Annotated in this window: 180 protein-coding genes, 3 tRNA genes, 1 other RNA gene and 1 pseudogene (1 of these 185 running past the window's edge); 92 read left to right on the plus strand and 93 right to left on the minus strand. The window is 59.2% G+C overall.

Annotation, left to right across the window (positions count from 1 at the left end):
- Window positions 1–164: the 3' portion of an antibiotic biosynthesis monooxygenase family protein gene (locus tag LHAB_RS13655; protein ID WP_090047268.1), read on the plus strand. 139 nt of this gene lie to the left of the window's left edge; the window shows 164 of its 303 coding nt (coding positions 140–303); the start codon falls outside the window, past its left edge; it ends in the stop codon at window positions 162–164.
- A 28-nt stretch (window positions 165–192) separates the two neighbouring features.
- On the opposite strand, the gene LHAB_RS13660 is transcribed toward LHAB_RS13655, so the two are convergent.
- Window positions 193–630, minus strand: a complete 438-nt coding sequence (locus LHAB_RS13660; protein WP_090047270.1) for a MarR family winged helix-turn-helix transcriptional regulator — start codon at window positions 628–630, stop codon at window positions 193–195.
- 150 nt (window positions 631–780) lie between these two features.
- On the opposite strand from LHAB_RS13660, the gene LHAB_RS13665 reads away from it, so the two are divergent.
- From LHAB_RS13665 to LHAB_RS13685, 5 genes are all read left to right on the plus strand, one after another.
- Window positions 781–1,476, plus strand: coding sequence for a fumarylacetoacetate hydrolase family protein (locus LHAB_RS13665; RefSeq protein WP_090047272.1), 696 nt, complete (start codon window positions 781–783; stop codon window positions 1,474–1,476).
- Window positions 1,477–1,733: 257 nt separating this feature from the next.
- Window positions 1,734–2,768, plus strand: a complete 1,035-nt coding sequence (locus tag LHAB_RS13670; protein WP_090047274.1) for a TRAP transporter substrate-binding protein — start codon at window positions 1,734–1,736, stop codon at window positions 2,766–2,768.
- Window positions 2,769–2,843: 75 nt separating this feature from the next.
- Complete coding sequence (locus tag LHAB_RS13675) at window positions 2,844–3,365, plus strand: TRAP transporter small permease (protein ID WP_228763436.1); 522 nt, start codon at window positions 2,844–2,846, stop codon at window positions 3,363–3,365.
- Window positions 3,362–4,678, plus strand: a complete 1,317-nt coding sequence (locus LHAB_RS13680; protein ID WP_090047276.1) for a TRAP transporter large permease — start codon at window positions 3,362–3,364, stop codon at window positions 4,676–4,678. Before LHAB_RS13675 ends, LHAB_RS13680 begins: the two co-directional genes overlap by 4 nt.
- Before the next feature lie 2 nt (window positions 4,679–4,680).
- On the plus strand, window positions 4,681–5,229 hold the full coding sequence (locus LHAB_RS13685) for an NUDIX hydrolase (RefSeq protein WP_090047278.1): 549 nt from the start codon (window positions 4,681–4,683) through the stop codon (window positions 5,227–5,229).
- 12 nt (window positions 5,230–5,241) lie between these two features.
- Here LHAB_RS13685 and LHAB_RS13690 read toward each other — a convergent pair whose 3' ends face one another.
- The gene (locus tag LHAB_RS13690; protein ID WP_090047280.1) at window positions 5,242–6,900 is read right to left on the minus strand and encodes an acyl-CoA synthetase; all 1,659 of its coding nucleotides are present in this window, start codon (window positions 6,898–6,900) and stop codon (window positions 5,242–5,244) included.
- Window positions 6,901–7,036: 136 nt separating this feature from the next.
- Between LHAB_RS13690 and dnaG the strand changes: the two genes are divergently transcribed.
- Window positions 7,037–9,100, plus strand: coding sequence for a DNA primase (gene dnaG, locus LHAB_RS13695; RefSeq protein WP_090047282.1), 2,064 nt, complete (start codon window positions 7,037–7,039; stop codon window positions 9,098–9,100).
- Between the two features lie 48 nt (window positions 9,101–9,148).
- On the opposite strand, the gene cysE is transcribed toward dnaG, so the two are convergent.
- Together cysE and LHAB_RS13705 are read right to left on the minus strand one after the other, a co-directional pair.
- Window positions 9,149–9,916 carry a serine O-acetyltransferase gene (gene cysE, locus LHAB_RS13700; RefSeq protein WP_090047283.1) on the minus strand — a complete coding sequence of 256 codons (768 nt, stop codon included), beginning with the start codon at window positions 9,914–9,916 and terminating at the stop codon, window positions 9,149–9,151.
- Window positions 9,917–9,927: 11 nt separating this feature from the next.
- On the minus strand, window positions 9,928–10,659 hold the full coding sequence (locus tag LHAB_RS13705) for an RNA methyltransferase (protein WP_090047985.1): 732 nt from the start codon (window positions 10,657–10,659) through the stop codon (window positions 9,928–9,930).
- Window positions 10,660–10,807: 148 nt separating this feature from the next.
- Between LHAB_RS13705 and LHAB_RS13710 the strand changes: the two genes are divergently transcribed.
- The 4 genes from LHAB_RS13710 to LHAB_RS13725 are packed head-to-tail and all read left to right on the plus strand — an operon-like array spanning window position 10,808 to window position 16,034.
- Window positions 10,808–11,752: an inositol monophosphatase family protein gene (locus LHAB_RS13710; protein ID WP_090047285.1), complete on the plus strand. Its 945-nt coding sequence runs from the start codon at window positions 10,808–10,810 to the stop codon at window positions 11,750–11,752.
- A gap of 3 nt (window positions 11,753–11,755) precedes the next feature.
- The gene (gene mutS / locus LHAB_RS13715) at window positions 11,756–14,392 is read left to right on the plus strand and encodes a DNA mismatch repair protein MutS (RefSeq protein ID WP_090047287.1); all 2,637 of its coding nucleotides are present in this window, start codon (window positions 11,756–11,758) and stop codon (window positions 14,390–14,392) included.
- 11 nt (window positions 14,393–14,403) lie between these two features.
- Entirely contained in the window at window positions 14,404–15,231 is an 828-nt protein-coding gene (locus LHAB_RS13720; protein WP_090047289.1) for a proteasome-type protease, read from the plus strand.
- Entirely contained in the window at window positions 15,231–16,034 is an 804-nt protein-coding gene (locus LHAB_RS13725) for an alpha/beta fold hydrolase (protein WP_090047291.1), read from the plus strand. Before LHAB_RS13720 ends, LHAB_RS13725 begins: the two co-directional genes overlap by 1 nt.
- On the opposite strand, the gene LHAB_RS13730 is transcribed toward LHAB_RS13725, so the two are convergent.
- Window positions 16,035–16,859, minus strand: coding sequence for an undecaprenyl-diphosphate phosphatase (locus LHAB_RS13730; RefSeq protein ID WP_090047293.1), 825 nt, complete (start codon window positions 16,857–16,859; stop codon window positions 16,035–16,037).
- Window positions 16,860–16,934: 75 nt separating this feature from the next.
- Between LHAB_RS13730 and LHAB_RS13735 the strand changes: the two genes are divergently transcribed.
- A complete protein-coding gene (locus LHAB_RS13735) occupies window positions 16,935–17,450 on the plus strand; it encodes a retropepsin-like aspartic protease family protein (RefSeq protein WP_194943185.1) in 516 nt (171 codons plus the stop codon).
- A gap of 35 nt (window positions 17,451–17,485) precedes the next feature.
- On the opposite strand, the gene LHAB_RS13740 is transcribed toward LHAB_RS13735, so the two are convergent.
- Entirely contained in the window at window positions 17,486–17,866 is a 381-nt protein-coding gene (locus tag LHAB_RS13740; protein WP_090047296.1) for a hypothetical protein, read from the minus strand.
- A gap of 162 nt (window positions 17,867–18,028) precedes the next feature.
- On the opposite strand from LHAB_RS13740, the gene LHAB_RS13745 reads away from it, so the two are divergent.
- Together LHAB_RS13745 and LHAB_RS13750 are read left to right on the plus strand one after the other, a co-directional pair.
- Window positions 18,029–19,864 carry a glutamine--tRNA ligase/YqeY domain fusion protein gene (locus LHAB_RS13745; RefSeq protein WP_090047298.1) on the plus strand — a complete coding sequence of 612 codons (1,836 nt, stop codon included), beginning with the start codon at window positions 18,029–18,031 and terminating at the stop codon, window positions 19,862–19,864.
- A 283-nt stretch (window positions 19,865–20,147) separates the two neighbouring features.
- Window positions 20,148–20,774 (plus strand): pyridoxamine 5'-phosphate oxidase family protein, encoded by a 627-nt coding sequence (locus LHAB_RS13750; RefSeq protein ID WP_090047987.1) that lies wholly within the window; start codon window positions 20,148–20,150, stop codon window positions 20,772–20,774.
- 139 nt (window positions 20,775–20,913) lie between these two features.
- On the opposite strand, the gene LHAB_RS13755 is transcribed toward LHAB_RS13750, so the two are convergent.
- On the minus strand, window positions 20,914–21,639 hold the full coding sequence (locus LHAB_RS13755; RefSeq protein WP_090047300.1) for an SOS response-associated peptidase: 726 nt from the start codon (window positions 21,637–21,639) through the stop codon (window positions 20,914–20,916).
- 73 nt (window positions 21,640–21,712) lie between these two features.
- Here LHAB_RS13755 and LHAB_RS13760 point away from each other — a divergent pair, with 73 nt between their 5' ends.
- From LHAB_RS13760 to LHAB_RS13770, 4 genes are all read left to right on the plus strand, one after another.
- Window positions 21,713–22,243 (plus strand): pseudouridine synthase, encoded by a 531-nt coding sequence (locus tag LHAB_RS13760; protein ID WP_090047302.1) that lies wholly within the window; start codon window positions 21,713–21,715, stop codon window positions 22,241–22,243.
- A gap of 87 nt (window positions 22,244–22,330) precedes the next feature.
- On the plus strand, window positions 22,331–22,969 hold the full coding sequence (locus tag LHAB_RS13765) for a nitroreductase family protein (RefSeq protein WP_090047304.1): 639 nt from the start codon (window positions 22,331–22,333) through the stop codon (window positions 22,967–22,969).
- A 117-nt stretch (window positions 22,970–23,086) separates the two neighbouring features.
- On the plus strand, window positions 23,087–23,233 hold the full coding sequence (locus tag LHAB_RS14720; RefSeq protein WP_194943186.1) for a hypothetical protein: 147 nt from the start codon (window positions 23,087–23,089) through the stop codon (window positions 23,231–23,233).
- Window positions 23,234–23,273: 40 nt separating this feature from the next.
- The gene (locus LHAB_RS13770; RefSeq protein ID WP_090047305.1) at window positions 23,274–23,972 is read left to right on the plus strand and encodes an RluA family pseudouridine synthase; all 699 of its coding nucleotides are present in this window, start codon (window positions 23,274–23,276) and stop codon (window positions 23,970–23,972) included.
- Between the two features lie 4 nt (window positions 23,973–23,976).
- Here LHAB_RS13770 and LHAB_RS13775 read toward each other — a convergent pair whose 3' ends face one another.
- Window positions 23,977–24,873, minus strand: a complete 897-nt coding sequence (locus tag LHAB_RS13775) for a DMT family transporter (RefSeq protein ID WP_194943187.1) — start codon at window positions 24,871–24,873, stop codon at window positions 23,977–23,979.
- Between the two features lie 122 nt (window positions 24,874–24,995).
- Here LHAB_RS13775 and LHAB_RS13780 point away from each other — a divergent pair, with 122 nt between their 5' ends.
- On the plus strand, window positions 24,996–25,286 hold the full coding sequence (locus tag LHAB_RS13780; protein WP_090047309.1) for a 2Fe-2S iron-sulfur cluster-binding protein: 291 nt from the start codon (window positions 24,996–24,998) through the stop codon (window positions 25,284–25,286).
- Window positions 25,287–25,384: 98 nt separating this feature from the next.
- On the opposite strand, the gene ntrC is transcribed toward LHAB_RS13780, so the two are convergent.
- The 9 genes from ntrC to LHAB_RS13825 all read right to left on the minus strand — a co-directional run bounded on the left by ntrC (window position 25,385) and on the right by LHAB_RS13825 (window position 34,832).
- Window positions 25,385–26,920 carry a nitrogen regulation protein NR(I) gene (gene ntrC, locus LHAB_RS13785; protein ID WP_090047988.1) on the minus strand — a complete coding sequence of 512 codons (1,536 nt, stop codon included), beginning with the start codon at window positions 26,918–26,920 and terminating at the stop codon, window positions 25,385–25,387.
- A 35-nt stretch (window positions 26,921–26,955) separates the two neighbouring features.
- The gene (glnL, locus tag LHAB_RS13790) at window positions 26,956–28,020 is read right to left on the minus strand and encodes a nitrogen regulation protein NR(II) (protein ID WP_090047311.1); all 1,065 of its coding nucleotides are present in this window, start codon (window positions 28,018–28,020) and stop codon (window positions 26,956–26,958) included.
- A complete protein-coding gene (locus LHAB_RS13795; protein WP_194943188.1) occupies window positions 28,017–28,601 on the minus strand; it encodes a hypothetical protein in 585 nt (194 codons plus the stop codon). Before LHAB_RS13795 ends, glnL begins: the two co-directional genes overlap by 4 nt.
- 6 nt (window positions 28,602–28,607) lie before the next feature.
- On the minus strand, window positions 28,608–30,023 hold the full coding sequence (glnA, locus tag LHAB_RS13800) for a type I glutamate--ammonia ligase (protein ID WP_090047314.1): 1,416 nt from the start codon (window positions 30,021–30,023) through the stop codon (window positions 28,608–28,610).
- 234 nt (window positions 30,024–30,257) lie between these two features.
- A complete protein-coding gene (locus tag LHAB_RS13805) occupies window positions 30,258–31,073 on the minus strand; it encodes a competence/damage-inducible protein A (RefSeq protein ID WP_090047316.1) in 816 nt (271 codons plus the stop codon).
- A gap of 26 nt (window positions 31,074–31,099) precedes the next feature.
- Window positions 31,100–32,023 carry an EI24 domain-containing protein gene (locus tag LHAB_RS13810; RefSeq protein WP_090047318.1) on the minus strand — a complete coding sequence of 308 codons (924 nt, stop codon included), beginning with the start codon at window positions 32,021–32,023 and terminating at the stop codon, window positions 31,100–31,102.
- 72 nt (window positions 32,024–32,095) lie between these two features.
- A complete protein-coding gene (locus LHAB_RS13815; protein WP_090047321.1) occupies window positions 32,096–33,058 on the minus strand; it encodes a sterol desaturase family protein in 963 nt (320 codons plus the stop codon).
- Between the two features lie 3 nt (window positions 33,059–33,061).
- Window positions 33,062–33,895: a polysaccharide deacetylase family protein gene (locus LHAB_RS13820; protein ID WP_090047323.1), complete on the minus strand. Its 834-nt coding sequence runs from the start codon at window positions 33,893–33,895 to the stop codon at window positions 33,062–33,064.
- Window positions 33,879–34,832, minus strand: coding sequence for a YVTN family beta-propeller repeat protein (locus LHAB_RS13825; protein WP_090047990.1), 954 nt, complete (start codon window positions 34,830–34,832; stop codon window positions 33,879–33,881). The genes LHAB_RS13820 and LHAB_RS13825 overlap by 17 nt, the downstream gene beginning before the upstream one ends.
- Window positions 34,833–34,919: 87 nt before the next feature.
- On the opposite strand from LHAB_RS13825, the gene LHAB_RS13830 reads away from it, so the two are divergent.
- Window positions 34,920–35,735, plus strand: a complete 816-nt coding sequence (locus LHAB_RS13830) for an alpha/beta fold hydrolase (RefSeq protein WP_090047325.1) — start codon at window positions 34,920–34,922, stop codon at window positions 35,733–35,735.
- An 81-nt stretch (window positions 35,736–35,816) separates the two neighbouring features.
- Here the strand turns inward: LHAB_RS13830 and LHAB_RS13835 are convergent, their stop codons facing one another.
- Entirely contained in the window at window positions 35,817–36,536 is a 720-nt protein-coding gene (locus LHAB_RS13835) for a pseudouridine synthase (protein ID WP_090047991.1), read from the minus strand.
- Window positions 36,537–36,628: 92 nt separating this feature from the next.
- Between LHAB_RS13835 and LHAB_RS13840 the strand changes: the two genes are divergently transcribed.
- On the plus strand, window positions 36,629–36,904 hold the full coding sequence (locus LHAB_RS13840; RefSeq protein ID WP_090047993.1) for a hypothetical protein: 276 nt from the start codon (window positions 36,629–36,631) through the stop codon (window positions 36,902–36,904).
- Window positions 36,905–37,022: 118 nt separating this feature from the next.
- Here LHAB_RS13840 and ettA read toward each other — a convergent pair whose 3' ends face one another.
- From ettA to LHAB_RS13855, 3 genes are all read right to left on the minus strand, one after another.
- Window positions 37,023–38,684: an energy-dependent translational throttle protein EttA gene (gene ettA, locus LHAB_RS13845; RefSeq protein ID WP_090047327.1), complete on the minus strand. Its 1,662-nt coding sequence runs from the start codon at window positions 38,682–38,684 to the stop codon at window positions 37,023–37,025.
- Window positions 38,685–38,900: 216 nt separating this feature from the next.
- Entirely contained in the window at window positions 38,901–39,944 is a 1,044-nt protein-coding gene (locus LHAB_RS13850; RefSeq protein WP_090047329.1) for a 3'-5' exonuclease, read from the minus strand.
- A 77-nt stretch (window positions 39,945–40,021) separates the two neighbouring features.
- Entirely contained in the window at window positions 40,022–41,020 is a 999-nt protein-coding gene (locus LHAB_RS13855) for a Bug family tripartite tricarboxylate transporter substrate binding protein (RefSeq protein ID WP_228763437.1), read from the minus strand.
- A 314-nt stretch (window positions 41,021–41,334) separates the two neighbouring features.
- Between LHAB_RS13855 and LHAB_RS13860 the strand changes: the two genes are divergently transcribed.
- The gene (locus LHAB_RS13860; RefSeq protein WP_090047333.1) at window positions 41,335–43,191 is read left to right on the plus strand and encodes a DEAD/DEAH box helicase; all 1,857 of its coding nucleotides are present in this window, start codon (window positions 41,335–41,337) and stop codon (window positions 43,189–43,191) included.
- Window positions 43,192–43,255: 64 nt separating this feature from the next.
- On the opposite strand, the gene LHAB_RS13865 is transcribed toward LHAB_RS13860, so the two are convergent.
- Window positions 43,256–43,639, minus strand: coding sequence for a cupin domain-containing protein (locus tag LHAB_RS13865; RefSeq protein WP_090047335.1), 384 nt, complete (start codon window positions 43,637–43,639; stop codon window positions 43,256–43,258).
- 217 nt (window positions 43,640–43,856) lie between these two features.
- On the opposite strand from LHAB_RS13865, the gene LHAB_RS13870 reads away from it, so the two are divergent.
- The 7 genes from LHAB_RS13870 to gndA are packed head-to-tail and all read left to right on the plus strand — an operon-like array spanning window position 43,857 to window position 49,800.
- On the plus strand, window positions 43,857–44,822 hold the full coding sequence (locus LHAB_RS13870) for a 2-hydroxyacid dehydrogenase (protein WP_090047336.1): 966 nt from the start codon (window positions 43,857–43,859) through the stop codon (window positions 44,820–44,822).
- Window positions 44,823–44,835: 13 nt separating this feature from the next.
- Window positions 44,836–45,378: a gluconokinase gene (locus LHAB_RS13875; protein ID WP_090047338.1), complete on the plus strand. Its 543-nt coding sequence runs from the start codon at window positions 44,836–44,838 to the stop codon at window positions 45,376–45,378.
- An 18-nt stretch (window positions 45,379–45,396) separates the two neighbouring features.
- Entirely contained in the window at window positions 45,397–45,735 is a 339-nt protein-coding gene (locus LHAB_RS13880; RefSeq protein WP_090047340.1) for a hypothetical protein, read from the plus strand.
- A 23-nt stretch (window positions 45,736–45,758) separates the two neighbouring features.
- Complete coding sequence (locus LHAB_RS13885) at window positions 45,759–46,526, plus strand: SDR family oxidoreductase (protein ID WP_090047342.1); 768 nt, start codon at window positions 45,759–45,761, stop codon at window positions 46,524–46,526.
- A gap of 24 nt (window positions 46,527–46,550) precedes the next feature.
- Entirely contained in the window at window positions 46,551–47,591 is a 1,041-nt protein-coding gene (locus LHAB_RS13890) for an L-idonate 5-dehydrogenase (RefSeq protein ID WP_090047343.1), read from the plus strand.
- Between the two features lie 40 nt (window positions 47,592–47,631).
- The gene (locus LHAB_RS13895) at window positions 47,632–48,381 is read left to right on the plus strand and encodes an SDR family oxidoreductase (RefSeq protein ID WP_090047347.1); all 750 of its coding nucleotides are present in this window, start codon (window positions 47,632–47,634) and stop codon (window positions 48,379–48,381) included.
- Between the two features lie 9 nt (window positions 48,382–48,390).
- A complete protein-coding gene (gene gndA / locus LHAB_RS13900) occupies window positions 48,391–49,800 on the plus strand; it encodes an NADP-dependent phosphogluconate dehydrogenase (protein ID WP_090047349.1) in 1,410 nt (469 codons plus the stop codon).
- 9 nt (window positions 49,801–49,809) lie between these two features.
- Here the strand turns inward: gndA and LHAB_RS13905 are convergent, their stop codons facing one another.
- The 5 genes from LHAB_RS13905 to LHAB_RS13925 all read right to left on the minus strand — a co-directional run bounded on the left by LHAB_RS13905 (window position 49,810) and on the right by LHAB_RS13925 (window position 54,789).
- Entirely contained in the window at window positions 49,810–51,003 is a 1,194-nt protein-coding gene (locus LHAB_RS13905; RefSeq protein ID WP_090047994.1) for a mandelate racemase/muconate lactonizing enzyme family protein, read from the minus strand.
- A gap of 86 nt (window positions 51,004–51,089) precedes the next feature.
- Entirely contained in the window at window positions 51,090–52,097 is a 1,008-nt protein-coding gene (locus tag LHAB_RS13910) for a TRAP transporter substrate-binding protein (RefSeq protein WP_090047351.1), read from the minus strand.
- 39 nt (window positions 52,098–52,136) lie between these two features.
- Window positions 52,137–53,435, minus strand: coding sequence for a TRAP transporter large permease subunit (locus LHAB_RS13915; RefSeq protein ID WP_090047353.1), 1,299 nt, complete (start codon window positions 53,433–53,435; stop codon window positions 52,137–52,139).
- On the minus strand, window positions 53,432–53,983 hold the full coding sequence (locus LHAB_RS13920; RefSeq protein WP_090047355.1) for a TRAP transporter small permease: 552 nt from the start codon (window positions 53,981–53,983) through the stop codon (window positions 53,432–53,434). Before LHAB_RS13920 ends, LHAB_RS13915 begins: the two co-directional genes overlap by 4 nt.
- A 14-nt stretch (window positions 53,984–53,997) precedes the next feature.
- A complete protein-coding gene (locus LHAB_RS13925; RefSeq protein WP_090047357.1) occupies window positions 53,998–54,789 on the minus strand; it encodes a FadR/GntR family transcriptional regulator in 792 nt (263 codons plus the stop codon).
- Window positions 54,790–54,981: 192 nt separating this feature from the next.
- On the opposite strand from LHAB_RS13925, the gene LHAB_RS13930 reads away from it, so the two are divergent.
- Window positions 54,982–56,730, plus strand: a complete 1,749-nt coding sequence (locus tag LHAB_RS13930) for an IlvD/Edd family dehydratase (RefSeq protein ID WP_090047358.1) — start codon at window positions 54,982–54,984, stop codon at window positions 56,728–56,730.
- Between the two features lie 17 nt (window positions 56,731–56,747).
- Complete coding sequence (gene denD, locus LHAB_RS13935) at window positions 56,748–57,752, plus strand: D-erythronate dehydrogenase (protein ID WP_090047359.1); 1,005 nt, start codon at window positions 56,748–56,750, stop codon at window positions 57,750–57,752.
- Window positions 57,753–57,819: 67 nt separating this feature from the next.
- On the opposite strand, the gene LHAB_RS13940 is transcribed toward denD, so the two are convergent.
- Complete coding sequence (locus LHAB_RS13940) at window positions 57,820–59,100, minus strand: amino acid deaminase (protein WP_090047361.1); 1,281 nt, start codon at window positions 59,098–59,100, stop codon at window positions 57,820–57,822.
- Between the two features lie 81 nt (window positions 59,101–59,181).
- Between LHAB_RS13940 and LHAB_RS13945 the strand changes: the two genes are divergently transcribed.
- The 4 genes from LHAB_RS13945 (at window position 59,182) to LHAB_RS14785 (ending at window position 62,657) form a co-directional block, all read left to right on the plus strand.
- Window positions 59,182–60,144, plus strand: a complete 963-nt coding sequence (locus LHAB_RS13945) for a sugar kinase (protein WP_090047363.1) — start codon at window positions 59,182–59,184, stop codon at window positions 60,142–60,144.
- A complete protein-coding gene (locus LHAB_RS13950; RefSeq protein WP_090047365.1) occupies window positions 60,141–61,040 on the plus strand; it encodes a 2-dehydro-3-deoxygalactonokinase in 900 nt (299 codons plus the stop codon). Before LHAB_RS13945 ends, LHAB_RS13950 begins: the two co-directional genes overlap by 4 nt.
- 10 nt (window positions 61,041–61,050) lie before the next feature.
- Window positions 61,051–61,689, plus strand: coding sequence for a 2-dehydro-3-deoxy-6-phosphogalactonate aldolase (locus LHAB_RS13955; protein WP_090047367.1), 639 nt, complete (start codon window positions 61,051–61,053; stop codon window positions 61,687–61,689).
- Between the two features lie 443 nt (window positions 61,690–62,132).
- Complete coding sequence (locus LHAB_RS14785) at window positions 62,133–62,657, plus strand: helix-turn-helix domain-containing protein (RefSeq protein WP_255349696.1); 525 nt, start codon at window positions 62,133–62,135, stop codon at window positions 62,655–62,657.
- 34 nt (window positions 62,658–62,691) lie between these two features.
- Here the strand turns inward: LHAB_RS14785 and LHAB_RS13965 are convergent, their stop codons facing one another.
- The 23 genes and pseudogenes from LHAB_RS13965 to LHAB_RS14070 all read right to left on the minus strand — a co-directional run bounded on the left by LHAB_RS13965 (window position 62,692) and on the right by LHAB_RS14070 (window position 83,765).
- Window positions 62,692–63,873, minus strand: a complete 1,182-nt coding sequence (locus tag LHAB_RS13965; RefSeq protein WP_194943189.1) for an amidase — start codon at window positions 63,871–63,873, stop codon at window positions 62,692–62,694.
- A 38-nt stretch (window positions 63,874–63,911) separates the two neighbouring features.
- Complete coding sequence (locus tag LHAB_RS13970; RefSeq protein ID WP_194943190.1) at window positions 63,912–64,982, minus strand: amidohydrolase family protein; 1,071 nt, start codon at window positions 64,980–64,982, stop codon at window positions 63,912–63,914.
- Between the two features lie 204 nt (window positions 64,983–65,186).
- On the minus strand, window positions 65,187–66,737 hold the full coding sequence (locus LHAB_RS13975) for a xanthine dehydrogenase family protein molybdopterin-binding subunit (protein ID WP_228763438.1): 1,551 nt from the start codon (window positions 66,735–66,737) through the stop codon (window positions 65,187–65,189).
- Between the two features lie 198 nt (window positions 66,738–66,935).
- Window positions 66,936–67,289: pseudogene (locus LHAB_RS14850) on the minus strand (molybdopterin cofactor-binding domain-containing protein); the annotation flags it as partial.
- Between the two features lie 10 nt (window positions 67,290–67,299).
- Window positions 67,300–67,782, minus strand: a complete 483-nt coding sequence (locus LHAB_RS13980) for a (2Fe-2S)-binding protein (RefSeq protein WP_090047377.1) — start codon at window positions 67,780–67,782, stop codon at window positions 67,300–67,302.
- A gap of 82 nt (window positions 67,783–67,864) precedes the next feature.
- Entirely contained in the window at window positions 67,865–68,845 is a 981-nt protein-coding gene (locus tag LHAB_RS13985; protein ID WP_090047379.1) for an NAD(P)-dependent oxidoreductase, read from the minus strand.
- A complete protein-coding gene (locus LHAB_RS13990) occupies window positions 68,787–70,205 on the minus strand; it encodes an amidase (protein ID WP_090047380.1) in 1,419 nt (472 codons plus the stop codon). Before LHAB_RS13990 ends, LHAB_RS13985 begins: the two co-directional genes overlap by 59 nt.
- A gap of 18 nt (window positions 70,206–70,223) precedes the next feature.
- Window positions 70,224–70,928 carry an ABC transporter ATP-binding protein gene (locus LHAB_RS13995; RefSeq protein ID WP_090047383.1) on the minus strand — a complete coding sequence of 235 codons (705 nt, stop codon included), beginning with the start codon at window positions 70,926–70,928 and terminating at the stop codon, window positions 70,224–70,226.
- Window positions 70,921–71,646 (minus strand): ABC transporter ATP-binding protein, encoded by a 726-nt coding sequence (locus LHAB_RS14000; protein WP_194943192.1) that lies wholly within the window; start codon window positions 71,644–71,646, stop codon window positions 70,921–70,923. The genes LHAB_RS13995 and LHAB_RS14000 overlap by 8 nt, the downstream gene beginning before the upstream one ends.
- Before the next feature lie 113 nt (window positions 71,647–71,759).
- The gene (locus tag LHAB_RS14005; protein ID WP_090047387.1) at window positions 71,760–73,016 is read right to left on the minus strand and encodes an ABC transporter substrate-binding protein; all 1,257 of its coding nucleotides are present in this window, start codon (window positions 73,014–73,016) and stop codon (window positions 71,760–71,762) included.
- A 50-nt stretch (window positions 73,017–73,066) separates the two neighbouring features.
- A complete protein-coding gene (locus LHAB_RS14010; protein ID WP_090047389.1) occupies window positions 73,067–73,999 on the minus strand; it encodes a branched-chain amino acid ABC transporter permease in 933 nt (310 codons plus the stop codon).
- Entirely contained in the window at window positions 74,000–74,851 is an 852-nt protein-coding gene (locus tag LHAB_RS14015) for a branched-chain amino acid ABC transporter permease (RefSeq protein WP_090047391.1), read from the minus strand. It abuts the gene before it with no gap.
- 102 nt (window positions 74,852–74,953) lie between these two features.
- The gene (locus tag LHAB_RS14020; RefSeq protein WP_090047393.1) at window positions 74,954–75,838 is read right to left on the minus strand and encodes a polysaccharide deacetylase family protein; all 885 of its coding nucleotides are present in this window, start codon (window positions 75,836–75,838) and stop codon (window positions 74,954–74,956) included.
- Window position 75,839: 1 nt separating this feature from the next.
- A complete protein-coding gene (locus LHAB_RS14025; protein WP_369814122.1) occupies window positions 75,840–76,451 on the minus strand; it encodes a fumarylacetoacetate hydrolase family protein in 612 nt (203 codons plus the stop codon).
- An 86-nt stretch (window positions 76,452–76,537) separates the two neighbouring features.
- A complete protein-coding gene (locus LHAB_RS14030; RefSeq protein ID WP_090047397.1) occupies window positions 76,538–77,422 on the minus strand; it encodes a polysaccharide deacetylase family protein in 885 nt (294 codons plus the stop codon).
- Window positions 77,423–77,434: 12 nt separating this feature from the next.
- Window positions 77,435–77,905, minus strand: coding sequence for an OsmC family protein (locus LHAB_RS14035; protein WP_090047399.1), 471 nt, complete (start codon window positions 77,903–77,905; stop codon window positions 77,435–77,437).
- Window positions 77,899–78,591, minus strand: coding sequence for an HpcH/HpaI aldolase family protein (locus LHAB_RS14040; protein ID WP_090047401.1), 693 nt, complete (start codon window positions 78,589–78,591; stop codon window positions 77,899–77,901). Before LHAB_RS14040 ends, LHAB_RS14035 begins: the two co-directional genes overlap by 7 nt.
- Entirely contained in the window at window positions 78,588–79,229 is a 642-nt protein-coding gene (locus tag LHAB_RS14045) for a cysteine hydrolase family protein (RefSeq protein WP_090047402.1), read from the minus strand. The genes LHAB_RS14040 and LHAB_RS14045 overlap by 4 nt, the downstream gene beginning before the upstream one ends.
- A gap of 7 nt (window positions 79,230–79,236) precedes the next feature.
- Window positions 79,237–80,463, minus strand: coding sequence for an alpha/beta hydrolase family protein (locus LHAB_RS14050; RefSeq protein ID WP_090047404.1), 1,227 nt, complete (start codon window positions 80,461–80,463; stop codon window positions 79,237–79,239).
- A 372-nt stretch (window positions 80,464–80,835) separates the two neighbouring features.
- Window positions 80,836–81,714 carry a pirin family protein gene (locus LHAB_RS14055; protein ID WP_228763440.1) on the minus strand — a complete coding sequence of 293 codons (879 nt, stop codon included), beginning with the start codon at window positions 81,712–81,714 and terminating at the stop codon, window positions 80,836–80,838.
- Window positions 81,715–81,744: 30 nt separating this feature from the next.
- On the minus strand, window positions 81,745–82,497 hold the full coding sequence (locus tag LHAB_RS14060; protein WP_090047408.1) for a tRNA-uridine aminocarboxypropyltransferase: 753 nt from the start codon (window positions 82,495–82,497) through the stop codon (window positions 81,745–81,747).
- Between the two features lie 15 nt (window positions 82,498–82,512).
- Window positions 82,513–83,391 (minus strand): PA4780 family RIO1-like protein kinase, encoded by an 879-nt coding sequence (locus LHAB_RS14065; protein WP_090047409.1) that lies wholly within the window; start codon window positions 83,389–83,391, stop codon window positions 82,513–82,515.
- Window positions 83,388–83,765 carry a VOC family protein gene (locus LHAB_RS14070; RefSeq protein WP_090047411.1) on the minus strand — a complete coding sequence of 126 codons (378 nt, stop codon included), beginning with the start codon at window positions 83,763–83,765 and terminating at the stop codon, window positions 83,388–83,390. Before LHAB_RS14070 ends, LHAB_RS14065 begins: the two co-directional genes overlap by 4 nt.
- 230 nt (window positions 83,766–83,995) lie before the next feature.
- On the opposite strand from LHAB_RS14070, the gene LHAB_RS14075 reads away from it, so the two are divergent.
- The 4 genes from LHAB_RS14075 to LHAB_RS14090 are packed head-to-tail and all read left to right on the plus strand — an operon-like array spanning window position 83,996 to window position 86,465.
- Complete coding sequence (locus LHAB_RS14075) at window positions 83,996–84,790, plus strand: SDR family NAD(P)-dependent oxidoreductase (RefSeq protein ID WP_090047412.1); 795 nt, start codon at window positions 83,996–83,998, stop codon at window positions 84,788–84,790.
- A 15-nt stretch (window positions 84,791–84,805) separates the two neighbouring features.
- The gene (locus LHAB_RS14080) at window positions 84,806–85,366 is read left to right on the plus strand and encodes a PaaI family thioesterase (RefSeq protein WP_090047413.1); all 561 of its coding nucleotides are present in this window, start codon (window positions 84,806–84,808) and stop codon (window positions 85,364–85,366) included.
- Window positions 85,363–85,761, plus strand: a complete 399-nt coding sequence (gloA, locus tag LHAB_RS14085) for a lactoylglutathione lyase (protein ID WP_090047415.1) — start codon at window positions 85,363–85,365, stop codon at window positions 85,759–85,761. Before LHAB_RS14080 ends, gloA begins: the two co-directional genes overlap by 4 nt.
- Before the next feature lie 26 nt (window positions 85,762–85,787).
- Window positions 85,788–86,465: an SDR family oxidoreductase gene (locus tag LHAB_RS14090; RefSeq protein ID WP_090047417.1), complete on the plus strand. Its 678-nt coding sequence runs from the start codon at window positions 85,788–85,790 to the stop codon at window positions 86,463–86,465.
- Here LHAB_RS14090 and eda read toward each other — a convergent pair whose 3' ends face one another.
- From eda to LHAB_RS14105, 3 genes are all read right to left on the minus strand, one after another.
- On the minus strand, window positions 86,466–87,113 hold the full coding sequence (gene eda / locus LHAB_RS14095) for a bifunctional 4-hydroxy-2-oxoglutarate aldolase/2-dehydro-3-deoxy-phosphogluconate aldolase (RefSeq protein ID WP_090047419.1): 648 nt from the start codon (window positions 87,111–87,113) through the stop codon (window positions 86,466–86,468).
- Entirely contained in the window at window positions 87,104–88,945 is a 1,842-nt protein-coding gene (gene edd / locus LHAB_RS14100; protein ID WP_090047421.1) for a phosphogluconate dehydratase, read from the minus strand. Before edd ends, eda begins: the two co-directional genes overlap by 10 nt.
- Window positions 88,946–89,113: 168 nt before the next feature.
- The gene (locus tag LHAB_RS14105) at window positions 89,114–89,335 is read right to left on the minus strand and encodes a hypothetical protein (protein ID WP_090047422.1); all 222 of its coding nucleotides are present in this window, start codon (window positions 89,333–89,335) and stop codon (window positions 89,114–89,116) included.
- Between the two features lie 51 nt (window positions 89,336–89,386).
- Between LHAB_RS14105 and LHAB_RS14110 the strand changes: the two genes are divergently transcribed.
- Together LHAB_RS14110 and pdxH are read left to right on the plus strand one after the other, a co-directional pair.
- On the plus strand, window positions 89,387–90,001 hold the full coding sequence (locus tag LHAB_RS14110) for a gamma-glutamylcyclotransferase (protein WP_090047424.1): 615 nt from the start codon (window positions 89,387–89,389) through the stop codon (window positions 89,999–90,001).
- A gap of 73 nt (window positions 90,002–90,074) precedes the next feature.
- Window positions 90,075–90,707 carry a pyridoxamine 5'-phosphate oxidase gene (gene pdxH, locus LHAB_RS14115; protein WP_090047426.1) on the plus strand — a complete coding sequence of 211 codons (633 nt, stop codon included), beginning with the start codon at window positions 90,075–90,077 and terminating at the stop codon, window positions 90,705–90,707.
- A 27-nt stretch (window positions 90,708–90,734) separates the two neighbouring features.
- Here pdxH and LHAB_RS14120 read toward each other — a convergent pair whose 3' ends face one another.
- A complete protein-coding gene (locus LHAB_RS14120) occupies window positions 90,735–91,769 on the minus strand; it encodes a LacI family DNA-binding transcriptional regulator (protein WP_090047428.1) in 1,035 nt (344 codons plus the stop codon).
- Window positions 91,770–92,029: 260 nt separating this feature from the next.
- Here LHAB_RS14120 and LHAB_RS14125 point away from each other — a divergent pair, with 260 nt between their 5' ends.
- From LHAB_RS14125 to LHAB_RS14195, 15 genes are all read left to right on the plus strand, one after another.
- Entirely contained in the window at window positions 92,030–92,761 is a 732-nt protein-coding gene (locus tag LHAB_RS14125) for an ABC transporter permease (protein WP_228763441.1), read from the plus strand.
- Window positions 92,758–93,537: an ABC transporter permease gene (locus LHAB_RS14130; RefSeq protein WP_090047433.1), complete on the plus strand. Its 780-nt coding sequence runs from the start codon at window positions 92,758–92,760 to the stop codon at window positions 93,535–93,537. The genes LHAB_RS14125 and LHAB_RS14130 overlap by 4 nt, the downstream gene beginning before the upstream one ends.
- Window positions 93,538–93,563: 26 nt before the next feature.
- Window positions 93,564–94,361 carry an ABC transporter ATP-binding protein gene (locus LHAB_RS14135; protein WP_090047435.1) on the plus strand — a complete coding sequence of 266 codons (798 nt, stop codon included), beginning with the start codon at window positions 93,564–93,566 and terminating at the stop codon, window positions 94,359–94,361.
- Between the two features lie 29 nt (window positions 94,362–94,390).
- Window positions 94,391–95,446: an ABC transporter substrate-binding protein gene (locus LHAB_RS14140; protein ID WP_090047437.1), complete on the plus strand. Its 1,056-nt coding sequence runs from the start codon at window positions 94,391–94,393 to the stop codon at window positions 95,444–95,446.
- 136 nt (window positions 95,447–95,582) lie between these two features.
- Complete coding sequence (gene hisD, locus LHAB_RS14145; protein ID WP_090047439.1) at window positions 95,583–96,896, plus strand: sulfopropanediol 3-dehydrogenase; 1,314 nt, start codon at window positions 95,583–95,585, stop codon at window positions 96,894–96,896.
- A 52-nt stretch (window positions 96,897–96,948) separates the two neighbouring features.
- Complete coding sequence (locus LHAB_RS14150) at window positions 96,949–97,716, plus strand: SDR family NAD(P)-dependent oxidoreductase (protein ID WP_090047441.1); 768 nt, start codon at window positions 96,949–96,951, stop codon at window positions 97,714–97,716.
- A gap of 69 nt (window positions 97,717–97,785) precedes the next feature.
- Window positions 97,786–98,991 carry a 3-phosphoserine/phosphohydroxythreonine transaminase gene (gene serC / locus LHAB_RS14155; RefSeq protein ID WP_194943193.1) on the plus strand — a complete coding sequence of 402 codons (1,206 nt, stop codon included), beginning with the start codon at window positions 97,786–97,788 and terminating at the stop codon, window positions 98,989–98,991.
- 68 nt (window positions 98,992–99,059) lie between these two features.
- Window positions 99,060–100,061, plus strand: a complete 1,002-nt coding sequence (locus tag LHAB_RS14160; protein ID WP_090047445.1) for an alcohol dehydrogenase catalytic domain-containing protein — start codon at window positions 99,060–99,062, stop codon at window positions 100,059–100,061.
- Window positions 100,062–100,344: 283 nt separating this feature from the next.
- Window positions 100,345–100,626, plus strand: coding sequence for a UxaA family hydrolase (locus LHAB_RS14165; RefSeq protein WP_090047447.1), 282 nt, complete (start codon window positions 100,345–100,347; stop codon window positions 100,624–100,626).
- Window positions 100,627–100,668: 42 nt separating this feature from the next.
- A complete protein-coding gene (locus LHAB_RS14170) occupies window positions 100,669–101,844 on the plus strand; it encodes a UxaA family hydrolase (RefSeq protein ID WP_090047449.1) in 1,176 nt (391 codons plus the stop codon).
- 140 nt (window positions 101,845–101,984) lie between these two features.
- On the plus strand, window positions 101,985–102,914 hold the full coding sequence (locus tag LHAB_RS14175) for a hydroxyacid dehydrogenase (protein ID WP_090047451.1): 930 nt from the start codon (window positions 101,985–101,987) through the stop codon (window positions 102,912–102,914).
- Window positions 102,915–102,919: 5 nt separating this feature from the next.
- The gene (locus LHAB_RS14180; RefSeq protein ID WP_090047453.1) at window positions 102,920–103,915 is read left to right on the plus strand and encodes an Ldh family oxidoreductase; all 996 of its coding nucleotides are present in this window, start codon (window positions 102,920–102,922) and stop codon (window positions 103,913–103,915) included.
- 29 nt (window positions 103,916–103,944) lie between these two features.
- A complete protein-coding gene (locus LHAB_RS14185) occupies window positions 103,945–104,958 on the plus strand; it encodes a YeiH family protein (RefSeq protein ID WP_194943194.1) in 1,014 nt (337 codons plus the stop codon).
- A 120-nt stretch (window positions 104,959–105,078) separates the two neighbouring features.
- Complete coding sequence (locus LHAB_RS14190; RefSeq protein ID WP_090047457.1) at window positions 105,079–105,789, plus strand: GntR family transcriptional regulator; 711 nt, start codon at window positions 105,079–105,081, stop codon at window positions 105,787–105,789.
- Window positions 105,786–106,598 carry an inositol monophosphatase family protein gene (locus LHAB_RS14195; protein WP_090047459.1) on the plus strand — a complete coding sequence of 271 codons (813 nt, stop codon included), beginning with the start codon at window positions 105,786–105,788 and terminating at the stop codon, window positions 106,596–106,598. Before LHAB_RS14190 ends, LHAB_RS14195 begins: the two co-directional genes overlap by 4 nt.
- A gap of 61 nt (window positions 106,599–106,659) precedes the next feature.
- On the opposite strand, the gene LHAB_RS14200 is transcribed toward LHAB_RS14195, so the two are convergent.
- Complete coding sequence (locus tag LHAB_RS14200; protein WP_090047460.1) at window positions 106,660–107,400, minus strand: GntR family transcriptional regulator; 741 nt, start codon at window positions 107,398–107,400, stop codon at window positions 106,660–106,662.
- 99 nt (window positions 107,401–107,499) lie between these two features.
- On the opposite strand from LHAB_RS14200, the gene betC reads away from it, so the two are divergent.
- Both betC and LHAB_RS14210 read left to right on the plus strand, forming a co-directional pair.
- The gene (gene betC, locus LHAB_RS14205; RefSeq protein ID WP_090047462.1) at window positions 107,500–109,071 is read left to right on the plus strand and encodes a choline-sulfatase; all 1,572 of its coding nucleotides are present in this window, start codon (window positions 107,500–107,502) and stop codon (window positions 109,069–109,071) included.
- A gap of 45 nt (window positions 109,072–109,116) precedes the next feature.
- Window positions 109,117–110,091 (plus strand): Bug family tripartite tricarboxylate transporter substrate binding protein, encoded by a 975-nt coding sequence (locus LHAB_RS14210; protein ID WP_090047464.1) that lies wholly within the window; start codon window positions 109,117–109,119, stop codon window positions 110,089–110,091.
- A gap of 122 nt (window positions 110,092–110,213) precedes the next feature.
- Here the strand turns inward: LHAB_RS14210 and LHAB_RS14215 are convergent, their stop codons facing one another.
- The 6 genes from LHAB_RS14215 to LHAB_RS14240 form a co-directional block, all read right to left on the minus strand.
- Window positions 110,214–111,170, minus strand: a complete 957-nt coding sequence (locus LHAB_RS14215) for an AEC family transporter (protein ID WP_090047466.1) — start codon at window positions 111,168–111,170, stop codon at window positions 110,214–110,216.
- Between the two features lie 79 nt (window positions 111,171–111,249).
- On the minus strand, window positions 111,250–113,280 hold the full coding sequence (locus LHAB_RS14220; RefSeq protein WP_090047467.1) for a TonB-dependent receptor: 2,031 nt from the start codon (window positions 113,278–113,280) through the stop codon (window positions 111,250–111,252).
- Between the two features lie 78 nt (window positions 113,281–113,358).
- Window positions 113,359–113,781, minus strand: a complete 423-nt coding sequence (locus tag LHAB_RS14225) for a DUF2946 family protein (RefSeq protein ID WP_090047469.1) — start codon at window positions 113,779–113,781, stop codon at window positions 113,359–113,361.
- 25 nt (window positions 113,782–113,806) lie between these two features.
- Window positions 113,807–114,046 (minus strand): hypothetical protein, encoded by a 240-nt coding sequence (locus LHAB_RS14230; protein WP_090047470.1) that lies wholly within the window; start codon window positions 114,044–114,046, stop codon window positions 113,807–113,809.
- Between the two features lie 76 nt (window positions 114,047–114,122).
- Window positions 114,123–114,656, minus strand: a complete 534-nt coding sequence (gene msrA, locus LHAB_RS14235) for a peptide-methionine (S)-S-oxide reductase MsrA (protein ID WP_090047472.1) — start codon at window positions 114,654–114,656, stop codon at window positions 114,123–114,125.
- Between the two features lie 28 nt (window positions 114,657–114,684).
- Window positions 114,685–115,575 (minus strand): LysR family transcriptional regulator, encoded by an 891-nt coding sequence (locus LHAB_RS14240; protein WP_090047474.1) that lies wholly within the window; start codon window positions 115,573–115,575, stop codon window positions 114,685–114,687.
- A gap of 100 nt (window positions 115,576–115,675) precedes the next feature.
- Between LHAB_RS14240 and LHAB_RS14245 the strand changes: the two genes are divergently transcribed.
- The 7 genes from LHAB_RS14245 (at window position 115,676) to LHAB_RS14275 (ending at window position 124,363) form a co-directional block, all read left to right on the plus strand.
- Entirely contained in the window at window positions 115,676–116,863 is a 1,188-nt protein-coding gene (locus tag LHAB_RS14245; protein WP_090047476.1) for an acyl-CoA dehydrogenase, read from the plus strand.
- A 132-nt stretch (window positions 116,864–116,995) separates the two neighbouring features.
- The gene (locus LHAB_RS14250; protein ID WP_090047477.1) at window positions 116,996–117,640 is read left to right on the plus strand and encodes a TetR/AcrR family transcriptional regulator; all 645 of its coding nucleotides are present in this window, start codon (window positions 116,996–116,998) and stop codon (window positions 117,638–117,640) included.
- Between the two features lie 28 nt (window positions 117,641–117,668).
- Window positions 117,669–118,805 (plus strand): efflux RND transporter periplasmic adaptor subunit, encoded by a 1,137-nt coding sequence (locus tag LHAB_RS14255; RefSeq protein WP_090047479.1) that lies wholly within the window; start codon window positions 117,669–117,671, stop codon window positions 118,803–118,805.
- A 13-nt stretch (window positions 118,806–118,818) separates the two neighbouring features.
- On the plus strand, window positions 118,819–121,971 hold the full coding sequence (locus tag LHAB_RS14260; protein ID WP_090047481.1) for an efflux RND transporter permease subunit: 3,153 nt from the start codon (window positions 118,819–118,821) through the stop codon (window positions 121,969–121,971).
- Window positions 121,972–122,011: 40 nt separating this feature from the next.
- Window positions 122,012–122,671, plus strand: coding sequence for a protein-L-isoaspartate O-methyltransferase family protein (locus tag LHAB_RS14265; RefSeq protein WP_090047483.1), 660 nt, complete (start codon window positions 122,012–122,014; stop codon window positions 122,669–122,671).
- 10 nt (window positions 122,672–122,681) lie between these two features.
- The gene (locus LHAB_RS14270) at window positions 122,682–123,011 is read left to right on the plus strand and encodes a rhodanese-like domain-containing protein (protein ID WP_090047485.1); all 330 of its coding nucleotides are present in this window, start codon (window positions 122,682–122,684) and stop codon (window positions 123,009–123,011) included.
- A gap of 35 nt (window positions 123,012–123,046) precedes the next feature.
- On the plus strand, window positions 123,047–124,363 hold the full coding sequence (locus tag LHAB_RS14275) for a TolC family outer membrane protein (RefSeq protein ID WP_090047487.1): 1,317 nt from the start codon (window positions 123,047–123,049) through the stop codon (window positions 124,361–124,363).
- A 98-nt stretch (window positions 124,364–124,461) separates the two neighbouring features.
- Here the strand turns inward: LHAB_RS14275 and LHAB_RS14280 are convergent, their stop codons facing one another.
- Window positions 124,462–125,442: a glycosyltransferase gene (locus tag LHAB_RS14280; protein ID WP_090047489.1), complete on the minus strand. Its 981-nt coding sequence runs from the start codon at window positions 125,440–125,442 to the stop codon at window positions 124,462–124,464.
- The gene (locus tag LHAB_RS14725) at window positions 125,439–125,882 is read right to left on the minus strand and encodes a hypothetical protein (protein ID WP_194943195.1); all 444 of its coding nucleotides are present in this window, start codon (window positions 125,880–125,882) and stop codon (window positions 125,439–125,441) included. Before LHAB_RS14725 ends, LHAB_RS14280 begins: the two co-directional genes overlap by 4 nt.
- A gap of 288 nt (window positions 125,883–126,170) precedes the next feature.
- Here LHAB_RS14725 and LHAB_RS14795 point away from each other — a divergent pair, with 288 nt between their 5' ends.
- Window positions 126,171–126,533 (plus strand): TIGR02450 family Trp-rich protein, encoded by a 363-nt coding sequence (locus tag LHAB_RS14795; RefSeq protein WP_228763443.1) that lies wholly within the window; start codon window positions 126,171–126,173, stop codon window positions 126,531–126,533.
- 59 nt (window positions 126,534–126,592) lie between these two features.
- Here LHAB_RS14795 and LHAB_RS14290 read toward each other — a convergent pair whose 3' ends face one another.
- The 5 genes from LHAB_RS14290 to LHAB_RS14310 are packed head-to-tail and all read right to left on the minus strand — an operon-like array spanning window position 126,593 to window position 132,101.
- A complete protein-coding gene (locus LHAB_RS14290; RefSeq protein ID WP_369814123.1) occupies window positions 126,593–127,396 on the minus strand; it encodes a glycosyltransferase family 2 protein in 804 nt (267 codons plus the stop codon).
- Complete coding sequence (locus tag LHAB_RS14295; protein WP_090047491.1) at window positions 127,381–128,241, minus strand: glycosyltransferase family 2 protein; 861 nt, start codon at window positions 128,239–128,241, stop codon at window positions 127,381–127,383. The genes LHAB_RS14290 and LHAB_RS14295 overlap by 16 nt, the downstream gene beginning before the upstream one ends.
- Window positions 128,238–129,581, minus strand: a complete 1,344-nt coding sequence (locus LHAB_RS14300) for a 3-deoxy-D-manno-octulosonic acid transferase (protein WP_228763445.1) — start codon at window positions 129,579–129,581, stop codon at window positions 128,238–128,240. The genes LHAB_RS14295 and LHAB_RS14300 overlap by 4 nt, the downstream gene beginning before the upstream one ends.
- Before the next feature lie 8 nt (window positions 129,582–129,589).
- Window positions 129,590–130,672, minus strand: a complete 1,083-nt coding sequence (locus tag LHAB_RS14305) for a glycosyltransferase family 4 protein (RefSeq protein WP_090047495.1) — start codon at window positions 130,670–130,672, stop codon at window positions 129,590–129,592.
- A gap of 25 nt (window positions 130,673–130,697) precedes the next feature.
- Window positions 130,698–132,101, minus strand: coding sequence for a phosphomannomutase/phosphoglucomutase (locus tag LHAB_RS14310; protein WP_090047497.1), 1,404 nt, complete (start codon window positions 132,099–132,101; stop codon window positions 130,698–130,700).
- 109 nt (window positions 132,102–132,210) lie between these two features.
- Between LHAB_RS14310 and LHAB_RS14315 the strand changes: the two genes are divergently transcribed.
- Both LHAB_RS14315 and LHAB_RS14320 read left to right on the plus strand, forming a co-directional pair.
- Window positions 132,211–132,711 (plus strand): methylated-DNA--[protein]-cysteine S-methyltransferase, encoded by a 501-nt coding sequence (locus LHAB_RS14315; protein ID WP_090047499.1) that lies wholly within the window; start codon window positions 132,211–132,213, stop codon window positions 132,709–132,711.
- A 10-nt stretch (window positions 132,712–132,721) separates the two neighbouring features.
- Window positions 132,722–133,618: a DMT family transporter gene (locus LHAB_RS14320; protein ID WP_090047501.1), complete on the plus strand. Its 897-nt coding sequence runs from the start codon at window positions 132,722–132,724 to the stop codon at window positions 133,616–133,618.
- On the opposite strand, the gene LHAB_RS14325 is transcribed toward LHAB_RS14320, so the two are convergent.
- The gene (locus tag LHAB_RS14325) at window positions 133,599–134,648 is read right to left on the minus strand and encodes an RNA methyltransferase (RefSeq protein WP_090047503.1); all 1,050 of its coding nucleotides are present in this window, start codon (window positions 134,646–134,648) and stop codon (window positions 133,599–133,601) included. The two genes, LHAB_RS14320 and LHAB_RS14325, sit on opposite strands and share 20 nt — an antisense overlap.
- Before the next feature lie 5 nt (window positions 134,649–134,653).
- On the minus strand, window positions 134,654–134,875 hold the full coding sequence (locus LHAB_RS14330; protein WP_019430677.1) for a SlyX family protein: 222 nt from the start codon (window positions 134,873–134,875) through the stop codon (window positions 134,654–134,656).
- Between the two features lie 177 nt (window positions 134,876–135,052).
- Here LHAB_RS14330 and metK point away from each other — a divergent pair, with 177 nt between their 5' ends.
- The gene (metK, locus tag LHAB_RS14335) at window positions 135,053–136,234 is read left to right on the plus strand and encodes a methionine adenosyltransferase (protein ID WP_090047504.1); all 1,182 of its coding nucleotides are present in this window, start codon (window positions 135,053–135,055) and stop codon (window positions 136,232–136,234) included.
- Between the two features lie 173 nt (window positions 136,235–136,407).
- On the opposite strand, the gene LHAB_RS14855 is transcribed toward metK, so the two are convergent.
- The 11 genes from LHAB_RS14855 to folC form a co-directional block, all read right to left on the minus strand.
- A complete protein-coding gene (locus tag LHAB_RS14855) occupies window positions 136,408–136,842 on the minus strand; it encodes a host attachment protein (RefSeq protein ID WP_090047506.1) in 435 nt (144 codons plus the stop codon).
- Window positions 136,843–137,113: 271 nt separating this feature from the next.
- Window positions 137,114–137,647, minus strand: a complete 534-nt coding sequence (locus tag LHAB_RS14345; protein ID WP_369814134.1) for an Hsp20/alpha crystallin family protein — start codon at window positions 137,645–137,647, stop codon at window positions 137,114–137,116.
- A 163-nt stretch (window positions 137,648–137,810) separates the two neighbouring features.
- A tRNA-Asp gene (locus LHAB_RS14350) sits at window positions 137,811–137,887 on the minus strand.
- A gap of 57 nt (window positions 137,888–137,944) precedes the next feature.
- Window positions 137,945–138,020 (minus strand) — tRNA-Glu (locus tag LHAB_RS14355).
- 38 nt (window positions 138,021–138,058) lie between these two features.
- A tRNA-Ala gene (locus LHAB_RS14360) sits at window positions 138,059–138,134 on the minus strand.
- Between the two features lie 75 nt (window positions 138,135–138,209).
- Window positions 138,210–139,604: a glutamate--tRNA ligase gene (gltX, locus tag LHAB_RS14365; protein ID WP_090047510.1), complete on the minus strand. Its 1,395-nt coding sequence runs from the start codon at window positions 139,602–139,604 to the stop codon at window positions 138,210–138,212.
- A 1-nt stretch (window position 139,605) separates the two neighbouring features.
- Window positions 139,606–140,817, minus strand: coding sequence for an O-succinylhomoserine sulfhydrylase (locus LHAB_RS14370; RefSeq protein ID WP_090047512.1), 1,212 nt, complete (start codon window positions 140,815–140,817; stop codon window positions 139,606–139,608).
- Between the two features lie 9 nt (window positions 140,818–140,826).
- Entirely contained in the window at window positions 140,827–142,341 is a 1,515-nt protein-coding gene (gene purF / locus LHAB_RS14375) for an amidophosphoribosyltransferase (RefSeq protein ID WP_090047514.1), read from the minus strand.
- A 35-nt stretch (window positions 142,342–142,376) separates the two neighbouring features.
- Complete coding sequence (locus tag LHAB_RS14380; protein WP_090047515.1) at window positions 142,377–142,871, minus strand: CvpA family protein; 495 nt, start codon at window positions 142,869–142,871, stop codon at window positions 142,377–142,379.
- A 1-nt stretch (window position 142,872) separates the two neighbouring features.
- Window positions 142,873–143,655, minus strand: a complete 783-nt coding sequence (locus tag LHAB_RS14385; RefSeq protein ID WP_090047517.1) for an SPOR domain-containing protein — start codon at window positions 143,653–143,655, stop codon at window positions 142,873–142,875.
- Window positions 143,656–143,665: 10 nt separating this feature from the next.
- Entirely contained in the window at window positions 143,666–144,955 is a 1,290-nt protein-coding gene (gene folC / locus LHAB_RS14390; protein WP_090047519.1) for a bifunctional tetrahydrofolate synthase/dihydrofolate synthase, read from the minus strand.
- A gap of 50 nt (window positions 144,956–145,005) precedes the next feature.
- Between folC and LHAB_RS14395 the strand changes: the two genes are divergently transcribed.
- From LHAB_RS14395 to argG, 4 genes are all read left to right on the plus strand, one after another.
- Window positions 145,006–145,350, plus strand: a complete 345-nt coding sequence (locus LHAB_RS14395) for an arsenate reductase (RefSeq protein ID WP_090047521.1) — start codon at window positions 145,006–145,008, stop codon at window positions 145,348–145,350.
- A gap of 114 nt (window positions 145,351–145,464) precedes the next feature.
- The gene (locus LHAB_RS14400) at window positions 145,465–146,079 is read left to right on the plus strand and encodes a glycine zipper 2TM domain-containing protein (protein ID WP_090047523.1); all 615 of its coding nucleotides are present in this window, start codon (window positions 145,465–145,467) and stop codon (window positions 146,077–146,079) included.
- A 133-nt stretch (window positions 146,080–146,212) separates the two neighbouring features.
- A complete protein-coding gene (locus LHAB_RS14405; protein ID WP_090047526.1) occupies window positions 146,213–146,530 on the plus strand; it encodes a pyrimidine/purine nucleoside phosphorylase in 318 nt (105 codons plus the stop codon).
- A gap of 9 nt (window positions 146,531–146,539) precedes the next feature.
- Complete coding sequence (gene argG / locus LHAB_RS14410) at window positions 146,540–147,880, plus strand: argininosuccinate synthase (protein ID WP_090047530.1); 1,341 nt, start codon at window positions 146,540–146,542, stop codon at window positions 147,878–147,880.
- A 314-nt stretch (window positions 147,881–148,194) separates the two neighbouring features.
- Here argG and murB read toward each other — a convergent pair whose 3' ends face one another.
- The gene (gene murB, locus LHAB_RS14415) at window positions 148,195–149,247 is read right to left on the minus strand and encodes a UDP-N-acetylmuramate dehydrogenase (RefSeq protein WP_090047532.1); all 1,053 of its coding nucleotides are present in this window, start codon (window positions 149,245–149,247) and stop codon (window positions 148,195–148,197) included.
- 40 nt (window positions 149,248–149,287) lie between these two features.
- Between murB and LHAB_RS14420 the strand changes: the two genes are divergently transcribed.
- A complete protein-coding gene (locus tag LHAB_RS14420; RefSeq protein WP_090047533.1) occupies window positions 149,288–149,773 on the plus strand; it encodes a YajQ family cyclic di-GMP-binding protein in 486 nt (161 codons plus the stop codon).
- 12 nt (window positions 149,774–149,785) lie between these two features.
- On the opposite strand, the gene LHAB_RS14425 is transcribed toward LHAB_RS14420, so the two are convergent.
- Genes LHAB_RS14425 through LHAB_RS14440 form a run of 4 tightly spaced genes read right to left on the minus strand, consistent with a single transcriptional unit; the run spans window position 149,786 to window position 154,331 of the window.
- Window positions 149,786–150,538 carry a 2OG-Fe dioxygenase family protein gene (locus tag LHAB_RS14425; protein WP_090047534.1) on the minus strand — a complete coding sequence of 251 codons (753 nt, stop codon included), beginning with the start codon at window positions 150,536–150,538 and terminating at the stop codon, window positions 149,786–149,788.
- Window positions 150,539–150,551: 13 nt separating this feature from the next.
- Window positions 150,552–151,571: a methionine synthase gene (locus tag LHAB_RS14430; RefSeq protein WP_090047536.1), complete on the minus strand. Its 1,020-nt coding sequence runs from the start codon at window positions 151,569–151,571 to the stop codon at window positions 150,552–150,554.
- Between the two features lie 25 nt (window positions 151,572–151,596).
- A complete protein-coding gene (locus tag LHAB_RS14435; protein ID WP_194943197.1) occupies window positions 151,597–152,616 on the minus strand; it encodes an LLM class flavin-dependent oxidoreductase in 1,020 nt (339 codons plus the stop codon).
- Entirely contained in the window at window positions 152,613–154,331 is a 1,719-nt protein-coding gene (locus LHAB_RS14440) for a long-chain fatty acid--CoA ligase (RefSeq protein WP_090047538.1), read from the minus strand. The genes LHAB_RS14435 and LHAB_RS14440 overlap by 4 nt, the downstream gene beginning before the upstream one ends.
- A 233-nt stretch (window positions 154,332–154,564) precedes the next feature.
- Between LHAB_RS14440 and LHAB_RS14445 the strand changes: the two genes are divergently transcribed.
- Window positions 154,565–155,215, plus strand: coding sequence for a response regulator (locus LHAB_RS14445; protein WP_090047540.1), 651 nt, complete (start codon window positions 154,565–154,567; stop codon window positions 155,213–155,215).
- A gap of 93 nt (window positions 155,216–155,308) precedes the next feature.
- Here LHAB_RS14445 and ssrA read toward each other — a convergent pair.
- From ssrA to ompA, 4 genes are all read right to left on the minus strand, one after another.
- Window positions 155,309–155,697, minus strand: a transfer-messenger RNA (tmRNA) gene (gene ssrA, locus LHAB_RS14450).
- Between the two features lie 12 nt (window positions 155,698–155,709).
- On the minus strand, window positions 155,710–156,375 hold the full coding sequence (locus tag LHAB_RS14455) for an HAD-IA family hydrolase (RefSeq protein WP_090047542.1): 666 nt from the start codon (window positions 156,373–156,375) through the stop codon (window positions 155,710–155,712).
- Between the two features lie 2 nt (window positions 156,376–156,377).
- A complete protein-coding gene (gene ubiG, locus LHAB_RS14460) occupies window positions 156,378–157,088 on the minus strand; it encodes a bifunctional 2-polyprenyl-6-hydroxyphenol methylase/3-demethylubiquinol 3-O-methyltransferase UbiG (protein ID WP_090047544.1) in 711 nt (236 codons plus the stop codon).
- A gap of 92 nt (window positions 157,089–157,180) precedes the next feature.
- The gene (gene ompA / locus LHAB_RS14465) at window positions 157,181–157,846 is read right to left on the minus strand and encodes an outer membrane protein OmpA (protein WP_090047545.1); all 666 of its coding nucleotides are present in this window, start codon (window positions 157,844–157,846) and stop codon (window positions 157,181–157,183) included.
- Window positions 157,847–158,082: 236 nt separating this feature from the next.
- Here ompA and gyrA point away from each other — a divergent pair, with 236 nt between their 5' ends.
- The 10 genes from gyrA to LHAB_RS14515 all read left to right on the plus strand — a co-directional run bounded on the left by gyrA (window position 158,083) and on the right by LHAB_RS14515 (window position 170,179).
- A complete protein-coding gene (gene gyrA / locus LHAB_RS14470) occupies window positions 158,083–160,758 on the plus strand; it encodes a DNA gyrase subunit A (protein WP_090047547.1) in 2,676 nt (891 codons plus the stop codon).
- Window positions 160,759–160,761: 3 nt separating this feature from the next.
- Entirely contained in the window at window positions 160,762–161,853 is a 1,092-nt protein-coding gene (gene serC, locus LHAB_RS14475; protein ID WP_090047549.1) for a 3-phosphoserine/phosphohydroxythreonine transaminase, read from the plus strand.
- A 27-nt stretch (window positions 161,854–161,880) separates the two neighbouring features.
- Window positions 161,881–162,981 (plus strand): prephenate dehydratase, encoded by a 1,101-nt coding sequence (gene pheA, locus LHAB_RS14480; RefSeq protein ID WP_090047551.1) that lies wholly within the window; start codon window positions 161,881–161,883, stop codon window positions 162,979–162,981.
- Window positions 162,982–162,999: 18 nt separating this feature from the next.
- Complete coding sequence (locus LHAB_RS14485) at window positions 163,000–163,896, plus strand: prephenate dehydrogenase (protein ID WP_090047553.1); 897 nt, start codon at window positions 163,000–163,002, stop codon at window positions 163,894–163,896.
- Between the two features lie 3 nt (window positions 163,897–163,899).
- Window positions 163,900–165,891 carry a bifunctional 3-phosphoshikimate 1-carboxyvinyltransferase/cytidylate kinase gene (locus tag LHAB_RS14490; protein ID WP_090047555.1) on the plus strand — a complete coding sequence of 664 codons (1,992 nt, stop codon included), beginning with the start codon at window positions 163,900–163,902 and terminating at the stop codon, window positions 165,889–165,891.
- A 217-nt stretch (window positions 165,892–166,108) separates the two neighbouring features.
- Entirely contained in the window at window positions 166,109–167,788 is a 1,680-nt protein-coding gene (gene rpsA / locus LHAB_RS14495) for a 30S ribosomal protein S1 (RefSeq protein ID WP_090047556.1), read from the plus strand.
- Between the two features lie 114 nt (window positions 167,789–167,902).
- Entirely contained in the window at window positions 167,903–168,217 is a 315-nt protein-coding gene (locus LHAB_RS14500; RefSeq protein WP_090047558.1) for an integration host factor subunit beta, read from the plus strand.
- A 105-nt stretch (window positions 168,218–168,322) separates the two neighbouring features.
- Window positions 168,323–168,610, plus strand: a complete 288-nt coding sequence (locus tag LHAB_RS14505; protein WP_090047560.1) for a lipopolysaccharide assembly protein LapA domain-containing protein — start codon at window positions 168,323–168,325, stop codon at window positions 168,608–168,610.
- Window positions 168,600–169,757, plus strand: a complete 1,158-nt coding sequence (gene lapB / locus LHAB_RS14510; protein WP_090047562.1) for a lipopolysaccharide assembly protein LapB — start codon at window positions 168,600–168,602, stop codon at window positions 169,755–169,757. The genes LHAB_RS14505 and lapB overlap by 11 nt, the downstream gene beginning before the upstream one ends.
- 122 nt (window positions 169,758–169,879) lie before the next feature.
- The gene (locus LHAB_RS14515; protein ID WP_090047563.1) at window positions 169,880–170,179 is read left to right on the plus strand and encodes a ComEA family DNA-binding protein; all 300 of its coding nucleotides are present in this window, start codon (window positions 169,880–169,882) and stop codon (window positions 170,177–170,179) included.
- A gap of 3 nt (window positions 170,180–170,182) precedes the next feature.
- On the opposite strand, the gene LHAB_RS14520 is transcribed toward LHAB_RS14515, so the two are convergent.
- Both LHAB_RS14520 and LHAB_RS14525 read right to left on the minus strand, forming a co-directional pair.
- Window positions 170,183–173,863 (minus strand): hydantoinase B/oxoprolinase family protein, encoded by a 3,681-nt coding sequence (locus LHAB_RS14520; protein WP_090047565.1) that lies wholly within the window; start codon window positions 173,861–173,863, stop codon window positions 170,183–170,185.
- Between the two features lie 34 nt (window positions 173,864–173,897).
- Window positions 173,898–174,440, minus strand: a complete 543-nt coding sequence (locus LHAB_RS14525; RefSeq protein ID WP_194943198.1) for a winged helix DNA-binding protein — start codon at window positions 174,438–174,440, stop codon at window positions 173,898–173,900.
- A gap of 205 nt (window positions 174,441–174,645) precedes the next feature.
- Here LHAB_RS14525 and LHAB_RS14530 point away from each other — a divergent pair, with 205 nt between their 5' ends.
- The 7 genes from LHAB_RS14530 to LHAB_RS14560 form a co-directional block, all read left to right on the plus strand.
- Window positions 174,646–175,620, plus strand: a complete 975-nt coding sequence (locus tag LHAB_RS14530) for a TRAP transporter substrate-binding protein (protein ID WP_090047567.1) — start codon at window positions 174,646–174,648, stop codon at window positions 175,618–175,620.
- Between the two features lie 4 nt (window positions 175,621–175,624).
- Complete coding sequence (locus LHAB_RS14535) at window positions 175,625–176,134, plus strand: TRAP transporter small permease (protein WP_090047569.1); 510 nt, start codon at window positions 175,625–175,627, stop codon at window positions 176,132–176,134.
- Between the two features lie 6 nt (window positions 176,135–176,140).
- On the plus strand, window positions 176,141–177,442 hold the full coding sequence (locus tag LHAB_RS14540; RefSeq protein ID WP_090047571.1) for a TRAP transporter large permease: 1,302 nt from the start codon (window positions 176,141–176,143) through the stop codon (window positions 177,440–177,442).
- Window positions 177,443–177,521: 79 nt separating this feature from the next.
- Complete coding sequence (locus LHAB_RS14545) at window positions 177,522–178,532, plus strand: recombination-associated protein RdgC (protein WP_255349693.1); 1,011 nt, start codon at window positions 177,522–177,524, stop codon at window positions 178,530–178,532.
- A gap of 45 nt (window positions 178,533–178,577) precedes the next feature.
- Window positions 178,578–178,967, plus strand: coding sequence for a fluoride efflux transporter CrcB (gene crcB, locus LHAB_RS14550; protein WP_090047573.1), 390 nt, complete (start codon window positions 178,578–178,580; stop codon window positions 178,965–178,967).
- A 70-nt stretch (window positions 178,968–179,037) separates the two neighbouring features.
- Entirely contained in the window at window positions 179,038–179,544 is a 507-nt protein-coding gene (locus LHAB_RS14555; protein ID WP_090047574.1) for a P-loop nucleotide/nucleoside kinase family protein, read from the plus strand.
- 80 nt (window positions 179,545–179,624) lie between these two features.
- A partial coding sequence (locus LHAB_RS14560; protein ID WP_194943199.1) for a helix-turn-helix domain-containing protein occupies window positions 179,625–180,093 on the plus strand: 469 nt, incomplete at its 3' end.

The raw sequence follows: 180,093 nt of genomic DNA on the forward strand, positions 1-180,093 counted from the left end.
GCCCAGAGCGCTATGTGCTGCAAATTTTCTGGGACACTTTGGAAGACCACACGGTGGGCTTCCGTCAATCCCCCTTGTTCACCGAATGGCGAGCCATCGTGGGACCATTTTTTGCGGTGCCCCCGCACGTGGAGCACTTCGAATTGACCGTCAAATCGGCCTGAAGTTGAACGGCCAGGCCCGTTTGCGCACTCAAGACGACTCGTGCCCGACCACCAAGCGGCTGAGCAGGTGCATGAACTGCGCCTGCTCGGACGGTGCCAGGGGCGACAAAATCGTCGATTGAACCGCAGCCACCGCCGACTGCATGCCAGCCAGTGCCTCAAGCCCCTCGGGGGTCAACACCAACAACTTGCGCCGGCGATCGACCTCATCGGCGCGCCGCTCGACCCAACCCTTGCTCTCCAAACGACCAATCACCGAGCCCGACGTGGCCGGATCGAAAGCCACATGCTTGGCCAAGGTGATTTGATCCACGCCCGGTGTGTCGAGCAAGGCATTCAAGATCGCGAACTGAACCGGGGTGACACCGGCCGCGCTCAGGTGTTCATTGAAGACCGCCACGGAAATTTGGTGTGCCCGCCTGATCAAGTGCCCCGGAGCAGCGGCCAAATCAAAGCTGTGGGTCATTTGCAGGTCTCTCCATCAAAAGCAGGGTTATCACCAGTCTCGGTCCTGGCTGAGGCTCCTATAGTAAGCGCGCTTCACCACTTTTCGGCATGTGCAGTGCGCCCGCATTGCACAACAGGCACCGCCAGTTCTCACCTTTGAAAGTCACGCATGAGTTTTCTGTTCCCCCCAACGCCAACCGTTTCTGTGCCAGTCCTCGGCCACGCCAGCCGCTTTCCGGTGCACCGCATTTACTGCGTGGGCCGCAACTACGAAGAGCACGCCAAGGAAATGGGCTTCACCGGGCGTGAACCCCCCTTCTTCTTCCTCAAACCCGCAGACAGCCTGGTGGTGGTCGAAGCCGGCCAGACCGGCACCATGCCTTATCCGAGCCTGACGCAAAACCTGCACCACGAGATCGAGCTGGTGGTGGCCATTGGCCAAGGCGGACGCAACATCCCAGCCGCCGATGCGGCCAAGCACATCTTCGGCTACGCCGTGGGTCTGGACATGACACGGCGAGACCTGCAAAACGAGATGAAAAAACAAGGCCGCCCCTGGTGCATCGGCAAGGCCTTCGACCACTCGGCCCCCATCGGCCCGATCACCCCCATCGCGCAAGCTGGTGACGTGAACCAGGCCGAGATCAGTCTGCAAGTCAATGGCGCAGACCGCCAGCGCAGCAACGTGGCCAAACTCATCTGGAGCGTGGCCGAAACCATCGAACACCTGTCCGCCGCCTGGGAGCTTCAGCCTGGCGACCTGATTTACACAGGCACCCCCGAGGGCGTGGCCGCCGTGGTCAAAGGGGACACATTGGTTGGCGAAGTAGCAAGGCTGGGCAGCCTTGAAATCAAGATTTCCTGACCCAATGGGCGGCCAGAACGAGGTTTTGGCGGGTCCTAAAGGCACTTTTGTGCAATGAACAAGCCCGCACATCGGGCACGAAACCAAGGGTTAACCCCTGAAAAATGCGATTGAACTTGCAACATAATTCATATACATTGGATCAATGGGGTTTTTGAAGATGCCCGGGCCAATCGCTGCTTCACCACAAACACACATTAACCGACCGCATGGTTGGTTTATCATCCCGTTTTTAAACCCATGATGGAGACAAGTCGATGAAGAAATTCCTGCAACAAACGGCCTTGGCCGCAGGCCTGATGGCCATTGGTTTTGGCGTTCACGCCCAGACCATCACCCTGAAGGTGCACCACTTTTTGGGCCCACAGTCCATCCAGCACACCACCATGCTGGGCGACTGGTGCAAGAACATTGCGCGCGACTCCAAAGACCGCCTCAAGTGCGAGATCTACCCCGCCATGCAACTGGGCGGCACCCCACCGCAGCTGTATGACCAAGCCAAAGACGGCGTGGCCGACGTGGTCTGGACCGTGGCCGGTTACTCCGCTGGCCGTTTTGCCAAGACGCAAGTGTTTGAGCTGCCCTTCACCATGACCAACGCTGCAGCCACCAGCCGTGCAGCTTGGGACTTCGTGCAAAAGCACGCCATGGACGAACACAAAGACGTGAAACTGCTGGCTGTGCACGTGCACGGCCCAGGTGTGATCTTCACACGTGACAAGCCCATCACCAAGATGGAAGATTTCAAGGGCATGAAGATGCGCGCCCCCACCGCCAACGTCACCAAGATGTTGGCCAAAATGGGGGCTACGCCTGTGGGCATGCCTGTTCCAGCGGTCTCTGAGGCTTTGTCCAAAGGTGTGATCGATGGCGCGGTAATCCCCTATGAAGTGGCTCCTGGCCTGAAGGTGCACGAGCTGACCAAGTTCAGCGCCGAGACCGACAAGAGCTACCCGGCCCTGTACACCACCGTGTTTGTGGTGCCCATGAACAAAGCCAAGTACGAGTCATTGCCTGCTGACCTGAAAGCCGTCATCGACAAGAACTCTGGCCGCGAGTTCTCGGCTTTCATGGGAGCCACCCAAGCCGGCAACGACGTGCCTGGGCGCAAGGTGTTTGCCGACACCAAAACACAGACCATCTCTGTGATCCCGCCTGCTGAGCTGGCCCGCTGGAAAGCAGCCACCGACGAGCAAGACAACGAATGGGTGGACGCCATGAACAAGCGCGGCCAAAACGGCGCAGCCTTGCTCAAGGACGCTCAGGACCTGATCAAGCAATACACCAAGTAAAGCACCGACTTTTCTGGTGGCACCATGGGGTGAGCTGCGGCCCACCCCATTTTTTTATTTTCAAGGAGTTGTCCTGTGGCTGAAGCCGTCCATGTCGTTTCAACACGCCAATACCAGGGCCTCGGCTGGGTGCTTGACCGTTTGTGCAAATTGCTGGCCATTTTGTCTGGCCTAACCTTGTTGGCCATGGCCTTCATGTCCTTGCGCAGCATCGTGGGCCGTGCGTTTTTTGACTCACCTTTGCTGGGTGACTACGAGCTGGTGCAGTTTTTGTGCGCAGGCGCAGTGGCCATGTCACTGCCGTATACCCACTGGATTTCGGGCCATGTGATCGTGGACTTTTTCACGGCCAAAGCGCCCGCCCGGGTCAATGCCTTGCTCGACATGCTGGCACACCTCTTGTTGGCTGGGTTTTCTGCTTTGCTCACTTGGCGCATCTGGGTGGGCTTGCGGGATTTGCAGGGCAACTTTGATGCGTCGATGCTGCTGGAGATTCCCACTTGGTGGGCCTATGTCCCGCTGGTGCCCGCGTTTGCTTTGTTGTCTGTCACGGCCCTTTACCGCGCCCTCGAGAAAATGAAAGAAATCACACCATGACCGGCATCGAATGGGGTTCTTTGATGTTTGCCGTCCTGTTGCTGCTGTTGGCACTCAGGATCCACATTGGCGTGGCCATGCTGCTCACGGGCAGCGTGGGTTATATCTTCATGTCGGGCTGGGACCCGTTGATGAACTATTACAAGAACGTCGCCTTTGCACGCTACTCGACCTATGACTTGTCGGTCGTGCCGCTGTTCCTGCTCATGGGGCAGTTCGCCACCAATGGCGGCTTGTCCAAGGCCTTGTTCAAGGCGGGCAACGCCATGATTGGCCACTGGCGCGGCGGCATGGCCATGGCCGCCGTCACGTCGTGCGCCGGTTTTGGGGCCATTTGTGGCTCATCGCTGGCCACAGCGGCCACCATGGGCCAAGTGGCCCTGCCCGAACTCAAAGCGCACAACTATTCTGAGCGGCTGTCTGCAGCCGTGATCGCAGCCGGCGGCACTTTGGGCATCCTGATCCCACCTTCGGTGCCCCTGGTTATTTACGCCATCATCACCGAGCAAAACATCGCCAAATTGTTCATGGCTGCTTTTGTGCCCGGCATCATCGCCGCCATCGGTTACATGGTGGTCATCGGCATCATCGCCCGCGTCAGCCCGCAAGATGCGCCCCGGGGTGATCGCTTCACTTGGCCTCAGCGCTTGCAGGCTCTGTCGGAAACATGGCCCGTGTTGCTGATTTTCACAGTGGTCATTGGTGGCATTTATGGCGGCTTTTTCACCCCCACCGAGGCTGCTTCGGTGGGTACAGTGGCCACTGGATTTGTAGCCTGGAAATCGGGCGGTTTGCGCGGTGAAGGCCTGCTGCAATGCTTGTATGGTGCGGCCGTGGGCACTGGCATGATCTTTTTGATCTTGCTGGGCGCAGACGTGCTGAACGTGTTTTTGGCACTCACGCAGGTCAACACAGAACTGGCCAAATGGGTTGTAGGCATGGGCCTTTCTCCTTTGGCCGTACTGTTCACCATCATCGCCATTTATTTGGTATTGGGCTGCGTGATGGACAGCTTGTCCATGCTGCTGCTGACCATCCCGATTTTCTTTCCCATCATCATGGGCATTGATTTGTGGGGCATGGACCCTGAGTCCAAAGCCATCTGGTTTGGCATATTGGCATTGATGGTGGTGGAGATTGGCCTGATCACGCCACCCGTGGGCATGAACGTGTTTATCATCAGCAGCATGACGAAAGATGTGCCCATGAAGGACATCTTTCGATACGTCATGCCTTTCCTGGCCTCTGACCTTTTGCGCATCTTGCTGATCGTCTTTGTGCCCTCCGTCGTCCTATTTGTCCTGAAACTCTGACCATGTACACACGAGAAGCCATTCGACATTGCCGCCAGTGCGGTGCTTCGGTGGCTTACCGTTTGCCCGACGACGGCGACACCAAGCTGCGGGCCATTTGCACCGTTTGCCACACGGTGCATTACGAAAACCCTCTGAACGTGGTGGGCACCGTGCCCCACTGGGGCGACCAGGTGCTGCTGTGCAAACGCAACATCGAGCCGCGCAAAGGCAAATGGACCTTGCCTGCCGGCTTCATGGAACTGGGCGAATCCACCTCGCAAGGCGCAGCGCGCGAGACCACCGAAGAAGCGGGCGCGCAATTCATCATGGAAGAGCTGCTGACGGTGATGAGCGTGCCGCGGGTCGGCCAGGTGCACCTGTACTACCGCGCCCGCCTGACCAGCGATGTGTTCGACCCCGGCCATGAAACCATGGAAGCGCGCTTGTTCACCGAAGAAGAAATTCCCTGGGACGAACTGGCCTTTCGCACCGTCAAGGAAACGCTGGAGCACTACTTTGCCGACCGCCGTGCGGGCCAGTTTGGCACGCACGCGTTCGACATTGCTTGAGCGCTGCAGAGATCAGATGTCAATCGCTGAAGCCGAGCCCGCCTGCTTGCGCAACTCGAACTTCTGAATCTTTCCCGTGCTGGTTTTGGGCAGCTCGCCAAACACCACCGCACGCGGCACCTTGAAGCCCGCCAAGTGCTGCTTGCAGTGCGCCACGATCTGCTCGGCGGTGACCTGTGCGTCGGCTTTGAGCTCCACAAAGGCGCACGGCGTCTCGCCCCAGCGCGCATCGGGTTTGGCCACCACGGCCGCCGCCAACACGGCGGGGTGGCGGTACAGCACGTCTTCCACCTCGATCGATGAGATGTTTTCGCCGCCCGAGATGATGATGTCCTTGCTGCGGTCCTTGATCTTGAAGTAGCCGTCCGGGTACTGCACGGCCAAGTCGCCACTGTGGAACCAGCCGCCGGCAAAGGCCTCTTGCGTGGCCTTGGGGTTTTTGAGGTAACCCTTCATGGTGATGTTGCCCTTGAACATGATCTCGCCCATGGTTTCGCCATCTTGCGGCACAGGCTGCATCGTCTCTGGATCGAGCACACGCACATCGCGTTGCAGGTGGTAGCGCACACCTTGGCGGGCATTCAAGCGGGCCCGGTCGCCAATGTCCAGCGCATCCCACTCGGGGTGTTTGGGGCACACAGTGGCCGGGCCGTACACCTCGGTCAGGCCGTACACATGGGTCAGGTCAAAGCCCATTTGTTCCATGCCTTCGATCATCGAAGCCGGGGGCGCAGCGCCCGCCACCATCGCCTTGATGCCTGCGGGCACGCCCACTTTCATGGCCGCCGGCGCATTGACCAGCAGGCCGTGCACGATGGGCGCACCGCAGTAATGTGTGACGCCATGGTCGCGCATGGCGTCGAACATGGCCTGCGCATCGACCTTGCGCAGGCACACGTTCACGCCCGCGCGCGCCGCCACCGTCCAGGGAAAGCACCAGCCGTTGCAATGGAACATGGGCAGCGTCCACAAATAGGCCGCGTGTTTGGGCATGTCCCATTCCAGAATGTTGGAGATCGCATTGGTGGCCGCGCCCCGGTGGTGGTAGACCACCCCCTTGGGGTTGCCGGTGGTGCCGCTGGTGTAGTTCAGGGCAATCGCGTCCCACTCGTTGGCGGGCAGGCTCCAGGCAAAGTCGGCATCACCGCGGGCCACAAAGGCTTCATAAGTGACCGAGCCCAGTTTTTCGGTCGGGCCTGTGTAGAGCACGTCTTCCACATCGATCACGAGCATGGGCCGTGTCGACTGGCGCATCGCCAAGGCTTTTTTCATGACACCCGAAAATTCTGGGTCCACGATCACCGCCTTGGCTTCGCCGTGGTCGAGCATGAAGGCCACCGTCTCCGGGTCCAGACGGGTGTTGAGCGCGTTGAGCACCGCACCGGCCATGGGAATGCCAAAGTGCGCCTCCACCATGGGCGGGGTGTTGGGCAGCATCACGGCCACCGTGTCGTTTTTGCCGATGCCCGCCTGCGCCAGCGCACTGGCCAGCTGACGGCTGCGGCGGTAGGTAGTGGCCCAGTCCTGACGCAAAGCACCGTGCACGATGGCCAGGCGCTGCGGGTAGACCTCGGCCGTGCGCTCAATGAAGCTCAGCGGCGAAATCGGAGCATGGTTGGCGGGGGTTTGGGGCAGGTCCTGGTCAAAGATGCTCACTTTGGTTTCATTCATGGGGAGTTTCCGTTTCGGCTGGGGGTCCAATCTGGGAGAGTTTGCCAGAGCCTCGGGTGAAATCCATGCTGGTTTGCCCCGAAACAAGCCGAATGCCCGACCGGATTCGCCCCGCCATATCGGTGAAAATACCCAGATGGCCATCCCCCAGTCTTTCATCCAGGAGTTGCTGTCCCGCGTCGACGTGGTCGACATCGTGGGCAAGTACGTGCAACTCAAGAAAGGCGGCGCCAACTTCATGGGCCTGTGCCCCTTCCATGGCGAAAAATCCCCCAGCTTCAGCGTCAGCCCCACCAAGCAGTTTTTCCACTGCTTTGGCTGCGGTAAAAACGGCAATGCCATCGGCTTCCTCATGGAACATGCCGGCATGACCTTCATTGAAGCGGTCAAGGACTTGGCCCAACAAACCGGCATGGTGGTGCCCGAAGAGCAGCAATCGCCCGAAGACCGCGCCCGCGCCGCCGCCGCCAAAGCCAAACAAGACAGCCTGAGCGATGTGCTCGAAAAAGCGGGCGAGGCCTACCGCGACCAGCTCAAAATCACACCGCGCGCCGTGGACTACCTCAAAGGCCGGGGCCTGTCCGGACAAATCGCCAAACGCTTTGGCTTGGGCTACGCCCCCGAGGGCTGGCGCAGTCTGGCCAGCATCTTCCCCAAATACGACGACCCGCTGCTGGCCGAGTCGGGTCTGGTGATCGTCAACGAAGAAGACGACAAGCGCTACGACCGTTTTCGCGACCGCATCATGTTCCCGATCCGCAACATCAAGGGCGAATGCATTGGCTTTGGCGGCCGGGTGATCGGCCACGGCACCCCCAAATACCTCAACTCGCCCGAAACCCCGGTGTTCCACAAAGGCCGCGAGCTGTATGGCCTGTACGAAGCCCGCGAAGCCCTGCACAGCGCAGGCTACGTGCTGGTGACCGAAGGCTACATGGACGTGGTTGCCTTGGCGCAACTCGGCTTTGCCAACGCGGTGGCCACACTGGGCACGGCCTGCACACCCGAGCATGTGCAAAAGCTGTTCCGCTTCACCGACTCGGTGGTGTTCAGCTTTGATGGGGACAGCGCAGGTCGCCGGGCTGCCCGCAAGGCGCTCGACGGTGCCCTGCCCTATGCCACCGATGTGCGCAGCATCAAATTTTTGTTCTTGCCGGCCGAGCACGACCCCGACAGCTATGTGCGCGAATTTGGCCAAGAGGCGTTTGCAGAACAAATCAAGCAGGCCATGCCCCTGTCGCGCTTTTTGATCGAAGCGGCCAGTGCCGACTGTGATCTGCAAACCGCCGAGGGCCGCGCCCGCCTGTCCAGCCAGGCCCGCCCACTGTGGCAATTGCTGCCCGAGGGCGCGCTCAAGCAGCAACTGCTGTCTGAGCTGGCGCAACTCATTCAGCTGGAGACCGCAGGCCTTGAAAAACTCTGGGGCCAGCAAGCGGCCAGTGACCAGCGCTTTGCACCCGCTGCGCGCCCTGCTGCAGCGCCCGCATCCCAGTCGGCGAACGCGGCCTTCAGTCAAGCTGCCGGCGCAGGGCATGACGAATACCCCAGCTTCGAGCCCAACTATGGCGAACCACAGGCTTGGTCTGGAGCCAACACTTTCGTGCCGTCCAACGGCAACAGCCACTGGAAAAACAAAAACCCCAACTGGACGCCGGGCAGCAAGTTCGGCAGCGGCAAATACAAACGTGAGCCGCCGCCGGTCTACACCGGCCCGCGCACTGTGCCCGCCAGCCGGGCCGACCACGCCGCCCGCCTGCTGCTGGGCAATATGGCGCTGTGGGAAACATTGGCGGGCGAAGACCACGCCATGCTCTGCGCCCTGCCTGCGCCGCACGGCCCGCTGTTTGCGTGGCTCGAATCTGAGTTCCATGAACAAGGGGCGCTGGGGTGGTCCACCTTGCGCGAGCACATGCAAGGCCAGCCCTTTGCAGAAGAAGCCACCCGCTGGATGGCGCAAGACAAACTGAACGCTGTCGCCGGCAGCGAAGACGCTACCCCGCCCGACCCGCAAGAGGCTCGGCAGGAACTTCGCCGCTTGCTCACCCTGTTGATGATCGACCGCCTCAAGCAGCTCGAAACCGAAGCCCTGACTCACGCCAGCACTGGGCAAGACCCCGAAGCCCAGCAGCGCTGGCGCAGCCTGCACGAAAGACGCAAAGCGCTGATGGCTTCGGCCGCAGCGCTGCAAGCTGCGTCCTGAAGATTTGGCCGACGGGGCGGCCTCCCGCAAGAGCGGTTCAGGCGGGCATCACTTGTCGAGCAACTGGTTGAGCTTGTCGGCCTCAAAGGTCTCGCTGGTGGCCGCATCACCCGGCATTTGCACCTGTTGCTGCGCACACAGTTGCTCCAGCGCTTGCCAAATCATGGCGATCTGGTGTTCTTGACCCGCCGCGTTGTCGATCAAGCCGCGCAAGGCCTGGCTGACCGGGTCATCGTCTTGCGTGATGCCATAGGCCGTGAACTTGCGGTCCGTGCCCGACACGTCGGCGCTCTCACCCGCTTTGGACGGGATGATGCGCGCCGGAATGCCCACGGCCGTGGCGCCGGCAGGCACTGGCTTGATCACCACGGCATTGCTGCCAATCTTGGCCCCGTCGCCCACCTCAAAGCCACCCAGCACCTTGGCCCCGGCGCTCACCACCACGTCTTTGCCCAGTGTGGGATGGCGCTTGGCACCTTTGTACAGCGATGTGCCACCCAACGTCACGCCCTGGTAAATCGTGCAACCATCGCCGATTTCGGCGGTTTCGCCCACCACCACCCCCATGGCGTGGTCAAAAAACACCCGCTCACCGATCTTGGCCCCGGGGTGGATTTCGATGCCGGTCAAGCCGCGAGAGACATGCGAGATGAAACGCCCCAGCCACTTGAGGCCGTGGTTCCAGCACCAGTGCGCCCGGCGGTGCAGCACCAAAGCATGCAGACCGGGGTAACAGGTCAGCACTTCCCAGGCGGTGCGAGCCGCAGGGTCCCGGTCAAGAATGCACTGGATATCGGAGCGGAGGCGAGAAAACATAGGCATTGAGTCTATCGCTTGGCGCTGGCGTTTTGGATCATGGCCTTGGCCACCCCGCGCAGGATGTGGATTTCTTCGGGGCTCAGATCGGCGCGGTTGAACAACTGGTTCAGGCGTGGCATGAGTTTTTTGGGGGCGGCCGGGTCCAGAAAGCCGATGTCGGTCAGCGCCTGCTCCCAATGGGTGAGCATGCCCGCCACCTGTTGTGCGTCGGCCTTGTCGGCGGGTGGCACGGCATCCTGCACCGGAAAGCCGCCCAGAGCCACACGCCAATCGTAGGCGATGACCTGAATCGCCGAGCCCAGATTGAGCGAGCCGAACTGCGGATTCGTCGGGATCGACAGCGCGACATGGCAGCGGTAAACGTCTTCGTTTCTCATGCCAAATCGCTCGGAGCCGAACAGGAATGCCACGCATTGCTCGGGCGCACCGGGCCGTGTCAACTCGGCAAAGTGCTCGCGCGGAGATCGGGTGGGTGGGCCAAAGTCGCGCGGCGTCATGGCGGTGGCGCACAAATGGGTCACGCCATCCAAAGCTTCTTCGAGCGTGCCCACCACGCGAGCCTTGGCCAGCACATCGTTGGCCCCACTGGCGCGCTGGATGGTTTCCTCTTTGCGCAGCACATTGGGCCAGCGTGGCTTGACCAGCACCAGATCATCAAAACCCATGACCTTCAGGGCCCGGGCGGCAGCGCCCACGTTGCCGGCATGGCTGGTTTCTATCAGGATGAATCGCGTTTGCATGCCCCGATTGTCCACGCTGAGGCCAGGCATGCCGAGACCGCATGCGTGCTTGGTGACACGCAAATGACGGGCAACCCCGCTTTTCATGAGAAAATGCATGCCTTGTTGCCGCGATCGTGCGTGCGTACATCCGCTCTTCACACAATTCATGTCGTCCAATCTCCACCCCATGCTCAACGTGGCCGTCAAGGCTGCACGCGCCGCTGGCGCCATCATCAACCGTGCTGCGCTCGACGTGGAAGCCGTTCGCATCTCGCAAAAGCAGGTCAACGACTTCGTCACCGAAGTCGACCATGCGAGTGAAAAAGTCATCATCGACACCCTGCTGACCGCCTACCCTGACCACGGCATCTTGGCCGAAGAGTCGGGCAGCACACACGGCAACCCGCTCGCTGACCACATCTGGATCATCGACCCCCTGGACGGCACGACCAACTTCATCCACGGCTTTCCCGTCTACTGCGTGAGCATTGCGCTGCAAGTGCGCGGCAAGATCGAGCAAGCCGTCATTTACGACCCTACCCGCAACGACCTGTTCACCGCCACCAAAGGCCGTGGCGCGTTCATGAACGACCGCCGCCTGCGCGTGAGCAAGCGCATTCGCCTGCAGGAATGCATCATCTCCACCGGTTTCCCTTTCCGTAAAGGCGATAACTTCAACCAGTACCTGCGCATGATGGGCGACGTGATGCAACGCACCGCTGGTTTGCGCCGCCCCGGCTCTGCCGCACTGGACCTGGCCTATGTGGCCGCAGGCTTCACCGACGGTTTCTTTGAAACCGGTTTATCGCCTTGGGACGTGGCTGCAGGCTCGCTTTTGGTGACCGAAGCCGGGGGCCTGATCGGCAACTTCACGGGCGAGTCTGACTTTTTGGAACAAAAAGAATGCCTGGCCGGTGCGCCCCGCATTTACGGCCAGCTGGTCACGATTTTGGGCAAGTACAGCAAATTCGCCAGTGCAGGCGACAAAGCCGCGGTGCGCACCGCCGTCGACACCCTGAGCCGCGAACGCGCCTCGGACACCGATGCATTGGACACCGAGCTCGTGCCCGACGCCGCTGACGGCGTTGAACCCAAAGACGCCCCGTTTTAAGCCATGTCTGCGCTCGACTTGAGTGCCCACACCCCCATGATGGCCCAGTACCTGGGCATCAAGGCGGAATTCCCAGACACGCTGGTGTTCTACCGCATGGGCGACTTTTACGAGTTGTTCTTTGCAGACGCCGAAAAAGCCGCCGGCCTGCTCGACATCACCCTCACACGGCGCGGCCAGTCTGCCGGTCAGCCCGTGCTCATGGCAGGCGTGCCGTTTCACTCGGTTGAAACCTATCTGGCCCGACTCATCAAGCTGGGCGAATCGGTCGCCATTTGCGAGCAAGTGGGCGATGTGGCGACCTCCAAAGGCCCGGTCGATCGCAAAGTCGTGCGCGTGGTCACCCCCGGCACCCTCACAGACACCGAGCTGCTGTCTGACAAAAGCGAAGCCATTTTGCTGGCGGTGCACCAGGCCCCCAAGAACCGCTGTGGCCTGGCCTGGCTGAGCGTCACGCAAGGCGTGGTGCATTTGGCCGAATGCGCTCAAGACGAGTTGGCCGACTGGGTGGACCGCATCAGCCCCAGCGAGCTTTTGGCCAGCGCCGGCATGACGCCCGCTTTTGAGCAAAAACTGCGCGGCCTCAAAACCGCAGGCCGTGGCAGCTGGTCTTTTGCCTTGCGGCCCGACTTTCAGTTTGACGCAGGCCTAGGCCAGCGCAAGCTGCTCGAGCAACTGCAAGCCGCATCGCTGGCCGCCTGGAGCGCCGATGCGCTGAGCGATGCGCACGCCGCCGCTGCCGCGTTGCTGACCTACGCCGAACACACCCAGGGCCGCACGCTGCCCCATGTGCAGCGCGTGCAGGTGCAGCGCTCGGACGCGCTGATGGACTTGCCAGCCAGCACCCGCCGCAACCTGGAGCTGACCCAAACCCTGCGCGGCGAAAGCGCTTCGGATTCGCCCACCCTGTTGGCCCTGCTCGACACCTGCATGACCGGCATGGGCAGCCGCCTGCTCAAAAGCTGGCTGCTTAACCCGCCACGAGAGCGCCAAGCCGCGGTGGACCGCCTGCAAGCCCAGGCCATTTTGCGTGGCGACAGCGGGGCAGGCCCCTGGCGCAGCCTGCGCGAACAGCTCAAAGGCGCCAGCGATGTGGAACGCATCACCGCCCGCACCGCGCTGCGCCAAGTGCGGCCCCGCGAGCTGGTGGCGCTGCGCCACGCGCTGGTGCGCGCAGCTTCACTGTCGGCGCAGTTGCAAGCACTCAAGCCAGAGCCCGGCACCCTGCTGGCGAGCATGGCCCGCTGGCTCACGCCACCTACCCACTGCGCCGAGCTGCTGCAAATGGCCCTGCTCGAAGAGCCCGCCACACTGGTGCGCGATGGCGGCGTGATCGCAGACGGCCTGGACGCCGAACTCGACGAGCTGCGCGCCATCCAGACGAACTGCGATGCCTTCTTGCTTGACTTGGAAAGCCGCGAAAAAGAGCGCACCGGCATCGCCAACTTGCGCGTGCAGTTCAACAAAGTGCACGGCTTTTACATCGAGGTCACCCAAGGCCAACTCGACAAAGTGCCCGATGACTACCGCCGCCGCCAGACCCTGAAAAACGCCGAGCGCTTCATCACGCCCGAGCTCAAGACCTTCGAGGACAAGGCCCTGTCGGCGCAAGAGCGGGCGCTGGCCCGAGAAAAATGGTTGTACGAAGGCCTGCTCGACCAACTCCAGCCCTTTGTGCCGGCGCTGTCCGCTTTGGCACAAGCCATGGCCTCACTCGATGTGCTGTGCACCCTGACCGAGCGCTCGCTCACCCTGCATTGGTGCGCACCCGAGTTCACCAAAGAGCCTTGCATCGAAATTCGCCAAGGCCGCCACCCCGTGGTCGAAGCCCGTCTGGCCGAGATGTCGGGGGCCAGCTTCATCGCCAACGACACGGTGCTCGGCCCCCGCCAACGCATGCAGATCATCACAGGCCCGAACATGGGCGGTAAATCGACCTACATGCGTCAGGTGGCGCTGATCGTGCTTTTGGCCAGCATCGGCAGCCACGTGCCCGCCAGCCGCTGCCGTCTGGGGCCGATTGACGCCATCCACACCCGGATCGGTGCGGCCGATGACCTGGCCAACGCCCAATCGACCTTCATGCTGGAGATGACCGAAGCCGCGCAAATTTTGCACAGCGCCACGCCCCACAGCCTGGTGCTGATGGACGAAATCGGCCGCGGCACCTCCACCTTTGACGGCCTGGCCTTGGCCAGCGGCATCGCCACGCACCTGCACAACAAAACGCAGGCCTTCTCGCTGTTTGCCACGCATTACTTTGAGTTGACCGAGTTCCCGGCCACTCACACGGCGGCCGTCAACATGCATGTGAGCGCCGCCGAATCGGGCGCGTCGATTGTGTTCCTGCACGAGCTCCAAGCCGGGCCCGCCAGCAAAAGTTATGGCGTGCAGGTGGCGCGCTTGGCGGGCATGCCCGCTGCCGTACTCACCCATGCCCGCCACACGCTCGACGCCCTTGAAGCGGGTGCCAGCGAAAGCCGCCAGCAAGTGGACCTGTTTGCCGCCCCACCAGAGTCCGAAGTGGCCGGCCCCTCGCCGGTGGAAGCCGCGCTCGCCCAAATCAACCCCGACGCTTTGAGCCCCCGCGAAGCGCTCGACGCCCTGTATGCCTTGCAGCGCCTGCTGCCCAAAAATTAAAGAGCCCCCACATGACCTACTGCGTTGCCGTCAAAACCCGCGCCGGGCTGGTGTTCCTGTCCGACTCCCGCACCAATGCCGGACTGGACCAAATCAGCACCTTCCGCAAAATGATCGTCTATGAAAAAGCAGGCGACCGCTTCATGTGCCTGCTGTCGGCGGGCAACTTGAGCATCTCTCAATCGGTGCGCGAGGTGCTGCAAATTGAAAAACTGGTCGAACCGGGTCAGGATGAACCGCTGACCATCTGGAACGCCAAAAGCATGTTCGATGCCACCCGCGTGCTGGGCGCAGCGGTGCGCCGCGTGTACGAGCGCGATGCGGCAGCGCTGCGCGCCTCGGGAGTGGAGTTCAACGTGTCCATGGTCTTCGGCGGCCAAATCGGCGGCGAGGGCATGCGCCTGTTCCAGGTCTATTCACCCGGCAATTTCATCGAAGCGACCGACGAGACGCCCTATTTCCAGATCGGTGAGTCCAAATACGGCAAACCGGTGCTCGACCGCGTCATCACCCCCGACACCCCACTGGACGAAGCCGCCAAATGCGCGCTGGTGTCGATGGACTCCACCCTCAAATCCAACCTGTCGGTGGGCCTGCCGCTGGACATGGTGGTCTACCAAGCGGGCAGCCTGCACACCGACCGCATCATGTGCATCGACGAGCACAACCCTTATTTCAAGATGCTGCGCAGCAGCTGGGGCGACAAACTGCGCCAGATGTTCGACAGCATCGAAGACCCCATGTGGAACGGTGGCGCGACCGACATCCCGCTCATGGTGGCACCCACCCGCAACGCTTTGCTCAAGAAAATCACCACCCCCGAAGAAAAACTCATCTGATGGCCGCCCGCATCATTTTTTCGCACGGCAACAGCTTCCCGGCCAGCACCTACAAGGTCATGCTCAACAGCCTGCGCGAGCGGGGCTTTGCGGTCGAGGCGGTGGAGAAATTCGGACATGACCCGAAATACCCGGTCACCAACAACTGGCCGCATTTGGTGCAACAACTCGCCGACTTTGCCCAAGAAAAACAAGGCGATGGCGAACCTGCTTTTCTGGTGGGTCACTCCCTGGGGGGTCTTTTGAGCTTGATGTGCGCCGCACGCCATCCAGAGCTGGCACGCGGCGTCTTGCTGATCGACTCGCCCGTGATCGGAGGTTGGCGGGCCACCACTTTGGGTTTGGCCAAACGCACGCCATTGATCGGCTCGCTGTCGCCAGGGCGGGTCAGCCAAAAACGGCGCAACCAATGGCCCGATGCGCAAGCGGCGCTGGAAAGTTTTCAGCAAAAGAAATCATTTGCCCGCTGGGATCCCCAGGTCCTGCGCGACTACATCGAACACGGCACGCACGATGCCGATGGCCAACGCGTGCTGAGCTTTGACCGTGATATGGAAACCGCCATCTACAACGGCCTGCCTCACAAACTGGACAACCTGCTCAAACGCCACCCGCTCAAGTGCCCTGCCGCTTTCATGGGGGGCACGCACTCGGATGAAATGCGCCAGGCGGGCCTTGACTTGACCCACAAAGTGGTCAAGGGCCGCATCATGATGATCGACGGCTCCCACTTGTTCCCCATGGAAAAGCCGCTGGCCACGGCGGCGGCCATTGAGGCCAGCTTGCGCAACATGGGTGCGTGATCAAGCCGCCCAGGTCACCAGCCCGCTGTAACTGGTGCCCAGCACCACCAGACCGAACACAATCCGATACCAGGCAAACACCTCGAAGCTGTGGGTCGAGATGAATTTGAGCAACCAGCGCACGCACACCCAAGCACTCAAAAACGAAAACAGCAAGCCCACCGCAAACATGGGCGCATCGGCCATGCTGAGCAAAGCGCGGTCTTTGTACAGGCTGTAAGCACCGGCCCCAATCAGCGTGGGAATGGCCAGGTAAAAAGAAAAGTCGGTGGCCGCCTTGCGCGACATGCCCAGCAACATGCCACCAATGATGGTCGCGCCGCTGCGGCTGGTGCCCGGAATCATCGCCAGACATTGCACCAAGCCCACTTTGAGCGCGTCTTGCCAGCGCATGTCTTCGACCTCACCAATCCGCACTGAGACTGCCTGTCTGCGCTCGGCCCACAAGATGATGAAGCCGCCAATGATGAAGGTGGTGGCCACCACTTCGGGCGTGAACAGGTTCGCCTTGATGGCCTTGCCAAACAACAAACCCAGAACAACTGCGGGTACAAAGGCGATGAACACATTCAAAGCAAAACGCTGGGCATCGGCGCTGCGCGGCAAGGCACGCACGGTGGCGCTGATTTTTTGCCAGTACACAATGATCACCGCCAAAATCGCACCCGTCTGGATGGCGATGTCAAACACCTTGGCCTTGTCGTCGTCAAAACCCAGCAAAGCCCCGGCCAAAATCAAATGCCCGGTGGACGAAATCGGCAAGAACTCGGTCAGCCCCTCGACCACGCCCATCACGGCGGCTTTCAGCAACAACATCAAATCCACAAGAGTTCCCCCAAAAAACTGAGTGGATTATCGTCTTTGAATGCCGCTGCCTGGCGCAGCGCTATATTGCCTGTCATGCCCACGCCTTCCATCCACACAACCGCCCGCTTTGGCGCCTTGGCCATCGCCGCCGTGTGGCTGGCCGTGGCGGGGGTCTTGTATTTGGTGTTTGACCGTGTCGAGCAAAACCGCCAGGCCAGCCTCAAGCCCTATGCGCTCAGCTCGGGCGATCTGGTCATTCCGCGCCAACGCGACGGGCATTTTCATGTGGAGGGCGAAGTCAACCGCCAGCCTGTGCGCTTTTTGGTGGACACCGGGGCCAGCCATGTGAGCGTGAGCGGGGCGCTGGCCACCCAGGCCGGGCTGCCGACGGGCCAAAGCATCACCTTGCACACCGCCAACGGCCAACGCCCCGGCCAGTTGGTGCGCAGCGTGCCTGTGAGGGCGGGTCATTTGGTCCTCAACGATGCCAGCGTGAGTGTGGGCTTGAACGGGCTTCAGCCCGAACAGGCCCTGCTGGGCCAGAATTTTCTGAAACACTTCGATGTGGAAATCCGCCGCGACGAGATGGTCCTGCGTCAGCGCCCTTGAAAACTGGCCGCCTCAGGGCTGCCAGCAAGGCGTGATCAGCGCCGCCCATCGTGCCGCGGGTCCCAACCACCCCGCCCGTACTCGCGGTCATCGTGCCGGTTGTGCCTGCGTTCCTGGCCCCTTTGACGACTGTCGTGCCCATGCCCCCAGCCATAAACCGGCGCATACACACGGGGCACATACACCACCCGAGGTGGCGGTGGCGGGGCGTAGATCACACGGGGCGGCGGGGCATAAATCACCGATCCGGGCAGTCCCACCTGGGCATACACCGGAAAATGGCCCATGCGCGAATGCACCGACACCGACGGCTCGACCACCACAGGATGGGCGCAACCCACCTGGGCCAGACCCAAGCCCAGCAGGCCGAGCAGCGCGATGGCTCTAGAAAAAGACGGTTTGAACGAATAAGGCATCACAAAGGTCCTTTGATGGCGTTGGCTTTTCTTGAAAGCGGACTCCCTGTGCCTTTAGCGCGGCAGCCCACGGTTCGGTGCACCGCCCGCGCTTTACAGTGGTTTCCATTCGTAACGGCCACAGCAAAGACTGGCCCGCGCCAGCCCCTAAAATCAAGCGCTATGACTTCCCCCACCCCAGACAACAGCGCCGACCACAAAGTCAGCAACTTCCTGCGCCAAATCATCGAAAAAGACCTCGAACTTGGCACCTACGCCAGCCGCCGCTGGGCAGGAAGCCCGGGCGACGCCGCGCACCACGCTGCGGGCGAGCCCGACCCGGCCAAGATCCGCACCCGCTTTCCGCCCGAGCCCAACGGCTATTTGCATGTGGGGCACGCCAAAAGCATCTGCATCAACTTCGGGCTGGCCCAGGAATACGGCGGCGTGTGCCACCTGCGCTTTGACGACACCAACCCCGAAAAAGAAGACACCGAATACGTCAACAGCATCATCGACGCCGTGAAATGGCTCGGCTTTGACTGGGCCCAAATGGACCAGCCCTTGGGCCAAGCCGCAGGAAGCGCCGCGCCCTACCAAGCCAGCGACTATTTCGACTTCATGTACCGCGCAGCCGAGGCCTTGATCGAAGCTGGCCACGCCTATGTGGACGAACAAAGCGCCGAAGACATGCGTGCCAACCGAGGCGACTTTGGCAAACCCGGCGTGGACAGCCCGCACCGCAGCCGCACCGTGGCAGAAAACCTGGCGCGATTCAGAGAAATGCGTGATGGCCAATTGGCCGACGGCGTGGCCGTTCTGCGCGCCAAGATCGACATGGCTTCGCCCAACATCAATCTGCGCGACCCGGCCATCTACCGCATCCGCCGCGCCACCCACCACCACACGGGCGACACCTGGTGCATCTACCCGATGTACACCTTTGCCCACCCGATCGAAGACGCGCTGGAGCAAATCACCCACAGCATCTGCACGCTGGAGTTTGAAGACCAGCGCCCGTTTTACGACTGGCTGATGGAGCGCTTGTGCGAATGTGGCCTGCTGGCCGCGCCCAGCCCCAAACAATACGAATTTGCCCGCCTGAACCTGACCTATGTGATCACCAGCAAACGCAAGCTGGCGCAACTGGTGAATGAAGGCAAAGTCAGCGGCTGGGACGACCCGCGCATGCCAACCATCGTGGGCCTGCGCCGGCGGGGCTACACCCCGACAAGCCTGCGCCTGTTTGCCGACCGCATTGGCGTGACCAAGAGCGACAGCTGGATCGACTACAGCACGCTCGAAGGGTGCCTGCGCGAAGACCTGGAAAACAAAGCCCACCGCGGCATGGCCGTGCTCGACCCCGTCAAGCTGGTGCTGAGCAACTGGGCCGAGGCCTTTGGCAGCGACGGCTACACCGAAGCCTGCACCCAACCTGCCCTGCCCCACAGCGCTATCGCCGAGGGCCAAACACCTCCCGCCGACCGCACATTCCTGATCGGCAAAGAAGTGTGGATCGAGCGCGAAGACTTTGAAGAAGTGCCGCCCAAGGGCTACAAACGCTTGTTCCCCGGCAACGTGGTGCGCCTGAAAGGCGGCTACGTGATCGAATGCACCGGCTGCATACGCGACGCGGCTGGCAACGTGACCGAAGTTCACGCCAAAGTCATCCCCGGCACCAAGAGCGGCACGCCAGGCGCCGACAGCGTCAAAGCCAAAGCCGCCATCACCTGGGTAGGCGTGGCCGACGGCGTGCAGGCCGAAGTGCGCCTGTACGACCGCCTGTTTGCCGAAGCGCACCCGGATGCGGGCGGCAAAGATTTCTTGCAAAGCCTCAACCCCGACAGCCTGAAGGTCGTCACGGCCTATGTGGAGCCGTCACTCGCCCAAGCGCAGCCGGACCAGAAGTTCCAGTTTGAGCGCTTTGGGTACTTTGTGGCGGACCGCATGGATCATGTGGCTGGAGCCAAGCCGGTGTTCAACCGGGTGACGGGTTTGAAAGACAGCTGGGGGAAATGATCCCGCAGCCCGGTATCGAGGGCCGCCTGCACTTGGCACGCGGCCAAGCCATCACCGTGCGCTTGGGGCCTTAGCCCCACTGCACCGCCATCTTGGGCCGCAAGTTCACGCCTGTGAATCTGGCTTTTTGCGCTTCGGAGCAGACGGTCTAACTTTGCCGCATCGATATGGGCAGCGACCATGCATCGCAATAAGCCAGAATACGCATGGCTATTCCTTGCCAATATAAAAAATGGGCATTCACCAACCCAATTTGGTTATTTCGCCTCACCGCAGCCCGCTCATGACCGCCAATCACATCAACACCCTCCCTGCCCTGCGCCAGCTCTACGGCCCCGCCCGTGAGCGTTCGCTCAAAAAAGAAATCCCGTCGCTCGACGCGCATGCGCTGCGGTTCATTGGTTTGTCGCCCTTTGTGGTGTTGGCCAGCAGCGATGCGGATGGGCACATGGACGCCTCGCCTCGCGGGGGCGATGCGGGTTTCGTCAAAGTGCTGGACGCGCAAACCCTGCTGATCCCCGATGCGCCGGGCAACAACCGGCTGGACACACTCGAGAACATCATCGCCACGGGCCGCTTGGGCACTTTGTTCATGGTGCCGGGCTTTGACGAGACCTTGCGCGTGAATGGCCGCGCTGTGCTGTCCACCGACCCGGCCGATCTGGCGCTGTGTGCCGATGCGCGGCGCACACCCGCGCTGGTGATCCGCCTGACGGTGCAGTCGGTCTACCTGCACTGCGCCAAGGCTTTCATGCGCTCCAATCTGTGGAATGCAGCGCACCACAGCGACCGATCGCAGATGCCCAGCATGGCCGAGATGCTGCGCGACCAGATTAGCGCGTTCAAGGGCGAAGAGATCGAGGCCGAAACCCAGGCGGAAATGTTGGCGCGCTACCAGCAGTCGCTGTGAGTGAGGCACCAACACGGTGCGCCGAGTTGTCCCACACAGGTGTGCATGAAGCTGTGGACAAGTCCGTGGACATCGACACCAAGCCTGATGCCATGCGGCCTGGCACAGGGTGCCTGTTGAACAGGCAGCGGCAGCCGCCTTATTTTTTCTGCACCGGATTGGCCAGCAGCAACTGGGCCGGGTAGGCGCGCATGAACTCGCGGGCTTTGTCGAGCGGGGCACTCAGCCAGGCGGCCCAGGCCCCTTCGTTGAGGATGGCGGGCATGCGTTTTTCGTTGCCGTTTTGGCCGTAGCGGTTCATCAGCGCGTGGCTGTTGGCGTTGACCGTGAGCAGGGTGAAGCTGGTGATGGCCTCGTCGCCTTGGCCCCAGCGCTCCCACAAACCGGCCACCCCCATGGGTTTGCCGTCCACGCGGGCGATGCGCGTGGGCACGGCTTTGCCGCTGCGCCAGTCGTCTTCCAAGAAGGCCTGCATGGGGATGATGCAGCGCTGCGCCTTCAGCCAGGTGTCCCGCGTGGGGGCGGCGGTGCTCATGGTTTCGTAACGGGTGACGGCCAGCTTGGTCGAGCGCAGTTTGGCGTCCGACGCCGACTTGACCCAGGTGGGCACCAGCCCAAACTGGCCTTGGGCCAACTCCAGTACCAGCGGGCTGGTCGGGGCTGAAGTGGGGGCGGCTGCTTGAGGCTCTGTGGCGCTTGCACTGGCCGGCGCCAGCACGGGTTCTGCGGCCACAAACGCCTTGCGGATGAAAAAACCCAGCTGGCGCGGCCAAACTTCTTTGCCCAGCAGGGCTTCGGGCGGGGCGATGCCAAAGGCCTCGGCGTACAGGTCTGGGCTTTTCAGGCATTCGTATTGGGTGCTCATGCGGTCGATGCTAACCCACGCCCCCAGGCGATGGACCTGATACGCTCACGGCCTTGCCCAAAACCACTTGCCCATGCTGATCCGTTTCAACAAACCTTATGGTGTGCTCAGTCAGTTCACCCCCGAGGGGCGCTGGCAGGGCCTGAAGGACCACATCGTCCTGCCTGGCGTTCATGTGGCCGGACGGCTGGATGCCGACAGCGAAGGCTTGCTGCTGCTGACCGACGATGGGCGGGAGCAAGCCCGCATTGCCGATCCACGCTTCAAGATGGAAAAAACCTATCTGGTGCAGGTGGAGGGCCTGGTGAGCGAGTCGGCCCTGACCGCCTTGGCCCGGGGCGTCGTTCTCAACGATGGCCCCACCCTGCCCGCCCGGGCCCGGGCGGTGGCGCCGCCGGCCGCGCTGTGGCCACGCAAGCTACCGATCCGTGAGCGCCAGAGCATCCCCACCTCGTGGCTGGAGCTGACGATCCGGGAGGGGCGCAACCGGCAAGTGCGGCGCATGACGGCCGCCGTGGGCTTGCCCACGCTGCGCCTCATCCGCACCACCATCGGCCCATACAACCTGGACGATTTGCCCACGGGCACTTGGCAGCAAGTCTGAGCCCTGGGCGTTGGCTTGCGCCAGCGCAAGGCAGGTCACCGCCGTCTTCCTGCACAATCACCCCTCTTTCAACCCAAGGTACCCCGCATGTCTGACTTGCTGAACAAACTCGAATGGCGCTACGCCTGCAAAAAAATGGACCCCACCAAGGTCGTGCCACAAGACAAAGTCGACCGCATCGTCGAAGCCGCGCGCTTGGCCCCCACGTCCAGCGGTTTGCAGCCCTTTGAAATCATCGTGGTGACCAACCCCGCTGTGCGCGAACAAATCAAGCCCAAAGCCTGGGGCCAAGCCCAGATCACCGACGGCTCGCACCTGCTGGTGTTTGCCGCTTGGGACAACTACACGGCCGAGCGCATCAACATGATGTTTGACCTGACCAATGCGCAGCGTGGCGGCACCAATGAAGGCTGGGAAAACTACCGCCAAATGTTGCTCAAGAACTACCCGGCCCGCACGCCCGAGGTGAACTACGAGCACGCCGCCCGTCAGGCCTACATCGGTTTGGGCGCGGCCTTGATCGCCGCCGCCTTCGAAGAAGTGGACGCCACGCCCATGGAGGGTTTTGACCCCCAAGCCGTAGACGAAATTTTGGGCCTGAGCGCCCGCGGCCTGCGCAGCGTGGTGATCGTGCCCTTGGGTTACCGCGCCAGCGAAGGCGATTGGCTGGCCAATCTCAAAAAGGTGCGACGCCCCACGGCGCAGTTCGTGACCGAAGTCAAGTGATGGCCTTGCCCGCTCAAGGCGGGCAGGCTTCGCTCCGCCACAAAGCCGCAGAATCTGCGGCTTTGTGCTTTAACATCAAGGGCTTCCCAAGCCGGGATGTCTCTCCAAGGAACCAACATGGCCAAAGGCGAACAACGCAGCAACAAAATGGCCAAGAAGCCAAAGAAGGACACCTCGCCTCCCAAGACGTTCACGTCCGACCGCCCCATGGCACCGTCCACCTTTGTGGCCCCACGCGGCAAAGTCAAAGACAAAGACAAGTGAGTGGGACGGCCAAGCGCCCTGCTCGCTTGGCCCGCCTTGCATGACCCCGATCCACGAAGACGAGCACCTGCTGGTGCTGGAAAAACCCAGCGGCTTGTTGTCGGTGCCCGGTCGTGGCCCGGACAAGCAAGACTGCCTGTCCAAGCGGGTGCAAGACCGCTACCCCGAAGCCCTGATCGTGCACCGCTTGGACCAGGACACCTCGGGCCTGCTGCTCATGGCCCGGGGCATTGAAGCCCAGCGCCGCCTGAGCAAGCTGTTTGAAACCCGCCAGGTGAAAAAACGCTACGTGGCGGTGGTGGCTGGACAGCCTGCTCAATCACAAGCGGCCGTTTTGGCCGATGATGACGGCTGGCGCACCATCGATGGCCCGATCCTGCTCGACTGGGATCGTCGACCTCTGCACATCATCCACCCTGACGGCAAAGCCAGTCGCAGCCGCTGGCGGCCGCTGCAAAGCAGCCACAGTGACAGTTTCAGCGCCAGCCTGATCGAGCTCGAACCCGTCACAGGCCGCACCCACCAATTGCGGGTGCACCTGCAAAGCATTGGCCACCCCATGCTGGGTGACTCGCTGTATGCACCGCCGGACATCAAGGCGCTGAGCCCCCGCTTGCTGCTGCACGCACAAGAGCTGGCCTTTGTACACCCCTTCACCGAGCAAGCCCTGGCATTCAAGGCCCCGGTGACCTGGTCGGCCACTTCGCCTTACATCGCGATGGGTCACACCCAACCCTGAGGGTTCAGGTCTGGCCTGCGCCCTTGATGCGGCCCGACACCACCCCGCACAGCACCACCAGACCCATGCCCATGAAGGCCAACGCATCCGGGATGTGGTCAAACAGCCACCAGCCCATCAAGGTGGAAAAACCCACCCCGGTGTAGAGGAACGGTGAAACCACCGAGGCTGGGGCTTTGGAAAAAGCCACGATCAGCAGGTACTGGCCCAGCGTCGCCGCCAAACCCACCAAGAGGAGCAGGGACCATTCGTGCAGGCTTTGCGGCGTGACCCAGGCGTTGATCACCAGCAATGTGCTCACCGCCCAGCCCACCCAGCCTGTGTACAGCTGCATCACGGCCGGGTCTTCGGTGCGCGTCATGTGGCTCGTCACCGCTTGGAACACAGCGTAGGTCAACACCACCGTGAGCGCCATCCAGCCGACCGAGCTGTCAACTTGTCCCCCCGGGCGGATGACCAACATGGCCCCGATCAACCCGCCCACCACCATGAGCCAGCGCAGCGGGGAGACTTGCTCCCTCATGACAAAGCGGGCCAGCGCGGTGAGGACCAAGGGCGTGAGCATGACGGTGGCCGTGAACTCGGCCACGGGCATGCGCTGCAGGCAATAAAAAGCCAGCAGACTGCAAGACACCATGAGCAGGCCACGCAGCAACTGCCAGCGCAAGCTGTGCGTGCGCCACATGGCCCGCCCCCGCACCGGGGCCAGCACCAGCGCAGTGCCCACGGCCTGCACCGCGTAACGAAACCACAGCACCATCAAAGGCGTGACGCTGAGCATGACCCATTTGCTGGTGGCATCGCTGAAACTCAAGCTGGCCATGGCCAACACGGCAAAGAGGATGCCGGGCTGCAGCCAAGCGTGGCTGGATGGATGAGGCTGTTGGGGTGGGTGATTCACGGGTGAACAACTTTTCGATGAGTGGCCATCTTGGCACACGCTGGCGCCCCAAGCTGTCACGCAAGGCAAACCCGTGCACCCGCCTCGCTCCCTCTGGGCCAGAGCCACTACACTCGCCCACCATGTCCCAAGAAATCCCATTTTTTAATGCCCGCATTGCGCCCGACGGCGGCAGCTTTGACGCCTGGAAAACGCAGAGCTTGCTCGACTCGCTGGAGCAAGGCGGCTTGCAGTGGCCCAGCTCCTGCCGCTCCGGCACTTGCCGCACCTGCATCGGCCAGCTGGTCTCAGGCCAAGTGCACTATGAGATGGAATGGCCCGGCCTCACGGCCGAAGAAAAAGCCGAGGGCTGCGTGCTGCCCTGCGTGGCCAGGCCCCTGAGCGACGTGGTGCTGCAAGACCCCTTTTCCTGAACGCTGGGCCAGTGCTGAGGCATTCGCCCAGGCAGGCATGGCTCCCGGATCAAGTCAGGGATGACAAGCCATGTGAATCGCCCCGGACCGATCCGCGTTCAAGCGTCGTCCAGGCCCAGTTCTTGGATTTTTCGGGTGATGGTGTTGCGGCCAATGCCCAGTTTTTGCGCGGCCTCAATTCGGCGGCCGCGCGTGGTGGTCAGGGCAGCCTCAATCAGTTGGCGTTCAAAGCGTCGGGTCAGCACGTCCCACACATCGGTTCGGCCTGCGTGGAGCAAGGCCAGGGCCTCTTGTTCCAGGTCAAGCTCCCAGCCCATGGTGGCCGTGTGGGTGGGTGTGTCTGAGCCTGCTGCCACCGAACCCAAAGTTTGCTGCAGCCCTGCCCCACCGTGCTCACTGGGATGAGCTGGGGTATCGGGCGCTGCAAGGCTGGCCACGAAGGCCGTTGGATCGGCCGGTACGCCGCCCAGAGTGGCCTGCACTTCGGGTGGCAAGTCCTTGACTTCAATCACCTGGGCAGGGGCCATCACGGTCAGCCAATGGCAAATGTTTTCGAGCTGCCGAACATTGCCCGGAAACTGGAACTGGCCCAGACGGTCGAGCGCCGCATCTGAAATGCGCTTGGGCTCCACACCCAGTTGCTGGGCACTGCGCTGCAAAAAGTGGCGGGCCAAAGCGGGCACGTCTTCGCGCCGCTCACGCAGTGCGGGCAAACGCAGGCGGATCACATTCAGGCGGTGGTACAGGTCTTCGCGGAACACGCCCTCTTTGACGCGCTGCTCCAGGTCTTGGTGGGTGGCGGCGATCACGCGCACATTGGCTTTGACGGCACTGTGGCCGCCCACCCGGTAGAAGTTGCCGTCTGACAACACCCGCAGCAAGCGGGTTTGCAAATCAAACGGCATGTCACCGATTTCGTCCAGGAACAGCGTGCCACCATCGGCCTGCTCAAAGCGGCCCCGGCGCGAGGCTTGCGCGCCCGTGAAGGCACCGCGCTCGTGGCCGAACAATTCACTCTCGAGCAGGTCTTTGGGAATGGCCGCCGTGTTGATGGCCACAAAAGGCTGGTTGGCACGCGGCGAGTGTTTGTGCAGCGCATGCGCCACCAGCTCTTTGCCGGAACCCGACTCGCCCGTGATGAGCACCGTGACATGGCTTTGTGCCAAGCGGCCGATGCCGCGAAACACGTCTTGCATGGCGGGCGCTTGGCCCAGCATTTCGGGTGCATCGGCCATTTTTTCTTCGGCCACGTCCTCGCGCTGGCTCTCGCCCACAGCGCGGCGGATGAGTTCCACCGCTTTGGGTAAATCAAAGGGTTTGGGCAAATATTCAAATGCGCCGCTGGAGAAGGCCGATACGGCGCTGTCCAGATCGGAAAAGGCGGTCATGATGATGACCGGCAAGCCGGGCATGCGCTGTTTGATGGCGGCGAGCAAATCCAGACCCGAGCCGCCGGGCATGCGGATGTCGCTCACCAGCACCTGGGGGCCGTCGCTTTCGCCTTCCGCCTCCAGCGCCTTCAGCACCTCCCGTGGGTTGGTGAAGCTGCGGGTGGGCAGTCCTTCGCGCAGCAGTGCTTTTTCGAGCACAAAGCGGATGGATTGGTCATCGTCTACGATCCAGATCGGCTTCATCAACGTGGCGCTTTCTGTGGGCACTCTTGTGTGCATTAAGGCAACGGAATCAATATCTTGAAGTCCGTACGACCGGGCTCGCTGTCACATTCGATCATGCCGTGGTGTTGCTGCACAAAGGTTTGCGCCAATGTCAGCCCCAGGCCAGAGCCGCCTTCGCGCCCCGAAATCAACGGGAAGAAAATGCGGTCCTTGATCGAGTCTGGAACACCAGGCCCGTTGTCCATCACATGCAATTCCAATGCCAGGCGATAACGCTGTTTGCCAAACGTGACTTGCCTCAAGATTCGGCTCTTGAGGGTGATCTGCGCGTCGCCTTGGGCTATGCGCTCTTGCAAGGCCTGCGCCGCGTTGTGTGAGATGTTGAGCACCGCCTGGATGAGCTGCTCGCGGTCGCCACGGAACTCGGGGATCGAAATGTCGTAGTCGCGCACCACCTTGAGACCCTTGGGAAACTCGGCCAGGATCAGGGCCCTGACGCGCTCGCACACTTCGTGAATGTTGACATCACCCACCACATGCGGCCTGCGGTGTGGGGCCAGCAGCCGATCCACCAAGGTCTGCAGCCGATCGGCTTCATGGATGATGACCTGCGTGTATTCGGTCAACTCTTTGTTGTCCAGTTCCATCTCCAGCAACTGGGCCGAGCCACGGATGCCGCCCAAGGGGTTCTTGATCTCGTGCGCCAGGTTACGGATCAGCTCCTTGTTGGCTTGGGCCTGCTCCGACAAGCGCTCTTCACGCTCTTGGCGGGTTTGCTGCTCGACGGGCAGCAACTCCACAATCACCTCATCGGGCTGGTCCGAGGGTGCCACGATCACATGCACGGGCAAGCTGTCCTCATGGTGCAGTCGGCGCAACTGGGCTTCGTAACGCAGCGCGGCAAACTCGTTCGATTGGGCCCCGGCCAGGGCCATGATCAAGGGCTGTGGGTCCACAAAATAGTCGGGCAAATGCGTGTCGTACAGGGTCCGCCGGGACAGGCCCAAAGCATCTTCCAGCGCCGCATTGACGAAACGCACCCGACCTTGACCTTGCATGACGGCCACGGGCGTGGCCAACAAGTCAAAAGCCTGGAATCTTGAAACGGGTGTGCTCATGGCTTGGCGGCTTTCATGGGTGCAGGGCGTCTCGCCAACTCGCGCTGCAGGCTGTCGATGTCACGCTCAGTCCGGTCAATGGCGGCTTTGAGCGAGGCCACACGTTCTTGGTATTGGAGGGGCGCGGTCTGTTCGCTGGCCGACCTGAGCGGCGCGCCCTGGTTGAAGCTCAGCAGCAAGGCTTGGTGTTGCTTTTGAACCCGCTCAAGCTCCTGGGCCAGAATGGTGCGCGCCTGAACATCTCTTTCGCCCTGGCGGTCGATGACCGTGCGTGAGGGCTCCGCTTTGGTGCTCGTCTCATCGGGCATCGGGTCAGCAGGTATCACCGCCACTGGCGCAGGCTGGGTGCGCAAGCCGGTGATGACCGTGACGGCCTGCTCAGACAGACGCTCGCAGCGGGTCAGGTCTTTGGGCGCATTGGTGTATTCCTGCCCACAGCGGTAAATGACCTCCTGGGCCCAACCGCTCACACACCAAAGTCCAGCGCACAGCAGCAACACATGCCGAGAAAGAGACACAAAAAAAGGACGGCCGAGGCCGTCCTTGATGGTGATTGCACGGGGATGTGCAATGCGCCGCATGGCTGATTACAGCGAGTAGTACATGTCGTATTCGACCGGCGACACTTCGACGCGACTGCGGTTGACTTCCAGCATCTTCAAGTCGATGTAGGCATCGATCCACGAGTCGGTGAACACGCCGCCCTTGGTCAAGAAGGCGCGGTCTGCGTTCAGCGCATCCAAAGCTTGGTCCAAGCTGGAGCAAACGGTGGGCACCAACTTGTCTTCTTCTGGCGGCAGGTGGTACAGGTCCTTGGTCGCGGCTTCGCCGGGGTGGATCTTGTTTTCGATACCGTCCAAGCCTGCCATCAACAAGGCCGCGAAGCCGAGGTAAGGGTTGCACAATGGATCAGGGAAGCGGGCTTCCACGCGGCGGCCCTTGTCGGAGGCGACGTTGGGGATGCGGATCGAAGCGGAGCGGTTCTTGGCCGAGTAAGCCAATTTCACTGGGGCTTCGTAGTGAGGAACCAAACGCTTGTAGCTGTTGGTGCCGGGGTTGGTGATCGCATTCAGGGCACGGGCGTGCTTGATGATGCCGCCAATGTAGTACAGGGCGAATTCAGACAAACCAGCGTAGCCGTTGCCAGCGAACAGGTTCTTGCCGTCTTTCCAAATGGACTGGTGCACGTGCATGCCGGAACCGTTGTCACCAGCGTAAGGCTTGGGCATGAAGGTGGCGGTCTTGCCGTAAGCGTTGGCCACGTTGTGGATCACGTACTTTTGCAGCAGTGTCCAGTCGGCGCGCTCGACCAATGTGGAGAACTTGGTGCCGATTTCGCATTGACCCGCGCCAGCCACTTCGTGGTGGTGCACTTCGACCGGGATGCCCACGGATTCGAGGATCAACGACATTTCGCTGCGCATGTCGTGTGTGCTGTCAACGGGAGGCACTGGGAAGTAGCCACCCTTGACGCGGTTGCGGTGGCCGCTGTTGCCATTGTCCATCTTGGTGCCGCTGTTCCAAGGCGCTTCGGCTTCGTCGATGGCGTAGAAGGTGTTGTTCGGCTCGGTGCTCCAGCGCACGTCATCGAACAAGAAGAATTCTGGCTCGGGACCGAAGTAGGCGGTGTCGCCCAGGCCCGATTGCTTGAGGTAAGTTTCGGCGCGCTTGGCGATCGAACGTGGGTCACGTTCGTAGGCCTTGCCGTCGGTGGGCTCGATCACGTCGCAGATCATGACCAAGGTGACTTCTTCGAAGAAGGGGTCGATGATGGCGCTGTTGGGATCGGGGATCAACAACATGTCCGACGCTTCGATGCCCTTCCAGCCAGCGATGGAAGAACCGTCAAACGCTTGACCGTCTTCGAACTTGCTCTCATCAAACTGCGACACGGGCGCAGTGATGTGCTGCCATTTGCCACGGGTATCGGTGAAACGGAAGTCAACGAACTTGACTTCGTTCTCTTTCACCATCTTCATCACGTCTGCGACGGTCTTGGCCATCAAATTCTCCTGAATGGAAAGGGGTTAAAAAGCTTGCTCACAGGTCTTGCAGTTTTTGTGCCAACTTGAGGCCCAAAACTGCATTTGAACAACCCCAGATTGTGCCTTGCGGGTGACCGGTTGGGCATTCAAGCCGGATAAAAAAGAGTGACCGACAGGCTTTGCGGACCTGCAACGACAGCCTTTAAATGCACTTTTATGGTGCAATTTTGCACCATTTTAGTGAATATCTAATCAACGCACCAATTCGGGGCCGTATTCCAATGAAAAAGCGGTCAGGCCCTGGCGCAGGTCCAAGTAGGCCCGTTCGGCATCGGCCGGCTCGCCTTTGACGCCCAGCTCAATGTGTCGGCCCCACTGCGGATGGTCAACGCTGGGCAAGCTGAACACCTTGACGCCAGGGTGGGCGGCTTCGATGGATTCCATCAAGGGGGTCAGGGTGGCCTCCATCGCCCCCAAGACGATCACCGACTTTTCGATGTAGGCGTTGCGCCGGAAATGGGCGCTGTAGTGGGTGTCCAGCACCGATTCGATCATCGGCCAAGCCATGACAGGAAAGCCGGGCACAAAGTGCACCGCGCCGCCGCCCGGGCCTGTGCAGCTGAACCCGGGAATCTTGTTGTAGGGGTTGCGGATGATGGCCGACCCTTCGGGAAACACCCCCATGTTCAGGCGGTGGATGTTGTCTGGTCGCTGCGGCTCATAAGCCACGCCTTGCTCCTTGGCGGTGTCCTGCATGCGCTCTTGAATCAGGTGCTTGGCCTCGGGGTGCAGGGCCAGCGGCAAGCCCAACGCCTGGCCAGCGCATTGGCGCGTGTGGTCGTCCGGCGTCGCCCCAATGCCGCCACAGCTGAACACCACGTCGGCCGAGGCAAAGGCCCGCTGCAAAGTGGCGGTGATGCGCTCGGGCGAGTCGCCCACGTACTCGGCCCAGCCCAAGCTCAGACCGCGCGCATTCATCAACTCGATGACTTTGGGCATGTGCTTGTCCTGGCGCTTGCCGGACATGATTTCGTCGCCAATGATGATCAGGCCAAAGGTAGGGGTCATGGTGGTCGTGAAAAAAGAACAGGGGTTCAGAGGCTGGGGCTTGGCTGGACATCGGTCACGCTGTCGGCTTTGTCATCCGGGTCTGGGCCCAGTCGGGCCGTGGCATGGGGCGACGCTGGCACCGCGGGCAGCACGTCATCAACGGCTGCGCGTTGCGGTTCATGGCGCAGCGCCTGCAAAGCCGTCAGCGCGAAGTGGGCAAACCACAGCGAAGAAAACGCAAACACCAAGGTGTAAATCCAGATGGCCACAGGCACCAAAATCACAAACGCCGCAGCAAACACGGCCCCTGAAGCCCACACCAGGCTGGGTGCAGCGCCCATGAGGCCCGTGACCACGCCCATGCTCAAAAAGCTCATGCGGTGACGGGCCATGAGGCTGTGGCGCTCTTCGGCGCTGGCGAACTCGGCCAACACGTCAAAGGCCATGACGCGGTAGGTGAGCCACCCCCAGATCAGTGCCGGCAGCACCATGGCCAAGGGCGGCACCAACCACATGGGCAAGGTCAGCAGCAAGGCGCCCAGCGCCAGCAACAAGGACAACAAAGTCCACCACAGGCTCCGCGCCAAGCTGCCACCGTGTTTGCGCTGCAAGCCCGCAAAGCGGCGCTCAGCCACCAACCGGGTCAGGGAAGGGGTCATCAGGAAGGACACCGCCAACAACGACGCCACCACCACCAAGGGTGTGACCGAAAAAATCACGAGCAATGGGGCCACCACCGTCTTCAGGTCAGGCAAGCCGATGCCCTCCAGCCAACGCCACACGATCGCCAACCAGCTGGAGGCGTCCAGCCAGCCCCGCACCCAAGTGACGGCGACGTCCCAATACAGATAGCCCAGCAACCAGGACAGGGCCACGATCAGCACCAGCGGCAAAAACGACAAGCCGATCACCCGGGGGTAGAGGCAATACATCGCCGCGCGCCAAAAGGAATCGATCAAGAGTTTCATGGGTGAAAGCTTAACAGTTGAATGCGGCCCAAGCGCCAGACCCATGCCCGGTCTGCAGACTCGAGAGCAGGCTCAGCTGCGGCCCAGCAGTCGACGCAAACCCTGACGCTGTTGGGCCCAAAAGCCTGCGCCATAGTCGCGCCCCTGCTCCACTTGGTCACGCACGCCCGTAGGGTCAAAGCGCAGCTGAAAATCGGCGGTGCCAAACAACATGTCCCACCAGGGCAACAACACCCCGAAGTTGCAGCCACCGAGCACGGTACGGCCCTGCGATTGGGACTCGTGGCCAATGCCTATGCTGTGGTGCCTGCGGTGAAAACGCGGGCTGACCCACAGGCGCTCTCCCCAACGGCCAAACCAGATGCGCACATTGGCATGCTGGAAGTTTTCGCTCAACTGGCTCAACGCCACCAGCGCCACAAATTGCCCTGGCCCAACACCAATCAGCACGGCCACAGCCGACAACAACAGGCTGGTGAGCATGTCGTCCAGCAGGTGGTTGCGGTTGTCGCTCCACAGGGTCATCTGCCGCTGCGCATGGTGCAATGAATGCAAGGACCACCAGGTGTGGGACTGGTGCTGCGCCCGGTGAATCCAGTAGTGGACGAAGTCAAAGACCACCAGATAAAGCACGAAACTGACCAAAGCCAGATCGGTCACCCCAGGCCACAAACCGTCCAGGTGCAGCGTGGGCATGCCCCAGGCCCGCAGCACGCCCAGGCCTTGCTCAAAGGCATGGTCGAGTGTGAAAAACATGCCCAGCTTGAACAAGCCCAATCGGTGGATCAGGGTGTAGAGCACATCGACCCGAACCGCCTGACGATCGCGCATCGGCTCCGCAGGCCAGCGCCGCTGCATGGGGCCGATCACGACCAGCATCACCAACAGCTGCAACAGGCCCACCACCAGCCAGCCCACGCCTTCGTAGGCTTTTTCCAGCAGATGGCCCTGCCCCGCTGCAAAAGCGATGGGCTGCACCACAGCTTCAAAAAGCGTCAGCTGACAACGGTCAAACAGGTCGATCAACCAGTCCATGGCTTATTGTCGTGAATCGGGCAAACCCGGCAGTGCCAAGGGGCGTTGTCTCACCCAGTCCCGGTAAGCCGGGTGCTCACGCAACGTGGCGAAACACAGGCCGCGCGCCTTCAGGCCCACGATCAGCGGCTCGAGCACGGTTGGGGCCCAAGGGTCTTGGCGCGACCAGATGCCCAGATGCGCCATCAGGATGTCGCCAGCGCGGATGTTTTTCAGCGCCTTTGCGAGCAATTGGGCGTTGGGGTGGGAGGTGCTGGACAGCTCATCCCCCAAAAAACCCGCATCGGACCAGCCCACATGCGCAAAGCCGCATTGCCGAGCCGCTTCGATCAGGCGGGCAGAGGTTTTACCGCCAGGCGCCCTGAACAGGGGCAGGGGTGCTTGTCCGGTCAAGGCCAGCAAACGCTGCGCCGCCTGGCGCAAATTGTCGCAATACTGTGCAGCGGTCCAAGTGAGGTTTTGGCCTGCCTGTTCACCAGCGCTGGGACGAATTCGGAATTTCAAGGGGTTGCCCTCTGGGAGGTCGGCACGCCAATACGCGTGGTCCCAGGTGTGCGAGGCAAAGGCGTGCCCCTCTGCGGCCCGCGCCCGCCACCAAGGGGCCCAATGCTGGCCCAAAGTGCCATCGCCTTCACGGGTTTTTTCATGCGCTGCGAAAAAGGTGACCGGGATCTGTTGACGCTGCAGGACTTCGGCGATCCAAGGGGCCACCCCCATGTGGCCCGTGTCAAAGGTCAAATAAACCGGTTTCTCGCAGGTGGCAGCGACAGCAGAGAAGCTGCCCACCCAGAAAGCGCAGACGAAAAGCCGGCGGCAGCCATCAAAAGCGCGGCGCATGGTCCAATGTCCAGACCCCATGGGGTGATTTGCCAACCCGGACCTGCCGCACCACTTTGCGCGTGGCGATGTCGATCACCGACAGTTTTCTGGCCCAGCGCGAGGCCACCAAAATGGTTTTGCCGTCGGCCGTGATGTCCATGCAGTCCGGACCCGAGGGAGCAGGAAAGTCTGCCACCACCACCATCTGGGTGAAATCGATCTGGCTGATCGTATTGCTCACGCGGTTGCTGACCATCACATGGCGTTTGTCGCCCAATGCCCGAAACGCGTGCGCGCCCTTACCCGTGGGGATTTTTTTGACCCATTTGGCTTGTCCGCTGCCGATGTCATACACCTCGACCCCGTCCGACCCGGTCAGGCCCACCAGCAAAAATTTGTCATCCGGCGTGCCGAACACATCCGCAGGCATAGGCCCAACCGCAGTGCGAGATTTGAGGGTTTGCTTACCCAAGTCAATCGCCACGATCTCGTTGCTGTCTTGCATCGAGACCCAGGCGATCTTGCTCTGGCTGTCGATCCACAGATGGCTGGGGGTCTTGCCGGTCGAGATGCGCTTGGCCAAAGTGGCGTTTTGTCCGTCCCACCGGTAAATGTCCACATGGTCAAGGCGATTGGCGGCGATCACCAACCATTTCATGTCGGGAGAAAACCGGAGGTGGTACGGGTCCAGAATGCCCGTCACGGTGCGCTGAACCTCGGCAGTGCGCGGGTCGATGAAGGTCAGTGAGTCACCCATGGCATTCGCTACGATGACCGACTTTTCGTCCGGGGTGAGGTACAGGTGGTGGGGTTCTTTGCCCGTAGGAATGCGCTTTTTTTCTGTCCAGGTGACGGGATCGATCACACTGACATTGCCATCCAGAGAATTGAGGACAAAAACCGGAGATTGCGCCTGAGCAGGGACGCCGCCCAACAAAAGCACCCCAACTGCCATGACAAAAAATCGAGACACCGAACGCAAATCAATCACAAAACGCTTTCAAAATCACGTTCAAGTGTAAACGCCGATTCAGGACCCCGGATGCCCACGCCTATCCCCACGCCCCTTTTGCTGAAAAACCTCACCTTGGAAGTTGCACACTGGCAGCCAGACGAGAAAACCACCCCCACTCACACCCTCGTTTTTCTGCATGAGGGTTTGGGCAGCATCGCCATGTGGCGCGACTGGCCGGCACGCTTGTGCCAACGCCTAGGCTGCGCGGGCTTGGTCTATTCGCGCCAGGGCTATGGCCAGTCCGACCCGGTGGTCGATGTGCGCGGCCCTTCGGGCGAAACGGCGGGCGTGCGCCACGGCCGCCTGCAGCCCGATTACATGCACCGCGAAGCCCTGGAAGTTTTGCCTGCCTTGCTGGAGGCGCTGAACATCCAACGCCCGGTTTTGCTGGGCCATTCCGACGGCGGCACCATTGCCCTGATCCACGCCAGCCGGTTTGAGGTGGCCGGCTGTGTGGTCATGGCGCCGCATGTGATGGTCGAAGACATCTCGGTTCAGGCCATCTTGGCGGCCAAGCAAGCCTATGAAAACGGACCCCTGCGCCAGCGTCTTTCACCGTACCACGCCCATGTGGACTGCGCGTTTTGGCAGTGGAACGATGTCTGGCTCAACCCGGCGTTTCAAGACTTCGATATCCGAGCCGAACTGGACGGCATCCGCGCGCCCTTGCTGGCCATCCAAGGCGAAAGCGACCCTTACGGCACCATGGCACAGATCGACGACATTGCGAGGGCAGTGCCACAAGCGCAGCGCCTGAAGCTCACCGATTGCGGGCACTCACCTCACCGCGACCAGCCACTGGCCGTGATGCAAGCGATCGAGGACTTCATGCAACCCCTTTGATTCGAACGCTTGACCCAGCGCTCGGTCCACAAGACTTTGCGCGCAAGGGCTCGATCCTTCAAGGCACAGGGGAGCGGGGTTTCAGGGCTTGAGCAGGACCAGGTCTTCGTCGGTCAACCAACGCCATTGGCCGGGAGCCAGATCGTTCAGCACCAAACCACCTATTTGCGAGCGGTGCAGACCCTCGACCCGGTTGCCCACCGCCGCCAGCATGCGCTTGACCTGGTGGTATTTGCCCTCTGTCAGCGTCAGCTTCAGGTGCAGCTCACCCACCGCTTCGCAGGCTGCCGCCTTCACGGGCTTGGGGTCGTCGTCCAGCACCACGCCATGGAGCAACTTGTCCACCATCTCGGGCGTGATCGGGTGCTTGGTGGTCACCTCGTAGACCTTGGGCACATGGTGCTTGGGCGAGCTCATCTTGTGGATGAACTGGCCATCATCGGTGAGCAGCAGCAAGCCGGTCGTGTCCTGATCGAGCCGGCCCACCGCCTGCACGCCTTGGACCGCCGCTTTTTGTGGACGTTGGCGCAAAGGCGCGGGCAGCAAGGTGTAAATGCTGGGCCAGGTGGAAGGTTTTTGCGAACACTCGGTGCCCGTGGGCTTGTGGAGCAGCACATAGGCTTTGTCCTTAAAGGGCCAATCGGTGCCTTGCACCGTGAAATGCAGGCCCTCCAAATCAAAAAATTCGCCCGCATCGGTCACCGTTTGGCCATCGACCTGCACATGGCCCTGCTGGACCAGCCCTGCGCACACGCGGCGGGTGCCAAAACCCTGGCAAAACAGAATGTCTTCCAGGCGCATGGGTTTGAGAGATTTGGCTTTCATGGGGCATGATTGTGACCTCGAAAACACCCACCCGATGGGGAATTGACCTGGCAGGAGACACATGGCCCATGAGCACCGCCCTTGACACCCTCGACCGCATGACCGCAGCGCTGACGGCATGCACCCAAGGCCAGTTGGCACAAAGCGACATGATCCGCCAATGGCGCAGCAGTGCAGCCGGTTTGCCCTTGCCCGACAAGTTTGGCGAAGTGCTGGGCAACCTGCTGGACCGCATCGAGGCCAGCGCCCTGTTCAGCGAAGAAAGCTGCTCGTTCAGCCAAAAAGACCTGTTGGCCAGTTTGCAACTGTGGGCCGACAAGGCGCGGGCCAAACTGACTGCTTGACGGGTCGGTCGGCACGCATTCGGTCGCAGGGGCAGCCCGCCACAAAACACCCGCCTCGTGAGGAGTCACCAACGACAACGGGCCCCGCAGGGCCCGTTGTCTTGTGCAAAGCAGCGGATTACTTCAAAGCCTTGAAGCGCACGCGCTTGGGCTTGGCACCCTCTTCGCCCAGACGGCGTTTCTTGTCGGCTTCGTATTCCTGGTAGTTGCCGTCAAAGAACACCCACTGGCTATCGCCTTCGGCGGCCAGGATGTGGGTGGCGATCCGGTCCAAGAACCAGCGGTCGTGGCTGATGACCATGACCGAGCCTGCAAACTCCAGCAAGGCGTCTTCCAGGGCCCGCAGGGTTTCCACGTCCAGGTCGTTGGAGGGCTCGTCCAGCAGCAACACGTTGCCGCCTTCGATCAGGGTCTTGGCCAGGTGCAAACGGCCGCGCTCACCGCCCGACAACATGCCAACCTTCTTTTGTTGGTCGCCACCGTTGAAGTTAAAACGCCCGCAATACGCACGGCTGGCCATCTGGAACTTGCCCACGTTGATGATGTCCAAACCGCCCGAGACGTCTTCCCACACGGTTTTGTTGTTGTCCAGGTCGTCGCGGTTTTGGTCCACAAAGGCCATTTTCACGGTCTGACCGATGGTGACTTCACCGCTGTCGGGTTGCTCTTTGCCAGCGATCAGCTTGAACAGGGTCGATTTACCCGCGCCGTTGGGGCCGATGATGCCGACGATGGCGCCCGCTGGCACTTTGAAGCTCAGGTTGTCGATCAACAAACGGTCGCCAAAGGATTTGCTGACGTTCTTGAACTCGAACACTTCATTGCCCAGGCGTTCGGCCACAGGGATGAAAATCTCCTGCGTCTCGTTGCGCTTTTGGTATTCGTGGTCGCTCAACTCTTCAAAGCGGGCCAAACGCGCCTTGCTCTTGGCCTGACGGCCCTTGGGGTTGGCACGCGCCCACTCCAGTTCTTTCTTCATGGCCTTGGAGCGGGCGTCTTCGGTGCGCTGCTCGGTGGCCAAACGGGCCTCTTTTTGCTCCAGCCAGCTGGAGTAGTTGCCTTTGTAAGGGATGCCGGAGCCCCGGTCGAGTTCCAAAATCCACTCGGCCGCGTTGTCCAAGAAATAGCGGTCGTGGGTGATGGCCACCACGGTGCCCGAAAAACGCTGCAAGAACAGCTCCAGCCAATCCACCGACTCGGCGTCCAAGTGGTTGGTCGGCTCGTCGAGCAGCAGCATATCGGGGCGCGAGAGCAGCAAGCGGCACAAGGCCACACGGCGTTTTTCTCCGCCCGACAGCTTGCCGATCACGGCGTCCCATGGGGGCAGACGCAGCGCATCGGCGGCGATTTCGAGCTGGTGCTCAGAGGCATCGCCTGCGGTGGAGATGATGGCTTCGAGTTGGGCCTGCTCGGCGGCCAGGGCGTCAAAGTCGGCGTCTTCTTCGGCATAGGCGGCGTACACCTCTTCCAGGCGTGCCTGCGCGGCCTTGACTTCGCCCATGCCGCTTTCCACAGCTTCACGCACAGTCTGCTCGGCGTCCATGATGGGCTCTTGCGGCAGATAACCAATTTTCAGGCCCGCCATGGGGATGGCTTCGCCTTCGATTTCCTTGTCGATGCCGGCCATGATCTTGAGCAAAGTGGACTTGCCCGAGCCGTTGGTGCCCAGCACGCCGATCTTGGCGCCGGGAAAGAAAGACAGCGAAATATCTTTGAGAATATGACGTTTGGGCGGCACGATCTTGCCAACCCGGTTCATCGAAAATACGTATTGAGCCATTTATACCCGCCTGAAAAAATACCAATAACTGCGCATTATCCCAGCTTGGCATGACGCAGCATCAAACAGATGCGCCTATCCCTGTGAAAGGCTCTTCCTTAGGGCTGCTGCCCCTGCTGAAGGCTGCCCTTATGGGTCACTGTGCCGGTGAGGGCGACGCCCTCGTCGCGATAGACCATTCCCAGACCACCAGCATTCGCCCAGAGTGCGGGGCTCCTACAACTGCCGCTCCGTCTGCAAGCCCGAACGGCTGGAATACTGAGTCAAGCTGTCCAGGGCCTCGAGCATCACCCGAGCGCTTCGGCGGCCGTACACCTCGTCACGCAGCCAAGTGCATTCGGCATCGAGCAATTCACCTGTGGCCAAACTGCACCACCACACACGGCCGTCACCGTCCCAGCGGTAACCCCGTGACTTGAGCTTGTCCTTGGCCTCAAACGGGGCGCCCGTGGCACGCAACTTGTAGCGCGTCTGATTGGCCCCGGCCAAAAGGCGCGCCAAGCCCGTTTGTCCGTCGATCAGTGGAGAGGACAGCACCTGCAACAAGGCATGGCAATCGACCTGCGCCCGGTGGGCGTCGTAAAACCAACCGCGCTCGGACGCCAAAAACTCCAGCTTGGCCGAGCCGCTGCCCTCTTTCTTCCAGTCGATGCCCTGAAAAGAACAGCCCCAGGCCTTGCCCGCAAACACAGGCCAACGCGCCTCGACAAACGGCCGGTCAAACCCGGCGTTGTGCGCCACGACCAAATCGGCCTCTTGCACCAAGGCGTTAACTGCCGCGTCGTCGATGCGTTGGCCCCGCACCATGCTGTCGTCAATGCCCGTGATCTCGGTGATCTGGGGCGGAATTGGTTTGCCCGGGTCTTCGAACGACTCGTAAATGGACACCGGCCCTGCGGGCGAGCCGGTAGCAACGTCCACCAACACCGACAACATGGCCAGCTCGATCACTTTTTCGCTCTTGCTGTCCAAACCGGTGGTTTCGGTGTCCAGCACGATCACGCGTCGGGTCGCTTGCCCGTTCACCGGCCCATAGTCGGTGCGCGGCACCAAGCGGCGCAAGACGCGAAAGTCGGGGTGCTGAGCCAGTGCCTGGGCCATGGCTTCGTGTTCGGCGATCTGCGCCGATGGCCGAGCCACAGGTGGCAACACCACGGAAGCCACCGTAGGTTCAGGCTTCGGTGTCTTCGCAGGCTTGGCGGGTTTTTCGGCAGATTCGGCTTCAAAGCCCAAAAAACTCATCTGGTCAATTTTGTTCATAAGCCGAGATTAAACCGCGTCTGAGGGCTGCTCCCAGCTGAAATCAGCCCAGGAGCAGTGGGTCTGTCACAAGACGATCAGTCCAGCTTGATCCCCAAATCCACCGCCAACTTGATCCACACGGGCACTTCCCCCTCCCAGTCCTTGCGTGTGTCGGCCAGGTTTTTGGGTTTGTTGGGGATGGCGAAGGTCTCGCGCAGCTTGGCGGCCTTGTCGGTGTTGGACCAGGCCACGGCTTCGTCGGCCAGCAGTTTCAGCACAGCTTCGGGTGTGCCCGCTGGGGCCACCAGCGGCAAGCCGCCTTCCAGGGTCACGAGCTTGGCGGTGTCGCCCTGCTCCATGAGGGTGGGCACATTGGGCAATTTGGGCGAGCGGTAGCTGCCCGTCACGCCAATGGCACGCACACCCCGGCTGGCCACGGCATTGAAGGCCAGGTAGCTGCCGACGGCAATTTGCGATTGGCCCGAAGCCACGTCGAGCCACATGGGGGCTTCGCCACGGTAATGCACCGACTGGATTTGGGTGCCGTGGATGCGGTTGGTCTGGTCGGCCACCATGTGCGGATAGGAGCCCGGGGCGTAAGTGCCCATGGAGGTCGGGTTCTTTTTGGCCCAAGCCACAAATTCGGCCATGTTGTTGGCCGGGATCTTGTCGTTGATGCCCACCACCAGCGGGCCCGAGGGAAACACGGTGACCGGGGTCAGGTCTTTGTCGAGGTTGTAGGGCAACTTGGAATACAAGATGCGGTTTTGCCAAAAGGTGCCCGAGGTGCTCATGACCAGGGTGTAGCCATCGGCGGGCGATTTGGCTGCCGCGTCGATGCCGATGATGGCACCAGCGCCCGGTTTGTTGTCGATGACCACCGGCACACCCAGCTTGGTAGAAAGGTGTTCGCCATAGCTGCGGGCCAAGGCGTCGGTCAAACCGCCGGGCGGGAAAGCCACGATGATCCGGATGGGTTTGGCAGGCCATTTGGTTTGCGCCCAAGCATGGGCCCACGGGCCACTGGTGGCCACTGCGGTGGCGGTCACAGCCGCAGTTTGAAGAAAGGAGCGGCGGTCAGCAAATGGTTTCATGGTCATGCTTTTTTGCAGTTTTAAGGTGTTGTGCAGTCTAGGCTTTCCACGCCGCAGAGGGCATTGGGGTTTGAACCCATGACCTGAGCTGTGAGGGACATCCACGGGAGTTTTCTGCTTTGTGCGACAATCCACTTCGCTGAGGCCTCCAGTTGCCCCAGCATCAGCACTTCTGCTGGGGCCTGACCCAGGCAACGCTCAAAACAAGCGCCTGCGGTTTCCATGCCCACCCTAAGACCTATCGGCCAACACTGGTAACTGCCAACAGCAGTTGAATGAGCCGATACCCGCGCCGGACATGGCGCTCTGTAAAAATGAACTTTGAAGAATTGAACCTGGCCCCGGCCCTCATGCAAGCTGTGCGCGAGCTCGGCTATGACACCCCCACCCCCATCCAGGCCCAAGCCATTCCCGCCGTCTTGGCTGGACAAGACTTGTTGGCCGGTGCACAAACTGGCACCGGCAAAACCGCCGCCTTCACCTTGCCCATGCTGCACAAGCTGAGCCTGAGTGAGCCGGGCAAAAACCGCTTTGGCGGCAAAGCCATCCGCGCCTTGGTGCTCACCCCGACCCGCGAGCTGGCTGCCCAGGTCGAAGAATCGGTGCGAGACTACGGCAAATACCTGCAGCTCGACTCCACCGTGATCTTTGGTGGCGTGGGCATGAACCCGCAGATCAGCAAGGTCAAAAAAGGCGTGGACATTTTGGTGGCCACACCCGGTCGTTTGCTCGACCTGCAAGGCCAGGGTTTCCTGGACCTGTCGACGGTTGAAATTCTGGTGCTCGACGAAGCCGACCGCATGTTGGACATGGGCTTCATCCACGACGTGAAAAAAGTCCTGGCCTTGGTGCCCAAGGACAAGCAGAGTTTGCTGTTCTCGGCCACCTTCAGCGACGAGATCCGCGAGTTGGCGGGCAATTTGCTCAAGAACCCGCAAAGCATTCAGGTCACGCCCAGCAACACCACAGTGCAACGCATCACCCAAGTGATCCACCCCGTGGGTCGCAGCAAGAAAAAAGACGTGCTGCTGCACATCATCCAAAAGCATGACTGGAGTCAGGTGCTGGTGTTCACCCGCACCAAGTTCGGCGCCAACAATGTGGCCGACTTCCTGACCAAAAATGGCGTGAAAGCCATGGCCCTGCACGGCAACAAAAGCCAAACCGCCCGCACACAAGCCTTGGCGGGCTTCAAGAGCGGCGACATCCGCGCTTTGGTGGCCACCGACATTGCTGCGCGCGGCATCGACATCGAAGACTTGCCGCACGTGGTGAACTTTGAAATCCCGAACGTGTCGGAAGACTACGTGCACCGCATTGGCCGTACAGGCCGTGCGGGCGCCAGCGGCGAGGCGGTGAGCTTGGTCTGTCTGGACGAAGAAGGCTTCATGATGGACATCGAGCGCTTCACCAAGCAGGAGATTCCAGTCCAGTTGCTCGAGGGCTTTGGTCCCGAGCCAGGCGAAGTGGCCGAGCCCATCGCCATGGGTCGCCAGACCCTGTGGGGCGGTGCAGGCAAGCCGCCAAGCCGCGATGTGATGGCCGCAGCCGCCAAAGCAGCACGCCAGGACATGATGCAGCGCATCCGTGACAACAAAGTCGCAGTTGGCGGTGGTGGTGGTGGCCAAGGCCCCCGCCAAGCACGCGGCGAAGGTCAGGGCCCAGCCCGGCCATCGCGCAACGGCCCTCCTCCATCACGCCGCAATGGTCCGCAAGGCGCCCCGCGCTTTGAAGGCCAAGGCGATGGCCGCCGTGAAGGTGGTCGCAGCCAGGAGCAACGTGGCGATCCGCGTTTTGACAACCGTGGTGATGGCCAAGGCCGTCCCGCACCACGCGGTCCACGTCCTGAAGGCCGTGGTCCAGGTCGCGGCCCACAGGGCGGCAATGGTGGTGGCGGATACGCAGGCGGCCAAGACCGTCGCCGAGACGATGGCGATGAGTTGCCACGCCACATTGACCCCTTGAAGACCACGCAGTTTGCACGCCTGGACTTGCCCAACCGCAAGCCAGTGCGCACCAGTGGCCAGCCTGACCCGACCCGCACCAGCATCGACAGCCTGGCCAGCAGTGGCCGCCGCCATGGCGGCGGCGGTGGTGGTGGAGGCTACGGCGGCGGCAACCGTGGTGGCAATGGCGGCGGTGGCGGCGGTGGCCGTGGTTTCGGTCGCTGATCCCCACGCGCCCCAAAATACAAAGAGCCCGCAAATGCGGGCTCTTTTTTTGTCTGCGAGAAACTCAGTCCCGGACGAACAAGGTCACCAGCGGGTCGGGGCCGACCTGACGACTCCAGTGGCCATGCACCGTGGCATCGAATGTGGCCCCCTCGGGCAAAGTGTCGGCCGAATAGAAAAACTCGCCAGGCCCAAAAATGCGCGAGCTGCCGTCCTGCAAAAAGATCTCCATCTGCCCACCCAGCACAAACAGCCACTGCGGGTTGCCGGTGCAGTGGAATGTGCTGCGAAAACCCACCGGGCTTTGGCGCAACTGACAACCGGTCGCGGCCATCAGGGCTGAAAGTTGGCTTTGGGGCGTGCCTTCGGTCAAGGGCACCCATTCGTCGCGAAAACGGGCGCGTCCATCGGTGTCGGTGAACAAAATGACTTTTTTCAACGGGTTCATGGCGTCGGGTCCGAATCAGGGAGGAAGCAAGTGAGGCCTCGATTGTCACCGAGTCAACACGAAACAAGGGTTAATCTGAGGAAGAATATGCCCTCAATGGTGTGATGATCACAACCACTGCTTTATTTTTTTGATGACAGACGCGTGCCTTGGGTCGTGGCAATCTTTCTTGACACCCCCGGGCGAGACCCCAGTACTCCATTGATCAGACAACAAGATGACCTCCAAACCCGATGTCCTGGCCGTTGCCAAATTACACCCCTTTTATTTGCAAGCCCTGCAAACGATTTACACCGTACACGACCGCACCCACACCGAAGACCCCAACGCTTTTGCGACTCTGGCGCCGCGCATCGTGGGCGTGGCAGGCACGGGTGAGGCCAGCGTCCCCCGCAGCCTGCTGTCGCAATTGCCCAACGCCAAAGTGGTGTCGGTGTTTGGTGTGGGCTACGACGGCGTGGATGTGGCAGCTGCCATCGAGCACGGCATCCCCGTGACGCATACCCCTGATGTGCTGACCGATGATGTGGCCGATCTGGCCATGGGTTTGGTGCTGTCGGTGGGTCGCACCATCCCGCAGGCTGACCAATTTGTGCGTGCGGGTCAATGGCCCAAGGGCCCCATGACCCTGGCCCGGAAGGTGTCGGGCGCCCGGCTGGGCATCGTGGGCCTGGGCCGTATCGGCAAAGCCATCGCTCAACGCGCCAGCGGTTTTGGCATGACCATCGCTTACACCGCCCGCAGTGAAAAAGCAGATTCAGGTTTTCAGTTCTTCCCCACTGCGCAGGCTCTGGCAGCACACGTGGATTTTCTGGTGGTCATCACACCTGGCGGCGCGGGCACCAAACACTTGATCAATGCCGAAGTGCTCAAGGCACTGGGTTCTCGCGGTTTCCTGATCAACGTGGCGCGCGGCAGCGTCGTCGATGAGCAAGCGCTGATCGAAGCCTTGCAAAACGGCACCATCGCAGGCGCGGGACTTGATGTATTCGCCAACGAACCCCATGTGCCCGAAACCCTTTGGGCCATGCACAACGTGGTGCTGACCCCCCACATGGCCAGCGCCACCACCGAAACCCGCCAAGCCATGGCCGATCTGGCTTTTACCAACATGCAAGCGGGTATTTCAGGCCAAGCCCTGCGCACCCCCGTGCCCGAGTGCATGGCCATGTCGCAAAAATAAACCACGACGCGACATGAACAAGCCATTGCGTCTGATCGTCATGGGCGTGTCCGGCTGTGGCAAATCGACCATGGCCACGGCACTGGGCGAGCGCCTGGGCCTCGAGATGGTCGATGGCGATGATTTGCACCAGCCTGAGAGCATCGCCAAGATGCGCTCGGGCATTGCACTGGACGACGCCGATCGCTGGCCCTGGCTTGACCGCATTGGGACTTACTTGTCCCAGCACCCTGCCCAAGGCCGAGTGGTGGCGTGCTCTGCGCTCAAACGTGCATACCGCGACCGCATCCGAGAACAGGCGGGCCATGTGTGCTTTGTATTTTTGAACGGCAGCTTCGAGTTGATCGATGCACGCATGCGCCAGCGTGTGGGCCATTACATGCAAGCAGGCCTGTTGACCAGCCAGTTCCAAACCCTGGAAATTCCCCAGGCCGATGAGACCGATGTCATCACCCTGTCCATCGCCCAACCCGTGGACGACCTGGTGCGCCAGGTGCTGTCAGCCTTGCAGGCACACCGGGATACAACCCCGCCCCGGCTTCACGCCGCCCATTGATATTCAGAAAGAGCCGTCATGTTTATTCGTTGTGCATTTTTTCAAGGCAAGGTCAAACCCGGCATGGAGGACGCTTTCAACCGCTACATCCGCGAGAACCTTGTGCCCTTGTGGACCCGCTTTCCGGGTGCACAGGAAGTGCGCGTGCTGCGCCAGGTCGAGAGCGATGTGTCCGACCCGCATTTCGGCATGGTCCTGTCGGTGCGCTACCCCAGCCGGGAATCCATCGAGATAGCTTTGGCCTCTGAAGTGCGCATGAAAAGCAAAGAAGTGTCCAAGGACATGATCGCCATGTTCGATGGCACCGTGTTTCACACCGTGTTCAGTGCGGACGAATACGCGCTGCCCACCGATTGATCACCCTTCAGGTTGACGATGCCATGAACGTTCTCGACACTTTCCAACTCAAGGGCCGCAGCGCCTTGATCACCGGCTCGTCAGCAGGCATCGGCCTGGCTTTGGCCGAGGCCCTGGCCCAAGCAGGGGCCCATGTCATTTTGAATGGCCGCACGGCCAGCAAGGTAGAGGCTGCAGCTCTTGCCCTGCAAGCCCAAGGCCTGTCCATCGGCACGGCGGTGTTTGACGTGACCGACGCCGACAGCGTGCGTGCGGCGGTGGAACAGATCGAGTCTGAAAGGCCGATTGACATCCTGGTCAATAACGCGGGCATGCAAATTCGCGGTCCCCTGCACGAGTACCAGGATGCCGACTGGCACACCCTCATGAAGACCAACCTGGACAGCGTGTACTACGTAGGTCAGGCCGTGGCCAAAAAGATGATTCCGCGTGGTCGCGGCAACATCATCAACATCTGCTCGGTCCAAAGCGAGTTGGGCCGCCCCGGCATCGCGCCCTACACCGCCACCAAAGGCGCAGTGAAAATGTTGACCAAGGGCATGGCCATTGACTGGGGCCAGTTTGGCATCAACGTCAACGGCATTGGCCCGGGCTACTTCAAAACCGAACTGAACCAGAAGCTGGTCGATGACCCGAGCTTCAGCAGCTGGCTGATCGGCCGCACCCCCAGCCGCCGCTGGGGCGATGTGCAAGACCTGGGCGGCGCGGCCGTCTTTTTGGCCTCGGACGCTTCACGCTTTGTGAACGGCCATATTTTGTATGTGGACGGCGGCGTGACCGCCACCCTTTGAACACCGCTTGCAAGGAATAAACCCATGAAATCCGTTGTCTGCCATTCGGCCAAAGACCTGCGCATCGAAGACACCGAGCTGCCCACGTTGGGCGACAACCAATTGCGTGTGAATGTGGCCTATGGCGGCATTTGCGGCTCAGACCTGCATTACTACCAACACGGCGGCTTTGGCACCGTGCGCATCAAGCAGCCCATTGCGCTGGGACACGAAATCTCGGGTGTGGTCGATGGCGTGGGCGCGGGTGTGAGCGGCGTGCCTCAAGGCCAACGCATCGCCATCTCGCCTTCGCGCCCTTGCGGCCAGTGCCGGTTTTGCCAGGCGGGGCAGCACAACCATTGCCTGAACATGCGCTTTTACGGCAGCGCCATGCCTTTCCCCCACATCCAAGGCGGTTTCAGTGAACAACTGATCATCGAGGGGTATCAAGCCCACCCGATTGCAGACCACCTGAGCCTGTCAGAAGCCGCTTTGGCCGAGCCTTTGTCGGTGGGCTTGCACGCTATCCAGCGCGCAGGCAGTGTGCTCGGCAAACAGGTGCTGGTCACCGGTTGCGGCCCGATTGGCTCGCTGCTCATTGGCGCTTTGCGCCGAGCCGGTGCGGCGCGTATTGTGGCCGCCGACATCGCCGACTTGCCGCTCAAGTGCGCCAAGGAAATGGGCGCAGACGAAACCATCAACCTCAAGACCCAACCCCAAGCGCTCGACGCCTACAAGGTCGACAAAGGCCAGTTTGATGTGGTGTTCGAAGCTTCGGGCAGCGAAGCCGCTTTGCGCGTGGGCCTGGACACCATCGTGCCGCGTGGCGTGCTCATCACCGTGGGCATGGGCGGCGACATCAGCCTGCCCATGACGCAGATCGTGGCCAAAGAAGTGGACCTGCGCGGCACCTTCCGCTTCCACGCCGAGTTCGCCACCGCCGTGCGCTTTTTGAACGAAGGCTTGGTCAACGGCAAACCCGTCATCACCCGTGTCTTGCCCCTGGACCGAGCCATCGAAGCCTTTGACCTGGCCGCCGACAAGAGCCAGTCGCTCAAGGTACAGATTTCTTTCCAAAACGCCTGAAAATCAAGGGTTTTCGAGCCCTCTCTAGAAAGTTCACCCCATGTCCAAAATCGCCCTCGTCACCGGTGCCAGCTCTGGCATTGGCAAAGCTTGCGCCCTGGCTCTGCTCCAAGAAGGCTGGCAAGTTGTGTTGGTCGGCCGCCGCGCCGATGCCTTGGCAGCTGCCGTGGCCGAAGCCGGTCCCAACGCGGCCAACGGCCACGCCATCCCGACAGACTTGTCGAAAGAACCCGAAGTCCAAGCCCTGTTCGAGCAGATTCGCTCGCGCTTGGGTCGACTCGACTTGGTGTTCAACAACGCGGGCATTTCTCTGCCCTACACCTTGCCCGGCGACTTATCAGGCGACGAATGGCGCCGTGCGGTGGACATCAACCTCAACGGGGCGTTCTACACCTTGTCGCATGCCTTCAAGCTGATGCAAGAGCAAAGCCCACAGGGCGGTCGCATCATCAATAATGGCTCGATTTCAGCCCATGTACCGCGCCCCGGCTCGATTGCCTACACCGCCACCAAGCACGCCATCTCGGGCCTGACCCGCGCCGCGTCTTTGGACGGCCGCCCTTACAGCATCGCCGTGGGCCAAATCGACATCGGCAACGTGGCCTCCGACATGACACTCCGGATGGCGCAAGGCGTGCACCAAGCCGACCTGAGCATCAAGGCCGAGCCTCGCATGGACATGAGCGCTGTGGTCGAGACTTTCCTGACCATGGCCCGCCTGCCCTTGTCGGCCAATATTTTGTTCACCACCGTGATGGCGACCAACATGCCTTTTGTGGGCCGGGGATAAATCCGAGCTATGCAGAAGATGGACATCGGCCTGGTGGGCCTGGGCGTGATGGGCGAAAACTTGGCGCTCAATCTGGAACGCAACGGTTTTTATGTCGGTGGTTTTGATCTGGACGCGTCCAAACGCGAGCGTTTTGACCAACGCACACAAGGGCTGAACGCACAGTCTTGCGCCTCACTCGAAGCATTGGTCGACCGCTTGCAAACACCCCGTTGCGTGTGGCTCATGGTGCCCGCCGGGGCGGCGGTCGATGCGGTGCTCACCCGGTTGCGCCCCTTGCTGAATGCGGGCGATGTGGTGATGGACGGGGGTAACACCCTCTACACCGACACCCAGCGCCGCATGCAATCTCTTGAAGGCACAGGCATTCACTATGTGGGCGCTGGCGTCAGTGGCGGTGAAGAAGGCGCTTTGCATGGCCCAGCCCTGATGCCTGGTGGTGCCTCAGCCGCCTGGCCGCGCCTGCAGCCCATGCTGCAAGCGATTGCCGCCAAAACCGATGACGGTGAGCCCTGCTGTGAATGGATGGGCCCGGGCGGCTCGGGCCACTTCGTGAAGATGGTGCACAACGGCATTGAGTATGCTGACATGCAAAGCATCTGCGAAGCCTATTGGTTGATGCACAACTTGCTGGGCATGAGCCCGGCCCAGATGAGTGCGGTGTTCCACGAATGGAACCAAGGGGAATTGGCCAGCTACCTGATGGGCATCACGGGCGACATCCTGGCGCACACCGACCCTGAAACGGGCAGTGCTTTGGTGGACCTGATTTTGGACACGGCCGAACAAAAAGGGACGGGCAAATGGGCGAGCCAGATTGCCCTCGATCTGGGGGTCACTGCCCCCACCATTGCCAATGCCGTATTTGCACGCACCGTGAGTGGTCTGCACGCCGAACGGGCCCTGGCCTCCAAGGTGTTGTCTGGGCCTGCGCCTCGTGCAGCTGTCCAGCAAGATGCCGTTTTGGGTCAAATCAAAAATGCGCTGTTGGCAGCCAAAATTTGCGCCTATGCCCAAGGTTTCAGTCTCCTGAAAGCGGCCGACCGGGAACACCAATGGCAATTGCCCATGGGCACGGTGGCCGCTGTCTGGCGTGCGGGTTGCATCATCCGGGCGAATCTGTTGCAGGACATTCGTGCCAGCTTTGAGCGCGCTCCCAATCTGGACAACCTCTTAATGGATGATCACTTTGCCGGGGTGATGCGCCGCAGCCATCAAGACCTGCGTGAAGTGGTGGCCATGGGGGCACTGCACGGCGTGGCCGTCCCCTCGTTCATGAGTTCGCTGAGTTACTACGACGCCTACCGCTCAGCCCGTTTGCCCGCCAACTTGCTGCAGGCCCAGCGAGACTATTTTGGGGCACACACCTACCAGCGGATTGACCGTCCCGGCAAGTTTCACACGCGCTGGAGCGATTGACAGGCCCACTCAGTGGCTGATGCGAACCACCGCATCGGCCCGTTTGTGCAAATCGGGGAGCAGCTCCAAACCCAAGCCAGGCTTATCGTTCAGGCTGATCATGCCGTTTTTCACTTGCGGCAATTCGGTCACCAACTCTTTGTACCAACCACTGTAGAAGGCGCGCACGCTTTCCTGGATCAGGGCGTTGGGGGCGTGCAAAGACAAATGGGTGGAAGCGGCCCACACCACGGGTCCCGTGCAGTCGTGCGGCGCCACAGGCAACTGCCAGGCATCGGCCATGGCGGCGATTTTGCGGGCCTCGGTCAGTCCCCCGCACCAGCTCAAGTCGAGCATGGCCACTCCGGCCACACCGGTTTGCAAGTAATCCTTGAAGCCCCATTTGTAGCTGAGCGTTTCGCTCGCGCAAATCAGCGCTTTGCAGTCCACCGCGTACTGCTTGAGCAGGTCCAGGCTGTCCATGCGGATCGCGTCTTCGTGCCAGAAGGTGTCGAACTCCTGCAAAGCGCGTGAGATCTTTTGCGCCATGGGCAAACGCCAAAGGCTGTGAAATTCCACCATGATGTCCATCTTGTCGCCCACCGCATGGCGGATCTTGCGGAAGGGCTCAAGAGCCGTGTTCAGGTCTTGCGGGCTGATGTACTGGCCATGCGACTTTTCGGCCGCCACATCAAAGGGCCAAATTTTCATGCCGGTAATGCCCTCGCTCAAAAGCGACTCGGCCACCTCGTCGGCACGGTGCAAAAAGCCTTGCAGATCTTCGTAGGGCCCGGCGTTGTTGCCCAAGCCCCAGTTGCTGCTGGTCTGGTTGACGTTGCTGCGGATGTATTGGTAGCCCGCACAGGTGTTGTAGACACGGATCTCGTCGCGGCTCTTGCCGCCCAAAGCCGTGTACACGGGCATGCCCGCAGCCTTACCAAAGATGTCCCACAGCGCAATGTCCACCGCCGAGTTGCCGCGTGTTTCCACGCCAGACCCACGCCAGCCCAAGTAACCGGTGATGTCGCGCTGGCGTGACTCGATGGCCAGAGGGTCTTGGCCCACCAGTTTGGGTGCAACCCACTCGTGCAAATACGCCTCGACCGCTTGCGCCCCCATGAAGGTTTCGCCCAGACCGACCAAGCCCTCGTCGGTGTGCAGACGCACCCAGATGATGTTGGGAAATTCACCCAGTCGGATGGTTTCGAGTTGCGTGATTTTCATGACGGCACCCATTGGAGTCGTTAAAAAAGCCCCACAGCGGCTGGCTGTGGAGCTTGTTGGTCAGCAAAAAAGCTGAGCGCGGGGGGTCAACCGCCGCGTGACTTCTTCAACTCGTCTTGCACCACCTTGATGGCGTCGGCACCAATCGAATCCTTGTGCTTGTCGTACACCGAAGCGACTTTGGCACGGATGCGGTTTTGCTCGGCTGCGCTCACCTCGTTGACCTGCATGCCCTTGGTCTTCAAGCTGGCCAAGGATTTTTCGTTCAAAGCGCGATTGGCCGCACGTTGAACTTTCTGACCTTCCATGGCGGCTTCACGCAACACGGCCTGCTCTTGGGGGTTGAGCTGATCCCACAGCTTTTTGCTGTAGAGCACCAGGAAAGGTGTGTACGCGTGACGCGTCACGCTGAGGAACTTTTGCACTTCATTGAACTTGGAGGTTTCAATCGTCACAAAAGGGTTTTCCTGGCCATCGATGGTCTTGGTTTCCAGGGCAGTGAACACCTCACCAAAGGCCATGGGCACAGCGTTGGTACCCAGGGTCTTGAAGGTGTCTAGGAAGATGTTGTTCTGCATCACGCGAACTTTCACACCATCGAAGTCTTCCAGCTTGGTCACCGGGCGCTTGCTGTTGGTGAGGTTTCGGAAACCGTTTTCCCAATAAGCCAGGTTCACCAGGCCAGCGGCTTCGAGCTTGGCATTGAAATACTTGCCTGCTGCACCATCGAGCACGGCATCGGCCTCTTTCTCGTTGGCAAACAAGAAGGGCAAGTCAAACACACCCAACTCTTTGATGATGCCCACCAGTGGCGAGCTGGAGGTGCACACCATCTCTTGGGTGCCTGCACGCAAGGCTTGGGTGGCTGGCAAGTCGCCGCCCGCTGCACCGCCCCAGAAGGCGGTGATCTTCATCTTGCCGCCGGTTTTTGCGGCCAGCACTTCTTGCATCTTCTTGACGCCCACACCGACGGGGTGGTCTTCGTTCACGCCATTGGTGAACTTGATGTTGCGATCGGCAAATTGCGCCATGGCGCTGGAGGCCACCAAGAAGGTGCCCGCGATCAATGTCACCAAATTTCTACGTTTCAACATGACAGTCTCCTTTATAAAAAAACACACAGGGTTAAGAAATCATCTCAGCATCCATTTCATCGGCTCGATGACGATGGAAGGGAAAGCAATCAACAAGGCCAGCACGCCCAACTGCGCCCACAAGAAAGGCAAGACCCCTTTGAAAGCGGTGTCCATGTTGATCTTGGCCACGCCGCACACCACGTTGAGCACGGTACCTACGGGGGGCGTAATCAAACCGATCGCGTTGTTCATGATGAACAGAACGCCAAAGTAAACCGGGTCGATGCCCGCCTTGATGACCAAGGGCATGAGCACCGGCGTCAAAATCAACACCGTGGGCGTGAAATCGAGCGCGGTGCCCACCACCACCACCAAAAGCATGAGCACGACCATGAGCAAGGTCTTGTTGCCCATCAGCGGCTCCATCATGCGGGCCACCTCGGCCGGTATGTTGGCCACGGTGATGAGCCAGGCGCTGACCATGGCCGCAGCCACCAAAAACATGATCACCGAGGTGGTCTTGCCGGCTGCCAGGATCAGGCTGTAGAGCTTGGACCATTGCAATTCGCGGTACACAAACGCACCCACTACAAAGCTGTAGACCGCAGCCACCACCGCCGCCTCGGTCGGGGTGAACACGCCAAACTTCATGCCGCCAATGATGAAAACAGGCAAGCCCAGCGCCAAGATGCCCTCACGCGTGGCTTTGAGCTTGTCGGCCAAATTCATGCGGGGGGCCGGCTGTACGTTCTCGCGCTTGGCCAGCCACCACCAGGTCAAGCCAATGGCCAGTCCCATCAAAATGCCCGGCACGATGCCCGCCAAAAACAATTTGGTGATGGACACATTGGCCGCCACCCCGAAGATGATGAAGCCAATGGAGGGCGGAATCACCGGCGCGATGATGCCGCCTGAGGCGATCAATCCGGCCGAGCGGCCCACGTTGTAACCGGCCCGCTTCATCATGGGAATCAGCAAGGCCGCGAGCGCCGCCGTGTCGGCCACCGCCGAGCCCGACAGCGAGGCCATGATGACGGCCGCCATGACAGCCACATAGCCCAGACCGCCCCTGAAATGGCCGACCCAGGCCATGGCCAGGTTCACGATGCGTCGGCTCAAGCCCCCCGCGTTCATGAACTCCCCCGCCAACAAAAAGAACGGCACCGCGAGCAAGGGAAAGTTGTCCGCGCCATCCACAAAGCGCTGGGCCAGAATCTGGCTGTCGAAGGCGTTGATCATGCCGTTGCTGGCCATGTAAGCCATCAGGCTCAGGCCGCAGACCAGCAAGGCATAGGCAATCGGCATGCCCAAGGCCATAGCCCCGAGCAAACTCAATACAAAGACGGCGATGGTCATGAACGCCCCCGAACTTCAGGCGTCAAGTCGGCAAGCACCGCCTGGTCTTCCGACTCGACCACCATCACCAGATCCGACTCGGCCAAACGGCCTGTCAACAAAAGAGTCAATTTGTGCAGGTTCATGATGCCCATGACCGCGGCCGTGACGTAGCCGATGCCATAGATCCAGATCATGGAAATACCCACCACCACCGAAATGTTGGTCACCTGCAGATCGTGCATCTTCCAGGTCCCCCAGAAAAACAGCACGTTGCAGCCGAGCATCATCACTTCACTCAAGAAAAAGCACAGTTTTTTACCGCCAAGGGGCAGGCGCCGCACCAGCGTGTCCACGCCCAAGTGGCCCTTTTCACGCATGGCCACCATGGCGCCAAGATAAGTCAACCAGATGAAGCAGTAGCGCGACATCTCGTCTGAGATCGAAATGCCCGAGTTGAAGCCATAGCGCAGCACCACGTTGCCAAAGACCATGATGACCATGGCCACCAGGCAAGCGACGACCAGAAACTCCAGCAGTTTGAAAAAAGCGTTGATGGTGGTTTGCATGTGTGTCTTGCGGTTCAGGCGCTGGCCTTGGCGGCTTTCTTGGCGACTCGTTGTTGGGGTCGGATTTTCGATTTGATGGGCGTGGCCACGCCCGAAACCACGGGCAGCTTGCGTCGCGAAGTCAGCACCTGTTCGATGTCTTGACGGGCCCCCTCAATCAACACCATGGCGGCCCGCTCGGCCTTGTTGGGGTTGCGTGCGATGACGGCGTTGAGCAATGCCCGATGCAAGGGCAAGGAATTCTTGGTGCCATCCTGGATGCGGGTGGAAATCTCGAAGCTGGTGCGCAGCAAGGCATTGAGCGCCTTGCTCATTTGCACCAGCATGCGGTTGTGCGAGGCCTGCAGCAAACCTTCGTGAAAACGCAAATCGTGTGTGACGTAATCACCCCCCTGCTCCACAGCCTGCTTCATGCCCGCATAAGCGGCTTCGATGTGGGCGATGTCTTCAGGCGTGGCCCGCTCAGCGGCCAAGCGGACCGCAGCGGGCTCCACCACACGGCGCAGCTCTTGCAAGTCTTTCAAAAATTCGGGCGTCAGGCCGCAGCGGGCCTGCCAGGCCACCACATCGGGGTCAAACCAGTTCCAGTGCGCATCGGGCATGACACGGGTGCCCACTTTGGGGCCTGTGGACAACAGGCCCTTGGCCACCAGGGACTTGATGGCCTCTCGCACCACAGTGCGGCTCACACCCAACTCTTCACACAAAACCGGCTCAGGCGGCAGGCTCGCGCCCACCGCATAGCGGCCAGACAAAATGGCATGGCCCAATAAATCGAGGGAATTTTTGTGGAAATTGTGGGTCATGGAAGCGCTGCATTCAAGCGACCTATCATATGATGATTGAACGCCTGAGACAGACTCTGGAAAACCCTAATCTCAGTCGTCTGAGCCTCTAGGGTTTGCACCATGTCGCTGGCTTTACAAAGCCGGCTTGTTTTTCTAACGTCATACGATAGGATTTTCGAATTCCGTCGACCCTATCTGAGAAAGATCCCCATGAGCAAACCGTCTGGCACCCCTCCCCGCAAAAAGCCCGAAGACCTGCGCAGCCAACAATGGTTTGGCCGCCAGGACCGCGATGGCTTTGCTTACCGCAGCTGGGTCAAGGGCAAAGGCGTACCGCACGACCAGTTTGACGGCCGCCCGGTCATTGGCATTTGCAACACCTTCAGCGAACTCACGCCCTGCAACTCGCACTTCCGGACCCTGGCCGAGCAGGTCAAGATCGGTGTCTACGAGGCCGGTGGCTTTCCGCTTGAATTTCCGGTCATGTCACTGGGCGAAACACTGCTGCGCCCTACCGCCATGCTGTACCGCAACCTGGCGTCCATGGACGTGGAAGAGAGCATTCGCGGCAACCCGATCGACGGCGTGGTGCTGCTCATGGGCTGCGACAAAACCACGCCATCCTTGCTGATGGGCGCCTCCAGCGTGGGCCTGCCCACCATTGGCGTGTCGGGCGGGCCCATGCTGAACGGCAAATGGCGCGGACAAGAACTGGGCTCAGGCACAGGGGTGTGGAGCATGAGCGAACAGGTGCGTGCGGGCACCCTCAAGCTGACCGACTTTTTTGAAGCGGAGAGCTGCATGCACCGCAGCCATGGCCACTGCATGACCATGGGCACGGCCAGCACCATGGCCAGCATGGTCGAAGCCCTGGGCATCGGTCTGCCGGGCAACGCGGCCTATCCCGCTGTCGACGGGCGCCGCAACGTGCTGGCCCGCGACGCCGGACGGCGCATTGTCGAGATGGTGCACACCGACCAGACCATCAGCCAAGTGCTGACCCGCGAAGCCTTTGAAAACGCGATCCGCACGCTGGCCGCCATTGGCGGCTCCACCAACGCGGTGATCCACCTGATCGCCATCGCCGGTCGTTTGGGCCTCAAACTCACGGTGGATGACTTCGAGCGCCTGGGCAGCGAACTGCCATGCCTCTTGAATTTGCAACCCTCTGGCGAGCACCTGATGGAAGACTTCTGCTACGCCGGTGGCCTGCCGGTGGTGATGAAGGAAATCGAACACCTGCTGCACAAGGACATCGTCACGGTGAGCGGCAAGACCGTGAGCGAGAACATCGCCAATGCCGTGAACTACGACCCGCGTGTGATCAAGACCTTTGAAGCCCCCTTCAAAGAAAAAGCCGGCATCGCCATCTTGCGCGGCAACCTGGCCCCGCGCGGCGCGGTCATCAAGCCCAGCGCCGCCACGCCTGCACTGATGGTGCACACCGGCCGCGCTGTGGTGTTTGAAGACAGCCACGACTTCCACAAACGCATCGACGACGAGAGCCTGGATGTGGATGAAAACTGCATTTTGGTTTTGAAGAACTGCGGCCCCAAGGGCTACCCTGGCATGGCCGAAGTGGGCAATATGCCCTTGCCGCCCAAAGTGCTGCGCAAAGGCATCACCGACATGGTGCGCATCTCGGATGCCCGCATGAGCGGCACAGCCTACGGCACGGTGGTGCTGCACACCACGCCCGAAGCGGCCGCAGGTGGCCCACTGGCTGTGGTGCAAAACGGCGACATGATCGAGCTCAACGTGCCCGAGCGCAAACTGCAACTGCTCATCAGCGACGAAGAACTGGCCCGACGCTTGGCACTGTGGGAAAAGCCTGCGCCGGCCATGAACTCGGGCTACTGGAAGCTCTATATTGACCATGTGCTGCAAGCCGACGAAGGCGCAGACATGGACTTTTTGGTCGGCCAACGCGGCTCGGCCGTGCCCAAAGACAACCATTGATGCCCAAGGAATAAACCATGCGAATTTTGATCACCGGCGGTGCCGGATTTTTGGGTGCACGCCTGGCCCGCGAGATTCTGAAGCGCGGCCAATTGAACGGCCAACGCGTGAGCGAGTTGGTCATTGCCGACCTCTTCCCCGCCCCCGCCGACCTGCTGGCCGACCCACGGGTCAAGGGACATGCCGGCCCCATGCTGACGCAAGGCGATTTGTTCAAGACTGGCTTTGACGGTGTGTTCCATTTGGCCTCGGCTGTCTCGGGCGAGTGCGAGCTGGACTTTGATCTGGGCCTGCGCTCCAACGTGGACAGCTCGCGCTTGCTGCTCGACAGCATCCGCGCCTCGGGCAAAGTTTCACGCTTGGTGTTTGCCAGTTCGGTCGCCGTGTTCGGTCCGGACGCGGCCAACCCCATGCCCGCACTCGTGGCCGACACCACCCTGCCCACGCCGCAAACCTCGTATGGCACGCACAAGCTGATGATCGAGTACATGGTGGCCGACTACACCCGCAAGGGCTACATCGACGGCCGCGCCGCCCGACTGATGACGGTGGCCGTGCGCCCCGGAAAGCCCAATGGCGCGGCTTCGTCTTTCTTCAGCGGCATCATCCGCGAGCCTTTGGCGGGCACCGACACCACCTGCCCGGTGGATGACCATGTGTCTCACCCCATCTCTTCGCCGGGCAACACTGTGCATGGTTTGATCACCGTGTTCGAAGCCAGCCGTGAAGCCTTCGGTGGCCGCATGGCGCTGAACCTGCCGGGTTTGAACGTGAAGGTCAGCGAGATGCTGGCCGCCCTAGAAAAAGTGGCAGGTCCTGCCGTGCGTGCCCGCGTGACTTTCCAGAAAGACGAGCGCATTGCCGCCATTGTGGACAACTGGGCCAAGGGCTGCACCTTTGAGCGGGCACACGCCTTGGGTCTTCGCGCAGATGCCAGCTATGAGGCGATCATTGCGCAGTACATCGAAGACTGCAAAACCCGCCCGGGCTATCCAGCCGAAGCCCTGAACGGGTTGAAGTGACCTTCAAAAAAAGGCCGCCACGCGGATGCTGCGTGGCGGCCTTTTATTTTTCACACGGGTTCATCTTTTAAAAATGCGTGCTGATCGCCCCGCTGATGCGGCCATCTTCTTCGATGACCGCCATCCAGCGCCATTTGTCAAAAGTGGTGCAGGGGTGAGAAATGCCCAAGGCCACACGGTCACCCACTTGCGGCCAGACACCTGCGGCGTCAAACACCATGTGGGCGTGCTGGTCGCTGAGTGCCTTGACTTTCCACGACTCGGGCGTGGCCTGCATGGCACCCTCACCACTTTGCCCGCGTGCCGCCCAGCGCACCGGCATGGGCATGCACTGGTCAAACGACAGATCGCGACGCCCTGCACTCAAAATGGCCAGACCCGGCTCGGGCACGGACTGCACTTTGGCCCAGACCTCCAAGGCAGGTTGCAGCGACGCGCTCAAGCCCTCACGCGCCTCCACCAGTTGCAGGTAGCGGGCATAGTTCCAGTGGTCGTGCGTGACATAACAGCCAGAGCGCAACACGCCTTGGACCGGACGGCTTTTGACCTGCGTTTTGAGCAACGGGATCACCAGATCGAACACGGCCGAGCCGCCTGCCGACAACAAGACCTCATCATCGCCCCACAGGTGCTGTGCATCGATTTGCTGGACCAGCGCCTGCACACTGCGGACCAGGGCGCTGACAGCCTCCGTGTCGTGCGCGCTGTTGCATTGGCCCAGTCCCCCCTCGTAGCACTCCACACCGCCCAGACGCACCACGCCCGACTCAGCCATGGCCTGCGCCAAAGTCAAGGCCTGCTCTTGCGTGCGACAGCCGGTGCGGTAGCCCGCAATGCCCAGTTCCAAAAGCACATCCCAACAACGCGGCTGGCCGCGCCGTGCGCCCCAGTCGGCCAAGGCCTGCAACTGTGCCAGCGAATCGACCAAAAACCAGACACGCGCTTGTGGGTGCTGTCGCAACAAAAGATCCAGCCCATCCAGATCGGCATCGGACACCAACTGGTTGGCGATGATGGCGCGCTGCGCCCCGGCCGCCAAACCCACGCGCAACTGGTGCACGTTGGCAAAGGTCAGGCCCCAGGCTCCGGCTTGCAATTGCATGCGAAACAACTCGGGCGACATCGTGGTCTTGCCGTGCGGGGCCAAGGCCACGCCTTTTCGCTGCACAAAATCCTGCATCCAAGCCAAGTTGTGCGCGAGCGCCGGACGGCGCAGCACGGCCACAGGGTAAGCCAATGCGTCATCGAGCAGGTTCCAACCACGAGCGCCCAACTGCGACACCGCGCAGGGCTCGGCCGCCAAGGGAAAGCCTTTGCAAGCGGCATTCAGTACAAAATCGTGTTCCATGTCTCCGTGCTCCGTTCATCGCGTGGCCAATTGGGTGGTGATTCTCCCACCGTGTAGGACCCTTTGACCGATTGATTTCACATGACAGCCATCCACAAAAAATTCGACATCGTTGCCCTGGGCGAAGCCATGGTCGAGTTCAACCAAACCCAAGGCCAACAGCCCGATGAGGCCCCGCTGTACTTGCAAGGCTTTGGTGGCGACACCAGTAACGCTGCGATTGCTGCGGCGCGGGCCGGCGCCCATGTGGGCTACCTGAGCCGCCTGGGCAGCGACCGCTGGGGCGACCGCATCATGGACTTGTGGCGGCGCGAGAACGTGGATGCCACCACCGTGATGCGCGATGCGCCAGCGCCCACCGGCATGTACTTTGTGAGCCACGACGCGCAAGGCCACCACTTCAGCTATGCCCGCGCCGGATCGGCGGCCAGTCGCATGCAGCCCCAAGACGTGTCGCACTGGCAAGACGCCATCGCCCGCAGCCAGTGGCTGCACCTGTCGGGCATCTCGCTTGCGATCTCAAACTCGGCCTGCGACACGGCGTTTGCCGCCATGCAGGTCGCCCGCAGCATGGGCACGCGCGTGGCGCTCGACTCCAATTTACGCCTGTCACTGTGGCCACTGGTGCGTGCGCAGGCCTGCATCCGCCATGCCGCCAGTCTGTGCGATTTGTTTTTGCCCAGCCTCGAAGACATGACCGCGCTCACAGGCCTCACGCAAGCGCAAGACATCATCGACTGGAGCCATGCACAGGGCGCAGCGCAAGTGGTGCTCAAGCTCGGGGCCGATGGCGCGCTGGCCAGTGATGGCCAAACGCAGCGCACCGTGCCAGGCCACAGCGTGTCAGCGATGGATGCCACGGGCGCTGGGGATTGTTTTGCGGGCAACCTGTTGGCCAGACTTTCAGCGGGCGACAACCTGTGGGACGCCACCGCCTATGCCAACGCCGCAGCGGCTTTGTCGGTACAAGGCTATGGTGCGGTCGCGCCCTTGCCCCGGCGCGATGCAGTGATGAACCTTTTGTTGAAAGCGCACACCCCATGAGACCTTTGATCGCCATCGACTGGGGCACTTCTTCGCTGCGCGGTGCGCGGCTAGGCCGCACCGGCCAGGTCCTGGAATCGCGCGAATTTGCCCGCGGCATCCTCACCGTGCCGCCGGGCCAGTTTGAAGCCGTGTTCAAGGAATACTTTGGCGACTGGATGCAAGCGCCCGATGCGCTGTGCCTGATCTCGGGCATGGCCGGCAGCCGACAGGGTTGGCAAGAAGCGCCTTACTGTCCCTGCCCCGCAGGTTTTTTCGAACTGGGCCAGCACCTGCTGTGGCTGCAGCCCGGTCGCATGGCATTGGTGCCAGGCCTGAGCTATATGGGCGCAGACCCCCTGAACACCCCCGATGTGATGCGCGGAGAAGAGGTGCAAATTTTTGGCGCCCTGCAAATGGCGGGGCGCAAGAACGCCACGCTGGTCCTTCCGGGCACGCACAGCAAATGGGTCCAGGTGCAAGACGCGCGTGTCACGCAGTTTCAGACCTTCATGACGGGGGAGGTGTTTGCCCTGATGAGCCAGCACTCGATCTTGGGCAAGTCGCTGGACCTCAATGGCGCCATCGACGAGGCGGTTTTTCTGCAAGCCATTGACCGAAGCCTGCAAGCCGGCAGTGTTTTGCACCACCTGTTTGCGGTGCGCACGCTGGGCTTGTTTGAACGCCTGAGCGCCACCCAATTGCCCAGCTATTTGTCGGGCCTGCTGATCGGTGAAGAGCTGCGCGCACAAGATCTGTCGGCCCATTCGGACCCGCTGATCCTGATTGGCAGCGAAGCCCTCACACGGCGCTACACCCTGGCCCTGCAGCACCTGAAGGTCCCTTGCCAAAGCCGAGGGGCCGAAGCCACCTGGACCGGCTTGTATGCATTGGCATCCTCTTGCGAACTGTCCTGATACACCCACCATGACCTCCTTGCCCTCTCCCGCTCACGCCTTGGCCCAAGCCATGGCCCAACTGCCCTTGATCGCCATCTTGCGCGGTCTCACGCCCGCTGAAGCACCGGCCATCGGTGAGGCGCTGACGAGCAGCGGCTTTGCCATCATTGAGGTGCCCCTCAACTCGCCCGAGCCCTTGCGCAGCATCTCCGCCTTGACCCGGTTGTTTCCGCAAACCTTGATCGGCGCAGGCACCGTGCTGAACGCCCAGCAGGTCCAAGATGTGCATGCAGCCGGTGGCCGACTGGTCGTCGCCCCCAACTTCAACCCCGCTGTCGTGGCCAAAGCACTGGCCCTGAACATGGTGGTGCTGCCGGGTGTGTGCACGCCAACAGAGGCCTTTGCCGCACTGGAAGCGGGGGCGCACGGACTCAAGCTGTTCCCGGCCGAGATGATCTCGCCTGCCACCGTCAAAGCGATGCGCGCCGTGCTGCCCCCCACCGCAGCCTTGATGCCCGTGGGCGGCATCACGCCCGACAACATGGCCGCATACCGTGCCGCAGGGGCCAGCGGCTTCGGTTTGGGTTCGGCCTTGTATGCACCCCAAAAAACCGCGCGACAAGTGCAGGACATGGCCCTTCAATTTGCAAAACACTACCTAAAGTAACAACACCCCTGTAGCGCTGCTTCAAAGATTCCGGCCAGTGGTGCTGTTCATCACTTGCCGATAAAAAAACAAGAAAATGTGGTCCAATTCAAACCGATCGGGAAATAAAACACTGAAACCATTTTGGGCATCGCTGGCGTGTGGTCAACGAGACCATGACCTGCACATGTCTTGTTTTTGGATGCTTTGTGCTCTGTGAACAGTCCAACGTCTTTTAATTTATGCCATCAGCCACTTCCAAAAGAGTCCCCAAAGCCAACGCCAAACAGAAAAACTCACCAGGCACTCCTGTTGAGAAAACTCCAAAGCAAACGACACCGACTTCACGTGCGCTGGCGTCCAAGGCGGTCATCCAACCACGCGCCCTTGCTTCAAAAGCTGCGCCAACACCGCATGCGGCCCCTGAAGAACAGCCTTTTTTTGGACCTGACATTGGCCGGCGCATACGCAATTTGCGTCACATCAAGGGTTTGACCCTGAAAGACTTGGCAGACCGGACCCTTTGCTCCGAGAGCATGCTGTCCAAAGTCGAAAACGGCAAAGCCCAGGTGTCACTGACCTTGCTGCACCGCATTGTTCAAAGCCTTGACATCACCATCACCGCATTGTTCAGCGAATCACAGGCCGATCAGGGCGTGGTGACCAGGGCCAAGGATCGCTCGACTTTTCGCATCGATGCCAATGGCTCTCGACTGGAACGCCTCATCCCCCCCAACCTAGGACATTTGTTGGAGGGCAACTTGCACATCCTAGAGCCGGGTGGCGGCAGTGATGGGATCCTGACCCATGAAGGCGAAGAAGTGGGCTATGTCTTGAACGGCGTTCTTGAACTGATCGTCAGCGGCGTGAAGTATTTACTTCACTCAGGCGATTCCTTTGTCTACCGCTCCGAAGAGCCTCACAGCTATCGCAATCCTGGCAAAGAGACCACACGCGTGCTCTGGGTCAGCACGCCCCCCACGTTCTGAAGCTCCGCTTCTGGCTGACAACAATCGGTCAAAATCAGTGGTTCAGACCTTGAATTTTTCGAGCCAGGGACAAAAGTTGACGATCGCTCAGGCGTCGGCTGACCAATGACAAACCCACCGCTTTGCCATCCAGCACCGCCAGCGGCATGGTGATCTGCGGCAGACCTGCCATCGAGGCAATGCACAGCAAACTCAACGCATGGGTGCGGTCTTCGGCACTGCTGGCGTGGCCTTTTTGCGGGGCCAAGTAAGAGACAGTTGGCATGCAAATCACGGCGTCCTCCAGATACGCATGCACCACCTCTGCATGGCGCATCATGTCGGTTCGGGCAACTTGAGCTTGCCCATCCGCAATGGTGGATGCCCATTCAAACCGCTCCTTGATGCCGGGACCCAGGTGGGGTTTTTGACTGCGAATCCATTCCCCATGCAATGACCAGGCTTCATGCCCTTGAACCATGCGAAAAGCGTCCTGCCATTCGATCAATTGATTCTGCGAAAGCTGGTCGTTGATGACACCCTGAAACAAGCTGGCGATCCGATCCATGAAGGGTTTCAACACGGCATCAAAGCCGGGATGAACCAGCCGCCAGATGTCTTCCGGCAGGGCCAACTTCAAAAGACCGAAATCTGCGTCATTGTGATCCGGCGGCAAAAGGACATCGCCCACACGGGACAAATGATCCAGGGATTTGGACATCCAACCTGGTGTGTCAAAACTGGGCGAAAGTGGAACCACGCCTCGGCTGGACAATGTGCCATGTGAAGGCCTCAAACCCCAAAGGCCACAGAAGCTGGCCGGCAAGCGGATTGACCCTGCCGTGTCGGTTCCGATCGAAAAATCGCTCAGCCCTGCGGCCGCAGCAGATGCGGCACCGGAACTGGAACCGCCGGGGATGCAGTCTGGATTGTGAGGGTTCACAGGTGTTCCATAGTGCGCGTTCTCACCGACCAAGCTGTACGCCAGTTCCTCCGTGATGGTTTTGCCGACGAATCGGGCACCGGCATGGAGAAGGGTCTGGACCAGCGGTGCATGCTCCAGCGGCACGGCATGCGAGGACTGCCAATCGGGGTTGCCTGCACCTGTGGGATGACCTGCAATGTCAAACAGATCCTTGACGGACATGGTCAATCCAGCCAACGGTCCATGCGCCTGCTCTTGGAATGAAAACTCTTGGCCTGGAACAAATGCGTTCCAATGTGTAAGGTCTGTCACCGTCTCTCCTGTGTTCAATGGGTGGACTCAACCAGGGCTTATGCCTTGATCTTGAAAAGCTTCATGGCGTTGCCGCCCTTGATCAAACGTCGATCTTCTGCACTCAAGTGGCTGACGCCATCGATCAACTGGACTGGCTTGTCTTCTCCCATATCGAATGGGTAATCGGTGCCCAGGAGAATGCGCTGTGCACCATAGCGGTCAACAAGATGGCCCAGGATTTGTGAATCATGGGTGATGGTGTCGAAGTAAATTTTTTCCAGATAACTCGAAGGCTTTTTCTTGATCACAGTGCGGGCATCTGCACGGGCCTTCCAGGCGTGGTCCATGCGTGCCCAATAGCTCGCGATGTAGCCACCGCCATGCGAAGCCAGAATCTTCAATTTGGGATAACGGGCCAGAACGCCATCAAAAATCAAATGTCCCAAAGCCAAACTGGTTTCAAGGGGGTTGCCCATCACGTTGTTGAAGTAATGCTCCACAAACCGCTCACCTTGCGAAAAACCCATGGGATGGAGAAAAAGAACAATGCCCATGCTCTCGGCTTTGGCAAAAAACTTTTCCAGCTTCAAGTCAGGATCGGTCAGATTTTTGCCATTCACGTTCGTACAGATTTCAACCCCACGAAGACCCAGGGTGTTCACGGCATATTCCAACTCCTGGATGGCCAGCTCCACATCCTGCAAAGGGATCGTCCCCATGCCGACAAAACGATCGGGGCGTTGCGCAACCACCATCGCAATGCTTTCGTTGATGTCGCGGGATATCTGAGCACCCAGCACAGGCTCGGTGTAGTAAAAGTATTGAATGGGTGCCGGGGAGATCACCTGAACATCAATCCCCATCTTGTCCATGTCCTTGAGCCTGACCTCTACCTGGTTGAATTTGGCCCCACGCTCCTGAATCTGCTTCATGTTCACTTGACGTGACAACTCGGTCGCATAGACAGCCGTGGCATCGTGCTTGGCAGGTTGTAAATGAGCGTATTTAGCGCCAACAACCGGACTGAGGTAATGGCAATGCACGTCCACCACCTTCGCGGGTGACGCACGCTTGAGCGCCTTGCCAGGCAGCGAATCAGACGAGGCCCCGCGCTTGGCGAGCCCCACTGAAGTTGCCGCCAGTTGCTGCGAGGAAAACAGCCCCGACGCGGCACCATTGGCTGAATGACGGTGCGCAGGGTTTTGACAAGAAGATGAGCAGGTAAAAAACATGGTTCAACCAGTCTTTGAAGGATAAAAAAAGAGCCAACACGACATCCAGACTTGCGCCTCGGCCGATTCAAAAGAACATGAAGTCATACAGGCAAGCCCCTATTCATGATCCAAAATACATTGCATCAATCGCTCGGGGGTCAATGGCAAGTGCCGTGCACGAACACCAATGGCTCTGTACAAGGCATTGCCAACAGCGGCAGGAACGGGGCCCGCTGCCACCTCACCGCTGCCCAGGCTGGGGCTATCGGGACGATCGATCACATGGACTTCGACCTCGGGAATTTCGCTGAACGCGATGATGGGGTATTGGTCCCAGGTCCGAGAAGTGATGCCGCCAGCGTCCCAGGTCACCTGTTCCTTGAGCGTCCAGCTCAAAGATTGAACGATGCCGCCCTCAATTTGATTGATCAAACCATCCGGATTGACCACAAGGCCGACATCCACCACAGCCCAAATCTTTTCTACCGTGATTTTTTCTTCAACACGAATCCGGGCAGCCACCGCACAGTAACCCGCCGCATTTTTGTAACGTCCGAAGCCCAAACCCAAACCATGCAGGCCATCAGGCGCCTCTTGATGCCGCCAACCACAAACCGCAGCGAGCTTTTCAAGAACGGCCACTGCACGAGGATCGTTCAGATGCTGCAAACGAAAATCCAACGGATCGACCGATAACTTCTCTGCCATTTCATCCATGAAGGACTCAATGGCGAACAAGTTGACGTACGAGCCCAAACTGCGCAATGCCGATGTTCGCAAGGTCGAAGCGGGTATGAAGCCATAGTGGACTTCCTGGTGTGCAAAGTCATACAAGGCCACCGCATTGCGATGCCCTCCACCGGCCGGCAAGGGCAAATCAACAGGGACCGGTTTCTCTGACCTGTCCTCAATTTGCCACGCACCCAACAAATTCACACCTGCCCCACCGGGACGTGCCAAATGGGAATGGCTCCACACCGTCAGATTCCAATCCGAAATCTGTCCAGCCGAATTCACACCCGCTTTGATGTTGACCAGACCGGGCGCACCCAAAGGTGAGGCGGTCATTTCATCCTCACGCGTCCACTGCATGCGAATGGGCACGCCCAATGTGAATGCAACAAAAGCCGCATCAAAGGCCACATCGTCAGCACCGTTGTGGCCGTAGCATCCTGCACCGTGCCGGTGAAATACCTGAACCGCATCCATCGGCAACTGAAATGCCTTGGCCAAATCGGCACGCAGCGGAAAAACACCTTGCGTGTGCGACCAAACCGACATCCGCCCTTCCACCCACTGGGCCAATGCACAGGAGGGTCCAATCGACGCATGGGCGATGTAGGGACGGGAATACCTCGCCTCGTGCAACCGACTCGATTCTTGTCGCACACCTTGTTGATGAACGGTTTTGGCCTCATCCGCCAAGCTCAGCAAGAGGGCTTCTGTGTCCAAATCCGTTGGAAGCGGCGTGACCAATGAAAACCGGACAAACGACCTGGCTTTGTCCATCGCTTTGACCAATTGAGCCTCGTCGGCACCCACAACCGCCAAAAAGTCACGGGAATGCACCACATGCTGAACACCAGGCAGTTGGGCAATTGCCGGCACATCGACACCCTCAATGACCGACTCACCCAAGGGACCCCGGATCATTCTGGCGTGCAACATGCCAGGCAATTCGACATCGTGGATAAAGCCTGCACCCGCCAGCTTCTGCGCAAAGTCTGGCCTTGCCACACTTTGTCCGACCCATCTGCGAGGCGCCATTTGCGTGGACAGACCAATGGTCTGCACCAAATCCACCCGATGCAACAAGGACCAATAACTGCATGTCCTGTCAGTCTCTGTGCAGGAAAAAATCCCCCTCTCGAGCTCGAGATTTTCAACCGGAACAGCCAACTCAAGCGCGGCAGCTTGCATGAAAATCTGACGGGCAAACAAGCATGCCATGCTGACCGCCTGACCGCCCTGATCGACAGACTGACTGCCTGCTGTCTGGCCCTCATCAGGGCCCTGAAGTGTATTGCCCCCCTCGAATTCAAGTTGATCCGGGTCCACACCCAGCGCATCACAAGCAATTTGTTGGAGCGCTATTTGAACCCCTTGGCCCAATTCCACCTTGCCCGAATGCAAGGTGATGATTTGCGGCCTGTCCAACGACAACCAAAGATGCAGACTGGGATTTTTGACAATGCCTGGCGGCACAGGAATCTGTGACATCTCGGACCCTTTAACCAAACGCTGGTTTTTGCATGGCAGCGATCCGCTGCTGGGCCAAATCCACCGCCTTGAAAATTCTGGTGTGCGCGCCACAACGACACAGATGGCGATCCAAAACGCGGATGACCGTTTCTCGATCGGGCGTTGGGTTTTCACGGAACATCAGCACCAATGAAACCAAAATGCCATTGGTGCAATAGCCGCATTGAGCCGCCTGAAGTTCGATGAACGACTGATGCACCACAGAACCTATGGGACTGGCCATCAAGTGCTCGACCGTCTCTACAGCTTGCTGATCAGCCGACCACAAGGGGGTATCGCAGGACTGGACTGGTTTTCCGTTCAAGCCCACCGTGCACGCACCACACTGACCACTTCCGCAACCGAAGCGAACACTTTTGCAATCGAGTTGCTGGCGCAAAACGTAAAGAAGCGGCGTTTGCTCAGCCACTGCAACCGTTTGCCATTCACCGTTCAAATGTATTTTGGTCAAGTTATGAAACCCGATTGGTCAAAGCAAAACACCGCACTGGGGTCCAGGACGTTTGCTTGCAGATGCCTTGGTATGGCAGCATTCAGACCTCTGGTTTGGCCAAGAAAGCCCCATGGGGCAAGGACTTTAGAAAGTGGTGAATGACAGCGCTGTCACGGTCACCATGACCGGCCTGGTACGCCAATGTATAAATTGCACGGGCTTGATCAAAGACCGGCGACGGCGCGCCAGCATCCTTCACAAAGTCTGAGATGATGCCCATGTCCTTTTGCCAAAGATGCATCGACATCATGGGCGAGTAATCTTCAGCGGCCATGCGAGGACCTCTGATTTGCCACATCTTCGATTGCCCTGCACTGTCCCCGATTGCCGCCAGCACAAGGTCCAAATTCAGATGGGCTCGCTCGGCCAGTATCAAGGCCTCAGCAGTCGCTGCATTGTGAATGGCCACCAAATAATTGGCGACCATTTTCAGCTTCATGCCATTGCCAAATGCACCCAAATAGAACTGTGCCCTTGAAAAGCCGTCCAAGACACCCCTGACTTGTTTGAAAGCCGCATGGGGCCCACTGGCGTAGACCACCAGGTCTTTGGTCTGCGCTTGCGACCCGGTGCCAGACAAAGGGCAATCGAGCATGACCATGCGAGCGGGGCTCAGAAGTCGCCGTGCTGCCATTTTTTCTTGGATGGGCAACGTGCTTGTTTCAATCAACACCAATTTGCGGGGTTCCGTCTCGGCCAGCGAGCGACACACCGACATCAACGCTGGTGTCGATGGCAATGACGACACCAGCACATCCACACTCGCGGCCAAATCCTCAACAGAGCGACAAACGGTGCCACGGACCGCCTTGAACATTTTTTTGCGCGTGGCATCGATGTCGTAACCATGCACCACAAAACCTGCACGCATGAGGTTCTGAGCCATGGCAAGACCCATCACGCCCAATCCAATGACGCCCACTTTTTTCATCCGGGACAGATCCTCACCGCACTGTGGGTCATCATGGCATGCACGAGGGTGGTACCGCCTGGTGCCACGACGTGACGCCCTGAAATGCATGCCCAAACTTCAGCAATTTGCCTTCATCAAAAGCCCGTCCGACCAATTGAAAAGCGACCGGCATGTCTTTCACAAATCCAGCAGGCACACTCAGAGCGGGCAAGCCCAGATAATTGATGGCGCGGTTGCAATGCGTGATGGTGGCAATTTTCTTCGAGATAACACCCCAGTCGCCCTGCGTGGTTTCTGCGATGCTGGGAACCGGAACGGGTATTGTTGGCAGCAAAGCAGCATCGGCATCTTGCAGCGTCATACCCACCCACTTCAGTGCCCACGATGCCCTGGCGTTCATGGCTTCGTAATAATCGATACCGGTGAAATCAAATCCTGGCATGAAACGCGCCAGCACTTGCTCTGCGTAATCCTGGCGACGCGTCTGAATCCAGTGCTTGTGAAGCGATGCAGCCTCCACCGTCAGAACAATCGACATCAAACGATTGATCACAGCCATGTCTGGCGGTTCAGTTCGGATGATGTCAGCACCCAGGTCTTTGAAAACACGCTCGGCCTCTTGCATGGCGGCTGCCACGCCCTCATCCAAATGCTCTCGGTAGTAGCCACCGGGCACTGCGATTTTCATCCCTCGCACATCACCTGCGAGCAGCGCCTCGTAATCGGGCACGGCATTGTGGCTGCTGGAGGTGTCCATCGGGTCATGCCCTGCCATGACCTTCAACAATCGCGCGCAATCGCGTGCGCTTCTGGCCAACGGACCAACGCAATCGAGCGATTTGGACAGGGGCATCACCCCAAATGCGCTGACCCTGGACCAGCTGGGCTTGAGGCCTGTAACACCGCACATCGCCGAAGGATGGCGAATCGATCCCCCGGTATCGGTTCCAAGGGAAGCACAAGTCAGCCGGGCAGCGACAGCGGCACCGGAACCACTGGAAGAGCCTCCGGGGCAATCATCGGTATTCCAAGGATTGCGAACATGACCGTAATGCAAATTGAACCCAGTTGGACTCATGGCAAATTCGGCCATGTGCAAAAGCCCAAGGTCAACGGCGCCGGCCTCGTCCAGACGGGTCAAGGCCGTTGAGGTCACATCGGGGATGAAATCTTTGGTGATGATGGAGCCATCATTGGTTTTTCGACCTTGTCGATAAAACAACTCCTTGTGTGCCATGGGCACCCCATGCAACGCCCCCAGAGTCTGACCTTTGGATCGCAGCACATCGGCCCTGCGCGCGGCATCCAATGCGCTGTCAGCCTGAAGCGAAGCCACACAATTGAACTTTGGACCCAGCTTCTGGAGGCGGTCCAAGGCGATTTGCGTCAGTTGTTCAGAGCTGACCTCACCACGCGCAATGGCGCTGGCCGCTTCACACACACCCAAATTCGCAAGTTGATCGGTCATGGCTGTTTCATGCGGGAATTAACGAACACCCAGGAATCGCTGCATGGTGTCCCGGTCATTCATCAACTCATCGGCCAAGCAGTGGTGGACGATTTCCCCCGTCTCCATCAGGTAAACCTCGTGGGCCACCGACAAGGCACTGTAAAGATTTTGTTCCACCAACAAAATACCCAAACCTGTTTTGCCCAACTCGGCAACGATCTCTTCCAGGTGCTGAACCATGACAGGTGCGAGCCCTTCGGTGGGTTCATCCATCAGCAACAGTTCAGGATCTGTCATCAGCGCTCTGGCCACGGCCAACATTTGTCTTTCGCCGCCGGAGAGCTGGGTGCCCAAGTTATTTTTTCGTTCCTCCAGGCGAGGGAACAGCTCGTACATCTTCTTGATCGTCCATTTGCTGTCCGGATTTGTGGAGGCAAAAACCGTCAAGTGCTCGGTGACCGTGAGCGAAGCAAAAAGACGTCGCCCTTGCGGCACAAATCCGATGCGTTTGGATGCGATCACATGGGGACTGAGTCCCACCAGCTCATGGCCATCGTATTTGACACTGCCTTTGCTGATGCGGGGTGGGTTCAGGCCCATGATGGAACGAATCAGCGTGGTTTTACCCATTCCGTTGCGCCCCAGCAAAGCCACGACCTTGCCTTTGGGCACTTTCATGTTGACGCCACGCAAGATGTGGGCGTCACCGTAGTAACTGTGCAGATCGTTGATTTCAAGCATGACGTGGCTTTCCCAAATAAACCTCTTGCACCTTTTCATCGACGCGAATCTCGTCAGGTGTTCCACCTGTGAGCACTTGGCCGAAATGCAGGCATGTGACGTAATCCACCAAACCCAAGGCCAGATCCATGTCGTGCTCGATCAAGATGAGCGTGAGGTCTCTGGGCAGGGCATTGATGACATCGGCCATCTTGACCCGCTCTGCGGGTGACAAGCCTGCAGCGGGCTCGTCCAACAACAGCAACTTTGGTTTTTGCACCAAAGCCATGGCCATTTCCAATTGCCGCTGCTCACCATACGACATGGTTTTGACCTCGGTATTGCGCTGTCCTACCAACTGCGCGTTTTCAAGCGCCATCTCGATCGCTTCTTTTTCCGAGGGATTGGGCTGACCGCTGCCAAACAGCGCAAATTTTCGATTCGACAGGCCGCACACGGCAAGACGAATGTTCTCCTGCACCGACAACTGCGGAAACAAATTCGTGATCTGAAAAGTCCGCGAAATTCCCAGACTCGCCCGCCTGTTGGTCGTATAGCGGGTCATGTCAACCCCGTCAAAATGCACCGTTCCACTGGAAATCGGAACCACACCGGCAATTGCATTGAACAATGTGGTTTTACCAGCACCGTTGGGGCCAATGATGGCTCTCCTTTGGCCAGCAGGCACCGACAAGGTCACACCGTCTACAGCCCGCAAGGCACCGAAGGTGACACTCACGTTTTGAAGAGAAAGAATGGAATTCGTCACAAAAATATCCCTTGATGGCCAGTGCGCCTGAGGGTGGCTCAGACACACTGGCAGGCGTGCTTCAATGGTTGTAGATCAAATGGTCAGGACTTTTTGATACCCTGGAACTCACGGCTGTATGAAGGCTGCTTCATGTAAACCTCAGGGTCGTATTTGCCGAACTGGGACACGCCTGGATAGACCTCAATTGGCACGTTCCAAAACTTGCCATCAGGACGCGCACGGGTCTCACGGATGAAAACATCGTAGACCGGGTTGCCGTACTTATCGAGTTTGACGGGTCGACCCAGTGGAGAGTTGGTCAATTCGGTTGACTTGACCGCATTGAGGAAGGCCGTCTTGTCCTCGACACGGCCGTTGATTTTCTTGATCGCTTCGGCAATCCACATGGCACCCGAGAAGTGTGAAAAGCCATAGATGGAAGGCAGCTTTCCAAAAGCCTCCGAGTATTCGGCGACGAATTTCTTGGTGGCCGCATTGTCTGAACCTTCGGCAAAGTGAGCAGATGAAATGATGCCGCCAGCCTCAGCACCGAGTGTGCGAATGACCGACTGGTCTGTCAGGTTCATGGCGCCATATATGGGCAATTTGCCCTGAAGGCCAAAATTCTGGAACTGCTTGATGAAGCGGTTGGCATCCGCGCCGGTTTCCATCACAAAAACAGCATCTGCGCCCGCGTTTCTGATCTGCGCCAAATAGGGGCTGAAGTCAGCCGTGTTGATGGGATGCCAGAACTGCTGAATGACCTGACCGCCCAACTCGGTGAATGTTTGGCAAAAACCACCGCACTGCTCATGGCCGAAGGTGTAGTCCTGGGAAATCGTCACGATCTTGCGGACTTTTTTCACGTTGTAGGCGTATTCAGCCAATGGCCGAGGCATCTGGCTGGCGGAATAACCGGCCACACGGACGATGTTGGGCACCGCTTTACGCTGGGTCAAATCGTCTGCCGCCACAACTGGGATGAAGTACGGTGTTCCGCTTGAACGGGCATATTCCGAAATGGCCAAACCGGTGTTGGCCAGAACACTGCCCATCAGGAAGTGCACATTGCGCTGCTCCACCAAGCGACGCGATTTTTGCAAAGCCATGTCGGGGTTGGAGCCATCGTCCTCAATCACGATCTCAACCTGGCGGCCCGTCAAAGTCAATCCGTTTTGCTTCCAGTACAGCTCAAAGCCCTCCACCAGTTCTTTGCCGCCGGCAGCCAACACTCCGGTCAGCGGTGACAACAAACCAATGCGGATGGGCCCCGTTTGGGCTTGGGCGGTATTGAACCAAGGCGCTGCGCCAGCAGCCATTGTCAAACCGACAGATTGGATGAAATTTCTACGTTCCATGATGCACTCCTGATTAATGAAAAAACAAAGGAAAAACAACTACGGCTCACTCACTTCTTCTCACGCGACTTGATGAAATTACGGACAGCACCCAAGACGCCGGTTGGCGCAAAGATCATCGTGAAGATGAACATGAAGCCCAGCACCATCAACCAACGCTCGGTGTACAAACTGACAAAATTCTCAAGGGAAATGACCAAGATGGCTCCAATGATGGCGCCAAACAAAGTGCCCACACCGCCCACAATGGCCATCAACAAGCCCTCGACGGATTGCGCCAGCGCCACGGTGGAGGGGCTGACGAAGCTGTTGAAGAAGGCATACAAGGCGCCCGCAATGCCAGCAAAGAATCCGGACACCACAAAACCGATGAACAAGTGCAAAGGCACGTTGTATCCCAAGGTCCGCATGCGAGACTCGCTGTCACGAATCCCCTTCAAAGTCAGACCGAAGGGGGAATTGACAAACTTCCACATGCTGAAGGTCACCACCGCAAAGCAGGCGGCCACAAAGTAGTAAAGATTTTGTTTGTTGAGCAACCACTCAGGTGCCACGCTGCCACGGATACCGTTTTCACCACCGGTGACAGATGTCCAACGCAGACAAACACCCCAGACGATCATGCCCAGCGCCAGCGTCAGCAAGATGAAATACACCCCGGAGGTTCTGATCGCCAACGCGGCAAAAATCATGGAAATGACCATGGCCGCCAAGATGCCGAACAAAGCACCCAACCAAACTGAACCCCCGATCACGGTGACGTAGTGGAGGACCACGTAGGTGGCCACGCCAAAGATGGCGCCATGACACAAGGAGGTTCTTCCCGTGAAACCCGCCATGACGTCCACCGACATGGCCAACATGGCGAAAATCAGGATTTCAGTTGCAATGCTGGTTTTGTAACCTGGCAAAAGCGTGGGGATGAGTGACAGCACAATCAGACCGAGTACGGCGTACAGCGCTTGTTTTTTATTGACCAACATTTAAGCCACCTTTCCGAAGAGACCCAAAGGCCTGAATGCCAAGAGAATGGCCATGGGACCAAAAATCACGAAATAAGCCAATTCAGGAAACCAGACTTGTCCAAAAGTGGACAGCATGCCCACCAGCAAACTGCCCACAGCCGCGCCGATCAAGCTGCCGCGTCCACCGATGATCACAACGGCCAGGCTGTAAACCAGAATTTCAGAGTCGGCGGTGGGGTACAGCGTCAAAAATGCCCCGCCCATCACACCGCCCAGGCCAGCGAGTGCGGCGCCGAGCATGAAGGTGTAAATGAACACCCGGCGAATGTCCACACCCATGGCAGAGACTGTTTCAGCATCGTCCACGCCTGCGCGGATCAAAGCACCGAGCCGGGTTTTCGTGATCAACAGGCTCAAACAAATGAAAATCACGATCCCAACCAAGAGGACAAACAATCGGTATATGGGGTAGACGACGTTGCCAAATTCTGCCGGGCCATCGAGGAATGCAGGCACCTGAATGCTGAAGGTATCGCCGCCCCACAAGACCAAGGCCAGGTCGTTGAGGACAAAGGCCACGCCCAGTGTCAGCAGCACCTGTCTGAGTTCGACACCGCGCACAAACCTCAGAAGACCAAAGTCAATGATGAGACCGATCAGCGCAATGCCCACAGCCGCGCCAATGGCGCCCAAGAAAAAATTCCCAGTGAGATTGGCCACCGTCAACCCCAAGTACCCGCCAAACAGGTAAAGGGCTCCGTGGGCCAGATTCACAATCCGCATGAGGCCAAAGATCAGGGTAAAGCCGCTGGCCACGACGAACAGCAAAGCCGCGAATGTTGCTCCATTGAGGAGCTGAAATATCGTCATTGACACGGTAAATTCATCCTTTAAATTCGGACTTTCGTCACTTGAAATACACCACTGAACATCATCCATTCGATCGGAAGCAGAGGCCAAATTCTCATCGCTTCAGTCCTGGGCAAACTGCGATGGCTGTGACCCATACCAGTCCAGGATCTGCTCGCCTGTCCAGAACAAGACATCCTTGCGCGCACGGATTTCAGTCAACAATTGTTTGTAGTATTTGAGTCGATGGGGCGCTCCCATGATGTAGGGATGAACCACCAAGGCCATCACGCGAGCGGAGTCGGCGGAGTCTTCGTAAATTTGCTCGAATTGATCGATGCCCCGTCGGTAGTATTCCGATGCGGTGTGGTGTTGGATCAGCATCATCGCCACATCGTTGCACTCTTGCGTGTAGGGGACATTGACGATGGGCTGATGGCGTGTCTTCAAAGACACGGGTTGATCATCCAAAACCCAATCACAAACGTACTCATAACCGTTCTCAGACAACAGGTCCGGGGTATGCCAGGTTTCTGTCAAGCCAGGCCCCAGCCAGCCGCGTGGCCGTTTGTTTGTGAACGCCCTGATCGCCTCCGTGGTTTTGGCAATGTCTTCCTGCTCGTTCTCGACCTTCTGCATGTTTCTTTGGGTGTAGCCATGCCCCATGAACTCCCACCCCCTGTCCAGCGCGGCCTGAGAGATAGGTTCATAGGTTTTGATGGCTGAGCCGTTGATGGCCAGCACCGCCTTGATGTCGAGCTCATCGAGCACCTTCAACATCCGCCAGAAACCCACCCGATTGCCATACTCATGCCACGCCCAGTTGGGAATGTCAGGCATGGGTGACCCCCCTGCAGGCGGTGTCAGGACGGTGCGGGGCATCGTTTGATCGATGTCCCACTCTTCAATGTTCACGATGGTCCAGACCACCATGCGTGCGCCACCGGGCAGCTTCAAAGGCTTGCGCGCATTGATGGGGGAATATTGGATTCTTTCCAAAGGCTTCATGTCACGCGCTCCTGGCACCAATGGTGATTTCCAGATCACTCAGCCCCTGGACCGTTCCGCAAAGGACGTCGCCTGTCAGAACTGGCGCCACCCCAGCGGGGGTTCCGGTGTAGATCAAATCGCCTGGCGCCAAGTCATACAAATGAGAAAGGTTGCTGACAATTTCAGGCACATTCCAGATCATTTTTTCAATCAAGGAGTCCTGTTTGCCTTGTCCATTCACCGACACCGCAATGCGTCCACTCTGGATGTGACCGACCTCGGCGACAGTTCGCAAGTTGCCACAAGGCGCAGAGGCATCGAAACTTTTACCAATTTCCCATGGCAAGCCATTTTTCCCAGATTCACGTTGGCGATCGCGCCGGGTCATGTCAAAGCCGACTGCATAGCCAAAAATATGGTCCAGTGCCTTCTCTTTGCTGACTGCACGTCCAGCCTTGCCAATGGCCACCACCAGCTCCACTTCAAACTGGAAGTCATCGGTTTGAGGAGGGTACGGCACCCGCTGTCCGCTCAGCACGATGGCATCGCGAGGCTTTTGAAAAAAGAAGGGCGGATCACGTTCATCCGACTCTTTCATTTCACGAATGTGCTCCAGGTAATTGCGACCCACGCAATAAATCCTCCTCACCGGAAAAGCAGTGGCTGACCCGTCAACCGGGACCGCCACGACCTCGGGCACTTGAACAGCGTAATGCATCACTTGGCTGTCTTTCTGGCGGTTTGGTACCAATCCAGAATCTGCTCACCGTTCCAATGCATGACGCCCGTGTGCTTGGCCATGTGCTTGTAAACCTCTTCAAGGTACTTGATGCGGAAAGGCTGACCCGAAATGTAGGGGTGAATGGCGATGGCCATCACACGTGGGCGGTCCGAGCCCTCTTGGTACAAGCGGTCAAAGGTATCGATGCACTTTTGCGTCCAGTAGGAGGCTTCGTGGTGCTGGACAGCCATCATGGGGATATCGTTGTTTTCAACGGTATACGGGATGGTGATGAGCGGGCCGTGTTCGGTTTGGATTTCGGTGGGCTCCTCGTCATAGACCCAGTCACCTATGTATTTGACGCCTGCCGCAGCCAGATGGTCTGGCGTTTCATTGGTTTGCGTCAGGCCTGGGCCAAGCCAGCCGACAGGACGCTTGCCTGTGAATTTTTCAATCACATCGAGTGAGCGCTTGATCATGGCGGGCTGGTCAGGCTCAAGGTGAATCGGGCCTTGCTGGTAGCTGTGGCCCATGAACTCCCAGCCAGCATCCAGACAAGCTTGTGCAACGCGGGGGTAGTCCTCACACACACGGGCGTTGATGGACAGTGTGGGTTTGATCCCCAGCTTTTGGTAGAGCTCGTGGAACCGCCAGAATCCAACCCGCATGCCGTATTCGTGCCAACTCCAATTGGCCACATCCGGCAAAAGAACCGCGCCCGTCGGGGCGGGAATGACCTGGCGCGCCATCGGTTTGCTGATGTCCCAAACCTCCAAGTTGACAATGGTCCAAACAATGATCTTGCCGTCATCGGGCAATTTCATTTTGGGGCGATCAACGATGGCGCTGTAGGGAACTCGTTCGCGTGGAATCATGGTCATGTGCTCACTCCTTTATTTCGGGACGTAGTTAATGTCCCAACTCTCAACAATCTCACTGCCCGCTTGCTTCAGGATCACGGACATGGGGCATCGGGCATTCATGTCTTCACGCAAACGCAACATGTCTTCTTCGGTGCCTGAGGTGGTGGCTTTCACTTTCAATTCGATCGTGGGAAAAGGAACTGGGACATCGGCCACCCGGTCAATGCCCCGGTGATCCAAATGGCCCAGCACATCGATCTTGTCGATCTTCAAATCGATCTTCATCTCCATGGCAATGCGGCGCGCAATCACATTGGTGCACCCGATCAGGGCGCCCAACAAAGTTTCCAATGGCGTTGGGCCGACATCGGTGCCATGCCGGTAAGGCGGCTCATCGATCACAAAAGAATGCCCACGCACACGCACCTCTGTGAGGCTGGCCGTCGGTGCATAACCCTCGAGCGCGACTTTGATCAACTTGTGTTCTTTGACATTCAGCACGTTATTTCCTTTTTGAGCGCTTCAAGACCCGGCTTGATCAGTGCTTCCAAGCTGTGAAAGTTGAACACAGCACCTTTTTTTTGCCAAGCCTTGGCATTAGCCAACGTGACAGGCAAACCAAAGCGCTCACCTTGCGCCTTGATTTTTTCGGCGATGTGATCCAAAGCCTGCTGAACTTGAGGGACCGTGATATCGCCACCAAAACCCATGCTGTGTGACAAGTCATAAGGCCCGATCAAAAACAAATCAAACCCTTTGACAGCCAGAATTTCATCGAGATTTTCAAGCCCAGCCTTCGACTCAATTTGGGCAATGATGATCATGTCGCCCGCCCTGCTGCCACAGGCATAGCTGACGGTTTCCAGAATCAACTTCGCCTCTTGTGCCGTTTCAACCCTGGGAACGATCAAGCCATCAATGCCCCGATCCAGATAGCTCACCCAGTCTTCAACCTGGCGGGTTTTGCTGCGGACCACCGCTGCTGCGCCATGCCGCTGGGCGGCGCGAGCCATGGGCCCCACCATGTCGATGCCAATGCCAGCACGTTCGCAATCGATGAACAAAATATCGATGCCCAATCTGGACACCAAATCGGCCACATCAAAGCCTCCCGCGAAGGTGTTGATAGCCAGCACAGGCTCATCGACCTGTATTTTGTTTTTGGCGTTGGATCGAAAATTCATCATGCTTTTTTCAGTTCATTCAAAGACATGATTTCAGCGCTGCTCATCACAAATCCAAGTGCTGTTCGGATGCAGAGCAAGGCCGCATCGTGCAAACCAGGGTCATCCATGGTGTCCACACAGTCGCTGGGAACGATGACCGCGTAATCCTTGGAACAAGCGGCCGCCACCGTAGACAGTACACAGCTGTTGGTGTTGACGCCCGTGATGATGAGGGTGTTGATCCCGTGGGCTCTCAATGTGAAATCCAGATCGGTACCGACAAAACAGTCGTAGCGCTTTTTGGTGTTCACGACCCAGTCTTTTTTCGCATCCATCACTTGGGGCATCACCGTGCACCCTGGTGATCCCTGCAAATTGTGGCGCTCCACATTCTTTCGAGTGGCATGGGGATCATCGGCCCGGGTTCTCCAAAAAGGGTTGGACCGAATTTCAGGGACATCGCGGTAAGTGGTCACCAAGTGGATGACTGGCCAATCCTGCTCACGGCACCAGGCAAACAATTTGGCGGCATTGCCCAGCACGCGATCGGCTTGCGCCTGGGTCTTGACAGGCATCGTGGCCACAGAAAGATCCATGTGGCCACGATGCAAATCGATCGCGATGACCGCTGCTTTGACTTTGTCGACACCGAAATTCATGACAGCCTCAAATCAAAGGGTTGTGAGAAGTGCTCAACAGTTTTTTCTGATCGATGCCAAAGCGGTCTGCCAACCAGTCGGCCAAAATTTCTTGCCCAATGGTCGGGTTGTCATGCTGGCAATGCTCCGCACCGGTCTCCTCTTCAGACAACAAGCGCAAGGTCACATCGACCCCCTTGGCCTTGCCGTAGTCATAGACTTTCTTGGCTTGCGATACGGTCAACACATCGTGCCCACCGTGCATGACCAAAAATGGGCACTTCATGTGGTCAAGATGACCATCCAAAGTGAATTCCCGCGCCTTTTCCATGGAGGCCTTCATGGTGGGTTTGCCAAACACCCATTTGATGTGCTCAGCCAAACCGTGGTCTTCGGAGGCATTGCCCCAAAGGTCGGTGATCGCCCAGATGGCACCGTGCGCAATGCAGGCAGCCAGGCGTGGCTCATAGCATCCCGCACGCGCTGCGTAATAACCACCCAGACTGGAACCCGCCACAGCGATGCGCTTGGGGTCCACATCGTCACGTTTTTCGAGCCAGTCAATGCACTTGCCAATCGGCACTTCGGTGTCGACCCTGTTGACGACGTTGTGGCGACGCAAAGTACCGCCCTGGCCGGGGCCGTCGATCATCAACACCGAGATGCCACGCTGGACGGCGCCACGGGCTTGCATGAACCACATTTCGTCTTTGATGGAATCCAGACCACCCATGCAAATCAGGACCGGTTGGCGGTTCTCTGGAAATGGTGCTCGCACAAAGTAGCCGCAGATGGTGACACCGTTTTCGTAAGGAATTTCAACGGCTTCACCCGCAGGGTTCAAATGCGAAATAAATTTCTTGCTGCAGGCTTCCATCTTTTCAAAAGTGGGCAAGCGGCGAGGGTCATCGGGCTTGAGGAAGAACTCTGCTTGACGGTAATAGTCTGCAGCCCGCAGGTAGCAGTTCATGGATGTCTTGATGTGTCCCAGAAGCTCTTCTTCACAGCCGCGATTCCAGTTGCGATCGCCAATGTGCATCCATTCCTTGTGCCAGCTCTCGAGGTCACCGGGGATCATGCGACTGGCCGCCTGGAACACCTCACTCACCGAGCCTCCGCCCTCTTGTGTTTCACCCAAACCGCGACGGAATTGGTAAGCCTGCCAAGGATGCTCTGGCCAGTGGTGCCAGCCGTAAGGCTCGTAATGCGGCAGTCGGTTTTCGGTGATTTTTTCGATCAGGTTGTCTTCTGACATGTGGAGAGCTCCCGCTGTTTGATTCCAGAAACATTCACTATTTTCAAGTGACTTGAATCATCATACGCAGCGCATTCAAACTGTCCACTGTTTTTTTATCAGTAGATACCCGATGCCCGCCGCATCGGACAGCCGGTCAAACCAACCACGCCCGCCATGGCGCACTTTTCGGGGGCGCACAAAAACATGCACGCCTCATCTCTGTGCATGCCGATCGGCACAAAACCGGCGCATCGACACCCCCTGAATCCCATGTCCACATTGAGGCAAAGCAGCTTGAATCAGCGTGCGTCCTGGTGATTCATTCATCCCGTGGCGGAGCCCCAAAGCGGTGCGGGGTTAGAGAAGCGGGCAGAGATGCGCCGCCTCGCCTCAAGCTTGCTCCCCGAGCCGCCCATCTCGAAAATCTGCCAAGGCTTGGTAAATTTCTTCCTTGGTGTTCATGACAAAGGGGCCATATTGCACGATCGGCTCTTTCAGGGGTTTGCCTGCCACCAGAATCAGCTTGGCATTGGCGCTGGCTTCGATCACCACGCCATCGGCCTGCGATGTGTTGGCCAAGATGGCCATTCGCTGCAAGGGCACGGCCTGCCCTGCGATGCGAACTTCCCCCCGGTACACATAAACAAAAGCATTGTGCCCAGCAGGAAGGCTTTGTTCAAAACGAGAGCCCTCTGGCATGTGCAAGTCCAGGTAAATCGGCTGTGTGATGTCTCGGGTCACTGCGCCCTGCAAGCCCTCGCTCTGCCCAGCGATCACCGTCACGGCCACGCCCGCGGGTGTTCTCAGCTGGGGCAATTGGTCGTTTTGAAAGTCCCGATACCAAGGGGTGTTCATCTTTTCGCTGCTGTGCAAGTTCAGCCAAAGCTGAAAGCCCTCCATCACGCCATCGGCTTGCTGTGGAATTTCAGAGTGGATCACGCCTTGGCCTGCGGTCATCCATTGCACACCGCCGTTTTGCAAGAGGCCTTCGTTGCCCGCACTGTCTTTGTGGAGCATGCGCCCGGCGATCATGTAGGTCACGGTTTCAAAGCCCCGGTGCGGATGGTCCGGGAAACCGGCGATGTAGTCGTCCGGCTTGTCGCTGCCAAAGGCATCCAGCATCAAAAAAGGGTCGAGCCGGTGCTGCAGGTCCTGCGTGAGGATGCGACTGAGCTTGACGCCTGCGCCGTCGGACGTGGCCTGGCCGGTGACCAGGCGCTCGACAGAGCGTGAATGCAGGACAGTGGTGGGCAATGGGGCTTGGATCACAAGAATCTCCTATCAACAACAGCCATGGGATCAGGTCATATTCACTGCGCCCAGCTTGGCATGCGCCATGCCTTGCAAATCGGGCGGCAACTGGTGTTTGGCCTGCAGATAATGGTGGGTGTAAACCTCCAGCCAAGCCTGCAGCGCGTGCGCGGCATGGGTTTCGCCCGCCAAGTCCAAGCACAGCGAAGCGACCTCGCTGGTGCAAAAGTGGTCATCGCGGCGTGAACGGCGCAGCTGGTAATTCGAAACCTGTTCGGGGTTCAGACTCAGCACCGGCAAGGCATTCAGGTAGGGACTTTTGCGGAACATCTTGCGGGCTTCGGGCCAGGTGGCATCGAGCAAAATGAACAGCGGTCGTTTGCCCGCTTTAGTCACCGTCACGGCTTGAACCACCCGCTCGGACGCCACAAACTCCCCCGGAAACACCACATAGGGCTGCCACTGTGGATCGGCCAGCAGCGCCAGCAAAGCGGGGTCGACTTCGGTGCGGGCCCAGCCAAAAGCAAAAGTGTCGGTCACCACATCGGCAATCAACCAGCCGGTGTTGCTGGGCTTGAGCGGCTCGATGTCCGCCATCAGCAAACACATCCCTGCTTGCGTCGGCACCACGGGCTGCAGTGCACACAGGCAATGGCTGGGCACCAAGCGACAGCCAGCGCAGCGTTCGCCTTTGATGCCCCCTCGCGCCAAAAAAGGCTTGGCACTGCGGGCCAAGCGACTGGCGCGCAAACGCGATACGGCGTGTGGAATTTTTTCCAGCAAAGCCCGAGACGACATCATGCGCTGCTGCAAGACTTAGACCGCTGCGGCCATTCGCACGCGTCGGGCCGCTTCTTCGTCCCGCGCATCGTCGATTTCACGCAACACAGATTGCATGTCCACATCGGCCGTCGCGCGCTCAAAGCGGCCCGTGAGCGGTGTCGCGTTGCTCAGCAGCCCGGCTTGGTACAGACTCCAGATTTCGGGGCCGTAGTCGGTCTGGCGCAACGCAGGCGCAAATTGCCCAAAGAAGTCGCGCAAATTGCCCACGTCGCGCAGCAGCATGCGCTGGGCATGGTTGTTGCCAGCAGCATCCACCGCTTGGGGCAGGTCGATGATGACCGGCTCGTCCACCCCGGGCAAATCGCACTCGCCAGGGATGTGCGCCAGCAAAATATTGAACTCCGACAAGTCGCCATGCACCACGCCCGCGCACAGCATGCGCACCACCTCGGCAATCAGGGTGGTGTGGTGCTGCAGGGCTTGTTCGGGGGTGAAGGCCACATCGTTCAGCCGCGGGGCCGCGTCGCCATGGGCGTCGGTCACCAGCTCCATGAGCAGAACGCCTTCGAAGAAGTTGAAGGGTTTGGGCACGCGTACGCCCGCTGCGGCCAGGCGGTAAAGCGCATCCACCTCGGCACTTTGCCAAGCGGCTTCTTGTTCCTGACGGCCAAACTTGCTGCCCTTGGCCATGGCACGGGCCGATCGCGAGTTTTTGACCTTGCGGTTCTCGGTGTAGTCCACCGCCTGGCGAAAACTGCGGTGGGTGGCTTCTTTGTAAATTTTGGCGCAACGGGTTTCGTCCCCGCAACGGACCACAAACACCATGGCCTCTTTGCCACTCATGAGCTGGCGCACCACCGTGTCGATCAAGCCCTCATCGACCAAGGTTTGCAGTCGGGGCGGCGCCTTCATCCAGGGCGATGCACGACGCAGATTTTGTGACCGTCCGGATCACGCAAATAAGCCAAAAACAGCTTGCCAGAAGGGCCCTCGCGCCAGCCAGGTGGGTTTTCGCAGGTCACGCCACCATGGGCCAGACCTGCGGCGTGAAAGGCTTCGGCCTGCTCCGTCGAAATGGCTTTGAAGCCGTACGTGGTTCCGTTGCCTACGGTGGCGGCTTCGCCGTTGATGGGCGTGGTGATGCCAAACGAGCCGGTAGGGCTGCGGTAAAAATAACGCTGGTTGTTGGCCACACCCGCAGCGATGCCCACGGTGCCCAAAACGGCATCGTAAAACTTTCTGGAGGCTTCGAGGTCTTTGACCCCGACCATGACGTGACTGAACATTGCTTTCTCCTTGGATTCCCGTTGTCGGGCGATTGAACTTGGCCTATCGTACTTGATACAAACGCGCGGGCTGCCCAGCCCTTTGCAAGTCCTGCGCGAGTTTGGCTGGCAATGTATATATCCAGCATAGAACCGTAAAAAGAGCATGCCCAGGGGCCAAAAGCCCCCAGCTTGTGGCAGCATGACGGGCTTCACACTTCGGTGTCCAACCAGACTGCTAAGACGAGCCCATGACCCCATCCAACATCCTTTCTTTTGGCCTGAAAGGCCGCGTTGTCATCGTTACAGGCGCTGCCAATGGCATTGGCGAGGCCTGTGCGCGGCGCTTTGCCTCCGAAGGGGCGCATGTGGTGTTGGCCGACGTGAACAGCGCGCGCGGCGCCACCGTGGCCGCTGAGCTGAGCGCACAAGGCCACAGCGCCAGCTTCAAGGTTTGCGATGTCTCGCGCAAAACCGATGTCGACGCGCTGGTGACCCATGTGCTGCAGGCCTTTGGCCGCCTGGATGTGCTGGTCAACAACGCCGGCATCTTCAAGGCCGCTGATTTCTTGGATGTGACGGAGGAAGACTTCGACGCCGTCATCAACGTGAACATCAAGGGTTCTTTTTTGATGGGCCAAGCGGCCGCCCGCGCCATGAAAAGCACTGGCGGGGGGTCCATTGTCAACATGAGTTCGGTGAATGGGGTGATGGCCATCCCCAACATCGCCAGCTACAACGTGAGCAAAGGCGGCATCAACCAACTGACGCGGGCCATGTCTTTGGCTTTGGCCGACTTCGGCATCCGCGTGAACGCGGTGGCGCCCGGCACGATTGCCACCGAACTGGCCCGCCAGGCCGTGCTCACCAGCGAGGCGGCCGAAAAGAAAATCATGATGCGCACGCCCATGAAGCGTTTGGGCGAGCCCGACGAAGTCGCCAAGGTGGTTGCGTTTTTGGCCAGCGATGCGGCAAGCTACATCACCGGTGAAATCGTCACCGTGGACGGCGGTCGCATGGCGCTCAACTACACCGTGCCTGTTTGAAGAAAACCCATTTTTGTGAACCCATCCACCTCACAACTCGACACTTGGTTGGCGCAAGAGCAAGTGGTTCGGCAACGTCTGGATGCAGGCGCTGGCCCAGGTGTGGCCCGGCCAGATCAGGTTGCCGGCAAAACCGGTCTGGAGGTCATGCAAGGCCTGCTCAGCGGAGAACTGCCTTACGCCAGCATCGCCAAAACCCTGGATTTTGTGCTGATCGAGGTCAGCGCAGGCCAGGCCATTTTTCAAGGCGCCCCAGGTTCGAACCACATGAACCCGCTGGGCACCGTGCACGGCGGCTGGTTTGCCACCTTGCTCGACTCGGCCCTGGGCTGCGCTGTGCACACCATGATGCCGCCTGGCCGGGGTTACACCACGGCCGACCTGAGCGTGAAACTGGTCAAGGCCCTCACCCCCAAGGTGCAGCGTGTGCGCGCCATTGGCCAAGTGGTGCACTGTGGTCGCCAATTGGCCACCGCCGAAGCCCGACTGGTCGGGCCCGACGGCACCCTGTACGCCCATGCCAGCACCGCTTGCCTGGTTTTCGACATGCCCTCTACCACTGGAAACAAACCATGAGACTTCTCCACACCATGCTCCGCGTAGGCAACCTGCAACGCGCCATCGACTTCTACACCCAAGTGCTGGGCATGACGCTGCAACGCACTTCGGAAAACCCCGAGAACAAATACTCGCTGGCCTTTGTTGGCTATGGCAGCAACCCGGACCATGCCGAAATCGAACTGACCTACAACTGGGGCGTGGAGAGCTACGACATGGGCACGGCTTACGGCCACATTGCGCTGGGTGTGCCCGATGCCTATGCCGCTTGCGACAAGATCAAGGCCGCGGGCGGCAACGTAACGCGCGAGGCCGGTCCGGTCAAAGGGGGCACCACCGTGATCGCCTTTGTGACCGACCCCGATGGTTACAAGATCGAGTTGATTCAGCGGGCCGAATACGCCCAGCTGTAAGTCCTTCGCATTCGCAGACACCCACCATGACCTCACTGACTGGTCAACGCATTCTGGTGACCCAGGCCCAAGATTTCATGGGCCCGGCCCTGTGCCACGAGCTGCGTGCCTGCGGCGCCGAAGTGATCGCCGACGAGCGACTGCTCACCCATCCGCTGGACGCGCAGGCCGTGATCGAGGCAGCCGGCCCGCTCGATGCGCTGGTGATCAACCTGGCACTGCCAGCGCCGTCCACACCCGTCACGCTCATTGACGAAGCCGAGTGGCGGCAGGTGTTTGAGGTCATGGTCGACCCCCTGCCCCGCCTGGTGCGGGCGGTGGTGCCTGGCATGAAGGCACGCGGCGGCGGCAAAATCGTGGTGATGGGCAGCGCTTCGGCACTGCGCGGCATGAAGCGCGCTGCCAGTTATAGCGCGGCACGCGGTGCGCAATTGGCCTATGTGCAGGCTGCGGGCGTGGAACTGGCGCCGGACAACATCCAGCTCAATGCCGTGGCACAAAATTTTGTCGACAACCCCACCTACTTCCCGCCCGAGGTGCAGGCCAATCCCCGCTTTCAGGAACGCCTGAAACGCGAGGTGCCGCTGGGCCGGCTGGTCAAGGCCGAAGAAGACGCCCGCTTTGTGGCCTACCTGTGCAGCGACGCGGCCAGTTGCTTTGTCGGCCAGGTGTTCCCGATGTCGGGCGGCTGGGCCGTGCGCTGATCAGCGCGGCAAGCGACTGGCTTCACGCGCCAGTGCCTCGATGCGCGCCCAGTCGCCCTGGGCCATTGCGTCGGGAGGCACCAACCAAGAGCCGCCCACGCAAGCCACATTGGACAAGCTCAGCAGGTCATGGGCGTTTTGTGGCGTGACGCCGCCTGTGGGGCAAAACTTCACATCAAAAAACGGACCGCTCCAAGCCTTGAGCATGGCCGGGCCGCCTGCTTGCATGGCGGGAAAGAACTTGAGTTCGGTGTAGCCGTCTTCTTGCGCCATCATGATTTCGCTGCCGGTGGCCACACCTGGCAACAGCGACAAACCCTGGTCTCGGCAGGCCTGCCCCACCGCACGGGTGTAGCCGGGGCTGACCGCAAAACGGGCACCAGCTTTGGCCGCCGCAGCCGCGTCGGCCGGGCTGCGCACGGTGCCAGCCCCCACCACAGCACCGGGCACTTCTTGGGCGATGGCCTCCATGCAGGCCAGCGCCTGTGGGGTGCGCAGCGTGACTTCGAGCATGCGGATGCCGCCGGCCACCAGCGCCCGGGCCATGGGCACAGCGTGGGCCACATCGTTCAACACGATCACGGGGATCACGGGTGCGTCCTGCATGACTTGCAGGGCAGTCAATTTTCCACTCAGACTCACAGCCATGTGCAGGCTCCTTCTTCGGCTTTGAGCGCATTGCGGCGCAGGTTGGCAAACAGTTCACGGCCCATGCCCACGCCGTTGGCGGCACGCAATGCGTCAGGCATCGGGGTCAGTGGGCGTGCGGCCCATTCGGCCTCGCTCACCCGCACGTGCAGGGTGCCAGCCACGCCATCGAGGCGAATCACATCGCCGTCTTGCACCTTGGCCAGCGGTCCACCGGCAGCGGCTTCGGGCGAGACATGGATGGCCGCAGGCACTTTGCCTGAGGCGCCACTCATGCGGCCGTCGGTGACCAGCGCCACCTTGAAGCCCTTGCCTTGCAGCACGGCCAGTGGCGGCGTGAGTTTGTGCAACTCGGGCATGCCATTGGCTTGCGGGCCTTGCCAGCGCACCACACACACCACATCACGGTCGAGTTCGCCTGCCTTGAACGCCGCTTGCAATTCGTCCTGAGAATTGAACACGCGGGCCGGGGCTTCCAGGGTGTGCAGTTCTTCTGGCACAGAAGAGATTTTGATCACACTGCGGCCCAAATTGCCTTGCAGCAATTTCAGACCACCCGAGGCACTGAACGGACTGCTGGCCGGGCGCACCACGGTGTCGTCTTGGCTGGCTCCGGCCTCATGCCAGACCAATTGGCCGTTTGAGGCGGATGGAATGCGGGTGAATTCACGCAGTCCGCCGGGACGCACGGTGCACACATCGGCGTGCATCAGGCCCGCATCGAGCAACTCGCGAATCACATAGCCCGGGCCGCCTGCGGCCTGGAACTGGTTCACGTCGGCGCTGCCGTTGGGGTACACGCGGGTGAGCAGCGGCACGACTTCCGACAGGGCCGAGAAATCGTCCCAATCGATCACGATGCCCGCCGCACGCGCCACCGCCACCCAGTGGATCAGGTGGTTGGTCGAACCACCCGTGGCCAGCAAGGCCACCATCGCGTTGACGATGCAGCGCTCGTCCACCAATCGGCCAATGGGCGTGAAATTTTTGTCCTTGACCAGCGCCAGCACGGTGCGTGCGGCTTCGCGGGTCAACTCGGCCCGCACACCTTCGCCCGGGTTGATGAAAGCGGTGCCTGGGACATGCAGGCCCATGGCCTCGAGCAACATCTGGTTGCTGTTGGCGGTGCCGTAAAAAGTACAGGTGCCCTCGCCATGGTAAGCGGCCGATTCGGCGGCGAGCAAGTCCGGGCGGCCCACCAGCCCTTGCGCAGCTTGCTCGCGCACTTTGGATTTTTCGTTGTTGGACAGGCCGCTGGTCATGGGGCCTGCCGGTACAAACACCGTGGGCAAATGGCCAAACTGCAAAGCCCCAATCAGCAAACCCGGCACGATCTTGTCGCACACACCCAGCATCAAGGCGGCGTCAAACACGTCGTGGCTCAGCGAAACCGCAGTGGCCATGGCGATCACATCGCGGCTGAACAAACTCAGCTCCATGCCGGGTGTGCCCTGGGTCACGCCGTCGCACATGGCGGGCACGCCGCCGGCCACTTGGGCTGTCGCGCCCAGCTTGCGGGCTTCGTCTTTGATCAGGTCGGGGTAGTGTTGCAGTGGCGCGTGGGCCGACAACAAATCGTTGTAGGCGTTGACGATGCCGATATTGGGTGCCCGCGGGGCCACCACTTTGATCTTGTCGAGGGCCGTGGCGCGCGCCTTGTCGCCTTCGGGCATGGCCGCAAAGGCGTGGGCCACGTTGGCACATCCCAGGCGCTGTGCACCAGGGTCTTGGCTGGCGGCCGCATCGACCACTTGCAAATAAGCTTGACGTGTTGCACGGCTGCGCTCGGTGATGCGGGCGGTGACGGTTGCCAAAATCGGATGAAGGGTCATGGACGGGGGCCTTGGCAGACTTGGTAACAAAATTACATCATCAATGGTAACCGCGTTCACCTGTTGGGGTGCATTCCACGCGTTAGATAAGGGGTACAACCCGTCAATGGTGGATTGAAGACGTAAAAAAACCCGCCGAGGCGGGTTTTTGCAAGCGCCGTTGAGGCCTCACTTGGCGGCAGATGCCTCCGCTGCGGCAGGGGCTGCAGAAGCTTCGGCTGCTGGCGCAGAGGCCTCAGCGGCAGGGGCTGTGACCACTGCTGGCGCTGCAGGCGCAGCTTTTTTGCTCTTGGCAATGCCAAAGCCAATCGCCAAGCCCACGGCCAGCACGATCACGGCCACCAAAACGGCCCAAACTACGGGTTGATTGTCATCTTGAGGGGTCGACATGTTGGTTTTCTCCGAAAATAGTGGGCAGATTGTAATGGGGCCCGACTGCACATGACTGACACTGCCAACGATGGGCAAACCACGCGCAAGGCCGCAGACCGCACCACAGCCTTTCAGGTCGCTTTGCTCGATCAATTTCGGGCCAAAACGGCGGGCCGGGATTTGTGGGTGTTTGGCTACGCCTCGCTCTTGTGGCGACCCGAGTTCGAGGCGCAAGAGCAACACATCAGCCGCGTCTGGGGTTGGCACCGGGCCCTGAAAATGTGGAGCCGGCTGAACCGGGGCAGCCCCGAGTGTCCGGGCCTGGTGTTTGCCTTGTTGCCCGGCGGCAGCTGCCAGGGCGTGGCTTACCGGGTGGCTCGGGACCAAGCCGACGAGGTGCTGGTGCGGCTGTGGGAGCGGGAAATGCCCATGGATGTCTACACCCCCAACTGGCTGCCTTGCAACACGCCGCATGGCCCCGTTCAGGCGCTGGCCTTTACCTTGCCGCGCAGCAGCCCCAGCTTCACAGGGCAATTGCCTGCCGAAACCTACCGGCACATTTTTCAGCAGGCCTGCGGGCGCTTTGGCACCACGCTGGACTATGCCCGCCAAACCCTCGAAAGCCTGCGGGCCCACGGCATCGAAGACCGTGCGCTGGCCGCTTTGTTGCGCCATGCCGACTGACATGTCCTGCGCTGGGTGGCATGGTCTGACTTGAAGCAAAGCAAGCCCGCAAGCTCCTGCCTATACTCGCGCCATGAACATTGCCGACCTGCGCAAGAGCTACGAAAAAGCCGAGCTCAACGAAAACGCCTCCCACGCTGACCCTCTCCAGCAATTTGAGCAATGGCTGCAAGAAGCCATCTCCGCCGAAGTGCCCGAGCCCAATGCCATGACACTGGCCACCGTGGCCAGCAATTTGCGCCCCAGCACCCGGGTGGTGCTGATCAAGGGTTGCGATGCGCGCGGCATCGTCTGGTACACCAACTACGACAGCCAAAAAGGCTTGGAACTGGCCGGCAACCCCTTTGCAGCGCTGCAGTTTCATTGGGTTGAACTCGAGCGTGTGGTGCGCATCGAAGGCCGGGTGGAAAAAGTCAGCGAGGAAGAAAGTGATGCCTACTTTCACAGCCGTCCACTCGATTCGCGCATCGGCGCTTGGGCCTCGCCGCAAAGCCAGGTGATCGACGGCCGCACCGTGCTGGTGACCAACGCAGCGAAATACGCGGCGCAATTCATGCTCAACCCACCCCGCCCGCCCCACTGGGGGGGCTACCGCCTGGTGCCCGACCAGTGGCAGTTCTGGCAAGGGCGCAAGAGCCGCTTGCATGACCGATTGCGTTACACGCCAAAGGACAAGGGCTGGCTGCGCGAGCGATTGGCGCCTTAGTCGGCTTTCACCAACGGCTCAGCGCGCTCATTGTCCGAGCCGCGATACGGTCCGTGATTTTCGAGGTGCCGCTGTGCTGCCGCGAATCACCAGCTCGAATGGCAACAGCGATTGCGCGGGGACCACTTCACCGGAAATGGCAGACAACATGGATTTGGCCGCCATGCGACCCAGGTCCTGCGTCGGCAAACTCACTGTCGTCAGCCCGGGGTTGATCGCTTGAGCCATTTCAGAGTTATCGATCCCACAAATGGACAGGTCATCGGGAATGCTCAGGCCCATGCGCTGAGCTTCCAGCAAAGCGCCGACTGCCAACAGGTCATTGCCGCAAAAAAGGGCGGTGGGTTTTTGCCGCGCACCCATGAGCTGACGCAAACCGAGACGGCCGCCTTCAAGATTGAAAGCCTGCTGCGTGACCCACTCGTCGGGCAAAGACAATCCTGCCTGCGCGAGTAATTGGCGCACGCCATCGACACGGCTGCGTGCCCGATCGTTGTGGGTGGTAAAGCCTGAGATCACACCAATGCGTCGGTGCCCAAGTTCCAGCAAATGCTTTGCCGCCATTCGACCCGCACCCTCGTTATCAAAGCCCAAAGACGGCAGACGAGGATCACAGGACCAGGTGAGCAACGTTGGCTTGCGCCAGTCGCTCAAAGCCTTCCACAGGCGTGGTGCATGGTCGGTTCCCACCAAAACCAAAGAATCCACGCCGCGCTGCTGCAAGGCACGCACCAATTCAAATTCTGTGTCGGGATCGTACTCATGGCTGGCCACCAACAACTGATAGCCCGCCTGTGCCAACGTGGTCTGCATCGCCTGCGTGCTGCGGGCAAAAATAGCGTGGTCCAGTGTCGGTATGACACATCCCACCGTGTGCGTGCGACCAGAGGCCAGAGCACGGGCCGCCGCATCAGGTTGGTAATCCAGCTGCCTGACTGCCGCCATCACTTGTTCTTGAGTGCGGGTTCGAACCACATCGGGTCTGCTGAGCACGCGCGAAACGGTCGCTGTAGAAACGCCAGCCAAACGTGCGACTTCCTCGATGGTGATGCGGGGTTTCATGGGAATTAGCATGCCATAAGAAACCAAGCAGGCGGGAAAAAATGTAAGCGCTTTCCAAAAAAATTCGGTGTTTTCCCTTGGTTTCAAGCAAATTCGGGTTTTCGTGATTGACAAGGGATGCCAACAAATTCAAAGTCCTTGCAAGCGCTTACATTCTGGAAGCTATTTCCTGAAAACCGCTGAAAGGAAGCATGGTGGGATTGGCCCAAAGAAGAAATCAACGTCGTAGCGTTGTCGGGATCGCCACGATCTTGCTGCTGATGATCATTTGGTACCTTGCGACCACGGTCACCGGATGGATCAATCCCTCACGATTTCCCCGCCCCGATGAAGTGCTGAGTGCGTTCACATTCATTCAGACAGAAGGGTATGGCAACGGCAAGCTGCACCAGCATGTGCTTCACAGTTTGAAACTCGTGGCCATGGGGTTTGCTGTGGCTGTTGGTGTCGGAGTCCCACTGGGCTTGCTGATGGGCTATTCACGCCGTGCCGAAGCACTGATCAATCCCGCATTTTTGCTTTTGCGCCCGATCCCACCTCTGGCTTGGATTCCTTTGGCGATTGTTTGGTTGGGCCTCGAGGATGGCTCCAAGATTTTGGTGATTTTTGTGGCCGCCTTTGTGCCGTCGGTCATCAACAGCTACACAGGCGTTCGCAACATCGAAACACCCGTGATGGAGGCCGCCAGCATGCTGGGCATCAAAGGGTGGCGCATGGTGTCAGAAGTTCTGGTGCCGGGGGCCATGCCCATGATCTTCACGGGTCTCAGACTTTCATTGCAAGCGAGTTGGACTACGCTGGTCGCGGCTGAACTCATCGGGGCCCTGTATGGTCTTGGAAGCATTTTGAACCAGGCCGCTCAGGACATTTTCCCGGCCATGATTTTGGTCGCCATGGCCTTTGTGGGCATCTGCGGTGCCTCCACAACTTGGCTACTGGGCGCTCTGGAGAACCATGCGATGCCCTGGCGCAAAGGAAGAGTGGCCACATGAAAAAAGCACTGAGTCGACAGCACTTTTGGAGTTTGACCGTCACGGGCACGGTGGCCTTCTTTGCCTTTTGGTATTTGGCACGGGCACTGCACTTTTCACCCCCCCAATTCTTGCCAATGCCCCATGAGGTTTTGTTCAAACTGATCGAACTGATGGACAAACCCTTTGCAGGCGCCACCCTGCCGGAGCACATGGCCGCGAGTTTGAAGCGGTTTGGCATGGGCTTTGGGTTGGCCGCTCTTGTGGGCATTCCATTGGGCTTGTCCATGGGCTGGTTTCGACTGCTGGACGATGTGATTACCCCCATTTTTGATGGCGTGCGGTTCATCGCCCCTGTGGCTTGGGTGCCATTTGCAGCGCTCTGGTTTGGCACGGGCATCGGCGGCCCCACATTGATCATCTTTGCCGGCGCTTTCCCGCCCTGCTTGATCAACGCTTATCGCGGCGCACGCAATGTCGAAGTTCGCTTCCTCGAAGCTGCCAGCATGCTGGGCGTCGGTAGTTTCAAAACCATCACAGAAGTGCTTTTCCCGGCTGCCGTGCCGTCCATCATTGCAGGACTGCGCATTGGTGCAGGCCTGGGTTGGCTCTCGCTCGTGGGCGCTGAGCTCATCGTCGCCAGCAGTGGAATGGGCAATTTGATTGTGCGCGCACAAAGTGCATTGGCCACGGACACCGTGATGGTGGGCATGATTGCCATCGGTGCCATTGGCGTGGTGATCGACATACTGATTCGTCGCTTGGAAAAGCTCCTGCTCAAACACAGGAATGCTTGAGAAGTCTCTTTTACAGAAATAACTACATGGCCACTATCCAGTTCACCGATGTCAGCCGCGTTTTTGAGCGCGACGGCAAAGACTTTCTGATCCTTGACAAGATCAACCTCACGGTTCAAGACGAAGAATTCGTGGCCATCGTCGGCCCATCAGGTTGCGGCAAAACCACTTGCATGCGCATGGCCGCTGGCCTTGAATTTCCAAGTTCAGGCAGCGTGAAGGTCAACGATGTGCAGGTGACTGGGCCCGGCCCAGACCGTGCGGTTGTTTTTCAACAGTTCGCCCTGTTTCCTTGGAAAACGGTTCATGACAACATCGACTTTGGTTTGCGCAGCAAAGGCCTTGCCAAAGATGAAAGAGAAAGTCTGATCGCCCATTACATCGCGCTGATGAACCTGAAAGGTTACGAAAGCGCGTACCCGCATCAACTCTCAGGCGGGATGCAACAACGCGTTGCAATTGCGCGAGCTTATGCCTTGAACCCGCAAGTTCTGCTGATGGATGAGCCCTTTGGTGCTCTCGATGCTCAGACCCGCGTGGTCATGCAAGAGGAACTGGTCAAGTTGGCTCGCAAAAACCCGCGTACCGTGCTCTTCATCACCCATGCGGTTGAAGAAGCGGTTTACCTGGCCGATCGCGTGGTGGTCATGACCAGCCGCCCAGGGAAAATCAAGGAAATTCTGGATGTGAAGTCCGTTCGTGAAGCCGAGCAATGGGACCGCCACAGCAAAATTGAAGACGTGATGGACTTGGAAAGCTTTGTCCATTTGCGCACCCGAATCTGGAAGTCTTTGCGTGAAGAGCACGCGGGCACGGATCATTGAAGCAACCACCAACTCAAGGAGACATCGACATGAAAAAACTCGCAGCAGCCGCCATTGGTATCAGCCTTGTTCTGGGCTTGAACAGCACCGCACACGCGCAAGCGCTGACCCCCATCAAGATCAGCTACCAACCCTCTCTTTATTGGGCCTTGCCTTTTCACATTGCCACTGAAAAAGGTTGGTGGAAAGACGTGGGCTTGGCACCCGAATTTTCGACATTCCCAGCGGGTGTTCCCCAAATCGCAGCTTCAGCAGCAGGATCTTGGGATGTAGGCGGCACTGGCTCGGTGCCAGCCGTGTTGGGCCATGTTCGTTTCGGTATCAAAACCATCGGTGTCACGAACGACGAATCGGCAGCCAATGGCCTGGTGGGCAGCAGCAAAGCAGCCGCTGATTTCGCCAAAGACCCCGCCGGCGCTCTGCGTGGCAAGACCATCACCTTGACTCAAAATTCAACGGCTGACTTCGCCGTGCAGGCTTGCTTGAAAAAGTACGGCCTGAAAAAATCCGATGTGGTCATGAAAAACATGGGGCAAGCCGAAATCATTTCGGCACTGTCTTCCAACAACTCTGACTTGGCGGGTATGTGGGCACCCAACACCTATACGGTGGAAGAAAAAGCTGGCGCAAAAATGCTGTGCAGCGGCAAGGACAGTGGCGCCATCGTGCCCGGTGCTTTGATCGCACGCGGTGACTATGCCAAGCAAAACCCACAGAACGTTGCCAAATTCCTGGCGGTTTACCTGCGCGCCTGGAGCTGGATGAGCGTGAACCGGCCCGAAGCCATTCGCATGATGAAAGACTTTTATGCCAAGGGTGGCGTCAGCATCAGCGATGCAGCCATGAACAAAGAGTTTGATACCCGCCCCACCTTCAACCTGGCGCAACAACTCAAGAACATGGAACGCACAGGCGGCGCAGCCAATTCGAAGATGGATGGCTGGTTCACCGAACTGTCTGGCTTCATGCGTGAAACAGGCGCGGTTCAACAAGTTCCAGCTGTGGCTGACTTCGTGACCGACGAGTACTTGAAATTGGTTCAGGCAGACGCCAAGCTGCGCGACATGGCCAACTCAACCCGGTAATCCACCCCACTGGGACGCCATGCATCGAGCATGGCGCCCAGTTCATTCCGATCTTGATATGCCTTGTGCTTTTGATGAAGCGCTTGGAAAACCATTTGCCTTGATTTGAGCAAATTACCCGAACAAGGAGAAGAACGTGGCCATCACGTATTTGAAAAAAGCGGACAAGACACCCGAAACCGAGACGGCCACGGCCCAAAAAGTCGTCAACACCATGCTGGCAGAGATCCAGCAAAACGGTGAAGCAGCGGTGCGCCAATACGCCAAAGATCTGGACCAATGGACAGGCGATGTCATCGTCACCCCAGCACAAATCGAAGCCAATGCGCGTGATGTGCCAGAACAGGTCAAGGCCGACATCGATTTCGCCATCAAACAGGTGTTTGACTTTGCACAAGCACAGCGCCGCTCACTCTCCGAGTTCCAAGTTGAACTGCACCCGGGTGTGACAGCTGGCCAACGCGTGGTGCCGGTCAACGTGGCCGGTTGCTATGCGCCAGCTGGACGTTACGCGCACATTGCCAGTGCCTACATGGGCGTCGCAACGGCCAAGGCAGCGGGGGTCAAGACCATCATCGCCTGCTCGGGCCCCTTCCGGGGCGGCCCGATGCACCCTTACTTGCTGTATGCCTTCAACAAAGCTGGTGCCGATGTCATCATGACCTTGGGCGGGGTGCAAGCGATTGCCACGATGGCCAATGGTCTGTTCACTGGCAAGCCCGCCGATGTGATCGTGGGGCCAGGCAATAAGTTTGTGGCGGAGGCCAAACGCACCTTGTTTGGCAAAGTCGGCATCGACGTTTTCGCGGGACCCTCCGAGATCGGCATCATTGCCGATGAATCCGCAGATCCCGCCATCGTTGCCAGCGACCTGGTGGGACAAGCGGAGCATGGCCACGAGTCGCCCGCTTGGCTTTTCACCACCAGCCGAAGCTTGGCTGAAGAAGTCATGAAGCTGGTGCCCAAGTTGATCGATTTGCTCCCCCCCACGGCACGTGATGCTGCAGGCTGTGCTTGGCGCGACTATGGCGAAGTCATGTTGTGTGACACACGCGACGAAGTGGTGGAAATTTCGGACCGGTATGCCAGCGAGCACCTGGAAGTTCATGCCAAAGACCTGGATTGGTGGCTCCAATCGCTGACATGCTACGGCTCTCTCTTTTTGGGCGAAGAAACCACTGTGGCCTACGGTGACAAGGCCAGTGGCCCCAACCATGTGTTGCCCACAAAGGGGGCGGCACGCTATTCAGGCGGTTTGTCGGTTCACAAATTCTTGAAAACCTTCACTTGGCAAAAAATGACACGCGACGCTGCGCGCGACATTGGACTGGCCACAGCCCGTATTTCAAGGCTCGAAGGCATGGAAGCCCATGCCAGAACGGCCGATGACCGATTGGCCAAGTATTTTCCAGGTCAAGAGTTTGATCTGGGTGAGCAGGTGAAGGTATGAACCTGCAAGAATTCTTCAAACAGCTCACCCATGTTCAGTCAGGCTCTGCATCATGAGCACTTCGCCTGTTTCATTTGACCTGTCAGGTCGAACGGCTCTGGTCACAGGTGGCAGTTCTGGATTGGGTGAAGCCATGGCGCAAGCTCTGGGGATGGCCGGTGCCAATCTGGTCTTGATGGCCCGCAGGCACGACTTGCTCCAACATTCGGCTGACAAGCTCAGAGCGATGGGCATTTCGGCTCAGACACTGGTCTGCGACCTGGCTTCGCCAGAGGCAGCGCAAGAAGGTGCACGGCAAGCCTTGAACTTGGGCCCTGTTGACATCCTGATCAATGCGGCTGGCGTCAATCTGCGAGAACCATTTGCAGATATTTCAGTGACCAGCTGGATGGCCCAAATCAACATCCACCTGAGCGCCCCTTTCTTTCTCACACAGGCGCTGGCCCCTGCCATGAAGGAACGAGGATGGGGCCGCATCATCAACATCGCCAGCCTCCAAAGTTACCGGGCATTTGCCAACAGCGCACCTTATGGCGCTGGCAAAGGCGGCGTCGTTCAACTCACCCGTGCCATGGCGCTCGAATGGGGCCCCCATGGGATCACCTGCAACGCCATCGGGCCTGGTTTTTTTCCTACGGCTTTGACCGCACCTGTGTTTGGCAACCCGGAATTGGTCGCACGAAATGCTGCGCAAACCTGTTTAGGAAGAAATGGCGAGCTCTCAGACATCCATGGCTTGGCTGTTTTCTTGGCCAGCGATGCGTCCAGCTACATCACGGGCCAAACCATCATGATTGACGGTGGCTATACCGCCAAATAGCCTCCTTAAACACATGAAAGAATCATGTCGCCACACAGGCGTGTCAATGCTTTCTCTGGAACCCATCAAATGACCCGCATTGACCCAGCTCCATTGAATCCAGCCGACACCCATCCGGCCTTGCTCGGATCATTGTGTCCCCCCAGCGGTGTGAAGCCGCTGAATTTCAGCCCCGGGCCCACATCCCTTGCGGCAGAAGTACAGACAAGCATCAAGGCCTTGTTCGACGCAGAGCGCATGTGCTCGATGTACCTCTCGCATCGGTCGCCTGAGTTTTTAGACATTCTGGCCAGCACAGTTCAACGCTGCCGCTTGGCGATGGACATTCCTCAAGAGTATGAAATTCTTTTCATGCATGGCGGTGGGCACGGACAGTTTGCGGCAGTGCCGCTGAACCTCTGTCCCAACGGCGATGAAAAAGCGACGTATTTGGTCAACGGCACCTGGTCCAAACGCGCCTTGACCGACGCCTCCAAATACTGCCGCCCTGTCGTTGTCTCCTCCGAGAACCAAGATGGTAGTTTCACCCACAACCCCTCCTTTGAGCATTTGGATCCCGAATCCAAGTACGTCTACCTTTGCTCGAATGAAACGGTGAACGGGATTGAGTTGCATCGGTTGCCCAAGCTGGGCATCAAAGCACCCCTGGTGATTGACGCATCGTCCGACTTTTCCACCAAGCCCATTGACTGGGTGGGCTGCAATGTGGGCGTTCTGTATGCCTGCGCATCCAAAAACATCGGCCACCCCGGCCTCACCCTGTGTGTCATTCGACGGGACTTGCTGGGCACACCCAGCAAACTTTGCCCCGGCGTCCTGTGCTACACCACCAATGCCCGTGAGGGCAATTTGTGGAACACCATCGCCACCTTCAACGTCGAGGTGGTCAACATTTACATGGAGTGGATGATCGCGCAGGGCGGCGTGCGTGAAATGGAACGCCGAGCTGTTGCCAAGTCGGCCATGTTGTACAAATTGATCGACCAGTCGGAGGGCTTTTATTCCACCCCAATTGCAGATCCCTCCATCCGCAGTCGCATGAACATCCCCTTTGATGTTGCGGGTGGCGACGAGGAAACAACGCGGCACTTCTTGATCCAAGGCTGGGAGCGGGGAATCGTCGGCTTAAGAACGCTGACCCCATTTGGGGTTGGCAAGTATTTGAGAGCCAGTTTGTACAACGGCGTCAGCATGGATCAAGTGGCGGCTTTGGCCGACTTCATGACCGATTTTTTGAAGACCTGCCGCTCCAAACATGCGTCGGCGTCATGTTGACCATCCAACAAACGATCGACTGCCTGCACCCAACCATTCAAGCCACGCCCTAACTCGGAACACACCCCATGAAAGCACTCGTCTACACCAACCCACTCGAAGTCCAAATCCAGGACCGCCCTGAACCCGAATTGGTTCCGGGTGAAGTCGTTTTGCGCATTGATGCGGTGGGCATTTGCGGCTCTGACATGCACGCCTACCACGGGCACGACCCGCGCCGCAAACCTGGACTGGTTTTGGGACACGAATTTTGCGGCACCATCGTCAAAACCGATGCACCCGGCTTTGCCATCGGTCAGCGCGTGACGGGTAATCCGCTCATCACCTGTGGCGTTTGTGACTACTGTGTCCAAGGGCGCAACAACCTGTGCAGCCGACGCACCATGGTGGGCATGACGCGTCCGGGTGCATTTGCCGAATTCATGTCTATTCCGGCAGCTTCACTGATTGAGATGCCCCAAGACATGCCCGCCATTCAGGCGGCCTTGGCCGAACCAGCCGCCACTGCGCTGCATGCCATCAACATGAGCCTCAAGGCCATGGCTCGGCCTTTGCCAGAAAATCGCACGCTGATCATTGGCGGCGGTGCGATTGGCATGTTGGCCGCCTTGTTGCTCAAAAATTACGGCGCACGCGGCACGGTACTGGCCGAAGTCAATCCGCTCCGCCGCCAATCGGCCGAACAACACGCTGGTGTGATCACCTACGACCCGCGCACCGCATCCCCCGAAGAAAATGGTTTTGACTACGTCATCGATGCCGTGGGAAGCAAGGTCACCCGGGTTGCCGCCCTCAATGCCGTCAAGCCAGGCGGCGTGGTCATGCACATCGGATTGCAAGACTGGGCCAGCGAAATCGACATGCGCAAACTCACCTTGGCCGAGATCACTTTGATGGGCACTTACACCTACACCACGGCAGATTTGCGTGCGACAGTCAAGTTGTTGCACGAAGGTGCATTTGGTGACCTGTCGTGGGTAGAAAGTGTGCCTATGGCCGATGGTGCGCAGGCTTTTGCAGACCTCGACAGCGGCAAAATTGCCGCCAGCAAAATGGTTTTGCTGCCCTGACAGGGTTCAATACGCCCAGCTTGCCAATCGCATCGCTTCAGGACTTGCGGGCCTGCTGGCGGCAAGGAGACAAACTTCATCCAGGACCCAAGACCCAACCCGCAGGGTTGGGTCTTGTCTGTTCGCCTCAAAATCTCGTGATTTCATTGCCTCATGGGGTAAACACCAACCCCTCAATTCATATAGATGATTTACATTAATTTTCAAGAACAGACGTCATGCTTGGATCGGGAATTCAGGCACACCGCGTTCCAACCTACCCCAACCACTCAAGGAGAATTTTGTGATCCATTGCGTACTGCATGAAGAAAAAGACAGCGTCGCTGTTGTCGTCGTTGAAGGCATCGAAGCCGGTCAAAGCATGAATGCCCTCATCCTGGACGACAACCGCACCATCACCATCAAAGCCAATGCGGCCATCCCCATCGGACACAAAGTCGCGGTGAAGGCCATGGCCCTGGGTGACACGGTCATGAAATACGGCACGGACATTGGCAAGGTGGTTGCCCCCATTGCGATTGGCGACCACGCCCATGTCCACAACATCAAGACCAAGCGCTGGTAATTCAGCACTGCTTGCCCTCTCTTCTTTCTCAAGGCTTATCTCATGACCCTCATTGACAAAAACACCACTTTCTGGGGCTACCGCCGTGAAAACGGCCGTGTCGGCGTTCGCAACCACGTCATCATCTTGCCGCTGGACGACCTGTCCAACGCAGCGGCAGAAGCTGTGGCCCATGCCGTCAAGGGCACCATGGCCATTCCTCACCCTTATGGCCGTTTGCAATTTGGCGCTGACCTCGAGCTGCACTTTCGCACCTTGATTGGCGCAGGCTCCAACCCCAACGTGGCAGCGGTGGTGGTCATCGGCATCGAAGACGGCTGGACCAAAACCGTGGTCGACGGTATTGCGGCCACTGGCAAGCCTGTTGTGGGTTTCGGCATCGAAGGCCACGGCGACCATGACACCATCATGCGCGCGTCCAAGGCGGCCAAAAAGATGGTGCAACACGCCACCAGCTTGCACCGCGTGGAGTGCCCGATCTCTGACCTCTGGATTTCGACCAAATGCGGTGAATCCGACACCACCTCAGGATGCGGTGCCAACCCCACCGTGGGCAATGCCTTTGACAAACTCTATGGCCTGGGCACCACGCTGGTGTTTGGCGAAACCTCCGAGTTGACGGGTGGCGAGCATCTGGTGGCCGCGCGCTGCCGAACAGAACAGGTGCGCACAGACTTCATGAAAATGTTCAACGACTACCAGGACATGATCAAGCGTCACGCCACCACCGACCTGTCTGACTCCCAGCCCACCAAGGGCAACATTGCGGGTGGATTGACCACGATCGAAGAAAAAGCGCTGGGCAATATCCAAAAAATCGGCAAGGAATGCATGGTGGACGGCGTGTTGGGCAAGGCCGAAACACCCACAGGCTCCGGCTTGTGGTTCATGGACTCCTCTTCTGCCGCCGCCGAGATGGTGACCCTGTGCGCCGCATCGGGTTTTGCGGTTCACTTTTTCCCCACAGGCCAAGGCAACGTGATCGGCAATGCCATCGTGCCCGTGATCAAGATCTGCGCCAACCCTCGGACCGTTCGCCTGATGGGCGAGCACATTGATGTGGACTGCTCGGGCTTGCTTCAACAAGAGCAAACCATGGATGCTGCCGGTGATTTGTTGCTCGACATGATGATGCAAACCATCAATGGTCGCTTCACTTCTGCAGAAGCCTTGGGCCACCGCGAATTTGTGATGACCCGTTTGTTCGAAAGTGCTTGATGGCGATTGGGGCTGGAGGTTTGTCCCCAGCCCCGCCTTCTTGACCCCATGGGTCTCCACATGCGCACCAAGTGGTGGTTTTCACTTGGGTGCGAAGTCTTCAAAATACGTGACGTCCAAGCCGACAAAGTCAGACCCACATGAAAAAGATTGTCATCACGGAGTTCATGGACGAGTCGGCTGTGGCGTCTTTGCGCGCAAGCTTCCACGTTGTCTACGATCCGAAACTGGTCGATGACACCGAACACCTGATCGCTGAACTCTCCAACGCCGATGGCCTGATCGTCCGCAACCGAACCCAAGTGCGGGGCGACTTGCTGGCAGCGTGCGCGCAAGCCACTGTCATTGGGCGATTGGGCGTGGGTTTGGACAACATCGACGTGGCGGCATGCCAGGCGCAAGGCATACAGGTGATCCCTGCCACCGGAGCGAATGCGCTGGCGGTCGCCGAATACGTCATCGGTACGGCCATGGTTTTGCGGCGCGGGGCCTACCAGTCCAGCGAACAGGTCGCCAGCGGCTTGTGGCCGCGAGCCTCGCTCTCAAACGGCCGGGAAATTTCAGGCACCTGCTTGGGGCTGATGGGCTTTGGCGGCATTGGTCAATTGACCGCCAAATTGGCCCAGTGCCTTGGCATGCGCGTGGTGGCACACGATCCCATGTTGCCGATGGACCATTCGGCGTGGTCCCAATCGGGTGTTCAATCTGTCTCGATGGACCAACTCATCGCTCAAGCGGATGTGATCAGCCTCCACGTCCCGCTCACCCCCTCCACCAGCAACATGCTGTCGGCAGAGCGCATTGCTCAGATGAAACCCGGCACCATTGTCATCAACACCTCGCGTGGCGGCATTGTGGACGAAGCGGCGGTGGCCGCAGCCCTGCGCCAAGGTCACCTGGGCGGCGCGGCCTTCGACGTGTTTGAGCCTGAACCCCTTGGGCCGGGTTCACCCTGGCAAGGCTGTTCGAATGTCATTCTCACCCCGCACATTGCCGGTGTCACCGCCGAATCCAATGTGCGCGTCTCCTCCATGATCGCGTCCGCTGTGGCGCAAGCCCTGAAAGCCTGAACCCCATGTCGCACCCCTTTGATGAAATCAACCGCTTGGTGCAAGCGGCCCTGAGCCATGCCGGCGCATCTCCCGACCAAGCCCATGCCACAGCGCTGGCCCTGGTCACCGCCGAAGCCAGCGGCCTGCCCTCGCATGGCTTGTCGCGAGTGAGCATGTACGTCAGCCACCTCAAGGCGGGCCGTGTGGTGGGCGATGCGGTCCCAGTGATTCAAAACCAGCGCTCCAGCGCCGTGCTGATCGATGCGGGAAATGGCTTTGCTTTTCCAGCCTGCCGCATGGCCATTGAAGAAGCCATTTCAAGGGCTCGGCAGCATGGCATCGCCATCGCCGCCGTGACCAACAGCCACCACTTTGGCATGGCCGCTTACCACTTGGATCCTGTGGCCGACGCGGGCATGGTCGGCATTGCCTGTGGCAATTCACCAGCAGCCATGCCGCCAGCCGGAGGCAAGCGTGCCATTTTTGGCACCAACCCCATTGCAGCGATATTCCCCCGAACCGGCCACCCACCGGTCAGTGTCGACCTGTCCCTGTCAGAGGTGGCCCGCGGCAAGCTGATGGTGGCTGCCGACAAAGGCGAGTCAATTCCGCTGGGTTGGGCACTCGACCAAGATGGCAACCCCACGACCGACCCCAAAAAAGGGCTGGAAGGCTCCATGCTCGCCATCGGCGGCACCAAAGGGGCCATGCTGGCGATGGTGGTGGAGTTGCTGGTCACCACCTTGACCGGGGCCCACTTTGGCGCCGAAGCGGATACATTTTTCAAGCCGCAAGGCAATCAGCCTCAACTGGGCCAAGCCTTCATTGTCATTGACCCCAAAGCACTGGGGGGTGATGCGGTTTACAGCGAGCGTATAGAGGCCTTGGTGGCGGCCATGCTGTCAGACGAAGGGGTGCGCCTGCCAGGCCAACGGCGCCTTCAATTGCTTGCAGCGGCCAAGCAAACAGGCCTCAAGGTGCCGCAGCCGATGCTGGACACGATCCGCTCGCTCTGCTGATGGGGCGTTCAGCACAAACCGTTGTCGCCATGGTCGACCAACTCAAAACACACCTCCCAGGCATTTTGATCTGTACGGTCATTGCCTTGTCGGCGACCTTTTTGTCTGAGCACTATGGCGGGCCTCAACTGCTCTACGCCCTGCTGATTGGGCTGTCTCTGCATTTTTTGTCACAACAATCGGGCAACTTTGTTGGCATCAATTTTTGCGCTCGCACCGTGCTGAGATTTGGCGTCGCATTGTTGGGTATTCGCATTACCCTCGACCAAGTGACGCATTTGGGTGCCAGTGTGGGTTTGGTCTTGGTGTTGGCGGTGACTGTGACCATCGCCTCGGGCCTGTTGTTGGCAAGGGCGTTCCGCCGTCCCGCCTCGGAAGGCTTGCTGTCGGGAGGGGCTGTGGGCATTTGCGGTGCCTCTGCGGCCTTGGCCATATCGTCCGTGTTGCCACCCACTCGGGAAAATGAGCGCTTTACCCTGATGGCGGTGGTCGGCGTCACCGTGCTCTCCACGCTGGCCATGGTGGCCTACCCCTTGTTTCTGAATTGGTTATCGGTCTCCCCTGTTCAGTCAGGCATCTTTTTGGGCGGCACCATCCACGACGTGGCTCAAGTGGTCGCTGCCGGCATGATGATGGGACAAGAATCCGGGGATGCCGCCACCGTGGTCAAATTGTTCCGCGTGGTGTTGTTGCTGCCCGTGGTGATGCTGATCGCGTTGGGCTACCGCAAATGGGGGGCTGTCCGCGAAGCCGGCGAAATTTCACAAAAGAAGCCTCCTTTGGTACCGGGCTTTTTGATGGGCTTCATGGCGCTGGTCATCTTGGCCAGTACGGGCTGGGTGCCCACGGAGGTCACGGCGGTGGCCAACAGTGTTTCTCGGTGGTGCTTGGTCATCGCCATTGCTGCCGCTGGCGTCAAAACCAGCCTCGGTGAGCTCGCCAAGTTGGGCTGGCAGCCGGTCTTGATGCTGGTGGCAGAGACCATGGTGATTGCATGCTTCGTGCTCAGCGCCATACTTTTAATGAATCTTGGGCAAAATTAAGTCTTGCAAGGGCTGTGGACAAGATTTAAAACCTGCAAACCTTCTTGTCGTGCAGACCTGCGATCCCTCTGACCCGTGACGCTTCGGTTGGGATGTTGGTTCTTTTGGAAGATTTTTCGAATGCTTTATCGCCAAGTCAAACGGCAGCTGATCAGCGACATCCAGTCCGGTTTTGCGGCGCCGGGTGCCGCGCTGCCCAACGAAAAAGATTTGGCACAACGCTTTCAGGTGTCGGTGGGGACGGTGCGTCGCGCGGTCGACGAATTGGTGGCAGAACACGTGCTTTTGCGTCAACAAGGACGAGGCACTTTTGTCGGCAAGCTCGATCGTGAGCGCTTCATGTTCCAGTTTTTCAAAATTGTGCCCCGCGACAGGCCCAGTGAATTTCCCGAAGTCCGGCTGCACAAATTTTCCAAGTCCAGAGCCACGCAAGTGGAAGCCCAAGCACTGGGACTGCATGGCAACCAATGGGTATTTCGAATTGAAAATGTCCTCCACTTGCAAGGCCAGCCTGTGATCCATGATCGGATTGCCATCGCGGCGACGATGTTCCCAGGCTTGAATCAAGCTTCCTTCACGGCTCGGACCACGACGATTTATGGACACTATCAGGCCGCGTTCGGGGTGACCATTGTGGAGGCAGACGAAAGGGTTCGCGCAGAGTTGGTCTTGCCCGACAGTGCGCAATTGCTGAACTTGGACTTGGCCACACCTGTGTTGCGCATTGACCGTGTCGCGCACACTTTTGATCGCAAACCTGCCGAATTTCGGACCTCGTTTGTGGACACCCGAAACTTTGATTACGTCTCGCGCATGCGAGAGATGGCATGACCGACCTCGCCAGACACGCCAGGGATTTCGCCCAGGACTTGGCGCTGGAAGCCGCCCGCATGATCCAGCAAGCGGCTGGCCAGCAACACGCCATCGAGCTCAAGTCGGCAGGTGACTGGTGCAGCGCCTTGGACCGCCGCATCGAAGATCACCTGAAGGCACGCATTGCCCAAGCATACCCAGAACATGGATTTCTGGGTGAAGAAAGCGCCAAGACACAGGTCAGCGATGGTTTGCTCTGGGTGATCGATCCGATCGATGGCAGCATGAATTTCTTGCGCGGCTATCCCCAGTTCAGCGTGTCCATTGCACTCCTGTCCGATGGCGAGCCGATTGCAGCGTGCATTGTGGACCCCTGTCGTCAAGAGGTCTTCAGTGCAGCCGTGAATCAAGGCGCCACACTCAATGGCAGCCCCATGCAAGTGGCAGCCACAGACCATTTGCAACTGGCCGTTGCTGCCACAGTGTTTCCCAAACCTCGGGCGGCATCCTTGCCCGACTACTTGACCCAGTTTGGTCGGGCAGTTTCCACCGTTGCCGGTGTGCGCCGTTCAGGCAGCATGGCGCTGGAACTGGCTTACCTGGCGGCTGGCAGGGTCGATGTGTTTTGGTCCCATGACATGGGCAGCTGGGATGCCGCTGCGGGTGTGCTCTTGATCAGAGAGGCTGGAGGACAAGTTTTCACGCTGGACGGCTTGGTCTGGCATGCGTCTCGTCGTATTGCCGCTGCCACGCCGCAACTGATCCACTCTTGGCTTGAATTGCTTTGTCCCAAAGAAAATCCTCCCTGTGGCCAGCTGTCAATATGAAGTATTGGTTTTGTGACAAAAGTCCGTGGTCTTTTACAGCCAAGTACCCCAACTCCAATTGCTAAGCAAGCAAATTCATGTCCACGTGAATGTAGTCCCCACGGTATGTCAGATTTGCAACATAAATTACCGTGCCGTCGTTCGCACAAATAACCCGACGGACCTCGGCAACAGGTGCCGATACAGAAATATTCAAGGCGTTGGCAGCATCCTCTCCAGCCGTTGAAATGGTCAGAATTTGCCGAGCAGAACCAATTTTGATCGCTTTCAGATCCATCAATACGGGAATCACTGTTTCAGTAAGAAACCGCTGTGGTGCAAGGTTGAAAACACGTTCATCGATATAAGCCGATATCACAGAAGTGAATTGCCTCTCGGTGGCATGGATACGTCTCAAAAATTTGTACCTCGGGGCTGCAATTCCATCCTCTTCGTCCAAATGAGGCGAAGCAAAACTCTCCTCTAAAGGAATCAAGCGCGGTGACTGCCGACGATACAACTCAGCCAGCCCCTCCAAAGAGCTTTCAACCTGCATGCGCGGGTGTGTTTCCGGTTTCCGCAGGACAAAAGTTCCTTGACCTTGCTTAGGTGCCAATAAGCCCTCAGTTTTAAGCAGTTGCACAGCCTGCCTGACCGTGATCAATCCCACCCCAAAGCCCTGTGCCAAGGCTGGCAGAGTTGGGATTTTTTCATCGATAGGCCAGATCCCCTTCACGATTCGCTCACGCATCGCATCTGCTACCTGTGCATAGAGAGGGCTGGCACTGTGTTCGAAATATTTCGGCATGAAAAGCAAGCTCATCTTAGGGTCTCCCCTATGAAGACAAATCCTTCAATCTGATTAAAGTTGGGATGATAGAAGTACAACACCTCGTCATCTGAAACTTTAACGGATTCCGCCATGCATTCACAGCCCAATATTTTGTTCATTCAAGCAGACCAATTAGCTGCCAGTATCCTGCCCTTTTATGGACACCCGTTGGTCAAGACACCGCATCTTGACCGGTTGGCGGCAATGGGTACTGTTTTCGAAAACGCATATACCCCTAACCCCATTTGTGCTTCATCTCGCTTCGCGATGATGTCTGGTCAATATTCAACCCGCATTGGGGCCTTTGACAACGCGTCTGAATTTCCCGCTTCGGTACCCACTTTTGCCCATTACCTTAGATCACTGGGCTATGCCACCTGTCTGGCTGGAAAGATGCATTTTGTAGGTCCCGATCAACTGCATGGCTTTGAAGAGCGAGTGACCACCGATATCTACCCTTCAGATTTTGGCTGGACTGCTAATTGGGAGCAAAAAATCGAACCTTACGCCCCCAGCCAAATGAGCATGAGGGGAGTCGTTGAGTCAGGTTTGTGCATTCGGTCTTTGCAAATGGATTACGACGATGATGTGGCCAATCAGTCGGTTCAGTGGCTCTTTGATCACGCCCGCCGTGACTATGACAAGCCTTTTGCACTGGTCGCCTCATTCACGCATCCACACAACCCATTCACCATCTCCCAAGAGTTCTGGGATCTTTATGACGATGCAGACATCGATATGCCAAGCGTGCCCCATGTGCCCTTTGAACAACGCGACGCATGGAGTCAACGTTACTTCAAATTGATTCGTCAAGATGAACACCATGTCACTGAGGCCCACATCCGTTCAGCACGTCACGCTTACTTTGGAATGGTCAGTTATCTCGATAGCAAAGTGGGAATTCTGTTGGACACTTTGGAGAAAATAAACGCGATCGACAACACCATCATCGTCTTCACCGCAGACCACGGCGAAATGCTGGGCGAACGGGGCATGTGGTACAAGTTCAACCCATATCAGAACGCCATCAGGGTGCCCTTGCTGATCTGCGCCCCCGGGGCTAAAAAAGGCCATCGGGTGAGCGCCAACTGCAGCTTGGTGGACATGCTACCCACCTTGCTTGATCTGGCCACACACAATAACTCTCCGAAATTGGTCGATCATTGTGATGGCCGAAGCCTTTACGCTTGGCTGCATGGAACAGATCCCTCTTGGAAAGATGAAGCGCTGATTGAGTTCACAAGTGAAGGGGTGCATGCGCCAGCCTTTATTTTGCGCAAAGGGAACTACAAATACGTCTATTGCGAAGGTGATCCTGGCATGCTGTTTGACATGCAAAAAGATCCCATGGAGTTGCAGAACCTCTGTCAAGCGCCTGAATTTTCTAAGCTAGCGCAACAGTTTGTTAGTGAAATAGAAACCCGGTTCAACCCCTCCAAAGTCAAAAGCAACGTCATGGAAAGCCAACGGCGCCGCTTGTTTTTGCACAGCACGCTGCTCAAGGGGCATCACACCAGTTGGGATTACCAGGTTCACAAAGACGCCAGCAAACAATACGTGCGCAGCTCTGCAACAACGAGCACCACCGCGACGAAAGCCAAAGCCCGTTACCCCTTTGTCCCCACCTCTGCGCCCGACACCCCCAGAAAACCCAACCTCTAAAACTTTCATCAACCTCTTCGAACCACACCCCTTGAAGGATTTCAAATGAAAAAGTTTCTGCGCACTCTGACCGTGACGACTTTGAGCCTTCTGCTGGCCTCAACGCAACTACAGGCTCAGACTTACCCCAACAAACCTGTGCGGGTGGTGGTTCCCTTTCCCGCCGGTGGCATTGTGGATATTTTGACCCGCGCAGTCACTGAAAAGGTGGCTTCCAGTTGGGGGGTGCCCATCATTGTTGAGGCCAAACCAGGGGCTGGCGCCCTGATAGGAACAGAGGCAGTGGCCAATGCACCAGCAGATGGTTACACCTTTCTTGTAGCGACCATCACCACTTCCGTCGGACCCTTGATCAACCCACAATTCAAATACGACTTGCGCAAGGATTTTGCGGCTGTTGCCATGTTCGCCACAGCTCCAAACATGGTTGTTGTCCCTCCCTCACTACCGGTTTCCAATATGAATGAGTTGGTTAATCTGACTCGAGCAAATCCTGGAAAGTTCAACTATGCACACACTGGGGTGGGTTCCACCAACCATTTGCCCGTTGAATTTCTAAAATTTTCTCGTCAAATTTTTATTGTTCCCATCACCTACAGAGGACAGCCACAAGCCATTACCGATGTGCTCGCTGGGCAAATTCACCTTTTTGCAGGTGCGCCTGCCTTGCTAGCACCACATGTCAAAGCAGGCAAACTCAAAGCCATTGCCGTGACCTCCGCGAAGCGACTGGAAGACACCCCACAAGTACCCACTCTTTCAGAATCTGGATATGGTGATGTTCAGGGTGGCTCAGGTTGGTTTGGCATTGTTGCCCCTGCAGGAACCCCCCCAGCCATCATCAAACGCTTCAACGACGAAATCAATGCAGCGCTAAAAGCTCCAGAGGTCATTGAGCGATTAAGAAAGGCCTATGCTTTCCCTGAATCTGGCACACCTGAAGATTTCACAAAATTTCTCAATGAAGAAGGCGCGCGCTGGACTAAATTGGTCAAAGAAGCGAACCTCAAACTTGACTAAATGCTTGTCAGTCGACGGGCATCTGCACCTCAGTTCAAGCTCGCTCTCTTTTGAATCCTACTTAATCGCCCCAGATTAATGTGATTAACTGGTTTTCTTGTTGATCACACTGGGCGAAAAGTTCAAAGGTCTGCCACTGGCAGCCAAGCCAAGGCCAAGCTGATGCCCACCGTGGCCATCAGCGTTGACACCGCGACAGCAGCGGTGACAGTGTCTTCTTCTTTTTGATAACGCTGGGAAAACAAAAAACCATTGGCCCCCATGGGCAAAGCAGCCACCACCACCATCACCGACAAGGGCAATCCGCGCAAGCCAAACGACCACGCCACAACCAGCATCAGCAAGGGGTGCAGAACTGTTTTAACCAATGACAAACGAAACGCTTTTCCGAGGTTCAGGCCCATGTTGGTCTGCGACAAGGTGATGCCCACCAACAGCAACGCGATAGGCACAAAAGCGTTACCGAGCAGCTGCAAGGGCTTGTCGACAACCGGGTGCAAGCCCCAACCCGTCTGCGCATACAACAAGCCCACCAAAATGGGCAATGGCACCGGATGCAGCAAGGCACTGCGAATCGCCTGAAAGGCGGTTCGCCATAAATGTCTGGAATCACCAGAAGCCATTTGTCGTTCTCGGGCCATTTGCAACTCCAAAATCAAAGTGGCCAAGGTCAACAACACCAAAGCGTGAACGGAGACCAGCGTCAGCAACAAAACCTGACCCGCCTGACCGTAAGCCAGACCGACCAAGGGCACGCCGATCATCAAGGTGTTGCTGAAAATGCCCGCCAAAGCCAAAACTGTCGCCCTTGCATTTCGTCCGTAAACCCCAATCAAGATGAAAAACAGAACCACGGTCACGGCCAAATACTGCACCACAGGTTCAAAATCGAGCTGCTCCAGGTGGACCTGGCTCATGGTGCGAAAGAGCATCGCTTGCGTCAGCACCATGAACACGAGGTTCGACAAATCCCGCACCGACTCGCCTTGCACCAGCTTGGTCTTGCCCGCGAAAAAGCCGATCAAAATGAGCAAGGCTACGGGCAAGAGAGATGACAGGACGGGGTGATCGAGGTTCATGGCTGGATTATCCCGGCCTGCCAAAGCCCTCGGGCATCGGAAACCACGTAGCGCCAGTAGGCCGACGCCACGCAAGCCGTCAAAACGTGGCCTGAACCCCCAGCTTGAAGCTGCGCCCTGGCAAAGGTGACTTGCCAAAAGCGGTGCTGGTGAGGACAGAACTGGCGCTGTAAGCCAGTTGGTCGGTCAGGTTGTCCAGGCGGGCAAACCAGTTCAGCACCGTGGCGTCCAGCTTTTGGCGGTAAGACACACTGGCGTTGACCAGGGTATACGCACCTGTGGCCACACTGCCCTCAGGCACACGTTTTTGCGCGGCATGCCAGTCGGCCCCCAGTTTCGCGCTCCACGGCCCTTGGCCATGGACCAGCGTTGCGCCCACGCGCATGGGCGCGATGCGCGGCAAGGGCTCGCCCGAGCGGCTGTTGGTGGCCCGCACGGTGTCGGCACGCCAGTCCAGATCGAGCGTCGAGGCGCCCTGCCACAGGCGCTGACGGCCACTGGCTTCCAGGCCCCTGAATTGGGCTTTGACGCCTTGGTAAAGCTGCACGGGCAGAGAAGGCGTCACGGGATCGTTATCAACGTCTTCCAAAACGCCCGTATCCATCAAGCCAATGTAATGGGTGAAATGGCTGGCAAATGCTGTCACTGTCATTCGGTTAGGCCCCGATTTCCAATCAAGGCCAAGGTCCAAGCTTTTTGATTTCTCAATTCCAAGCGCATCGTCACCGTTTTCGACTGCGTTGGTGGCGACATGCTCTCCTTGAGCAAACAGCTCATAGTCTTTCGGCGCACGTTGTGTCATGGCCGCATTGCCTGTCAGGCTCCATGAGGGAGATAACTTGAACAAAGCGCCAGCAGCCCAACTCAGAGGCGAGAAGCGCCTCACACCTGTGACAAACTCACCCGGCCGATCTGGGTTACCCAAGGATTCGACCCGCACCGACTCCCAACGCGCCCCGGCCGTGACTTGTCCCCAGGCAGTGGGCAGCTCTTCGTGCACAAACAGCGCCTGGCTGCGTGTGCGGCTGAAGGGCGCAAAGGCTTCGTCGCCCACCGCAGAAAAGCGGCTCGATTCGGTCTGCACGCCCACCACGCCTTGCCACCCCGACATCGGACGGTGCCGCGCCTCGACGCGCAGGTCTTGGCCTTGGTTGGCAAACACGGTGCCCGTCTCAGCACCCTCCAACTCGGTGTGCCGGTAATCGGTGTGGCTCAGGCGGGCTTTGACGCTGTCAAACCAGCCTGGCAATTGGCGCACCTGGCCCTCCAAGGCATAGCGGGTGGTCTTCATGCCAATCGTCACTTCGTCTGCGGCCACGGTGCCGTAATCGCTTTGGTAGGTGTTGACCGAGGCGCCCAAATAGCCGTGCTCCCAAAAAGTGCTTGCCCCGAATGCGCCCCCCCTGGATTGACTGGCCGAGTTGCAAATGCGGCGGGCATGGGCAGGCGAGCCGGGCTTGGTGCATTCGAGCGTTACCGGCACCCGCACATCGCCCGTGCGGCGGTCAAAACCATCCAAGTGCAAGGCATAGCGCTCGTTGCCCGCCTCGACCAAACCCGCCACGCTGCGCTCGTCGTTGCCCGTGCTCGCTTGCAGCTGGGCTTTGCCCAGCACGCCCGAGACGGCTTCACGCGGGATGCGGTTGTCGATCACGTTGACCACGCCGCCCACGGCGCTGCCGCCATAGAGCAAGGCGGCCGGGCCGCGCAGCACTTCCACACGGTCGGTGGACAAGACATCGAGCGGCACCGCGTGGTCGAAGCTCAGCGCCGAAGCGTCAAGGCTGGAGGCGCTGTTGTTCAGCACCCGGATGCGGTCGCCGTCGAGCCCACGGATGATGGGGCGGCTGGCGTTGGGGCCAAAGTAGGTGCTCGACACGCCGGGTAAACCATTCAAGGTTTCGCCCAAAGTGCTTTGCCCGCGTTCAAGCAGTTCGGCACGGCCCATGGTGCTCACAGGCACGGTGGTGCTGTCGCGGCCCAAGGGGTTGCCAGTGATGAGGATTTCAGGGGGCGCACTTGGTGCGACGTTTTGCGCCCAAGCATCTGAAAAGGACAAAGTGGCCAAGCAGGCGCAAGCCAAGGCCGAAAGCTGAAAAGAATGTGTCATGACGGTGTGATTTGAAAAACAGGAACAGGCGAGTGCTTTCCGCCACAGGCGGAAAGCCAGCCAAACAAAGTCAGGGATTCAAATCAGCACAGGCGGCGCACGGGCTTGCGCCGAGGACCAGAGGTCTTGGTCCGGAGAAAACACCACCCGAAAAACGGGCAGCGCCATGGCCACCTTCGGGGCCAGGCCGGGTGAGCACGGTGCACTCAGCCGTTCGGCTTGGGACAGGTGGTCCAGCACACGGCACAGATCGGCGCCGGCTTCATGCCCCAAGGGGTCCGAATGCCCTACGTGCCGATGTTCATCATGCAGCTGCCCAGCATGCGCATGCGCCTCATGCAGCGCAGCGGAGGCCGACATCGTCTGCCGAGTCCCGCGTTCAATGCCATGTTCAGTGCCGTGCCCAATGTCGTGCAGATGCCCCCACAGCGGGGCCCATAGCAAGGCCGCCACCAGCAGGGTGTGCAGCCAAACCGGCAGGCGTGAACGCGAGAAACTCATGTCAGGCGAAGTGAACAGCGGCAGTTCAATGCGCGTGCTTCATGCCGCAGTATTTGCCCAGCGCCAAGCCCTTGCAGGCCGTTTGCAGCTCTTTGGTGCACTGGGCTGGTTTCTTGCCGGACTCCAGACATTTGGCCGCTGCCTCGTGGGCCTCGGCCATGGCACGGTGGCGGGCAATGTCTTCCTGGACTTCTTTGGTGCTGTGTTGGGCCTGGGCTGCCCAAGACAAGCACATGGCGGCCAACAGAAATGCAATTTTGTTCATGGGTTTTCTTGAAGTGATGGGCCTTGCGGTGGCAAGGCTCAAATGGGGCATCGGCCGATATCGGCAGCCGACATTGTCACTCACGCACCAGCCGCGCAAACGTCTTTTTGAACTTGAGCACCTTGGGTGCGGCCACCGCCATGCAGTAGCCTTGGTAGGGGTTGCGCTCAAAAAAGTCCTGGTGGTAGTCCTCGGCCGCACTGTAGTTGTCCAATGGCAGCACCTCGGTCACGATGGGCTGACCCAAGGCCTTGGCCGCCGTCAGCTCGGCGATCATGGCGTGGGCCTCTTGGGCTTGCTCGGGCGTCGTGAAATAGATGCCGCTGCGGTATTGGGTGCCCACGTCGTTGCCCTGGCGGTTCAAGGTGGTGGGATCGTGGATCACAAAGAAGATTTCCAGCAACTCACGGGTGCTGACCTGCGCCGGGTCGTATTCGAGTTTGACCACTTCGTTGTGGCCGGTGCGGCCCGTGCAGACTTCGTCGTAGGTGGGGGCCACGGTCTGGCCATTGCAGTAGCCCGACTCCACATCGGTCACGCCACGCACTTTGACGAACACCGCCTCGGTGCACCAAAAGCAGCCGCCGCCTAAGATCAGGGTTTGGGTCATGTGGGTTCCTTGATAAATAGGGTTTGAATTATCCGTGGGGCAGCAGACCGCCCTGCACCGCCTGCACAAAGTCCCCCAGCGCCGTCTGGTCTCGGTCGCTGCGCCACAGGCATCGGGTGTCGTAACGGGCATCGACCTCACGCAAAGGCACAAACACCGCACCGGCCAAAGCCGACTGCTGCAGGGCCTGCGGCACCAGGGCCACACCCAAGCCTTGCGAGACCAAGGACACCACGCTCAGCCAATGGCGCAGCTCGTGCACCACCTGCGGCATCCAGCCAGCCTGCTCGCACAGCATCACGATGCGCTCGTGGTAATCGGGCGATACGGTGCGGGACACCACCACCAGGTCTTGCCCGGCCAGTTCATCCAGGCCGATGCTGGCCGCTTGGGCCAAAGGGTGGCTGGCAGGCAAACACGCCACCAAAGGCTGACTGGCCACCAATATCTGTTCGAAACCCGGCGGAACGCGGGGCGTGTGCACAAAACCCACATCCAGGCGCTCGCGCAGCAAGTCGGACAGTTGCTCCGACGAACTCAGCTCGCGCAGCACCAGGCGCAAACGCGGGTGACTGGTTTGAAAGCGGCTGAGGATTTGCGGCAGGCCGCAATACAGCATGGTCCCGGCAAAACCGATGTGCAATTGCCCCGATTGGCCCTCGGCCACGTCCCTGGCCTCACGCATGGCCGCGCTGGCCTGCGCCAGCAAAGCCCTTGCGGCCGGTACAAAGGCCTGACCCGCTGCCGTGAGCTGCACGCCCCGGCTGTTGCGGGTGAACAGCTGCGCCCCCACCGAGGCTTCGAGTTGCTGGATGTTCAGACTCAGCGGCGGCTGCGAGATGGACAGGCGCTGGGCCGCCCGGCCAAAGTGCAGCTCTTCGGCCAGCATGAGGAAATAGCGCAGGTGACGGAATTCCATGAATTAAAATAATGTATTGATGAATAGGTAATCAATATTAGACAACTATACATCTCAGACTGACAATCGGCTTCAAGATTTTTTCACGGAGACACACCCCATGGCCACCCCCAAAAACACCTTCAGCTGGGAAGACCCCTTCAACCTCAGCGCGCAACTGACCGACGACGAGCGTCAGGTGCAAGAAGCGGCCCGCGCTTATTGCCAGGAAAGGCTGCTGCCCCGAGTCACCGACGCGTTTTTGAATGAAACCACCGATGTGTCCATCTTTCGCGAGATGGGCGAACTGGGCCTTTTGGGTGCGACCATCCCCGAGCAGTACGGCGGCGCCGGCTTGAACTACGTCTGTTACGGCCTGGTGGCGCGCGAAGTTGAGCGCGTGGACTCTGGCTACCGCTCAATGATGAGCGTGCAGTCTTCTTTGGTGATGTTGCCGATCAACGACTTCGGCACCGAAGCCCAAAAGCAAAAGTACCTGCCCAAGCTGGCGCGTGGCGAGTGGATCGGTTGCTTTGGCCTGACCGAGCCCAACCACGGCTCCGACCCCGGCAGCATGATCACCCGCGCCAAAAAGGTCGACGGCGGCTACAGCTTGAGCGGCGCCAAGATGTGGATCACCAACAGTCCGATCGCCGACGTGTTCGTGGTCTGGGCCAAGGACGATGGCGGCCAGATCCGTGGCTTCATTTTGGAAAAAGGCTGGAAAGGCCTCTCCGCTCCTGCCGTGCACGGCAAGGTCGGCCTGCGTGCCTCGATCACCGGCGAGATCGTCATGGACGAGGTGTTCTGCCCCGAAGAAAACGCTTTCCCCGAAGTGCGCGGTTTGAAAGGCCCCTTCACCTGCCTGAACAGCGCCCGCTACGGCATTGCTTGGGGCGCACTGGGCGCTGCCGAAGACTGCTACGCCCGCGCTCGCCAGTACGTGATGGACCGCCAACAGTTTGGCCGCCCCTTGGCCGCCAACCAATTGATCCAAAAGAAACTGGCCGACATGCTGACCGAAATCAGCCTGGGCCTGCAAGGCTGCTTGCGCTTGGGCCGCATGAAGGACGAAGGCACCGCTTCGGTGGACCTGACCTCCATCCTCAAGCGCAACAGCTGCGGCAAGGCGCTGGACATCGCCCGCATGGCACGCGACATGATGGGCGGCAATGGCATCAGCGCCGAATACGGCGTGGCCCGCCACCTGGTGAACCTGGAAGTGGTCAACACCTACGAAGGCACGCACGATGTGCACGCCCTGATTTTGGGCCGCGCCATCACCGGAATTCCTGCTTTCTCGAATTGAGGCTGGGTTTGTAACTACCCCAAGGGCTGCCCATTGGCAGCCCTTTTTGTTCATGGGCCCACGGTGCGTTTGCGCCTTGACGAAGACCGGCGAAGATCGTACATTACTAACCAGTCAGTCATTAAATAATCTGTGAACACCACCGATCCCCTCGTCCCCCACAAACGCGAACGCCGCAAGCAAGACCGACCGGGTGAACTGCTCGAGGCGGCTTTGGACCTCTTTGTGGAAAAAGGCTTTGCCGCAACACGCGTTGAAGAGGTGGCTTTGCGGGCAGGCGTGTCCAAGGGCACGCTGTTTTTGTACTTTCCCAGCAAGGAAGATCTGTTCAAGGCCGTGGTGCGCGACAACGTGGTGGCGACCGTGGCGCAAGGCGCTGCCGAAGCAGCGCAATTCCAAGGTAGCACTGGGGAGTTGCTGGAGTGGATGATGCTGCAATGGTGGCGCCGCTATGGGGCCACCAAGGCATCGGGTATTTCCAAACTGGTCATGAGCGAGGCCAGCAACTTTCCTGACCTGGCGATTTTTTTCCGCAACGAAGTGATCGAGCCCGCGCACGCGCTGGTGCGCAACGCCTTGCAGCGTGGCATTGACCGCGGCGAATTTCACCCCATGAGCGTTGATTTGACCTTGCATTCGGTCATGGCCCCACTTTTGTTTCTGGTGATGTGGAAACATTCCATGGGGCCATGCAGCCCCAGCCATGAACAAATCGACCCCGAGGCCTTCATTTCCCAGCATGCCCGCCTGATGGCGCGTGGTTTGTCCCAAGCTTGATATTCAACTGCTGTGTGCCCGATTCAACATGAAAAAATCGACCCTCTGGATTGTGTCTGCTGTGGCTGTTGCCGTTTTGCTTACGGTCGGTTCGCGTTGGCTGAGCCAGCGCCAGCCTGCCACCGAAGCCGCCAAAACCAGCGCACCGGCAACACCTGTCATTGAATTGAGCGCCAGTGATGTGGTTCGGGTTCAGAACATGGACATGGTGCTGGGCTTGGCCGTTTCTGGCACGCTCAAAGCCAGCCAAAGCGCCATGGTCAAGGCCCGCGTGGTGGGCGAACTCATGGACCTCACGGTCCGCGAAGGCGACATGGTCAAAGCCGGCCAGGTGATCGCCCGCATCGACCCCACGGAATACCAAGCTCGGGAACGTCAGGCCAAACAACAGGCGGACGCGGCATGGGCGCAAGTGGACATTGCTCAGAAGCAGTTCGACAACAACAAGGCCTTGGTGGACCAAGGCTTCATCTCACAGACCGCCTTGCAAAACGCCATGGCCAGCCTGAACGGGGCCAAGGCAACCCACATGGCGGCTGTGGCAGCACTCGATGTGACCCGCAAAGCCCTCGAAGATGCGACCATCCGGGCGCCCATCAGCGGCCAGGTTGCCCAACGACTGGCCCAACCCGGCGAACGCATGGCGCTGGACGCCCGGATTGTGGAGGTGGTCAACCTCAGTCAACTGGAGCTGGAAGCGGCTTTGCCCGCAGCCGATGCGGGACTGGTGCGCAAAGGCATGAAGGCTCAGCTCAAAATCGAGGGCCAGGAAGAGTCCGTCACCGCCCAGGTCCTGCGCATCAACCCCTCAGCCCAAGCGGCCAGCCGCAGCGTGCTGGTGTACCTGGGCCTTGCAGGCCATGAGGGCTTGCGCCAAGGCCTGTTTGCAGAAGGTCTGTTGGGCACACGCAGGGCCCAAGCGTTGGCGGTGCCGCTGTCGAGTGTGCGCACCGACAAGTCTCAGCCTTATGTGCAGGTGGTCGATGGCGAGCGGGTGCGGCATGTGTTGGTACAAACCGGCACCCGCACCGAAAAGACCATTCAAAACATCACCCTGACCTGGGTCGAGGTGAGTGGGCTGAGCGAAGGTACTCAGGTGCTGATGGCCAGCGCCGGCGCTGTGCGCGAAGGAACGCAGGTGAAGTTCACCGCTGGCGTGCGTTGAAAGAGGCCCATCCGTGTGGTTCACCCGCGTCAGCCTGCAAAACCCTGTTTTCGCCACCATGGTCATGTTGGCTTTGGTGGTGCTGGGCCTGTTCTCGTTCCAGCGCCTCCAAGTCGATCAGTTCCCCAACATCGACTTTCCGGTGGTGGTCATCAGCACCGAATACCCCGGCGCATCGCCTGAGATCGTTGAGAGCGAAGTCTCCAAAAAGATCGAGGAAGGCGTCAACTCGATCGCTGGCATCAGCGCCCTGACCTCGCGCAGCTATGAAAACCAGTCTGTGGTGATCATGGAGTTCCAGCTGCAGATCGATGGCCGCAAGGCGGCCGAAGATGTGCGCGAAAAAGTCGCCTCTCTGCGCCCCCTGCTGCGCACCGAGGTCAAAGAACCTCGGGTGCTGCGCTTTGATCCCTCGAGCCGCGCCGTTTGGTCTCTGGCCGTCATTCCGGAGGGTGACAAACTCAACGCGGTGGAATTGACCAACTGGTCAGAGCAAGTGCTCAAAAAGCGTCTGGAAAACGTGCGCGGTGTGGGCTCGGTCACTTTGGTGGGCGGCAGCAAACGCGAGATCAACCTGTATTTGCAACCGGCCAACATGGAAGCCTTGGGTGTAACCGCCGAGCAGGTGGTCAGCGCCGTGCGCAATGAAAACCAAGATTTGCCCGTAGGCGCGATCCGCTCGCTGGAGCAAGAGCGCATGGTGCAGATCAGCTCGCGGATGCAAAGACCCGAGGACTTTGGCCGCATCATCGTGGCCCGCAAAAACGGCACCCCCATCCGCTTGTCGCAAGTGGCCACGGTGAAGGACGGCGCGCAAGAGCTGGAAAACCTGGCGCTCTACAACGGCCAACGCACGCTCTTGATGTCGGTGCAAAAGTCGCAGGATGAAAACACCATCCAGGTGGTCGATGGCCTGGTCAAGGCTGTGGCCGAGCTGCAAGGCCAGCTGCCGCCTGGCCTGCGTCTTGAACCCATCACCGACAACTCGAGGCCCATTCGCGTGTCGGTCAACAACGTGCGCCAGACCCTGATCGAAGGGGCCATCCTCACGGTGTTGATCGTGTTTTTGTTTCTCAACTCTTGGCGCTCGACGGTCATCACAGGCCTGACGCTGCCGATCTCACTGATCGGCACGTTCATGTTCATGCAGATGTTTGGCTTCACCATCAACATGATCACGCTGATGGCGCTGAGCCTGTGCGTGGGCCTGCTGATCGACGACGCGATTGTGGTGCGCGAGAACATCGTGCGCCATGTGCAAATGGGCAAAAGCGCCTACAAGGCCTCATTGGAGGGCACCCAAGAAATTGGCCTGGCCGTGCTGGCCACCACCTTGTCCATCGTGGCAGTTTTTTTGCCGATCGGCTTCATGGAAGGCATCATCGGCAAGTTTTTCCACGAGTTCGGCATCACCATCGTGGCGGCCGTGATGATCTCGATGTTTGTGAGCTTCACGCTCGACCCCATGCTCTCGAGCATCTGGCACGACCCGGCCATCGACGCGCACGGCAAAAACCAAGCGCCTGTCAGCTGGTACGACAAAAGCATTGGCCGCGTGACCGGCTGGTTTGACCGGAGCACGGAGCGCCTGGCCGATGGCTACCAAGGCATCTTGCGCTGGGCGCTGGTGCACAAAAAGTCCACCGTGTTTCTGACCTTGGGCATTTTTGTGGCCAGCGTGTTCATGGTCCGGCTGCTGGGCACCGAGTTCGTGCCCAAAGCTGATTTCTCTGAAACCTCGGTCAAGTTCGAAACCCCGGTGGGTACTTCGCTCGAAGCCACCGAGGCCAAAACCCGACAGGTCGAGGCCATCCTGCGCGACTTTCCGGAAGTGCGCTACACAGTCAGCACCATCAACACCGCCAACGCGCAGGGCAAGAACAACGTCAACCTTTACATCCGTCTGGTGGACCGCAAAAACCGCAGCCGCAACGCCGACCAGATGTCTGCCGTGCTGCGCGAACGCCTCAAACAAGTGCCCGGCATCGCGGTCACGCACACCGGTTTGCTCGACGCGATTGGCGGCAACAAGCAAGTCGAGTTTTCGCTGCAAGGCCCAGACCAAAAAGAGCTGGAGCGCCTGGCGCTGGTGGCCTTGGCCAAGGTGCGCGACATTCCTGGCTTGGTGGACCTGGACTCCAGCGTGAAACCCAACAAACCCGTCATCGGCGTGGAAGTGCTGCGCGACGCCGCATCCGACCTGGGCCTGGGTACAGCGCAGCTGGCAGCGCCGCTGCGCATTTTGGTGGCAGGACAAACCGTGGGCAACTGGCGCGCTCCAGACGACCAGACTTACGACGTGAACGTGCGACTTGCGCCCGAAGCCCGCAACAGTCCTCAAGACCTGGAACGGCTGCCCTTCATGGTGACTGCGCCCGATGGCAGTTCGCGCACCGTTCGCTTGGGCCAGGTGGCCCGCGTCAGCGAAACCACCGGCTCCAACCAGATCAACCGGCGAGACATGATGCGCGAAGTGGCCATCAACGCCAACGTGTTTGGACGCTCTGCAGGCGAGGTCTCAGCCGATGTTCGCAAAGCCATGGACAGCCTGAACCTGCCACCCGGCTACCGCTACAGCTTTGGTGGCTCGACTAAAAACATGAGCGAGTCTTTTGGCTACGCCTTGTCGGCACTGGCCATGGCGGTGATCTTCATTTACATGATCTTGGCCAGCCAGTTCAAAAGCTTCCTGCAGCCCCTGGCTTTGATGACCTCCCTGCCGCTGACCCTGATTGGCGTGGTGCTGGCCTTGATGGCGTTTCGCTCCACTTTGTCCATGTTCTCCATCATCGGCGTGATCATGCTCATGGGTCTGGTCACCAAAAACGCCATCTTGCTGGTGGACTTTGCCATCCGCGCCCGTGAGGATGGTTTGGCCCGCAGCGAGGCTTTGCTGCTGGCGGCCAAAGTGCGGCTGCGACCCATCTTGATGACCACCTTGGCCATGATTTTTGGCATGGTGCCGCTGGCCTTTGCACTGAGCGAAGGCGCCGAGCAACGCGCGCCCATGGGCCAGGCCGTGATCGGCGGGGTCATCACCTCCTCCTTGCTCACCCTCGTGGTGGTGCCGGTGGTGTACTGCTACATGGACGACCTGGCGCAATGGCTGCGACGAAAAGCCGGTCTTGCACCAGCCCGTCAGGGAACGGACATGCCCGCCCCTTAAAATCAGCACAATCAGCGATAAACCCCTCAGGAGTACCCGAATGGATCTGAATCAAGCCCGATTCAACATGATCGAACAGCAAATCCGCCCTTGGGAAGTGCTGGACCCCCAAGTACTGGAACTGCTCTCGGTCGTGCGCCGCGAAGACTTTGTGCCGATGGCGCACAAAACCTTGGCTTTTGTGGACATGGACGTTCCTCTGGGTGCTGCGCCCAACCAGGTCATGCTGGCCCCCCGTATTCAGGCTCGCATGCTGCAAGACTTGGCCGTCAAAAAAACCGACAAAGCGCTGGACATTGGCACCGGCTCTGGCTTCATGGCCGCCCTGCTGGCGCACCAAGCCGCCAGTGTGTTGAGCCTGGAAATCGACGCCAATCTGGCCGCCCAAGCCCAAACCAACCTGCAAAAAGCGGGGGTGACCAACGCGGTCGTGCGCACGGCCGATGGCAGCCAGGGCGCTGCTGCCGACGGCCCTTTTGATGTCATCGTGCTCAGCGGCTCGGTCGCCGAGGTGCCCGCCGCCTTGTTGCAACAACTCAGCGTGGGCGGCCGTTTGGTCGCCATCGTCGGGGACGAGCCCATGATGCGTGCCACTCTGATCACCCGCACCAGCGACAGCAACTGGACCACCACTGAGCCTTGGGACTGCAATGCCCCACGTCTGAGCGGTTTCCCCGAGCACACACGCTTCCAATTCTGAACGGCACACCATGGAACAAATCACCCCCGCTCAGCTCGCCGATTGGGCCGCAGGCCAGACACAACGCCCCGTTCTGCTGGATGTGCGTGAAGGCTGGGAGGTGCAAACCGCCAGCGCCAAGATAGACGCGCTGGACCTGGTGCACATGCCCATGCAAAGCATCCCCGCACGGTTGGAAGAGCTGGACAAATCCCGTCCCATCGCTTGCCTGTGCCACCATGGTGGCCGCAGCATGCAAGTGGCAGCCTTTTTGCAACAGCATGGCTTCCAAGTGGCCAACGTATCGGGCGGCATCCACGCCTGGTCTGCCCAAGTCGACCCGACCATTCCGGTTTATTGAATCGACTGGCCTCACCGAATTTTTGAAAGCTCTCAATGACACTGCGCCTTTTGCCTTTGACCCTTTCTCTGGCCGCTGCACTGGCTGGCACGGCCCAAGCCCAAAGCCTGGCTCAGCTTTATGAAGCAGCCAAGGGTTATGACGCGGCATACAAAGCTGCGCAATCCCAGTACCAAGCCAACTTGGCCAAAGCAGAACAAGCCAAGGCTTTGTTGCGGCCGACAGCCGGGCTTGGTGCAACGCTCAGTGAATCAGACTTCAACAACCTCACCAGCACCAATGCGGATGCCCGTTATGGCACACGCACGGCCACCCTCAGTGCGAGTCAACCCTTGTTTCGCCCTGCCAACATGGCCGGCTACCAACAAGGCGCGAAGCAAGTCGGATTGGCGCAGGCGCAATTGAAGGCAGCGGCGCAAGAGCTGATCGTGCGTGTCAGTCAAGCCTACTTTGACGTGCTTATAGCCCAAGACAGCTTGGCCTTTGTGAAAGCACAAAAAACGGCGGTTTCGGAACAGTTGGCCGCTGCCAAACGGAACTTTGAAGTGGGCACATCCACCATCACCGACACCCGTGAAGCGCAAGCCCGATTCGATTTGGTGACCGCCCAGGAAATCGCAGCAGAGAACGACTTGCGTGTCAAAAAGTTGGCCCTCGACCAATCCGTCGGAACGCCCAACACCCAACCTGTGCCGCTCAAATCGGGCGCAAACCTGAACGCAGCACTCACAGGCAACGCCGACACATGGGCGCAACAAGCGGCCGAGCAAAGTCCCAACGTCGAGCAAGCACGCATAGGCTTGGAAGTGGCCCAACTCGAAACCGAAAAAGCAAAAGCCGGGCACATGCCCACACTGGATTTGACCGCCTCTTATGGGGCAACTAGGTTTCGAAATGGCAATCCATCATCACGCATTGACAACAACACAGGCACCATCGGTCTGAGCTTCAACCTGCCCCTGTACGCAGGCCATGCCACCCAAAACCGCATTCAGGAAACTGTGGCACTGAAAGAAAAAGCCCGCAATGACCTGGAAGGCGCACAGCGCTCAGTGGCTCAAGCCACACGCACGGCTTACTTTGGCGTGCAATCAGGCCTCGGCCAAGTCAAGGCCCTCGAAGCAGCCGAAGCCTCCAGCCAAAGCGCCTTGGATGCCAACAAGCTGGGCTACCAGGTGGGCGTGCGCATCAACATCGATGTGCTCAACAGCCAAAGCCAACTTTTCCAAACCAAGCGTGATCTGGCCAAAGCACGTTATGACGTGTTGCTGGGGCAACTGAAACTGCGTCTGGCCGCTGGGGTGTTGAAGGCGGAAGATGTTCAAACACTGAACAGTCTGTTCGGACAGTAAATTATTCAGCCACTCCCTATGGTTCGGATCAGACTCAGCCAACGCGCCAGTCAAAATACCTTTTTCAAAGTTTGACGGGTATTTTGGCTAAGGCACGATCAGGCATGCCAAGGTAACAGTTGATGGCCATTTTCCTTGAGCACCGGCTGTGATGCGTTCATACGCTCACCATCCAAGACGCGGTGGTATTTTTCCAAATAACCTTTGGCCATTGCCACATGGTTAAACATAGAAACCGCCCGTTGATGACATTCGAGAGGATCGAACTTCATCTCACGAACAGCCAAAGCCAGCTCGGTAATGGAATCAGATAAATACCCGTGCTGAGACAAAACAATCTCTGGCAGCGCTCCGTAAGGCGTTGCAAACACCGGATTACCAAAATATAGGCTCTCGATCACGGCTAAGCCAAAGGGCTCATTCCAGCGCACTGGAAAAATCATGCCTTTTGATTCATTAAGCAATCGAAACTTCAATTCACCGCCCACCATGCCGTGAAAATAGATGGACCTCCAAGGCGTGAATCGAAATGTCCGTGACATATTCAATCGCGTCCCGCCAAGCACGGCCAACTCCATCTCTGCCCTGCGAGCCACTTGAATCGCCCCTTTAAGATTTTTAACAGGCCAGGAACCCTTGCCTAAGAAATGATGGCGAAGGCGGGGCACGGACCAGTCGACAGGCCCATAGGAGGACCAGTCCAAACCGTTGTACACAAACTCCTTGGAGCCATATCGATCCGCATGATTTTTGGAAATGAAGACTGTATTCAACGGAAAAGGATATGCCCGCTTGCTGTTACCGTGTTCAGTTACCAGATAAGGGAAATCTGGTTCCATTTCCGTGTTCGACTGGAAGTGAACAATATCAAAGCCGTCAGAGGGTATCTGCTCCATGACAGTTTTCGTGGCGTCAATACAGATCACCCTTGCGAAATCACAACTTGAACCCTCTGGTACCAAAAAAGTAACCTCGTGCCCGAGCTCAATCAGGCCTTTGGCCAAATCCCAAACAACACGCTCGGTACCCCCATAAGAAAATACCGGAATTTTGGTTTGATGTACGAGCAAAATCTTCATACGGGTCTCGAAAAGCGATCATGACTGCAGTCTAATGATGGGCGGTTCAATGAAATTAACAATGCCATCATGTATAAAAAGAAATGACTTTCTCTTGAACTGAATAAAGGAGTGTTGATCATACTGTCCATTAACAAAATACTGGTAAGGGATACCAACAATAATTTGCCCTGTACTTGGTCTGAGAACTTTGCCAGACGGTACAAAGATACCAACAGCGTCGCATAGAGCAACATACCAACAACACCGTGATACGCCCCTGTACCGTGACCCACAATAGAACTTTCGGAAATCAGTTTCGGCACGATACGGTAGTTATAAGCACGGCGCCCAATCGATGACATCACATCCACATCTCGCTGCGCGAACTCATTTATCCCTAAAGTGATCTGATCACGCATCAGACTAGATGATGCCATCCCCGCAACTACGATCAGCACCAAAACAGGCAGTCCAAGCAACAACTTTTTGCCGCCCTATCGGATCAGCATGTATGAAAAAAGCCCCGGCAATAAAAGCAACACACCAGTTCGACCTGAAGACAGATGGGTGATGCTGACAACCCTCAGCACTGTTACTTCCAGCCAAAAAATACTGTGTCGTCCCAGCCATGAGCGATCTACCTTCGACAAAGCAAAAACAACCAAAAAAGACATCAAGACATTTTTGGTAATTGGCATTACCCCAAATCAATAGACAAGTAATGTTGTCAAAACTGAAGTGGCGCCATGCAGCTACAACGAGCGAAAAATGCCGCCAATTTCTATTCTGAAGTGGTAAAGCCAGTCATCAATAAAGTGCACCCCGTGATCGATACGGCCGAGGCGGTGGCGCGGGAAATGCAAAGCAAGCCGGAAGGGCCATCACGCATGAACCCCTTAAACCCTAAAAAACTGCTGCTGACCAAGTGGACAGCGGTCAAACCTGTGGTCAAGCAAAAACACTTTTTGGCCAGCCGGGTGATTCAACCCGAACAACTAACCACCCCGATCAAAAGCGTGGAAATTGAAGCGGTTTTCTCAAAGGCCACGCAGGTCATCGCATGGCGGGGGCTGCAGGACTACGGCGTTTGGGGGCAGGGTTGGGTTTGACTGTATGGAAAAATCTGTAACAGTGAGCGTGTCTATGGGTTTGGGGGAATGCCAGTTTGTCATCGCTTAGAAAGTATGGAGGAAGATTCTTTAAAGTCATACTTTAATGCTGCATACCTGAAAAAACACTCTAATGCTATAAAAAAGCAAAACAGAAAACCTTCTGCCCCGCAAAGAAATCCACGACGGAAGACATAAAGTTTCAAAAAAATAGCGAACGCAGACGCAAACCCTCGCAATACACCGCCTGTTTTGCCAATCTGTGCTCTCTTGGCAGCACCGTGCTGCACATACTGCGCTAATTTGAGCAAACTGCCATGCACTGTTTCCCGCGAATAGTGCAACAAGCGTGCATGGAACTTGAACACAGGGCGTGACCCGTTGCGCATGATGGCTCCTTCGTGCACAACACCTTCAAATTTTTCAACAGAGGCCGTCTTGAACAAACGCTGAACACCCGCCGTGGATTTCATCAGCGCGAGCGGCCGGCCATATGCGACCTGGTTCCACAACACCTCCCAAATGGCATCTCGTTGGCTGGCTACAGCGGCACGAATTTCCTGGGCCAAGGCTTCACCAATCACTTCATCAGCATCCAGAAAGAAAATATAGTCCGTTTTGACATATTGCAGCAGACGTGTGCGTTGCGCGGCAAAACCTTGCCAGTCATCGTGGCACTGAACTTCTGCACCCAACTCCTTGGCGATTTCAATCGTTCGATCGATGCTGCCACTGTCCACGACCACAATCTGATCTGCGAACTTGGCGCTTTGAATGCATTGGGCAATCCGGCGTTCCTCGTTCATCGTCAGAATTCCAATGCAAAGCGTGGGTCGATCTACAGTCTTCATAATGCGCTCCATTTCCACAACCCCCACCAGCGTCCCCACATGCGGGCCAGCAGCTTGGGCGAAAACAGGATGACGCGTAACGGCAAAGCCAGCGCGGTCGTCCAAATCAGTCGTCTTCGCAGCTTTTGTGCGGCTTGCAAAGACGCATGTTTATTCAAAAATATCAGCTTCGATTGTGCATGGTGAAAACCTCGCAGGTATTCGTTTCTCAAGGGTGATCGACCGCGTACCGATCCTCGGGACCGATGCAGGACCTGCACCTGTGGGCACAGCATCATGGCTTGCTTGGCCTGAAAAAGCCGCAGGCACAAGTCATCGTCTTCGTAATACAGAAAGAAGCGCTCATCGAAAAAGCCAGTCATGGCCATGCGCTCCATGCGCAGCAGCATGACTGCACCACAAACAAAACCAACGCACACGGTGCCTTCCGCTGCAGGACCACGACTGCTCCAGTAAACAGAGGGCCACCGGTAATTGATCTCTGCTCTGTCCTCCGAGGCCATGAGTTGAGGCGCGAAAAGAGCGGCATCATTGAAAAATTCTGCAAATGCCAGCAGGTCCAGCAAAGCCTGAGATGTCATTTCACAGTCGGGGTTGAGCAGTAAGGCAAATGCAGTTTTCACCTGAGCCAGAGCTCGGTTATTGGCTGCGCCAAAACCGAGGTTCCGCCCATGCGACAAAACCGTGACGTGCGGCCACAACATTTGAGCCTTCGCGGCAGTGCCATCCTCACTGCCATTATCTGAAATCACCACATTTGGACAAATCGCTAACAATGGCGAGAGCAACGGCAAACAATGTGCACTATTGAAGGTGACCACCACGATGGTGACCTGCGAAAAAGCTGAATGGCTCATGCCACTTCCCCGTTCCTCTTGGTCGCAGCCATTGAACACAAGGCCTTGATATGGTTGGGCACGGCACCCTGCCCCTTCTTTAAGAGCTGGACAGCAGCTGTTTTCGCGTGCTCAAGGCACTTTGGCTGGGTCAATGCCAAAACCACATGATCCAAGGCGGCCTGCATGTCCTGAACCTGGACAGCAGCACCTTGCTCAACCGCCATAGCGGCCGCCTCTGAAAAATTAAACGTGTTCGGCCCCATGACCAATGGGCAAGCGCACGCTGCAGCTTCAATCAGATTTTGTCCACCCAATGGGGCAAAACTGCCTCCCAGTAAAGCCATGCGGCTGATCAAGTAATATGCCTGCATTTCACCTAGACTGTCACCCAAAATCGCATCTGCAATGGCCATGCGAGCGGGATCGGGTTCATGATCACCCCATGCGCTTCTGCGCTCACTGTGCAACTGAGCTAGCTCAAGCAGATCATGAACCTCGTCAAAGCGCTGAGGATGGCGAGGCACCAAAAGCCACAAAACACCCAACGCCTTGAATTTTTCCAGCCGAGCAGGTTGGGACTGCAAAGCCTGCAACCACAAAAATTCTTCACCCTGGCGTGTACTGGCCAGCATGACGACAGGTCGTGCAGCTAAAACACTCTGCCAAAGTAAAGCCTGCTGACGTGCCTGATCTGAGACAGCCACATCAAACTTAATATTCCCAACAACCCGCACATCCTGGCACCCCAAACGCAAAAAACGCTGCGCATCAGGCACAGATTGGGCCAGTACCAGCCGCAAGCCACGGTAAGCAGGACCAGAAAGCGCTTTCCATCGCAGAGTCTGGTAAAGGGATTTTTCACTCATGCGTGCATTGAGCAAACACAAGGGCACACCCGCACGGCGGCAGGACTGCACAAGCTGAGGCCAGACTTCGGTTTCCATGAGCAAGCCCATGCTTGGCTTGAAGTGCGCCAAGAATTGACGCGTTGACCGCGCTGTATCCCAAGGCATCCAAGCTTGAACATCTCCCGCTTGCAGCAGCGCCCGACCCTGAACCAAGCCTGTGGCAGTTCCGTGTGTCAACAGAAGGCGCATGCCCGGAAATGCCTCGCGCAAAGCAGGTAAAAGCAGAGCTGCAGCACGGGTCTCTCCCAGCGATACAGCATGAAGCCAGACAAAACCACCTTGAGGAAGGCTGCCCGCGTATTGTCCAAAGCGTTGCGCCACATTGAACCCGTATTCAGGTTCATGCCGTGCACGACGGCGCAGCTTTTGGCGCAATAAAGGCTGCAAAATATGCAAAAAAATACCGTAGGCGGCCAACACCAGTCTCTCGAACACAGACAAACCAGACAAGGCCCGTGTCATCCGGCACTTGCCTTTTCAAAGAGCCCACTGTAAATACGGGCAATCGCCTCGGCTTCCCGGTCCAGCGAAAAGTGCTCGCTCACACGGATACGTGCAGCCTCACCCATTTGCACCGCATGGTTCAAATTTTTCAGCACAGACAAGACCGCTTGGATCAATCCTGGCACATCTTCGACGCCTACCATCTCACCGGTTTTCCCGGGTATGACCAATTGGTCAAAGGCCCCTGTGCGTGAGCAAACCAGCGCACAAGCGGTTGCTGCAGCCTCAAATGGCGTCAGACCAAACGGCTCATAACGTGGACATGCGACACACAAAAGACAGCGTTGGTACCACAGGTGCACCTCGCCGGCAGGCACCTCCCCCAAAAAAATAATCCGATCGTGCAAGCCCGCTGCATCGATCTGACGCTGCAGATCTTGCTGGTATGCCTGATGCTGGGGCTGCGCCAATCCAGCAATGACCGCCGTGGCACCCGGCAGTTGGGGCAAAGCTTGGATCATGGCGTGCACAAAAACATCGCTGCCTTTGTCGGGTCGCACGCGGCCGAACACACCGATGCCGTATTGACCTGGCAAGCCTGAATCGGCCCAAGCATTCAGTTTGTCCGGCGGAGGGCTAAAGCGCGACAAATCAATGCCATGCGGCACCACTGCGGTGGTGTTGGGCACAAAACTCGCAGCCAAAGGGGTGGTGGAGATGACTGCGTCCATTTTGGAAATCAACCACCTTGGAAACCAGCCATGCAAATGTTGGGCGGCCGAGGTGAACACCAGCTTGATGGGCAAACGCAGGACATCCCGAGCAAAAATAGCGGCCATCATTTCCGGATCACGCCGCACGTGCCAAATTCGAAAAGCTCTTCCTGCCGGCGGCTTCCGTGACAGTTCAATGGCCTGAGCCAACGTCATCCCTTCGATGCCGTTGGACATGCGCGTGCCACAAAACCCCAAACGCCACTGCTTAGCCTGCAAGGGCACGAGCGCATTGATGGTGGCCGAGACGCCTGTGTACCGTTTCTTCAGGTTAAAAACGATGACCTCCGGGTCATTACTCAACACAGAATCTGCTTTGTCCATGGGTTATTTACCAGCCCGTGTCGACTCAATGCGCCGCCGCCTGAATCTGTGCATCGGGCTTGACCGAACGCAGCAGTGCCAGCATCTCGCCTTCGATGCGCTGCAGCGCCGCTTCGGTCTGGCCCTCGAAGCGCAGCACCAACACCGGTGTGGTGTTGGAGGCCCGGATCAAACCAAAACCGTCGGGCCAATCCACGCGCAGACCGTCAATGTCGCACACCTGAGCTGGCGCACTGAAGGCGCTGGCGGCTTTGGCTTGCAAGGCACGGGTCACGCTGTGGGGTTCGCCTTCGTCGCAGGTCACGTTGAGTTCGGGCGTGCTGAAGCTGGTGGGCAAGGCGTTGAGCACTGCGTTGGCATCAGGGGATTGGCTGACAATTTCGAGCAAGCGGCAGCCTGCATAAGTGCCGTCATCAAAACCATACCAACGCTCCTTGAAGAAGATGTGTCCACTCATCTCGCCCCCCAAGGGGGCCTGGCCACCCGCGGCTTCAATGGCCCGCATTTGGGCCTTGATGAGCGAATGGCCCGTCTTGTACATCAGCGGTTGCCCCCCTGCCGCTTGGATAGCTGGAGCCAGCCGCTGTGAGCACTTCACGTCGAACAAGATGGTGCCGCCGGGTACACGACTGAGCACGTCCTGCGCAAACAACTGCATCTGGCGGTCGGGGTAGATGTTCTGACCGTCTTGGGTGACGATGCCCAGGCGGTCTCCGTCGCCGTCAAAAGCCAGGCCCAATTCGGCCCCGCTGGTTTTCAGGGCCGCGATCAGGTCTTGCAGGTTTTCCGGCTTGCTCGGGTCGGGATGGTGGTTGGGAAAGTGCCCGTCCACCTCACTGAACAGCTCGATCACCTCGCAGCCCAGGGCGCGAAAGATGCCGGGGGCTGAAGCCCCCGCAATGCCATTACCCGAATCGATCACGATCTTCATGGGACGCGCCAGTCGGATATCGCCCACGATGCGTTGCGTGTAATCGGCCAGCACATCCAGCAGCATCACGCTGCCGCCGCCCTGCAGCTGCCAAGTCTCGGCTTCCATCATCTGGCGCAGACCCTGGATTTCGTCGCCATAAATGGCGCGACCGCCGAGCACCATCTTGAAGCCGTTGTAGTCCTTGGGGTTGTGGCTGCCCGTGACCTGGATGCCGCTTTGGCAAACGGTGCTGGCCGCGAAGTAAAGCAAGGGCGTGGTGGCCAGGCCAATGTCGATCACGCGGATGCCCGCCGCCACCAAACCGCGAATGAGCGCCGCCGACAAGCCCGGGCCGCTCAGGCGGCCGTCGCGTCCCACGGCCACCGTGCTTTCGCCGTTGGCCAAGGCGTGCGTGCCAAAGGCCTTGCCCAGGCCCTCGGCCACTTGCTCGTTCAGGGTCGAGGGCACCACGCCGCGGATGTCGTAGGCTTTGAAGATGGAGGGGGTGATTTGCATGCGCCGTACCTGTCCAAATGCCGCTGAGGCCTGGTTGATTCTTAAATTGGAGATTGTAGGCGGGCCGAGCTAACATCCACCTGTCCTCCATGATTTTCAAAGGTCAAGCATGCCCCCCTTGAGCGCTCTTCGCATCGACAGCCCCTTGGGGCCGATCACGCTGGCGGCCAGTGCGCAAGGCCTGTGCGGTCTGTGGTTTGACGACCAAAAACACGGCCCCAGCGAAGCCCAGCGCCATCAGTGGGCAAGCCATGCACCCCATCCCTTGCTGCAAAGCGCCGCAGCCCAGGTGCAGGCCTATTTGGGCGGGCAAATCTTGAAATGGGAAGGACCGCTTGATTTGTCGGCAGGCACCCCGTTTCAGCAATCGGTTTGGCAGGCCCTGCTGCGCATCCCCGCCGGCCAAAGCCAGAGCTATGGCGAGCTAGCACGGCTGCTGGCACGGCCCCAAGCGGTGCGGGCCGTAGGCGCGGCCGTGGGGCGCAATCCGGTGAGTATCATCGTGCCTTGCCACCGCGTCCTGGGCGCCGGTGGCCAACTCACGGGCTACGCCGGCGGGCTGTGGCGCAAGCAAGCGTTGCTGCAGCTGGAAGGCCATCCCGGCATCTGACTTTTTATCCATGCATGCATCTCCCGCCAAAGGCTGGCTGGCCGACTTCTTGATCTTGGCCGCCATTTGGGGCTCGTCCTTTTTGTTCATGCGCGTTGCGGCCGTCGAGTTGGGTCCCCTGCCCACGGCCGCCATCCGAGTGGCCATTGCAGCGATTTTTTTGCTGCCGATCATGTTGGCCAAAGGCCACTGGGCCGAATTGCGCAGGCACTGGAAGCCGGTGCTCTTTGTCGGGGCGCTCAACAGCGGCATCCCCTTTGCGCTGTATGCCTTTGCGGTGCTGCACATCACCACCGGTTTTTCCTCCATCCTGAACGCCACGGTGCCTTTGTTCGGCGCCGTCGTCGCCTGGCTTTGGCTGGGTGATAAGCCCACCCTCTCACGCACGGTGGGTCTGGCCATCGGCTTTGGTGGCGTGGTGCTGCTGGCAGGGGGACAAGCCAGCTTCAAGCCCAACGACTCGGGCATTGCCCCGGCCTGGGCAGTCGCCGCTTGCTTGGCCGCGACCACTTGTTATGCCTTGGCAGCGAGTTTCACCAAAAAACACATCCCCAGCCTGCCACCACTGGTCACCGCAACGGGCAGCCAGATCGGCGCGACCTTGGTCTTGGCCTTGCCCGCGCTGTGGTGTCGACCCGATCATGGGCCCAGCGCCTCGGTCTGGTGGTCTTTGCTGGTGGTGGGGGTGCTGTGCACCGGGGTGGCCTACATCCTGTACTTCAAGCTGATCGAGAACTCGGGGCCGGCTCGGGCGCTGACCGTCACCTTCTTGGTGCCGGTGTTTGCCATCGCTTATGGCGTGCTGTTTTTGGGCGAAAGCGTGACGGCCTGGATGCTGCTGTGCGGCGCGGTGATTTTGTTCGGGACCTCTTTGTCCAGCGGGTTGGTCAAGCTGCCGGGGCGTTGACACGCTTGTGCAGATGTACCGGCTGCACGCGCTGAGCATCGCGCGCCCTGAGCTGGCCACAGCCCCCATCCACATCCTGCCCAGCCGACTGGCGCAGCTTGGTCAGCACGCCGCGCTGGTGCAGCGTGCGAGCGATCTCGGCCGCGCGCTCCCAACTGGGCCGGGCATAGGGCAAATCGGGCACTGTGTTGTACGGAATCATGTTCATCAGCGCGTATTTGCCGTGGAGCAATCGCACGATGCCTTCGATTTCTTCGGCGCTGTCGTTCACGCCCTCGATCAGGGTCCACTGGTACTGGATCGGGTAGCCGGTGGCACGGGCATAGGCCTCGCCCGCCTCCACCAGGTCTTTCGGGTCAAAGCGCGGGGCACGCGGCAACAGTTGCGCGCGCAAATCAGGCCGGGTGCTGTGCAGCGACAAGGCCAGTGCAGGCTTGACTCGGCCTTGCGGCAAACGCTCGAAGACACGCGCATCGCCCACGGTCGAAAACACCAGGTTTTTGTGCCCGATATTGCCCACGGTCCCGAGCAAGTCCATCGCCTCGATCACCGCATCCAGGTTGTGTGCGGGCTCGCCCATGCCCATGAACACGACTTTTTTGACCGGCCTGAGGGTTCGCGCCAGCGCCACTTGGGCCACGATCTCGGCACTGCCCACCTGCCGGATCAGGCCTTCGCGCCCGGTCATGCAAAACACACAGCCCACCGCACAACCCACTTGGGACGACACACACAGGCCATCGCGCGGCAACAGCACGCTCTCCACCGTCTGCCCATCTTGCAGGCCGACCAGCAAACGGGCCGAGCCGTCTTGGCCCGGGTGCTGCTCCCGCAGCGTGGCCAGGCCACTGAGGGTTTGGGTGAGCGCTGGCAAAGCCTCGCGCACAGCGGTGGGCATGAAGCTCTCCAGCGGCCTGCGGCCGCTGTCCTGAGGCTTGGCTTGGGTCCACAGGCGCAGCACGCGCTGTTCGTGCAGGGCGTTGGCTCCCAAAGCGCGCAAGTGGTCGCGGATATCCTGAACGCTGTGCATGGGGCTCAGTAATGGGGCGGGATTTCGTCACGCAGATTGCGCATTTCAGCGCCGCCGCCCGATTCGGGCAAGCGGTCTCGCATCTGGCGCAGCTCCTGAATCAGTGCGTCGATTTGCTGCTGCTGCCGGTAAACCTGCGCATTGAGCTGGTCCAGCAGGTCTTCGGTGAAGCCGGCCTTGATCTCCAGGTCGACGAGGCGGTTTTCAATCGGGGTGGGAATGTCCATGGGCTGTATTGGACATGATTTTGGACCGGGCTCTGACATCTTTTATAATCACTCCATCGCCGAGTTATCTGAACTACTTGCAGGGCGATTCATAAAATCTGCTAAAGCGTTCGCCAGGCTCCGGGTTATCAGGGTCGGCAACGCCGACAAACCACTGAAACCTTAGGAGCTTTTTTCATGTCCAGCAATTTCCTCTTCACCTCGGAATCCGTCTCCGAAGGCCACCCCGACAAAGTCGCCGATCAGATCTCGGATGCGATTTTGGACGCCATTTTCGAACAAGACCCCCGCAGCCGCGTGGCCGCCGAAACCCTGACCAACACAGGTTTGGTGGTCTTGGCCGGTGAGATCACCACCAACGCGCACGTCGACTACATCCAGGTCGCCCGCGACACCATCAAGCGCATCGGCTACGACAACACCGACTACGGTATCGACTACAAGGGTTGCGCGGTCATGGTTTGCTACGACAAGCAGTCCAACGACATCGCCCAAGGCGTCGACCACGCCTCGGACGACCACCTCAACATCGGCGCAGGCGACCAAGGCCTGATGTTCGGCTACGCGTGCAGCGAAACGCCCGAGTTGATGCCCGCCCCCATCTACTACGCCCACCGCCTGGTCGAGCGCCAAGCCCAGCTTCGAAAAGACGGCCGCCTGCCCTTCTTGCGCCCCGATGCCAAAAGCCAGGTGACCATGCGCTATGTGGATGGCAAGCCCCACAGCATCGACACCGTGGTCCTGTCCACCCAGCACAGCCCCGACCAATCGGAAACATCGACCAAGATGAAGGCCAGCTTCACCGAAGCCATCATCGAAGAGATCATCAAGCCCGTGCTGCCCAAAGAGTGGTTGCAGGACACCAAGTACCTGATCAACCCCACCGGCCGTTTCGTCATTGGCGGCCCCCAGGGCGATTGCGGCCTCACAGGCCGAAAAATCATTGTGGACACCTACGGCGGTGCCTGCCCGCACGGCGGCGGTGCTTTCAGCGGCAAAGACCCGTCCAAAGTGGACCGCTCGGCCGCCTACGCCGCCCGCTATGTTGCCAAAAACATCGTGGCCGCCGGTCTGGCCACGCAGTGCCAAGTGCAAGTGGCTTATGCCATTGGCGTGGCTCGCCCCATGAACATCACCGTCAACACCGCGGGCACTGGCGTGATCAGTGACGACAAGCTGTCAGCACTCGTGGCCGAGCACTTTGACCTGCGCCCCAAAGGCATCATCCAGATGCTGGACTTGCTGCGCCCGATCTACAGCAAGACTGCCGCCTACGGCCACTTTGGCCGCGACGAGCCCGACTTCACATGGGAACGCACCGACCGCGCCGCCGCATTGAAAGCGGCCGCTGGCCTGTAAGCCGAAGCCGCAACCAGCCCTCCAAAAAAAGGGCAAGCCAAAGCCGCTCAGCCACCCTTGAGCGGCTTTTTTATGGGCGCTGGCTTGGTCAGGACACGCTGGCTGCGGCAATGAAAGTGGCGCTGCTTGAGCCGCCTTTTCTTCATTCGGCTGACACACGAGTGCAGATGGGATTACAAACGAAACTCACTGCGCAGGCGCTGATCCAACTCCGTCAGATTCAAGGACGTCAAATCCAACACGTGTTTGACCGCGACGGCGCGTTGCACCTGAACGTCCAGATGCGACATCAACTCCCCCATGAAAGGGTTAGAAACAAACACGGTCAAGGCATTGAAACGGTGATGCAAAACCGCTTCATGAAAATACTTGGCCAGCGTTTTTGCAAACTCGCTGCGATGGGCCTGTTTGAGGTTTGCGCGCGGTGCCAAACCAGCCCGACCAGCCTCTGAGTGACCCAGGGGCGCCCGCTCGGTCTCGCTCGCTCGCATGCGACTTGCGGGATGACGCCATGCGGTCAGCTCCACCAAAGGTTCAGCAAAAGATGCACGCTCCAAAAGCCTTGCTTGCGAAGCATTGGCCACCAATATCCAATTTTTTTGAGACATGTCGAATCCTTTGGAGTCAAATGCTTTTTTCTCTTTAGTGGGATCACGCGTTGGCCATTGAATCTGTAGCCACAGAAGCTCAGATTCAGCGCGCGGTCAAGCTCGATCAAGTCACATCCATTGAGAGCCTTGGCATCGCGGCGCGCCACTGGAGCCAACTTCGGTGTCGCGGTTAACTCACCGGCAAACACCACTTACAGGTTTGTCCACTGAATGGCGCACCCTGCTAGACCGAGGCGGGTGCACCTGGAATGCACCCTCCATCAAGACGTCAAGCGATCTTGAGCAAATGGCTTTGGCCGTTGGGCTTTTTCGGCAAGGTCAGTTGCAACACACCATTTTCGTATTTGGCAGAAGCCGAAGAGGCGTCCACGCTTTCATCCAAGGTGAAACTGCGCGCCACACTGCCGAAATAGCGCTCACGGCGAATGAGCTTGGCCCCCTCTTTTTCCTCTTTTTCTTTTTTCACATCAGCGCTCAAGGACACCTGATTGCCCTGTATCGCCACTTTGATGTCCTCTTTCTTGACGCCTGGGATCTCGGCTTTGACAAAGAAACAATGGTCATCTTCCGTCAAATCCAGCCGCATTTGAGGCTCACCTTCCATGAGTCGGTGCATAGGTCGCATCGCGAATCCTTTGAAGAAATCTTCATTGAAAGGGTTGCGCAATTCGCTCAAAGGGTTGAATCGTGTGAGGTTGTTCATGGTGTGTTCTCCATCCATCAAAACGGTGGCATTTGCGCCACTGACAATACGGAGCGGGGTGGAATTACGCATCGCTCCAAGGGCTGTTCCAGTCCTCATGCGCACTGTCGTTTTTTTCGGATGCGATGTCTGTTGACCGTTTCACACAAGATCACCACACCGGTCACTGGGTTGAGCAAGCCACCCACCGCGGGTCATGCATGAGAAGCGGGCAAGAAAAAACCGCTATAAATCAAAGACTTATAGCGGTTAATCATTTTTTTGGCGGAGTGGACGGGACTCGAACCCGCGACCCCCGGCGTGACAGGCCGGTATTCTAACCAACTGAACTACCACTCCTGGTAACTGAAGCTTTTGTCAGAGAGCTTGTGCAAACTGACCAAGTGCCACAAAACTTGGCGACCCTACGGGGATTCGAACCCCGGTACTCACCGTGAAAGGGTGATGTCCTAGGCCTCTAGACGATAGGGTCATAACCTGGACCGATTCTTGCGAATCATCTCGACACTTTGGTGGAGGTAAGCGGGATCGAACCGCTGACCTCTTGCATGCCATGCAAGCGCTCTCCCAGCTGAGCTATACCCCCTTTGGTACAACGCTAAGCATGGATGCTTTTTCGTTATGCCTCGTTGGTGTCGAGATTTGAATTATAGACAGAAATTCAGGCGTTTTTCAAGCGCTCTAGAATTTTTTCTCTTTGACTCAAGGCGAGCACCGCATCGAGCGAAGGCGTCTGTGCCGTGCCCATCACCAAGACCCGAACAGGCATCGCCAAGAGCGGCATTTTGAGTCCAGTTTCGGACAAAGTTTCCTTGATCGCCGCCGAAATGGATGCCTTGTCCCAGACACAATGGGTCAGCTTGTCAGACAACACCGCCAAGGCGGGCTTGACGGCGTCGGTCACGTGCTGGGTTTTCTCGTCCGCGTTGGGCACCACGTCCAGATAAAAGGCGCAGATCCATTGGGCCAAAGCCACCAAGGTGTCGCAACGGTCCTTGAACAAGCCGCAAATGCGGGCCAAACGATCATCGGCCACCACCCCCAGCTTGGCAAGGAATGGCTGAACATGCTGGGCCAGTTCTTCGTCGGGCAGTGCCTTGAGGTGTTGGGCGTTGACCCACTTGAGCTTGGCCTCGTCAAACTGTGCGGCGCTGCGGCCCAAGTGGTCCAAGTTGAACCACTCGAGGAATTGCGCGCGGCTGAAGATTTCATCGTCCCCGTGGCTCCAGCCCAGCCGCGCCAAATAGTTGACCATGGCATCGGGCAAATAGCCTTCATCCCGGTAGGCTGTGACGGCCTTGGCCCCGTTGCGCTTGCTCATCTTCTCACCCTGTTCATTGAGCACGGTGGGCAGATGGGCATACACAGGGGGCTCTTGGCCCAGGGCCTTGAAAATGTTGATTTGGCGAGGTGTGTTGTTGACGTGGTCGTCTCCGCGGATCACGTGGGTGATCTGCATGTCGATGTCGTCCACCACCACGCAAAAATTGTAGGTGGGCGTGCCATCCGGGCGGGCGATCACCAGATCGTCCAGCTCGTCGTTGCTGATCTCGATGCGACCTTTGACCTTGTCGTCCCAGGCCACCACGCCGCCCATCGGATTTTTGAAGCGCAGCACGGGCTTCACGCCCTCGGGGACCGCAGGCAGCGTTTTGCCCTCCACCGGACGCCAGGTGCCGTCGTAGCGGGGCTTTTCTTTGTTCGCCATCTGGCGCTCTCGCAAGGCGTCAAGTTCCGCCATGCTCATGTAGCAAGGGTACACATGGCCAGCCGCAATCAAGTCGGCCAGCACCGCTTTGTAACGGTCCATGCGCTGCATTTGGTAGAACGGTCCTTCATCGTGGTCCAGTCCCAACCAGGCCATGCCTTCGATGATCACGTCGACGGACGCTTGGGTGGAACGGTCCAGATCGGTGTCTTCGATGCGCAAAATGAAGTCGCCGGCCGTGGCACGGGCAAAGGCCCAAGGGTACAGGGCCGAGCGGATGTTGCCCAGGTGAATGAAGCCAGTGGGCGATGGGGCAAAGCGGGTGCGCGTGTGTTCAGATGTCGTCATATCAGAGGGTATCGAGACCACGAGAGAGGTCTTTTTGGATGTCTTGCGGGTATTCAAGGCCAACCGCCACGCGGATCAGCCCCTGACCAATGCCCGCGGCTTGACGCTGGGCTTCGCTCAGGCGGCCGTGCGAAGTGCTGGCCGGGTGGGCCACCAGGGTTTTGGTGTCCCCCAGGTTGGTCGACAACGACAGCATCTGCATGGAATCGAGCACATGGAATGCGCGTGCGCGGGATTGCTCGGGGCTGTCGGCCTTCACATCGAAGGACAAAACCGCACCGCCCAGACCGGACATCTGGCGCATGGCCAGATCGTGCTGTGGGTGGCTGCTCAAACCGGGGTAATGAACACGCGCCACCGAAGGGTGCTGTTCCAGCCACTCGGCCAAAATTTGCGCACGGGCGCTCTGCGCACGCATGCGCAGATCCAAGGTTTCCAATCCTTTGAGCACCACCCAAGCGTTGAAGGGCGCGAGCGTCATGCCCCCACTTTTGAGCACCGGCAAAAACTTCTCCGTGATCATCTGCTGCGGCGCGCACAAGGCCCCAGCCATCACCCGGCCCTGACCGTCCAGGTACTTGGTGCCCGAGTGCATGATGATGTCGGCCCCCATGGCCACTGGCCGTTGCAAAGCGGGCGTGGCAAAGCAGTTGTCAACGCCCAACAAAGCGCCCGCGTTGTGGGCGATGTCGGCAAGCGCCTGGATGTCGCAAACCTCGGTCAGGGGGTTGGTCGGGGTTTCGGCAAAGAGCAGCCGCGTGTTGGGCCGGATGGCGGCTTGCCACTCCTTCAAGTCGGTTTGCGAGACAAAGCTGGACTCCACGCCGAACTTGGCCAGGTCCGAGCCGATCAACTTGATGGTCGAGCCAAACATGGAACGCGAACACACCACATGGTCGCCCGCCTTGAGCAAGCCCATGCACATCATCAAGATGGCCGACATGCCCGAGGCTGTGCCCATGGCCGCTTCGGTGCCCTCGAGCGCGGCCAGGCGCATTTCCATGCTGGCCACCGTGGGGTTGCCGTAGCGGCCGTAGGTGTAACCGTCTTCATCGCCGGCAAAACGGGCCGCGGCGGCAGCGGCCGTGGGCTGCACATAGCCACTGGTCAGGTAAAGAGCTTCGGAGTTTTCACCATACTGGCTGCGCTCCACGGCGGCACGCACCGCCAAGGTGTCGATGTGCAGGTCGTCAAATCGGTTGGCATCGGTCATGGCACTGGCTCACTCGCTGGCGTTGGGCAAAGCCAAACGCGAATTGTCGTCATCACCCTCTTCCACCTGGAGTCGGGTTTCGTTCAAGCGAGCGATATCGTCGATGGAAATATCGCCCGTCACATACACACCATCAAAGCAAGAGGCGTCAAAGTCGGACAGTGCGCCTGCTGCGTTGACACGCGCTTGGGCCACGGCGGTTTTCATGGCGTCGACATCCTGGTAAATCAGGGCGTCACAGCCGATGATTTCGCGAATTTCTTCGATGCTGCGGCCGTGTGCCACCAGCTCTTCCTTGGTGGGCATGTCGATGCCATACACGTTGGGGTAGCGCACGGGAGGCGCGGCGCTGGCCATGTAGACCTTACGGGCTCCGGCGTCCCGGGCCATTTGCACGATCTCACGGCTGGTGGTGCCGCGCACGATGGAGTCGTCCACCAACAGCACGTTGCGACCCTTGAACTCGCTCACGATGACGTTCAGTTTTTGACGGACCGACTTCTTGCGCACAGCCTGTCCCGGCATGATGAAGGTGCGGCCCACATAACGGTTTTTCACAAAACCTTCGCGGTACGGAATGCCCAGCAAATGGGCCAGTTGTGTGGCACTGGGACGGCTGGACTCGGGGATCGGGATCACCACATCGATGTCGCTGGGTGGCACGGTAGAGATCACACGCTTGGCCAAAGTCTCACCCAGGTTCAAGCGCGCCTGGTAAACCGAAATGCCGTCCATGGTGGAATCAGGACGGGCCAAGTAAACATATTCAAAAATACAGGGGCTCAGCTGCGCCTTGTCGCTGCAGCCTTGGCTGTGCAACTGACCCTGCAGGTCCACAAAAATAGCCTCACCCGGGGCCACATCACGCTCGAATTGATGCCCTGTGCCGTCCAACGCCACCGACTCGCTGGCCAACATGATGGTCCCGTCAGTGCTGCGCCCCATGCACAGAGGGCGAATGCCATGTGGGTCACGAAAAGCCACCAGACCATGGCCAGCAATCAGGGCGATCACGGCGTAAGAGCCTTTGACGCGGCGGTTCACACCGCGCACAGCCTCAAAAACGTCCAGTGGCTTCAGGGGCAAGCCGCGTGTGGTCTTTTCCAACTCGTGGGCCAGCACATTGAGCAACACTTCAGAGTCGCTGTCGGTGTTGATGTGGCGATGGTCGTCAGAAAACAACTCGGCCTTGAGCGCGTGTGCATTGGTCAGGTTGCCGTTGTGCACCAGCACCAGACCAAAAGGCGCGTTCACATAAAAAGGCTGCGCTTCCTCTTCGCTGAAAGCGTTGCCCGCGGTCGGGTAACGCACCTGACCCAGGCCGCAATTGCCGGGTAAGCTGCGCATGTTCCGGGTGCGAAACACATCGCGCACCATGCCCTTGGCCTTGTGCATGAAAAACTTGCGGTCGAGCTGCGTGACGATGCCCGCCGCATCCTGACCTCGGTGTTGCAAGAGCAACAAGGCGTCATAAATCAATTGGTTGACCGGGGCGCTGCTGACCACGCCGACAATTCCACACATACTTTTATCCGTTCAAATATCGACCGCCCCAAAATTCAGGGCAAATATTCCACAAAGTTTTGAGGCAAAAGGGGTTTCAAACCTGTCAGGAGGGTGCCCAGCCAAACAGGACCTTGCGCTGTTGCCCACCAGCTGTCCCTCGCCATGCCCGTCAATTGCAGGACGACGGTCAAAGCCAACAACAAAACCAGCCCTCTAGCCAGCCCAAAAATACCGCCCAAAGTCCGATCCACCGGGCGCAAGCCCACGGTTTCCACCAGCTTCTTGATCAACCAGGACAACAAGCCTGCGGCAAACACCGTGGCAATAAAAACCAAGGCAAACGCCACGGCATACTGAACCGATTCAGGTGCGCCCTGAATGATGGGCAACCACCCCACCACATCGGCAGCCAGCCACTGCGCGACCACAAAAGCAGCCGCCCAGCCGGCCAGGGACAAGAGCTCGTAAACCAGTCCTCGCCAAAGCCCCACCAGCATGGAGGCCAACAAAACCCCCAACAAAAGCCAATCGGTGAGGCTGATCGCCATGTCAAATCTTCAAGAAAGACACAGGCAAGTCGAGCTTGCGAATGCGGGCCGCCACTTTGTCGGCTTCTTCACGCGTTTCGTAAGGGCCCACACGGATGCGGGTCGTGTTCTTGCCATCCCGTTCCACCACCTGGGTGTAGGTTTTCACGCCGGCCTGCTCCAGCTTGCTGCGCACCTCGCGAACTTTGGCGGGATCATTGAAGGCGCCCACTTGGATGATCACCCGCCCAGCGGGGGCCTTGGCAGGAGGTTTGCCTTCGAGCAGCGCCTGGGCTTTGTCACCATCGTCCTTGGTTTTCACTGCTGCGGGCTTATCGGCCTTGGCCGTTGCAGCGGCTTCCTGTTTGGATGCAGGCTCTTTGTCCAGGGCCTTTGCAAGCGGCGGGGACACTTTGGCAGGCTCAACTTGGTTGGATGGTGCGACCGGTGTTCCCGGCAATACCACCTCTTCGCGGGCATCCAGACTGGCTTGGGCCGTCACAGGCTCGGCGGGAGCAAGCAAGGGTTTGGCTGGCGCCTGGCTTGCTGGGACGGTGGTGCCACTGGCCAAAGGCGGGGTACTTTGACGATCAGGAATCACAATCGGCGTGTCCACCGCAACAGGCCTGGGCTGGGTGTCAAACAGCAACGGAAAACCCACGACGGCGGTCATCACCAACACCACAGACCCCATCAAACGGTGGCGCGCACGGCGACGAACCACTTCGATGTTTTCGTTGGGGCCAGAAGTCAGCGCATCAACTGAAGCGGCTTGACCAGGAAATCGGAACTTGAAAAAGGCCATGGCGTGGTGCTCACGGGCTCAGGTGTTTGGCTTGAAGACGCGGGATGCCGTCTCTCAAAACACCGCCCACGGTATAGAAGGAGCCAAAGACCACGATTCTATCAGCCGGGTCTGCGGCATCGATGGCCGCCTGCAGGGCTTGCATGGGGTCGGCATGCACGCTCGAGCCCGTGTCGGCGCGGGTGTTTTGCGCTTGCCAAGCCTGCTGCAAATCGACTGCTTTGGCGGCTCGGGGCAAGGGCAAATCGGTGAAATACCACTTGTCCACCATCGGGTTGACCTTTTGCAGCATGGGCAAAAGGTCCTTGTCTGCCATGGCCCCCAACACCGCGTGGGTGGTGGGGTAAAAACCCATGGCGTCCAGATTGGCCGCCAGCGCCGCCACCGAATGCGGGTTGTGCGCCACGTCCAGCACCAAAACCGGTTGCCCCGGCACGATCTGGAAGCGCCCGGGCAACTCCACCATGGCCAGACCATTGCGAACGGCCTGGGCCGTGACAGGAATGCGTTGGCGCAAGGCGTCCAGCGCAGCGAGCGCGCCCGAGGCATTGATCAGCTGGTTGGCCCCACGCAAGGCCGGGTAGGCCATGCCGCTGTATCGGCGGTCACGCCCCGCCCAAGCCCATTGCTGCTTGTCGCCAGAAAAATTGAAATCCCGGCCAAACAGCCAAAGTTCAGCCCCCACGGCAGCGGCGTGATCGATCACACTTTGAGGCGGCACCGGGTCACTCACAATCACCGGTCGTCCGGCGCGCATGATGCCCGCCTTTTCGAAACCAATGCTCTCGCGGTCTTTGCCCAAAATGGCGGTGTGGTCGATGTCAATGCTGGTGATCACAGCGCAATCGGTGTCGATGATGTTCACCGCGTCCAGGCGCCCCCCCAAGCCCACCTCCAAAATCGCCACGTCCAGATTGGCGTGGGCCATCAGGTGCAGAATGGCCAAGGTGCTGAATTCGAAATAAGTCAGGCTCACATCGCCCCGTACCGCTTCCACTGCGGCAAACGCCTGGGCAAACGCCTCGGCCGAAGCCGACTCCCCGTGCAAGCGGCAGCGCTCTTCAAAATGCACCAAGTGCGGCGAGGTGTAAACGCCTGTGCGGTAACCGGCTTGCAGCAGCACCGCTTCGAGCATGGCGCAAGTCGAGCCCTTGCCATTCGTGCCCGCCACCGTGATCACCGGGCAGTCAAAACGCAGGTCCATGCGGTCGGCCACGGTCTTGACGCGGTCCAGCCCCATGTCAATGGCCACGGGGTGTAACTGCTCGCACCAGTCGAGCCATTCCTGTAGAGTCTTCATAGGCGGCGATTGTCGCCCAGTCTTGTCACATTCCATTTGATGCAACCCCCATGGACCCCATTGTTTACGGCATTCCCAACTGCGACACCGTCAAAAAAGCCCGCACCTGGCTGGCCGACCAAGGCTTGAACGCCACATTTCACGACTTCAAAAAGCAAGGCGTGCCCGAGGCGCAGCTGAACACCTGGCTGTCCGCAGTAGGCTGGGAAACCCTGCTCAACCGAAAAGGCACGACTTGGCGCAAGCTCGATGCCGCCGTGCAAGCGGGCGTCAAGGACAGCGCCAGCGCCAAACACGTCATGCTGGCGCACGCCAGCACCATCAAACGGCCAGTCATCGCCTGGCCCTCGGGGCAGATCACCGTCGGGTTCACACCCGAGCAGTGGCCAGCGTGAATGGCGAATCGGCGCTCGGTCAACTGCCAGCAACAAAACTTTACAACCTCGCCACACGCCAGACAGCTCGATCGGCATAAACTTCATCCCGCCAAAGCTCCAACGACACTTTTCATGCAAAAACAAGCCACCATCGCTTTGATCTGTGCCACAGCTGCTTGGGCGCATGCCCAGGAAGTCGGTCAGGTCATCACACGCACCGCTGTTTACCAACAAGTGGCCGTGCCGCGACAGACCTGTACAACCCCACCCCCCACAGCCCCTGCCGCGACTTCTGGCGGGGGGGCCATCATCGGCGCCATCGCAGGGGGGCTGATTGGCAGCCAGCTGGGCGGTCGGGACAGCCAGGGCATCACCGCCATGGCCGGGATGATTGGCGGCGCGGTGCTGGGCAACAAGGTGGAGGGCCAAGGCGCACCCACGCCCACCACCACCTGCACCACGCAAACCGTCTACGAAAACCGCCTGATCGGCTACAACGTGCTTTATGAATATGCGGGCAAGCAATACAACGTCCAACTGCCCCAAGACCCCGGTCCAACCATCCCGCTGCAAGTCACGCCCATGCTCGCCCCGCGGTCCCAAGCGCCCGAGACCACCACGGTGATCACCGAATCGCGTGTGGTTTATGTGCCCACGCCTGTGTACCGCAGCCCCCCACCCGTCTTCAGCCACGTGAACATCGGCTGGGCATGGGCCCCTGTGCACCGGCATGGCCACTGGCGCTGAGCCGAACCTTAAACATCCTCCTGCGGTCAGACCTGATGTCTGGCCTAAAATGTCGGGTTGATTTGCCGCGAAGGGCGTCTCAAGACGCTCTTTTGCATTGACGCGGCCACCACCGACCCAGAAAGTCCCACCCATGACCACCGAAAAAATCGACGGCGTCTCCGTCAACACCCAAGCCAATGTTTACTTTGACGGCAAATGCGTCAGCCACGGCCTGACCCTGCCCGATGGCACCAAGCTGTCGGTGGGTGTGATCCTGCCGTCCACCCTGACCTTCAACACCGGGGCGCCCGAAATCATGGAATGCGTCGGCGGTTCTTGCGAATACAAGCTCGACGGCAGCAATGAATGGGTCAAATCCAGCGCGGGCCAGGAGTTCAGCATCCCCGGCAACTCCAAATTCGAGATCCGTGTGACCGAGCCCTACCACTACATCTGCCACTTTGGCTGATCCGACACCATGAGCACCATCCTGCAAAACCTGCCCAAAGGGCAAAAAGTCGGCATCGCCTTCTCGGGCGGCCTCGACACCTCCGCAGCCTTGCTGTGGATGAAGCAAAAGGGCGCCCTGCCCTACGCCTACACCGCCAACTTGGGCCAGCCTGACGAAGCCGACTACAACGAGATCCCCCGCAAAGCGATGGAATACGGCGCCGAAAAAGCCCGCTTGGTCGACTGCCGCACCCAACTCGCGCACGAGGGCATTGCCGCCATCCAGTGCGGTGCCTTCCATATTTCAACCGGTGGCATCACCTACTTCAACACCACCCCACTGGGCCGCGCCGTCACCGGCACCATGCTGGTGGCCGCCATGAAGCAAGACGACGTCAACATCTGGGGTGACGGTTCCACCTTCAAGGGCAACGACATCGAGCGCTTTTACCGCTACGGTTTGCTCACCAACCCCAGCCTCAAGATCTACAAGCCTTGGCTGGACCAGCTGTTCATTGACGAGTTGGGTGGCCGCGCCGAAATGAGCGCTTTCATGACGGCCAATGGCTTTGGCTACAAGATGAGTGCCGAAAAGGCCTACTCCACCGACAGCAACATGCTGGGCGCCACCCACGAAGCCAAGGACCTGGAAAGCCTGCAAAGCGGCATGAAGATCGTCAACCCCATCATGGGTGTGGCGTTCTGGAAGCCCGAAGTCGATGTCAAGGCCGAAGAAGTGAGCGTGCGCTTTGAAGAAGGCATGCCCGTGGCCCTGAACGGCGTGGAGTACGCCGACCCGGTCGAGTTGTTCTTGAAAGCCAACGAAATCGGCGGCCGCCACGGCCTGGGCATGAGCGACCAGATCGAAAACCGCATCATCGAAGCCAAGAGCCGCGGCATCTACGAAGCCCCCGGCATGGCGCTGCTGCACATCGCCTACGAGCGCTTGGTGACCGGCATCCACAACGAAGACACCATTGAGCAGTACCGCATCAACGGCCTGCGCTTGGGTCGCTTGTTGTACCAAGGCCGCTGGTTCGACCCGCAGTCCATCATGCTGCGCGAAACCGCCCAACGCTGGGTGGCCCGCGCCGTGACCGGCACGGTGACGCTGGAGCTGCGCCGTGGCAACGACTACAGCATCCTGAATACCGACTCACCCAACTTGACCTACGCCCCGGAGCGCTTGTCGATGGAAAAAGTGGAAGACGCGCCGTTCAGCCCGCTCGACCGCATCGGCCAGTTGACCATGCGCAACCTCGACATCACCGACACCCGCGCCAAACTGGGCATCTACGCCCACACCGGCTTGCTGTCGACTGGCGACGGTCCTCACATCTACAAGCTCGAAGGCAGCGGCAAGAAGTGAGTTTTTTGTCGCTTCAATGAAAAACGGCCTTCGGGCCGTTTTTTTGTATGCTTCGTTTTTGTGGGTGTTGTCCGCCTTGTCAGGGCGGCCAGCCGGCCAGCCTCATAACTCGCTTCGCTCGCCAAATCGGCTGGTCCGTCTGCCCACCCTGACAAGGCTACGCCTGTTGAAAACCAGCACGATTGGGGTGACATCACCGACGCAGCGCTGGGTTGGGGCCTGAGCGGATCGGCCGATTTGGCGAGCGAAGCGAGTTATGAGGCCGACCGCTGAGGCCCCAACCCGGTGCGGCAAACAACCACAAACGCCCAAAATCAAATCACAACAGGCTCAGGCTCCAGCCGAATTCCAAACCGCTCGTACACACTGGTCTGAATCGCTTTGGCCAGCGTCATCACCTCGCCCCCGGTGCAGGGGTTCTCGCGTCCACCCCGGTTCACCAGCACCAGCGCCTGTTTTTCATAGACCCCGGCGTGGCCCACGGTCTTGCCTTTCCAGCCGCAGGCGTCGATCAACCAACCTGCCGCCAGTTTGATGCTGCCGTCGGGCATGGGGTAATGCACCACTTTGGGGTCACGGGCGATGATGTCGGCGCATTGCTCGGGGGTCACGCTCGGGTTCTTGAAGAAGCTGCCCGCATTGCCAATCACCTGAGGATCAGGCAGTTTGACACGGCGGATCGCCACCACCCAGTCAAAAATCTGCCGGGCATCGGGGTTATGGATGCCGGTCTCGGCCATCTTGCGTTCCAGGTCCAGGTAGCCCAACTCGGGCTTCCAGCGCTTTGGCAGTGCAAAGCGCACCCGCAAGATAACGGCCCGCCCGGCCAGGCCCAAACCATCGGAACCACCCGAAGCGTGCTTGAACACCGAGTCTCGGTAGCTGAAGCCGCATTGCGCGGCGTTCAGGCTGAACAACTCGCCGGTGAACAGGTCCATCGCATCGAGCGAATCGAAACGGTCTTGCAGTTCCACCCCGTAAGCACCGATGTTTTGCACAGGTGATGCGCCCACAGTACCTGGAATCAGCGCCATGTTTTCCAGACCCGGGTAACCGTTGTCCAGCGTCCAGGCCACCAACTCGTGCCAGTCCACGCCAGCGCCCGCTTCAACGACCCAGTGTTTGTCCGTTTCTGACACCAAACGCATGCCCGGCACCTCGACTTTGAGCACGAGCGCTTTGACATCCCCAGTCAACACGATGTTGCTGCCGCCGCCCAGCACTTGCCGGGGCAAAGTGGCCAAAGTCGGATCGGCCAGCACCGCGAAAAGGTCGGCTTCGGAGCGGACCCGCACCAAAGCCTGGGCTTTGGCGGCGATGCCGAACGTGTTGTACGGCTGCAGGGGGACATTTTTCTCCAGGTTCATGGGAGAATTGTCGCATCCTCAACCTCGGACTTTTACCGCCATGCCCTCGTTTGATACCGTTTGCGAACCCAATATGGTCGAAGTGCGCAACGCCGTTGACACTTCTGCCAAAGAAATCGGCACCCGCTTTGACTTCAAAGGTACCTCGGCCAAGATCGAGCTCAAAGACAAAGAGATCACGATGTTCGGCGATGCCGACTTTCAGCTGACGCAGGTCGAAGACATCCTGCGCAACAAATTGACCAAGCGCAACGTCGACGTGCGCTTTCTGGACATTGGCAAAGTCGAGAAAATCGGCGGCGACAAAGTCAAGCAGGTGATCAAGGTCAAAAATGGCATCGAAACCGAAGATGCCAAGAAAATCACCAAACTCATCAAAGAAAGCAAAATCAAGGTGCAAGCCTCGATTCAGGGCGATGCGGTGCGCGTGACCGGTGCCAAGCGCGACGACTTGCAAGAAGCCATGGCGCTGCTGCGCAAGGACATGACCGAGTTGCCGCTGTCCTTCGACAACTTCAGAGATTAAAGCGCTCGGTACTCAAGCCTTGGGCACAGGCTGATCCAGGAAGCCCCCAGAGCGCAAAGTGACCACCAAGGTGTCACGCCATCCGCCTGGTTGTTCGGGCTGAATGGGCGTGGTTTCGTGGATCACTCGGGTATCGTCCAGCAGCAACACGGACCAAGGCTCGCTCAAGGTGAATCGCTGACCTCGCGGGCTGTCCATGTCAAACACCCTCGTCTCGCCACCTTTGATGCCGTGTCGCCCCACCAAAAACACCGCCACCCAATTCACGCCATCGCGGTGCGCGCCTTCGGGCGTGGGACGGCCAATGCCGTCGGTGGTGTCGATGCGAAACTGGTGCGCTTCTGTGAACCAGGTCTGATCGCCTTGCGCCGCTGAGGCCACATGGCCCAGCCAACACAGCAACTTTTGCCAAGCCGCTTGCTGCACCACTTCTGCGGTCATGGGCTCAAACCAACGCTGCATGCCACCGTGCAAGGCGTTGTAGGACAAGGGCTGCCAGTGGGCCCGATGCGGCATGGCCTGCGCCAGATCGCCCGTGACCTCAAAGCTGGCATGTCGCCTGCGGCGATAGCGCCCCCCATCTTTCAGGTACTGGTCGGGCGGCAAGTCGTGCCAACTCGGTTCCAGCGCCTGCAAGTCGTGAAGCGACAGATCGGCCAAAGCGCAAACGCTGGCAGCCCCCAACACCGCAAACCCCTGGTCTGCCAAGGTGGCGCTCAGCAGGTCGGGCGCTGTCAGCGGGGGTTGCAGCATGGCTTGGGGCATGAAGGGCTCCGTTTCAAGCGTAGCGCTGGCTGGCCAGTTTGGCGCCTTCGGCCAGGGCCTTGAGCTTGGCTTCGGCCACGGCGCGGCTCATGGGGGCGAGGCCGCAGTTGGTGCAGGCGATCAAGCGGTGCTTGGGCACGAACTGCAGCGCCCGGCCAATGGTGTCGGCAATTTCTTCGGCCGTCTCAATGGCCGGGTTGGCAACATCGATCACGCCGACCATCACATCCTTGCCTTCCAGCAGCTTCATCATCTCCATCGGCACATGCGAGTGCATGCACTCCAAGCTCACTTGCTGGATGCTGCTTTTGGCCAGCGCCGGGAACACCTTTTCGTATTGACGCCACTCGTGGCCCAGCGTTTCTTTCCATTTGTTGTTGGCTTCGATGCCGTAGCCATAGCAAATGTGCACGGCGGTGGTGCAGGTCAGGCCGCGCGCGGCCACCTCAAGCGCCTTCACCCCCCAGTCGGCCGCGTCGTCCATGTAGACGTTGAAAGCGGGCTCGTCGAACTGGATGATGTCCACGCCATCGGCTTGCAGCGCCAGCGCTTCCTGATTGAGCAGCTCGGCAAAGGCCATGGCCATCTTGACCTTGTCGCCGTAAAAGCGGTCGGCCACGGTGTCCACAATCGTCATCGGGCCAGGCAAGGTGAATTTGAGTTTCTTTTGGGTGTGGGCACGGGCCAGTTGGGCCTCAAAGGCGTGCACACGGCCCTTCAGGCGCAGCGGCGCGATGACTTGCGGCACCTGCGCGTCGTAGCGGTTGTTGCGGATGCCCATGGTGACTTTGTTCACGAAGTCGATGCCCTCGACCTGCTCCACGAAGCCGTGCACAAAGTGCTGACGGGCTTGTTCGCCGTCGCCAATCACGTCCAGGCCCGCGTCTTCTTGCGCCTTGATCCACAGCAGCGTGGCATCGGCCTTGGCTTGCTGCAGCTCGGGGCCCTGGGTGGTCCACTGGGGCCAGAGTTTTTCGGTTTCGGCCAGCCAGGCGGGTTTGGGCAAGCTGCCAGCGATCGCAGTGGTGAACATGTCAAAAATCCTGAAAATTTAAAAATCAAAGGGTGGAGTTTGCAGCAAGTGTAAATTCCCGCGCGAGCAATTCGTAAGAGCGCATTTGGGCCGCAGGGTCATGCGTCCAGGTGATGACGACCAACTCATCCACCTCCAGCCGTGCCGCCAACTGGCGCAGCTTGCGGCCCACCGTCGCAGCCGAGCCAATCAAGGCCGAGTCACGCAGGCGCTCCAAAGCGAACTGCTCGGCCGGGCTGTACTCGCGCGCCGCTTCTTCGGGCGGCAAGAGCGCACCGATGCGGCCCAAGTTGCGATCCATTTTCCAGCGGGCACGGCTCTCAAACAGGCGCAGCGCCTCTTCGTCGGTGTCGGCAGCCAAGGCCCACACGCAAAGCGCAGCGTTTGGCTTTTCCAGACCTGCACTGGGGCGGAAAGTTTCACGGTAAATCTGCAAGGCTTCGTCAGCGCCCTGCCCATCGGTAATGAAGTAAGCAAACGCATAGGGCAGCCCCAAGTGCGCCGCCAGCTGAGCACCGTAGTCCGAACTGCCCAGCATCCAGACGTCTGGCGAGGTCTCTGATTGAGGATAGGCATAAACGTTGTGCCCAGGATGGCCCGGGGGCAAATTGTGCCCACTCACCCAGGCTTGCAGCTCCATGACCTGTTGAGGAAAGCGCTCAGAGGCGTTGCGGTCGGGGTTGAGCAGCTGGGCCGTCCTTCCATCGCTGCCCGGCGCACGCCCCACACCCAGATCGATGCGTCCGGGCGCCAGCGCATCGAGCACCCGAAACTGCTCGGCCACCTTGAGCGCCGAGTAATGCGGCAGCATAACGCCCGCACTGCCCAGACGAATGCGCTGTGTGCGTGCCGCAATGGCAGCCATCAAGACCTCTGGGGCAGTGCCCACAATGCTCGGATGGCTGTGGTGCTCGCTCACCCAAAAGCGGTGATAACCCCAGGCCTCGGCACTTTCGGCCAGCGCCAGGGTTTGTCGAATGGTGGCGTCTTGGCCACGTCCAGCAGCAGCTGCAGACTGGTCAAGAACAGAAAGTTTCAGGCTCATGCGGTTTGGATTCCGGTGTCCACAGCGGCCATTTCGGCCTCTTGCAGCGCCCGCCACATGACTTTGCCGCTGCCGCTCTTGGGCAAGGCATCGACAAAGCTCACGGCGCGGGGCATTTTGTAAACCGCCATGTTCTCACGGCACCAGTCGATGATGTCTTGCTCGGTCACTTTGCTCTGGTGGTCCTGACGCAAAACCACCACCGCCTTGACCGACTCGCCACGGTAAGCGTCTCGGGTGGCGATGATGCAGGCCTCCTGAATCGCTGGATGGCGAAACATCAGGGCTTCGACCTCGGCTGGCCAGACCTTGAAACCGCTGGCGTTGATCATGCGCTTCAAACGGTCGGTCATGAAGAAATAACCTTGCTCATCCACCCGGCCCATGTCCCCTGAGCGAAAAAACCGGAAGCCATCACGGTCAAAAAAAGCCGCCGCTGTCGCCTCAGGCCGCTTCCAGTAGCCCTTGAACACCTGTGGGCCACTGATGACGATCTCGCCCGACTCGCCCGGTGGCAATTCGGCCAGGGTTTCAGGATCGACGATGCGTGACTCCACGCTCATGAAAGGGATGCCCAGGCATTGTTTTTTCGGCGCGTCGGGCGGGTTGGTGTGTGAGGGGGCCGCCGTCTCGGTCAGGCCATAACCCTCCACATAACGCAGCCCAAACTGATCCAGCAAACGCTGGGCCACGGCTTCGGGCATGGCCGCACCGCCCCCACCGATATAGACCAGACTGCTCAGGTCGTAGCGGTCCATGTGAGGGCTGCCAAGCAAATCGATCACCATGGTGGGGATATTGGTCCAGTGCGTGACGTGCCACTTGGAGATCAAATGCCCCGCCACATCGCGGTCCCAGCGCGGCATCAGCACCAGGCTGGCGCCCAACAAAATGCTGGTGTGCATCACACTGACCATGCCTGTGATGTGGAACATGGGCACCACACACAGCGTCACGTTTTCAGGGGTGCCGTTGCCCCACAAGCCGCTGGACATGGCGTTGTGCATGATGGTGCCATGCGTGTGCATGCAGCCCTTGGGCAGCCCGGTGGTGCCGCTGGTATAGGGCAAGATGGCCAGATCGTCGGTTTGAGCCTGGGGCGGTGGCAAAACCGCAGCGGGCTGGGCCATCACAGTGGCCCAGGCATGCACCCGGCCCGAATTCAAAACAGGCAACGGCCGCTCCACCAGCAACCAAGGCCGCCAAGCCTCGGGCATGTCCTCAGGACCCACAGCCACGGGGTCAAACACATCGGTGAATTGCGTCACCACAAGATGTTTCAGGCGCTGCTCGGGTGGCAAGGCCTCGCTGGCCTGCGTCAGGTCAGGGGCCAAATCAGCCGTTGTCACCGCCACTTTCGTGTCCGGGTCGGTGATGTAGTGCTTGAGCTCTTCGGCCCGGTTCATCGGGTTGACCGGAACCACCACCGCGTCGATTCTCAAAATGGCAAAGTGGGCAATCACCAACTGCGGACAGTTTTGCATGTCCAACACCACGCGGTCCCCGGTTTGCACCCCCATGGCACGAAGCTGCCCGGCCAATTGTTCAGCGCTGGCCATCAACTCGCGGTAGGTCCAGACACGGCCCATGAACACGAGTGCAGCCTTCTCGGGATAACGCAAAGCACTGATGGCCAAGTTCATCCACAAGGATGTGGCGGGCGCGGTGATCCGGGCGGGCAAGCGCGCAGGCCAGACAGCAGCGTGTGCGGGCATTGACAGTCTCCTCATTGAAGGTGGTGCTGCATGTTAATCGCCCGGCACCTTTTGAGCGGGTGTCACTTTGTCGCAACGGAGACCAAGCCCCCACCAGTGGGACACCCTCAGCGATTGGGGATGCCTCAAGGGACAAAGCAGGACTTCAAGCATTTTTCTGCTGAAACTCATTTATGAGCTTTTTAGTATTATTATTTGCTTCTATTTATGTTTTTATAGTCCAATCAACCATCATGCAGCCCAACACCACACCCGACACCCCTGAAGACTACTGCGGCACCACTTATGCAGCCAAACTGCTGGGGCTGTCGGTCGGCACGATTCAGACATTGGTCGAAAAAAATGAACTCCAAGCGTGGAAGACGCAAGGAGGCCATCGCAGGATCTCGATGCCCTCCATCCGCGAATACCAGCGCAAGCACAACATGCTGACCATCCCAACCGAACCGCGCGATCACCGGCTTCGTGTTCTGCTGGTTGAAGACGATGCGGTGACACGAGAGCTGCTGCACAGCTATTGCAACCGCTCCAACATGCCCGTCGACTGCACCGCCATGTCCTCAGGTCTGGAGGCCTTGATCGACATCGCCAGCATCCAACCCGACGTCCTGATCACCGATCTGGACATGCCAGGCGTAGACGGCTTCGAGCTGCTGCGCGCACTGCGCCAAAACCCGCAGTTCAACCGGATGACCACCCTGGTCCTGTCAGCCCTGACAGCGGAAGAAATTGCGGCCAAAGGTGGCCTGACAGAAGGCAGCATCTTCATGGCCAAACCCATCAACATGGACTGGTTCAACGGCTTCTTCACAGCCTTTGTAGCCGGCAGGCACAGTCAACCGCACACACAAGCCGGTCATAAAACTGCAGCCGTACAGGCCTGATAGGCAGCCGCCGGCAACCTCACCGTCAACAAGGGTTGCCTTTTCAAACAAAAAGCCGCTGGGTGGTTAATCCAGCGGCTTTTGTTTTGCATATGGTGGAGCTGGGGGGATTTGAACCCCCGTCCATAAGCCTTTTTCGTACAGTTCTACATGTGTAGTCGTCTGATTTGAGTCTCGCCAAATGAACCGCGCAGCGACACGCTGAACACCCAGCCAGCACCCTTTTTTCTCACACCACCCCAAGGTACCCGAGGTGATGCCAGCCCATATGTTTTACCTTGCAGCTAGGACTTTGAAGGGTTTAACCCCCTCATCACCCTAACCCAGCCTATCGGCCAACTGTTGCAAGGCTCACCGGATTAAGCGGCGAGTGCGAAACGTTCGTCGTTTGCAGTTAGTTTTTTTTCCGAAGATTAACGAGGATCAGAACCTCGACATGCCCTGCCACGCGTCCGAACCCATGTCGAAACCAGTGCAGCCCCTCAGGTTCTATTTTAGGCGCTCTGAAGGAATTTCAAGAGGTCCATCGGAGAATCAATGTGCAAATGGGCATTCCAGCGCGAAATATCGGTCTGCTGCCCCAAATAACCATAGGTGGCGGCCACCGTGCCCATGCCAGCGGCCAGGCCCGCAACGATGTCGCGCTCGTCGTCGCCCACGTACACGCAGTGCGCCGGGTCAACCGACAAGCGCCGCGCCGCCTCGAACAGCGGCTCCGGATGCGGTTTGGCATGCGGTGTGGTGTTGCCACTGACAATGGCTCCGGCCGTGGCGAACAAGTCCATGGCCGAAGTCAAAGGGTCGGTGAATCGGCTGGATTTGTTGGTCACCACGCCCCAAGGCATGCCTTGCAGTACCAGGCGAGCGATCATCTCAACCACGCCATCGAAGATGCGGGTGCGCTCGGTCATGCAGTTTTCATAGTTGACGAAAAACTCTTCCTTCATGGCCTCAAAGTCGGGGTGATCGGGCGTCATGCCAAAGGCAATGCCCAGCATGCCGCGTGCCCCTGCACCCGCCATGGGACGGTAGTGATCGAGCGGCAACGACAGCAGGCCGCGATCGGTGCGCATTTTGTCTGCAGCCGCACCCAAATCCGGAGCGCTGTCGATGAGGGTGCCGTCCAGATCAAACAGAACCGCTTGTGTATGGTGAAACATGTTCAGGTTTTCCGACAGGCCAGCAAGTAGTTCACACTGGTGTTCTGACTGAGCCAATACCGCTTGGTGAAAGGGTTGTATTCCATGCCCTTGAAGCCTTGGGCTTGCAGACCTGCATCGCGGGCCCAGGACGAGAGTTCACTGGGCTTGATCAGGCGGGCAAATTCGTGCGTGCCTTTGGGCAAGAGTTTCAGGATGTATTCGGCGCCCACAATGGCAAACAGGAAGGATTTGGGGTTGCGATTGAGCGTGGAAAAGAACACCCAGCCGCCGGGTTTGACCAATTGGGCGCAGGCTTTGACCACCGCGCTTGGATCAGGCACGTGTTCCAACATTTCCATGCAGGTGACCACATCGAACTGCTCGGGCTGTTCTGCGGCCAGCCCCTCGGCGCTGACTTCGCGGTACTGCACCCCAGGCGTGCCTGCTTCAAGGGCATGCAACTGGGCCACTTTGAGGGATTTGGTGGCCAAGTCCACACCCAGCACTTGCGCACCCTTGCGTGCCATGGCATCGGCCAAAATGCCGCCGCCGCAACCAATGTCCACGACATTCAGGCCCGTCAAGGGCACCAGACCGTTGATCCACTCGAGGCGCAGCGGATTGATCTGGTGCAGTGGACGAAATTCACTTTCAGGGTCCCACCAGCGGTGGGCCAAGTCTGAAAATTTGGCCAGTTCGGCCGGATCGACGTTGGAATTGCTTGTAGTCATGGGCTCTGATTGTCGGTGAACAGGCCTCAAGCCATGAGCGACAGACGAAAAAAAGCCCCATTGCTGGGGCTTTTGGCTAATCCTGTTAGGGATTACTTGTTGGCGCGTGTGCCCACCACTTCGATTTCCACACGGCGGTTCTTGGAACGGCCAGCAGAAGTCTTGTTGTCGGCAACTGGCTGCTTCTCGCCTTTGCCTTCTGTGTAAACGCGGTTTTTCTCGATGCCCTTGGTCACCAAGTAAGCCTTCACAGCGTCAGCGCGCTTGACAGACAACTTCTGGTTGTAAGCATCAGCGCCCACGGAGTCGGTGTGACCCACTGCGATGATGACTTCCAGGTTGATGCCTTTGACTTTACCAACCAGGTCATCCAACTTGGCCTTGCCTTCAGCCTTCAACACAGCTTTGTCGAAGTCGAAGAAAGCATCAGCAGCGTAAGTCACTTTGGTGGCGGCAGCTGGGGCAGGCGCTGGCCTAGGAGCAGCAGCTTTGGGGGCTGGGGCTGGCGCTGGCGCTGGGGCTGCCTTTGGAGCTGGTGCTGGTGCTGGAGCAGCTTTAGGCGCAACGATGGCACCATCGCAACCAGCGGCAGCCGTAGCAGGTGTCCAGTTGGCATCGCGCCAGCACAGTTCTTGGGTGCCGTTTTTCCAGACGAGGTCGCCGGTGCCATTGCGCCAGTTGTCAACAGATTGAGCGCCAGCGGCTGTTACGAGAGCTGCGGAGGCAAACAACATCGCCACTTTGTTGAATTTCTTCATGGTCTTCCTCTTAAGGGATAAAGCCGCAGACTCGCTGCGAAAAAAATACGTTTCAAATGACCGTCACTTGAACCGTTGACATTTATTGTGCCATAGACGGAAGGACGATTCGTTAAATGGCTCACGTGCGTATGGGACCGAGATCCTAATGAATCACAAATGTTGCATATACGCGACATCGGCTTGCACCTAAAATCACCGGTTCACATCGCGTCCATTTATCCCCCACTCTTTTTATGACCCAGTTCGCCAAAGAAACACTGCCCATCAGTCTGGAAGAGGAAATGCGGCGCAGCTACCTCGATTACGCCATGAGCGTGATTGTCGGCCGCGCCCTGCCCGATGCCCGCGATGGACTCAAACCTGTGCACCGACGCGTGTTGTTCGCCATGCACGAGCTGAACAACGACTGGAACCGCCCCTATAAGAAGTCAGCCCGTATCGTGGGTGACGTGATCGGTAAATACCACCCCCATGGCGACCAGTCGGTGTACGACACCATCGTTCGCATGGCGCAAGACTTTTCGATGCGCCACATGCTGGTGGACGGGCAAGGCAACTTCGGCTCGGTGGACGGTGACAACGCTGCGGCGATGCGGTACACCGAAATCCGCTTGGCCAAGATCGCCCACGAGATGCTGGGCGACATCGACAAGGAAACCGTCGATTTCGGCCCCAACTACGACGGCTCTGAAAAAGAACCCTTGGTGTTGCCCTCGCGCCTGCCCAACTTGCTGATCAACGGCTCAGGCGGCATCGCCGTGGGCATGGCCACCAACATCCCACCGCACAACCTGAACGAGGTGGTGGACGCCTGCTTGCATTTGTTGCGCAACCCCGAAGCCTCGATCGATGAGCTGATGGAAATCGTGCCGGCGCCCGACTTCCCGACAGGCGCCATCATTTATGGCATGACCGGTGTCAAGGAAGGTTACCGCACCGGCCGCGGCCGTGTGGTGATGCGGGCCAAGTGCCACTTTGAGGACATCGACAAAGGCCAGCGCCAGTGCATCGTGGTGGATGAACTGCCCTACCAGGTCAACAAAAAGACCTTGCAAGAGCGCATGGCTGAGTTGGTGCACGAAAAGAAAATCGAAGACATCAGCCACATCCAGGACGAGTCCGACAAGTCGGGCATGCGCCTGGTGATCGAGCTCAAGCGCGGCGCGGTGCCCGAGGTGGTGCTGAACAACCTGTACAAACAGACCCAGCTGCAAGACACCTTCGGCATGAACATGGTGGCCCTGATCGATGGCCAGCCCAAGTTGTGCAACCTGAAAGACCTGATCCAGGTCTTCCTGCAGCACCGCCGCGAAGTGGTGACACGCCGCACCGTGTTCGAATTGCGCAAGGCGCGTGACCGGGGCCATGTGCTGGAAGGCCTGGCTGTGGCTTTGGCCAACATCGATGATTTCATCGCGATCATCCGCGGCGCCCCCACCCCGCCTGTGGCCAAGACCGAGTTGATGGCCCGCGCCTGGGACAGCCAGATGGTTCGCACCATGCTGACCCGTGCCCGCGACGACGGCTCTGTGGTGAACGCCGATGACTACCGCCCAGAAGGCCTGGAGCGCGAATACGGTTTGGGCCAGGACGGTCTGTACCGCCTGTCGGACACCCAAGCGCAAGAGATTTTGCAAATGCGTCTGCAACGCCTGACCGGTCTGGAACAAGACAAGATCGTGGCCGAATACAAAGAGGTCATGTCCGAGATCGAAGACTTGCTGGACATCTTGGCCAAACCCGAGCGCGTGTCGACCATCATTGGTGACGAGCTGGGTACCGTGCGCCAGGAATTTGGTCAAACCAAAATCGGCGCACGCCGCAGCGAAATCGAGCACAGCGCACAAGACTTGTCCACCGAAGACCTGATCACCCCGACCGATATGGTGGTCACACTCTCGCACAGCGGCTACATCAAGAGCCAACCGCTCAGCGAATACCGTGCACAAAAGCGCGGTGGTCGCGGCAAGCAAGCGGCTGCCACCAAAGAAGACGACTGGATTGACCAGTTGTTCATCGCCAATACGCACGACTACTTGCTGTGCTTCTCCAACCGGGGCCGTCTCTATTGGCTCAAGGTTTGGGAAGTGCCCGCAGGCTCGCGTGGTTCACGCGGTCGCCCCATCGTCAACATGTTCCCGCTTCAAGAGGGCGAGAAGATCAACGTGGTGCTGGCCCTGACCGGCCAAGCCCGAACTTTCCCTGACAACCAGTATGTGTTCATGGCGACCTCCATGGGCACGGTCAAGAAGACCTCGCTGGACGAGTTCAGCAACCCCCGCAAAGGCGGCATCATCGCCGTCAACTTGGACGAGGGGGACTTCCTCATCGGCGCGGCCCTCACAGACGGCCAACACGATGTGATGCTGTTCAGCGATGGTGGCAAGGCCGTGCGTTTTGACGAAAACGATGTGCGTCCCTTGGGCCGCAGCGCGCGCGGGGTGCGCGGCATGATGATTGAAGAGACCCAGAGCGTGATCGCCATGCTGGTGTCGGAGCAAGAAAACCCCGAGGCATCTCCCGACGAGGCCAAAGCCCGCGCCAGCGTGCTCACCGCCACTGAAAACGGCTACGGCAAGCGCACCAGCATCACCGAGTACACGCGCCACGGCCGTGGCACCAAGGGCATGATCGCCATCCAACAGTCCGAACGCAACGGCAAGGTGGTGGCAGCGACTTTGGTCCATGCCGATGACGAAATCATGCTGATCACCGACACGGGCGTTTTGGTCCGCACCCGGGTGGCCGAGATCCGCGAATTGGGCCGTGCTACTCAAGGCGTGACCCTGATCGGCCTGGACGAGGGCGCCAAGTTGTCGGGCCTGCAACGCATCGTGGAAAACGACGCGAATGCCGCCGAAGGCGACGCAGACGCCGCATCGGATGACAGCGCACCCGCAGCGGAATAAGGCATGAGCCGAGCGTTCAATTTCTCGGCCGGCCCGGCCGTCATGCCTGAGGCCGTGCTGCAGCAGGCCGCATCCGAGATGCTCGATTGGCACGGCTCGGGCATGAGCGTGATGGAGATGAGCCACCGCGGCAAAGAGTTCATCAGCATTTACGAGCAGGCTGAAGCGGACTTGCGCGAGCTGCTGGCCGTGCCCTCCCACTTCAAGATCTTGTTCATGCAAGGCGGCGGTCTGGCTGAAAACGCGATCGTGCCCTTGAACCTGTCGCAAGGCGGTGCCATGGACTTTGTGCTCACAGGCAGCTGGAGCCAAAAGTCGCTCAAAGAAGCGGGCAAATACGGCCAGGCCCGCGTGGCAGCTACGGCCCAAACCGACGGTTTCACGACTCTGCCCGCGCCAGCAACTTGGCAGATCGGTGCGGACAGCCGTTATGTGCACATCTGCAGCAACGAAACCATCCACGGCGTGGAGTTTCACGAATTGCCGAACCTCCAGGCGTTGGGCTGCGATGCGCCGCTGGTGGTGGATTTTTCTTCGCATGTGGCATCACGAGCGGTGGACTGGTCACGCGTGGGCCTGGCCTTTGGCGGCGCACAAAAGAATTTGGGGCCAGCGGGTCTGACCTTGGTTGTCGTTCGCGAAGACCTGATCGGTCAAGCCCTGCCGCATTGCCCCAGCGCCTTTGACTACAAGCTGGTCAATGACAACCAGTCGATGTACAACACGCCGCCCACCTACAGCATTTACATCGCCGGGCTGGTGTTCCAGTGGCTCAAACAGCATGGCGGCATCGCCGCCATGGAGCAACGCAACATCGCCAAGGCCCAGTTGCTGTACGACTTTCTCGACAGCTCCAGCCTGTTCGAAAACCGTGTGGCCCCACACTGCCGCTCGCGCATGAACGTGCCTTTCTTTTTGCGCGACGAATCGCGCAACGAGGCCTTTTTGGCGGGCGCCAAAGCCGCCAATTTGCTGCAACTCAAGGGGCACAAAACGGTCGGCGGCATGCGGGCGAGCATTTACAACGCCATGCCCCTGGAAGGCGTTCAGGCCTTGGTGGCTTACATGCGTGAATTTGAAAAAACACAGGCCTGATCCTGGCCCCACGAAAGACGCACGGACATGAGCCAACAACCCATTCAGTCGGACGCCCTGGGCGCTTTGCGTGTGCAAATTGACGCTCTGGACAAACAACTGCTGAGCCTGCTGAACCAGCGCGCCCATGTGGCCGAACAAGTCGGCGAAATCAAACGGGCCGAAGGTTCACCCTTTTTCCGCCCCGACCGGGTGGCCCAAGTGATCGACAAAATCACCCAAGCCAATCCGGGCCCCCTGAAAAACGAACACATTGCGTCCATTTGGCGCGAAATCATGTCGGCATGTTTGGCGCTGGAAGCCCCCCAGCGGGTGGCAGTGCTCGGACCACAGGGCACATTTTGCGAACAAGCCGCGATCGAGTTTTTTGGCAGTGCCGCCAACCTGATCTACTGCGCCAACTTCGACGAGGTATTCCACGCCACCGCTGCGGGCACCGCCCAATACGGCGTGGTCGGCATGGAAAACTCCACCGAGGGCGTGGTGGCGCGTTCGCTCGATCTGTTCTTGCGCTCGCCCGTGCATGTGGTGGGGGAGGTCAGCTTGCAGGTGCGCTTCAATTTGCTGCGCCAGCTCAATTCCGATGCGGGCATTGAGGTGGTGATGGCCCACCCCCAGGCACTGGCCCAATGCCAGGGCTGGCTGTCCAAACACCTGCCGCACGTAGAGCGCCGAGCGGTCTCCAGCAATGCCGAAGGCGCCCGCTTGGCTGCGTCCAACCCCGCTTGGGCTGCTTTAGCCAGCGAGCGCGCGGCCAGCCAGTTTGGCTTGCACATCGTGCACCACGCCATCCAGGACGAAGCCTTCAACCGCACCCGCTTTGCGGTGATCAGCTTGCCCCAGACCTTGGCCACGCCGCCCGCCTCGGGCAAGGACTGCACCAGCTTGGTGGTGTCGGTGCCCAATCGACCAGGAGCTGTGCACGATTTGTTGGTACCGCTCAAAAACAACGGCGTGTCCATGACGCGTTTCGAATCGCGCCCTGCCAAATCCGGGCAGTGGGAGTATTACTTCTACATCGACCTGCAAGGCCACATCAGCGAACCGCACGTGGCAGCCGCCCTGCAAGAGTTGCAAGGCCTGTGTGCGTTCTACAAGGTGCTGGGTTCTTACCCTGTTCCTGAATGACCCCCGAGTGAGCGCGCAGTGAAATTCCAACGCCTGGCCCTGATTGGCTGCGGCCTGATGGGCGGCTCGTTTGCGCTCGCGCTGCGCCAAGCGGGTCTGGTGCAGCACATCACCGGTTTCAGCGCCTCCGAAAAAACCCGTCAGCGCGCTGTCGATCTGAACGTCATTGACCAAGCCTGCTGCAGTGTGGCCGAGGCCGTGCAAGGCGCAGACCTGGTGCTGTTGGCTGTGCCCGTGGGCGCGATGAACAGCAGCTTTGCCATGATTCGGGATGTGCTTCAGCCCCATGCCTTGCTGATGGATGTGGGCTCGACCAAGTGCGATGTAGTTGCCGCAGCGCAAGCCACCCTGGGTGAACGCCTCGCCTGCTTCGTGCCCGCGCACCCGATTGCAGGCAAAGAAGTTGCGGGCATTGAGCACGCCGAGAGCACGCTCTACCAGGATCGCCGCACCATCCTCACGCCCTTGCCACAAAACAGCATCCGCCAAATACAAACAGCGAGCCAGGTCTGGTCAGCCATCGGCAGCCATGTGAGCCAGATGACCCCCAAGGCGCATGACGCCACCTTTGCGGCTGTCAGCCACCTGCCGCACCTGCTGGCCTTTGCAGCCGTCAATGCGCTCACCGCACAGCCGAATGGCAGTGCGTTTTTGGAGATGGCAGGCCCTGGCTTTCGGGATTTTTCCCGCATCGCCGCCAGTGAATCATCGGTTTGGCGGGACATTTTGAGTGCCAACAAGACGGAAGTGCTCGCGCAAATGACGCACTTTCGTGCTGCACTCGACCAGTTCGAAAACGCCCTGAATTCAAGCGACAACTCGGCACTGCAACAGCTGATTCAACAAGCCAGCGATGTGCGCTCGGCCTGGACGCTGCAAGCGGGCAACGCTTGCAACAAAGCCTCTGAAGACTGACCCATGTTCTCCACCGCCTTTTTAGACATCCCAGCGCTGCAAGGCGCATCCGGCACCGTCACCCTGCCCGGCTCCAAGAGCATCTCCAACCGCGTGCTGCTGCTGTCGGCGCTGTGCCAAGGCACCACCGTGGTCCACGACCTGCTGGACTCGGACGACACCCGCGTGATGTTGGCCGCTCTGCGCCAATTGGGTTGTGGCGTCCAGGTCGATGGCACCACGGTGACCATCACGGGGCTGGGCGGTCGCACATGGCCGGCAGAGGCGATCGAATTTTTCATGGGCAACGCAGGCACGGCCATGCGCCCGCTCACGGCGGCTTTGGCGGTGCAGGGCGGCGACTTCACCCTCAAAGGGGTGCCGCGCATGCACGAACGCCCCATTGGCGACCTGGTGGACGCCCTGCGCGAGCTCGGCTGCACCATCGACTATTTGGGCAACGAAGGCTTTCCGCCTCTTCGCATTGGCAAGCCTGCCTTGCAACTGGACAGGCCCATCCCCGTGCGCGGCGATGTCTCCAGCCAATTCCTCACCGCTTTGCTGATGGCCCTGCCCTTGGCCGCCCAAGACCGCGCCATCACCATCGAGGTGGTGGGTGAACTCATCAGCAAGCCCTACATCGAGATCACGCTCAACCTGCTGGCCCGCTTCGGCATTGCCGTGGAGCGGCAAGGCTGGGAGCGCTTTGTGATTCCTGCGGGCAGCCGTTACCAGTCGCCTGGCAGCATCCATGTCGAAGCCGATGCGTCTTCGGCCAGTTATTTCATCGCACTCGGGGCCATTGCCAAGGGCGACGGCATCCGCATTCAGGGTGTTGGTGCCGATTCCATCCAGGGCGACATCCGTTTCATGGACGCTGCAGCGCAAATGGGCGCCCAGATCACCAGCGGCCCCAACTGGCTCGAGATCCAGCGCGGCGCCTGGCCGCTCAAAGGCATCACGCTCGACTGCAACCACATTCCCGACGCGGCCATGACCTTGGCCGTGATGGCGCTTTACGCCGACGGGCCCACCACGCTGCGCAACATCGCCAGCTGGCGCGTGAAAGAAACCGACCGCATCGTGGCCATGGCCACAGAAAGCCGCAAGCTCGGCGCCACCGTCGAAGAAGGCCCGGACTGGATCACCATTCACCCATTGCGGGCCGGACAATGGCAGCGCGCCAGCGTCCACACCTACGACGACCACCGCGTGGCCATGTGCTTCTCGCTGGCCGCTTTCAACGCCGATCAGCTGCCTGTGCGCATCGAAGACCCCAAGTGCGTCGCCAAGACCTTTCCGGACTACTTTGAAGCCCTGTTCTCGGTAGCGCACACGGCAGTCGCCAACATCCCGGTGATTTGCATCGATGGACCCACGGCCTCGGGCAAAGGCACGCTGGCCAGCCGGGTGGCCAGCCAACTGGGCTACCACTACCTGGACTCGGGCGCGCTCTACCGCGTGACTGCCCATGCGGCTTTGCAAGCGGGGCTGACGCTCGAAGCCACTGACGAAGCGAAGATCGCTGACCTGGCGCGCAGCCTGCCCGTGCGTTTTGAAGGCGAGCAGGTGTTGCTGGACGGCATGGACGTGACCGATGCGATCCGCAGCGAACAAGGTGGCATGAACGCCTCCAAGGTGTCCGTTTTGCCTGCCGTGCGCGAGGCACTGGTGCAACTTCAGCACAGCTTTCAGCGCCTGCCGGGCCTCTTGGCCGATGGCCGAGACATGGGCACGGTGATCTTCCCCGATGCCCCTTTGAAGGTGTTTTTGACCGCCAGCGCTGCCCAACGCGCCGAAAGACGGCATAAGCAATTGATTTTGAAGGGTTTTTCGGCTAATATCGACAGTCTTCGCGCTGACTTGGAAGCGCGCGACGCCCGGGACATGTCCCGCAGCGTCGCGCCTCTGAAGCCCGCACAAGATGCCTTGCAACTGGACAACTCCACTTTGACCATCGAAGCCTCGGTGGAACAAGTGATGGTCTGGTGGCAAAGCCGGCAGGTTTTCGTTTGATCAACGGAAGTTAACCCACCGAAAACGGCCACCCCAGCCCGCCCTGTGCGGGCTGATCTGAAGTTCCACCCGGCTCTTATCGTGCAGCTTGCACACTGGCCAGGTGGTTTTTTAAAACCCAACCGCGGCTCACGCCGCAAACCAATCGCCACTGTCAGCTCCTGGAAACGACGCATGTCGCGCTCGTCAGTCCTGAACTTGTGGATGAGGAAATACCATGTCTGAATCATTTGCCGCCCTGTTCGAAGAATCACTGACGCGCACCGAAATGCGCCCAGGTGAAGTCATCACCGCTGAAGTCGTGCGCATCGAGCACAACTTCGTTGTGGTCAACGCCGGTCTCAAGTCCGAGTCGTATGTACCCCTCGAAGAGTTCAAGAACGACCAAGGTGAAGTCGAAGTCCAGGTCGGCGACTTTGTCTCGGTGGCCATCGGCTCCATCGAAAACGGCTACGGCGACACCATCTTGTCCCGTGACACCGCCAAGCGTTTGGCTTCGTGGATGTCTTTGGAAAAAGCCCTGGAATCGGGCGAGTTCGTCACTGGCGTGACCAGCGGCAAAGTCAAGGGTGGCCTGACCGTGTTGGTCAACGGCATCCGTGCTTTCTTGCCCGGCTCTTTGGTCGACACACGTCCTACCAAAGACCTGTCTCCCTATGAGAACAAGACCCTGGAATTCAAGGTCATCAAGCTCGACCGCAAGCGCAACAACGTCGTGTTGTCACGCCGCGCTGTGGTGGAAGCCTCCATGGGCGAAGAGCGCGCCAAGCTGATGGAAACATTGCGCGAAGGCTCCATCGTTCATGGTGTGGTCAAGAACATCACCGAATACGGTGCGTTCGTGGACTTGGGCGGCATCGACGGCTTGCTGCACATCACCGACATGGCATGGCGCCGTGTCCGTCACCCTTCCGAAGTGGTCACGGCCGGTCAAGAAATCACCGCCAAGATCCTCAAGTTCGACACCGAGAAAAACCGAGTGTCCTTGGGTCTGAAGCAAATGGGCGATGACCCATGGATGGGCGTGAACCGCCGCTACCCACAAAGCACCCGCATGTTCGGCAAGATCACCAACATTGCCGACTACGGCGCGTTTGTCGAACTCGAGCCAGGCATCGAAGGCTTGGTGCACGTGTCCGAGATGGACTGGACCAACAAGAACGTGGCTCCTTCCAAGATCGTTGCTTTGGGTGACGAAGTCGAAGTCATGGTCCTCGAGATCGACGAAGACAAGCGCCGCATCAGCTTGGGCATGAAGCAGTGCCGTGCCAACCCATGGCAAGAGTTTGCTCAAAACACCAAGCGTGGCGACCGCGTCAAGGGCCCGATCAAGTCGATCACCGACTTCGGCGTGTTCGTCGGCTTGGCTGCCGGCATCGACGGCTTGGTGCACTTGTCTGACTTGTCTTGGAACGAAACCGGCGAAAACGCCGTGCGCGAATTCAAGAAAGGTCAAGAAGTTGAGGCTTTGGTCTTGGCTGTGGACGTGGACCGCGAGCGCATCAGCTTGGGCATCAAGCAGCTCGACTCCGATCCTTTCACCACCTTCACCTCGATCAACGACAAAGGCCAGATCGTCACCGGTAAGGTCAAGACTGTGGATGCCAAGGGCGCTGAAATCGACCTGGGCGAAGACATCGTGGGTTACCTGCGTGTCAGCGAAATCTCGCGTGACCGCGTGGAAGACGCCAGCCATGTGCTCAAAGTCGGCGATGAAGTCACTGCAGTCGTGGTGAACGTGGACCGCAAGACCCGCAACATCCAGTTGTCGATCAAGGCCAAGGACCAAGCTGACCAACAAGAAGCCATGGCTTCGTTGTCGCAGCAATCCAAGACCGAGAACGCTGGCACGACCAGCCTGGGCGCCTTGTTGCGTGCCAAGCTCGACAACAACTGATCCTTGTGATCTGAAGACGCTTGCTGTCTGAAAAGCCTGCCCCTGTCATGGGGGCAGGCTTTTTTTGAGGTCCATGCCTGAGCCAGCCACAAGCCACCCCAACAAGTTGACATCATGACCCGCTCCGATCTGGTTGAAGAACTCGCAGCCCGCTTTGCACAGCTGACCCACCGAGACGCCGAACTGGCCGTCAAAACGGTGCTGGACGCCATGAGCGACGCGCTGGTCAAAGGCCACCGCATCGAAATTCGCGGCTTTGGCAGCTTCTCGATCAACCGCCGCCCTCCCCGAGTGGGCCGCAACCCCCGATCTGGCGAAAGCGTGCAGATTCCCGAAAAACGCGTGCCCCATTTCAAGCCGGGCAAAGCCCTGCGTGAAGCTGTGGACGCTGGCGTCAGCAACCCAGCCCCGCCAGCCACCCGAGACTGACACGCCGCTCTGAACACCCCAGAACAAGCCCAGCGAGCCGACAGCCTCACACGCTCTTACAGCGCGGCCCGCCCGTTAGAATGGGCCCAGATTCCGAGGTCTTCCATGAAACGTCTGCTTCGGCTGCTTCAGTGGCTACTGAAAGCTGCCGTCTTTTTCACCCTGTTTGCCTTTGCGCTGAACAACCAGCAAGAAACGCGTGTCAACTTCTTTTTTGGCACGTTTTGGTCTGCGCCCACGGTTTTGGTGGTGCTTTCCGCTTTCAGCCTTGGGGTGGTGGTGGGTGTGCTGGGCATGGTGCCCAGATGGTGGCGACACCGCCAGGCCTTGCGCATGAACCCGGTACCCGAAGCCGAGTCAAAGTCAGCACCAGAGGCCACGCATGGAACTTGATCTGACCTGGATTTTGCTGGGCCTGCCTGCCGCCTTTGCTCTGGGCTGGATCGCATCGCGCCTGGACTTGCGCCAAATGCGCATCGCCAACCGGCAAGCACCACGGGCTTACTTCAAGGGTCTGAATTACCTGCTCAATGAGCAGCAAGACCAGGCGATCGACGCCTTCATCGAAGCCGTTCAAAACGACCCCGACACGTCTGAATTGCACTTTGCACTGGGCAATTTGTTTCGCCGCAGGGGTGAATACGACCGCGCCGTGCGCGTGCACGAGCACTTGCTCTCGCGTGCAGACCTCAGTGGTGCGGACCGTCAGCGCGCCCAACACGGCCTGGCACTCGACTACCTGAAGGCCGGGCTGTTGGACCGCGCTGAAGAAGCCCTGCGCAAACTGGAGGGCACCACCTACGAGGGGCAAGCCCGGCTGGCGCGCCTGGCCATTTACGAGCGATCGCGCGAGTGGCCTGAAGCGGCACGGGTGGCCGGTTTGCTGGAGAAGTCAGGCGAAGCGAACTTCGACATGCGCCTGGCCCATTACCAATGCGAGCAAGCACGTGAGGCCGTTCAACAAGGTGACACCGCCAAGGCCACACAACTGTTGACCGCCGCCATGCAAGCGAGCCCTGAAGCCGCCAGACCGCGCATTTTGCTGGGTCAATTGCAACTGTCCCAAGGGCATGCGGCGCAAGCGTTTGAGACCTTGTCGGTCTTGTTTGAACGCGCAGATGTGGCCGCCCCCTTGGCTGCAGCCAGTTTGGTCAAAGCCGCTCAAGCGGCCAATTTAGGCCATGCCGCCACCCAAGTGCTGCAGGCACATTACGACAAACAGCCCTGCATTGACGTGCTCGATGCCATCTCGGCACTTGCCGCAGACTCGCTGGAAAATTCTGCATCCTCACACCAGCGCTACCTCGATCACTTGAGCCAACATGCCTCCTTGATGGCGGCTACCCGTTGGTTGATCGAAGAAAACAGCGCCGCAAATCCTTTGCCTGTACCGGTTCAGAAAGCACTGGAACAAGCCATTCGACCCTTGGCACGTTACAGATGCGCCGCCTGCGGGTTTGAAGCCAAAGAGCACTTTTGGCATTGCCCGGGCTGCCAGGCCTGGGACAGCTATCCACCCAGACGCATCGAAGAGTTGTGAGCAGAGGACTTGAAACACCTTGTTTCAAGTCCAGCAGCCTGCAGCCTTCCCCGCTCTGCCCTCGACGGCCACAATGGCCTCAGCTGCACAAGGCTGCAGCGCCAGCACAGGCAGAGGTTCAAATGCAGCACAAAATCTCCACAGGCATTGCGTCCATCCTCTTGGCGGGAAGTGCATGGGCACAAGTGGACCTGAACCAGGCCAAGGAAATGGACCTGGACGGCTTGAACGGTGTCGGCCCGGCCATGACTCGGGACATCATGAACGAACGCCAAAAAACACCATTCCGCGATTGGGCAGACGTCATGCAACGCGTCAAAGGCATCGGCCCGAAAAAAGCGGCCAGCCTGTCAGAGCAGGGGTTGCGGGTGCAAGGCCAACCCTATGGGCAAGCCGCAGCCACCCCCTCAAAGAAGCGCTGAGCCTTAGACCGACACATCGGGTGATGGCGCGCCAAAGCCGCCGCCGCCCGGCGTGTGGACCTCAAACACATCCCCCGTTTGCATCTCCACCTGGCCAATGTGCGCCAGCTCCTGCACCGTGCCATCGGCACGAACCACGCGGTTGATGCCGGGCAAGCCGCTGTGGCCGCCCGCCATGCCAAAGGCCGGGTGAACGCGCCCATTGGACAAAATGCCGGCGGTCATGGGCTCCAGAAAGCGCACACGGCGCACCCCGCCATCGCCACCGTGCCAGCGACCCGCGCCACCTGAGCCTTGTCGAATGGCATAGCTGTCCAGACGCACCGGAAAACGGAACTCCAGCACCTCAGGGTCCGTCAGGCGCGAATTGGTCATGTGGGTTTGCACCACCGAGGTGCCGTCAAAACCACCCACCAGTTGGCCCTGCGCGTCAAAGCGGCCGCCCGCACCGCTGCCGCCCGAAATGGTTTCGTAGTACTGCACGCGGGCATTGCCAAAAGTGAAGTTGTTCATGGTCGGCTGGCTGCCCGCCATCACACCCAAAGCGCCAAACAGCGCGTTGGTGATGCAGGTGGAGGTTTCCACATTGCCCGCCACCACCGAGGCCGGTGGGTTGGGGTTGAGCATGGAGCCGGCCGGAATGATGACCCTCAGAGGCTTCAGGCAACCCGCATTCAGCGGGATGTCGTCGTCCACCAGGCTGCGGAACACGTACAGCACGGCCGCCATGCACACCGCCCGTGGGGCGTTGAAGTTGTTGGGCAACTGGGCGCTGGTGCCGGTGAAGTCGATCTCGGCCGTGCGCTCACCCGCATTCACGCGCACCGCCACCTGGATTTGCGCGCCGTTGTCCAGCGGCAAAACGAATTGCCCATCTTTCAGGCGCGTGATGACCCGGCGCACCGACTCTTCGGCGTTGTCCTGCACATGGCGCATATAGGCCTGCACCACGTCCAAACCAAACTGTTCCACCATGCGGCGCAACTCCTGCACCCCTTTTTCGTTGGCCGCAATTTGTGCCTTCAGGTCGGCCATGTTCTGCGCCGGGTTGCGCGAGGGGTATTCACCGCTTTGCAGCAGCGCCACCATCTCGGCCTCGCGCAGATGACCGGCCTCGACCAGTTTGACGTTGTTGATCTGCACGCCTTCTTCTTCGATGCGCGTGGAAAACGGTGGCATGGAACCGGGTGTCAGACCGCCCACATCGGCGTGGTGTCCGCGAGAGCCCACGTAAAACACCGGCTCGGTGTGGCCGTCCAGGTACACCGGGGTGATGACGGTGATGTCGGGCAAATGCGTGCCGCCGTGGTAGGGGTCGTTCAGCACAAACACATCGCCCGGCTGCATGCGGCCCTTGTTTTCCTGAATCACCGTCTGGATGCTTTCGCCCATCGAACCCAAATGCACGGGCATGTGAGGCGCATTGGCGATCAAATGGCCTTCGGCGCTGAACAAGGCACAAGAAAAGTCCAACCGCTCCTTGATGTTGACCGAGTAGGCCGTGTTTTGCAGCTGCAGCCCCATCTGCTCGGCGATGTTCATGAACAGGTTGTTGAACACCTCCAGCAGCACCGGGTCGGCCTGTGTGCCCGCCGCGTGCTGAACGGCGCGCGCCTGCACCCGCACCAGCAGCAGGTGGTCGAGGGCCGTGAGGCGTGCTTGCCAACCCGCCTCCACCACCGTGGTGGCGTTTTTCTCGGCAATGATGGCCGGGCCGTCGACCACATCGCCGGGGCGCATGTCTTCGCGCACCACCAGCGCCGCGTCATGCCACTGGGCCAGGCCTTGCGCGTTGGCGGCATAGACCTTCACCGTGTCGCGGCGCGGCACCTCGCGCTCAGCGTTCAGCGCATGAACAGCTTCTTCGGGCGCATCGCCAGGCAGCACCGCCTCGACCGACACAGCCTCCACCACCAAAGCCTTGCCCTGCATCAAAAAGGCAAAGCGCTGTCGGTAGGCGGCTTCAAACCCGGCCACCAACTGGGCCTGATCGCCCCAAGGCACAACCAGCGCCGAGTCGGTGCCTTCGTAGCGCAGGTGCACACGTTGGCGCAGCTCAATGCGGTCGGCGCTTTCAGCATCCCCACCCATTTGCGCGCGCAAGGCCAGACGGGTGGACTCACCCAAGGCCTTCAAACGTTCGGCCATCAGGGGCATGGCCGCAACCTCCAACTTTTGCTCAACCGATTCCTCGCGCATCACGTTTTGGTCGGCCAGGCCCATGCCATAAGCCGACAGCACCCCCGCCAACGGGTGCACCAGCACCTGCGACATGCCCAGGGCATCGGCCACCAGACACGCATGCTGCCCACCCGCGCCGCCGAAGCACTGCAGGGTGTAGCGCGTCACGTCATAGCCCCGCGCCACCGAGATTTTCTTGATCGCATTGGCCATCTGCTGCACCGCGATCTGGATGAAACCGTGGGCCACGTCTTCTGCGGCCCGCCCTGTTTGCGCGGCCAGTGTTTGGAAGTGGCTGCGCACCACCTCGGCGTCCAGCGGCTGGTTCGCCTGCGGCCCAAACACCGAGGGGAAAAACTTCGGTTGCACCTTGCCCACCATGACGTTGGCGTCGGTCACGGCCAGTGGGCCACCCCGGCGGTAACTGGCCGGGCCGGGGTTGGCCCCGGCACTTTGGGGGCCCACGCGAAAGCGCGCGCCGTCATAGGCCAGCAGCGAGCCGCCGCCTGCCGCCACTGTGTGGATGCTCATCATGGGCGCACGCATGCGCACCCCGGCCACCTGGGTTTCGAACTCGCGCTCGAACTGCCCGGCAAAGTGGGACACATCGGTGGATGTGCCGCCCATGTCAAAGCCAATCACCTTGTCGTGGCCTGCCAACTGGGCCGTGCGGGCCATGCCCACAATGCCGCCGGCGGGGCCACTCAAAATCGCATCTTTGCCGGCGAACACCTGGGCGTCCGTGAGGCCGCCCGATGACTGCATGAACATCAGCTTGACGCCCGGCATCTCGCTGGCCACCTGGTCCACATAGCGGCGCAAGATGGGTGACAAATAGGCATCGACCACCGTGGTGTCGCCGCGGCTGACCAGCTTCATCATCGGACTGGTCTGGTGCGAGGTGCTCACCTGGGTAAAGCCCACTTCAAGGGCCAAGCACGCCGCCGCCGCTTCGTGCGCCGTGTGCCGCCAGCCGTGCATGAACACCACCGCCACCGAGCGCACCCCTTGGGCGTGCCAGTGCATCAATTGGGTGCGCAAATGCGCTTCATCGAGCGGCTGCAAGACTTCACCGTCTACCGCCACGCGTTCTTGCGCCTCGACCACCGCGCTGTAGAGCAACTCGGGCAGCAGGATCTGGCGGTCAAACAAACGCGGACGGTTTTGGTAGGCAATACGCAGCGCGTCGCCAAAGCCTTGCGTGGTCACCAGCAGCGTGGCTTCGCCGTTACGCTCCAGCAATGCGTTGGTGGCCACCGTGGTGCCCATCTTCACGCACTCGACCTGCTCGGGCATGACGGACTCGCCCGCTTGAAGGCCCAGCAAATGGCGGATACCGGCCACCGCCGCATCGCGGTACTGTTCGGGGTTTTCAGACAGCAACTTGTGCGTGACCAGTGAGCCATCGGGCCGCTTGCCCACCACGTCGGTGAAGGTACCGCCCCGGTCGATCCAGAATTGCCAGCGTTGTTGGCCTGAGAGGGTGCTGTTGGAATCGGTCATAGAGCGCTTGAAAAGAAGCTTGAAGAAAGAGAGATCACAAAGAAGCGGCTGCACGCGCCGCTTGGTCGTACATGCCCGAGAGCACACGCAGCAATCGGGCCAGCTCGCCAATGTCGCGGTTCAGCCCGTCGTCGGCTTTGAGCGCATCGATCAAACAACTCTCGCGAATTTCACGGTAGCGCTGCACATAAGCGCGGCCTTCGTCGGTCGCGGCATAGGTCACGTCTTTGCCATTTTTTTGCGACACCACCACGCCCAGGCCTTGCAGCTTTTTCAGGGCGTAATTCACCAAATGCGTGTCTTCGATGTTCATGATGAAACAAATGTCGGCCAGGCGTTTGTCACGCGCACGGTGCGTGACGTGGTGCAGCACCAGCACATCCAAGGGGGTCAAATCCTTCAGACCTGCGGCGGCCATGCAGTGGATGATCCAGCGGTGAAAAGCGTTGCCAGCCACGATCAGGCCGAACTCGAATTCGCTCATCTCGGCGCTGTCTGGGGAAACCAGATGGGCCGAGGACACGATGGGGCTGGCGGCAGAGAGGGTCGGGGAATTTTTGCGCGGCATGGGTTCCATCAGGGCTTGGACAATGAGAAAGTCTATGTCCGATGCCAACAATTTGCCAACAATTTGTTGACGTTAAGGGAAAACACCGATCACGAATTGGCCCGGCCTTGCCTACAGTGGTCACCAGACAGCTGCACCCGATGCGCGCTTGATGCGGGCACCTTTCTTGCGCTGCCCAGTGGACCGTTCATCCCCATCTTTCACAGGAGTTTTCATGCAACGTCGCGCCCTACACCTCAGCCTGCTGGCTGGCCTGCTCGCTGTTTCCGGCTTTGTGTCGGCCCAAACCAAGTGGGACCTGCCCGCCGCTTACCCCGCCACCAACTTCCACTCGGTCAACATGACCCAGTTCGCAGCCGATGTGGACAAGGCCACCGCGGGCAAGCTCAAAATCACCGTGCACGCCAACGCCTCTTTGTTCAAGGCCCCTGAAATCAAGCGTGCTGTGCAAGGCGGTCAGGCCCAATTGGGCGAAATTTTGTTGGTCAACTTCCAAAACGAATGGCAACCCTTTGGTGCAGATGGCCTGCCCTTTTTGGCGGACAGCTACGACGAGTCCATGAAGCTCTACAAAGCCCAAAAGCCACTGCTGGAAAAGAAGCTGGCCGAGCAAGGCATGATGCTTTTGTACTCTGTGGCCTGGCCTCCACAGGGCATCTACAGCAAAAAACCGATCAACAGTGCGGCCGACCTCAAGGGCATCAAGTGGCGCGCTTACAGCCCGACCACCGCCAAAATCGCTGAACTGGTCGGTGCCCAACCCGTGACCGTGCAAGCGGCCGAGTTCTCGCAGGCTTTGGCCACAGGCGTGGTCGAATCGACCATGACCTCCGGTGCCACTGGCGTGGACAGCAAGCTGTACGAACACCTCAAGTACTACTATGACGTGCAAGCCTGGTTGCCCAAAAACGCGGTGATCGCCAACAAAAAAGCCTTTGACGCGCTGGACAAGCCTACCCAAGACGCTTTGCTCAAAGCCGCTGCTGCGGCCGAGACCCGGGGCTGGACCGAATCTCGCAAAGTCAACACCACCACACTGGAAACCCTCAAGGCCAACGGCATGACGGTCGCCCCTCCTTCAGCGCAACTCAAAGCCGACATGAAAAAAGTGGGCGACACCATCATGAAAGAGTGGCTGGAAAAGTCCGGTGCTGAAGGCAAGGCCATCGTCGACGCGTTCAACCGCTGATCGCATGCGTCGATTGCTCAACGCCATTTATGCCAGCACCGCCGCCTTGGCGGCGCTGTGCATGTGCGGCCTGCTCTTCATGGTGCTGCTGTCCATTTTGAGCCGGCAGCTCCATGTCCATGTGCCCGGCACAGATGCCTATGCGGGGTATCTGATGGCCGGTGCGGGCTTTTTGGCGCTGGCCCACACCTTGAAGCGGGGCGAACACATCCGCGTCACCTTGGTGCTGGGCTTGTTCAAGGGCGCAGCACGCCGAGGCTTGGAAGTGTTCAGCCTGTCACTGGCGAGCCTGTTGGCCTGTTTGTTCGCCTTCTACAGCTGCCGCTTGGTGTGGCAATCCATCGAATTCCACGACATCTCGACCGGCAACGACGCCACGCCTTTGTGGATTCCGCAGCTGGCCATGGCTTTGGGCACGGTGATTTTTGCGCTGGCCTTTGTCGATGAGCTGGTGCTGGAAGTTCGCGGGCAACGTGCAGCACCCGACAGCGGCGAGATGCTGCGCAACGAATGAGCCGCCATGAATGACTTGATGATCACAGGACTGTTGGTCCTGACCTTGTTTCTGATTTTGGGCAGTGGCGTGTGGATTGGCCTGACCCTCTCAGGGGTGGCATGGGTGGGCATGCAAATGTTTTCCGCGAGACCCGCCGGGGACGCCATGGCGGTGACCATCTGGGGCTCCGCATCGAGCTGGACGCTCACCGCCCTGCCCCTGTTCATCTGGATGGGGGAAATCTTGTTTCGCACCCGCCTGAGCCAGGACATGTTCAAGGGCTTGGCGCCTTGGATGCAGGCCCTGCCCGGGCGCTTGCTGCACACCAACGTGGTGGGCTGCGCCATTTTTGCCGCGGTCTCCGGCTCGAGCGCGGCCACCTGCGCCACGATTGGCAAGATGACCTTGCCCGAGCTGCAAAAACGCGGCTACCCCGAAGACATGGTCATTGGCACGCTGTCTGGCTCCGGCACCTTGGGCCTCTTGATCCCGCCGTCCATCATCATGATCGTGTACGGCGTGGCGGCCGATGTGTCGATCGCCCAGCTCTTCATCGCCGGGGTCTTGCCTGGCTTGCTCCTGGCGGGGTTGTTTTCTGGTTACATCGTGGTGTGGTCACTGCGCCACCCAGACCAAATCCCGCCGCGGGATGCCCCCATGAGTTTCATGGAGAAGCTCCAGGCGTCCAGCAGCCTGATCCCTGTGGTCTTGCTGATTGCGGCGGTCTTGGGCTCCATTTACACCGGCTTTGCGACGGCCACCGAGGCGGCTGCCGTGGGCGTGTTGGGCGCTTTGGTGCTGTCTGCTTTGCAGGGCTCCATGAGTTGGGCTGTGTTCAAAGACGCCTTGATGGGCGCCACGCGCCTGTACTGCATGATTGCGCTGATTTTGGCGGGCGCTGCGTTTTTGACCTTGTCCATGGGCTACATCGGCCTGCCGCGCCATTTGGCCGAATGGATCGGCAGTCTGGGTCTGAGTCCCTTTGCGCTCATCATGGCTTTGATGGTGTTTTTCGTCATTTTGGGGTGCTTCCTGGACGGCATCTCGATGGTGGTGCTGACCATGGGCGTGCTCATGCCCACGGTGCAAAAAGCGGGCATCGACCCGATCTGGTTTGGCATCTTCATCGTGTTTGTGGTCGAGATGGCGCAGATCACGCCCCCGGTGGGCTTCAACCTGTTTGTGCTGCAAGGCATGACCGGCAAGCAACTGCCCTACATCGCCCGGGTGTCCATGCCGATGTTCTTCCTGATGGTGGGCGCGGTGTTGCTGATTTACTTTGTGCCCGGCATCGTGACCTGGTTGCCAACACAGATGAAACTCTGAGCTGAAAGCCAGCTTCATCCTCTATGATTCAACCCGTCCCCAGAGGACGGGTTGTTCATTTGGGACGATAAGGATTGATGTGTTCAAGAATGTGATGGTTTACCGCATCGGCGAGGGCTTTGCGCCCAGTTTGGCCGATGTGCAGGCGGCGTTGGAGCCGGTCCAATTTGTGGAATGTGGCGCCAGCCAGGACAAGTCGATCGGCTGGGTGCCCCCAAGGGGCGAGGCCCATGGGCCCTTGGTTGAATCGGTGGCCGGGCAATGGATCCTGAAGCTCATGATCGAGTCCAAGGCGGTGCCGGGCAATGTGGTGCGGCGCAAAGCCGACGAGCGCATTGCCGAAATCGAAGCCGCCACCGGACGCAAGCCCGGCAAAAAAGAAAAGCGCGATTTGATGGACGAGGTGCTGCTGTCGCTGCTGCCGCAGGCTTTCGCGCGCCAGTCCACGGTGCTGGTGTGGATGGACCTGGAAAACCGCCGCCTGATGCTCAATGCTGGCAGCCAAGGCAAGGCCGACGAAGTCATGTCCGCGCTGATGCACGTGATGGGTGGCTTGTCGGTCTCATTGATACAGACTGTGACTTCGCCCCAAGCGGCCATGACCCAGTGGCTGCTGGCCCCCACGCCCGACGAGTGGCCGTCGGATTTGACTGTGGAGCGCGAAACCGTGCTCAAGTCCACCGGCGAAGACGCCGCCAGCGTGCGCTTTACGCGGCACCACTTGGCCAACGACGATGTGCGCAAGCACGTCATGGAGGGCAAGCTGCCCACCCAACTGGCGCTCAGCTGGGACGGCCGGGTGGCCTTTGTCTTGACCGAGACGCTGCAGCTGAAAAAAGTGCAGTACCTCGATGGCGTGATGGACGAGTCGGGCACCGACAAGAACGAAGACCGCTTTGACGCCGATGTGGCCTTGTCCACCGGCTTACTGGGGCCGCTGATCGACAGCCTGATGGAAGCACTGGGTGGTGAGATGGAATTGGGTGCCGCTGCGGCCGACCAAACCATTCCCAAGCCCACGCGCACCGTGATCAACTCAACGGTCGCCTCGGGCGCAGCAGCTGGCAGCAACGAAGACCCGCCGTTTTAAGACACGCCCAACACCCGCCAAACACCCGCATAAAGGAGCCACCCCATGCTCACGGTGATCGCGATCTGTCTTGGCGCTTGCGTGGGGGCGCTCTCGCGTTGGCAGTTGGGTTTGTGGCTCAACCCTGCCAGCGTCAGTGCCGGCCTGCTGCCCTGGGGCACCTTGGCCGCCAACCTGATCGGTGGCTACTTGGTGGGTGTGTGCGTGGGCGTGTTCCAGCAACTGCCGGAGTTGGACCCGGTTTGGCGACTGGCACTGGTCACAGGCTTCTTAGGCGCCCTGACCACTTTCTCCAGCTTCTCGGCCGAGGTGGTGGCCATGCTGCAACAAGGCCGCTTTGCGCTGGCGGCAGGTACAGCCAGCTTGCACTTGTTTGGCTCCCTGGCCCTCACGGTGCTGGGGCTCAAAACCGTGGGTCTACTCTGGGCGCGTTGATCGAGCGAGTGGCGCATTTGCAGCGGAAACGGAAATTTGAAAATGGATGATCTAAGGCAGAATCGAAAACATGCTGATTGTTCTAAGTGGTCTTCCTGGAGTTGGCAAAACCACCATCTCTCAAATACTCGCACGCAAGTGTGGTGCCACCTATTTACGGATCGACACCATTGAACAAACCATACCACCCTCATTACGCACCCAAAATGAGCTAAGCACCTTGGGCTATGTTCTTGCCTACGAAATTGCGAGAGTCAACCTTCGCTTAGGAGGCACCGTTGTAGCGGATGCAGTTAACCCACTGGCAGTTACACGCGAGGCTTGGCGTGCTGTTGCTGCAGACTCCAAATCAAACATCATTGAAGTGGAAGTGGTGTGTTCAGACACAAGGGAGCATAGACGGCGTATCGAAAGCCGTAAGGCTGACATTTCGGGTCACATCCTGCCGAATTGGGATGATGTTCAACGATATGAATACGAACCACGGTCAGAGCACCGTGTCATCATTGATTCGTCAAAATTGAGCGCTATTGATGCGGCATCAAAAATTTTCGGTTACCTTGAATTGAGGTGGTAATGGAATGACCGCTTCCAGCGGCGGATTCAACTGGTCGATGCAACACACTAACCACCGCATAGGCGGAAGGAGTGTTGCAAATGAAACAGCGACGAAGAATTTACTACTCTGAGAGCCAGAGAGCGCTGATGTGGGAGCGTTGGAAGCAAGGCTGGACGCTTCATGAGATCGGAAAGCTCTTTGATCGAGCTCACTCATCTATCCATCAAATACTCGCGCAGACAGGCGGAATCCGGCCAGTACCGCGATCACGCTCATCGACTGCATTGACATTGGCCGAGAGAGAGGAAATCTCAAGAGCTCTTGCCACTGGTGAATCGATTCGGTCAATCGCTGCTGGGCTTGGGCGAGCGCCATCGACGATCTGTCGAGAAGTTCAGCGCAATGGCGGACGTGACAACTACCGAGCCAGCCAAGCCGACAAATCTACGTGGGCGCGTGCGCAACGCCCTAAGCGCTGCAAGCTCAGCGAGAACCGCGCATTGGCCCGYATCSYGGYGSCGCTGCGTTTTGAGGCGCAGACCCAATGGCTCAACGCGCTGGAGTTTG

This window comes from Limnohabitans sp. 2KL-27 (assembly GCF_001269345.1).
GTDB lineage: Bacteria > Pseudomonadota > Gammaproteobacteria > Burkholderiales > Burkholderiaceae_C > Limnohabitans_A.

Coding starts and splice junctions, on each gene's coding strand:
- dnaG (WP_090047282.1), top strand. CDS start 7,037: ATGGCCATCCCCCAGTCTTTCATCCAGGAGTTGCTGTCCCGCGTCGAC.
- LHAB_RS14555 (WP_090047574.1), top strand. CDS start 179,038: ATGCTGATTGTTCTAAGTGGTCTTCCTGGAGTTGGCAAAACCACCATC.
- LHAB_RS14030 (WP_090047397.1), bottom strand. CDS start 77,422: ATGACCATGATTCCACGCGAACGAGTTCCCTACAGCGCCATCGTTGAT.
- mutS (WP_090047287.1), top strand. CDS start 11,756: ATGTCTGCGCTCGACTTGAGTGCCCACACCCCCATGATGGCCCAGTAC.
- LHAB_RS13940 (WP_090047361.1), bottom strand. CDS start 59,100: ATGGAACACGATTTTGTACTGAATGCCGCTTGCAAAGGCTTTCCCTTG.
- LHAB_RS14110 (WP_090047424.1), top strand. CDS start 89,387: ATGACTGACACTGCCAACGATGGGCAAACCACGCGCAAGGCCGCAGAC.
- LHAB_RS14515 (WP_090047563.1), top strand. CDS start 169,880: ATGCAGCACAAAATCTCCACAGGCATTGCGTCCATCCTCTTGGCGGGA.
- eda (WP_090047419.1), bottom strand. CDS start 87,113: ATGGCTGTGAGTCTGAGTGGAAAATTGACTGCCCTGCAAGTCATGCAG.
- LHAB_RS13950 (WP_090047365.1), top strand. CDS start 60,141: ATGAGACCTTTGATCGCCATCGACTGGGGCACTTCTTCGCTGCGCGGT.
- LHAB_RS14525 (WP_194943198.1), bottom strand. CDS start 174,440: ATGGAACCCATGCCGCGCAAAAATTCCCCGACCCTCTCTGCCGCCAGC.
- LHAB_RS14040 (WP_090047401.1), bottom strand. CDS start 78,591: ATGATGAATTTTCGATCCAACGCCAAAAACAAAATACAGGTCGATGAG.
- LHAB_RS14795 (WP_228763443.1), top strand. CDS start 126,171: ATGCAGCTACAACGAGCGAAAAATGCCGCCAATTTCTATTCTGAAGTG.
- LHAB_RS13995 (WP_090047383.1), bottom strand. CDS start 70,928: ATGCTTGAAATCAACGATCTGCACAGTTACTACGGTGACGCCCACATC.
- LHAB_RS14315 (WP_090047499.1), top strand. CDS start 132,211: ATGCCCCCCTTGAGCGCTCTTCGCATCGACAGCCCCTTGGGGCCGATC.
- LHAB_RS14240 (WP_090047474.1), bottom strand. CDS start 115,575: ATGGAATTCCGTCACCTGCGCTATTTCCTCATGCTGGCCGAAGAGCTG.
- LHAB_RS14175 (WP_090047451.1), top strand. CDS start 101,985: ATGAAAAAGATTGTCATCACGGAGTTCATGGACGAGTCGGCTGTGGCG.
- LHAB_RS14320 (WP_090047501.1), top strand. CDS start 132,722: ATGCATGCATCTCCCGCCAAAGGCTGGCTGGCCGACTTCTTGATCTTG.
- ubiG (WP_090047544.1), bottom strand. CDS start 157,088: ATGACTACAAGCAATTCCAACGTCGATCCGGCCGAACTGGCCAAATTT.
- LHAB_RS14530 (WP_090047567.1), top strand. CDS start 174,646: ATGCAACGTCGCGCCCTACACCTCAGCCTGCTGGCTGGCCTGCTCGCT.
- LHAB_RS13750 (WP_090047987.1), top strand. CDS start 20,148: ATGACCGCCAATCACATCAACACCCTCCCTGCCCTGCGCCAGCTCTAC.
- LHAB_RS14140 (WP_090047437.1), top strand. CDS start 94,391: ATGAAAAAACTCGCAGCAGCCGCCATTGGTATCAGCCTTGTTCTGGGC.
- LHAB_RS14220 (WP_090047467.1), bottom strand. CDS start 113,280: ATGACACATTCTTTTCAGCTTTCGGCCTTGGCTTGCGCCTGCTTGGCC.
- LHAB_RS14290 (WP_369814123.1), bottom strand. CDS start 127,396: ATGGAGCGCATTATGAAGACTGTAGATCGACCCACGCTTTGCATTGGA.
- LHAB_RS14310 (WP_090047497.1), bottom strand. CDS start 132,101: ATGCAAATCACCCCCTCCATCTTCAAAGCCTACGACATCCGCGGCGTG.
- denD (WP_090047359.1), top strand. CDS start 56,748: ATGCGAATTTTGATCACCGGCGGTGCCGGATTTTTGGGTGCACGCCTG.
- LHAB_RS13865 (WP_090047335.1), bottom strand. CDS start 43,639: ATGAACCCGTTGAAAAAAGTCATTTTGTTCACCGACACCGATGGACGC.
- LHAB_RS14430 (WP_090047536.1), bottom strand. CDS start 151,571: ATGTTCACCACTGCGATCGCTGGCAGCTTGCCCAAACCCGCCTGGCTG.
- LHAB_RS14395 (WP_090047521.1), top strand. CDS start 145,006: ATGGACCCCATTGTTTACGGCATTCCCAACTGCGACACCGTCAAAAAA.
- LHAB_RS14245 (WP_090047476.1), top strand. CDS start 115,676: ATGGCCACCCCCAAAAACACCTTCAGCTGGGAAGACCCCTTCAACCTC.
- LHAB_RS14445 (WP_090047540.1), top strand. CDS start 154,565: ATGCAGCCCAACACCACACCCGACACCCCTGAAGACTACTGCGGCACC.
- LHAB_RS13985 (WP_090047379.1), bottom strand. CDS start 68,845: ATGCATTTCAGGGCGTCACGTCGTGGCACCAGGCGGTACCACCCTCGT.
- LHAB_RS13895 (WP_090047347.1), top strand. CDS start 47,632: ATGTCCAAAATCGCCCTCGTCACCGGTGCCAGCTCTGGCATTGGCAAA.
- LHAB_RS14420 (WP_090047533.1), top strand. CDS start 149,288: ATGCCCTCGTTTGATACCGTTTGCGAACCCAATATGGTCGAAGTGCGC.
- LHAB_RS14070 (WP_090047411.1), bottom strand. CDS start 83,765: ATGTTCAGTCACGTCATGGTCGGGGTCAAAGACCTCGAAGCCTCCAGA.
- LHAB_RS13725 (WP_090047291.1), top strand. CDS start 15,231: ATGGCCGCCCGCATCATTTTTTCGCACGGCAACAGCTTCCCGGCCAGC.
- LHAB_RS13760 (WP_090047302.1), top strand. CDS start 21,713: ATGCTGATCCGTTTCAACAAACCTTATGGTGTGCTCAGTCAGTTCACC.
- LHAB_RS14215 (WP_090047466.1), bottom strand. CDS start 111,170: ATGAACCTCGATCACCCCGTCCTGTCATCTCTCTTGCCCGTAGCCTTG.
- LHAB_RS13690 (WP_090047280.1), bottom strand. CDS start 6,900: ATGAATGAAACCAAAGTGAGCATCTTTGACCAGGACCTGCCCCAAACC.
- LHAB_RS14535 (WP_090047569.1), top strand. CDS start 175,625: ATGCGTCGATTGCTCAACGCCATTTATGCCAGCACCGCCGCCTTGGCG.
- LHAB_RS14060 (WP_090047408.1), bottom strand. CDS start 82,497: ATGATGTCGTCTCGGGCTTTGCTGGAAAAAATTCCACACGCCGTATCG.
- LHAB_RS13670 (WP_090047274.1), top strand. CDS start 1,734: ATGAAGAAATTCCTGCAACAAACGGCCTTGGCCGCAGGCCTGATGGCC.
- gloA (WP_090047415.1), top strand. CDS start 85,363: ATGAGACTTCTCCACACCATGCTCCGCGTAGGCAACCTGCAACGCGCC.
- LHAB_RS13805 (WP_090047316.1), bottom strand. CDS start 31,073: ATGACCCCTACCTTTGGCCTGATCATCATTGGCGACGAAATCATGTCC.
- LHAB_RS13910 (WP_090047351.1), bottom strand. CDS start 52,097: ATGTTGAAACGTAGAAATTTGGTGACATTGATCGCGGGCACCTTCTTG.
- LHAB_RS14075 (WP_090047412.1), top strand. CDS start 83,996: ATGACCCCATCCAACATCCTTTCTTTTGGCCTGAAAGGCCGCGTTGTC.
- LHAB_RS14400 (WP_090047523.1), top strand. CDS start 145,465: ATGCAAAAACAAGCCACCATCGCTTTGATCTGTGCCACAGCTGCTTGG.
- LHAB_RS13815 (WP_090047321.1), bottom strand. CDS start 33,058: ATGGACTGGTTGATCGACCTGTTTGACCGTTGTCAGCTGACGCTTTTT.
- LHAB_RS13780 (WP_090047309.1), top strand. CDS start 24,996: ATGTCCCAAGAAATCCCATTTTTTAATGCCCGCATTGCGCCCGACGGC.
- pheA (WP_090047551.1), top strand. CDS start 161,881: ATGAGCCAACAACCCATTCAGTCGGACGCCCTGGGCGCTTTGCGTGTG.
- LHAB_RS14050 (WP_090047404.1), bottom strand. CDS start 80,463: ATGTCAGAAGACAACCTGATCGAAAAAATCACCGAAAACCGACTGCCG.
- LHAB_RS13860 (WP_090047333.1), top strand. CDS start 41,335: ATGAACTTTGAAGAATTGAACCTGGCCCCGGCCCTCATGCAAGCTGTG.
- LHAB_RS14405 (WP_090047526.1), top strand. CDS start 146,213: ATGACCACCGAAAAAATCGACGGCGTCTCCGTCAACACCCAAGCCAAT.
- argG (WP_090047530.1), top strand. CDS start 146,540: ATGAGCACCATCCTGCAAAACCTGCCCAAAGGGCAAAAAGTCGGCATC.
- LHAB_RS14185 (WP_194943194.1), top strand. CDS start 103,945: ATGGTCGACCAACTCAAAACACACCTCCCAGGCATTTTGATCTGTACG.
- LHAB_RS13735 (WP_194943185.1), top strand. CDS start 16,935: ATGCCCACGCCTTCCATCCACACAACCGCCCGCTTTGGCGCCTTGGCC.
- folC (WP_090047519.1), bottom strand. CDS start 144,955: ATGAAGACTCTACAGGAATGGCTCGACTGGTGCGAGCAGTTACACCCC.
- LHAB_RS13885 (WP_090047342.1), top strand. CDS start 45,759: ATGAACGTTCTCGACACTTTCCAACTCAAGGGCCGCAGCGCCTTGATC.
- LHAB_RS14230 (WP_090047470.1), bottom strand. CDS start 114,046: ATGAACAAAATTGCATTTCTGTTGGCCGCCATGTGCTTGTCTTGGGCA.
- LHAB_RS14020 (WP_090047393.1), bottom strand. CDS start 75,838: ATGAAGCCTTTGGAAAGAATCCAATATTCCCCCATCAATGCGCGCAAG.
- LHAB_RS13825 (WP_090047990.1), bottom strand. CDS start 34,832: ATGGCAGTTGGGGTGCTTTTGTTGGGCGGCGTCCCTGCTCAGGCGCAA.
- LHAB_RS13945 (WP_090047363.1), top strand. CDS start 59,182: ATGACAGCCATCCACAAAAAATTCGACATCGTTGCCCTGGGCGAAGCC.
- LHAB_RS14120 (WP_090047428.1), bottom strand. CDS start 91,769: ATGAAACCCCGCATCACCATCGAGGAAGTCGCACGTTTGGCTGGCGTT.
- LHAB_RS13840 (WP_090047993.1), top strand. CDS start 36,629: ATGAGCACCGCCCTTGACACCCTCGACCGCATGACCGCAGCGCTGACG.
- LHAB_RS14455 (WP_090047542.1), bottom strand. CDS start 156,375: ATGTTTCACCATACACAAGCGGTTCTGTTTGATCTGGACGGCACCCTC.
- murB (WP_090047532.1), bottom strand. CDS start 149,247: ATGAACCTGGAGAAAAATGTCCCCCTGCAGCCGTACAACACGTTCGGC.
- LHAB_RS13850 (WP_090047329.1), bottom strand. CDS start 39,944: ATGAACAAAATTGACCAGATGAGTTTTTTGGGCTTTGAAGCCGAATCT.
- LHAB_RS14125 (WP_228763441.1), top strand. CDS start 92,030: ATGATCATTTGGTACCTTGCGACCACGGTCACCGGATGGATCAATCCC.
- LHAB_RS14425 (WP_090047534.1), bottom strand. CDS start 150,538: ATGCCCCAAGCCATGCTGCAACCCCCGCTGACAGCGCCCGACCTGCTG.
- LHAB_RS14540 (WP_090047571.1), top strand. CDS start 176,141: ATGAATGACTTGATGATCACAGGACTGTTGGTCCTGACCTTGTTTCTG.
- LHAB_RS14005 (WP_090047387.1), bottom strand. CDS start 73,016: ATGGAACGTAGAAATTTCATCCAATCTGTCGGTTTGACAATGGCTGCT.
- LHAB_RS14010 (WP_090047389.1), bottom strand. CDS start 73,999: ATGTTGGTCAATAAAAAACAAGCGCTGTACGCCGTACTCGGTCTGATT.
- glnL (WP_090047311.1), bottom strand. CDS start 28,020: ATGAGCACACCCGTTTCAAGATTCCAGGCTTTTGACTTGTTGGCCACG.
- LHAB_RS14280 (WP_090047489.1), bottom strand. CDS start 125,442: ATGAAGATTTTGCTCGTACATCAAACCAAAATTCCGGTATTTTCTTAT.
- metK (WP_090047504.1), top strand. CDS start 135,053: ATGTCCAGCAATTTCCTCTTCACCTCGGAATCCGTCTCCGAAGGCCAC.
- LHAB_RS14190 (WP_090047457.1), top strand. CDS start 105,079: ATGCTTTATCGCCAAGTCAAACGGCAGCTGATCAGCGACATCCAGTCC.
- LHAB_RS14225 (WP_090047469.1), bottom strand. CDS start 113,781: ATGAGTTTCTCGCGTTCACGCCTGCCGGTTTGGCTGCACACCCTGCTG.
- gyrA (WP_090047547.1), top strand. CDS start 158,083: ATGACCCAGTTCGCCAAAGAAACACTGCCCATCAGTCTGGAAGAGGAA.
- gndA (WP_090047349.1), top strand. CDS start 48,391: ATGCAGAAGATGGACATCGGCCTGGTGGGCCTGGGCGTGATGGGCGAA.
- LHAB_RS14265 (WP_090047483.1), top strand. CDS start 122,012: ATGGATCTGAATCAAGCCCGATTCAACATGATCGAACAGCAAATCCGC.
- LHAB_RS13745 (WP_090047298.1), top strand. CDS start 18,029: ATGACTTCCCCCACCCCAGACAACAGCGCCGACCACAAAGTCAGCAAC.
- LHAB_RS13835 (WP_090047991.1), bottom strand. CDS start 36,536: ATGCGCCTGGAAGACATTCTGTTTTGCCAGGGTTTTGGCACCCGCCGC.
- LHAB_RS14330 (WP_019430677.1), bottom strand. CDS start 134,875: ATGGACATTCCCACCCCGATTGAAAACCGCCTCGTCGACCTGGAGATC.
- LHAB_RS13685 (WP_090047278.1), top strand. CDS start 4,681: ATGTACACACGAGAAGCCATTCGACATTGCCGCCAGTGCGGTGCTTCG.
- LHAB_RS13975 (WP_228763438.1), bottom strand. CDS start 66,737: ATGTTGCACGCCAGAATGATCCGGGGTCCCTTGGGTGAGTCGGTCATT.
- LHAB_RS13905 (WP_090047994.1), bottom strand. CDS start 51,003: ATGAAAATCACGCAACTCGAAACCATCCGACTGGGTGAATTTCCCAAC.
- LHAB_RS14065 (WP_090047409.1), bottom strand. CDS start 83,391: ATGAAGGCGCCGCCCCGACTGCAAACCTTGGTCGATGAGGGCTTGATC.
- LHAB_RS13870 (WP_090047336.1), top strand. CDS start 43,857: ATGACCTCCAAACCCGATGTCCTGGCCGTTGCCAAATTACACCCCTTT.
- lapB (WP_090047562.1), top strand. CDS start 168,600: ATGGAACTTGATCTGACCTGGATTTTGCTGGGCCTGCCTGCCGCCTTT.
- LHAB_RS14150 (WP_090047441.1), top strand. CDS start 96,949: ATGAGCACTTCGCCTGTTTCATTTGACCTGTCAGGTCGAACGGCTCTG.
- LHAB_RS14520 (WP_090047565.1), bottom strand. CDS start 173,863: ATGACCGATTCCAACAGCACCCTCTCAGGCCAACAACGCTGGCAATTC.
- glnA (WP_090047314.1), bottom strand. CDS start 30,023: ATGGCCAAGACCGTCGCAGACGTGATGAAGATGGTGAAAGAGAACGAA.
- LHAB_RS14370 (WP_090047512.1), bottom strand. CDS start 140,817: ATGACCGATGCCAACCGATTTGACGACCTGCACATCGACACCTTGGCG.
- rpsA (WP_090047556.1), top strand. CDS start 166,109: ATGTCTGAATCATTTGCCGCCCTGTTCGAAGAATCACTGACGCGCACC.
- LHAB_RS14500 (WP_090047558.1), top strand. CDS start 167,903: ATGACCCGCTCCGATCTGGTTGAAGAACTCGCAGCCCGCTTTGCACAG.
- LHAB_RS13820 (WP_090047323.1), bottom strand. CDS start 33,895: ATGCGCCGCGCTTTTGATGGCTGCCGCCGGCTTTTCGTCTGCGCTTTC.
- serC (WP_194943193.1), top strand. CDS start 97,786: ATGACCCGCATTGACCCAGCTCCATTGAATCCAGCCGACACCCATCCG.
- LHAB_RS13810 (WP_090047318.1), bottom strand. CDS start 32,023: ATGAAACTCTTGATCGATTCCTTTTGGCGCGCGGCGATGTATTGCCTC.
- LHAB_RS14855 (WP_090047506.1), bottom strand. CDS start 136,842: ATGTCTCAAAAAAATTGGATATTGGTGGCCAATGCTTCGCAAGCAAGG.
- LHAB_RS13930 (WP_090047358.1), top strand. CDS start 54,982: ATGAGCAAACCGTCTGGCACCCCTCCCCGCAAAAAGCCCGAAGACCTG.
- pdxH (WP_090047426.1), top strand. CDS start 90,075: ATGAACATTGCCGACCTGCGCAAGAGCTACGAAAAAGCCGAGCTCAAC.
- LHAB_RS14210 (WP_090047464.1), top strand. CDS start 109,117: ATGAAAAAGTTTCTGCGCACTCTGACCGTGACGACTTTGAGCCTTCTG.
- LHAB_RS14130 (WP_090047433.1), top strand. CDS start 92,758: ATGAAAAAAGCACTGAGTCGACAGCACTTTTGGAGTTTGACCGTCACG.
- betC (WP_090047462.1), top strand. CDS start 107,500: ATGCATTCACAGCCCAATATTTTGTTCATTCAAGCAGACCAATTAGCT.
- purF (WP_090047514.1), bottom strand. CDS start 142,341: ATGTGTGGAATTGTCGGCGTGGTCAGCAGCGCCCCGGTCAACCAATTG.
- LHAB_RS13830 (WP_090047325.1), top strand. CDS start 34,920: ATGCCCACGCCTATCCCCACGCCCCTTTTGCTGAAAAACCTCACCTTG.
- LHAB_RS14295 (WP_090047491.1), bottom strand. CDS start 128,241: ATGAGCCATTCAGCTTTTTCGCAGGTCACCATCGTGGTGGTCACCTTC.
- LHAB_RS13880 (WP_090047340.1), top strand. CDS start 45,397: ATGTTTATTCGTTGTGCATTTTTTCAAGGCAAGGTCAAACCCGGCATG.
- LHAB_RS13875 (WP_090047338.1), top strand. CDS start 44,836: ATGAACAAGCCATTGCGTCTGATCGTCATGGGCGTGTCCGGCTGTGGC.
- ettA (WP_090047327.1), bottom strand. CDS start 38,684: ATGGCTCAATACGTATTTTCGATGAACCGGGTTGGCAAGATCGTGCCG.
- LHAB_RS13680 (WP_090047276.1), top strand. CDS start 3,362: ATGACCGGCATCGAATGGGGTTCTTTGATGTTTGCCGTCCTGTTGCTG.
- LHAB_RS14015 (WP_090047391.1), bottom strand. CDS start 74,851: ATGACGATATTTCAGCTCCTCAATGGAGCAACATTCGCGGCTTTGCTG.
- LHAB_RS14720 (WP_194943186.1), top strand. CDS start 23,087: ATGGCCAAAGGCGAACAACGCAGCAACAAAATGGCCAAGAAGCCAAAG.
- LHAB_RS13740 (WP_090047296.1), bottom strand. CDS start 17,866: ATGCCTTATTCGTTCAAACCGTCTTTTTCTAGAGCCATCGCGCTGCTC.
- LHAB_RS13795 (WP_194943188.1), bottom strand. CDS start 28,601: ATGCGGCGCATTGCACATCCCCGTGCAATCACCATCAAGGACGGCCTC.
- LHAB_RS14305 (WP_090047495.1), bottom strand. CDS start 130,672: ATGGACAAAGCAGATTCTGTGTTGAGTAATGACCCGGAGGTCATCGTT.
- LHAB_RS14490 (WP_090047555.1), top strand. CDS start 163,900: ATGTTCTCCACCGCCTTTTTAGACATCCCAGCGCTGCAAGGCGCATCC.
- LHAB_RS14135 (WP_090047435.1), top strand. CDS start 93,564: ATGGCCACTATCCAGTTCACCGATGTCAGCCGCGTTTTTGAGCGCGAC.
- LHAB_RS14325 (WP_090047503.1), bottom strand. CDS start 134,648: ATGCACAGCGTTCAGGATATCCGCGACCACTTGCGCGCTTTGGGAGCC.
- LHAB_RS14385 (WP_090047517.1), bottom strand. CDS start 143,655: ATGGCCTTTTTCAAGTTCCGATTTCCTGGTCAAGCCGCTTCAGTTGAT.
- LHAB_RS14195 (WP_090047459.1), top strand. CDS start 105,786: ATGACCGACCTCGCCAGACACGCCAGGGATTTCGCCCAGGACTTGGCG.
- LHAB_RS13660 (WP_090047270.1), bottom strand. CDS start 630: ATGACCCACAGCTTTGATTTGGCCGCTGCTCCGGGGCACTTGATCAGG.
- msrA (WP_090047472.1), bottom strand. CDS start 114,656: ATGACCCAAACCCTGATCTTAGGCGGCGGCTGCTTTTGGTGCACCGAG.
- LHAB_RS13720 (WP_090047289.1), top strand. CDS start 14,404: ATGACCTACTGCGTTGCCGTCAAAACCCGCGCCGGGCTGGTGTTCCTG.
- LHAB_RS14270 (WP_090047485.1), top strand. CDS start 122,682: ATGGAACAAATCACCCCCGCTCAGCTCGCCGATTGGGCCGCAGGCCAG.
- LHAB_RS13755 (WP_090047300.1), bottom strand. CDS start 21,639: ATGAGCACCCAATACGAATGCCTGAAAAGCCCAGACCTGTACGCCGAG.
- LHAB_RS13955 (WP_090047367.1), top strand. CDS start 61,051: ATGACCTCCTTGCCCTCTCCCGCTCACGCCTTGGCCCAAGCCATGGCC.
- LHAB_RS13990 (WP_090047380.1), bottom strand. CDS start 70,205: ATGACCGATCAACTTGCGAATTTGGGTGTGTGTGAAGCGGCCAGCGCC.
- LHAB_RS13770 (WP_090047305.1), top strand. CDS start 23,274: ATGACCCCGATCCACGAAGACGAGCACCTGCTGGTGCTGGAAAAACCC.
- LHAB_RS13890 (WP_090047343.1), top strand. CDS start 46,551: ATGAAATCCGTTGTCTGCCATTCGGCCAAAGACCTGCGCATCGAAGAC.
- LHAB_RS14090 (WP_090047417.1), top strand. CDS start 85,788: ATGACCTCACTGACTGGTCAACGCATTCTGGTGACCCAGGCCCAAGAT.
- crcB (WP_090047573.1), top strand. CDS start 178,578: ATGCTCACGGTGATCGCGATCTGTCTTGGCGCTTGCGTGGGGGCGCTC.
- edd (WP_090047421.1), bottom strand. CDS start 88,945: ATGACCCTTCATCCGATTTTGGCAACCGTCACCGCCCGCATCACCGAG.
- LHAB_RS14200 (WP_090047460.1), bottom strand. CDS start 107,400: ATGAGCTTGCTTTTCATGCCGAAATATTTCGAACACAGTGCCAGCCCT.
- LHAB_RS14505 (WP_090047560.1), top strand. CDS start 168,323: ATGAAACGTCTGCTTCGGCTGCTTCAGTGGCTACTGAAAGCTGCCGTC.
- LHAB_RS13855 (WP_228763437.1), bottom strand. CDS start 41,020: ATGAAACCATTTGCTGACCGCCGCTCCTTTCTTCAAACTGCGGCTGTG.
- LHAB_RS14440 (WP_090047538.1), bottom strand. CDS start 154,331: ATGCCCGCACACGCTGCTGTCTGGCCTGCGCGCTTGCCCGCCCGGATC.
- LHAB_RS14180 (WP_090047453.1), top strand. CDS start 102,920: ATGTCGCACCCCTTTGATGAAATCAACCGCTTGGTGCAAGCGGCCCTG.
- serC (WP_090047549.1), top strand. CDS start 160,762: ATGAGCCGAGCGTTCAATTTCTCGGCCGGCCCGGCCGTCATGCCTGAG.
- LHAB_RS13915 (WP_090047353.1), bottom strand. CDS start 53,435: ATGACCATCGCCGTCTTTGTATTGAGTTTGCTCGGGGCTATGGCCTTG.
- LHAB_RS14275 (WP_090047487.1), top strand. CDS start 123,047: ATGACACTGCGCCTTTTGCCTTTGACCCTTTCTCTGGCCGCTGCACTG.
- LHAB_RS13925 (WP_090047357.1), bottom strand. CDS start 54,789: ATGACCCACAATTTCCACAAAAATTCCCTCGATTTATTGGGCCATGCC.
- LHAB_RS14105 (WP_090047422.1), bottom strand. CDS start 89,335: ATGTCGACCCCTCAAGATGACAATCAACCCGTAGTTTGGGCCGTTTTG.
- LHAB_RS14255 (WP_090047479.1), top strand. CDS start 117,669: ATGAAAAAATCGACCCTCTGGATTGTGTCTGCTGTGGCTGTTGCCGTT.
- LHAB_RS14170 (WP_090047449.1), top strand. CDS start 100,669: ATGACCCTCATTGACAAAAACACCACTTTCTGGGGCTACCGCCGTGAA.
- LHAB_RS14345 (WP_369814134.1), bottom strand. CDS start 137,647: ATGAGGACTGGAACAGCCCTTGGAGCGATGCGTAATTCCACCCCGCTC.
- LHAB_RS14435 (WP_194943197.1), bottom strand. CDS start 152,616: ATGAGCCTGAAACTTTCTGTTCTTGACCAGTCTGCAGCTGCTGCTGGA.
- LHAB_RS13710 (WP_090047285.1), top strand. CDS start 10,808: ATGTCGTCCAATCTCCACCCCATGCTCAACGTGGCCGTCAAGGCTGCA.
- LHAB_RS13765 (WP_090047304.1), top strand. CDS start 22,331: ATGTCTGACTTGCTGAACAAACTCGAATGGCGCTACGCCTGCAAAAAA.
- cysE (WP_090047283.1), bottom strand. CDS start 9,916: ATGTTTTCTCGCCTCCGCTCCGATATCCAGTGCATTCTTGACCGGGAC.
- LHAB_RS13665 (WP_090047272.1), top strand. CDS start 781: ATGAGTTTTCTGTTCCCCCCAACGCCAACCGTTTCTGTGCCAGTCCTC.
- LHAB_RS14380 (WP_090047515.1), bottom strand. CDS start 142,871: ATGGCGATCAGCCTCACCGATTGGCTTTTGTTGGGGGTTTTGTTGGCC.
- LHAB_RS13705 (WP_090047985.1), bottom strand. CDS start 10,659: ATGCAAACGCGATTCATCCTGATAGAAACCAGCCATGCCGGCAACGTG.
- LHAB_RS13920 (WP_090047355.1), bottom strand. CDS start 53,983: ATGCAAACCACCATCAACGCTTTTTTCAAACTGCTGGAGTTTCTGGTC.
- ntrC (WP_090047988.1), bottom strand. CDS start 26,920: ATGAAGCCGATCTGGATCGTAGACGATGACCAATCCATCCGCTTTGTG.
- LHAB_RS14045 (WP_090047402.1), bottom strand. CDS start 79,229: ATGAATTTCGGTGTCGACAAAGTCAAAGCAGCGGTCATCGCGATCGAT.
- LHAB_RS14160 (WP_090047445.1), top strand. CDS start 99,060: ATGAAAGCACTCGTCTACACCAACCCACTCGAAGTCCAAATCCAGGAC.
- gltX (WP_090047510.1), bottom strand. CDS start 139,604: ATGACGACATCTGAACACACGCGCACCCGCTTTGCCCCATCGCCCACT.
- ompA (WP_090047545.1), bottom strand. CDS start 157,846: ATGAAGAAATTCAACAAAGTGGCGATGTTGTTTGCCTCCGCAGCTCTC.